General features: G+C 66.6%; 205 protein-coding genes, 7 tRNA genes and 5 pseudogenes (2 of these 217 cut by a window edge). 118 read left to right on the plus strand and 99 right to left on the minus strand.

The genetic code is table 11. The features are described from left to right. The 16 genes from IEX72_RS02275 to IEX72_RS02350 all read right to left on the minus strand — a co-directional run. A protein-coding gene (locus IEX72_RS02275) for a VOC family protein (RefSeq protein WP_188785772.1) crosses the window boundary here: on the minus strand, positions 1-782 show its 5' portion. It extends 31 nt beyond the left edge of the window; the window shows 782 of its 813 coding nt (coding positions 1-782); it begins with the start codon at positions 780-782; its stop codon lies beyond the left edge, outside the window. A 260-nt stretch (positions 783-1,042) separates the two neighbouring features. Beyond that, a complete protein-coding gene (locus IEX72_RS02280; RefSeq protein WP_188785773.1) occupies positions 1,043-2,002 on the minus strand; it encodes a zinc-dependent metalloprotease in 960 nt (319 codons plus the stop codon). A 72-nt stretch (positions 2,003-2,074) separates the two neighbouring features. Beyond that, positions 2,075-3,229 (minus strand): rhodanese-like domain-containing protein, encoded by a 1,155-nt coding sequence (locus tag IEX72_RS02285; RefSeq protein ID WP_188785774.1) that lies wholly within the window; start codon positions 3,227-3,229, stop codon positions 2,075-2,077. Between the two features lie 111 nt (positions 3,230-3,340). After that, positions 3,341-4,144, minus strand: coding sequence for a 30S ribosomal protein S2 (rpsB, locus tag IEX72_RS02290; protein ID WP_188785775.1), 804 nt, complete (start codon positions 4,142-4,144; stop codon positions 3,341-3,343). After that, the gene (gene eno, locus IEX72_RS02295) at positions 4,141-5,391 is read right to left on the minus strand and encodes a phosphopyruvate hydratase (RefSeq protein WP_188785776.1); all 1,251 of its coding nucleotides are present in this window, start codon (positions 5,389-5,391) and stop codon (positions 4,141-4,143) included. Before eno ends, rpsB begins: the two co-directional genes overlap by 4 nt. 1 nt (position 5,392) lies before the next feature. Continuing rightward, a complete protein-coding gene (locus tag IEX72_RS02300) occupies positions 5,393-5,575 on the minus strand; it encodes a DNA-directed RNA polymerase subunit K (protein WP_185191892.1) in 183 nt (60 codons plus the stop codon). Continuing rightward, the gene (locus IEX72_RS02305; RefSeq protein ID WP_188785777.1) at positions 5,572-5,766 is read right to left on the minus strand and encodes a DNA-directed RNA polymerase subunit N; all 195 of its coding nucleotides are present in this window, start codon (positions 5,764-5,766) and stop codon (positions 5,572-5,574) included. The genes IEX72_RS02300 and IEX72_RS02305 overlap by 4 nt, the downstream gene beginning before the upstream one ends. A 12-nt stretch (positions 5,767-5,778) precedes the next feature. Beyond that, entirely contained in the window at positions 5,779-6,177 is a 399-nt protein-coding gene (locus tag IEX72_RS02310; RefSeq protein ID WP_188785778.1) for a 30S ribosomal protein S9, read from the minus strand. Then, positions 6,171-6,608 (minus strand): 50S ribosomal protein L13, encoded by a 438-nt coding sequence (locus IEX72_RS02315; protein WP_188785779.1) that lies wholly within the window; start codon positions 6,606-6,608, stop codon positions 6,171-6,173. Before IEX72_RS02315 ends, IEX72_RS02310 begins: the two co-directional genes overlap by 7 nt. Then, entirely contained in the window at positions 6,605-6,955 is a 351-nt protein-coding gene (locus IEX72_RS02320) for a 50S ribosomal protein L18e (protein WP_188785780.1), read from the minus strand. The genes IEX72_RS02315 and IEX72_RS02320 overlap by 4 nt, the downstream gene beginning before the upstream one ends. A 72-nt stretch (positions 6,956-7,027) precedes the next feature. Next, positions 7,028-7,112: transfer RNA gene (locus IEX72_RS02325), tRNA-Leu, on the minus strand. A 158-nt stretch (positions 7,113-7,270) separates the two neighbouring features. Beyond that, the gene (locus tag IEX72_RS02330; protein WP_188785781.1) at positions 7,271-8,056 is read right to left on the minus strand and encodes a DNA-directed RNA polymerase subunit D; all 786 of its coding nucleotides are present in this window, start codon (positions 8,054-8,056) and stop codon (positions 7,271-7,273) included. A gap of 10 nt (positions 8,057-8,066) precedes the next feature. Beyond that, positions 8,067-8,462: a 30S ribosomal protein S11 gene (locus IEX72_RS02335; RefSeq protein WP_188785782.1), complete on the minus strand. Its 396-nt coding sequence runs from the start codon at positions 8,460-8,462 to the stop codon at positions 8,067-8,069. Continuing rightward, a complete protein-coding gene (locus IEX72_RS02340) occupies positions 8,462-8,989 on the minus strand; it encodes a 30S ribosomal protein S4 (RefSeq protein WP_188785783.1) in 528 nt (175 codons plus the stop codon). The genes IEX72_RS02335 and IEX72_RS02340 overlap by 1 nt, the downstream gene beginning before the upstream one ends. Before the next feature lie 3 nt (positions 8,990-8,992). Next, the gene (locus IEX72_RS02345) at positions 8,993-9,520 is read right to left on the minus strand and encodes a 30S ribosomal protein S13 (RefSeq protein ID WP_188785784.1); all 528 of its coding nucleotides are present in this window, start codon (positions 9,518-9,520) and stop codon (positions 8,993-8,995) included. Positions 9,521-9,540: 20 nt separating this feature from the next. After that, positions 9,541-9,626, minus strand: a tRNA-Ser gene (locus IEX72_RS02350). A 256-nt stretch (positions 9,627-9,882) separates the two neighbouring features. Here IEX72_RS02350 and IEX72_RS02355 point away from each other — a divergent pair. After that, on the plus strand, positions 9,883-10,263 hold the full coding sequence (locus IEX72_RS02355) for a thioredoxin family protein (protein WP_188785785.1): 381 nt from the start codon (positions 9,883-9,885) through the stop codon (positions 10,261-10,263). Between the two features lie 38 nt (positions 10,264-10,301). On the opposite strand, the gene hutU is transcribed toward IEX72_RS02355, so the two are convergent. The 3 genes from hutU to moaA all read right to left on the minus strand — a co-directional run bounded on the left by hutU (position 10,302) and on the right by moaA (position 14,754). Further along, entirely contained in the window at positions 10,302-12,041 is a 1,740-nt protein-coding gene (hutU, locus tag IEX72_RS02360) for a urocanate hydratase (protein ID WP_188785786.1), read from the minus strand. A 129-nt stretch (positions 12,042-12,170) separates the two neighbouring features. Beyond that, the gene (locus IEX72_RS02365; RefSeq protein WP_188785787.1) at positions 12,171-13,601 is read right to left on the minus strand and encodes a YjiH family protein; all 1,431 of its coding nucleotides are present in this window, start codon (positions 13,599-13,601) and stop codon (positions 12,171-12,173) included. Between the two features lie 148 nt (positions 13,602-13,749). Further along, complete coding sequence (moaA, locus tag IEX72_RS02370; protein ID WP_188785788.1) at positions 13,750-14,754, minus strand: GTP 3',8-cyclase MoaA; 1,005 nt, start codon at positions 14,752-14,754, stop codon at positions 13,750-13,752. A gap of 179 nt (positions 14,755-14,933) precedes the next feature. Here moaA and IEX72_RS02375 point away from each other — a divergent pair, with 179 nt between their 5' ends. From IEX72_RS02375 to IEX72_RS02390, 4 genes are all read left to right on the plus strand, one after another. Then, positions 14,934-16,010 (plus strand): Mrp/NBP35 family ATP-binding protein, encoded by a 1,077-nt coding sequence (locus tag IEX72_RS02375; protein ID WP_188785789.1) that lies wholly within the window; start codon positions 14,934-14,936, stop codon positions 16,008-16,010. 321 nt (positions 16,011-16,331) lie between these two features. Further along, entirely contained in the window at positions 16,332-16,967 is a 636-nt protein-coding gene (locus IEX72_RS02380) for a uracil-DNA glycosylase (RefSeq protein WP_188785790.1), read from the plus strand. An 82-nt stretch (positions 16,968-17,049) separates the two neighbouring features. After that, on the plus strand, positions 17,050-17,814 hold the full coding sequence (locus IEX72_RS02385; RefSeq protein WP_188785791.1) for a DUF2064 domain-containing protein: 765 nt from the start codon (positions 17,050-17,052) through the stop codon (positions 17,812-17,814). A 470-nt stretch (positions 17,815-18,284) separates the two neighbouring features. Further along, the gene (locus IEX72_RS02390) at positions 18,285-18,491 is read left to right on the plus strand and encodes a hypothetical protein (protein ID WP_229663709.1); all 207 of its coding nucleotides are present in this window, start codon (positions 18,285-18,287) and stop codon (positions 18,489-18,491) included. Between the two features lie 152 nt (positions 18,492-18,643). Here the strand turns inward: IEX72_RS02390 and IEX72_RS02395 are convergent, their stop codons facing one another. After that, entirely contained in the window at positions 18,644-18,976 is a 333-nt protein-coding gene (locus tag IEX72_RS02395) for a hypothetical protein (protein WP_229663710.1), read from the minus strand. Positions 18,977-19,010: 34 nt separating this feature from the next. Here IEX72_RS02395 and IEX72_RS15340 point away from each other — a divergent pair, with 34 nt between their 5' ends. Together IEX72_RS15340 and IEX72_RS02400 are read left to right on the plus strand one after the other, a co-directional pair. Then, positions 19,011-19,145, plus strand: coding sequence for a hypothetical protein (locus tag IEX72_RS15340; protein ID WP_268238871.1), 135 nt, complete (start codon positions 19,011-19,013; stop codon positions 19,143-19,145). 168 nt (positions 19,146-19,313) lie between these two features. Continuing rightward, complete coding sequence (locus tag IEX72_RS02400; RefSeq protein ID WP_188785793.1) at positions 19,314-20,510, plus strand: type I restriction enzyme HsdR N-terminal domain-containing protein; 1,197 nt, start codon at positions 19,314-19,316, stop codon at positions 20,508-20,510. A 464-nt stretch (positions 20,511-20,974) separates the two neighbouring features. Here IEX72_RS02400 and IEX72_RS02405 read toward each other — a convergent pair whose 3' ends face one another. After that, on the minus strand, positions 20,975-23,902 hold the full coding sequence (locus tag IEX72_RS02405; RefSeq protein WP_188785794.1) for a restriction endonuclease subunit M: 2,928 nt from the start codon (positions 23,900-23,902) through the stop codon (positions 20,975-20,977). 262 nt (positions 23,903-24,164) lie between these two features. On the opposite strand from IEX72_RS02405, the gene IEX72_RS02410 reads away from it, so the two are divergent. Both IEX72_RS02410 and IEX72_RS02415 read left to right on the plus strand, forming a co-directional pair. Beyond that, a complete protein-coding gene (locus IEX72_RS02410; RefSeq protein WP_188785795.1) occupies positions 24,165-26,039 on the plus strand; it encodes a helix-turn-helix domain-containing protein in 1,875 nt (624 codons plus the stop codon). Between the two features lie 160 nt (positions 26,040-26,199). Then, on the plus strand, positions 26,200-27,792 hold the full coding sequence (locus IEX72_RS02415) for a DNA adenine methylase (protein WP_188785796.1): 1,593 nt from the start codon (positions 26,200-26,202) through the stop codon (positions 27,790-27,792). Between the two features lie 428 nt (positions 27,793-28,220). Here the strand turns inward: IEX72_RS02415 and IEX72_RS02420 are convergent, their stop codons facing one another. Genes IEX72_RS02420 through IEX72_RS02430 form a run of 3 tightly spaced genes read right to left on the minus strand, consistent with a single transcriptional unit; the run spans position 28,221 to position 30,333 of the window. After that, positions 28,221-28,931, minus strand: coding sequence for a zinc ribbon domain-containing protein (locus tag IEX72_RS02420; RefSeq protein ID WP_188785797.1), 711 nt, complete (start codon positions 28,929-28,931; stop codon positions 28,221-28,223). A 39-nt stretch (positions 28,932-28,970) separates the two neighbouring features. Continuing rightward, positions 28,971-29,228 (minus strand): hypothetical protein, encoded by a 258-nt coding sequence (locus IEX72_RS02425; protein ID WP_188785798.1) that lies wholly within the window; start codon positions 29,226-29,228, stop codon positions 28,971-28,973. 4 nt (positions 29,229-29,232) lie between these two features. Next, the gene (locus IEX72_RS02430) at positions 29,233-30,333 is read right to left on the minus strand and encodes a tyrosine-type recombinase/integrase (protein WP_188785799.1); all 1,101 of its coding nucleotides are present in this window, start codon (positions 30,331-30,333) and stop codon (positions 29,233-29,235) included. Between the two features lie 135 nt (positions 30,334-30,468). On the opposite strand from IEX72_RS02430, the gene IEX72_RS02435 reads away from it, so the two are divergent. Then, positions 30,469-30,551, plus strand: a tRNA-Ser gene (locus IEX72_RS02435). 85 nt (positions 30,552-30,636) lie between these two features. Next, entirely contained in the window at positions 30,637-30,954 is a 318-nt protein-coding gene (locus tag IEX72_RS02440) for a DUF5785 family protein (RefSeq protein WP_188785800.1), read from the plus strand. A gap of 2 nt (positions 30,955-30,956) precedes the next feature. Here IEX72_RS02440 and IEX72_RS02445 read toward each other — a convergent pair whose 3' ends face one another. Both IEX72_RS02445 and IEX72_RS02450 read right to left on the minus strand, forming a co-directional pair. After that, positions 30,957-31,484 carry an NUDIX domain-containing protein gene (locus tag IEX72_RS02445; RefSeq protein ID WP_188785801.1) on the minus strand — a complete coding sequence of 176 codons (528 nt, stop codon included), beginning with the start codon at positions 31,482-31,484 and terminating at the stop codon, positions 30,957-30,959. Positions 31,485-31,492: 8 nt separating this feature from the next. Then, the gene (locus IEX72_RS02450) at positions 31,493-31,933 is read right to left on the minus strand and encodes a hypothetical protein (protein WP_188785802.1); all 441 of its coding nucleotides are present in this window, start codon (positions 31,931-31,933) and stop codon (positions 31,493-31,495) included. A 133-nt stretch (positions 31,934-32,066) separates the two neighbouring features. Here IEX72_RS02450 and IEX72_RS02455 point away from each other — a divergent pair, with 133 nt between their 5' ends. From IEX72_RS02455 to IEX72_RS02485, 7 genes are all read left to right on the plus strand, one after another. Beyond that, positions 32,067-32,705: an adenylate kinase gene (locus tag IEX72_RS02455; RefSeq protein ID WP_188785803.1), complete on the plus strand. Its 639-nt coding sequence runs from the start codon at positions 32,067-32,069 to the stop codon at positions 32,703-32,705. Positions 32,706-32,794: 89 nt separating this feature from the next. Further along, complete coding sequence (locus IEX72_RS02460; RefSeq protein ID WP_188785804.1) at positions 32,795-33,718, plus strand: DUF106 domain-containing protein; 924 nt, start codon at positions 32,795-32,797, stop codon at positions 33,716-33,718. 105 nt (positions 33,719-33,823) lie between these two features. Further along, positions 33,824-34,402, plus strand: coding sequence for a (d)CMP kinase (gene cmk / locus IEX72_RS02465; RefSeq protein WP_188785805.1), 579 nt, complete (start codon positions 33,824-33,826; stop codon positions 34,400-34,402). A gap of 22 nt (positions 34,403-34,424) precedes the next feature. Continuing rightward, positions 34,425-35,327 carry an RNA-guided pseudouridylation complex pseudouridine synthase subunit Cbf5 gene (locus tag IEX72_RS02470; RefSeq protein WP_188785806.1) on the plus strand — a complete coding sequence of 301 codons (903 nt, stop codon included), beginning with the start codon at positions 34,425-34,427 and terminating at the stop codon, positions 35,325-35,327. Between the two features lie 134 nt (positions 35,328-35,461). Next, positions 35,462-35,532, plus strand: a tRNA-Pro gene (locus IEX72_RS02475). Positions 35,533-35,689: 157 nt separating this feature from the next. Beyond that, a complete protein-coding gene (locus IEX72_RS02480; protein ID WP_188785807.1) occupies positions 35,690-36,706 on the plus strand; it encodes a mechanosensitive ion channel family protein in 1,017 nt (338 codons plus the stop codon). A 209-nt stretch (positions 36,707-36,915) separates the two neighbouring features. Next, entirely contained in the window at positions 36,916-37,752 is an 837-nt protein-coding gene (locus IEX72_RS02485; protein WP_188785808.1) for an RAD55 family ATPase, read from the plus strand. Positions 37,753-37,791: 39 nt separating this feature from the next. On the opposite strand, the gene IEX72_RS02490 is transcribed toward IEX72_RS02485, so the two are convergent. Together IEX72_RS02490 and IEX72_RS02495 are read right to left on the minus strand one after the other, a co-directional pair. Further along, positions 37,792-40,131, minus strand: coding sequence for a hybrid sensor histidine kinase/response regulator (locus IEX72_RS02490; protein WP_188785809.1), 2,340 nt, complete (start codon positions 40,129-40,131; stop codon positions 37,792-37,794). A gap of 170 nt (positions 40,132-40,301) precedes the next feature. Next, complete coding sequence (locus IEX72_RS02495; RefSeq protein ID WP_188785810.1) at positions 40,302-41,147, minus strand: universal stress protein; 846 nt, start codon at positions 41,145-41,147, stop codon at positions 40,302-40,304. 258 nt (positions 41,148-41,405) lie between these two features. On the opposite strand from IEX72_RS02495, the gene IEX72_RS02500 reads away from it, so the two are divergent. The 3 genes from IEX72_RS02500 (at position 41,406) to IEX72_RS02510 (ending at position 43,209) form a co-directional block, all read left to right on the plus strand. Next, a complete protein-coding gene (locus IEX72_RS02500; RefSeq protein ID WP_188785811.1) occupies positions 41,406-41,570 on the plus strand; it encodes a DUF7512 family protein in 165 nt (54 codons plus the stop codon). After that, on the plus strand, positions 41,560-42,618 hold the full coding sequence (locus IEX72_RS02505) for a sulfite exporter TauE/SafE family protein (protein WP_188785812.1): 1,059 nt from the start codon (positions 41,560-41,562) through the stop codon (positions 42,616-42,618). Before IEX72_RS02500 ends, IEX72_RS02505 begins: the two co-directional genes overlap by 11 nt. A 186-nt stretch (positions 42,619-42,804) precedes the next feature. Beyond that, the gene (locus IEX72_RS02510; protein ID WP_188785813.1) at positions 42,805-43,209 is read left to right on the plus strand and encodes a helix-turn-helix domain-containing protein; all 405 of its coding nucleotides are present in this window, start codon (positions 42,805-42,807) and stop codon (positions 43,207-43,209) included. 223 nt (positions 43,210-43,432) lie between these two features. Here the strand turns inward: IEX72_RS02510 and IEX72_RS02515 are convergent. After that, positions 43,433-43,507 (minus strand) — tRNA-Val (locus IEX72_RS02515). A gap of 246 nt (positions 43,508-43,753) precedes the next feature. Between IEX72_RS02515 and trpD the strand changes: the two genes are divergently transcribed. Genes trpD through trpG form a run of 4 tightly spaced genes read left to right on the plus strand, consistent with a single transcriptional unit; the run spans position 43,754 to position 47,832 of the window. Continuing rightward, the gene (gene trpD, locus IEX72_RS02520) at positions 43,754-44,776 is read left to right on the plus strand and encodes an anthranilate phosphoribosyltransferase (protein WP_188785976.1); all 1,023 of its coding nucleotides are present in this window, start codon (positions 43,754-43,756) and stop codon (positions 44,774-44,776) included. 4 nt (positions 44,777-44,780) lie between these two features. Further along, positions 44,781-45,470 (plus strand): phosphoribosylanthranilate isomerase, encoded by a 690-nt coding sequence (locus IEX72_RS02525; protein WP_188785814.1) that lies wholly within the window; start codon positions 44,781-44,783, stop codon positions 45,468-45,470. After that, positions 45,467-47,200, plus strand: a complete 1,734-nt coding sequence (gene trpE / locus IEX72_RS02530) for an anthranilate synthase component I (protein WP_229663711.1) — start codon at positions 45,467-45,469, stop codon at positions 47,198-47,200. The genes IEX72_RS02525 and trpE overlap by 4 nt, the downstream gene beginning before the upstream one ends. Further along, complete coding sequence (gene trpG, locus IEX72_RS02535; protein ID WP_188785815.1) at positions 47,197-47,832, plus strand: anthranilate synthase component II; 636 nt, start codon at positions 47,197-47,199, stop codon at positions 47,830-47,832. The genes trpE and trpG overlap by 4 nt, the downstream gene beginning before the upstream one ends. Positions 47,833-47,891: 59 nt before the next feature. On the opposite strand, the gene IEX72_RS02540 is transcribed toward trpG, so the two are convergent. Next, a complete protein-coding gene (locus tag IEX72_RS02540) occupies positions 47,892-48,113 on the minus strand; it encodes a hypothetical protein (protein ID WP_188785816.1) in 222 nt (73 codons plus the stop codon). Between the two features lie 630 nt (positions 48,114-48,743). Between IEX72_RS02540 and IEX72_RS15425 the strand changes: the two are divergent. From IEX72_RS15425 to IEX72_RS02550, 6 genes and pseudogenes are all read left to right on the plus strand, one after another. Next, positions 48,744-49,346, plus strand: a pseudogene (locus IEX72_RS15425) (ribonucleotide reductase N-terminal alpha domain-containing protein); the annotation flags it as partial. Between the two features lie 42 nt (positions 49,347-49,388). Continuing rightward, positions 49,389-50,714 (plus strand): annotated as a pseudogene (locus tag IEX72_RS15500) (LAGLIDADG family homing endonuclease); the annotation flags it as partial. A gap of 24 nt (positions 50,715-50,738) precedes the next feature. After that, a pseudogene (locus tag IEX72_RS15505) lies at positions 50,739-53,718 on the plus strand (LAGLIDADG family homing endonuclease); the annotation flags it as partial. Between the two features lie 164 nt (positions 53,719-53,882). After that, positions 53,883-54,419, plus strand: a pseudogene (locus IEX72_RS15620) (TSCPD domain-containing protein); the annotation flags it as partial. 89 nt (positions 54,420-54,508) lie between these two features. After that, positions 54,509-54,652: an HVO_2523 family zinc finger protein gene (locus IEX72_RS15430; protein WP_326838252.1), complete on the plus strand. Its 144-nt coding sequence runs from the start codon at positions 54,509-54,511 to the stop codon at positions 54,650-54,652. 161 nt (positions 54,653-54,813) lie between these two features. Then, a complete protein-coding gene (locus tag IEX72_RS02550; RefSeq protein ID WP_188785818.1) occupies positions 54,814-55,845 on the plus strand; it encodes a phytoene/squalene synthase family protein in 1,032 nt (343 codons plus the stop codon). A 14-nt stretch (positions 55,846-55,859) separates the two neighbouring features. Here the strand turns inward: IEX72_RS02550 and cruF are convergent, their stop codons facing one another. Genes cruF through IEX72_RS02565 form a run of 3 tightly spaced genes read right to left on the minus strand, consistent with a single transcriptional unit; the run spans position 55,860 to position 59,088 of the window. Next, complete coding sequence (cruF, locus tag IEX72_RS02555; RefSeq protein WP_188785819.1) at positions 55,860-56,753, minus strand: bisanhydrobacterioruberin hydratase; 894 nt, start codon at positions 56,751-56,753, stop codon at positions 55,860-55,862. Beyond that, positions 56,746-57,582, minus strand: coding sequence for a prenyltransferase (locus IEX72_RS02560; RefSeq protein ID WP_188785820.1), 837 nt, complete (start codon positions 57,580-57,582; stop codon positions 56,746-56,748). The genes cruF and IEX72_RS02560 overlap by 8 nt, the downstream gene beginning before the upstream one ends. A gap of 3 nt (positions 57,583-57,585) precedes the next feature. Next, on the minus strand, positions 57,586-59,088 hold the full coding sequence (locus IEX72_RS02565; RefSeq protein ID WP_188785821.1) for a phytoene desaturase family protein: 1,503 nt from the start codon (positions 59,086-59,088) through the stop codon (positions 57,586-57,588). Between the two features lie 103 nt (positions 59,089-59,191). On the opposite strand from IEX72_RS02565, the gene IEX72_RS02570 reads away from it, so the two are divergent. Further along, the gene (locus tag IEX72_RS02570) at positions 59,192-59,911 is read left to right on the plus strand and encodes an SDR family NAD(P)-dependent oxidoreductase (protein ID WP_188785822.1); all 720 of its coding nucleotides are present in this window, start codon (positions 59,192-59,194) and stop codon (positions 59,909-59,911) included. Positions 59,912-60,020: 109 nt separating this feature from the next. After that, positions 60,021-60,851 (plus strand): ZIP family metal transporter, encoded by an 831-nt coding sequence (locus IEX72_RS02575; protein ID WP_188785978.1) that lies wholly within the window; start codon positions 60,021-60,023, stop codon positions 60,849-60,851. A gap of 37 nt (positions 60,852-60,888) precedes the next feature. On the opposite strand, the gene IEX72_RS02580 is transcribed toward IEX72_RS02575, so the two are convergent. After that, positions 60,889-61,443: a DoxX family protein gene (locus tag IEX72_RS02580; RefSeq protein WP_188785823.1), complete on the minus strand. Its 555-nt coding sequence runs from the start codon at positions 61,441-61,443 to the stop codon at positions 60,889-60,891. A gap of 183 nt (positions 61,444-61,626) precedes the next feature. Between IEX72_RS02580 and IEX72_RS02585 the strand changes: the two genes are divergently transcribed. Further along, the gene (locus IEX72_RS02585; RefSeq protein WP_188785824.1) at positions 61,627-62,034 is read left to right on the plus strand and encodes a universal stress protein; all 408 of its coding nucleotides are present in this window, start codon (positions 61,627-61,629) and stop codon (positions 62,032-62,034) included. 54 nt (positions 62,035-62,088) lie between these two features. Here the strand turns inward: IEX72_RS02585 and IEX72_RS02590 are convergent, their stop codons facing one another. The 3 genes from IEX72_RS02590 to IEX72_RS02600 are packed head-to-tail and all read right to left on the minus strand — an operon-like array spanning position 62,089 to position 64,181. Beyond that, on the minus strand, positions 62,089-63,039 hold the full coding sequence (locus IEX72_RS02590) for an alpha/beta hydrolase (protein WP_229663712.1): 951 nt from the start codon (positions 63,037-63,039) through the stop codon (positions 62,089-62,091). Further along, positions 63,036-63,386: a hypothetical protein gene (locus IEX72_RS02595; RefSeq protein ID WP_188785825.1), complete on the minus strand. Its 351-nt coding sequence runs from the start codon at positions 63,384-63,386 to the stop codon at positions 63,036-63,038. Before IEX72_RS02595 ends, IEX72_RS02590 begins: the two co-directional genes overlap by 4 nt. A gap of 54 nt (positions 63,387-63,440) precedes the next feature. Then, entirely contained in the window at positions 63,441-64,181 is a 741-nt protein-coding gene (locus tag IEX72_RS02600; RefSeq protein ID WP_188785826.1) for an MBL fold metallo-hydrolase, read from the minus strand. Between the two features lie 115 nt (positions 64,182-64,296). Between IEX72_RS02600 and IEX72_RS02605 the strand changes: the two genes are divergently transcribed. Further along, on the plus strand, positions 64,297-67,125 hold the full coding sequence (locus IEX72_RS02605; protein WP_188785827.1) for an ATP-dependent helicase: 2,829 nt from the start codon (positions 64,297-64,299) through the stop codon (positions 67,123-67,125). A gap of 11 nt (positions 67,126-67,136) precedes the next feature. On the opposite strand, the gene IEX72_RS02610 is transcribed toward IEX72_RS02605, so the two are convergent. From IEX72_RS02610 to IEX72_RS02620, 3 genes are all read right to left on the minus strand, one after another. After that, positions 67,137-69,824 (minus strand): AAA domain-containing protein, encoded by a 2,688-nt coding sequence (locus IEX72_RS02610; protein WP_188785828.1) that lies wholly within the window; start codon positions 69,822-69,824, stop codon positions 67,137-67,139. 225 nt (positions 69,825-70,049) lie between these two features. Beyond that, positions 70,050-70,292: a hypothetical protein gene (locus IEX72_RS02615; protein ID WP_188785829.1), complete on the minus strand. Its 243-nt coding sequence runs from the start codon at positions 70,290-70,292 to the stop codon at positions 70,050-70,052. 67 nt (positions 70,293-70,359) lie between these two features. Beyond that, positions 70,360-70,917 carry a hypothetical protein gene (locus tag IEX72_RS02620; protein ID WP_188785830.1) on the minus strand — a complete coding sequence of 186 codons (558 nt, stop codon included), beginning with the start codon at positions 70,915-70,917 and terminating at the stop codon, positions 70,360-70,362. Between the two features lie 591 nt (positions 70,918-71,508). On the opposite strand from IEX72_RS02620, the gene IEX72_RS02625 reads away from it, so the two are divergent. Further along, the gene (locus IEX72_RS02625) at positions 71,509-71,679 is read left to right on the plus strand and encodes a hypothetical protein (protein WP_229663713.1); all 171 of its coding nucleotides are present in this window, start codon (positions 71,509-71,511) and stop codon (positions 71,677-71,679) included. 117 nt (positions 71,680-71,796) lie between these two features. Here the strand turns inward: IEX72_RS02625 and IEX72_RS02630 are convergent, their stop codons facing one another. Next, on the minus strand, positions 71,797-72,369 hold the full coding sequence (locus tag IEX72_RS02630) for a DsrE/DsrF/DrsH-like family protein (RefSeq protein ID WP_188785832.1): 573 nt from the start codon (positions 72,367-72,369) through the stop codon (positions 71,797-71,799). 2 nt (positions 72,370-72,371) lie between these two features. Continuing rightward, the gene (locus IEX72_RS02635) at positions 72,372-72,617 is read right to left on the minus strand and encodes a sulfurtransferase TusA family protein (RefSeq protein ID WP_188785833.1); all 246 of its coding nucleotides are present in this window, start codon (positions 72,615-72,617) and stop codon (positions 72,372-72,374) included. Between the two features lie 250 nt (positions 72,618-72,867). Here IEX72_RS02635 and IEX72_RS02640 point away from each other — a divergent pair, with 250 nt between their 5' ends. The 5 genes from IEX72_RS02640 (at position 72,868) to fer (ending at position 77,316) form a co-directional block, all read left to right on the plus strand. Then, positions 72,868-74,061, plus strand: a complete 1,194-nt coding sequence (locus IEX72_RS02640; RefSeq protein WP_188785834.1) for an MBL fold metallo-hydrolase — start codon at positions 72,868-72,870, stop codon at positions 74,059-74,061. Positions 74,062-74,069: 8 nt separating this feature from the next. Beyond that, on the plus strand, positions 74,070-74,627 hold the full coding sequence (locus tag IEX72_RS02645) for a YeeE/YedE family protein (RefSeq protein ID WP_188785835.1): 558 nt from the start codon (positions 74,070-74,072) through the stop codon (positions 74,625-74,627). After that, positions 74,624-75,085 (plus strand): YeeE/YedE family protein, encoded by a 462-nt coding sequence (locus tag IEX72_RS02650; RefSeq protein WP_188785836.1) that lies wholly within the window; start codon positions 74,624-74,626, stop codon positions 75,083-75,085. Before IEX72_RS02645 ends, IEX72_RS02650 begins: the two co-directional genes overlap by 4 nt. 8 nt (positions 75,086-75,093) lie before the next feature. Next, on the plus strand, positions 75,094-76,269 hold the full coding sequence (locus tag IEX72_RS02655) for an inorganic phosphate transporter (protein ID WP_188785837.1): 1,176 nt from the start codon (positions 75,094-75,096) through the stop codon (positions 76,267-76,269). Positions 76,270-76,587: 318 nt separating this feature from the next. After that, a complete protein-coding gene (gene fer, locus IEX72_RS02660) occupies positions 76,588-77,316 on the plus strand; it encodes a ferredoxin Fer (RefSeq protein ID WP_188785838.1) in 729 nt (242 codons plus the stop codon). Here fer and IEX72_RS02665 read toward each other — a convergent pair. Both IEX72_RS02665 and IEX72_RS02670 read right to left on the minus strand, forming a co-directional pair. Further along, positions 77,313-77,654 carry a DUF7116 family protein gene (locus IEX72_RS02665; protein ID WP_188785839.1) on the minus strand — a complete coding sequence of 114 codons (342 nt, stop codon included), beginning with the start codon at positions 77,652-77,654 and terminating at the stop codon, positions 77,313-77,315. The two genes, fer and IEX72_RS02665, sit on opposite strands and share 4 nt — an antisense overlap. A gap of 195 nt (positions 77,655-77,849) precedes the next feature. Next, positions 77,850-78,155, minus strand: coding sequence for a hypothetical protein (locus IEX72_RS02670; RefSeq protein WP_188785840.1), 306 nt, complete (start codon positions 78,153-78,155; stop codon positions 77,850-77,852). 272 nt (positions 78,156-78,427) lie between these two features. Here IEX72_RS02670 and malA point away from each other — a divergent pair, with 272 nt between their 5' ends. Further along, positions 78,428-80,416 (plus strand): alpha-amylase MalA, encoded by a 1,989-nt coding sequence (malA, locus tag IEX72_RS02675; RefSeq protein WP_188785841.1) that lies wholly within the window; start codon positions 78,428-78,430, stop codon positions 80,414-80,416. A gap of 769 nt (positions 80,417-81,185) precedes the next feature. Here the strand turns inward: malA and IEX72_RS15510 are convergent. Further along, positions 81,186-82,229, minus strand: a pseudogene (locus IEX72_RS15510) (RNA-guided endonuclease InsQ/TnpB family protein). Positions 82,230-82,264: 35 nt separating this feature from the next. Here IEX72_RS15510 and IEX72_RS02685 point away from each other — a divergent pair. From IEX72_RS02685 to IEX72_RS02705, 5 genes are all read left to right on the plus strand, one after another. After that, positions 82,265-83,638 carry a geranylgeranyl reductase family protein gene (locus IEX72_RS02685; RefSeq protein ID WP_188785842.1) on the plus strand — a complete coding sequence of 458 codons (1,374 nt, stop codon included), beginning with the start codon at positions 82,265-82,267 and terminating at the stop codon, positions 83,636-83,638. A 345-nt stretch (positions 83,639-83,983) separates the two neighbouring features. Beyond that, complete coding sequence (locus IEX72_RS02690; RefSeq protein ID WP_188785843.1) at positions 83,984-85,759, plus strand: L-lactate permease; 1,776 nt, start codon at positions 83,984-83,986, stop codon at positions 85,757-85,759. A 356-nt stretch (positions 85,760-86,115) separates the two neighbouring features. Further along, the gene (locus IEX72_RS02695; protein ID WP_188785844.1) at positions 86,116-86,625 is read left to right on the plus strand and encodes an LUD domain-containing protein; all 510 of its coding nucleotides are present in this window, start codon (positions 86,116-86,118) and stop codon (positions 86,623-86,625) included. Continuing rightward, entirely contained in the window at positions 86,622-88,835 is a 2,214-nt protein-coding gene (locus tag IEX72_RS02700; RefSeq protein WP_188785845.1) for an LUD domain-containing protein, read from the plus strand. Before IEX72_RS02695 ends, IEX72_RS02700 begins: the two co-directional genes overlap by 4 nt. Beyond that, positions 88,832-91,879, plus strand: a complete 3,048-nt coding sequence (locus IEX72_RS02705) for an FAD-binding and (Fe-S)-binding domain-containing protein (RefSeq protein WP_188785846.1) — start codon at positions 88,832-88,834, stop codon at positions 91,877-91,879. Before IEX72_RS02700 ends, IEX72_RS02705 begins: the two co-directional genes overlap by 4 nt. A 73-nt stretch (positions 91,880-91,952) precedes the next feature. On the opposite strand, the gene IEX72_RS02710 is transcribed toward IEX72_RS02705, so the two are convergent. After that, the gene (locus IEX72_RS02710) at positions 91,953-92,888 is read right to left on the minus strand and encodes an A/G-specific adenine glycosylase (protein WP_188785847.1); all 936 of its coding nucleotides are present in this window, start codon (positions 92,886-92,888) and stop codon (positions 91,953-91,955) included. Positions 92,889-92,996: 108 nt separating this feature from the next. Here IEX72_RS02710 and IEX72_RS02715 point away from each other — a divergent pair, with 108 nt between their 5' ends. The 5 genes from IEX72_RS02715 to gatE all read left to right on the plus strand — a co-directional run bounded on the left by IEX72_RS02715 (position 92,997) and on the right by gatE (position 97,427). Beyond that, positions 92,997-93,323: a hypothetical protein gene (locus tag IEX72_RS02715; RefSeq protein WP_188785848.1), complete on the plus strand. Its 327-nt coding sequence runs from the start codon at positions 92,997-92,999 to the stop codon at positions 93,321-93,323. Positions 93,324-93,409: 86 nt separating this feature from the next. Next, complete coding sequence (locus IEX72_RS02720; protein ID WP_188785849.1) at positions 93,410-93,664, plus strand: BolA family protein; 255 nt, start codon at positions 93,410-93,412, stop codon at positions 93,662-93,664. A gap of 93 nt (positions 93,665-93,757) precedes the next feature. Then, on the plus strand, positions 93,758-95,167 hold the full coding sequence (locus IEX72_RS02725; RefSeq protein WP_188785850.1) for a class II fumarate hydratase: 1,410 nt from the start codon (positions 93,758-93,760) through the stop codon (positions 95,165-95,167). A gap of 59 nt (positions 95,168-95,226) precedes the next feature. Beyond that, on the plus strand, positions 95,227-95,391 hold the full coding sequence (locus IEX72_RS02730) for an HVO_2901 family zinc finger protein (RefSeq protein ID WP_188785851.1): 165 nt from the start codon (positions 95,227-95,229) through the stop codon (positions 95,389-95,391). 167 nt (positions 95,392-95,558) lie between these two features. Continuing rightward, positions 95,559-97,427, plus strand: a complete 1,869-nt coding sequence (gene gatE / locus IEX72_RS02735; protein ID WP_188785852.1) for a Glu-tRNA(Gln) amidotransferase subunit GatE — start codon at positions 95,559-95,561, stop codon at positions 97,425-97,427. A gap of 86 nt (positions 97,428-97,513) precedes the next feature. Here the strand turns inward: gatE and IEX72_RS02740 are convergent, their stop codons facing one another. Next, positions 97,514-98,404: an RNA methyltransferase gene (locus IEX72_RS02740; protein ID WP_188785853.1), complete on the minus strand. Its 891-nt coding sequence runs from the start codon at positions 98,402-98,404 to the stop codon at positions 97,514-97,516. Beyond that, positions 98,404-98,979, minus strand: a complete 576-nt coding sequence (locus IEX72_RS02745; protein ID WP_188785854.1) for a hypothetical protein — start codon at positions 98,977-98,979, stop codon at positions 98,404-98,406. Before IEX72_RS02745 ends, IEX72_RS02740 begins: the two co-directional genes overlap by 1 nt. Before the next feature lie 119 nt (positions 98,980-99,098). Here IEX72_RS02745 and rqcH point away from each other — a divergent pair, with 119 nt between their 5' ends. The 4 genes from rqcH to IEX72_RS02765 all read left to right on the plus strand — a co-directional run bounded on the left by rqcH (position 99,099) and on the right by IEX72_RS02765 (position 104,904). Next, positions 99,099-101,207 (plus strand): ribosome rescue protein RqcH, encoded by a 2,109-nt coding sequence (gene rqcH / locus IEX72_RS02750; protein WP_188785855.1) that lies wholly within the window; start codon positions 99,099-99,101, stop codon positions 101,205-101,207. 326 nt (positions 101,208-101,533) lie between these two features. Then, positions 101,534-102,229 (plus strand): DUF4013 domain-containing protein, encoded by a 696-nt coding sequence (locus IEX72_RS02755; RefSeq protein ID WP_188785856.1) that lies wholly within the window; start codon positions 101,534-101,536, stop codon positions 102,227-102,229. Positions 102,230-102,377: 148 nt separating this feature from the next. Further along, a complete protein-coding gene (locus IEX72_RS02760) occupies positions 102,378-103,445 on the plus strand; it encodes an mRNA surveillance protein pelota (RefSeq protein WP_188785857.1) in 1,068 nt (355 codons plus the stop codon). Positions 103,446-103,554: 109 nt separating this feature from the next. After that, entirely contained in the window at positions 103,555-104,904 is a 1,350-nt protein-coding gene (locus IEX72_RS02765) for a hemolysin family protein (protein WP_188785858.1), read from the plus strand. A 265-nt stretch (positions 104,905-105,169) separates the two neighbouring features. Here the strand turns inward: IEX72_RS02765 and IEX72_RS02770 are convergent, their stop codons facing one another. From IEX72_RS02770 to IEX72_RS02780, 3 genes are all read right to left on the minus strand, one after another. After that, positions 105,170-106,390 carry an FAD-dependent oxidoreductase gene (locus IEX72_RS02770; RefSeq protein ID WP_188785859.1) on the minus strand — a complete coding sequence of 407 codons (1,221 nt, stop codon included), beginning with the start codon at positions 106,388-106,390 and terminating at the stop codon, positions 105,170-105,172. A 142-nt stretch (positions 106,391-106,532) separates the two neighbouring features. Continuing rightward, the gene (locus IEX72_RS02775) at positions 106,533-106,793 is read right to left on the minus strand and encodes an MTH865 family protein (protein WP_188785860.1); all 261 of its coding nucleotides are present in this window, start codon (positions 106,791-106,793) and stop codon (positions 106,533-106,535) included. A 97-nt stretch (positions 106,794-106,890) separates the two neighbouring features. Then, the gene (locus IEX72_RS02780; RefSeq protein ID WP_188785861.1) at positions 106,891-107,889 is read right to left on the minus strand and encodes an ornithine cyclodeaminase family protein; all 999 of its coding nucleotides are present in this window, start codon (positions 107,887-107,889) and stop codon (positions 106,891-106,893) included. Between the two features lie 105 nt (positions 107,890-107,994). On the opposite strand from IEX72_RS02780, the gene IEX72_RS02785 reads away from it, so the two are divergent. Then, positions 107,995-109,485: an MFS transporter gene (locus IEX72_RS02785; protein WP_394354588.1), complete on the plus strand. Its 1,491-nt coding sequence runs from the start codon at positions 107,995-107,997 to the stop codon at positions 109,483-109,485. 15 nt (positions 109,486-109,500) lie between these two features. On the opposite strand, the gene IEX72_RS02790 is transcribed toward IEX72_RS02785, so the two are convergent. Beyond that, entirely contained in the window at positions 109,501-109,923 is a 423-nt protein-coding gene (locus tag IEX72_RS02790; RefSeq protein ID WP_188785862.1) for a DUF3054 domain-containing protein, read from the minus strand. Between the two features lie 65 nt (positions 109,924-109,988). Continuing rightward, positions 109,989-110,585, minus strand: a complete 597-nt coding sequence (locus tag IEX72_RS02795) for a class I SAM-dependent methyltransferase (RefSeq protein ID WP_188785863.1) — start codon at positions 110,583-110,585, stop codon at positions 109,989-109,991. A 76-nt stretch (positions 110,586-110,661) separates the two neighbouring features. Here IEX72_RS02795 and IEX72_RS02800 point away from each other — a divergent pair, with 76 nt between their 5' ends. The 4 genes from IEX72_RS02800 to IEX72_RS02815 all read left to right on the plus strand — a co-directional run bounded on the left by IEX72_RS02800 (position 110,662) and on the right by IEX72_RS02815 (position 114,318). Beyond that, positions 110,662-111,309 (plus strand): GNAT family N-acetyltransferase, encoded by a 648-nt coding sequence (locus IEX72_RS02800; RefSeq protein ID WP_188785864.1) that lies wholly within the window; start codon positions 110,662-110,664, stop codon positions 111,307-111,309. 26 nt (positions 111,310-111,335) lie between these two features. Continuing rightward, positions 111,336-112,316 carry a flap endonuclease-1 gene (gene fen, locus IEX72_RS02805; RefSeq protein WP_188785865.1) on the plus strand — a complete coding sequence of 327 codons (981 nt, stop codon included), beginning with the start codon at positions 111,336-111,338 and terminating at the stop codon, positions 112,314-112,316. Between the two features lie 111 nt (positions 112,317-112,427). Beyond that, complete coding sequence (locus IEX72_RS02810; RefSeq protein WP_188785866.1) at positions 112,428-112,946, plus strand: hypothetical protein; 519 nt, start codon at positions 112,428-112,430, stop codon at positions 112,944-112,946. A 136-nt stretch (positions 112,947-113,082) separates the two neighbouring features. Further along, positions 113,083-114,318, plus strand: coding sequence for an AI-2E family transporter (locus IEX72_RS02815; RefSeq protein WP_188785867.1), 1,236 nt, complete (start codon positions 113,083-113,085; stop codon positions 114,316-114,318). A 464-nt stretch (positions 114,319-114,782) separates the two neighbouring features. Here IEX72_RS02815 and IEX72_RS02820 read toward each other — a convergent pair whose 3' ends face one another. Further along, positions 114,783-115,079 (minus strand): PadR family transcriptional regulator, encoded by a 297-nt coding sequence (locus tag IEX72_RS02820; RefSeq protein WP_188785868.1) that lies wholly within the window; start codon positions 115,077-115,079, stop codon positions 114,783-114,785. A gap of 446 nt (positions 115,080-115,525) precedes the next feature. Between IEX72_RS02820 and IEX72_RS02825 the strand changes: the two genes are divergently transcribed. The 7 genes from IEX72_RS02825 to IEX72_RS02855 all read left to right on the plus strand — a co-directional run bounded on the left by IEX72_RS02825 (position 115,526) and on the right by IEX72_RS02855 (position 120,871). Then, positions 115,526-116,242 carry a DUF7117 family protein gene (locus IEX72_RS02825; protein ID WP_188785869.1) on the plus strand — a complete coding sequence of 239 codons (717 nt, stop codon included), beginning with the start codon at positions 115,526-115,528 and terminating at the stop codon, positions 116,240-116,242. Positions 116,243-116,298: 56 nt separating this feature from the next. Beyond that, entirely contained in the window at positions 116,299-116,535 is a 237-nt protein-coding gene (locus IEX72_RS02830) for a DUF7385 family protein (protein WP_188785870.1), read from the plus strand. Positions 116,536-116,725: 190 nt separating this feature from the next. Continuing rightward, positions 116,726-117,601: a geranylgeranylglycerol-phosphate geranylgeranyltransferase gene (locus IEX72_RS02835; protein WP_188785871.1), complete on the plus strand. Its 876-nt coding sequence runs from the start codon at positions 116,726-116,728 to the stop codon at positions 117,599-117,601. 471 nt (positions 117,602-118,072) lie between these two features. Next, positions 118,073-118,684: an RAD55 family ATPase gene (locus IEX72_RS02840; RefSeq protein ID WP_188785872.1), complete on the plus strand. Its 612-nt coding sequence runs from the start codon at positions 118,073-118,075 to the stop codon at positions 118,682-118,684. Positions 118,685-118,833: 149 nt separating this feature from the next. Then, complete coding sequence (locus tag IEX72_RS02845) at positions 118,834-119,364, plus strand: multiprotein bridging factor aMBF1 (RefSeq protein ID WP_188785873.1); 531 nt, start codon at positions 118,834-118,836, stop codon at positions 119,362-119,364. A gap of 78 nt (positions 119,365-119,442) precedes the next feature. Next, positions 119,443-120,087 (plus strand): triose-phosphate isomerase, encoded by a 645-nt coding sequence (gene tpiA / locus IEX72_RS02850; protein WP_188785874.1) that lies wholly within the window; start codon positions 119,443-119,445, stop codon positions 120,085-120,087. A gap of 28 nt (positions 120,088-120,115) precedes the next feature. Further along, positions 120,116-120,871 carry a DICT sensory domain-containing protein gene (locus IEX72_RS02855; protein ID WP_188785875.1) on the plus strand — a complete coding sequence of 252 codons (756 nt, stop codon included), beginning with the start codon at positions 120,116-120,118 and terminating at the stop codon, positions 120,869-120,871. A 49-nt stretch (positions 120,872-120,920) separates the two neighbouring features. On the opposite strand, the gene IEX72_RS02860 is transcribed toward IEX72_RS02855, so the two are convergent. Then, the gene (locus IEX72_RS02860; protein ID WP_188785876.1) at positions 120,921-122,744 is read right to left on the minus strand and encodes an ATP-binding protein; all 1,824 of its coding nucleotides are present in this window, start codon (positions 122,742-122,744) and stop codon (positions 120,921-120,923) included. A 202-nt stretch (positions 122,745-122,946) separates the two neighbouring features. On the opposite strand from IEX72_RS02860, the gene IEX72_RS02865 reads away from it, so the two are divergent. Beyond that, a complete protein-coding gene (locus tag IEX72_RS02865) occupies positions 122,947-124,329 on the plus strand; it encodes an APC family permease (protein ID WP_188785877.1) in 1,383 nt (460 codons plus the stop codon). Between the two features lie 198 nt (positions 124,330-124,527). Here the strand turns inward: IEX72_RS02865 and IEX72_RS02870 are convergent, their stop codons facing one another. From IEX72_RS02870 to ileS, 4 genes are all read right to left on the minus strand, one after another. Then, positions 124,528-125,244: a universal stress protein gene (locus tag IEX72_RS02870; protein WP_188785878.1), complete on the minus strand. Its 717-nt coding sequence runs from the start codon at positions 125,242-125,244 to the stop codon at positions 124,528-124,530. 70 nt (positions 125,245-125,314) lie between these two features. Then, positions 125,315-126,646, minus strand: a complete 1,332-nt coding sequence (locus tag IEX72_RS02875; RefSeq protein ID WP_188785879.1) for a DNA polymerase Y family protein — start codon at positions 126,644-126,646, stop codon at positions 125,315-125,317. A gap of 168 nt (positions 126,647-126,814) precedes the next feature. Then, the gene (gene lrpA1 / locus IEX72_RS02880) at positions 126,815-127,243 is read right to left on the minus strand and encodes an HTH-type transcriptional regulator LrpA1 (RefSeq protein ID WP_188785880.1); all 429 of its coding nucleotides are present in this window, start codon (positions 127,241-127,243) and stop codon (positions 126,815-126,817) included. A gap of 492 nt (positions 127,244-127,735) precedes the next feature. Beyond that, positions 127,736-130,924: an isoleucine--tRNA ligase gene (ileS, locus tag IEX72_RS02885; RefSeq protein WP_188785881.1), complete on the minus strand. Its 3,189-nt coding sequence runs from the start codon at positions 130,922-130,924 to the stop codon at positions 127,736-127,738. Between the two features lie 312 nt (positions 130,925-131,236). On the opposite strand from ileS, the gene IEX72_RS02890 reads away from it, so the two are divergent. Next, complete coding sequence (locus IEX72_RS02890) at positions 131,237-131,695, plus strand: hypothetical protein (protein ID WP_188785882.1); 459 nt, start codon at positions 131,237-131,239, stop codon at positions 131,693-131,695. 28 nt (positions 131,696-131,723) lie between these two features. Here the strand turns inward: IEX72_RS02890 and IEX72_RS02895 are convergent, their stop codons facing one another. Both IEX72_RS02895 and IEX72_RS02900 read right to left on the minus strand, forming a co-directional pair. Then, positions 131,724-132,221: a bifunctional nuclease family protein gene (locus IEX72_RS02895; RefSeq protein WP_188785883.1), complete on the minus strand. Its 498-nt coding sequence runs from the start codon at positions 132,219-132,221 to the stop codon at positions 131,724-131,726. 67 nt (positions 132,222-132,288) lie between these two features. Next, a complete protein-coding gene (locus IEX72_RS02900) occupies positions 132,289-132,897 on the minus strand; it encodes an ArsR/SmtB family transcription factor (protein ID WP_188785884.1) in 609 nt (202 codons plus the stop codon). Positions 132,898-133,007: 110 nt separating this feature from the next. Here IEX72_RS02900 and IEX72_RS02905 point away from each other — a divergent pair, with 110 nt between their 5' ends. Continuing rightward, positions 133,008-133,598: a GNAT family N-acetyltransferase gene (locus tag IEX72_RS02905; protein WP_188785885.1), complete on the plus strand. Its 591-nt coding sequence runs from the start codon at positions 133,008-133,010 to the stop codon at positions 133,596-133,598. A 39-nt stretch (positions 133,599-133,637) separates the two neighbouring features. Here the strand turns inward: IEX72_RS02905 and IEX72_RS02910 are convergent, their stop codons facing one another. After that, positions 133,638-133,913, minus strand: coding sequence for a hypothetical protein (locus IEX72_RS02910; RefSeq protein ID WP_394354589.1), 276 nt, complete (start codon positions 133,911-133,913; stop codon positions 133,638-133,640). Between the two features lie 53 nt (positions 133,914-133,966). After that, on the minus strand, positions 133,967-134,293 hold the full coding sequence (locus IEX72_RS02915; protein WP_229663714.1) for a hypothetical protein: 327 nt from the start codon (positions 134,291-134,293) through the stop codon (positions 133,967-133,969). Positions 134,294-134,316: 23 nt separating this feature from the next. Between IEX72_RS02915 and cdd the strand changes: the two genes are divergently transcribed. The 3 genes from cdd (at position 134,317) to IEX72_RS02930 (ending at position 137,015) form a co-directional block, all read left to right on the plus strand. Further along, on the plus strand, positions 134,317-134,844 hold the full coding sequence (cdd, locus tag IEX72_RS02920) for a cytidine deaminase (protein ID WP_394354590.1): 528 nt from the start codon (positions 134,317-134,319) through the stop codon (positions 134,842-134,844). A 76-nt stretch (positions 134,845-134,920) separates the two neighbouring features. Further along, positions 134,921-135,751: a nucleoside phosphorylase gene (locus tag IEX72_RS02925; RefSeq protein ID WP_188785887.1), complete on the plus strand. Its 831-nt coding sequence runs from the start codon at positions 134,921-134,923 to the stop codon at positions 135,749-135,751. 73 nt (positions 135,752-135,824) lie between these two features. After that, positions 135,825-137,015 carry an NAD(P)/FAD-dependent oxidoreductase gene (locus IEX72_RS02930; RefSeq protein WP_188785888.1) on the plus strand — a complete coding sequence of 397 codons (1,191 nt, stop codon included), beginning with the start codon at positions 135,825-135,827 and terminating at the stop codon, positions 137,013-137,015. 145 nt (positions 137,016-137,160) lie between these two features. On the opposite strand, the gene IEX72_RS02935 is transcribed toward IEX72_RS02930, so the two are convergent. Continuing rightward, positions 137,161-137,694 carry an Rrf2 family transcriptional regulator gene (locus IEX72_RS02935; RefSeq protein ID WP_188785889.1) on the minus strand — a complete coding sequence of 178 codons (534 nt, stop codon included), beginning with the start codon at positions 137,692-137,694 and terminating at the stop codon, positions 137,161-137,163. A gap of 382 nt (positions 137,695-138,076) precedes the next feature. Here IEX72_RS02935 and rocF point away from each other — a divergent pair, with 382 nt between their 5' ends. After that, entirely contained in the window at positions 138,077-138,991 is a 915-nt protein-coding gene (gene rocF / locus IEX72_RS02940) for an arginase (protein ID WP_188785890.1), read from the plus strand. Between the two features lie 35 nt (positions 138,992-139,026). On the opposite strand, the gene gyrA is transcribed toward rocF, so the two are convergent. Together gyrA and gyrB are read right to left on the minus strand one after the other, a co-directional pair. After that, a complete protein-coding gene (gene gyrA / locus IEX72_RS02945) occupies positions 139,027-141,600 on the minus strand; it encodes a DNA gyrase subunit A (protein WP_188785891.1) in 2,574 nt (857 codons plus the stop codon). Beyond that, entirely contained in the window at positions 141,601-144,876 is a 3,276-nt protein-coding gene (gene gyrB, locus IEX72_RS02950; protein ID WP_188785892.1) for a DNA topoisomerase (ATP-hydrolyzing) subunit B, read from the minus strand. 165 nt (positions 144,877-145,041) lie between these two features. Between gyrB and IEX72_RS02955 the strand changes: the two genes are divergently transcribed. The 3 genes from IEX72_RS02955 to IEX72_RS02965 all read left to right on the plus strand — a co-directional run bounded on the left by IEX72_RS02955 (position 145,042) and on the right by IEX72_RS02965 (position 146,152). Continuing rightward, on the plus strand, positions 145,042-145,386 hold the full coding sequence (locus IEX72_RS02955; RefSeq protein ID WP_188785893.1) for a ferredoxin: 345 nt from the start codon (positions 145,042-145,044) through the stop codon (positions 145,384-145,386). 356 nt (positions 145,387-145,742) lie between these two features. Then, a complete protein-coding gene (locus IEX72_RS02960) occupies positions 145,743-146,003 on the plus strand; it encodes an L-asparaginase family protein (RefSeq protein WP_188785894.1) in 261 nt (86 codons plus the stop codon). A 64-nt stretch (positions 146,004-146,067) separates the two neighbouring features. Beyond that, positions 146,068-146,152: transfer RNA gene (locus IEX72_RS02965), tRNA-Leu, on the plus strand. Positions 146,153-146,448: 296 nt separating this feature from the next. Here the strand turns inward: IEX72_RS02965 and IEX72_RS02970 are convergent. The 5 genes from IEX72_RS02970 to IEX72_RS02990 are packed head-to-tail and all read right to left on the minus strand — an operon-like array spanning position 146,449 to position 153,878. Further along, positions 146,449-148,632 carry a DUF7846 domain-containing protein gene (locus tag IEX72_RS02970; RefSeq protein ID WP_188785895.1) on the minus strand — a complete coding sequence of 728 codons (2,184 nt, stop codon included), beginning with the start codon at positions 148,630-148,632 and terminating at the stop codon, positions 146,449-146,451. Positions 148,633-148,635: 3 nt separating this feature from the next. Then, positions 148,636-149,865 carry an ABC transporter ATP-binding protein gene (locus IEX72_RS02975; protein WP_188785896.1) on the minus strand — a complete coding sequence of 410 codons (1,230 nt, stop codon included), beginning with the start codon at positions 149,863-149,865 and terminating at the stop codon, positions 148,636-148,638. After that, complete coding sequence (locus IEX72_RS02980) at positions 149,855-151,456, minus strand: ABC transporter permease (protein WP_188785897.1); 1,602 nt, start codon at positions 151,454-151,456, stop codon at positions 149,855-149,857. The genes IEX72_RS02975 and IEX72_RS02980 overlap by 11 nt, the downstream gene beginning before the upstream one ends. A gap of 21 nt (positions 151,457-151,477) precedes the next feature. Next, on the minus strand, positions 151,478-152,659 hold the full coding sequence (locus tag IEX72_RS02985; protein ID WP_188785898.1) for an extracellular solute-binding protein: 1,182 nt from the start codon (positions 152,657-152,659) through the stop codon (positions 151,478-151,480). A 46-nt stretch (positions 152,660-152,705) separates the two neighbouring features. Then, a complete protein-coding gene (locus tag IEX72_RS02990) occupies positions 152,706-153,878 on the minus strand; it encodes an alpha-1 4-glucan-protein synthase (protein ID WP_188785899.1) in 1,173 nt (390 codons plus the stop codon). A gap of 138 nt (positions 153,879-154,016) precedes the next feature. Between IEX72_RS02990 and IEX72_RS02995 the strand changes: the two genes are divergently transcribed. The 4 genes from IEX72_RS02995 (at position 154,017) to IEX72_RS03010 (ending at position 158,272) form a co-directional block, all read left to right on the plus strand. Then, positions 154,017-154,967 (plus strand): ABC transporter substrate-binding protein, encoded by a 951-nt coding sequence (locus IEX72_RS02995; RefSeq protein ID WP_188785900.1) that lies wholly within the window; start codon positions 154,017-154,019, stop codon positions 154,965-154,967. A 76-nt stretch (positions 154,968-155,043) separates the two neighbouring features. Beyond that, a complete protein-coding gene (locus IEX72_RS03000; RefSeq protein WP_188785901.1) occupies positions 155,044-156,936 on the plus strand; it encodes a DEAD/DEAH box helicase in 1,893 nt (630 codons plus the stop codon). A 72-nt stretch (positions 156,937-157,008) separates the two neighbouring features. Beyond that, positions 157,009-157,082: transfer RNA gene (locus IEX72_RS03005), tRNA-Tyr, on the plus strand. A gap of 683 nt (positions 157,083-157,765) precedes the next feature. Continuing rightward, entirely contained in the window at positions 157,766-158,272 is a 507-nt protein-coding gene (locus tag IEX72_RS03010) for a hypothetical protein (RefSeq protein WP_188785902.1), read from the plus strand. Positions 158,273-158,300: 28 nt separating this feature from the next. Here IEX72_RS03010 and IEX72_RS03015 read toward each other — a convergent pair whose 3' ends face one another. From IEX72_RS03015 to IEX72_RS03045, 7 genes are all read right to left on the minus strand, one after another. Next, complete coding sequence (locus IEX72_RS03015; protein WP_188785903.1) at positions 158,301-159,701, minus strand: ABC transporter ATP-binding protein; 1,401 nt, start codon at positions 159,699-159,701, stop codon at positions 158,301-158,303. Further along, entirely contained in the window at positions 159,694-160,869 is a 1,176-nt protein-coding gene (locus IEX72_RS03020; protein ID WP_188785904.1) for an ABC transporter ATP-binding protein, read from the minus strand. Before IEX72_RS03020 ends, IEX72_RS03015 begins: the two co-directional genes overlap by 8 nt. Then, entirely contained in the window at positions 160,866-162,107 is a 1,242-nt protein-coding gene (locus IEX72_RS03025; RefSeq protein WP_188785905.1) for an ABC transporter permease, read from the minus strand. The genes IEX72_RS03020 and IEX72_RS03025 overlap by 4 nt, the downstream gene beginning before the upstream one ends. After that, positions 162,104-163,084, minus strand: a complete 981-nt coding sequence (locus IEX72_RS03030) for an ABC transporter permease (protein ID WP_188785906.1) — start codon at positions 163,082-163,084, stop codon at positions 162,104-162,106. Before IEX72_RS03030 ends, IEX72_RS03025 begins: the two co-directional genes overlap by 4 nt. 66 nt (positions 163,085-163,150) lie before the next feature. Further along, complete coding sequence (locus IEX72_RS03035; protein WP_188785907.1) at positions 163,151-165,043, minus strand: ABC transporter substrate-binding protein; 1,893 nt, start codon at positions 165,041-165,043, stop codon at positions 163,151-163,153. Positions 165,044-165,205: 162 nt separating this feature from the next. Further along, positions 165,206-165,685 carry an SRPBCC family protein gene (locus tag IEX72_RS03040; RefSeq protein WP_188785908.1) on the minus strand — a complete coding sequence of 160 codons (480 nt, stop codon included), beginning with the start codon at positions 165,683-165,685 and terminating at the stop codon, positions 165,206-165,208. A gap of 77 nt (positions 165,686-165,762) precedes the next feature. Next, entirely contained in the window at positions 165,763-170,310 is a 4,548-nt protein-coding gene (locus IEX72_RS03045) for a glycoside hydrolase family 15 protein (RefSeq protein WP_188785909.1), read from the minus strand. A 334-nt stretch (positions 170,311-170,644) separates the two neighbouring features. Between IEX72_RS03045 and IEX72_RS03050 the strand changes: the two genes are divergently transcribed. From IEX72_RS03050 to IEX72_RS03065, 4 genes are all read left to right on the plus strand, one after another. After that, a complete protein-coding gene (locus IEX72_RS03050) occupies positions 170,645-171,205 on the plus strand; it encodes a TATA-box-binding protein (protein WP_188785910.1) in 561 nt (186 codons plus the stop codon). Between the two features lie 161 nt (positions 171,206-171,366). Next, a complete protein-coding gene (locus IEX72_RS03055; protein WP_188785911.1) occupies positions 171,367-172,143 on the plus strand; it encodes a helix-turn-helix transcriptional regulator in 777 nt (258 codons plus the stop codon). A 329-nt stretch (positions 172,144-172,472) separates the two neighbouring features. Then, complete coding sequence (locus tag IEX72_RS03060) at positions 172,473-174,134, plus strand: TraB/GumN family protein (protein WP_188785912.1); 1,662 nt, start codon at positions 172,473-172,475, stop codon at positions 174,132-174,134. After that, on the plus strand, positions 174,131-174,766 hold the full coding sequence (locus tag IEX72_RS03065; RefSeq protein WP_188785913.1) for a zinc metalloprotease: 636 nt from the start codon (positions 174,131-174,133) through the stop codon (positions 174,764-174,766). The genes IEX72_RS03060 and IEX72_RS03065 overlap by 4 nt, the downstream gene beginning before the upstream one ends. 85 nt (positions 174,767-174,851) lie before the next feature. Here IEX72_RS03065 and IEX72_RS03070 read toward each other — a convergent pair whose 3' ends face one another. Next, the gene (locus IEX72_RS03070; RefSeq protein ID WP_188785914.1) at positions 174,852-175,121 is read right to left on the minus strand and encodes a hypothetical protein; all 270 of its coding nucleotides are present in this window, start codon (positions 175,119-175,121) and stop codon (positions 174,852-174,854) included. A gap of 316 nt (positions 175,122-175,437) precedes the next feature. Here IEX72_RS03070 and purM point away from each other — a divergent pair, with 316 nt between their 5' ends. Further along, positions 175,438-176,463, plus strand: coding sequence for a phosphoribosylformylglycinamidine cyclo-ligase (gene purM, locus IEX72_RS03075; protein ID WP_188785915.1), 1,026 nt, complete (start codon positions 175,438-175,440; stop codon positions 176,461-176,463). 461 nt (positions 176,464-176,924) lie between these two features. On the opposite strand, the gene IEX72_RS03080 is transcribed toward purM, so the two are convergent. Next, positions 176,925-179,039 (minus strand): methyl-accepting chemotaxis protein, encoded by a 2,115-nt coding sequence (locus IEX72_RS03080; RefSeq protein WP_188785916.1) that lies wholly within the window; start codon positions 179,037-179,039, stop codon positions 176,925-176,927. A 439-nt stretch (positions 179,040-179,478) separates the two neighbouring features. Between IEX72_RS03080 and IEX72_RS03085 the strand changes: the two genes are divergently transcribed. Together IEX72_RS03085 and IEX72_RS03090 are read left to right on the plus strand one after the other, a co-directional pair. After that, positions 179,479-181,509, plus strand: a complete 2,031-nt coding sequence (locus IEX72_RS03085) for a hydantoinase/oxoprolinase family protein (protein WP_188785917.1) — start codon at positions 179,479-179,481, stop codon at positions 181,507-181,509. Beyond that, positions 181,506-183,155 carry a hydantoinase B/oxoprolinase family protein gene (locus IEX72_RS03090; protein ID WP_188785918.1) on the plus strand — a complete coding sequence of 550 codons (1,650 nt, stop codon included), beginning with the start codon at positions 181,506-181,508 and terminating at the stop codon, positions 183,153-183,155. Before IEX72_RS03085 ends, IEX72_RS03090 begins: the two co-directional genes overlap by 4 nt. Before the next feature lie 48 nt (positions 183,156-183,203). Here the strand turns inward: IEX72_RS03090 and IEX72_RS03095 are convergent, their stop codons facing one another. Next, positions 183,204-183,650, minus strand: a complete 447-nt coding sequence (locus tag IEX72_RS03095; protein ID WP_229663715.1) for a DUF5820 family protein — start codon at positions 183,648-183,650, stop codon at positions 183,204-183,206. A gap of 504 nt (positions 183,651-184,154) precedes the next feature. Beyond that, a complete protein-coding gene (locus tag IEX72_RS03100; RefSeq protein ID WP_188785919.1) occupies positions 184,155-185,540 on the minus strand; it encodes an NAD(P)/FAD-dependent oxidoreductase in 1,386 nt (461 codons plus the stop codon). 205 nt (positions 185,541-185,745) lie between these two features. Between IEX72_RS03100 and IEX72_RS03105 the strand changes: the two genes are divergently transcribed. From IEX72_RS03105 to IEX72_RS03115, 3 genes are read left to right on the plus strand one after another with little or no spacing between them, the layout of a single operon-like run. After that, the gene (locus IEX72_RS03105; protein WP_188785920.1) at positions 185,746-186,687 is read left to right on the plus strand and encodes an extracellular solute-binding protein; all 942 of its coding nucleotides are present in this window, start codon (positions 185,746-185,748) and stop codon (positions 186,685-186,687) included. Between the two features lie 28 nt (positions 186,688-186,715). After that, a complete protein-coding gene (locus IEX72_RS03110) occupies positions 186,716-187,534 on the plus strand; it encodes an ABC transporter permease (protein ID WP_188785921.1) in 819 nt (272 codons plus the stop codon). After that, a complete protein-coding gene (locus tag IEX72_RS03115) occupies positions 187,531-188,811 on the plus strand; it encodes an ATP-binding cassette domain-containing protein (RefSeq protein WP_188785922.1) in 1,281 nt (426 codons plus the stop codon). Before IEX72_RS03110 ends, IEX72_RS03115 begins: the two co-directional genes overlap by 4 nt. On the opposite strand, the gene IEX72_RS03120 is transcribed toward IEX72_RS03115, so the two are convergent. Beyond that, entirely contained in the window at positions 188,812-189,609 is a 798-nt protein-coding gene (locus IEX72_RS03120) for an endonuclease III domain-containing protein (protein ID WP_188785923.1), read from the minus strand. Positions 189,610-189,692: 83 nt separating this feature from the next. Continuing rightward, positions 189,693-190,718 (minus strand): iron transporter, encoded by a 1,026-nt coding sequence (locus tag IEX72_RS03125; RefSeq protein WP_188785924.1) that lies wholly within the window; start codon positions 190,716-190,718, stop codon positions 189,693-189,695. Positions 190,719-191,051: 333 nt separating this feature from the next. On the opposite strand from IEX72_RS03125, the gene IEX72_RS03130 reads away from it, so the two are divergent. Then, the gene (locus tag IEX72_RS03130) at positions 191,052-191,624 is read left to right on the plus strand and encodes an outer membrane protein assembly factor BamB family protein (RefSeq protein WP_188785925.1); all 573 of its coding nucleotides are present in this window, start codon (positions 191,052-191,054) and stop codon (positions 191,622-191,624) included. After that, positions 191,621-191,902: a hypothetical protein gene (locus IEX72_RS03135; protein ID WP_188785926.1), complete on the plus strand. Its 282-nt coding sequence runs from the start codon at positions 191,621-191,623 to the stop codon at positions 191,900-191,902. The genes IEX72_RS03130 and IEX72_RS03135 overlap by 4 nt, the downstream gene beginning before the upstream one ends. 12 nt (positions 191,903-191,914) lie before the next feature. On the opposite strand, the gene IEX72_RS03140 is transcribed toward IEX72_RS03135, so the two are convergent. From IEX72_RS03140 to trmB, 3 genes are all read right to left on the minus strand, one after another. Beyond that, positions 191,915-192,970, minus strand: coding sequence for a hypothetical protein (locus IEX72_RS03140; RefSeq protein WP_188785927.1), 1,056 nt, complete (start codon positions 192,968-192,970; stop codon positions 191,915-191,917). A 6-nt stretch (positions 192,971-192,976) separates the two neighbouring features. Further along, positions 192,977-194,134 (minus strand): DNA primase small subunit PriS, encoded by a 1,158-nt coding sequence (gene priS / locus IEX72_RS03145; RefSeq protein ID WP_188785928.1) that lies wholly within the window; start codon positions 194,132-194,134, stop codon positions 192,977-192,979. A gap of 84 nt (positions 194,135-194,218) precedes the next feature. Then, the gene (trmB, locus tag IEX72_RS03150) at positions 194,219-195,280 is read right to left on the minus strand and encodes an HTH-type sugar sensing transcriptional regulator TrmB (RefSeq protein ID WP_188785929.1); all 1,062 of its coding nucleotides are present in this window, start codon (positions 195,278-195,280) and stop codon (positions 194,219-194,221) included. A 378-nt stretch (positions 195,281-195,658) separates the two neighbouring features. On the opposite strand from trmB, the gene IEX72_RS03155 reads away from it, so the two are divergent. Together IEX72_RS03155 and IEX72_RS03160 are read left to right on the plus strand one after the other, a co-directional pair. Then, positions 195,659-196,111 carry a hypothetical protein gene (locus IEX72_RS03155; protein WP_188785930.1) on the plus strand — a complete coding sequence of 151 codons (453 nt, stop codon included), beginning with the start codon at positions 195,659-195,661 and terminating at the stop codon, positions 196,109-196,111. Further along, on the plus strand, positions 196,111-196,596 hold the full coding sequence (locus IEX72_RS03160; protein WP_188785931.1) for a metal-dependent hydrolase: 486 nt from the start codon (positions 196,111-196,113) through the stop codon (positions 196,594-196,596). The genes IEX72_RS03155 and IEX72_RS03160 overlap by 1 nt, the downstream gene beginning before the upstream one ends. A 93-nt stretch (positions 196,597-196,689) precedes the next feature. On the opposite strand, the gene IEX72_RS03165 is transcribed toward IEX72_RS03160, so the two are convergent. From IEX72_RS03165 to IEX72_RS03175, 3 genes are all read right to left on the minus strand, one after another. Continuing rightward, on the minus strand, positions 196,690-198,042 hold the full coding sequence (locus IEX72_RS03165; RefSeq protein WP_188785932.1) for a hypothetical protein: 1,353 nt from the start codon (positions 198,040-198,042) through the stop codon (positions 196,690-196,692). A gap of 244 nt (positions 198,043-198,286) precedes the next feature. Next, positions 198,287-198,697: a hypothetical protein gene (locus IEX72_RS03170; protein ID WP_188785933.1), complete on the minus strand. Its 411-nt coding sequence runs from the start codon at positions 198,695-198,697 to the stop codon at positions 198,287-198,289. A 1-nt stretch (position 198,698) separates the two neighbouring features. Continuing rightward, the gene (locus IEX72_RS03175) at positions 198,699-199,403 is read right to left on the minus strand and encodes an RAD55 family ATPase (RefSeq protein ID WP_188785934.1); all 705 of its coding nucleotides are present in this window, start codon (positions 199,401-199,403) and stop codon (positions 198,699-198,701) included. 136 nt (positions 199,404-199,539) lie between these two features. On the opposite strand from IEX72_RS03175, the gene IEX72_RS03180 reads away from it, so the two are divergent. Then, a complete protein-coding gene (locus IEX72_RS03180) occupies positions 199,540-200,622 on the plus strand; it encodes an NAD(P)/FAD-dependent oxidoreductase (protein ID WP_188785935.1) in 1,083 nt (360 codons plus the stop codon). Positions 200,623-200,725: 103 nt separating this feature from the next. Beyond that, complete coding sequence (locus IEX72_RS03185) at positions 200,726-201,505, plus strand: CehA/McbA family metallohydrolase (RefSeq protein ID WP_188785936.1); 780 nt, start codon at positions 200,726-200,728, stop codon at positions 201,503-201,505. Between the two features lie 40 nt (positions 201,506-201,545). Here IEX72_RS03185 and ahbB read toward each other — a convergent pair whose 3' ends face one another. Beyond that, complete coding sequence (gene ahbB / locus IEX72_RS03190; protein WP_188785937.1) at positions 201,546-202,592, minus strand: siroheme decarboxylase subunit beta; 1,047 nt, start codon at positions 202,590-202,592, stop codon at positions 201,546-201,548. A 126-nt stretch (positions 202,593-202,718) separates the two neighbouring features. Between ahbB and IEX72_RS03195 the strand changes: the two genes are divergently transcribed. The 3 genes from IEX72_RS03195 (at position 202,719) to IEX72_RS03205 (ending at position 205,180) form a co-directional block, all read left to right on the plus strand. Beyond that, entirely contained in the window at positions 202,719-203,792 is a 1,074-nt protein-coding gene (locus tag IEX72_RS03195; RefSeq protein ID WP_188785938.1) for an anthranilate phosphoribosyltransferase, read from the plus strand. Between the two features lie 121 nt (positions 203,793-203,913). Next, positions 203,914-204,735, plus strand: coding sequence for an HAD-IIA family hydrolase (locus IEX72_RS03200; RefSeq protein ID WP_188785939.1), 822 nt, complete (start codon positions 203,914-203,916; stop codon positions 204,733-204,735). 271 nt (positions 204,736-205,006) lie between these two features. After that, positions 205,007-205,180, plus strand: coding sequence for a hypothetical protein (locus tag IEX72_RS03205; protein ID WP_188785940.1), 174 nt, complete (start codon positions 205,007-205,009; stop codon positions 205,178-205,180). Between the two features lie 37 nt (positions 205,181-205,217). Here IEX72_RS03205 and IEX72_RS03210 read toward each other — a convergent pair whose 3' ends face one another. Together IEX72_RS03210 and IEX72_RS03215 are read right to left on the minus strand one after the other, a co-directional pair. Continuing rightward, a complete protein-coding gene (locus IEX72_RS03210; RefSeq protein WP_188785941.1) occupies positions 205,218-205,616 on the minus strand; it encodes an OsmC family protein in 399 nt (132 codons plus the stop codon). A 167-nt stretch (positions 205,617-205,783) separates the two neighbouring features. After that, positions 205,784-206,500 carry a metal-dependent hydrolase gene (locus tag IEX72_RS03215; protein WP_188785984.1) on the minus strand — a complete coding sequence of 239 codons (717 nt, stop codon included), beginning with the start codon at positions 206,498-206,500 and terminating at the stop codon, positions 205,784-205,786. A 205-nt stretch (positions 206,501-206,705) separates the two neighbouring features. On the opposite strand from IEX72_RS03215, the gene IEX72_RS03220 reads away from it, so the two are divergent. The 7 genes from IEX72_RS03220 (at position 206,706) to IEX72_RS03250 (ending at position 213,593) form a co-directional block, all read left to right on the plus strand. Continuing rightward, positions 206,706-208,019, plus strand: a complete 1,314-nt coding sequence (locus IEX72_RS03220; protein WP_188785942.1) for a sulfatase-like hydrolase/transferase — start codon at positions 206,706-206,708, stop codon at positions 208,017-208,019. A gap of 91 nt (positions 208,020-208,110) precedes the next feature. Next, positions 208,111-208,842, plus strand: a complete 732-nt coding sequence (locus IEX72_RS03225) for a fumarylacetoacetate hydrolase family protein (protein ID WP_188785943.1) — start codon at positions 208,111-208,113, stop codon at positions 208,840-208,842. Positions 208,843-208,938: 96 nt separating this feature from the next. Continuing rightward, positions 208,939-210,792, plus strand: a complete 1,854-nt coding sequence (locus IEX72_RS03230) for a hypothetical protein (protein ID WP_188785944.1) — start codon at positions 208,939-208,941, stop codon at positions 210,790-210,792. Positions 210,793-211,002: 210 nt separating this feature from the next. Continuing rightward, a complete protein-coding gene (locus IEX72_RS15140) occupies positions 211,003-211,482 on the plus strand; it encodes a zinc ribbon domain-containing protein (protein ID WP_229663716.1) in 480 nt (159 codons plus the stop codon). A 261-nt stretch (positions 211,483-211,743) separates the two neighbouring features. Beyond that, on the plus strand, positions 211,744-211,950 hold the full coding sequence (locus tag IEX72_RS03240; RefSeq protein ID WP_188785945.1) for a dodecin: 207 nt from the start codon (positions 211,744-211,746) through the stop codon (positions 211,948-211,950). A 103-nt stretch (positions 211,951-212,053) separates the two neighbouring features. Beyond that, positions 212,054-212,476 (plus strand): universal stress protein, encoded by a 423-nt coding sequence (locus tag IEX72_RS03245; RefSeq protein ID WP_188785946.1) that lies wholly within the window; start codon positions 212,054-212,056, stop codon positions 212,474-212,476. A gap of 625 nt (positions 212,477-213,101) precedes the next feature. Continuing rightward, positions 213,102-213,593: a DUF7332 family protein gene (locus tag IEX72_RS03250; RefSeq protein WP_188785947.1), complete on the plus strand. Its 492-nt coding sequence runs from the start codon at positions 213,102-213,104 to the stop codon at positions 213,591-213,593. 80 nt (positions 213,594-213,673) lie between these two features. Here the strand turns inward: IEX72_RS03250 and IEX72_RS03255 are convergent, their stop codons facing one another. The 3 genes from IEX72_RS03255 to IEX72_RS03265 are packed head-to-tail and all read right to left on the minus strand — an operon-like array spanning position 213,674 to position 216,677. Continuing rightward, on the minus strand, positions 213,674-214,774 hold the full coding sequence (locus tag IEX72_RS03255; protein ID WP_188785985.1) for an ABC transporter permease: 1,101 nt from the start codon (positions 214,772-214,774) through the stop codon (positions 213,674-213,676). Positions 214,775-214,815: 41 nt separating this feature from the next. Continuing rightward, positions 214,816-215,478, minus strand: coding sequence for an ABC transporter ATP-binding protein (locus tag IEX72_RS03260; protein WP_188785948.1), 663 nt, complete (start codon positions 215,476-215,478; stop codon positions 214,816-214,818). Continuing rightward, positions 215,475-216,677 carry a COG1361 family protein gene (locus IEX72_RS03265; protein WP_188785949.1) on the minus strand — a complete coding sequence of 401 codons (1,203 nt, stop codon included), beginning with the start codon at positions 216,675-216,677 and terminating at the stop codon, positions 215,475-215,477. The genes IEX72_RS03260 and IEX72_RS03265 overlap by 4 nt, the downstream gene beginning before the upstream one ends. Positions 216,678-216,820: 143 nt before the next feature. On the opposite strand from IEX72_RS03265, the gene msrB reads away from it, so the two are divergent. Beyond that, positions 216,821-217,234, plus strand: a complete 414-nt coding sequence (gene msrB / locus IEX72_RS03270) for a peptide-methionine (R)-S-oxide reductase MsrB (protein ID WP_188785950.1) — start codon at positions 216,821-216,823, stop codon at positions 217,232-217,234. Positions 217,235-217,258: 24 nt separating this feature from the next. Here the strand turns inward: msrB and IEX72_RS03275 are convergent, their stop codons facing one another. After that, positions 217,259-217,693, minus strand: a complete 435-nt coding sequence (locus IEX72_RS03275; protein ID WP_188785986.1) for a universal stress protein — start codon at positions 217,691-217,693, stop codon at positions 217,259-217,261. Positions 217,694-217,788: 95 nt separating this feature from the next. On the opposite strand from IEX72_RS03275, the gene IEX72_RS03280 reads away from it, so the two are divergent. Next, positions 217,789-219,399: a spermidine synthase gene (locus IEX72_RS03280; RefSeq protein WP_188785951.1), complete on the plus strand. Its 1,611-nt coding sequence runs from the start codon at positions 217,789-217,791 to the stop codon at positions 219,397-219,399. A gap of 27 nt (positions 219,400-219,426) precedes the next feature. Here the strand turns inward: IEX72_RS03280 and IEX72_RS03285 are convergent, their stop codons facing one another. Next, a complete protein-coding gene (locus tag IEX72_RS03285; protein ID WP_188785987.1) occupies positions 219,427-220,143 on the minus strand; it encodes a hypothetical protein in 717 nt (238 codons plus the stop codon). A 236-nt stretch (positions 220,144-220,379) separates the two neighbouring features. Between IEX72_RS03285 and IEX72_RS03290 the strand changes: the two genes are divergently transcribed. From IEX72_RS03290 to IEX72_RS03300, 3 genes are all read left to right on the plus strand, one after another. Next, positions 220,380-220,661: a hypothetical protein gene (locus IEX72_RS03290; RefSeq protein WP_188785952.1), complete on the plus strand. Its 282-nt coding sequence runs from the start codon at positions 220,380-220,382 to the stop codon at positions 220,659-220,661. Between the two features lie 138 nt (positions 220,662-220,799). Next, positions 220,800-222,515 (plus strand): glutamate--tRNA ligase, encoded by a 1,716-nt coding sequence (locus tag IEX72_RS03295; RefSeq protein ID WP_188785953.1) that lies wholly within the window; start codon positions 220,800-220,802, stop codon positions 222,513-222,515. Positions 222,516-222,623: 108 nt separating this feature from the next. Continuing rightward, complete coding sequence (locus tag IEX72_RS03300; protein ID WP_188785954.1) at positions 222,624-222,800, plus strand: hypothetical protein; 177 nt, start codon at positions 222,624-222,626, stop codon at positions 222,798-222,800. 67 nt (positions 222,801-222,867) lie between these two features. On the opposite strand, the gene IEX72_RS03305 is transcribed toward IEX72_RS03300, so the two are convergent. Continuing rightward, positions 222,868-223,422, minus strand: coding sequence for a diadenylate cyclase (locus IEX72_RS03305; protein WP_188785955.1), 555 nt, complete (start codon positions 223,420-223,422; stop codon positions 222,868-222,870). A 108-nt stretch (positions 223,423-223,530) separates the two neighbouring features. Here IEX72_RS03305 and IEX72_RS03310 point away from each other — a divergent pair, with 108 nt between their 5' ends. The 5 genes in view from IEX72_RS03310 to IEX72_RS03330 are tightly spaced (at most 56 nt apart) and all read left to right on the plus strand, a layout consistent with a single transcriptional unit that may run on beyond the window. Continuing rightward, positions 223,531-225,522, plus strand: coding sequence for an ABC transporter permease (locus tag IEX72_RS03310; RefSeq protein WP_188785956.1), 1,992 nt, complete (start codon positions 223,531-223,533; stop codon positions 225,520-225,522). Then, positions 225,515-226,312, plus strand: a complete 798-nt coding sequence (locus IEX72_RS03315) for an ABC transporter ATP-binding protein (RefSeq protein ID WP_188785957.1) — start codon at positions 225,515-225,517, stop codon at positions 226,310-226,312. The genes IEX72_RS03310 and IEX72_RS03315 overlap by 8 nt, the downstream gene beginning before the upstream one ends. After that, positions 226,309-227,085: an ABC transporter ATP-binding protein gene (locus IEX72_RS03320; RefSeq protein WP_229663719.1), complete on the plus strand. Its 777-nt coding sequence runs from the start codon at positions 226,309-226,311 to the stop codon at positions 227,083-227,085. The genes IEX72_RS03315 and IEX72_RS03320 overlap by 4 nt, the downstream gene beginning before the upstream one ends. A 56-nt stretch (positions 227,086-227,141) precedes the next feature. Next, positions 227,142-228,503: an ABC transporter substrate-binding protein gene (locus tag IEX72_RS03325; RefSeq protein ID WP_188785958.1), complete on the plus strand. Its 1,362-nt coding sequence runs from the start codon at positions 227,142-227,144 to the stop codon at positions 228,501-228,503. A gap of 36 nt (positions 228,504-228,539) precedes the next feature. Then, positions 228,540-229,478 carry the 5' portion of an FGGY-family carbohydrate kinase gene (locus IEX72_RS03330; RefSeq protein ID WP_188785959.1) on the plus strand. The gene runs 585 nt beyond the window's last position, so only the first 939 of its 1,524 coding nucleotides appear in the window; its start codon is at positions 228,540-228,542; its stop codon lies beyond the right edge, outside the window.

Below are 229,478 nucleotides of genomic sequence, written 5' to 3' on the forward strand. Positions count from 1 at the left end.
TCACCGGCCCGGAGGAACGTCAGCACGTGGCCGTCGCCGTCGACGACCCGTCGCCCGCCGGACACCGACTCGACATCCCCGGGCCACGGCGCGCCGGCCTCAACCGCGGTCGCGGGGTCGTCGGTTATGAAGGCGAGATCAACGTGGAGTCCGCCGCGGGCGTCCGCGATCCCGAGTTGTGGTTCCCAGAGTTCGAGATCGACCGGTCCCGACAGCCGGACGCGCCGTCGCTTTGCCCCCCGGTCCACCACCTCGAACCCCAACCGACGGTAGCGGGCTTCCGCGGCCGGCAGGTCCGTGACCTCCAAAACGACCTCGAACAGCCCCGACAGCGCGGGGGCTGCGTCCGGGTCGGGGTCACCCGTACGGGCTCCGGGGTCGTCGGCGTCCGCCCGCCCGTGGTCGAACCCGCCGATCTCGACGCAGTGACCCGCGGGGTCGTAGACGTACAGGGAGTCAGTCGCGCCGAAGGAGACCTCGACGGGATCGAGGTCGGCGAGCCGCTGCCACCACCGCTTGTACGCGTGCGTTGTCGTCGCGAACGCGTAGTGGGTGTGGACGCCCCCACGCGGCGTATCTGTCGGCCGCCGGAGCACGAAGCGGGTCGGCCCGGCGCCGGCAGCCGACGACCCACCGCGCCCCGGGGCGCCGACTCTGTACGCCACGCGCGACCCTGACTCCGGCTCCGCGTCGGCGACGAACCCCAGCCGATCCTCGTAGAACGCCCGCGCCGCGTCGAGGTCTTTGACTTCCAACCCGAGCCGGTGGACGTCAGTGAGCATACCCGGCAGTGCGACCGCGTTCGTGAATACTCTGGCGACGCCGCTACCCCCACGGCCACGCCGCCGACCAGTTCGGGTATTGAGACCGCTATTTCGGAACGGTCCGCTCGGCCGACTGCCGGCCGGGAGCCCGCTCCCGGGCTCTCGGGTGTGGCGGCCGCGTGGGCGTCTCCGCCCGCTCGTCGCCGGCGCTCGGCTCCGAGGCGTGCGTTCGGATGCCGTCCCGCGCTCGTTCGTCCGAAGCGGCTCCGCCCCGTTTGTTACGGATCTACCCGCGCCACCCACTGCGTTGGGTCGTCGAACTCGGCGTCGGTCGGGAGGTTTGCGGGGTCGTCCCACACTGCGGCCGCGGCCGCAACGCTGCGCTGGTCTGCAACCGCGCGGAAGAACGCCGCGCCGCGCTCGTACTGCCGGCGTTTCATACCCAACCCGAGGAGCCGACGCGCGACCCTCATCACCGGACCGCCGCCGCGGCGCCGGGCGTCCAGCTTCCGCCGGAGATCGGCGTACTCCGCGTCGAACGCGCGGTCCATCAGCATCTCCGCGTACCCCTCGACGGCTGTCATCGTGGTGTTGAGGTCGCGGAACGCCTCCCGGTCGAACCCACCCTGCGACAGCGTCCCGAGCGCGCCCTCAAGTCGGGCCTCCAGCCGAGTCGACAGCCACGGCGCCGCGCCGAACTCCGCGGCGTGGGTGACCTCGTGGAACGCGATCCACCGCCGGAACCGGGGGTAGTCGACGTCGAGGTCGGCGGCGGCCTCGACGATGTTGGGGTGGACGAAGTAGAGTTCGTGGTCGTCACCGTCCGCGAGGAGCAGCGGGTCGTACTGTCCGAGCACGTTCGACGCCAGGAAGGAGAGAACAGCCGCCATCGACCCGGTGTTGAACACGCTCGTCGCCGTCGGGAACGCCACGTTCACCTCGGACTCGACGGGGGCCATTACCCGTCGGAACGTCGCCACGTTGGCGTCGATCCAGTGGTGGCGGTTCTGGACTTCTACCGTCGGGGGGATGTCGAAGTTGAGGCCGCCCACCGAGCGCAGTCGGTCGCGGGCGTCGGCGACGTCGGCGGCGTACCCCGCCCGCTCGGCGTCGGTCAACTCGAGGGCGCCAGCGCCGATCGCGGATTTGGCGGCTGTCGCCACCGCCTCCCAGTCCACCCCGCCGGACCCGTTGCCGGACGCGGTCGCGATCGCTCGAACACTCCGCTGGAGGTTCATACCAGCGGGATGGGGTGCGCGGGCAAAACCCTGTTGCGCCGGCGTCCATCCCGTACCGGACAGCGACTGTCGCTACACCGCGCAGTTGTTCGGTCCGAGTTCCAGACCGGTGGCCTCGCCCTCGTCGAGGGCGATATCCCCGCGGTTCGCGTCGATGATGCGGTGGTAGTTCGCCGGTTTTTCCGTTGACGTTGCGGTGACGCGTTCGAGGAACGCCTCGCGGTCGAGCGAGAACATCGGCAGGTCCTCACGGAGGTCATCCAGCCTCGCAGCCACGAGGTCGCCGGGCGCCGCGACGCTGAACCGCCCTTCGGAATCGACCGAGACGTGGCCGGGGAGAGTCACGATGTCGTCCGACAGCGACGCGTACCGGTCGTGGAGTGTGTCGTAGAGAAGGCCTGCACCGTGTGCCGCGTCGCCCTCGCCGAACTCCAACTCCGTCCGGCCGACCGAGTCCACGAACAGCGCGTCGGCGCTGAGGAGATACTGGTCGTCGACCAGGAGGTTTAGGAGTTCCGTGGTGTGGCCCGGTGCGGCGACGGTCTCGGCCTCGATCCCGCCGACAGCGAGGGTGTCGCCGTCGCTGATCGGCTCGTAGTCGACCGCGACGCCGCGCTCCTCGGCGTCCGCGCTCAGGTAGTACGGAACCGAAAGCCGGTCGGCCAGGTCGCGGCCGCCCGAGAGGTGATCAGCGTGCACGTGCGTGTCGACGACACCCGTGATCACGGTCCCGGCGTCGGCGGCGACGAGTTCGAACTCGTGGTGCTGGCGCGTGGCGTCGACGACGAGGGCCTCGCCCGCCGCGCGGTCGCCGACGACGTAGCCCAGACACCCCTTGGCGCGGCGCTGGAGCTGTGCGAGAAACAGGTCACCGTCGGTCGCGACCTCGACGACGTCGTAGAGTTTACTCCAGTCCTCCATGCCGCCTTTGATGACTCGGACGTCGTCGTGGCCCCGACTCGCCAGTTCGATCCCGAACGACGTCGAGGCCACCCCCTTCCCGCAGATGACGGCGACCGGGGTGTCGCCGACGAGGTCCTCGACGTCATCCCACCTCGACCCGTCGCTGAGGCCATCGGTCGGGTGGTACGGCACGTTCACCGCACCCGGGACGTGCCACGCGTCGTAGCTGTCGGGCGGCCGGGTGTCGACGACGAGGAGGTCGTCGTCGCGGTCGAGCGCGGCTGCAAGCTCTGCGACGGTGTGTTGCTGGAGCAGTTCGGACACACCGACTCGTACGGTGGGGTGGGGAATAACTCTTGGACTCCCCGGTAAGATCCCGTGGCCGTCGCTCCGGGAAGCAGAACCCACAAAAGACTCGCCGAATCCGAACGCCGCTCAGATCTCGTCCTCGAAGTCGTCGAGGGCGTAGACGGTGTCGCTCCCGCGGCGGTCGAGCGTCTCGTTCGCCAGAAGCCAGTAGACCACCGACAACGCGCGCCGCCCCTTGTTGTTGGTGGGGACGACCAGGTCGACGTTGCCGGTCTGGTTGTTGGAGTCGCACATCGCGATAACGGGGATGCCGACCGTGATTGCCTCTTTCACCGCTTGGGCGTCGCCGATCGGATCGGTGACGACCACTACGTCGGGCTCGATGTAGCCGTCGTAGTCGGGGTTGGTCAGCGTGCCGGGGATAAACCGCCCGGTGCGGGCGCGGGCGCCGACTGCGTCGGCGAACTTCGTCGCCGGGAAGCGGCCGTACTGCCGCGAACTCGTCACCAGGATGCGCTCAGGGTCGTAGTTCGCCAGGAAGTCGGCGGCGGTCCGGATCCGGGAGTCGGTCTGGCTGACGTCTAAGACGTACAGGCCGTCGTCGCGAACCCGGTGGATGAACCGTTCCATGTCCTGTGTTTTCTGCTGGGTCCCGATGTGGACGCCCGCCGCGAGGTAGTCCTCGACAGGGATGAGGAGGTCGGCCTCCTCGTCGGGCATCACGTCCTCGTCGAACGTCGGGCCCTGATCTTCGGCTGGTTCTTCTGCCTCGGCGACCTCGGCGGCCTCTGTGGCCCCCTCGGCGGCGTCGGCGACCGGTTCGGTCTGGTCGGAACTGGCCTCAGCCGTCGTGCCGGCGTCGTCCCCGGTTGCGTCCGGGTCCGAGTCGTCGTCGACGACCTCGACCGCGTCGTTGTCGTTGTCTGTCATACTGCGTCGTCCGCGATGCGGATGAGTTCGTTGAGTTTGGCGGTTCGCTCGCCGCCCACTGTGCCGGTTTTGATGAATCCGGCGTCGGTGGCGACGGCGAGGTGTGCGATGGTGGTGTCTTCGGTCTCGCCCGAGCGGTGGGAGATCACCGTCTCGTAGCGGTTCTCGGTCGCGAGTTCGATGGCGTCGAACGCGTCCGAGAGGGTTCCGATCTGGTTTGGCTTGATCAGGATGGCGTTGCCGGCCTCTGTGTCGATCCCGTCCTGCAGGCGCTCGACGTTCGTCACAAAGAGGTCGTCGCCGCAGATCAGGGTGCGGTCGGCTCGCGGGCCTCCCCCGCTCGCATTCGGGGCTGAAGCCCCGCCGCCGACACGGGCGGTCAGAGCCGAAAACCCCTCGTAATCGTTCTCATCGAGGGGGTCCTCGACGTACACTAGGTCGTACTCGTCGACCATGTCTGCCACGTAGTCGACCTGTTCGGCGGTCGAGCGAGTCTGGTCGCCGTAGACGTAGACGCCCTCGTCCGCGTCGTACAGCTCCGCAGCGGCCATGTCCAGCCCGAACCCGATCTCGAACCCGAGTTCGGATTCGACGTCGTCGACCGCCTCCCCGACGACCTCGAAGGCTTCGCCGTCCGAGATCGGCGGCGCCCACGCGCCCTCGTCGCCTTTCCCCGCAGGGACCCCGCGGTCGTCGAGGAGCTCGGAGATCCGCGCGTGGACCGCGGCGTTGGCGAAGACCGCTTCGGAGACGCTGGGCGCGCCAACCGGCGCGGCCAGGAACTCCTGGATGTGGGTAGCCTCCTTGGCGTGCTCGCCGCCGCCGACGACGTTTCCGAGCGGGACCGGAAACGAGTCACCGCGGAAGGTGCCACCCAGATGCTGGTACAGCGGCGCCCCCAGCGCGTCGGCGCCCGCCTTCGCGGCCGCCATCGAGATCGCGACCGCGCTGTTGGCCCCGATCTCGGAGAAGTTCCCGGTGCCGTCGGCGGCGTGGAGCGCGGCGTCGACCTCCCGTTGGTTGCCGGCGTAGACCTCGCCGACCAGACGTGGGAGCGCGTGCTCCCGAGCGGCGGCGATGGCCGCCCCCGGCGGGAGTTCGATGGCCTCGTGTTCGCCCGTGCTCGCTCCGCTGGGCGCCGCGGCGCGGCCGAACCCGCCCGAGTCGGTCAGCACGTCCGCCTCGACGGTGGCGTTGCCCCGGGAGTCGAGCACACGACGGAGCGCGACGCTCGTAACCTGCGTCATCTCAGTTGCCCTCGCGTTTGACCGTAAAGGGCAGGACACCGGCGTCGTACTCCTCGGCGGCGACCAGGATCGGTTCGGTCTGGTCGGTCTCGATGAGCACCGGCGCACCGTAGGACACCTGCAGCGCTCGCGCGCCCAGGATCCGGGCCTTCTCGTACCGGTTGTACTGTGTGCGTCCGCTCATTGGTAGGGGGCAACCACGTCGACGAGGTCTTTGTGCGAGACCATCATGCGACGGCAGCAGTGCCGCTCGACGCCCAACTCGTCGAGGACCTTTCCGGGGTCCTCGTCGCCCTCGCGGGCCCGCCGCTTGAACTCGTCCCAGTGTTCGCCGATCACGTTACCGCACGTGAAACACCGGACGGGAATCATCATTGGTGGATCACCTCAGCGGTAGGACTTCTGGTAACGGGCCCGCGCGCCGGGGCCGCCCCATTTTTTCGGTTCGGACTGCCGCACGTCGTTGACGAGCAGCGACCGGTCGAAGTCCATATACGCGTCGCGAAGCTCGGCGTCGTTGAGATACTGCACCAGCCCGCGGGCGATCGCGGTTCGCACGGCGTCGGCCTGGCCGGCGAACCCGCCGCCGGCGACGCTGACGTCGATGTCGACCTGCGAGCGGAGGTCCTCGCCGGCAATGCGGAACGGTTCCAGCATCTTGAGGCGGGCTGTCTCCGGCTCGAACAGCTCGACCGGCTGGGAGTCGATACGGACGCGACCCTCGCCGTCGCGCACGGTGGCGCGGGCGATGGCCGTCTTCTTCTTCCCCGATGTGTTGGTTACCATGTGACGTTCGCACCCAGGTTCTCGGATACCTCTCCGAGCGAGAGGAACTTGATGTTCGAGAGCCGATCCAGCGTGGTTCCCTCGAGGGCCTCGCCGTCCTCGTCAAAGGGGTTGCCGACGTAGACGCGGACGTTTTCGAAGGCCTCACGACCCCGACCGGTCTTGTACGGGACCATCCCGCGCACCGCGCGCTTGAAGATTCCGTCCGGCCGGGTCGGGTAGTGCGGCCCGCGGTCGGAGCCTTGCTCCGTGCGGGTCCGATATTTGTCCATCACGCTCCCCTCGCGGCCGGTGACGACCGCGTCCTCGGCGTTGATGATCGCGACCCGCTCGCCGTCGAGGGCGCGCTGTGCGACCTCGCTGGCGACGCGGCCAACAATACAGTTTCGCGCGTCGACGACAACGTCGGCGTCGAACTCGGCGAGGCTCATCGGATCACTCTCACGTTGCTGCCGCCGGGGTTCTCGGCGACGAGCTCCTCTAACGCCACCGTCTCCCCCACTTGTTCGATCTTGGTTCGAGCGGACGACGAGAAGTCGACCGCCGCGACTGTGACATCCTTCTGCAGCACACCGCTGCCCAGCACCTTGCCGGGCACGACGACGGTCTCCTCCTCGCGGGCGTACCGTTCGATACGCCCGAGGTTGACCTCCGCGTGGGTGCGCCGTGGCTTCTCGAGCCGGTCCGCGACGTCCTGCCAGACGTTTGCGCCTGACTCGCGCGACACCGACTTCAGCTCGGCGATGAGACTGTTGAGTCTCGGATTCGTCTTACTCATAATGTACATCCTGTAAACGTCCGGAGTGCGGGCGTGACGCCCGTCGCTCTCCCGTACAATCGAGCACAGAAGTGCAGGGAGCAGGATTTGAACCTGCGGACCCCTATGGGACAGCGCCCTGAACGCTGCGCCGTTGACCTGACTTGGCTATCCCTGCTCGCACTCCGTGCTATTGCGTGGCCCTTCAAACTCCTTTCGGTCTGGCAACGCCCGCGGATCGACGCCCCGAACGCGGGAGCGGCGGCACAGCTTGCTGCCGGTCGCGGCGGGGCGGAGCGCGGGCGTCGGGGTGGGAGTGAAGGGACAGTCATTGTGCTATATCGCGACTTTCGATTCGAGTTCGGCTGCGCGGTCGCCCAGCGTTTCGGCGGCGCGGAGCACCAGTTCCTCGACGCTGAACGAGCCGTCGGTCTCGACGTGGAAGACGAACGCGTCCGGCACGTCGTGGACCTCGACCTCCTTGCCCGGATACCGGTTCGTGAGGTCGTTGTCGAACGCGTCCGTGGCGACGAGGTCGCCGTCCGTTGCGTCGGCGTCGGCGTCGGCGTGTTCGGCCGCCGCCTCCTCGATCACGCCGCGGAGGATGTTCGGCTCCTGTTCTTCGAACTCCCCGGCGTCACCGGCGACCTCAACCCGCTGGAGGTGGCGGTAACCGACCGACACGCCGCCTTGGTGTTTGGCGTGGGACTTCCCTGAATCGAGCACTGCGTCGGCTTCGAACTCGAGGTGCTGGCCGTCTTTGAGCTCGATGATCGGGATGTTCTCGTCGGCGGGTTGAACCATCGCATCCGCGGACTCGAGGTCTCCGGAGTAGGCGGTCGCCGGCCCCTCGACATCCAACGCGAGGGTGACGACGTCACCCTCCTCGAAGTCGCCGATCGGGGTGGAAAGCGGGACCAACCCAAGCCGGAGCCCGATCATCTCGTCGAACATCACCGAGGAGTTCTCGACGAACCGGACGGTGTCGATGCTGAACGTCGGCACGTCCGCGACCATCGCCCGGCGGATACCGTTGGCGACGGCGGGCGATACGCCCCGAACCAGGAACCTTGCCGACCGTTCGCCGGGTTCGATGAACTCGACCTCGAAGTCGTTCGTCATGTGGAACTCCTCACAGTCGGCGGTTCTTCGGTGCGCGCGTCCCGTCGTGCGGGATCGGTGTGACGTCCTCGATGCGGCCGATCTCGAGTCCGGCGCGGGCCAGCGCACGGATCGTCGCTTGCGCGCCCGGACCGGGGCTTTTGATGTCGTTGCCGCCGGGGCCGCGAACGCGGACGTGCAATCCTTTGATGCCCGCGGCTTTGATCTCTTCTGCGACCGACTCCGCCATCTGCATCGCGGCGTACGGCGACGCCTCGTCGCGGTTCTGCTTCACCACGGCGCCGCCCGAGGACTTCACGATGGTCTCGGCGCCCGTCAGGTCGGTGACCGTGATGAGGGTGTTGTTGAACGATGCGTGCACGTGGGCGATGCCCCACTTGTCCCTGGAAGTCTCCGATTCGCTCATTACTCTTGTCCCTCCGCGCGCTCGGGGTGAAGATCGTCCGAAAGCGGGCTGGTCCCGTCGAACTCGATCGCGTCCGCCTCTGCGACCTCGACCATCTTCGATGGCCGCGTGACGCGGGCGCCGTCGACGGTGACGTGGCCGTGGACCACGAACTGGCGCGCCTGTTCGGGCGTGCTCGCCAGCCCGGTCCGGTAGACGACGGTCTGGAGCCGGCGCTCCAGGATGTCGGTCACGTCGAGCCCGAGGACGCGACTGATGTCGTTGCCCTCCGAGAGGATCCCGTAGCGGCGGAGCCGGGCGAGGAACTCCTCGCCAGCCGCCTCCGCGACCTCTAGGTCACCTTGGGCCTCGCCAATAAGCCGGCGGGCCTCCCGCCGGTAGTTCCGGAGCTCCGACTGTGCGCGCCACAGCTCCTCTTTGTTCTTCAGTCCGTAGCGGCCGAGCATGTCCCCCTCCTGGGCGATCCGCTCGCCCTGGTAGGGGTGGTTTGGCGTCTCGTACCGCTTTGTGTTGTTTCCGGTCGCCATCGGTTATTCGTCCTCGTCCTCGGCGGCGGCCTCCTCGGCCGCCTCCTCTTTGATCGCCTCGACGTTGACGCCGATTGTCCCTTCGGTCCGGCCGGTGGATTTCGTTCGCTGACCGCGGACCTTCTGGCCGCGCTTGTGACGCACGCCCTTGTAGGAGTCAATCATCTTCATGCGGTTGATGTCGTGGCGCCGCTTCTCCTCCAAGTCCGATCCCGTCTTGTGGCTGGTCTCGCCGGAGAAGAAGTCGTTCCGCCGGTTGGCCATCCACTCGGGGATGTGGTCTTCGAGGTTCTCGACGGCGTCGACGACCGCGTCGATCTCGTCGTCGTCGAGCAAGCCGAACGTCGCCTGCCGGTCAACGGCGGCGGCGTCGGTAACGATGCGCGCCGTGCGCTTGCCGATTCCTTTCATCTCTCTGAGACTCCGCTCGACGCTTTTTGTCCCGTCGAGATCGGTGGTTCCGATCCTGACGAAATACCGGAGGTCATCGTCCTCCTCGTCGGCGGCGTCCTGTGGTTCTTCTGCACTCATAGCTTTTGGATGTCCGGTGACGTTGCGGCGGGGATTCGAACCCCGGAGGCGTGAACGCCACAGAGTTAGCAACCCTGCGCCTTGGGCCAGGCTTGGCTACCGCAACGCGCGGTCTCGCACTGTCGCCCTTGCGGACTCGGGAGTCGATCTCCCTGCAACGTATTGCAGTCGGAACAAACCGTGTACGCTACTTAAGCGTCACGATAGTGTGAGCGGGCGTGCGGCGTGTTCGCAGGGCCTGTGCGTTCGTCTCACACGCAACTCCGGTGTGACCGTCGCCGACAGCGGGACCGAACTCCGGTGGTGCGCGCGGCCGAACCGACCGCCGGCAGTATATGGGTCGGGGTCCCCAACACTATCGTATGAGCACAGATTTCCCGACGGAGTCGCCGCAACGTCCTGTCGGCCTCGACTCCGAAGCCGACCTCGACCGCTTCCTCGACGCCCACGACCGGGTACTCGTGGATTTCTACACTGACGGATGTTCGCTGTGTGCTGCGGTTGAGCCGGTCGTCGGCAACGTTGCCCGCGCACACGAGGACCTCGCGGTCGCGACCATCAACCCGCGGACGGATCCGCCACTGATCGAACGGTTCGCCATCACCAGCGTCCCGACGCTCGTGCTCTTCGAGGACGGCGCGGTCGTGGGTCGGCTGGCCGACGGGTTCCAGGGCGGGGATGCGATCGACGCGTTCCTCACGGAGACGGAGGACAACGAAGCCGGGCAGCCGGTCCGGGCGTAGGGCCGCCGAGCCCACGGCACGGGACCGGCGCACGCCTGTCAGGACCGGTCCCGCATCGGGACCGCCACGTCGGACTGCTCGGCCTCGTCGATGGCGTCGTCGTAGCCGGCGTCGGCGTGACGAACCACCCCCATCCCGGGGTCGGTGGTGTACACCCGCTTTGCGGTCTCGGCGGCGCGGTCGGTGCCGTCGAGCACGACGTGGTTGTTCGTGTGCAGGGAGTTTCCGATCCCGACGCCGCCGCCGTCGTGGACGGAGACGATGTCGGCGCCGGCCGCACAGTTCAGAAGCGCGTTCAGGATCGGCCAGTCTGCGACCGCGTCGGTGCCGTCCTTCATGGCCTCGGTCTCGCGGTTCGGGCTGGCGACGCTGCCCGCGTCGAGATGGTCCCGCGTCACGACCACCGGCGCGTCGATCTCGCCCTCCGCAACGAGTCGGTTGATCCGGAGCGCAAACCGTGCACGCTCCGTCAGCCCGTCGTCGTCGGTCTCGTAGCCCAGCCAACATACCCGCGAGGGGAGCCCCTGGAACTGGATCTGCTCCTGTGCCAGGTCGATCCACCGCAGCAACGCGTCCTTCTCAGGGAACAGTTCCCGGATCGCCTCGTCGGTCCGGTGGATGTCATCGGGGTTGCCGGAGAGCGCCGCCCACCGGAACGGCCCCTTGCCGCGGCAGAACAGCGGCCGGACGTACGCGGGGACGAACCCGGGGAAGTCGAACGCGTCGTCGCGGTCACAGTGTTCCTTGACCTGGCCGCGGAGGTTGTTACCGTATTCGAACGCGGTCGCGCCCCGCTGCTGGTGTTCGAGGATCGCGTCGACGTGGCGCTCCATCGTGTCGATGCTCACTTCCCTGTACGTTTCGGGGGCCGACTCCCGGAGCGCGTCGGCCTCCGCGACTGTGTACCCGCTGGGGTAGTACCCCTCGAGTTCGTCGTGGGAACTCGTCTGGTCGGTGATGACGTCGGGGACGAAGTCGCGGTCGAGCATCGCTTCCAGCATGTCCGCGGTGTTCACCGGGACGCCGACGGAGTACCGTTCCCCGCGCTCGGCCGCGGCTTCGGCCCGCTCGATCGCCTCCCCCAGATCCGCGACCTTCTCCTGGCAGTAGCCCGTCTCGATCCGGCGGTCGATCCGCGCCTCGTCGACCTCGGCCGCGATGCAGACACCGTGGTTCATGGTGACCGCAAGGGGCTGGGCGCCGCCCATCCCGCCGAGTCCGCCGGTGACGACGATCCGCCCTTCGAGGTCGCCGTCGTACTCCTGGCGGGCGAGTTCCGCGAGCGTCTCGTAGGTCCCCTGGATGATGCCCTGGGTCCCGATGTACGCCCACGACCCCGCGGTCATCTGGCCGTACATGATCTTCCCCTCGGCTTCGAGTTCGTGGAAGTGCTCCCAGGTGTCCCAGTTGCCGACGAGGTTGGAGTTGGCGATCAGGACCCGCGGCGCCCGCTCGCGGGTGGTGAACCGGCCGACGGGCTTGCCGCTCTGGATCAAAAGCGTCTCGTCGTCGCCCAGATCGCGGAGCTCCGACATAATCGCGTCGTAGGCGTCCCACGACCGCGCGGCCCGCCCCGTCCCGCCGTAGACGACGAGGTCCTCGGGATCCTCGCCGACCTCGGGGTCGAGGTTGTTGTTCAGCATCCGGAGCGCGGCCTCCTGGCGCCACCCCTCGCACTCGATGTCGGTCCCGGTCGGCGCGCCCTGGTAGTCGTACCACTGGTCGCTGGGTTCGCCGATGTGGTCGGTCTCGTCGTCGAACTCCTGTGTGCCAGCCATACGGGTGGATATGCGACCGAGACGCATTACCCACTTACCCTCCACTCGGAGGACTGTTTAAATAATACACACGAATCGGTCGGCGGGCGGCGGGCCGGCCTCCGGACCGTCGGTGATCGACTGCCCGGACTACAGCAGTCCCATCCCGACCACGAGGTGGGTGATCCCCGCGATCAGCGGCACCAGGATGACCGTCCGCATCACGAACAGCGCGACCAGGTCGCGGAACCGGATCGGGACGTCGGAGAACATATCCATCGCCATCGGCCCGACAGCCGAGAAGAAGATGAGCTGCGACACCGCGAGCACCGCAATGAAGAACCGGGCCATCGGCTCCGCCTCCACGACCAGCAGCACGGGGACGTACATCTCGGTGATGCCGACGATGGTCGCGGGCGCCACGACCTCCGGGTTCGGGATGCCGAGCGCGCTGACGACCGGGACCAACGGTGCGCCCAGGATGTCGAAGGTGGGTGTGTTCGCCGACAGCAGCGTCGCCGCCAGCCCGACCGCCAGGATGGTGCCCAGGATCAGGCTGGTCAGTTTGAGGCCGTCGACGAACCCGCGCTTGGCCGCGCCGAGGAACGTCTCGCCCTCGGCGGCCTTCTCGACAGCCTCGCTGACCGCGAACCGGAAGTACTCGCCGGGTGACCCGCGGAACGGGATCTCCGGGTCGGGCTTGGCGATGTACTCGTCGGGCATCGTGCTGATCGGCGGGAGCCGGACCAGGATGGCCGCCGTGATCACGACACAGACGAAGTACGCGCCGAAGATGACCGGGAACAGGTCGAGCATCTCCACGGTGGCAGCGACGACGCCGACGAACCCGATGCTCACCGTGGAGAAACACGTTGCGATGGTGAACACCTCCCGTTTGTTGTAGCCGCCGATCTCGAAGACGTTCCGTGTGACGTAGAACCCCACGCTGTAGGAGCCGACCCACGACGCGAGGCTGTCGAGCGCCGCCCGCCCGGGGAGTTTGAACAGCGGTTTCATCACCGGCCGCGCGAGCGTGCCGACGAACTCCAGTCCGCCGAGTTCGACGAAGATGGTGATGAAGATCGCGCCGATCGGGATGATGACGCCGACGCTGTAGATCAAGGTACCCCACATAAATCCGCCGGTGCTGGGCGTGTGCAACAGCCCCGGCCCGAGTTTGAAGAACATAATCGGCGCCAACACCGCGCCGGCGATCCGGAGCGCCCAGAACAGGCCCGAACTCTCGAAGTACGACAGGTCGTAGCCGAACGAGACTATGTCCCGGTCGTCGAGTTCGGCGAGCGTCGTCAGGACGCCGCCCGCGACGATGATCGCGAGGGAGTAGACCCCAACCGCGTCGGGGAACGTCTCCGTGACCTGCGAGACCACGATGTCGAACGGCACCGTGACCTCCCCCTGCCAGGGGATCGGCAGGAGGAAGAAGAACGCTCCGATCGCGAACGCGGCCGCGAACTTCGCGACCGCCCCCGATTCGAACTCGTTGAGGTCGATGTCGGTGATACGTCTGGGCGATGGATCACTGTCGAGCGTGTAGACGCTGTCTTTCTGCTCCGTTGCCATACACCACGGTATGTGGACTATTCACATAGTAAGAACTGCCGCCGATCGGAGGGGGGTTTAAACTTAGTGGCCGCGTTCCAGGAGCGACCGGAACGTGACGCGGCGGAGCAGCGAGCGGAGGTGCGTGTGACCTGCGTCGCAGCCGCGTTCAGTCTGACGTTGCGACCGGCGCGTCGATGTACTTGTCGTTGACGACCCACTCGCCCTCCTCTTTGATCATATACTCGCCGTAGTACGGCACCCGGTTCGCGACGGTCTCCTCGAACGTCTCGCGGATCTCATCGCGGGTCATGTCGCCCATCGACCGCAGGTCGTCGTTGCGGTTGAGACACCCCTTCAGGTACCCCTCGTGGGTAACCCGGACCCGGTGGCAGTTCGCACAGAAGTTGGGGTTCTCGACGGGGTCGACGATCTCGACCATGCCGGCGTCGGACCCGTCGTCGGCCCCTGGGTCACCCCCGACGTAGTACCGGCGGCGGTTGTGCATCTCGCGGGTCTCGACGTGGTCGGCCTTTCCCTCGAGCCAGTCGTGGACCCGCCCGATGTCGATGTTCCACTCCGGCCGGCCGGTGAGTTCGGGCATGTACTCGATGAGTTGGAGTTGGAGTCCGGGGTTTTCGGCAACGTGGTCGACCATCCCCTCAACGTAGCCCGCAGTGTGTTCGAAGACGACCATGTTCAGTTTCACCGGGGCGAGTCCGGCGTCCAAGGCGGCTTGGACGCCATCGATGACCTTCTCGTAGGCGCCGGACTTGGTGATCTCCGCGAACGCGTCGGGGTCGATCGCGTCCTGGGAGACGTTCACCCGTTCGAGGCCGGCCTCCTTCAGATCCTCCGCACGCCCGGGCAGGAACGTCCCGTTCGTCGTCATCGACGCCTCCATTCCGTCGGGGACACGCCGGATGATCTCCTCCAGATCACCTCTGAGCATGGGCTCCCCGCCGGTGAACTTCACCTTCTCCACCCCGTACTCGGCGACGACCTCCAGAAAGCGGACCACCTCGTCGGCGGTCATCTCGTCGTCCTGCGGATCCATCGGGCCGCGGGTGTCGCCGAGTCCCTCGTTGTGGCAGTAGACGCAGTTGAAGTTACACCGGTCGGTCAACGAGACCCGAACGCCGGACACTTCTCGGCCGAAATCGTCTTCGAGCATTACGCGATGATTCTCCCCGACGGATATAAATTCGGTGTCGCTAGGCGGGAGTTCGTAACCGAACAAAGTTACACAATTCGGGAATGTCGGGGCAAAGATACCGGTACCGTTCAAGCACGTCGCGGGGGGTCGTGGTCCCGTTCAAAACCCTTATCGCCCGCTCGCGTCCACTCGGAGGTATGAACGAAGACGCCGTCCGCGAACGCCTCCGGTCGGTCGCCGACCCGGATCTCGGCGACGATCGCGAGGCCCAGAGCGGTTCCGAATCGGACATCGTCTCGCTTGGGCTGGTCAACGCGATCGACGTTGACGACGACGCCGGGGTGATCCGGATCTCGTTGGCGCTGGGCGCACCGTACTCGCCCGCCGAAACCGAGATCGGGTCGCAAGTGCGGGACGCACTGGCCGACACGGGCTCCGACGTCGAACTCTCGGCGCAGATCGCGCCGACGGTCGACCCCGAGGAGGACGTGTTGCCCGGCGTTGAGAACGTGATCGCCGTCGCCAGCGGGAAGGGCGGCGTGGGGAAGTCGACAGTTGCGGTCAACCTCGCCGCGGGGCTGTCGAAGCTCGGCGCCCGCGTCGGACTGTTCGATGCGGACGTCTACGGCCCCAACGTCCCGCGGATGGTCGCGGCCGACGAGGCGCCGAAGACGACCGGCGACCAGACCATCGTCCCGCCCGAAAAGTACGGTGTCAAGCTCATGTCGATGGCGTTTCTGGTCGGCGAGGACGACCCCGTGATCTGGCGCGGCCCGATGGTCCACCAGCTCCTCACGCAACTGGTGGAGGACGTCCAGTGGGGCGACCTCGACTACCTCGTGCTCGACCTCCCACCGGGCACCGGCGACACCCAACTGACGGTGCTGCAGACCCTGCCGCTCACGGGCGCGGTGATTGTCACGACCCCCCAGAAGGTCGCCATTGACGACGCCAGAAAGGGGCTGGAGATGTTCGGTAAACACGACACCACTGTCCTCGGGATCGTCGAGAACATGTCGTCGTTCCGGTGTCCGGACTGCGAGTCGACACACGACATCTTCGGGACCGGCGGCGGCGAGGCGTTCGCCGCGAACAACGACCTCCCGTTTTTGGGGTCGCTGCCGCTGGACCCGTCGGTCCGGACCGGCGGCGACGGCGGCCGACCGGTGGTGCTCGACGACGGCGACACCGGCGACGCGTTCCGCGTGATGGCCGAAAACACCGCGGACATGGTCGGTGCGGTGCGGCGGCGCGACGCCGCGACGCGTCGGTGACGCCGGCTGGCGTGCCAGTAGCCGTCGATCGCTGCCTGCGACCGATCCCCGGCCGGACGTTTATCCCGGATCACGGGACCACACCCCTCGTGATCTGAGGGTCGCCCCGCGTCGGGTTGCGGTTGCCCGGCACGTCGGCGCGGGGACGAAGTGTGCCGGCTGTTCGCTCTCCGGAACAGCCCACAGGGCCTCGTCCGCTCGGAACGCGGACAGCCACCCGGCGGTCTCCAGCCGGGCGGGTTCGGGTGGCCGTTCCCCCTAACCAGTAGTGCGGCCTCGCTGAACCCGACACCTTTTGCCCGCGGCCCCGAATTCTCCGGTATGGACGCCGGCCAGGACACCCTCGCGAACCCGTTCGGGATGGACGCGGAGTGCCGGAACTGCGAGGCGCTGTGTGACGTTCGCACGAACGTCGTCCACGGCTACGGTGACGTGGGCGCGGAGTTCTGTTTCGTGGCCGAACGACCCCACTCCGGCGCGGACCGGACGGGCGTGCCGTTCACCGGCGACGACGCGGGGCGCCGGCTCCAGCGGATCCTCGGCGAGTTGGGCTTCGCACGATCGGATCCCGACGCCGCGGAGCCCGACCTCCAAAACGCGTTCGTGACGTACCTCACCAGGTGTCGCCACTCCGACCGCCGGCCGACCGACGCGGAGGTCCGGACGTGCGAGCCGTATCTGAACGCGGAGCTCCGGATGATCAACCCCGAAATCATCGTCCCGATCGGCCAGCGCACGCTGGATGCGCTGGCGACCGACTACACCACCAACCGCCCCGGGGACATCGATGTCGAAGCGGCACACGCGACCACCGTCCGCGGACGCGGCTTCGAGTTGGTTCCGATGGTCGCCCTCGAAGCCCAGACCGACGCCCAGACGGACGCGTTCGTCGACCACCTGCTGGACAACGTGTTCTCGCGGGACTACCGCCAGACGAAGGGTCGCCGCGAACGGTAGGGTGCGGACGGTCGGGTGGTGCGATCCGCACCCGACACCCCGAAGCGCCGGCTTCAAGACCGCCGGTCGTCGATTGCGGATTATGACAGTCGTCGCCGTCCTCGCCGACCCACCGCGTCCCGGACTCCTACTGCCTCGGCTCGCTACCACCAGTCCACTGTCGGAGGCGGAGGCGGCGTCGCTGGCGGCGGCGATGCTCAAAGACACGTTGCGCGCGGTCGAAGCGTCGGGAGGAGATCTGCTCGTCAACTACCGTCCCGACGACCTGCTCCCGGACCGCCACGTCCGTCCTGACGAGTCCGCGGAGGCGGCGGTTCGCTCGCTTGCGGACGACGCGCTCGACGACCCCGAGGCCGCGCGGTTCGAGGTTCAGGTCGGCTCGACGCGCTCGGCGCGCGCCGGCAACACGGTGACGCACCTTCTCGAAACGGAGGGGGTGCAGTCCGCGGCTGTCGTCCGCGGCGACACCCCGCTGCTCAGGCGATCGACAATCGACTCGGCGGCGATGAACCTCCGGACCAACGAGGTCGTCCTCGGACCGTCGACTGACGGTCGGGTCTACTACGCCGGGTTCACCGCCCCGATCGACTTCGAGGGGGCGTTCGTCGAGCCCACGCTCGAGACGCTCGTCGACGGTGCCAACGACGCCGGTCACGACACGGAGTTCCTGGCTATGTTCCCGACGATCCGGACCGGGGCAGACCTCGCGACGTTGGTGTCGTCGGTCCGCGCTCGGTGGCAGGCCGGGCGGGTGGTTCCCGAACACACCGCGACGTTCGTTGTCGAGCACGGACTGACAGTCGCCAACGACGACGAGGACGGAACGCCGACGCTCGTTCGGGACTGACCGGGGTCGGAAGCGAGTGGCACCGCTTCCCGACGTTGGAGTCGGGCTGTTCCGCCGGTGTCACCCGATCGTACTCGTGGGGCGATGAAGACTCATCGAGAATACTGGTGGTTCCAGCCACCAGATGAATCCGACAACAGTACACGCACAAATGCTGTAAGTGCCTTTGTGCGTGGACAACTGGCGGCTGAGTCGGTGTTTGCCACGGTCGTTGGCCGAAATACAAAGAAAGCCGACCGCGCCGGTAGTCGGTAAACAATCAGGCAACTCGAAGCCGTTTAGCGGGTAGGAGTAACGGCTTCGTGGCAAAGCCACTGGTTGACTGTCCAGCAAACCTGAGACTCCCAATCGTCGGGATTGACCTGCCCGGCCAACACCGGGTGGGAGGCCCGCGCCGTTAGCCGCGGGAGGATGTCACATCTCGGAGGTCGCAACGGGCTGACGACACGTGGCGTCAAGTCTCCTCCCGAGTGTCGTGTTCTCTCTCGCAATCGGGGTGTTGCTGGGGACGGAAGCGCTCGGGGATCGTCACAGTCGAAACGTCCGGCGACGGCCTCGAGACGGTCGTCGGCCTGAGCGTGGCGATCATCGCCTTTGGCGGCGTGTTCGCCCTCCGGATCGAGCGGATCCGCGAGGCGTCGACGGCGTCGGGTGCGATGCAGACCAAAGGCTTGTAACCGCGGGGTGAAAACAGGCGCTTGCGGTGGGATGGCAGAGCGGCCTATTGCGCCGGTCTTGAGAGCAGGTGGCCTTTGGCCTCCGCATTACCCCGTCAGTTCACCCGGTAGACGGCTTCTACCAGATGCTCAGTTGACTGAGTGTTATAAAACTATAGGTCTGTTGTGTTAGGACTAATCGTTCCTATCTTGACCCTTCGGGGGGGCTTCTTGCTACGTGCAAATGATGGGTCGCCTTTCGTGACGCCCCTGTATATGCCGCTGAAGCGGGCCTGTGCTCCTACGGTCAGCCCGTATGCGTAGACTTCGTTTTCTCGTCCGAGAGAGCCGCATAGAGCGATTCCTTTCTCTGCCGGGTCGCTTTCCTTACGAAGCACGATCCTTACGAACAGAACGGTCGCTACGCCGTCTGCTGGTTTCGGGGATATGAGGGAACAGTTCTTGGAAAATTTTCCATAGACTGATACCATCGCTTCGTCCGGCACAGGAGGTATCAGTACGCCGTTCCAACAGTTGTGTATGGTTGACCGTCCCGACGAGGACGCGAGTGCCGCTGAGATAGCGCGGTGGATGGAGGAAGACTTCGGTGAAGCCCTCGCGGAGGGGATCGAGCAGGCCACCGAAGAGGACGAAAACGACGAACAGGGCAAGTAAGACGGCACGACGCGCTACGTCCTGTATGGAGTCGTCTGGATCCGCCTCCTCCCGACTCGAACCCCACACCAGAACCCGACAAAACCGATAGGCAGAACGCCTCAAACCGTTCTGAACTCCTCTTTATAGGTGGATTGAAGTAGAGGCCGACACTCACGGTCTGACATAATGGATGGTGAGGCGGTCAGGAACTACGTTGAGCAGTCTCAGACGCTGTTGGAGGCCTCACCGCAGATGGACGAGGAGAACACGAAGGTCAAACTTATTCAGCCGTTTGTGGACCTTCTCGGATGGAACTTCTACTCGACCGAAGTTCAACTTGAATACACCGTCCAGATGGGGACGCAGTCTTCGAAGGTCGATTACGCTCTGATGGTCGGTGATACACCAGTAGTGTTTATCGAGGCAAAGCCCGCACGGTCGGATCTCACCGAGAAAAACGTTCGACAACTTCAGAGCTATATGCGACAGGAGTTGTCCGTCGACTGGGGCGTCCTAACGAACGGAAAAGAGTTCGAGATTCTCAGCGTCACCGGGGACGACAAACAAGACGGGGAAACCTCGATTGCTACTTTCGACTTGGACGAAATGGCTCACAACCCCGATATTCCGGAGATACTGACGAAAGATGCTATTCAGTCGGGGAGAGCCGACGATATAGCACGGCAACTCACACAAACGAACCGGGCTATCCACCGACTGAGTGACCAAGAAGAATCGATTGCCGGACGAATTTCCGACGTGTTACAGGACGAACTGGGTGAGACACCACTTGATTTCGAAGAACAGAGCCTCGACTTCGTCCACGGCCTTCGACACGCCCTCCGTGAACGACGTGAGTTCATAGGAGAATCGACTGACGGCGAGGACGACACATCAGGTGACAACGTATCTGACGATGACCCCGATACGGAAGAAGTCGAGATTGAACCCGTCGAGAACAACGTCGCCGGGACGATACGTCGTACCGACATAGAAGGTGACGAGGAAGCACAAGTAGCCGTGTTCCCGACCCGTGAGTCCGGCCTTCCATTCCTGTTCGAGAACAACGCTTGGGGATTCGTTCGTATCGGACGAGATTTCGACTATGTGGCGATGTACGTCACGCAGAACGCTCGTGAAGTGCGTTACTTTGCTAAAGTCCGGGATACCGTTGTGCCAGAGGATGCTAACCTCATTCGTGAACCAACCGAGTACGTCGATAGAGCCGAACTTGCTGATAACAAGATGGTAGTCAGGTTCGAAGCCGACAGCCTCTATCAACTCGAAGATCCGATCCCATACGAGACTAAATACCCCCAAAGCCACCGATATACGACGCTTGGGGAGTTCAGAACAGCCGAAACAACCGATAGTATACTTTGAGGGTCGTCTCAGACGTTTGAGAAGATATGGAGGTCACACCGGAGTAGTATCCTCAACGGATTCAGCAACTCGGTCGAAAAACGCCGGAAACGGGCACAGTTGCAAGTGAGATGGAGAGGTTGTGACGCCCACAAATACTTCTACAGGTCGACGTGACACCACCGACCGGTGTATGAACTCACGCTGTATCGAGGCCAACAAGACGGTATAAATAGCATAAGAAAGGCTTGGTACTTTCACACCGTCTCTCGAGCACAGTAGTAGCGCGGGTTGCCGGCGGTAGTAAAGCGGGTCAACGAGGGTATCAGTAGAGCCAGCGAGCCACTCCCGTCATATTCTCCGGGGTGGGGGTTTTCGCTTGATTTCCGACTTCCAGATCTTCGAAGGGGGCGGTCAAGACAACCAGAGCAGATTTCGTGATTTCCCCCCGTGGGTGTCGATATGCCGATATTGAAATAGCGAATTCAGTAATCACTTAGCCGGGGGCTTTCCCGCGCCTCTCCAACCCCTTCAAGTTCGATTACTTCGCGCTCTTGTTCCCTTTCAATAAGAACTTCCGTATCGACACCACCCTCGCTCGCTCGCATCTCCAAGAGGTGTTCTGCCGCTTGTTTTAGATCGTCCACTCGACCCTCAGCGTCGATAACAGACAAGACTGCTCTATCTAGTTCGTCTCGTGCCTTTTCTACTTCTTCGCCGTTGTCGGGGTCATCGGATTTGTCTTCGACTTCCATCAGATTTTCAAACGCAGATACAATCCGCCTTTCCTCTTCGTCGCTAACAGCGCGGGGGTCAACTATCGACAGTTGCTCTGTTTCATACAAAGCGAGTTCGGAGCGGTTCATCCCCTGTCCGCTAGCCTGCCGTCCCTCTAACTCTCGTGCTAACCACACTAAACGTGAGTTCAGGATCCCACAGAGCAATCTCTCGCTAATATCTTCGTCCGCCTCAACGACGTGAAACTGGTAGTCAAAAAAGGCTCTTGCCTCATTCCATACAGACCTGTGTGCCGTCCACATAAATATCGGTAGTGCCAACTGCTGTCGATATTCATCGATTTCGCTGATGTTGAACCACACATCCCGTCGCTCGCATCTGTCGTGGTTGTGCCGTCCCTGCTCTTCTCCTTCCTCAATATATTCGAGTAAGGCTTCGTGACCATTCTTTGCCAACCATTCCTTCACGTGTTCTTCTTCTGTATCCCCGAACTCGTGTCCATCGTTGAGTGCCTCTCTCACTACTTCACGAGTATCGAGTACTGACCATTCACGAGCAGATTGTTCATCGAACCTAATCTTACTGATCTGCCCACTTGCTTTGATTGCTGGCGTTGTGTATTGGTCTAGTCCAAGTTCCTCCCATTCCTCTGTTCGATGATAGAAATACGGATTTCCGCCAACCTTCTTTCCGGTATGAGCATTTGCGACTTCTTGGATCTCACATATATTCTTCCCACGTAGTAACTCGAAGTAAACTGGTGGGGCTTTGTAGTACATACCCCACTTATTATTCTCACGTAGAGCGGGTTGAGAGGTTACCAACATTCTGTACTCATCGGTTGCGACTATTTTCTCCGACTCAATCTCAGACTCTATTTCATCCGCAATATCGTCAACGCTGATATTGTCCTGTACTTTGAGGAACTTCACGTAGTTTTCTTCCCGCTCTTTGATGTCGTCACATTTCTCTACTATAATCACATTCGAACCGACAAGTGCGTCATTAAATGCTTGCGACGCAAACTGAATTACAGCCTCGATCTTGTAGTTGTCGAGTAGGAACTTCTGGATGTCCTCTCCGTATCTACTACTGAGCCAGCGGTCACTAGCAATAAACCCAAGTTTCCCTCCCTCTTCGAGAAACTGTGCTGAGTGCGTAATGAAATAGCAGTAGATATCCGCAAAACCAGATAGATACTCAGCGTCGACAGCAGATAGGTGGGAACGGACTTTTTCTTTATCTCCGATACTTTGATACCGGATATAGGGGGGATTACCTACTACAGCGTCGAACCCACCTACAGCACCGTTTGCGTCTCCGCTCTCCCATTCTGAACCACTCGCGTCTGCAACTACTCGCCCAAACCGTCTCGTGTCGGGTGCAACATCAAAGAAGTCGCTTACCTCGACGTTGACGTTCTCTGTGTGTTCTGTAAGGTCTTGGAGTGCAAGATTGATTGCCGATAGGTGCGCCGGGAAGCGGTTGATGTCCACACCCATCAACTGGTCAAGTATCACGTCGTGGTTGCCTTCCTGTTCAGGGAACAACTCTTTCTTGCGGTTGTATGCAGAAATGAGAAAGCCGCCAGAACCGCACGCTGGGTCGAGAACAGTATCGTGGGCCTCATCGATTGTAAGTTGGGCTATCAAATCACAGATTGCAGGCGGTGTATAGTACTCGCCCATCTCCTTTCGACGCTCTGCTGGGATAACGCCCTCATAGATGCGGCCAACAACGTCCGAGTTGAACTGTGTCAGATCTTGTTCGTCCAACTCGATGATGAAGTCCCGGATCTGCTCAGACACGAGGTTTAGCGGGATTTCAGAGTAGATGTCGTCGTGCTCGAAAACCGCCTCGAAGTCGATCTCTTCTACGATGTGGTTGAAGTACTCCTCTAAGTCGGCCTGTACCCGGAACGGCGAGACAGCAAGCGGCTGTACCTCATCTGTATAGGTTGGAGAGGACTCCAAGATTTTGTAGAATAATATCTTATTAGTAAGGAGGTAAGCGGCCTGCTCCGCGAACTCTTCCAGAACGTCTTCTCGGTCACTTTCGTCTGCATCCTCGTATTCGATCCCCTGAGAGGCAGTCCACGCTTCGAAGTCAGCACGGAACTCATCGTCTTCTTCCAAGTTGTCTGCCAACGATTGGTATAGATCCGGCGTTATCCGTTCGTGTAGGGACTTGATTCGTTCGACAAAGGCATCGTCATTAGCATCCCACTTGGCCTCTCCCCCTCGTATGCGGGCGATTTCGTCCAGAAACGACCCAGCGAACTTCTCTAGACTGGTGATGTCGTAGGACTTCGTAGACCTCTGAAGGAGTGGCACACCCTCTTCGTATGCGTCGAATACGACGAGTCGGTCGCCGTTGAAGGTGGCGAAGTAGGGAGCACCGATGTCACCAGCATAGCGGAACGCCTGCCGGATGACCTTCGGAGAATAGGGGTCGATCTCCTTCCGCGAGCGGTTGCTACCATTCGGTGCCTTTGCTTCGATTACGACCGCTGGACTACCGTCCGCCTCAAACAGAACGAGGTCGGCAAAGCCATCAATATTCTCACCGTATTCAGGCTGGATCTTCCCGAAGGTGGTTCCATTACGACGTGGTTCGTCATCGACTTCGTTAGCGAGGTGTCGGTAGAACTCAAAGTGGATACCTGCCTCACTCATACATACACCAACGTTTTAGAGGGTATCGATTAAGTAGTTACGCACCGACCGTAGCCAGTCGTACAAGTTCTCGAAACGACTGTTATTGTGCTATAGAACTATGCTACTGCCGCTACGAGGGGAGAGCGTTGATTACAGTCCAGCCTCTGCTCAAGAGCAAGCACTCACGAACGATGTTCAAAGGTAGTGTCCGCCGGATCCCAGCCGGCGAACGACAGGTGGACTCGAAGACGACGACGAGCACCCGAAGGAGGTGTCGTCTATGCCTGACGTAGAGACCGAGCGTAAAATACCTTCTTCTGTCCGGTTGATGTGGCACGAGACCCACAACCGGCTCGAAAGGTTGCTCAGTCGTGAGAGTCCTGTCGTGCTGAAAGCCGCGCCGGGTACGGGTAAGACGACGGCCCAGTTCCAAGTTGCCTACAACCACGACCGACAGATAACGGTTCTCGCGGCTCGGCACGATATGTACGACGACGCCAAAGAGAAAGCACTCGACGCCGGGTTTGCCGAGGACGAAATCGCTACCTCATCTACTCCACACGAGGACTGTCCGACGTTCAGAGGCGACCACGGTGACGCAACGGCTGAGGAGTGGCGTTTGCTGTATCGTCTCGGGGTCAGCCCGTGGCTGTTGCACGAACGATTCAACGCTCCCTGTCAACCTGACTGTCCGTATATGGCGAACCGGATCGAGAATCCAGACCAGTACGACGTGATTATCTGCCACTACGTTAACGCACGGGACACGCAAAAAATCGAAGACCGTCTGGTGTTTATCGATGAGTTCCCCAGTTCTGCCTTCCTGACCTCATTCGGTACGCACAACGACGACGGGCTGAGTATCAGCGAGGCGCTGGACGGCTACTTCGACGCCACCGACTCCCTGCCGTGGGACAACTACGGTGACTTCATCTCCAACCTGAACGGTGAACGTAGAAGTCGTATCGCTTTCGATATGGAACAAGACGGACTGGACGTAGACGACAAAACCCTCGCTGAGTTAGACGAGTCCGACCGATACCACAAGATGGCCCCAGTCGTCGTGTTTGCCCTTCTACTGGCTGAAGATCTCGGAAACGGGTGGCACTACTGGGAAGCCAACCCGCCCCAGTCTCTTTACGTCAACAGTTTCCGTAAAGGGTGTAGTGGCCCCGAAGGTGTCGTTGTCGTCCGAAAGCAGGCTTCTTCACCCAAAGACGAAGAGGTACACATTCTCTCTCGTCCCGATCTATCCGCCGCTGACCAGATTATCGGGCTGGATGGAACGGCTCGGAAGCCGTTGTGGGACTCGATTTTCCAGCACGAGTTCGAAGTGGAGGAGTACCACACGGGCGAGAAGATGCTTGATTACGTCACCGAGGTTCAGGACATCAAACTCGTCGCAACTGGCGACGGAACAAAGCCATACAGTAGTGGGAACCACGTCGCAACGGAAGTTGACCCGACAGTTTCCCTGTGGACACGAGTAAACCACGGTAGGCCAGTTCTCATAATCCCAAAAAAGGCTGGTATGCGGTTGAAGCAAACAGAACCAGAGATGTTCGAGAACGACCTCAAGCCCGCTCTTTCCGGCGATTACGAGTTTATGACTTTTGGGATGTTAGTATCGAACAACGACGCCGCAGGAACAAACGCCCTACACGTCTGTGGTTCAACCCATCCGGGCGACGGAGTTATCAAAAGGTGGGCGGCGCTGATGGGCGAAGGAGTTGAACGGAAAAAAGGAACCAAAGGAACGGATCTCGTCTACGAGCCTCAACAGATAGGCGACGTTCTACACCGATATTTCGTTCACGACCAGATCACACAGGCCATCCTCAGAGGACGGAAAAAACACCCAGACGATGATGGGGCTGTAGTGGTCGTGAATACCGAGGCGGTTCCAGAGTGGTTCGAGCCAGACGAAAGACTCCGTGTAGCGCAGGATTCCCCGTTTAGATCGAAGGACAGGCGTCAGTTCGTTCGATACTTACTCGATAAAGGGACAGCAGAGACGACCGACTTTGAGAACGAGTTTGACGTTCATAGCACGACGGTTCAAAGAGCGATGAGCGACCTCGAAGAAATCGGGTGGGTAGAACTGACAGACCGACCCGGCCCTCACCCCACGCTGTACGAGTGGAAAGGTGAGTAGACCGTAGCGTGTGTGAGTGAGTCACAAGCCCTGCACTACGCATACTACTACTCTATATGTGCTCTGCAGTCCTTCACAACCGTTACCACACCGAGCCAGCACGCTTAAAGTCGAAGGAGTCGGGGGAACGGATTTCAAGCATCCGAGTGTACCGTGGGGTATGAGTGAGGACGGGACGGAAGAACTGGATCCAGACGACCTCGAAGACCACCCGAAGGTCGTGGACAGGTATCCGGCGGACGACGACCGAGAACTGGACCTCGACGGCGAGCCACGGGACACTCCGAAGGTCACGGATGATAGTGCATACACAGACGCAGACTGGACGATTATCGATGGCCACCGCCGGATCGACGCACTATCAGAAGCAGGAGCAGATACAGTTGAGGTCGAGGTCGTTGATACCGGCGACAGCAAGCGGGAAGAAATGGAGGCGATTCTCGAATACAACCAGACCCGTTGGAAGACGGAGGGGGAGCACGTTATTGATGCCGTCGACTGGATCCGAGTGTGGGAGGACTCCGTCGAGACAGATCTGGAAAATTTTCCGAGCGGCTACCGCAACCGACTGGAGAAAAAATTCGACCTCAGTGGGAAGACGATTGAGCACGGCCTCCGGGTATGGTGGGCGGCGAAAGAGGGAGAGTACAAGGGAGACAAACTAACCGATGAGGCACAGCAGGCGGCAGTAGAACTGTGGGAAGGGCTGTGCTCGAACGACGAATTGAACGACGGATTGAACGACGAGTCCTTCAACAGCGCATACACGACGCTCAAAGACGACCTCTCGAAAGCCGTTCCCGGCACAACGAAACGCGACTACGAGGAGTGGATGGCGGGGGAGTCGATTTTCCCTTATATCGGGTCGAAGAAAGACATAGTGGGCTGGTTTCTCTGGGAGGTTCCGGAGTATGGGCGTCTCGATAAGCCAGATCGACACACGCGACTCCCGGAGCACTCCCGCTTTGTGGAGGTTTTCGGTGGGACAGCGACCGGTATCTACAATAAGCCGCCAAGCGGGGAGGAAGTCTACAACGACCTGAACGAAGACTATAGCGACTTCTTCGGGACGTTGCGAGACCACGGAGAGGAAATTAGCCGATTTCTGGAGGGTGTTCGATACACACGCGAACAGTTCGAAGACTGGACTCGGAAGTGGTATGATGAGAGTTGGCGTCCGAAAGACGACGTGAAACGAGCGGCCGTCTTCTTTTTCAACCGCTTCGCACAAATGCTCGGAAAAGAGCATCGGTTGTCTGGGTTTGACCGACCGGGTGCAAACCGGCCTGAGTCAAAGGAGTTCTACGAGAAGGTCGAACGGTTAGGAGAGTTCCAGAAACGGTTCAAGCGGGATGACCCAGAGTACTTCCAGAAGCGGTTCGATTCCCCTATTGCTCCTCGCTTGGATAGTGAAGTTGAGGTTGAGAACTTGGATTACGAAAAGGTGCTCTCGAAGTATGACTCGGAAGATACGCTGTTTTACTTCGATCCCCCATACGTGAATAAAGAGGAGTACTATCACGACGAAATCGACCACGACAGGCTGGTGACGAAAGTGAGCCAGTTGGAGGGCGACTTCATTCTGTCCTATGGCGAGAACCTCCCCGATGGTCTCGAACAATACCGAATTGAAGAACTGGTACACCCGACAGGGAGCAACGACAGACTCGAACGGCTCATCCTGAGTTTCCCTGAAGAGAAGGAAGGGACGTTTGAAATCCCGACTACGGCGGGGCCTGCCGACGAGTGGTAGTCAGGACTGGTACTCGAACCGTTCTCCGGTGTCGCCGTACTGTTCGAAGCCGTGCTCCTCGGCAACGTCACGGACGAGGTGGAGGTCGTCGGGATCGAGCAGGTCGAACGTGACCCGCATACCCTGTTCCGTGCGGTCGGCGTTGATGTTCGCTACGTCGGCTTCTAAATCGGCGAGTCGTGCATAAGGTCGTTCGTACGTACTCCGAGGTCGTCGGTCATAGCATCCTCCGGAGCAGGCTCCTCAGTCAAAAGCGAATGGAGGCCATAGAACGCATACTCGAGATACAGAAATAGCGAGCCTGTCGACCCCGTCAGAGAGCGGCAAGACTGGGTTGAGAGCCAAAGGAGCGTAAGGGTAGGTCGGATGAGCCGAAGTAATCGGCTCCTTCACCGTTCTACAGAATTTCACGACGAAAACAACAACTGTTAATCAGTCATCTCGTCCTCGCACCGTTGTGCAAAGTCCTTAGCGTTCGACTCAGGAGAGAATACCCCCACACCAGCTCCATATCCAGTAAAACAGACGCCGTTCGCGGTTCTAACCCATATCCTGTAACTGTCACCCTGCACAGTCATAAAGCCACCACCGCCGATTGAGACGCTATCTATTCCGGTGTTCTCCGGGCGAGCATCCTCCATAGCAGATTCCGCCTCCGAAACGGAACTGTATACTGTAACATTATATCTCAACGTGGAGTCAGTCTCAGAATTAAAATAAGTGGCTGTATTCTCTTCTTCGACGCCACCCTGCCAACCCGCCTCAAACGAATCTATCGTTGGGACGAGACCATCAGCAGACTGGTCGATTAATTCAGCCTCTCCTCCGTCCCCGTTCTGTCCGGTGTTTTGTCCAGTATCCGGGCTAAGCATAACTCCTCCAGCCCCGATTAAAATCACCACTATAGCGACCGTTGCCCAACGATTTATCGAAACCCCCTGCGACCGCTTCAGTCGTGTTCTTACGATAGGTAGTGCGATTATCCCCGCTAAGAGAATGAGCACCCCAGAAACGACGTTAGTAATTAATGAACCAAGCCCCGACAGAATCAGTAAACCTCCCACCGGATAGGCGATCAGTTTTCCTAAGGTGATGTTTATTCCACCGTCCTCCTCCTCTTCAGCACTACTGTTAGACATATGTAAATAAACCAGCGCTTACTAAAATATAAGTTTGGGTCAGAACCCAAACCGCCTAGCGCGTTCGTCTACGAGGTCGACAAGTTCCCGAATAGCACCCCACTTCCTGTCGTCGCGGGCCTCGTAGTCGAGGTCGGGCTCCACGACCGTCGCAACCCACTCTCTGCCCGTGTAACGGACGTGAATAGCGACCACGTCGTCCTCGGGACTGGCTTCGTCGGATAGGTTAGCGGCTTCCTCAACGCTATCTACGGCCTGTGTGTTTCCGTCTACGGTGACTCGGAGGTTTTTGACCACGGGCTCACCCCATCCTATCGAGGGCATCTCGACGGTCTTCAACCGGTGCTTGGTCGTACTTGGCCGTCGTCTCGATACTGTGGTGTCGTAGTTGGCTCTGTGCGGCGGCGAGGCCTTCCTCGCGGGCCATATATGTCCCCGTGGAGTGTCGGATCGCATACCACGATATGTCTCTGTTAATCTCCGCGAGGTCACAGACAGCGTCGAGGACATACCGTAACGACGAACCGCTATACGGGTTCGAGTGACGCGTCAGCCACAGTCTGTCGGTGTCGTCGTACTTCTCGTATAGTTCGCGTTCTTCGAGCCACCGAGCCAGATATTCCGCCGTTTCCCGTCGAAGGCTGACCGTCCAATTGTCTTCGTTCTTCGAGGAGTCGTCCTCGGGAATCCGAAGTGTCGCGTTATCCACGTCAACCCAGTAAGTCCGAGCACGAGACACCTCGATAGGTCGCAGACCTGCGTCGAGGGCGGTGTGAACCAGACTGGGGTACTTGAAGCCGTTTGCCCGATCCCAGTCTTTTTTCGAGACCTCGGAAACGGGCTTTCCGTATCGTCGCGCCAACAGGTGTTTCCACTCCGTTCGTTCGTCGGGATCTAAAGCCGAGTAGGCAGGTACGGCTCCGTACTCTAACGCCCCTTCACGGAGTGCTGTTCGCTCCTCGTCCGAAAGGAAATTACGGGGTTGGGAGACTCCGGAGGATGAAGGGATAGTAATGTCCGGCTCCCACTTGTCGCCCGCGAAACGGAAGTATGTCATCAACGCCAGTTTGACGTTGTGGAGGTGCGACTGAGAGTACTCGTCGTCGGCCATAACTAACGACCGAAGGTAGTCTTCACCGGCGTCGTGGCTGATGTCGAGGGTGTATCCGTACTCCTCCCAGACGTATCTATGAAACTTGTCGATAATGCTGGAGTAGTTCTTTGCGGTGTCGTGCGCGTATCCTTCGAGCGCATCCGGATTCTTCCCCTGCCGTGCGAGCCACTTTAGAAACTCCCGGCGGTGGCTACCGTATGCGACCAGTTTCCGCTCTGTAAGGAAATCCCGTGACGGCTCGGGAATAAGAACGATACCTTCAACTTTGTCGGGTTTCTCCGTACTCATAGTCCCTGTATGACGGCGATTTCGACGGTTTCGGAACGGTTCAATCGAGGCACGATGGAACGTGTCAGATTCATACAGTTCACCTGTGAAGCCGTCAAAATCGCGTGACGTAACGGGGACAGTCTGAAACCTCGCGGTGGGATGGCAGAGCGGACTATTGCGCCTGCCTTGAGAGCAGGTGGCCTTTGGCCTCCTGGGTTCGAATCCCAGTCCCACCGCGTTTTCGGGGTAGACACCGGCGAGAGGACGTCGTAGTGCCGCTCGATGCGTAACGGCTTTGTCACGGCCGTCCAACACGGACATATGGATTGGCCACACAACCCCGACGGCGAACGCGGCTCCGAGGGCCGCCGCAAGTACGGCCACGCGGTGCTCGCGAAGAAGGTCGACGAAGCGGCGGATTTCCCGCTCGCCCGCGAGGAGTACGTCGAGCAGTACGGAGACCACCCGGTTCGCCTCGACGACGACCGGGTCGTCTCGGTTGCCGACATCTTCGAACACGTCGACACCGACGAGTTCGAGGATTTCGTGGCGTTCCACCGGGCCGTCGGCCGGGCGATGCGTGAGCACGGCCACTGGTCCTACGAGGGTGCCGACCAGTTCGCCGACGGCGAAGCGTAGCGTCAGGACCGGTCGCCGAACTCCCGGATCGCGCGCCGGAACGTCGCTTCGTACCCCGGTTCGATCCCGTCGCAGTCGACCAGTTGCTCGTCGGTGACAAACCGAGCGGCGTCGGCGTCCGACCCCGCGACCGGGTCACCCGTCGTCTCGCGGCGGTCAACGGCGTAGATCACGACGAGTACGGTCGGGGCGTCGTCGGGGTAGACGAACGCCGTATCGAACAGCGCCGGCGCCGCCACAGGGGCCGTCAGGCCCGTCTCTTCGGCCAACTCGCGGACGGCCGCGGCCTGCGGCGGCTCGTCCGCTTCGAGGAACCCCGCCGGGAGGCTCCACACCCCGGCCGGTGGGTTCGTCCGACGGATCAGAAGCACCGAGTCGCCGTCGACAACGAGGACGCCGGCCGCGGGCTTGGGGTTCCGGTAGACGGGCTCGTCGCACGCGTCACAGTAACTCCGGGTCCGGCCCTCGAGTCGCACCGTGGTGAGGCCGGACCCGCACGTCGGGCAGTAGCTCGCATCCCGGGTGACCATCGAGTGTCTCAGACCTCCGCGACCCACGCCCGGTAGTCGTTCGCCCGGTCGTAGACGTCGAGGAATACCCGATCCGCGAACGTCGCCAGCCGGTTCGGGTCCGAACGGGCGGTGACGCGGGCGTTGGTACCTTCCGCCTCCTCGGGTGACTCCAACTGCTGGATCCGGAACTCCGGGAACTCCCCGACCAACCCCTTCAGGTCGTCGAGTTCGGCGTCGGTCACGTCGAGGTTGAACGTGTTGTCGCCGAACTGGACCCACGGGCGGGCGGTGTCGTCGTCTCTATCCCCATCCTCGCCGGAGTCGGTGGCGGGTTCAAGCGCGTCTTGGCCGGAGTCGGTGTCGGCTTCGAGGGTGACGAACGGGCTTGCGCGCGTTCGGTGGGCGGCGATCGCGTCGGCGAACAGCTTCCGGCGGTCCCGGGGGTCGTCGGCGTCGAACCGTGTCATACGGAGTACTCCATCCGCGTCCGTGAAAAGGTTCGGCAGGGTACGGGACCGCGCGTCGACCTACCATCTCGAATCCGGCCACCCGCCGGACGGTTTTCTTCAACGTTATACGGACGGGGCGGGATCCGACGGTATGAGCAAACACATTCTGCTCTTGGGCCCACCGGGCGCCGGCAAAGGAACCCAATCGAAGCGGCTCGCCGAGGAGTTCGGCGTCGAACACGTGACGACCGGCGACGCGCTCCGCGCCAACAAGGGGATGGACATCAGCGACATGGACACCGAGTACGACACCCCTGGCGAGTACATGGACGCCGGGGCGCTCGTCCCCGACACGGTTGTCAACGCCATCGTCAAGGAGGCGCTCACGACCGCCGGCGGCTACGTGCTCGATGGCTACCCCCGGAACCTCGACCAAGCGGAGTTCCTCTCGGAGATCACCGATCTTGACGCCGTGGTCTACCTCGCGGTCGACGACGACGAGCTCATCACTCGGCTGACCGGGCGCCGGGTGTGTGAGGCGTGCGGCGAGAACTTTCACGTCGAGTTCGAGCCGCCAGAGGAACCGGGCGTCTGCGACGAGTGCGGCGGGGAGCTGGTCCAGCGGGAGGACGACACCGAGGAGACCGCACGCGAGCGGCTGAGTGTCTACGAGGAGAACACCGCTCCCGTGATTGAGCACTACCGCGAGGCGGGCGTGCTGACCGATGTCAACGGCGAGGCGTCGCCCGACGCCGTGTTCGACGCGATCGTGGACGCCGTCGAATCGTAGCCGACGGTCTCCTGCAGCCGTGCCGAGCGCCGCACGCTGGGCACAGAGAGTAAAAGGTTCATTACGGCTGGCCGGCTACGACGTAGTAGATGCCGCAAATCGAATCGAAAGTCCGCTCCCTGGTCGACGGCGACGAGGAGATGCGAGACGCGGTCGAAACGGTCCTCGACCGGGCCGACAACGGCGATATCAAGTGGCTCGACGTGAAGGGCGACCTCTCCTCGGGGCAGTGGGGTCGCCTCATCCAGAAGGGAATCCTCGTCGAGGGCGAGGAGGGGTTCCGGCTGGCCGACATCGAGGCGACACAGGCCGGGCTCGGACCCGCTGCGACCCCGGGTGCGAGCGACTCCGGGAGCGATGACGACGCCGCGAGTGACGACGAGGGGTCGTCGTGGTCGACCTACGACAAGGGCGCGGCGGTCGTGACGCTCGGGTTGTTCGTCGGCTACTCGTGGAAGCCGCTCCGGGACGTCATCGGGACGGTGATGGACGTCCCGCTCAGCCCGCTTCAGGAGGTGCTGCCGTTCTACGCGGTCGTCATGATCTTGGCGCTCGCGACCGGGCTGTACTCGACGCTGCTGCAGGCGAACCTCATGGACATGGACAAGATGTCCCAGTACCAAGAGCGGATGCAGGAGATCCAGGAGCGGCGGAAGGAGGCCAAGGAGTCCGGCGACGACGAGGCCCTAGACGAGATCCAAGAGGAGCAGATGGACGCGATGGGCGACCAACTCGGGATGTTCAAAGAGCAGTTCCGCCCGATGGTGTGGATCATGTTCTTCACCATCCCGGTGTTCCTGTGGATGTACTGGTCGATCGGCGTCGGGGCGAACGCGTCCGCACAGATCGCGCTGGATTCGCTGGTGCTCCCGCTCATCGGTCGCGTCGAGTGGACGGAGTCGGTTCTGGGGCCGATCCAGGCGTGGATCATCTGGTACTTCGTCTGTTCGATGGGGTTCACCCAGATCATCCGGAAGAGTCTGAACATCGACATCTCGCCCACGTCGTCCTGAGCCGGGCTTCGAGCCGGCGACGCTCGCAGCCCGCCCGTCCCAGTGTGGTGGCGGCTGACGCCCCGCAAAGACAACCTCTTTTACACGCCTACACCCAGGTGGAGTATGTTGGTGACCGTCTCCGGTCCCCCGGGGGCCGGAAAGAGTACGACCGTCGCGGCGCTGGCGAACGCGTTCGACCTGGAACACGTCAGTGGCGGGAACATCTTCCGCGAACTCGCCGACGAGCGGGGGCTCTCGGCCGTGGAGTTCAATCGGCTCGCCGAGGACGACGACCAGATCGACCGCGACCTCGACCGCCGGCTCCGGACGGTCGCGCTCGAACGCGACGACGTTCTCCTGGAGTCGCGGCTGGCGGGGTGGCTCGCGGGCGACGCGGCGGACTTCCGGCTGTGGCTCGATGCCCCGATCGAGGTGCGCGCGGCCCGGATCGCCGACCGCGAGGACAAGTCCGCGGAGACGGCGCTGGCGGAGACCCGCGAGCGCGAGGAGAGCGAGGCGCTCCGCTACCGGGAGTACTACGGGATCGACATCGCGGACCTGTCGATCTACGACATCGCGCTGAACACCGCCAGGTGGGCCGAGAGCGATGTTTCGGACATCCTGACCGCCGCGGTCGAGGCGTACGATCCGGTCGGGGACGAGGGGACGTACCCGGTCGACGGCGTCTCCTACGACTTCTGAGCATGAGGAGGGAGCCCCGAACGTGACGACCCGCCGAAGCGCCCCCGGAGAGCGGTCCATCGACGAGTTGCTGTCCTTCGGGGTGGTGAACCTCGACAAGCCCGCCGGCCCCTCCGCACACCAGGTGTCGGCGTGGGCCCGCGACGCCGCCGGCGTCGACCGGGCGGCACACGCCGGGACCCTCGACCCGAAAGTCACGGGGTGTCTCCCGACCCTTCTGGGTGACGCCACCCGGGTCGCACAGGTATTCCTCGAAGGCACGAAGGAGTACATTGCTGTCTTGGAACTCCACGCCCCCGCGCCCGCCGATCTCGACAGCGTGGTCTCGGAGTTCGAGGGCGAGATCTACCAGAAGCCGCCCCGGAAGAGCGCGGTCGCCCGGCGCCTCCGGAGCCGGACGATCCACGCGTTGGAGGTGCTTGAGGTCCGTGACAGGCAGGCACTCCTCCACATCCGGTGTGAGAGCGGGACCTACGTCCGGAAGCTGTGTCACGACCTCGGGCTCGCGGCGGGCACCGGAGCGCACATGGGTCACCTCCGGCGGACCGCAACCGACCCGTTCGACGACACCGACCTGGTCTCGACGGCGGACCTGACGGACGCGTTGGCGTTCGCGGCCGACGGCGACGAGGCACCGCTGCGGGACGTCGTCGCCCCGGCCGAACGCGCACTGACTCACCTCCCGCAACTCACCGTCGCAGCGTCGGCCGCCGACCAGATCGCTGACGGGGCACCGGTGTACGCTCCGGGAGTCGTCGACGCCGACCCGGCGGCGGAGTCCGCGGCGGCGGAAGGGCCCAATACTGAGGCGCCGCTTGTGGTCTGTGTCACGCCAGACGGAACCGCGGTCTGTCTCGGCCGGCTGGTCGGGGATCCGGCCGCGGAGTCGGGGACTGTGGCGTCGCTGGAGCGCGTTCTGGTTTGAGCGCGGGGTCGGGGACTGTGGCGTCGCTGGAGCGCGTTCTGGTTTGAGCGCGGGGTCGACCTCGCGAGTCGGTGCGATGGGACGGGAAAAACGAAGCACTTAACGGTGGAACGGGCGTCAGCACAGTTGCACGCGGGACCGTGGGGTAGTGGTATCCTCTGCCGATGGGGTCGGTAGGACCTGAGTTCGACTCTCAGCGGTCCCACTCTTTGCGATGCGAAACGGACGATTCCTACGACCGCCGGCGTGTCCGTTCAGTTCACGCCGCTGTCGACTCGCCGAGCAGGTCGGATGACATCCGGGCGTAGGCCGCGTGCAGTCCCGGACGACCTTTTTTATATACCGTTGCCGTGGTCGGTGGTATGTGGCTGACCGCACCGTCCGCGGTGGCAGCCGGCGCCGTCCGCGGCGGAAACGGGTTGGTCACCGTCGCGCTGGGGTGGCTGACGTTTTCGGGGTGGCGGTGGGTCGCGGCGGCGGTCGTGGTCGCCGTCGGGGTCGTGCTTTCGCGGTACGCGGTCCGGTTGGCGGGCCGTCCGATCGCCAGGCGGTTCCGGAGGCAGAGCGTAGCACAGATGATGCTCCGGCTGCTCCGGCTGGGTATCGTCGCGGTCACTCTGGCTGTCGCAGCGGGGATTTTGGGGTTCGATCCGGGGAGCATCGTGCTGTCGGTCACAGTCTTTTCGGCGGTCCTGGGGATCGTGCTCGCCCCCATCGTCGGCAGTACAATCAACGGGCTGTTCATTCTCGCGGACCAGCCCTACGAGATCGGCGACATGGTCGAACTCGAAGACGGCCGGCGCGGGTTCGTCGACGAGATCACCATCCGGTACACCAAAGTGATCACGCTCGACAACACCTCGCTCGTGATCCCCAACTCCGTCATGCGGGAGCAGTTGGTGACAAACTACTCCGCGGAGGACGAGCGGGTGCGGCTGAGGCTGAACGTTCTCGTCACGTATGGCTCAGACACGGAACGTGCGAAGACGCTGCTCCGGCAGGCCGCGAGGAACGACGAGGCGGTGATCGGCGGCGGCCCCGACATCCGGATCGGCAGCGCGCGGTACCCCGCCCGTCCCACAGTGTTGCGGTCGTCGTTCGCCGACGACGGGGTGCTGCTCAGGCTCCGGTACTGGGTCACGAAACCCTACAGGATCCCGACCATCGAGTCCCGGATCCGGGATCGGGTCTGGGACGCCTTCCGCACGGACGAGGCGGACATCAGGTTCGCCTACCCGCATCGACACCTGGTGTTCGACGACACCAGCGGCACGCTCAACACAACGGTTGGTGGCCGGGATCGGAGCGTCACGAGCGGCGGCGGGGCCGCAGAGGAGCACGACCCGGCAGGCGCCCGGCGTCCCGACGAGGAGCAGTAGCCGCACGGGACGTCGTTGCGGTGCTGGCTCCGGTGGTTCGAGGCGGAAGCCCCGCGGGTTCAGTCGTGGGAGGCTGTCAGGGCGGGAGCGAGACCGGGGTGATCGCGTCGGGGTCCCGCCGACCACCGACCCAACCGAGTGCGCCCCTGACAACCCAGTACCGATGTGACCCCCGAAACCGTTAACAGCGCGACGCGAGACCGTGGGATATGCCCCGGATCCCGTTCGGTGTCTCCCGCTTCGACAAGGTGATCAAGGGCGGCGCACCGCGGGGGACAGTGGTACTTCTCGTCGGCGACGCCGGCGCCGGCGCCCGGGAGTTCATGTACACCAGTGCGACGATGAACGCCGTCGCGCGCGCCGACACGGACCTGTTCGGGCTGCATTACGGGGACCTCCACGAGGACGCCGTTCTCCCGCCTGAGGTCCATTACCTCTCGTTTACCGACGACAGAACCACGATCCGCGAGGAGCTGTCGTACGTCCTCGACGAGGATCTCGTTGACGCTGCAACCGAGCATATCACGGTTCGGGACTTCTCCCCTGAATACTTCCAGTTGAGTCCGGTCCCACGGGAGTGGTATCGGGGTGAGACGACCACACTCCAGGACCTCAGCGGCAGCGGAAACCGGAGCGACGTGTTGACCGCCCTCGGGAGCTACCTCAACGAACACGCGTCCGACAACCTGGTGATCATCGATTCAATCACCGACCTCGTGGCGGCGGCCTCCGACGAGATGGAGTGGAACGACGTCGCGATGCTCGTCAGGGGACTCGGGAAGGCCGCCCACCGGTGGAACGGCCTGATCCTGACGTACGCGAGCCGAGAAATCCTTGAGGACACCCAACTCGGGCACCTGATGGACGCCGCGGACGGAACCCTCCAGTTCGAGTGGGAGTCCGGCGGCTCGAAACGCGCCCGCACGATGGTGGTCCAAGAGTTCAGCGGGGTGTTGTCGCAGATCGAACGCGAGAACATCGTGCGGTTCGAGACCGAGATCCACGAGGGCGGGTTCGACGTGAGCGACGTCCGGAAGATCAGGTGAGGCAGTGACCGGTCGGCGTCCGGGCGCCGTGCGGCGTGGCTACCCGTCGCCGGAGTCGGTCCCCAAGGAACCGACGACGTCGACGCCGGTGATCTCGAAGCGGGCGCCGCTGTCCCCCGTCGTGACGCCGACGTCCCAGCCGTGGACCTCCGCACACTGTTTGACGATCGCGAGCCCGAGCCCCGTCCCGTTCGGGTCGGTCGAGTAGCCGTACTCGAAGACCGACCCCCGGTTCTCGGGTGGAATTCCCGGCCCGTTGTCCTCAACGTAGAAGCCCCCGTTGAGCGCGCCGACCGCGATCTCGACCCCGTTACCGTCCGCGTCCGTTCGCCTGCCCGTTGATCCGTGTTCCACAGCACCCCCGCGACCATCGGAGCGCGGGTTCGCCGAGCCGTGTTCCACAGCGTTCCGCAGCAAGTTCTCAAGCAGGCGCTTGAGCCGCGTCCCGTCAGCTCGAACCGTCCGATCGGTCCGGATGTCGATCCGTGCGGACCCGGTGTCGACGTTCCCCCAACACGTACGGGCGATCGACTCCAGCCCAACCGGTGTCAGATCGATCTGCGTGTCGCACTCGCGAGTGAGAGTGAGTAGCTCGTCGATCAGCTCTGCCATCCGGTCGTGCGCCCGCGAGACCGCCGTGAGGTGCTCGCTGTCGGACTCCGCCCTCGCGAGTTCGAGCCGACCGTCGGCGACGTTGAGCGGGTTTCGGAGGTCGTGACTGACCACGCTCGCGAACTCCTCGAGCCGCGCGTTCTGCCGGGTTAACCGGCGTTCGCGCTCCCGAAGCCGGTCGGTCCGATCGACCTGTTCGAGCGCGGCCACGAGCGCGGTCGCGAGGACCTCGCCGAGCACCTCGTCCGACCGGTCGAACGCCCCGGTGGTCGGCGACCCCGCGATCAACACCCCGTAGTCGCCCAACGGGAGGCAGAGTTCGCCCCGAACCGGGGTGTCGTGGTTGTACCGATCCGGGTCCGTCCGCACGTCGTCGAGCGAGGCCGGTTCGCCGGTCTCGTAAACCCGCCACGCGATGCTGTCGCCCTCGCTGAACGTGGGGAGCGGGCCGATCAGCTCCCGGCCCGCCTCGGTTCCGGCGACCGGGACGAGCCCTGTCCCCGGCTCGAACAGGTGGATCGCGTTCAGGTCGAGCCCAAGCACGGAGTCGGCGGCCTCAACGCCGATCTCCGCAACCTCTTCGCGGGTCTCGGCCGCCATCAGCTCCCCGGCGGTCTCGTTCAGCGCCTCCAGGCGCCGCTCCCGCATCCGGCGGTCCGAGACGTCGTAGTAGACCCAAAGGTGCCCTGGGCCGTTGGGGAGTTCGATCGGCCGGTAGCTCCGCTCGAGGGCGTCGCCCGAACCGAGAACCAACTCCTCGTTCCACACCGGCTCCCGCTCGTCGGTCACTCGCTCGATCCGGTCGACGAACCGGTCCGCGTCGGCGAACCGGTCGGCCAACTCGGCCGCGAACGCCTCGCAGTCGGCGCCGACAACGTCATCAGGGTCCCACTCAAGCCCGAACAGGTCGAGCAGCCGGTCGTTGATCCGGATCACCCTCCGGTCGGCGTCCTCGGCGAGCACGCCAACCGGAAGCGTCTCGAAGAGGGTCGATTCGAGGACGTCCTGCTCTTTGAGTTTCTGCTGCCGTTCGTGCGCGTCGGTCACGTCCTCGAACTGCGCGAAGATGGTGATGACCTCGCCGTCGTCGTCGGTCACGACACGGTTGTACCAGGCCGTCCGGCGGCGCTCGCCGTCCTTGGTCACGATGTCGTTGACGTTGTGAAACCCGGCTTGGTTCTCTCGGAGTCCCCGCTCAACCGCCGCAACCTCCAGCTCCTCGTCCTCGGGCACGAACGGGGCCCACGACCCGCCGACCAGTTCCCCGGGTTCGTACCCCAGAACCTCGCACGCGGCGTCGTTGACCCGGACGATGGTGAACGTCTCATCGTACTCGATGGTCCCCAGTGGCGACTGGTCGATGAACCGCGAGAGCCGCTCTTGGCTCTCCGACAGCGCGCGCCGGGACCGGTAGGTTTCGACCGCGTTCCGGATCCGGTTTGCGAGCACTGCGTACTGGTCGGTTCCGGCCGACTTCTGGAGGTAGTCGGTCACCCCCGCGGAGACCGCACGGCTGGCGATGGTCTCCGAGCCCCCCCCGGTGAAGAGGATAAACGGCACGTCCGGATCGATCTCGCGGATCTGTTCGAGGAATTCCAGCCCCGTCGCACCGGGCATGTTATGATCGCTGACCACACAGTCGAACGCTGACTCGCGGAACTGTTCGAGCGCCTCGCCCGGATCCGTCGACGTGCTGATCGCGAACGTCGGTTCCGACTTCCGGAGGAACGACGCTGTGAGGTCGGTGAATTCGGGGTCGTCGTCCACGTGTAGGACTCGTATTTCCCCACCAGAGTCGCCTGACCGTCCTCTCTCAACGGTCCTCACCATACCGAACGCTACACCCATGGGGACAAATATGTTTGCTGAGGGACCCGGCCGCGTTTAGCTAACCACCACCGGTCGGCGACGGCTAGCAACCGACGACACGAACCCGATCAGACCGCCCGGGGCGGCGGGACGAGGAAGACGTTTCCAGCCGCTCTGGCGACGACTTCCTCGGAAACGCTGCCCAACAGCAGGCGTCGGATGCGGCTTCGCCCCTTCGACCCAACCACCACCGTCGACGGCGTCACGTCGGCTTCGACGTCGAGGATCTCGTCCGCGGGGTCGCCCTCCCGGACCTCGATCCGCGTCTCGATACCCCACCCTTCGAGTGTGCCGGCGTGCTCGGCCAGGCGCTCACGTGGGTCGGGGCCGGAGTCGGCGCCGGCGTCTTTCGACGACCGGACGTGAACAAGCGTCGCCTCCTCGGTCGCGGGGTGGAGGTACGAGAAGGCATCGAACGCCCGGTCGGCGTGTTCCGAGAAGTCCGTTGCAAAGAGGATCCGCTGGAACAGGTGTTCGCGGAGCACGTCCGGGTCGTCGGCCTCCCGCTCGACACGGCTGACCAACAGTGGCACGACCGTCGTTCGCGCGAGGTTGCGTGCAGTGGAACCGATGATGCGGTTTTCGAGCGGACTTTGCCCGCGTGAACTGACGACAGTGAGGTCCGCTCGGACCGTTTCGGCGATGCCGTTGATACGGCGATAGGGCGTGCCACGGACGACGTGGGTCTCGACTTCGAACCCGGCGGCCGCGATCACGTCACGGTACCGATCCAGCCCCTGCTGGCGGCGCCTGTCGAGGTTGATGCCGGGCATTCCGGAGTGAACGTTCGCCGGGACAACCGTCACGAGGTGGATCGTACCGATGCCGATGCGACCCAGACAGTCGAGACACGTCTCGTTCTCTATTGCGGCCTCACTGGCGGCCGACAGATCGGTTGCACACAGGGCCCTCATACCGGGCTCTTCATCCGGCTTCCACAACAGAGTTCTGTTCACTCCGTGCGAGTCCGGCCACCGAACCGACACCGACCGCCCAACCGGGCTAGCGGATCGATATCCGACGCGTAACTTATGAGTACTCCCACCGAACTTACCCGGATATAGTATTGTACTCCATTCCCAAAACCGTTAAATCACTCAACCGGGTAGGGTGGAGTGAGCAGAAATGTGCCAACACCGAATAACCGCGTTCCAAACTCTGAGTGAGAGCCGATGGCAGGGCTAGCGGTCCCCACGTGGGATCCGGAGACAGCCGCGCTCATCGGGGCGATCCTGTTGGAAGCGATCGTGCTGTACGTAGGCTACGGCGGACTCGAACGGCTCCTCGGGCCGTACCTCACGACACTCCTACTCGGGGGTGAGTCGGATGCTCAGTAGCGTTCTCGGGGGCGGCGGGGTCCTGGGAACGAGCCCCGAGATGCTGGCGCTGTTCGTCGGCTTCGGCCTCGTCGTCGGCGTTCTGTTCGGGTTCTTCGGTATGGGCGGGTCGTTTCTCGTCACCCCAGCGCTGCTCATGCTCGAATACCCGGCACCCGTCGCGGTCGGGAGCGGGATGGCGTTCGTCTTCGGGACGGCCGTCATCGCGACGCTGAAACACCACGACCTCGGGCAGGTCGACTACAAACTCGGTGTGATCATGATCACCGGGACGACCATCGGCATCGAGGCCGGGCGGACCATCGTCTACTACCTCGAGTCGCTGGGGCTCGCCGGCGGGATCATCAGTATCGCGTACGTCGTCCTGCTCGGCGGTGTCGGCGCGATGGTCACCCGCGACGCTCTCAAGAGCGACGGCGGCGGTGGCGTTGACCACGAGGCGGCTGACAAGGATCTCAGCGAGTACGAGGTCCCCGAGATCGCGAAGACGATCCAAGAGACGGTTCGGATCCCGCCGATGGTGACGCTCCGTGGTGACGTCCGCGTCTCCGCGTGGGTCATCACTGCGGTCGCGTTCGCGACCGGCCTCCTCTCGGGCTTTTTGGGCGTCGGTGGCGGCTTCATCCGGATGCCTGCGATGATCTACGCTATCGGTGTTCCGGTGCCGGTCGCGGTCGGCACCGACCTCTTCGAGATCGTGTTCTCGGGCGGCCTCGGCAGCTATCTCTACGGCCAAGGCGGTGGTGTCGACCTCGGCATCGTCGCGCCGCTGTTGTTCGGGAGCGCCCTGGGTGCGCGCATCGGTTCCGCGGCGACCGCCGTGGTTGACGCTGACGGGATCAAGGTCTACTTCGGCGGGATGCTCCTGATCGGCGCGATCGCAGTCGGGATCGGCGAGGTCGGCTCCTACCTCGGCAGCCCGCCGCTCGAACTGCTCGGGTTGGTGCTCGTCATCGGTGCGGCGGTCGTCGTCGCGCTCGCGATCGTCTACACCACCGTCTCGTCGCTACGCGAGACGCGCCGGCAGGGGACCGCGGCTGCGGACTGACCGGTCTGTGACCCGGCGGCAGGGCCGGGCTCCCACTCGTGCGCGATGGGGGGTCTTCGATTCCCGTTCGCCCGGGGTTCCCGGCTCCTCTTCCGGGACTGTTCCACGGTTGCCGTTTCGGCACGAAATTGTGCGAACCGTGCAAAAATCTTTTACTCTCTCGGCGTCTACGTCTCGACGATACCAATGCCAGATTCGATGTCCGAGCAACTCCGCCGGGACATGGAGTGCGAGGGGCTGCTAGCGTGTTTCCACGGGCTCAAAGAGCTCGACAAGGAGTGTTTCCGAGCGCTCGTCGGAGCCGAGAACCCCTTGACCGTCGACGAGATCGCCGACGCAGTCGACCGCGAGCGCTCGACCGCCTACCGTGCGGTCCAGCGGCTGCTGCAGACCGGCTTCATCGAGAAAAATCAGATCAACTACGACCAGGGCGGCTACTATCACGTCTACTCGCCGACGGACCCGTCGCAGATCGCGGACGACATGCAGCGGATGCTCAACGACTGGTACGCGAAGATGGGTCAACTCATCCAGGAGTTCGAGACCAAATACGACCGTTCCGACGCCTCGGCGCCGCCCGTTGAGGGGTAGCCCGCCGCGTTTTCGTCGCCCGTAACCGTCCGGTCGTCACCGCCGTAAGCCCTGGCTCCCTCTGGGAGCGTTGCGAACGGTCACGAACCCCGATTGTGGCGGACTGTGAACCACGGTCGTTCCGCCCGCAACCCTCGCTACACTTCCCGTTTCGAACCCTTCGTGACCGCTTCCGATTCCACGAACTCCTCGCTGTCGCTCGTCGTCGCGAGGAATCAGAAAGTGGGTTGGGGCGGATTTGAACCGCCGGCCTCCTCCATGTCAAGGAGGTGTCATAACCGGACTAGACTACCAACCCGCCAGTCCGAACGCATCGCCGCTTTCGTCTTCGCAGTTCTGCGTTCCGTGGGGACATAATTTAAGGTTTCGTTTCGGCCACCGCGGCGCGCTGTCCGCCGGTTTTGCTCGCGTCCATCGCCGCGTCGGCGTGTGGATCCACCGTGACGAGGCTGACGGCGGTGTTTCCGGTAGTGCTGCTCCGACAGGCTTATACTGATGAACGGATTTGTTCACTACAACACGAAACCGTACATCGGTGACCACGATGACACTCCAGGAATACATCGAACGCGCGGCCGACGGCGAGGATCTGACACAGGACGAGTCCCGGGACGCCGTCCGGCTCGTCTTCGAGGCGGCGACCGAGGCCCAGATCGGCGCCTTGCTGGCCGCCCTCCGGGCGAAAGGCGAGACCGAGACCGAGATCGCGGGGTTCGCCCAGGGGATGCGGGACGCCGCCCGCACCATCACCCCCGACCGGGCGCCGCTGGTCGACACCTGCGGGACCGGCGGCGACGACCACGACACCATCAACGTCTCGACGACGAGTGCGATCGTCGCTGCGGGCGCCGGCGCCGCGGTCGCAAAACACGGGAACTACTCGGTCTCGTCCTCCTCGGGGAGTGCGGACGTTCTCACGGTCGCCGGCGCGGACGTCGACGCCGAACCGCCCGCAGTACAGGACGCGATCGAGCGCGACGGGATCGGCTTCATGCTCGCACCCGTGTTCCACCCCGCTATGAAGGCGGTCATCGGCCCCCGGAAAGAGCTCGGGATGCGCACGATCTTCAACGTTCTCGGCCCGCTGACGAACCCTGCGGACGCGCAGGCGCAGGTGGTTGGTGTGTACGACCCCGGGTTGGTGCCGGTGCTCGCTCGGGCGCTCTCACACATGTCGGTCGACCGGGCCCTGGTCGTCCACGGCGCGGGGATGGACGAGATCGCGCTCCACGATGAGACCGTCGTCGCGGAGGTTGACGGCGGTACCATCGCCGAGTACACCATCGCGCCCGAGGAGATCGGGGTCGAGTCCGCGCCCGTTGAGGCGGTCGCGGGCGGTACGCCCGAGGAGAACGCCGCCGACCTCCGGGCGGTTGTGACCGGTGCGGTGACCGGCCCGAAGCGCGACATCGTCCTCGCGAACGCGGGCGCGGCAATCTACGTCGCCGGCCTCGCCGACTCCATCGCCGATGGCGTTGAGGCGGCCGCACAGGCAATCGACGGGGGCGACGCCGGGGAGACGCTCGCGGCGCTGTGTGGCGCCGTCGACGCCCCGGTGGAGGGCTGACCGGATGGTCCGGGTGAAGATCTGTGGCGTGACGAACGGCGATGACCTGCGGGTGGTCGCACGCGCCGGCGCGGACGCAGTCGGGATCATCACCGACGTGTCAGTCGACACGCCACGGGATGTCTCGCTCGAGAGAGCGGCGACGCTCGTCGACGCGGCGCCGCCGTTCCTCACGACGACGCTGGTGACGATGCCTGAGACCGTCGCGGAAGCGGTCGAGACGGCCGAGGCCGTGCGGCCGGACGTGCTCCAGGTTCACGGCGGGTTCGCCCCCGGAGAGTTTCGGTCGCTCCGCGAGTCGATCCCCGCGAAGGTTGTCGGCGTCGTCGACGCCGAGGCGCCGGAGCGCGTGCGTGCCGTTGCGCCGGCGGTCGACGCCGTCCTCGTGGATTCGGTCGACGGTGCCGGCGCGGGCGGAACCGGCGAAACCCACGACTGGGACGCGACCGCGGAGGTTGTGGCGACCGTAGAGACGCCGGTCATCCTTGCGGGCGGGCTGGCACCGGAGAACGTCGCCGAGGCCGTCCGGACGGTTCGGCCCTTCGCCGTCGACGTGGCGAGCGGCGTTGAGCGGACGGGCGGACGGAAGGATCGCGACGCAGTCAGGAGGTTCGTCGCGAACGCGGTCGCCGCCGCTGACGGCGTCGATGGGTCCGAGACGCTCGAAGGAGCTCCCGAGGAGGTGCCGTCGTGACCGACCTCTCGCAGTCCCGGCCGGCGTTCGTCGACGAAGTCGGGGACGCGGCGGCCGAGGGCCCGGTGGTGGCCCACGTGACCGCCGCGATGCCGGAGGTGACACCGCTGGCCGCGTACGCTGCCCTGGCGGGGCGGAGCGACTACGGGTTCCTGCTGGAGAGCGCCGAGAAGACGCCGTCGAGCGACCCCGCGGGCGCGTTCGCGCCTGACCACGCCACCGCCGACCGCCACGCCCGCTTCTCGTTCGTGGGGTACGACCCCGACGCGGTCGTCAGGGTCGGCCCCGCGGGCACCGAAGTCGAGCGGCTGGACGGACGGGCCGCGGCATACGTCGAGACGCCGGCGGCCGGCGGCGGTGTCGGGAGCGACAGCGCGGATGGCGCGGATGGCGCGACCAGCGCGACCAGCGCGGATGGCGCGGCCGACCCCGACGTGCTTGACCGGCTCCGCGCGGCGTTCCCCGACCTCCCGCGGGTTGGGTTCCCTGACGACGACCGCCAGCAGCTCCGCGGCGGACTCGTGGGCTTTCTGGCGTACGAGGCGGTCTACGACCTGTGGCTCTCGGACGTCGGCGTCGACCGCCCCGACACGGACACCCCGGACGCGGAGTTCGTGCTCACGACCAAGACCCTCTCGGTCGATCACGCCGACGGGTCGGTGTCGCTAGTGCTGACACCGGTCGTGGCCCCCGACGACGACCCCGGGGCCGTCTACGACGACCTCCGAGCGGAGGCCCGGCGGGTCGCCGACGTGCTTGACGCGGCCGACGCCCCGGACCCGGACGGGTTCGTTCGCTCAGGGGAGTCCGCCGGTACGACGGCAGACTACGAGGCGGCGGTGCGAGAGACCAAGCGCCACGTCCTCGACGGCGACATCTACCAGGGCGTTATTTCACGCGTGCGGGAGCTCCGCGGGGAAGTCGACCCTGTCGGGCTCTACGAGGCGTTACGTGCGGTCAACCCCTCGCCGTACATGTACCTCCTGCGGCACGACGGCCGACACGTCGTGGGCGCCAGCCCCGAGACGCTGGTGTCGGTCACCGGCGACCGGGTTGTCTCGAACCCCATCGCGGGTACCTCCGCCCGTGGGAGCAGCCCCGTGGAGGACCGACGGCTCGCGGGCGAGCTGTTGGCCGACGGCAAGGAACGCGCCGAGCACACCATGCTCGTCGACCTCGCGCGCAACGACGTGCGTCGGGTCTCCGAACCCGGGAGCGTGCGCGTTGAGGAGTTCATGAACGTCCTGAAATACAGCCACGTTCAGCACATCGAGTCGACCGTGACCGGGACGCTCGCTTCGGCGGACGATGGAGTGGGAACAGGCCGCGAGCGGAGCGCCGCCGACGCCTTCGACGCCACCCGCGCGACGTTTCCCGCGGGGACACTGACCGGCGCGCCGAAAGTGCGGGCGATGGAGATCGTCGACGACCTCGAACCGGTTCCCCGGGGTGTCTACGGCGGCGGTGTGGGCTACTACTCGTGGTCCGGCGACGCCGACGTCGCGATCGTGATCCGGACCGCGACGGTCGACCGGAGCGGCGACACGGACACCATCTCGGTCCAAGCGGGCGCGGGGATCGTCGCCGACAGCGACCCCACTGCCGAGTATGAGGAGACCGAACAGAAAATGCACGGGGTGTTGGCCGCGATCGACCGGATCGAGCGGCCGTCTGGTGACCCCGACACCGAACCGGATGACGATCCCGACACCGAGGAGGTGGTCCGGTGACGCTCCGCTTGCTCGTGGTCGACAACTTCGACTCGTTCACATACAACCTCGTGGAGTACGCCTCCGAACAGCGGGTAGACGGCGAGCGCGTTGACGTGCTCGTGCGGAAAAACACCGCCTCACTCGAGGACCTCCGCGCGCTGGACCCCGACGCCATTGTGATCAGCCCCGGCCCGGGCCACCCGAAGAACGACCGGGACGTGGGCGTAACCAACGACATGTTGACGTCGCTGTCGCAGTCGATTCCGACGCTGGGGGTCTGTCTGGGGCTCGAAGCCGCGGTCTACGCGTACGGCGGGTCCGTCGGCCACGCCCCGGAGCCCATCCACGGAAAGGCGTTCCCGGTGGATCACGACGGCCACGGGGTGTTCGCCGGCCTCGACCAGGGGTTCCAGGCCGGGCGGTACCACTCGCTGATCGCGACGGCGGTCCCCGAGGCGTTCGCAGTGACGGCGACGACCGATCACGCCGCCGACGAACTCGTGATGGGGATCCGCCACCGCGAGCACCCCATTGAGGCGGTGCAGTTCCACCCCGAGTCGGTGCTCACGGGGGTCGGCCACGACATCATCCGGAACTTCGTTGCCCGGTGTGTGCGGTCGCGGTCGGAGGGGACGCCGACCCGGGCGTAGGCGGCCGGTCATGTCCGGTCGGTTTCCGGCCGCACGGCGCCGACAACGGGGCTGCCCCGTCAGAGGACGTTGATGCCGAAGAAAGAAAACACGAGCAGCGCGCCGATCACGACCGCGGCGATCGTGACGAGCCGCCACGCGATCTTCAGCGCGATCCGGCCGACGAGGATCACGACCGCGATCGCGACGACGACGGCGAGCGCCTGTCCGAGCGGTTGGCCCAGCAGCCCGCCGAGCTGGAGCGGCAGGGCCGGGACTGCCGATACGAGTCCGGGAGTCATACCCGCTCGTCTCGCCGGCACCCGAATAAGTCTGTGGGAGGGCTCGCGGGTCGTGTTTAGTTACTCGACTTCTGACCAGAAAACCCCCGACGGGCGGGAATGGAAGGGGCTTCCGAGGTCGTCACTCTACCATCTTCATCTATTTCACTCCTAACCAAATAGTACCGGCTCGCGACCGCGGGCGAGGCCGACACGACCGACTCGGTTCTCAATACATAACGGAACAGGCACATCCCCCGAGCGCGGGAGCGGTTCAGTCGCGGGTCGCGTGCGAACCCAACCGGATCGCTCCCTCGTGTGCCGGGGCCACGCTCCCGGCTGAGACCCCACCGGTTCGTCTGGATTATCGCACCACACCGGCGGTGTGTGTTGACTCAAAATCCACTTTCACTCCGGTCTGGGTATCTTGATATCCCACTGGATCCAACGGGGTGCTGTCACGTCTGACGCGTGGCAGGGTCGGGAAGAGACCGCGGTCCCAAAAGTGATAGTTCACTGTACGGTACCGGGATCCCGAAGCGCTTAACCGACCTGCGTCACTCGGACTCACCGTTACACATGATCGTAGTCGAACCAACCACCCGAACCGACGCGGCCCGGCGCCGACCCGCCGGCCCGGAGGCACAGTAGATGAGTAACCGACCCGCAGGCGCCGACGAACTCGAGCTTCCGGTCAAGCGGACCGAAGGCGAGACGCTCGAGGACCGGCTGACCGCCAACGCCTATCACAACATCCTCCCTGCGCGGTACCTCCGGAAAGACCCCGACGGTAATCCGCGCGAGTCTCCGGAAGAACTGTTCCCGCGCATCGCGAAGAACGTCGCCCTGGCGGAGGCGGTCTTTGAGGCCGACACCCGAGGCGTCGAGATCACGGTCACGCCCGACCAACTGAAGCCGGACCACCCCCGGCGCGACGAACTCGCCGAGGAGGTCTTCGGCAAGGGGGCCACCGCCGCCGACGATGCGGAGACGGCACTGTCGGTCTACAACGTCAACAAGTTCGCGTACGACACCATCGTCCCCGAACTCCCCGACGAGGTCCGTGAACGAGTCGAGGCCAAACGCGAGGAGTTCGAGTCGCTCATGGACTCGCTGTCGTTCATGCCCAACTCGCCGACGCTCATGAACGCCGGCGACGAGCTCCAGCAGCTGTCGGCGTGTTTCGTCGACTCCCCCGACGACGACATCGACGACATCCACCAGACCGCAAAGGAGGCCGCACAGGTCTTCCAGTGTCTGACCGAGGATGCGACAGTCACTGTCGAGGGGAAGGGTATCGTCTCGATAGCCGACGTCGAGCCCGGTGATCGGATCGTGCAGCGCGACGACGACGGCCACCGCACCCGAACCGTCGACGAGGTTCACGCCTACGACGACGCGCCGACGAACCGCCTCGTCACTGAGGGTGGCGTCTCGGTCCGTGGGACGCCGAACCACCGGCTCCTCGTCGACGGCGAATGGCGCGAAATCGGCGATGTCGAACCCGGAGAGACGGTCTCGCTCAGGCTCGGCTGGCTCACGGACGAGGACGAAACACCTCCGTTGGAACCCGTCGCAGCCGGCGGCCAGTGGGAGAACGCCCGGACCGTCTCGAACGAGGCGATCGCGGAGCTCCACGCCGACGGACACAGCGACTACGAGATCGCCGCGGCGCTCGACTGCTCGCCTTCGACCGTCCAGCGCCGCCGCGCGAACGAACTCGACCTCCCGGCGAACGGGACCGGCGGCCGACCTGCCGGCGCGAGCTTCGACGAGGACGCCTTCGACACGCTGTACGACGAGGGGCACTCGGACGGCGAGATGGCGACAGCGCTCGACGTCAGCCCCGCGACGATCCAGCAACACCGGACCGCCCGGGGATTGGAAGCGAACGGGCAGCCGGTCAAGACGGTAACCCAGCCCGAGGAACTGACCGCCGATCTCGCGGAGTTGCTCGGGATCTGGATCGGCGACGGATCGGTCCACCAGGACGGGATCCGCTTCCACGTCAATCGTGACGACGTGCTCAACCACATCGACACGCTCTCGCGGGAGCTCTTCGACACCGGGATCGACTACACCTGGTCCGACGGCTGCTACGAGGCGGTAATCCACAGCCACGAGGTCAAACGCTTCTGGCTCCGGAACTTCGGCGACGCCAAGCCGTCCTCGGCGTCCGCGAGCGTTCCCGACCACATCCGGCAGACAGACCACGAACGGGTCTGCGCGTTCCTCCGTGGACTGTTTTCAACCGACGGGACGCTCACGAAGGGACGCTACCCCCGGCTCTACAACGCGTCGGAGGAACTCGTCGAGGGCACGCTGCAGTTGCTCCTCGGCGTCGGCATCCCCGCGACGAAGTGGGAGTGGGAGAACGACGACCGCGAGTATTTCAGCGTGGCGCCGACCGACTCGGTCGGTCTCGAGCGCTTCGCGTCGGCTGTCGGCTACGTCGACACGCGCTCGACGGAGCTTTCGGCGTCGCTCTCGGAGACGCCGCCAGGGCCGACCCAGTGCGGCACCGTCGTCAACGGGCACACCTGGGAACAGGAGGTCGTCGCCGTCGAGGACACCGAACCCGAAACCGTTTACGACGTCACCGTCGCTGGGAACCACGAGTACGTCGCCAACGGCGTCGTCTCCCACAACAGCGGCGGTGGGATGGGGTATGCGTTCTGGCGGCTCCGCCCCTACGGCGACGCGGTCGGCTCCACCGGCGGGATCGCGTCGGGCCCGATCACGTTCATGCGGACCTACGACCAGCTGTGCGAGACGATCGCGCAGGGCGGCGCGCGCCGCGGCGCCCAGATGGGCGTGATGCGCGTGTCCCACCCGGACGTCATCCAGTTCCTCCACGCGAAGAACAAGGACGTTTCGCTTGCCCACACCCTCCGGCTGAACGACCCCGACGACTTCACCCACAACTCCTTCGCCGATGCCTTAGACGAGGCCCGCGAACTGATCGACGACGAGGGGCGCGTCCCCAAACACCTCCGGAACGCGGTCGAGGGCCACCTCTCGAACTTCAATATCTCCGTGGGGATCACAGACGACTTCATGGACGCGGTGTTCGAAGGCGAGGAGTTCACCTTCACCAACCCCCGGACGGGCGAACCGCACGTCGCGACCGCGGAGACGAAGGAGCTCTACGACATGTTCGATCTCGGCGAGCACGTTGAGGTCGGCGAGGAGCTGTCGGTCCCGGCGGAGACGCTCTGGGACCAGATCGTCGACGGCGCCCACGAGAACGGCGAACCCGGCGTGATCTACCTCGAACGCGTCAACAAGCAGCACTCCTTCGACGTGGAGGAGCATCCGGAGCATCAGATCCTGGCGACGAATCCCTGTGTCACGGGTGACACGCGAATCAGCACTGAAAACGGGCTCGTTCCGGCAGAAGAACTCTACGAACAGGGTGCTGCTCGCGATGTCGTCGTCGACGGCCGGCTCGCCGAGGACCGAGTCAAGGAGGCGAGCAGCGTCTACAAGACCGGTGAGAAGGACGTCTACGAGCTGACGACAGCCGAAGGATACGAACTCCGGCTGACCGAGGACCACCGCGTCATGACCGACGACGGGTGGGTCGAGGCCGGGGAACTGGAAGCTGGCGATACTGTTCACGTCCAGAACCGGAAGGGCGAGTTCGGCCAACACGGATCCGCTGCCGAGGGACGAGTACTCGGTTGGCTCGTCGGCGACGGACACGTCAAGGCCGGCGAGGAGCGCGCGGTGCTCAACTTCTACGACGAGGACGCGACAGTCTCCGACGCGTTCGCCAACGACGTGAACGAGGTCGTCAGGGAACCGCTCGGCAACGCCGATTACGAGGTCGGCGTGAGCGAGACCGCCCGCGGCGACGACTACCGCGGTGCGGGAGCGGTCGAACAGCGAATTCGCTCGGCCCGGCTGTACGAGTACGCCGAGGCCACCGGCTTGGTCGACGAGAAACTACAGGTTCCCGAAGCCGTCGAGCGTGGCAGCGAGGAGATGGCTCGGGGATTCCTGCGGGCGCTCTTCAGCGCCGACGGCAGCGTTCAGGGCACGGTCGAAAAGGGTGCGTCCGTACGTCTCACCAGTACAAGTACCGACCTGCTCGCCGACGTACAACGCCTGCTCCTCAACTTCGGGATCTTCAGCACGATCTACGAGGACCGCCACGAGGCCGGCGATGCGGAGCTCCCGGACGGGAACGGCGGCACGGCGACTTACGAGACACAGGCGGACCACGACCTCGTAATCACGAAGGACAACCTCGTTCGGTTCGCCGAGGAGGTCGGTTTCCTACTCGACTCCAAGTCCGAGGCGCTCGAATCCCGGCTCGCAGACTACGATCGCGGCCCGTACGCCGAGCGCTTCGAGGCGACCGTTGAGTCCGTCGCGTACGACGGCCACGAGGCCGTCTACGACCTGACGGAGCCCGACACCAACTCGTTCGTCGCAAACGGTCTCGTGGTTCACAACTGCGGCGAGCAGCCGCTCGAGGAGTACGAGGCGTGCAACCTCGGCCACATCAACCTCTCGACGCTCGTCGATGTCGACGCCCCCGACTGGCGGGTCTGGTACGACGCCCACGGCGACGACTACGACTCCTTCGAGGAGGCGGTCGACGCGTTCCTGGCGGAGGCCATCGACTTCGAGGAGTTCGACTACCGGATCGACCGCGGGACCCAGTTCCTCGAGAACGTGGTCACGATGTCAGACTTCCCGGTGCCGAAAATCGAAGAGACCGTCCGGCGGATGCGGAAGATCGGCCTCGGCGTTATGGGGCTGGCGCAGCTGTACATCCAGCTCGGGATCCAGTACGGGACCGAGGCGGGCAACGAAGTCGCCCGCCAGCTCATGACCCACATCAACCACGAGTCGAAGTGGACCAGCCACCGTCTAGCCGAGGAGCGCGGCACCTTCGCCGACTTCGAGGAGTCGAAGTACGCCGACCCGACGGCGTACCGCGAGTGGTTCGAGCACCACACCGGGCTCGACGCCGACGAGTGGGCGGATGGATTCCCGATCCGGAACCACAACACCACCACGGTGGCGCCGACCGGAACGACTTCCATGATCGGCAACACGACGGGGGGAATCGAGCCGATCTACAACGTCGCCTTCTACAAGAACGTCTCCGGCGACGTTCAGGGCGACGAGATGCTTGTGGAGTTCGACGACTACTTCCTCCGCGTGCTGGAGGCCAACGACATCGACGTTGCGGCGGTGAAAAAGGAGGCCCAAGACCAGATGGCCGAAAACGAGTTCGACGGCGTCTCGTCGCTGTCGACCGTGCCTGCGTCCATCTCGGAGCTGTTCGTTGTCACCGGCGACCTCTCGGGCAAACAGCACGCCGCGGTGCAGTGTGCCACCCAGGAGGGCGTCGATTCAGCCATCTCGAAGACCTGTAACTTCCCCAACTCCGCGACCAAGGAAGACATGGACGAGGTCTACCGGTACATCTACGAGAACGGTGGGAAGGGCGTGACCGTCTACCGCGACGGCACCCGCTCGAAGCAGGTGCTCACTACGCGCGCACAAAACACCGACTTCGCCGACGAGAGCGAGGCCGCCGAGACTCTAGTCGAACAGATCGAGGAGGTCTTCGGCGGGATCGAGGGCTTCCTCGACAACGAGGCGGTTCAGGCGGCTCTCGACGAGGAGGTCGAACGCCTGCTGTCCGCGGCGGACGGCGAGACCGATCTCGGGAAGAAGCGCCCGCGGCCGGACGTCCTCTACGGCGTCACCCAGCGGATCGACACGGGCTACGGAAAGCTCTACGTCAACGTTAATGAGGACGGCGACGGCCGTCCCTTCGAGCTGTTCGCGAATATCGGCAACTCCGGCGGGTTCACCGCCTCCTTCACGGAGGCGCTGGCGAAGACCATCTCGACTGCGCTGCGGTCTGGCGTCGATCCGAGCGAAATCGCGAGCGAACTCCAAGGCATCCGGAGCCCGAAGGTCGCCTGGGACAAAGGCGAGCAGATAAACTCCATTCCCGACGCAATCGGGACCGCGATGCGCCGCTATCTCGACGGCGAGATCGAGAAGGGATATCCCCAACAGCAGAACCTCACGGAGGTCTCCGAGGCGACCGAGGAAGACTCGGTGCCACAGCTCGGCCGCGAGACCGACGGCGGCGCATCGGTCGACGTGAGCGACGCCGACGTGGGCGGTGTTGACGCGAGCGGCCCCGATGCCAGCACTCGGGCAGCCGGCTCCGACGCCGCCGCCGATCTGCTTGAGGCGGGCGAGAGCCCCGAGTGCCCCGAGTGCGGGAGTATGTCGCTGTACTATTCCGAGGGCTGCAAGACCTGCGAGTCCTGCGGCTGGTCGGAGTGCTGAAGCGGGTCGCGTCCCGGTAGCACGGGTGTCCCGTTCGGACCCTCTCCGAAACGGGAACCTTCTTGTCGGTTGCCGCGTCCCGTACTCCCGTGAGCGAACCGACCGAGTCGGAGACGGCCGTTTCACGGGGACGACCCTGCCCGATCTGTGACCGGCCGATGGCCCACCGTCACTGCAAATACGTCTGCCCCGACCACGGTGTCGTATACGACTGCAGTGACACGTTCTGGTGAGTCGGGGATCTAGTTAGAAACATGCCAAATCTTGCGGCCGCCGTGGTGCGGTCAGCCGCCGGTCGGCACGAAGGGTTATATGAGTTCAGTCCGAAGCGTAATTGACAGATGCGAGGTCGGACGCGACGGCAAGTAGCTGCCCTGACGTGTAACCGCTAACGATGGTCGAACAGGACCAGATCCGGCAGAGCAAGGCGATCCAACGCCGCACGGGGAAGACCTTCCACCTCGCGACGCGGGTCCTCCCCGAGCGCGTCCGGCACGCCACCTATGTGCTGTACGCGTTCTTCCGTGTGGCCGACGAGGTCGTTGACGCCGCCGACACCGCCCCCCCACCGGAGCAGCGGCAACGACTCGAAGACCTCCGCCGACAGGCGCTCGGGGAGGTGGAGACCGACGACCCCGTCTTGGACGCCTTTTCAGAACTCCGCGAGGCCCACGACATCCCCGACGCCGACGTCGACGTTTTCATCGACGCGATGCTGTCGGACGTCGACACCGACCGCTACGAGACCTACGAGGAGTTGGAGACGTACATGGACGGGTCCGCCGCCGCGGTCGGGCGGATGATGACCCAGATTATGGAGACGCCGCGCGCTGAGGAGGCGATCCCGCACGCGACCGCGCTGGGGGAGGCGTTCCAGCTCTCGAACTTCCTCCGCGATGTCCGTGAAGACGTCGTCGAACGCGACCGGATCTACCTCCCCCTGGAGACGCTCCGGACACACGGTGTGACCGAACAACAGGTGCTCGACTTCGAGTACGACGAGCGGTTCCGCGCGGCGATGGACGAGGAGCTCCGTCGGGCGGAGGCGCTCTACCGTGAGGGCGTTGTGGGGATCCAGCACCTCCCCGAGGACTGCCAGTTCGCGGTGCTGCTCGCGGCGGTGCTGTACGCCGACCACCACCGCGAGATCCGGAAACTCGACTGTGACGTGCTCTCGGTGACGCCGTCGCTGTCGACGTCGCGGAAACTGTACCTGCTGGCGAAGACCCGGCTCTACTGGGCGTTCGAGAGCGATCCCGTTGCGGTGTTCCGACGGGTGAGTGTCGTGCCGTACCCCGAGGACGGTGACACCACCAAGGATGCGGGCCACTCCGGGCCCTCGCGCGGCCGGACCTCGTGGCTCGGCGCCGGCCGGGTCGGCGGCCGCGTGTCGGGGTGGCTCCGGAGCTTCACGCGGAGCGAGTAGCGGCCGGTCGTGGCCTACCCTTTCGGGTCCGGGGTGTCGGACCCACGCCGCCACGGCGCCCCTGCTGTCGGTGCGTCGAACCGATCAGCCCTGACCAGTCCGGCCCCGAACACCACCGCAACCCCGACGGCGACCCAGTTACCGAACCACGCGTTGATCCCGCCCCACAGGATCACGAACGAGACCAGGTCGTCCAGCAGGAACTCACACTCGTCGAGTCGGTCGACCAGCGCGGTGTGGTCGTACCCCCAGTCCAGCGCGACCACCGCAACGGTGGCCGACAGCACCCACCCCGCGTAGTTCGACAGCGGCACGCTGTAGAACGCCCCTCCGTTCGGGTAGACCCAGAACCCGAGCGCGACCGCGCCGGGGTCGAGGACGACGTCCATTGTCACAACCGTCGCGATCACTGCGAGCAGCCGGATCGCCGCGGCGCGGGCGCGGTCGCCGAGCAGGAGGAGACACAGCAGATACCCGTTCATCACGAGCGGCACGAAGAAGATCGGCAGTCCCAGCGGGACGCCCGCGACGACCGGCCCGAGGTCAACGCCGTAGAAGAACTCCCCGTACGGGACCCCGGTGTGGACGCCGACGTACTCAACCGTGTACGAGTAGGCCACGAGGAGTCCGACACCGGTGGCGGCGCGGCGGTCGGTAGCACGGAGCACCCCGACCACGAGCGGCGAGCGCATCACCGCAGTCCCGATGAGGATCAACAGGCCGTTGAACGAAAGCGGCGCAGGGAGCACCCCTTCGGCGCTCGCAAGCAGGAGAACGATCCCGTTCAGCGGGAAGAACACCGAGATGGTGAACCGGTTCTCCCGGACGAGTCGTTCCAGTCGCGCCTCCCACTCCGCGCGGGTGCGGGGCAGTCGGGCCGTAAGCGCCGCTGCACCCGCCTCACGCATAGAGCAGCCTCCAGAGCCCTCCGAGTGTCAGAAGTGTCCCCACGGCGGTGTTGAACGCGGGATACCACCAGTACGCCCGCTCGACGTCGATGTCGGAACGGAACACCGCCAAGACGACCACCGGGTACGCGACGAGCAACAGGCCGAGGCGGAGGTCAACCAGGGTGAAAACGGCCGCGGCCGCGAGCCAACACACGAGACAGTATGCGAAGGTCCAACGCTCGCCCAGGACCGTCGCGGTCGTGCGGATCCCCGCCGCGCGGTCGGGTTCGATGTCGGGAATCGCAGAGAACGTGTGCATCCCCATCGTCCAGAGCCACGCCCCGGCGAGTGCCCCTATGGGCGGGTGGACGCCGGAGACTGCGGCGTACGCCGCGGCCCCGGGGAGAATATACAATCCGTTCGAGACCGAGTCCGCGAAGGGGGTCGTCTTGAACCGCAGCGGCGGCGCCGAATACTGGGCGGCCAGGAAAAAAAAGCCCGCGAGGTACGGCCACGAGACGCGGGGCGTGAGCGCGAACGTCGCGATCCCCAAGAGCCCGAACCCGACCACCACGGCGCTCACGGTCGGGTCCTCCTTCCACCGCGCCTCCCGACCCCCTTTCTTGGGGTTTTCGACGTCGACATCGGCGTCGAAGACGTCGTTGATGCCGTAGAGAAAGACGTTGGCCGGGAGCAGGAAGTACGCGAAAAGCGGGAGCGTGACCGGAGTGAACAGGCCGTCGGTCGAGGAGACGCCGAACGGGACCGCGACCGCGATGGGACCGGCGAGGTAGAGCCAGAAGCGCGGCCGCGACAGCGTCAGCAGATACCGGAGTCGCCCGAGCATCCCTTACGCGACGGCTTCGGCCATTGATTCGGCGGTCAGTTGGCCGCTGATCAGGCACATCGGTACGCCGATCCCCGGCGTGGTGAACGATCCGGTGAAGTAGAGGCCGTCGACCGCCGACGAGCGGTGCGACGGCCGAAACAGCGCGGTCTGGCGGAGGGTGTGGGCCAACCCCAGCGCAGTGCCCTGGGTGCTGTTGTACCGGTCGGCGAAGTCGTTCACGCAGAACTGCTCTTCGACCACGATCCGGTCGCGGAGGTCGACGCCGGTGTTCGCCGCGACGTCGTCTAAGATCATGTCCCGGTACTCCTGGCGGAGCTCCGGGGTGTCCTCCAACCCGGCGGCGATCGGCACCAACGCGAAGAGGTTGGAGTGGCCGTCGGGGGCGACGTCGTCGTCGGTCTGGGAGGGGACACACAGGTAGTACGCGGGATCATCGGGCCACGCGGGATCTTCGAAGATCTTCTCGAAGTGGGGGCCCCACTCGGTGGGGAGCACGAGGCTGTGGTGCGCCAAGGGGTCGACATCACCTTCCACACCCAGATACAGCAGGAACGCCGAGGGCGCGTACGTTCTGGAGTCCCAGTAGTCGGCGTCGTACTGTCGTTTCTTCTGGTCCAGAAGCTCCATTTCGGTGTGGCGATAGTCGGCGTCGCTGACGACATAGTCGGAGTAGAACTCCCGCCCGTCCTCGGTTCGGGTGACGAACGCGCCCTCGCGGCCCTTGATTTCTGCGGCCGGGGCGTCGGTGTGGAAGTCGACGCCGAGTTCCTCGCCGAGTTCCACCACGCCGTCGACGACGCCGCCCACGCCGTTTTCCGGGTAGTAGACACCCATATTGAAATCGACGTGGCTCATCAGGTTGTAGAGCGCGGGCGTGTTGTTCGGCGCGCCGCCGAGGAAAACCAGCGTGTACTGCATGATCTGCTGGAGTTTGGGGTGTTGGAAGTACTTCTCGACGTGATCCTGCATCGACCCGATCAACGAGAGCCCCCGCGCGTTCTTCGCCACGTTCCAGTCGAGGTAATCCGAGATCGAGGCGCGGTCCTCGTAGACGAAATGCTCCATCCCGACCTCGTAGTTCTCCTTCGACTTCGCCAGGTACTCGTCGAACCGCTCGCCCGCACCCGGTTCGTAGGACTCGAAGACCTCCCTGTTTGTCTCCAGATCCGGAACCATATCCACGCGGTCGCCGTCCTTGAAGAAGATCCGGTAGTGGGGGTCGAGCCGGGTGAGGTCGTAGTACTCCGAGGGCTCGTGGCCGAAGTGGCCGAAGAACCGCTCGAAGACGTCGGGCATCAGATACCACGACGGGCCCATGTCGAACCGGAACCCGTCGACTTCGAGGCGGCTCGCCCGGCCGCCGAGCTGTTCGTTCTTCTCGAGGAGGGTCACGTCGGCGCCCGCGTCGGCCAGGTAGCAGGCCGTCGACAGACCGCCGAAACCGCCGCCGATCACGACGACATCGGCCCCGTCAAGCGATTCGAGATCCGCGAGGGAGTTCATACTGGTCGGTTAGGACCTGACGGGTATAAAACGACTGACCGGGCCACAGCGTGGAGCTGGCATCGGCGAGAATCTTTACCACTCCCCGGCTCTAACGGAGGGTATGGAACTCACCGACGCAACGGTTCTCGTGACGGGAACGAGCCGCGGGATCGGGCGCGCACTGCTCGCCGCGTTCGCCGCCGAGGGGGCCACGGTCGTGGGGTGTGCCCGCGACGAGGCGGCGCTCGAGACGGCCGTCACCGAAGCCACCACCAACGTTGACACTGACGGCCACGTCGAGGGCGTTGTCGCCGATGTGCAGTCCGAACAGGCGGTGGCGGACCTGGTCGACACCGCGATCGGGGCGGGCGACAGCGACGCGATCGACGTGGTGGTTGCCAACGCGGGCGTCAACCACGGCGCCCCCGGAGAGATGCCGATCGGAAGCGAGCCATACGACCGCTTCGACGACACGCTCGCGACCAACCTCCGAGGCGTCTTCGCGGTCGCAAAGGAGGCACACGCTGCGATGCCCGAGTCGGGCCGACTCCTGGTGCCGTCGGGGTCGATCGCGAACGAGCCGACGGAGGGGATGGGCGCGTACGCCGTCTCGAAGGCTGCCGTCGAGGGGTTGGTGAGGCAGTTCTCGGTCGACGTGGCGCAGGCGGCCACCATCGTGGATCCCGGGATGGTCGCGAGCGACCTCAGCGGCCCCGGGGGCCGTGACCCCGAGGACATCGCGCCGATGTTCGTCTGGGCGGCGGCCGAGGCCGACGCCGAGGAGATCGACGGCGAACGCGTCGACCTCCGCACCTGGAAGCGCGCGACCCGATCCCGCTGAGTCGGCTGCCGGCCTCGTCGCTCCCGGGCCGCAACCCGATGGGTTTAATAAAACCAGTCGCGACGATCATAACGTGAGCGTTATTAATCGAGACGTGTATGTTCATACCATCACGGGGATCTCACGGATCGGCGTTCTCGCCACGCTCCTGCTCGCGGCGTTGTCGGTCTTTGCTGTCGTTACCGGGACGACCGGCGCGGAGAAGCTGGTGGGGATCTCGTGGATCGCCTTTCTCGCGATGGCCGCCGCGGTGCCGCTCGGCGCCCGGACCGGGGAGCGGAGCGCCGGGGGGTTGGTGTGGGGGTACGGGCTGGCTGCGGGTGCGATGGTGACGAGCGCGGCCGTCTTTTTAGTCCCGCAGGCCATTGGACAGCATCCCCGGTGGGGCGGGTTCGGGATCGCGTTCGGGCTGCTGGCCGGCTTCGCGTCACACACGATCGGCCACCGGCTGGCGCACATGGACCTCCCGATGGACCGCACCGTGGCCGAACTGACCGCCCACGCCGTCTCCGCCGGCGCGATCATCGGGATCATCTACGGGAACATGCCCGAGCTTGGCGTGTTGCTGGGGCTGGCGATCGTCTCTCACAAGGGCCCGGCGGGGTACGCCGCCGCGCGCCGGCTCGCCGACGCCGGTCGGAACCCGTCGGTCCTCCTGGTCCCCGCCACCGGCGTCGGGGTCGCCGGGATCGCGTCGTCGCTGATCTCGTTGCCCGCCGCGGGACCGGTCCGCGGGGTCGTGTTCGGGTTCGCCGCCGGCGTCTTCCTCCACGTCGCGATGGACTTTCTCCCCCGGTGTGAGATCGGGAGCGAGGTCCACGACCTGCTCTCGGTCTCCGGTGACGCCCACGCCCTGCTCGATCGGCTCCGGCTCCACGCGGTCGCGTCCACGTCGATCGGCGGGCTGGGCGTCCTGCTCGCGTGGCTCGTGATCGTGTGAGCGGTCGACGCGACGGGTACGAACAGCCACCGACCGCCTACCCCAGGAGGTACCGCATCCAGGGGTAGCGCTCGATCAGGGGCTGGCCGCCGGCCTCGTACTGCTCAACGGCCGCGTCGAGCCCCAGGATCCGGCCGGCACCGAACGCCGCCACCGACAGGAACACCAGCATGTACGCGAAGTCGCCGTTGATGTAGCCGTGGGCGACGTTCCAGTTGCCGAGGTAGAACAACAGCATGAGGAACGCGCCCCAGAACGCGGCGAGTCGGGCCAGCAGCCCCACGATGAGCCCGAGTCCGATCAGGACCTCGCCCCAGGGGACGGCGACGTTCACGAACGCCACGAACCACTCGGTTCCCCCCATTGCAACGAACAGGTCTGCGGCCGGGCTGCCGTTGGCTGGGGGGGCGTTCTGGAGATATCCCGCGGCGTTGAATCCCCCCGAGAGGAGCTTGTCGGCTCCGCTCCACAGGAACGCGATACCCATCATCAGCCTGAGCGCCAGGATGAACCAGACGCTCAGTGTGTGTAACTTTCCGTCGGCGGTGAACCCGCCGACCGTGCTCGTGAGACGGATTTCTTGTGACGACATAATGTGTCTGTACATCCACCACCCCGAGTAGTATACCCCTGTGTTGGTTCCCAGATCGCGAGATTCCGAGCGCCGAACGAGATCGGGACACACCAGGCGGTAGCCACACGCTCGTGTTCGTCACCACCGCGACCGGCCCGGTCGTACGGGTGGGTTTTTGTCCGCGCCGGCGGATGTCCGGATATGACCACGTACGTTGTCGCCACAGACCACGTGGATACGAGCGCCCGGCTCTGTGACTACCTGATCGACCGGGTTGACGCCGCCGACGAACTCCACGCCATCAACTCACTGCCAGGGGAGGACGAGACCGACAGCCGGGACGTTCGGGACGGCGAGGAGGCGCTGAACGTGATCTTCTCCCGGCTCGGCGGGTTCACCACGGTTGAGACCAGACAGCTCGTCCGCGGGAACGAACCCCACGAGGACGTGCTCGGAGAAGCCGAGTCGGTCGACGCCGACGAACTGGTGATCGGGATCCGCCAGCGGCGACCCGCAGCCAACATGGTGTTCGGAAGCACCGCCCAGCGGATCCTCCGTCGGTCGGACCGGCCGGTCGTGGCCGTGCCGCTGTCGGAGGAGGCGGTGTAGCGACTGGGAACGGGCGGAGGGCAGCCCGGACGGTCGGCACGACCGTCGGCCGAGTCACCGCGTCGTCGTGGCGTCGAGAAACGCGAGTCCATGGCGGACGCACCGGTCGAATCCCTCGCCGTCGTAGATGTCGAAGTGGTCCGCCGGAAGCCGGACCAACGTCGCGTCCGGCAGCGACTCTGCGGCCGCCTCGGCCGCTTCGACACCTGCCACGTCGTCGCGCGTGCCGCCGACGAGGAGCACCGGGCAGGTGGGCCGGCGCCGGTCGTCGGTCCCGGTGTGGCGCCACAGTCCGAGCAGGGACCGCGCCGGCGTTCGGTTGGCCCACTCGTCGCCACCGAGGTCGCGGTACGCCCGCGACGCACCCGGTGTCGACACCAGCGCGAGTCGCCCGCCGTCGACCCCGTCGGCCACAACCGGAACGGTATGAGACCGGCCGACCGCCGACGCGAGTCGGTCGCGGACGCCCGCGAGGAGACCGCCGGCGAGGAAGCCCAGCCCACGCTCCCGGAGGAACGCCCGCCCCGAGAGAACGGGCGTCGCCGCGACAACCCCGGCAATCCGTGGGTCGTCGGCCGCGACCGCGAGCGCGCCGTCGGCCGCGAGGCCGACACCCCACAGGACGGTACGGTCAGTCACGACGTCACCACGGCTGTAGAGCCCAGAGAGCGCCGCCTCCCAGTCGGCACGCTGCCGCGCCGGCGACACCAGGTTCCGGGGGGCGCCGTCGCTGTCGCCCGTGTGACGGAAATCGAACGCAAAGGCGGCGTACCCCGCTGCCGCCAGCCGTTCGGCGTAGGGCGACAGCGGTTGGCCACCCGCCCCGATCGGGCCACCACCCAGAACCGCCAGCGGCGGGTCCGACGGGTGGTCCGGCCGGTAGAGCCGACCGGCACACCGCTCGCCGCCGCTCCGGAAGGTCAGCCGGACACTCGAGAACTCGTACCGCGAGGGACGGTCGCGGGACACGCCGTCTCGTTCGGCCCGGGTGCCGGAATCCGTCACTGCTCGTCCTCCGAGAGGGTTCCGATCACGCGCTCGGAGAACTCCTCCCCGCTGATGTCGTAGTTTAGATACTGTCGGAACCACTCGGCGTCCGCGTACCAGGTCCCGAGGGTGTCCTCCTGGTGGCGAAGCACCGTGGCCTCCACCCGCGTGGGCTCCCACTCGTCGTGCTCGGCGGCGTCAATGAACGTCCGGAGTGCCCGTCCCATCTCCTGGTGGTTCACGGAGAAGCCGGGAAACGCCGTGAGGTAGACCAACTCGACCGTGTCGTCGCCCCACTCGATCGACTCCACGTCGACCGCGTTGGATCTGAGTTCGCCCTCGACCCCGGAGATGACGTCGTTCATACCGGAGCCTTCGACGCGGGGGAAGTAAACAGTTGCCGCGGCACGCGGGGTGGATCACACTTCCACTCGAAGCCCGTCGCTGGCGAACCGCACCTCGCCGTCGTACGCCCGCCCGACCGAGTCCAGCATCTCGTCGTGGCGACCCTCTGTGTGCGGGTAGAGGTGCGTGAGGTAGACGCGACCGAAGCTATGACCCGCGAGCGCCTCGCCCAGCTGTGCGGGTGTCGGGTGGGTGGCGACGTCGACGTCGTCGGGAAACGAGCAGTCGTGGGCGAGCACTGCGGCGCCGTCGGCGAACGACGCGAGCGACGCCGACGCCTCGCCGTCGCCGGAGTAGACCACGTCGCCGTCGGCGCCGGAAACGCGGTACGCCAGACACTCCACCGAGTGGTCCATCCCGGTGGCGGCGACGTCGAACCCTGCAACCGAGAACTCCGTCGGGCCGACCTCCCTGACACTCAGGTCAACGCGCCCGTCGAGGTAGTCGTGAACGCCGAGCAGGCCGTCGAGGAGGGATTTCGTCCCCGTGGGGCCGACAACTTCGAGATACTCCTCGCCCGCCAGCCACCGCGCCTTCAGAAGCGCCAGGAGGTCGGAGACGTGATCCAGGTGGCGGTGGGTCAAAAGCACCGACGACACCCCTTCATACCCCACGTCGGTGCCAGCAAGGCGGTGGAGGACGCCGCTGCCGCAGTCCACTAGCAGTGTTCGGCCGTCCGCTTCGAGCAGGAGCCCCGTCTGTGCCCGGTTGGGGACCGGCATCGCGCTGCCGGTTCCGAGGAACGTGAGACGCATCGTCTGAGCCACGGCGGCCCGCCGGATATGCGTTCGGGAGCGACTGGGGGTTCCGATCGGCACTGGCACCGGATCGGGCAGAACCCACTTACCCGTCGCACCCGACCTACGGGTGATGGCCGAAACCGGGCGCGACCTGCTCCGGCGTGCCGCCGACCGGGCCGAAAACGACGTTGCTCGGGTCGGGGACACCGCCGGCGGCGACCCCGACGGACCGGGAGCGTTCCCGTTCGACCCCGACACGGTTGACATCGCCGACAGCGACGTGCTCGATCGGCTCGACCCCGCGGTCCGGGAGTGGTGGGTCGACGAGTTCGGACGGTACGTCGGCCAGAACGGTGGGTTCTTCACCCCGCCGCAGCGGGAAGCGATCCCGCTGGTCGACGACGGCACCAACGCGTTGGTGTGTGCACCGACCGGGTCGGGGAAGACGCTCGCGTCCTTCTGTGCGATCCTGAACGACCTGTTCGGCCGGGCGCGGGAGTCCGATGACGGCCTCGACAATTCGGTGTACTGCCTCTACGTCTCGCCGCTAAAGTCGCTCGCAAACGACATCCACCGGAACCTGACAGTTCCGCTTTCGGGGATCCGCGACCGGCTTGACAACACCGACGACGACGTGGAAGTCCGCCACGCGATCCGCCACGGCGACACCGACAAAGCCGAGCGACAGCGGATGCTCGAGGAGACCCCGCACATCCTCAACACCACCCCGGAGACGCTCGCGATCCTACTGAACGCCCCGAAGTTCCGGGAGAAACTCCGGTCAGTGGAGTACGTGATCGTCGACGAGATCCACAGCCTCGCAGCGAACAAGCGCGGGACCCACCTGTCGGTCTCCGTGGAACGGCTGGAGACTCTCGCCGACACGTCGCCGACGCGAATCGGGTGCTCTGCAACGGTCGAACCCCTGGAGGCGATGGCGGAGTTCCTGGTCGGCCGCGACGACACCGGGTCGAGTCGGGCGTACGAGATCGTCGACACGCGGTTCGTCCGCGAGTTCGACCTCCAACTCGAATGTCCCACCGACGACCTGATCAACACCCCACGATCGGCGGTCCAATCGGGGTTCTACGACCGGCTTCACGAGCTGATCTCCACCCACGACAACACCCTTGTGTTCACCAACACCCGGTCGGGCGCCGAGCGGGTCCTGGAGAACCTCCGAAAGCGGTTCGACGCCTACGGCGACGGGAACTCGGGGTGTCACCACGGCAGCCTCTCAAAGGAGCGCCGGACCGCGGTCGAAGCGCGGTTGAAGGACGGGTCGCTCGACGTGGTCACCACCTCCACCAGCCTGGAACTCGGGATCGACATGCCGCACCTGGATCTGGTGGTCCAGGTCGGCTCCCCGAAGTCGGTCGCTTCGCTGCTCCAGCGCGTGGGGCGGGCGGGCCATCGCCTCGGCCAGGTGGTGGAGGGCCGGGTGATCGCCCTGGACCGCGACGAACTCGTTGAGTGTGCGGTGATGCTCGACAAGGCCGAATCCGGGTTCGTCGACCGGGTGTTCGTTCCGGAGAACGCCCAGGACGTCGCCGCCCAGCACGTCTACGGGATGGCGATCAACGCTGTGCGGCGCGAGAGCGAGATCCTTCGGACGCTCCGTCGGGCCTCCCCCTACCGGGACTACACCGACGCCGAGTGGGAGCGCTTACTGACGTACCTCACCGCCGACTACGACGGCTTGGAGGACAAAAACGTCTACGCGAAGGTGTGGCGTGACAAGAACGACCCACCCAACGGCGAGCACCACCACCCGGAGTTCGACGTGGGCGCGCCGCTGATGGGCAAGCGCGGGCGGATGGCCCGTGTTATTTATATGACCAACATCGGGACTATCCCCGACTCGTTCACCTGCGATGTCCGGACCAGGCAGACCGACGAGTGGGTCGGGCAACTCGACGAGGACTACCTCGACACCTTGGAGAAAGGCGACGTGTTCGTGCTCGGCGGCGACCGCTTCGCGTACCAGTACCGCCGCGGGTCGAAGGTGTACGTCGATCGGACCACCGCCCAGCCGACTGTCCCCTCCTGGTTCTCCGAGCGGTTGCCGCTGTCGTACGACCTCGGACGGGAGATCGCGGCGTTTCAGGGCAACCTCCTCGACCGGCTAGCCGAGGGCGGGCCGCCGGCGGTCCGGGAGTGGCTCCGGGGGTTCCCGGTGGACGAGAACTCGGTGCGCGCGATCACCCGGCTGTTCGACGAGCAGCGCCGGTACGCGGGGACGGAGAGCGTCGCCACAGACGACCGGTTCGTGGTCGAGGAGGTGCTCGACCGCGAGCAGTACCGCCGGCAGTTCTATGTCCACTCCACGTACGGCCGGCGGTTCAACGACGGGCTCTCCAGGTTGGTCGCCGCCCGGTGTGCCCGCCGCTCGAACGCCAACGTCCAGGTCGCGGTCGCCGACAACGGCTTTTCGCTGTCGATGCCGCTGAACAGGAAAGTCGACGTCGGGGCGGTGCTCCGCGACCTCGACCCCGAGACGGTTCGATCCGATCTCCGCGACGCGCTCCGGGGGACTGACCTCCTCCAGCGGTACTTCCGGATCAACGCCACCCGCGCGCTGATGATCCTGAAGCGGTACAAAGGCTACGAGAAGTCCGCGGCTGAACAGCAGGTGTCCGCGGAGATGTTGCTGTCGTTCGCGGAGGATCTCGACGAGTTCGCGGTGATCGAAGAGACCTACAGGGAAATCACCGAGGACAAACTCAATGTCGAAGCGATAGAAGACGCGCTCGCGGCGCTCGGCCGCGGCGACGTCGAGATCGTGACCACGGAACTCGACTCGCCAACGCCGCGGGCGTTCGGGCTGGCGACGCTACTCGCGAGCGATGTCGTCCTCGCCGAAGACGGAAGCGCGGTGCTCCAGGAGTTCCACGAGCGCGTACTGGAATCGATCGATGACGGCGGCGAGGCCGAGGACGTTACGATTGAGGGCTCCTGACCGCTACGGGGTCACTGTCGCGCCCACGCCAGCAGCCCGGCGTAGAACGGATCCGTCGCGAGCGCGTCGGCGTCGCCCACCAGCGCGAGCGCCTTCCGCGCCCGCGTGAGCGCGACGTTCACCCGCCGGTGGTCCTCGAAGAGCGGGCCGTCGAGCGACCCGGTCGCGACCAACGAGACCACGATCACCTCCTTGGCGGACCCCTGGAACCGATCGACGGTGTCGACCGCCACCTCGGTCCGGCGGTCGATTTCGGCGACCTGCGCGCGGAACGGCGCGATCACGCCGATGTCGTCGCGGTCGACGCCCGCACCGAGGTATGAATCCACAACGTCTGCCACGCGGTCGGCCTCAGCGGGGTTGGTGTTGCCGATGCGGTCGCCGTCGGGATCGACGAACGCGACCCGGTCGCGGAGCGACTCCGGAAGCGCCGACTCGTCAACGCCGAGATCCGAGAGCCGCTGCGCCGCGACCGATCCGTCGGCCGGCCGAAGGGCCCCGTCGTAGAACTCCCGGGAGGAGAACGCCTGGATCCGCTGTGCCATCCGGTACTGGCGGTCGAGCAGCACCGACGCCTCCGGGTAGGTCTCAATCAGTCGCTCGAACAGGGAGGTCTGGAGGTCGTTTTCGGCTCTGACGACGGGGGGAAGCTGCTCGTGATCGCCGACCAGCACGAACCGATCGGCGCGTGAGACCGCCGCCAGCGTCCCCGGTTCGGTCAACTGTGAGGCCTCGTCGATCAGCGCCACGTCGAAGGACTGCTCGCGCATCACCCGTGACCCGCAGGTGGCGGTGGTTGCGGCGACGACCGACGCGTCCCGGAGCGCTGCGGCCCGTTCGTTGGGGTCGCCGCCCTGCTCCAACCGGACATCGAGCATGTCCTCGCGGACCCCGTGTTCGGTGCCAACCCGGGCGAGCCCCGTGATACCTCGCTCGCGCACCGCATCCAGAGCGTTGTCGACTGCGCGGTTGGTGAACGCCGACAGCAACACGTCGTCGCCGCGACCAACCAGTTCCGCGACGATCCGGGCGATGGTGTGGGTCTTGCCGGTCCCCGGCGGGCCGTGGATCAGCGCGACGTCGTCGGCGTCGACCGCGAGTCGCACGGCCCGGTCCTGGGCGGCGTTGTTGGCGACGAAGGTCTCGCGGTCGCCGTCGGGGCCGAGCGATCGGTTCGAGAACTCCGGGTCCCGGCGGCCGAACAGCACGTCTTTCCGGTCGGGGTCGGCTTTCAGCACGAAGTCGTGGAGCGCGGTCAACATCCGGTCGACCCCGATCTCGGAGGGGTAGACGTCGAGGCGGGCGAGATCCAGCGGTTCGTCGGCGGTGATTCGCACCTCCGCGCCCAACGCCACGATTCGGCAGAGTTCGGCGTGGCCGGCGACCGGGTCACCGTCGCTCGCTAACGCCACATCGCCCTCCCGGAGCTTCGAGACCGACTCGTCGGGCTTTCGCGCTCGCATCTCCCACCGGCCGTCGCCGCGTTGGGTGCGGTCGAGCGGTTCTAAGCCGATCAGCGCGCGGTCGTCGTCGGCTCTCTCCCGTGGGGACTGCTCCCACAACTTCCGGTACTCAGCGTGGATCTGGCGGCGTTCGGCCTCGATCGCGTTGTAAAACCGCTCGAAATACTCGCGTTCTTCCTCGGGCACGGTCGCTCCGATCTGTCCCGCCTTCGACTCCTGGTCGAGCCGGCCCGACACCACCATACACGTGTCCTGCTCGAAGCAGTACTCACACCGGGCGTCGGCCTCGTACCCCGTCGGGACATCCGTTTCCCACTCCATCGCGGCGATTTCGTTTCTCGTCCGGACCACGAAGTCGAGCAGGCCGTCGCCGATCGAGAACTCCTTGGCGGGTGAGAGGTCGCCGGTCTCCTCGGTGCGCTCTACGGCGGTGTTTTTTGTGTACAACAGGGTGCCTGTGTCGGCGGGCACGCCGCGTTCGGCGAGCACCAGGGCGTACGCGGCCGCCTGGATCTTGTCTTGAAAACGTGGCTCCCGGTTGGTGTTCTTGCCAGTTTTGAGCTCTACCGGCATCCCCCGTCTGAGCGCGTCGGCCCGACCCTTGATCCCGAACGTCGGCGAGATCAGTGTGTACTCGGAGCGCCACGCGTCCTCCTCGGTGAGGGTACCCTGCGCGAGCCACCCCTCGATTGCGGCGGCGTTCCGGCGGACCTCATCGCGCACTTCGTCGGCTTCCCGGCCCAGCAACCCGAGTTCCAGCCCCGCCCCCTCGACCCGCTCGTCGATCGCATCCTCCAGATCCCGGTCCCGGAGGAGGTCGCCGAACACCTCGTGGACGATCGTTCCTTTCACCACGGGGTAGTTGAGTGGGATCCCCGAGAGCTTGTTGAGGTAGTACATCCGCGGGCACTGCACCCACGACCGGATGTCGGTCACGTCGATCAAGAAGCCGGGTTCGAGCACCACCCGGGAGTCGCCGGTCGTCGCGTAGCCCGTTTCGCCGCGGTACTCGGAGGTCTCGAGGTCGGTCGCCAGGAGTTCCATCCCGGGATCGGCGTGCTCAACCGTGTGGGTCCACTTCCCCCAGAGAGTGAGCCTGGCAGTGGCGTCTCCGACCGCGCCGCCGCCTTCGGCGTCGTCGACGCGGACTGTCACCTCCGCCAGCGACCGCGATCCGTACTCCGTGTCGACCTCGCGCTCGTCGCCGACGTCGACGAGACGGCCACGCAGTTGCACGTCACGTATCTACCCACCGCGCGATAAGACGCTATCGGTCGTCGGGGTCGTCACGGACGTCCGCCTCACCGCACCGGTTTCAACCCCACCGCGACGGCGCCAGCCTCACCGCACCGGTTTCAACCCCACCGCGACGGCGCCAGCCTCACCGCACCGGTTTCAACCCCACCGCGACGGCGCCAGCCTCACCGCACCGGTTTCAACCCCACCGCGACGGCGCCAGCCTCACCGGCGGCCGCGGGCCCGCTCGGAGGAGGGAAGGAACTCCGCCCACCACCGGAGGACGAACCACAGGAGCGTGGCGCCCAGCGCGGCTCCGCCGGCCAGTCCCGCAACGACGACCGCGAGCGAACCACCGGCCCAGACCGCGGTGAGCGCCCCCGAAACCGCGACCAGGCCGACGAACCCGAGTTTGAGCCGTCGGCTGGCGAGGTCGCGTTCCGCGTCCGTCAGACTGGGTCCGACCACGGGGGCCCCCCGAACCCGCGCCGGTTCGTCGCCGGCGTCCAGCCGCCGGCGGCGGTCACGTCCGGCGTCACTGGAACCCGCGGCCGACGCCGTCCTTCTCGACCAGTTGGTCGAGGTCCTTCGAGAGCAACTCGTCGGCGTCGGAGAACTCCTCTTCGAGGGCGTCGAGCCGGTCGGGCCGGCCGTCGAACTCGTACTCCATCGGGCCGAACGCCGGGCTGTCGAGGGCGTCCATAACGTCGGTAAAGAAGTCGTCGGGGTCGGTCGGCGCCTCGCTATGGACCTTCACCGCCTCTTCCAGCCGCGTGGCCATCATTTCGGCGTGATCCTCGTCCTCCGGAGGCGACTGGACGCCGAACCGGCCGGCGTCGTCGCGGTCGCGCCGGGGAAACAGCGACTCGAGGTCGTCGTCGATCCGACGCGCGATACGGCTGCCGACGCCCCGAAGCTCCGAGGGGTTCTTGGTGTACGTTTTCAACGCGTACACGCCCTCGTCGGGGTGGCCGAAAAAGAGGTCCTCACCCACCCCATCTCGGCGGTCGCCCGCGATGGCCCGCCACCCGTCGGGATCGGCGTCGGACTCGGTCACGTCCGCGAGGATGTCCTGCCAGTCTCTGACGCGCATACCCGTTGTATATCGCCCAGACAGAAAGAGTATGACGGTTGCGGGCGCGGTCGGGAGCGTCCCGCTGACCCCTCGCAGTGAGTTCCGCCGGATACCGTTGCACAGAATTTCCAACAATCCACAGTAGTACTGCCTCTCGAGCGCGTACGGTCTCGCGATGACGGCACAGACCGCGGACACGGACGGTGGTGGTTCGCCCGGCGGCAGCGACGCCGGATCGGATCCGGACACACCGACCGGGTTCGGTGCCCGGACCACTCCGAGATCCGGCCCGGTCGTCGGCGGACAGCCGGCGGGACGACTCCGCGGCGGCCGGCCACAAGTGGCTGGTGGGGCTGTGAGGCGGGGGGGTCTCTACGTCGACCGCCGGGTTACGGAGAATCGAGGAGAAAGCCCCGTGTTTTAGCGCGGGGAGGATGTCAATGACTCGCTCACCCCGACCCACACGTCGCCCTCGCGGAGGCCGTCGGGACCGTCGACGAGGTCGGGATCGACCGTATCGCCGACCGGATCCGGGACCTGGCCGGTCGAGTGGCCGGCGGCATCCCCGAGGAACGACTCCCGAGCCCGGTCGATCCCGAGTCCGGACCCGTGACAGTCAACGTCAACGATCCCGGAGCGATGGTCTGTCGACCGGCCCGGGAAGGGACCGTCGTCCGCGCGTTGCCGACGCCGGACGCCATCCACGTCTCAGTCCACGCGGCCAACTCCCGCACCGAGGTCGACCACCTGCTGGACGCGCTGGAACCGGCGTGGACCTGACCGAGTCCTGGTCGTCACACGCGTCCGCGACGACCGCTTCTGCTACTGAGTACTTCCGTCTCGTGCCGCCGGGCACTGTCGACGGGGACGGCGCCCGGCGGGACACGACGGGCGTGATCAGACCAGGAGCTGGATGTCCGCGTCGGCCATGTCCTGGAGCGCGGTCGCCGCGCCAACGCCCGTGGTGACACCGTCGTAGAAGTTGTTCTCGTCGTAGCCTATGAGGTCGATGGTCATCTGGCAGGCCTGAAACTCCACACCCATGTCGAGGCTCGTCTCGACGAGTTCCTCAATGGTGGCCGTGTCGTTGCCCTCGATTCTCCGCTCCATCATCTTCGTCGTCACACGGTCCATTCCGGGCAGCGCGGCGACGGCGTTCGGGACCGGCATGTTGGGGTTGCCCACGGAACTCAGCTTGAGGTTCTTCGAGCGTTCCTCGTGGAGGATGTCCAGTCCCCAGAACGTGTGAAAGACGGTGACATCGTACCCGAACGCGGCGGCGGTGCTGGCGAGGATGAGCGGCGGGTACGCCATATCGAGCGTTCCCTTGGTTGCGACGATGCTCATCTTCCGGGCGTCGCCTTCGGTGGTGGCCTCGGCGAGGGCGTCTTCGAGTTCACCGACGCGTGCGGCCAACTCTGCGCGCGAGGGCGCGCCATCGGCCGACGCGCCGGGTGTGTCCGTACTCATCGTTACTCCGTCTTCCGGACGTAGTGTCTGTACACGTCGTCGCCTTCCTCCTGGTCGACGAGCTCGACGCCCTTGGTGCCGGCCGCCCACCCGTCGATGTCGCTCACACTCCCCGGGTCGGTCGCCACCACTTCGAGAACCGCACCCTCGGCGAGGTCGTCGATGGCGGACTTCGTCTTCACAACCGGCATTGGACACGATGCACCTTTGACGTCGAGCGTCTCCGTGATGTCGAATTCAGCACTCATTGGGTATCTGCTCCGTTTGTCTGTATTGGAGCTACTCCACAATACTCACTCGCCGATTAAAACCTTGTCGATTCTTGTGAATGACGCAAACTACTACCCGTCGCGTATATCGCTTTTCAGGGCGTATAGACCGATAAAATCTGATTCTTCGACCTGTAGAGAGACAAGCAACCCCAATCAGTATTGTGGAATAATTGAACTACTATGGGAACCCTTTTGTACATCCACCCAGTAGAGACGAGTGCACAACATGAATGCCGACGACTTCCCGACTCCGGACGTCGACGTGGAATCCGTCGACCCCGAAACGCTGAAGAACCGTATCGACGCCGGCGAGGACGTCACCCTCCTCGACGTGCGGATGCAATCGGAGTACGAGGAGTGGCGCATCGACGGCGCAAGCGTCACGTCGATCAACGTGCCGTACTTCGAGTTCCTCGACGACGACATCGGCGAGGACGTGCTCGAACGGATCCCCGACGACCGCGAGGTGACTGTCCTGTGTGCGAAGGGCGGCTCCAGCGAGTATGTCGCGGGCACGCTCGCGGAGCGCGGCTACGACATCAACCACCTCGAAGACGGAATGAACGGGTGGGCGGGCATCTACGAGACCGTCGAAGTGACCGGCTACGACGGCGCTGGGACGCTGCTGCAGTACCAGCGCCCCTCTTCGGGCTGTCTCGGTTATCTCGTCTACAACGACGGCGAGGCCGCAGTCATCGACCCGCTCCGGGCGTTCACCGACCGCTACCTCGACGACGCCGCGGAACTGGGTGTCGACTTGCGGTACGCGCTCGACACGCACATCCACGCGGATCACATCTCGGGGATTCGCGACCTCGACGAGGCGGGCGTTGAGGGCGTCATCCCCGAGGCGGCCGCCGACCGTGGGATCACGTACGCGGACGACCTGACGGTCGCCGCGGACGGCGACTCCGTCCAGGTTGGCGACGCCACCATCGACGTGGTTCACACTCCCGGCCACACCACGGGAATGACTTCGTATCTCATCGATGACAGTCTGCTCGCGACCGGTGACGGGCTGTTCGTCGAGAGCGTCGCCCGCCCCGACCTCGAGGAGGGCGACGAGGGCGCGCCCGACGCCGCGCGGATGCTCTATGATACCCTGCAGGAGCGCGTCCTGACGCTACCGGACAACACGCTGATCGGCGGCGCGCATTTCAGCGACGCCGCCGAACCCGCCGCCGACGGAACCTACACCGCGCCCGTCGGCGACCTCGTCGCGGAGATGGGCGCGCTCGCGATGAACGAAAGCGAGTTCGTGGAGCTGATCCTCTCGGACATGCCCCCGCGGCCGGCCAACTACGAGGACATCATCGCGACCAACCTCGGGCAGAACGCCGTCGACGACGAGGAGGCGTTCACGCTGGAACTCGGGCCGAACAACTGCGCCGCCAGCCAGGGCTCCCTTGCGGGTGACTGACGACGCCGATGGTTGCTGACCCAGTACTGCTCCAGGCGGTCGCCGATCTGTTCCCCAACGGGATCAGTCGCTACGCCGTCGGTGGGCTGCTCGTCGGCCTCGGGACCGTCGTGATCTACGTTGGGACGGGCATTCCGGCCGGTGCGAGCACGTTCCTGGAGTCGACGCTGTCGTACGCCTCTGACCAGTCGCGGTTCCAGCAGTACGTCGCCTCCCGAGACTGGCGGCTTGTGTTCACCGTCGGCATCGTTCTGGGCGGCCTGGCGTTCGCGGCGACGTTCCAGTCTGGTCTCGTCACGAGTTCGCTCTACGAACCCGGAACCACCGGCCGACTCTACGAGGTTGCGGGCGTGACGCTCTGGACGACTGACGTCCAGCCCTGGCGGCTGTTCGGCGGCGGTATCTTGGTCGGGATCGGAACCCGCATCGGCAAGGGGTGTACCTCCGGCCACGGCGTCTGCGGCGTCGGGTCGGCGTCGAAGACGTCGCTGGTCGGGGTAGCGACGTTTCTGGCGGTCGCAATCGGCACCGCACAGGTCGTCGCCGCCCTGGGAGTGAGCCCGTGACCGACGACAGACACCCACTGTTCAAGCCGCTGGTCCTCGTCGGCGGGGTGATCTTCGGGTTCGGACTGGGGTTCAGCCACATGGCTCGCCCGGAGGTCGTGTTGCACTTCCTGACGTTCACCGATCTGGGGCTGCCGTTCGTGATGTTCGGCGCTGCGATCGTCTCGGGCGTCGCGTTCGCGCTCCTGCCCCGGATCCGGGACGCCGCGCCGCTCACGGGTACCCCCTACGAGCGGCGACTGAAACCGTTCGACCGCAACGTCCTCGTCGGCGGCGCCGTCTTCGGCGTCGGGTGGGGACTGTCCGGGATCTGCCCGGGCGCGGCGTACGCCAGCCTCGGCGTCGGCAACGTCGCCATTCTCTGGGCACTCGCCGGGATGTTCGTCGGAGCCTACGCCCAGGGCTACTGGCGGAGCCGGACCCCGGCGCGTGACACCACCGCGGCACGAGCGGACTAACTCCCCGTATGGACCCCGGTCTCATCGCCCTCTTCGTCGGCGCGGCGCTTGCAAGCCTGTTCATGGCGTGGGTCATCGGCGCCGGGTCGAGCGGTGCGACGCCGTTCGCCCCCGCTGTCGGCGCCAACGCGCTCCCGACGATGCGCGCCGCCTTCCTTGTGGGGCTCTTCGGGTTCGTCGGCGCCGTCACCCAGGGTGGAAACGTCTCCGAAACCGTCGGCAGCGGGCTCGTCGGCGGGATAAGCCTCCCGGTGGCCGGTGTGATCCTGGTGCTGGCGCTGGGTGCTGGGCTGATGGCGGTCGGCATCTGGACGGGGTACCCGATCGCAACCGCGTTCACCGTGACGGGTGCGGTCATCGGCGTCGGACTCGCACTCGGCGGGACGCCGGTGTGGTCGAAATACCAACAGATCGCCGCCGTGTGGGTGTTGACGCCGGTCGTCGGCGGGGGACTCGCGTTCGGGATCGCGAGCGTGCTTCCACGCTCCGACGCCCCCGAGCGGTGTTGTATCCCGCTGCTCGCTGGCGTCGTCGGCGCCGTCCTCGCGAACGTCGAGTTCGGCTTCCTCGGTCCGGGGCGCGCGCCGGGCACCCTCAGGGCCGTGGTACAGCGCGCACTCGGCGTCGACGGCGTCGCGTCCGCGGCCGCGATCACCGGGAGTGCAGCGATCGCCGTTGCGGCCGTCGTGTGGTGGGACGTCGACCGCGACCAACACGCCGGGTTGCGGCACGTGTTACTCGCACTCGGCTCGCTGGTGGCGTTTTCAGCGGGCGGGAGTCAGGTCGGACTCGCCGTCGGGCCGTTGCTGCCGCTGCTCGACGACGTGGGGGTCAAGTCGACGTTTGCCGTGCTCGCCGGTGGCGGCCTCGGAATGCTTGCGGGGTCGTGGACCGGCGCGCCTCGGATGATCAAGTCGCTGGCGCAGGACTACTCGTCGCTCGGGCCACGGCGCTCGATCTCGGCGCTCGTCCCGTCGTTCCTGATCGCACAACTGGCTGTGCTGCTTGGGGTCCCGGTCTCGTTCAACGAGATCGTCGTCAGCGCCATCATCGGGAGCGGCGCCGCGGTCGGCGGGCGAGCGGCCGTCGACGGTCGGAAACTCCTGGTGACTGTGGGCGCGTGGACGGGATCGTTCGGGCTGTCGTTCGCACTCGCGTACGCTGCCGCGGCCGTTCTGCTGTGATTCTGTCGGCTGTCCGTACTGCAGACACGCGGGAGCGATGACGGTCGTGGTTCGTGGTGTGCCGATCCGGAGCTCACTCCGGGGGGTGGCCCTCATCGCGTATCGGACCGCGAACGCAGTGCGGGAGGACTGCTGAACGTACGACCGTGACAGCGTCGCCGCGGTGTGCGACCGCCCCGACAGCACCTCCGCGTGACCGACGGCACGTCGCTCGCCCGGACCGGGTGACGACACACCCCACTGCCCAGGCCGGGTCGGCCCCGGCACCGGGAGGCCGCGGCCGTCGGATTTAACCGATTCATTCCCCTATCTTATGACGTGGGATCGCCGTACGACGTACTGGGACTCAACGCCGACGCCGACGAGGACGCTGTCGTTCAGTCGTACCGCGAACTGGTGAAAGAGGCCCACCCCGACCACGGGGGGTCGGTCGCTGAGTTCAAACGCGTCCGGCGGGCCTACGACCACATCACCGCCGGTCGGGACCCCGCGACGTTCGAGGCCGACCGCTCCGACCCCACCGCGGAGAACGACCGGACCGGGTCGACCGAAGACCCCACCGCGGCCGGCGACAACCGGGACGGCCCCGCCGCCGCCGCCGAGGAGGGGTCCGAGTCCGAACTCGGGCCGACAGTTGAGTACCTCGATTACGCGGTGGTGGAGTCCCGCGGCTGGGATCTGGCCGACGACGACCTCTTTCAGAAGGCCGAGGCGGCCGACCTCGGCGTCGACAGCCACGGGCTGTTGGTGGTCGAACCCCGCGAAACGCTGCTTGAGGCCGCAGAGCGGTACGGGTTCTCGTGGCCTTACGCGTGCCGGGGCGGCGCGTGTGCGAACTGCGCCGTTGCGGTCGTGGAAGGCGACCTCGAGATGCCGGTGAGCACGGTGTTAGGCGACGAGTTAACCGACAGGGGAGTTAGACTCTCCTGCATCGGCGAACCTGTCACCGACGACCTGAAAATCGTGTTCAACATCGAGCACCTCCCGGGACTCGCAGAGCTGCGGCTCCCCGCCGAACAGTTCGGGAACGCCCGCGCGGACGATTAAGCCGCGCTCGGGAGGTACACGTCGTACTCGCCGTCGTCGTTGACGCCGATCACTGCCCACTCGTAGGTGGGGTCGACGCTCCGCAGTCGGTTCCGTACATCCCCTGTCGCCGACTTCGGCGCGACGAAACACCGGAAGCGATAGCCCGTGGACGGTTCGCCGCCGTCGGCGAGCGCGCGGCGGCTGTGTAGGTCTTCACCGTTCGAGACGGCTGTGACGCGCACGGTGCGCCACTTCCGCTCGGCGACGAACTCCGGTCCGTCGCCCGAGACGCTGTAGCCCAGCCGACGGAAAATCGCCCGGGCGTCCTCCGAAGGAGGCATGCTGACAGGGGGCATGTATCTTCGACAACAACATCCGGTGTCATAAATCTTGTTACGGGTTCACACAGCTGGCAGGGGCGCGGACGACGAGCGCCGCTTCAACCCGGCCGAACGCGAAATCGTCACTCGAACCCACCCCAGCGGAGGCAACGGCACCCCGGCGGGGGGATAAACGGGCCCGGATGCACCTTTCGCCCCGCCCGACAGCTGTCAGTCCTCGGCAGCGTCTGCAGCGTCGGCAGCGTCGGCGGCGCCAACATCGTCGCCGTCATCCTCGTCTTCCGCTGCGCTCTGGAGAAGGAGGTCGGTTCCGGCCGCAGCGACCATACCCACGCCGACCGCGCGCAACTGCCTGACGTACGCCGGCTTGGCTTCGAGCTCGGAGGCGTTATGGAAGTTCTTACCGATCGCGTTCTTGATGAACCGGACACTCACCCGTGGGAGGAGTGCGGTCACCGCTCCCTGTACGAGTACCACCACGGCGCCGAATGTACGGCTCTTCTGGGTGTCAACCACGGGCCCACTCACGTTCCGAGCGAACATTAGTATTGTGGTTAATTCACTATTTTGTCCCGTGCTGATCTGCTCCGCGAACCCTCGGAACTCGTGCGGACGTCATATCGGATCCAGAGTCGGTTTTATGTAACTGCCGTGCGCGTAGGGAATCTGTCAGGCTCACCCGAACTGAGGTGTCGGCTCGTGCGGGGTCCCGGAGCGGTCACCGGGAGATTGCATAGGCGGTCTCGGCCGGGGCAAAAACAAAGGCCCGAGGTGTTGTGAGTGCCAGTATGCAACACCCAGGCCCCCCGCGATTTCTCGCGGTCGGCGAGTCGGTTCAACTTGCCCCGCGGGATCCCGACCCCGACGCGGCCTACGAGTGGTGGCTCCGTAACACCCCTGTCGGCAGCGCGCTCGAACTCCCGGACCGGACGGCTGTGATCGAGTTCGAGCCCGATGCTCCGGGCACGTACGAACTCCGACTCGAAACCCCCGACAGAACCCACAGCCTCACGGTTCGAGCGTTTGCCGACACCCGCTCGCCGAATCACGCCGAGCCGAGAAGCGGGGACAGCGGGGGTGGCGCCGGCCGGAGCGGGGAGAGTGGGCCGCAACGCAGCGGCGACGCACGCGCGTCGGGCTCCGGCCGGCGGGCTGAGGCGGCTCCGGGGAACCGTCCCCGGATTCGTCTACGTGGTGCCGTTGAGGGCGACGACCTCGTCGTCCGCGCCGACCCGAGCTACCCCACCGGCGACGGCGACGTGGCGTTCCTGCTCGACGACCGCGACGACCTCAACCGCGACGATGCCACCGTCCGGGGGCGGGAGTTCCGGCTCCCAGTCGCCGCGGCGGGCGATCGGGTCCGGATCCACGGCGTTGCGGTGGCCGACACCTACAGCGTTCCCGACACGATCGAATTCACGCGCGTTGCGCTCCCAGACGGGAGCCGCAGCGATACAGAGGGCGGGGCTAGCGTCGACGCTCCGGCCGCCGACGCGCCCCCCACCGACGCCTTTGCGGTCCGACGCCCTAACGACCCGCCGGCGTGGACGGATGACACCACCGTCTACGAGGTGTACGTTCGCGGGTTCGCCGGCGACGCGTCCGACGAGGAGTCCGTCTTCACGGCCATCGAAGAGCGGCTCGACTACCTCGATGACCTCGGCGTCGACTGCCTGTGGCTGACACCGGTGCTCGAGAACGACCACGCGCCGCACGGCTACAACATCACGGACTTCTTCAGCATCGCCGAGGACCTCGGGAGCCGCGAGGACTACGAGGCGTTCGTCGACGCCGCCCACGACCGCGGGATGGCGGTGCTTTTCGACCTCGTGATGAACCACTCCGCGCGCGATCACCCGTTTTTTCAGGACGCCTACGGGAACCCCGACTCGGCGTACTACGACTGGTACGACTGGCAGGACAGTGGCGAACCGGAGACGTACTTCGAGTGGGAGTATATCGCGAACTGGAACTTCGACAACCTCGCGGTCCGGCGACACCTACTCGACGCCGTTGACGAGTGGTTCGAGGTCGCCGACGGCTTCCGGTGCGACATGGCGTGGGCGGTCCCCGACACGTTCTGGCAGGAGCTCCGCGACCGGGTGAAAGCCCGCGACCACGAGTTCCTGCTGGTCGACGAGACGATCCCGTATGTCCCGGACTTCCACAACGGGATGTTCGACGTCCACTTCGATACGACGCTGTACTTCACGCTTCGGCAGATCGGCCGCGGGCACGTCCCCGCGGAGGCGATCCTGGACGCGGTTGACGGACGCGCGGAGGTCGGGTTCCCGCCGCACGCCGGCTTCCTGCTCTATCTCGAGAACCACGATGAGACGCGGTACGTCGTCGAATGCGGCGACGACGCCGCCTTTGCCGCAGCGGGGGCGCTCTTTACTCTTCCCGGTGTGCCGATGATCTACGGCGGTCAGGAGCTCGGCCAGCGCGGCCGCCGGGACGCGCTGGCGTGGGACGACGCCCGCGAGGAGTTCCACGACCACTACAACCGGCTGTCGGAACTCCACGACTCGGTCCCCGAACTCCGCGGCGACGCCGCGCTCACCAGGATCGACCACAAAACCGACACCGACAGCGCGGTCGCGTTCGCGAGGGAAGGCGACTCCGGGACCGTCGTCTGCGTGTTGCACTTCGGGGGCGGACCGGCGACGGTGACGGTCGACCGCGCGGTCGACCCCACCGACTTGGTCTCCGGGGAGTCGGCCGCAACCGCGGACGGCCTCGCGGTCGACGACGTTGCCGTGTTCCGGGCGGAGTAGCTCACTGCCCGAGGTTTATACAAAAGCGAGGAGAAAACCCACGAGTTTAGTCGTGAGATGAATCCGACGAATTCTTTCCAAACAATACGATAACCGACGAATTCTTTCCAAACAATACGATAACCGACGAATTCTTTCCAAACAATACGATAACCGACAAATTATTTCCAAACAGTACTACAACACAGGTTGTGCGTGGAGAACTGGCAGTTGACTCGGTGTTTGCCACGGTTCATAGCCAAAAGCAAAACGTAAGCCGGCCACGCCGACCGACACAAAACAAGATACCTCGAAGCCCCACGCGGAGTGCGAGTACCGGCTTCGTGGCGGAGCCAGCGCCGTCGGTCGCAAAGCGTAGATTCCCACCCTTCAGGGCTGACCTGCCCGGTCAACACCGGGTGGGAAGCCCACGATTTTACAGTGGTTGCTGATTTGGCGTCGTACGTCTGGACAGCCAGGCGGGATCGGGACTTAGATTGGCGTGCACCCGGTGCACGAGACGTAGGACTCGTGAGAGAAGCTCACGAATGTGTTACAACCGCTACTTCAGCAACTACTGTTTAGTCGTGGGAGTGCGTCACACGGCGCAGTGTTGATATTCGGCGCCATCGTCCTCGGGTTCCTGCTCCCGCTTCTGGTGGGGTGAACAACCTCTCCCTACTTCGCTCGGGGGCTACTGACCCGCTCGCTCGTTGAGGGTTCCGTCAGACGAGCTCTGACGGCGTGCAGGCGTATGGCCTGCACTAGCGCTTTCGCGTGGATTCCCGTTCTATGCCTCAACAGAGGCAGGAGGGTTGTACTCCCCACTCACGTTCAGCGTCCCGCGATTCAAGCGCACGTCCGCGGGTGCACGTCCACGGGTGCGCCTCCATCGTCTGCGTGTTGCCGACGTTAACGAGACGCTTCGCGTCTCGTCTGCACACCGGAAATCTTCGATTTCTGGGGACAACGGAGATACTGCAAGCCGGTGTTCTTCGAGGCATTGTAGTCGGTGTGGTTTTCGTACCCACACTTCTGGCACTCGAACGACTCCTGGTCGCGGTTCTCGTCGTGGGTAAACCCGCACGTCGAATATCGCTTCGATGTGTTGGGCGGGTCCACCTGAAGCACCTCCAGGCCGTATTCGTCTGTTTTCACTCGATGTACTGGAACAGACGTCTGAACGCCCAGCGGTGTTGCCACGTTGCCTCGGGAATGTTCTCCCTGATGCGGGTTAGGTCCTCGAACACGATGTGCGAACAGCCGTTCTCGATGGCCTCCTGGATGAGACCGTTCGCAATCGTGTGCAGGTGGATGCTGAAGCGTCCACCCGCCTTCCGACCAACACGCTGGATGTTCTCGTGGGCTGCTCGCGGTCCGCGCTGGCCGAGCGAACCACGCCGTTGCTCGTACTCTCGATTCCAGTGGTTGAACTCGTCCGCACTCCAGAACGTGCCCGTCGAGGCAACAGCGATACTGTTGACACCCAGATCGACACCGAGGACTGTTCTGTGCTCGGTATCGGATTCGGCGTCTTCCTCGACTTTCCGCATCGATGCGTGGAGATACCACTCCCCACCGCGGCACTGGAGGTTGCCTCACCTTTGATGGCCTCGACACCCCGCCGAATGGCTTTCTGGACGAGGTTCGCAGTGAGCCCGGTCTCGTCGCGAAGACGGTCGTAGAGTGCGCGTTCGGCTTTGGCTTTCGAGGTGACGTGGTAGCCATCGTCGCCGTACCAGCACCACTCGCTTACGGTGTTGGCGCAGTGTTTGAACTGCTCGACAGTCTCACGAAGGAGCGAATCGGCTCCATCGGGTGTGTCGGGTTTGATAAAGAGTTTTGCCCACGGGGCCGAGAGTCCGACCAATGAGTACCTCTCACGAATACGACGTCGTCGTTGTCGGCGCGGGGACCGCCGGGTGTTACGCCGCGGCCACCGCGGCGGGCGAGGGCCTCAACGTTGCCGTCGTCGAACGGAAGACCGCGGAGGAAGCCGGTCACATCGCGTGTGGCGACGCGCTGAAGGGTGCGGACGCGTTCCCCGAGGTAATCCCGAAGTCACGGATCGAGGGCGCGTTCACCAACACCGGCGTCGACCACGGCCGCTTCGAGATTCCGCAGGAGGATACCGTCCTTGACATCCCCGTCCCCGGAGAACTCGCGGTCATCGACCGACTCGAGTACGGCCGGCTCCTGATCGAGGGCGCCGAGGAGTCGGGCGCGGAGTTCCACTACGATACGGTCGTCCAGGACGTGACCCAAGCCGACGACGGGACCGTTACCGGAATCCGCGGCAAGCGGCGGGGCGACGTCGTCGAGTACTCGGCCGACATCGTCGTCGACGGCGCGGGCGCGCTGTCGATCCTGCAGGATAAGACCGATTTTTCGGGTACCCACTTCGACACCAACGTGTCGTACTCGCAGTTCTGTTCGGCGTATCGGGAGATCATGGAGGTGCCCGACCCCGTCGAGTGGGACGACGCCCTGGTGTTCAAACCGACCGAGCGGGCGGCGGGCTACCTGTGGTATTTCCCGCGGACCGAGACCACGATCAACGCCGGGCTTGGGTTCCAGATGAACGAGGAGCCGATGCGGCTGGTCGACGACCTCAAACGCGACCTCCAAACCCGCCCCGAGTTCGAGGGCGCGACCGTGACCGACAAACTCGGCGCGGCGCTGCCGACCCGCCGACCGTACGACTCGGCGGTCGCTCCGGGGTTCATCGCCGCGGGCGACGCCGCGGGCCACGTCAACCCCACCACCGGCGGCGGGATCGCGGGCGCTGCGTACGCCGGCACCTACGCGGGCGAGCAGGCGGTGTACGCCGTCTCCGAGGGTGACGTGAGCGAGTCGGCGCTGTGGCGGTACAACGATCGCGTCATGAACCACTTCGGCGCGCGGTACGCCGGACTTGACGTCTACAACGTGCTCTCGACCGCGGTCGATGTCGACGACCTGATGGGACTTCTGGCGTCGCTGCCGGGGGAGAAGCTGGCTGAGGCGCTGTACTCCGGTTCGACTTCCTTCGGACCGGCGTTGCTCGCGAAGACCGTCCGCGACTCGTTCGGGTACTGGAGTCGGATCCTGGAGTTCTACCGGACCAAAAACCTCGCAGACGAACTCATGGACCACTACAGCCGGTACCCCGGCCGCCCCGAGGCGGTCGGAGTCTGGCAGTCCGAGCGCGACCGGCTCATGGAGCAGATCTACGACGTCACCGGCGCCGACGCGAAGTACTGACACGGTCTGTCGAGGGGTCCGAGAGGTCGGCACGGCCGGGTGTCGAACCCGTCAGGCGAGTGGTCTGGCGGCGTCGGGTCCGTGCGCTCCCCGAAGGAGCGGTGTCGGGAAACCGGGGCGTGGTGCTCTCGAACGCGTGTATAAAACTCGAGGAGAATACCCGCTCCCTCAGGCGCGGGAGGATATCAACGAATGTTGTTCCTGAGCGGCCTCCCCGGTGGAGTGAGGACACAATATATAAGTAATTAACAATGGAAGACCTGGCTATGCCACCGGATAGCACACCAATATCTGTGATGTATGGCGGTCAGACGGGTACGTGCGTCGACCGAGGAGTTGGGCTGGATGGTTGACGCAGGACTCGTCGCGCTGTCGCTGGCGCCGCTCCTGGTGATCGCGCTACTGATGGTGGTGTTCATCCAGCCGGCGACAAGAACCATGCCGATCGCGTGGCTGGCCGCAGTGGGCGCCGCGTTCGTGGGGTGGGAGATGTCGCCGACGCTGATCGCAGCGGCGTCGATCAGAGGGGCCATGACCGCCACCCGGATCCTCATCATCGTCTTCGGCGCGATCCTGCTTTTGTACACGCTGAAACAGTCCGGGGCGTTCGAGGTGATCAACGCCGGGTTTTCGTCGTTGAGCGGCGACCGGCGGGTGCAGTCGATCCTGCTCGTATTTCTGATGGGATCGTTCATCGAGGGCGCGGCCGGGTTCGGGACGCCCGCTGCGATCGTCGGCCCGCTCTTGGTCGGGTTGGGGTGGCCGCCGATGGCCGCCGTCGTGGTCGCGCTGACCGGGAACATCCTGGCGATCACGTTCGGCGCCGTCGGGACGCCGCTGATCATCGGGTTGCGGGACGTCGTCTTCGCGCAGGGGACCGACGCCGCGGCCGAGATCACCGCGTCGGGGACCGGGTTCGAGACCGTCGGTGCGTACGTCGCCCAGGTCGGCGTCTGGGCGGGGGCCATCCACGCCATCGCCGGGATCGCGATCCCCTTCATCGGGATCGCGCTGATGACGCGGTTTTTCGGCGAAGAGCAATCGATCAAACCGGCGATCGAGATGATCCCGCTGTGTCTGTACGCGTGGGCGGCGTTCGTAATCCCGTACCTCGCGACGGCGTATTTCCTGGGCCCGACCTTCCCGGCGCTGCTGGGCGCTCTGATCGGGTTGTTCGTCGTGGCGGCCACGGTTCGGGCCGGCTACTTCGCCCCCGATTCCGACGACGAGTGGGACTTCGGGCCCCGCGACACCTGGCCCGACCACTGGGTGGGGAGTATCGAGCCCGGCGCGGGTGTCTCCGGCGAGAGCGGTGACAAGACCGTCGCGGCCGACGGTGGTACCACGTCGTTCGCGGATATGCACGCACAGGACATGTCGTTGGGGGTCGCGTGGCTCCCGTACATCCTCGTCGCGATCGCGTTGGTCGTGACCCGCATCGTTGACCCGGTGACCGAAGCACTCCTCGCGGTGCAGCTGTCGTGGACTAACATCCTCGGCACGCCGTTCAGTGAGAGTATCGAGCTGTTGTACCTGCCCGGAACACTGTTCATCGCGATCGCCGTCGTGACGTACGCGCTCCACGGTATGAACGGTCAAAAGATCAAAGACTCGTGGTCGGAGGCGATCCGGAATATCGCCCCCGCGGTCGTCGCGCTGTGGTTCGCCGTCGCGACGGTTATGGTCATGCAGCGCAGCAACGCGAGCATCGTGCTCGAATCCGCGAGCGCGAACGCCGGGATGCTCCAGGTGCTGTCGCAGTTGACTGTCGATGTCACCGGCGGGGCGTTCCCGTTTTTTTCGGGATTTATCGGGGCGTTCGGCGCGTTCATCGCCGGGTCGAACACCGTCAGCGACATTCTGTTCGGCCTGTTCCAGTATGAGGCCGCACAGTCGGTCGGCGCCCCGACGCAGATCGTTGTCGGCGCACAGGCCGTCGGCGGTGCCATCGGGAACCTCATCGCGATCCACAACGTCGTCGCCGCTCTCACTGTCGTCGGACTGATCGGCGAGGAGGGGCGTGTGATACGGATCGAACTGATCCCGGTTCTCTACTACGGGGTGGTTACCGGGCTGTTGACGTTGCTGTTCGCGTACGTCATCGCCCCCGCCGCGTTCTAGCCCGCCACCCACACTCTTCACCGTGGATCTCTTCGGTACGGACTGTGGAGAGTGCCGGCACACAACGAACTGTCCGGGGGGCTCGCTCGTCGCCCGTAGATCGGTGCCGTCATCGGTCGGCCTCCGCGCGGCACACAACGAACTGTCCGGGGGGCTCGCTCGTCGCTGCCGGGCCCGCCGGCGACGGAGCGAGGGCTGTGGCCGAGTGGCGCCGACCCCCGCTTTCGACGTCACGGCCGCGTGAACGACCGTCGGCCGGGAGTCGTGGCCGCGGGTCGGACTCCGGACGCGAGCACGGAGGAAACCATATGCCCGAGGCCCACACTAGCACACTTCAAGCGGGATGAACGCCCCAAATGTCCAACCAACACGCAAACTCACACAACCAGTTTGCCGCGCAGGTACGTAGTTACGGCGTCGAACTGACCGAGGCGTCGCCGGGAGCGGTCGCCGACGCGATCGCGTCCGCGATCGACCCACCGGCGGTCGGCACGCCGCTCCCGTGGGACGGCGTGGAACTGCCCGACGGCGTCGAGACGGACCCGACCCCCGCCGACATTGAGGATGCGGCCACCGGCGTGACCGCCGCGTCGCTGGCAGTCGCCGACTACGGAAGTATCGTACTCAGGATGGACGACGCGGGCAGCGAACCCGTGAGCCTGTTCGGGGACCTGCACGTCGCCGTGCTCCGTGAGGAGGATATCGTCCCCGACATGGAGGCGGCGTTCGAGTGGTTCGGCGAGCAACTCCGCGAGACACGGGACTCCGCGGTCGTCGCGACCGGCCCCTCGGCCACCGCCGATATGGGGTCGCTCGTCCAGGGTGCACACGGCCCGAAACGCGTCGAGGTGATCGTCGTCCGATGAGCTCGGAACGCGACTCGAAAGCGGCCCACATCCGCCACATCATGGAGACGGAAGGCGACGCCGTCGGGGCCAACACTCGGGGGTTCAACGACGGCCGATACGAGTCCGTCGGAGAACTCGAAGACTACGACGCGCTCAAAGATGAGGCGCGGTCGATCAAGGAAGACGCCATCGAGCGCCTGCCCCACCTCGTCGACGAACTCACCGAGACCGTTGAGGAGAACGGCGGCACCGTCTACCTCGCCGAGGACGCCGCCGACGCCAACGAGTACATCGCCGAGGTGTGTACTGACAACGAGGCCGACCGCTTGGTAAAGAGCAAATCGATGACGAGCGAGGAGATCGAAATCAACGAGCACCTCGAACGCGAGGGCGTCGAGGTCGTCGAGACCGACCTGGGCGAGTGGGTGCTCCAAGTCGCCGACGAGGCGCCCAGCCACATCGTCGCCCCCGCGATCCACAAGTCCCGGGAGGGGATCGCCGACCTGTTCAACGAGCAGTTCGATCCCGAGGAAGACCTGGAAACCGCCGAAGAGCTGACCGCGTTCGCCCGCGAGCAACTCGGCGAGTTGATCCGGGGCGCCGATGTGGGGATGACGGGCGCAAACTTCATCACCGCCGACTCGGGCACGATGGCACTCGTGACAAGCGAGGGAAACGCCCGCAAGACGGTGGCGGTCCCGGAGACCCAGATCGCCGTGGCGGGCGTCGAGAAGGTCGTGCCGAGCGTCGAGGACCTCCAGCCGTTCGTCGAACTCATCGGCCGGTCGGGGACGGGACAGGACATCACCAGCTACATCTCGCTTCTGACGCCGCCGGTGAACTCGCCCACCGTCGACTTCGACGATCCCGACACGCCGGTCGCGGACGGCGACGACGACCGGGAGTTCCACCTCGTGTTGATCGACAACGGGCGGATGGCGATGCGCGAGGACGAAGAGCTCCGGGAGACGCTCTACTGCATCCGGTGTTCGGCGTGTTCGAACACGTGTGCGAACTTCCAGTCCGTCGGCGGCCACGCCTTCGGCGGCGAGACCTACTCCGGAGGGATCGCGACCGGGTGGGAGGCCGGCGTGCACGGAATGGACGCCGCCGCGGAGTTCAACGACCTCTGTACCGGCTGCTCGCGGTGTGTCGAGGCCTGTCCGGTCGGGATCGACATCCCGTGGATCAACACGGTCGTCCGCGACCGGCTCAACACCGGGACCGACCCGGAACTCGAGTTCCTCGTCGACGGGCTGACCCCCGATACCGAGACGTCCGGGCCGGGGATTCAAAAGCGGCTGTTCGGCAACTTCGAGTTGCTCGCGAAGGTTGGCAGCACCGTCGCACCGGTGTCGAACTGGGTGGCGAACGCCGGGCCGGTCTCGCGGGTGCTCCAAAGAGCTGCCGGCGTCGCCCACGACCGCGACCTCCCCGCGTTCCAGCGGACGACGTTCCGGGAGTGGTTCGAGGGTCGCGACCGGGTGCCGCCGATCGATCCCGACCGGCGGGTCGTCCTCTATCCCGACCTGTACACGAACTACATTCTGGTCAACCGCGGGAAGGCCGCTGTCAGGGCCCTCGAAGCCCTGGGTGTGGAGGTACTCGTCCCACCGGTCCCCGGTTCGGGGCGCGCGCCGCTCTCACAGGGGATGATCGACACCGCCCGGAGCAAGGCCGAGCGCGTCGCGGAGGCGCTCGGCCCGTACGTGGCGGACGGCTACGACGTCGTTGTCATCGAGCCGAGCGACCTCGCGATGTTCCGCGGGGACTACGAACGGCTGTTGCCCGAGGAGTCGTTCGAGTCGCTCGCAGAACACAGCTACGAGATTCTCGAGTACGTCTACGGACTGCTCACAAACGGTGCGGACACGGACGGACTGACCCTCGCGGACGGGGACGGCGAGACCGTCGCGTACCACGCCCACTGCCAGCAGCGGACGATGGGACTCGACGAGTACAGCGTCGCGGTCCTGGATGCGTGTGGCTACGACGTGACGACGAGCGACGTGGAGTGTTGCGGGATGGCGGGGTCGTTCGGGTATAAAGAACAGTACTACGAACTCGCGATGGACGTCGGATCGACCCTCGAAGAACAACTGCGGGATGCGGACTGCGACCACGTGATCGCCAGTGGCACCTCCTGTACCGACCAGATCGGTGATCTGCTCGGCGAGGAGCCCTCGCACGTGATCGAACTCCTCGCACCCGACGGAGAGACCACATGAGCGACACAGCACGAACTGGAACGTCCGAACCGGCGGCCGACAGTCGAAGCAACTACGACCACAGATCAGACGACGTCGAGCGACCGGGGCTGATGGCCGACCTCGACGCGCTCGTCGAGGGGGAGGTACGCTTCGATACGTACACCCGTAACCTCTATGCAACCGACGCGAGCGCCTACCAGCAACTGCCGATCGGCGTGGTCGCGCCGGATTCGACCGCCGACGTGGCGGCGGTGATGGAGTACTGCGCGGACCACGGGATCCCGGTCCTGCCCCGCGGCGGCGGGACGAGCCTCGCGGGCCAGGCGGTCAACGAGGCGGTGGTCCTCGACTTCAAAAAGCGGATGGACGCCGTTCTCGACGTCGACCCCGAGGGGGCAACGGTGCGGGCCCAACCCGGGATCACGCTGGCGCGGCTCAACAACAACCTCAAACCCTACCGCCTGAAATACGCGCCGGATCCGGCATGGGGGGACAAAAGCGTCCTCGGCGGGTGTATCGGCAACAACACCACCGGGGCACACTCGTTGAAATACGAGAAGGCCGACGGCTACATCGAGGCGGTCGAGGTCGTCCTCGCCGACGGGACGGTGACCACCTTCGGGTGGATGGACGCCGAAGCGCTCCACGACCGCGCGGCGGCCGTCGGCCCCGACGACCCGCTTGAAGCGCAGATCTACGCGGAGGTGTCGCGGATCCTGCGGGAGAAGGGCAGCGAGATCGAAAAGCGGTATCCCGACCTCACCCGGAACGTCTCGGGGTACAACCTGGATAAGCTCCGCGAAGACATCGAGGAGCGCGGCGAGGTCAACGTCGGCCGGCTCGTGGCCGGCAGCGAGGGGACGCTGGCGATCGTCACCGAGGCGGAAGTCTCCTTGGAGCCGGTCCCGGAGGAGACTGCGGTCGTCCTGCTCACCTACGACGACGTACTCGATGCGATGCGCGACGTCGCACCGATCCTCGAACACGACCCCTCAGCGGTGGAGGTGATGGACGACGTGCTGTTGGACCTGGCGCGGGACACTGCGGAATTCTCCGATCTGGTGGGCACACTCCCAGAGGGCGCGAACTCGGCTCTGCTGGTCGAGTTCTACGCAGAGACCCTCGCGGAGGGCCAACGCAAGGTGGCGGAGCTACTCGCCGACCGGCTGCCGGGGTACGAGCCTGAGACCGGCCTCGACGCCTCGGCGGGGGCCACGACGACCGACGATGACCCCTACGCCGTCGACGCTCTGGAGGCGTACGACGACGACCGCCAATCGCGGTTCTGGAAGATGCGCAAGGCGGGGCTCCCGATTCTCCTGTCCCGCACCGGCGACGACAAGCACTGGCCCTTTGTCGAGGACGCAGCGGTCCCGAGCGAGAACCTGCCGGAGTATGTCGCAGACATCCAGGGGCTGTTCGACGAACACGACACGTTCGCTTCCTACTACGCCCACGCCGGACCGGGCGTGTTGCACATCCGGCCCCTCCTGAATCTGAAGAGCGAAGCGGGGATCGAAACGATGATGGAGATCTCGGAGTCGTTGACCGACCTCGTTATCGAGTACGGCGGGTCGATCTCCGGCGAGCACGGCGACGGCCGCGCGCGGACGCAGTGGAACCGCAAACTCTACGGCGACGAGCTCTGGGAGGCGTTCAGGCGGCTCAAATCCACGTTCGATCCGGACCACCTCCTGAACCCGGGCAACATCTGCGGGGAGTTCGCGCCCGACGAGAACCTCCGGTACGACCCGGATTACGCCTTCGACTCGGGGTTCGAGCCCACAATGAACTGGGACAACGAGAACGGCTTCCAGGGGATGGTCGAACTCTGTCACGGGTGTGGCGGCTGTGCGGGCCATCAAGACACCACCGGCGGTGTTATGTGCCCGACCTACCGGGCCACCGAGCAGGAGGAGATCACCACGACCCGGGGCCGAGCGAACATGCTCCGGCGGGCGATGGGCGGCCAACTCCCCGATGATCCGACCGATGAGGAGTTCATCACCGAAGTGCTCGACCTCTGTATCGGGTGTAAGGGGTGCAAGCGCGACTGTCCGAGCGGCGTGGATCTGGCCAAACTGAAGGCCGAGGTCAAACATGAGCATCACCAACGGGAGGGCATTCCGTTCCGCGATCGGCTGTTCGCGAACGTGGAGACGCTGTACTCGCTGGGCAGTACCTTCGCGCCGCTGTCGAACCTCGCGCTCGGCGTGCCGGGGACGGATCTCCTCCTGGAGAAGGTCCTCGGTATCGCTCGGGAGCGCGACCTCCCGACGTTCAAACGCGGGACGCTGAAGAAGTGGGAGCGATCGCGGACGCCCGCGGTTTCGGCGTCGGACGCCGACCACAAGGCCCTGGTGTTGGCCGATCCGTACACCAACTACACCCAACCCGAAATCGGCAGGGCGGCCGTCAGCGTGCTCGAAGCGGCGGGCGTCCACGCCGAGATCCCACAACACATCGGGGACAGCGGCCGACCCGCACACTCGAAGAGTATGCTCGATCAGGCCGCCCGAACCGTCCGCGGGAACGTCGAGGCGCTCGCCCCGCGCGTCCGCGAGGGCTGGGACATCGTCAGCGTCGAGCCCTCCGACGCGGTGATGTACCAGAACGACGCCCTGGATCTCCTCTCCGGCGAGGACGTCGAGCGCGTCGCCGGAAACAGCTACGGCGTGATGGAGTATATCGACGTGTTCGACCTCGACGACGAGATCGAGTTCGACGCGCCCGACGAGACGCTCGCGTACCACGGTCACTGCCACCAGACCGCGGTCAAGAAGGACCACCACGCCGTCGGGGTGCTCGCACGGGCGGGGTACGAGGTCGACGACCTCGACACGACATGCTGCGGGATGGCCGGGTCCTTCGGGTACGAGGCCGAACACTACTCTATGAGCAGCGCTATCGGGGCCCTCCTGTTCGAGGCCGCCGACGACTCCCCCGGCGAGGAGGTCGTCGCGCCCGGCACCTCGTGTCGGTCACAGTTGCTCGAATACGAGAACCAGCACGGCAAACCCCCCCACCCGATCCAGAAACTCGCCGACGTGCTTGTCGCGTAGCTTCACCCCAAGGGGGCCGGGCGCACCTCGATATCGAGGACGACTCGCGTCCGTTCAGGGGCGTCCGGGTGGCCTACTTCCGAAGCCGAACAACAGTCTCCTCATCGTTCCGGTCCACGGCATCGACGAGCCCGTCGTCGGCCAAGTCCGAGACGAGGTCGCGGAGCCACGCCCGTCCGTAGCTCCCGTCGGGCGCATAGTCGACGCGGACCCGCGGGCCGAGGTCGTCCAAAGCGAGTTCGTCGTACTCCGTCAGTGCGGAGATCACCCGTCCCCGCATCTGCCGTCTGCTCCCCTCGAAGTCGGGCTGTTCGGGGACGTCCGGCGCGGTGAAGTCGCCCGTCCGGTAGGCGTGACACCACTCGCGCCACGGGCACCCCGCCTCGTCACACCGGGGGGTCTTCCCGCAGGCGACGCCGCCGAGTTCCATGATCGCGTTGTTCCAGACGCGGGACTCCCCCTCCGGCATGAGCTCGCTCGCGGCGGCCTCAAACGCCGCGTCGTCGTCGTCGACGTCGAAGGCGCGGTACAGCACCCGCTTCACGTTGGTGTCGACTACGGCGTCGCCGTTGTCGAACGCGAACGACGCCACCGCGTTGGCGGTGTACGGACCCACACCTTTCAGCTCCGAGAGTCCCTCGGGGTCTCGGGGCCACTCCCCGGCGTCGACGCCGTCCACCTCCCCGTCGACGATCCGGCCCGCGGCGTTGTGGAGGTATTTCGCGCGGTTGTTGTACCCCAGCGAGAAGTCGGTCCAGAACGACACCACCGCGGCGCGGTCGGCGGCGGCGAGCGCCTCGACCGTGGGCCACCGGTCGAGGAAGCTCCGCCAGGCGTCGACCACGCGGTCGAGTTGGGTCTGCTGGCTCATAACCTCCGAGACCAGGATCTCGTAGGGGTCGGTGGTCTCTCGCCACGGGAACGCGCGGTGATCGGCCTCGTACCACGAGGTGAGGGCGTCGCGCACGGCCGCGGCCTCCTTGAACGCCGGGGCGTCGCCGTCGGTCATCGCCCGACGGTTGTCCCCCCCAGGGTTTGGGGGTTCTGGTCGGGGCGTCGCGGCCGGGGTCCCGCTGCGAGGCGAAACCGGTTTGACGCCGCCGGCCGATGAGGTAGTGTGAGTTTGGACGAACTGACCGAACAGGTCGAGTCGACGTACGCCGACATCGACGACGAGCAGTCGGTGTCTTTGGATCGGGAGACCCGCCACGAGTTGGCCATGCTGTCGGCGGCGTTCGGGACCGGCGAGACCGACGAACTCCTCCGGCGGGCGGTCCACCTGTTGTTTCAGACCACTGTCGACCGCGGGACGCTCGATTTCCACCTCCGGCAGGAACACGACGTCACCTACGACGAGTATCTCTCGGGAATGACCTACGACGAGATGACGGGCCAAGACCAGTACCCGCAACGCGACGACGAACGACGCTACCAGATGGACTGATACGGATTCGGGACCACCCGAATTTGAGATCCGACCCGCTGGATCCGAGTAGCGGATTTTATTTCCCCACGTCGCCGACACCCCGTATGGACACCGACGAGGTTGAACGCCGGATCGAGGCCGGAATCCACGACGCGGACGCGAGCGTCACGCTGCCGCGAGTGCCCGACGAGAACCACGAGGACGCCCACTTCGCCGCCGTTGTCGTCTCACCCGCCTTCGAGGGGAAGTCGCTCGTCGAACAGCACCAGATGGTGTACGACGCCCTCGGCGACGCGATGACCGACGACATCCACGCGCTGGAGATGAAGACCTACACCCCCGGCGAGCGGGAGGCGTAGGACCCGAGCGGGCGGACCGCGCCGTCGGTCCACACGGTCGAGTTGCGCATCGAACCGACGGGTTTTACGCGCCGCCGTGCCGTCGGATGTGGTATGTCCGACGACGAGTTCCGGACCGAGCGCGACAGCCTCGGCGAGGTCGAGGTACCGAGCGACGCCTACTGGGGTGCCCAGACCCAGCGGGCGGTCGAGAACTTCCACATCTCGGGGATCGCCTTCGGCCGCCGGTTCGTCCGAGCGCTGGGGGTTGTTAAGAAGGCCGCGGCGGCCGCCAACCGCGACCTCGGTCTCCTCGGCGACGAGACCGCGGCGGCTATTATCGACGCCGCCGACGAGGTGATTGCCGGCGACCACAACGATCAGTTCCCGGTCGACGTCTTCCAGACCGGCTCCGGTACCTCCTCGAACATGAACGCAAACGAGGTAATCGCCAACCGCGCGGCGGAGTTGCTGGGGGAGTCCGTCGGCGACCGCGCCGTCCACCCTAACGACCACGTCAACTACGGCCAGTCCTCGAACGACGTGATCCCCACCGCGATGCACGTCTCCGCGCTGGAAGCCCTCCGAAAGGACCTCGTTCCTGCTTTGGAGACGCTGGGCGAGGAGCTCGCGGCCAAGGAAGCGGAGTTCGACGGTGTGGTCAAGACCGGCCGCACCCACCTCCAGGACGCCACGCCGGTCCGGTTGGGACAGGAGTTCGCGGGCTACCGGACCCAAGTCGAGAAAGGGATCACCCGCGCCGACACCGCCGGCGAGCACCTATCGGAACTCGCCCTCGGCGGGACCGCGGTTGGCACCGGCCTCAACACGCATCCCGAGTTCCCCGAGCGCGCCGCGGCGTACATCTCCGATGAGACCGGTATCGAGTTCCGGCCCGCAGACAGCCACTTCGAGGCGCAGGCCGCACACGACGCGATGAGCGAGGCCCACGGCGCGCTCCGGACAGTCGCGGGGTCGCTCAACAAGGTCGCGAACGACCTCCGGCTCCTGGCGTCGGGACCGCGGAACGGCCTCGGCGAGGTCGAACAGCCCGAAAACCAGCCCGGGAGCTCGATCATGCCCGGGAAGATCAACCCGGTGGTCGCGGAGGCGGTGAACCAGGTCCACAAGCAGGTGGTTGGCAACGACGCCGCGGTCGCGGCGGGCGCCGCGGAAGGCCAGATCGATCTCAACCTCTACAAGCCCGTCATTGCCCACAACGTGCTCCAATCGACTACGTTGCTCTCGAACGCGGCCGAAACGTTCGGCGAGCGGTTCGTCGCGAAACTCGAGGCCAACGAGGACGTCTGTGAGACACAGGTCGAGCGCTCCATGGCGCTCGCCACCGCGCTGAACCCCACGATCGGGTACGACAAGGCCAGCAAAGTCGCGAAGACGGCGCTGAAAGAGGGGAGAACGGTCCGGGACGTCGTCGTCGAGACGGGGTACCTCAGCCCCGATGAGGCCGACGAGGTCCTGGATCCCGAGTCGATGACCCACCGGGGGATCCTCGGCGAGGAGTAGGCGAGACAGACCGACCGGAAACCGGTACGTTGATACTGGTTTCGGGGGTATTCTGAGGTATGCACGGAATTCAGCAGTCCCGCGAGCGCGGCCGCGACCTCCTCGAATGTCGACGCTGTGAGGCTCGGTTCCCGGAGGGGACGGCGACGACCGACGGGTGGCACTACGTCTGCCCCGAGTGCGGTGAGGGCCGAGGCATCGGCGACGGGCTGCGACGGAGTTAGGAGGTAGGTCTGGGACGGGCCGAAGTCACGCCCGTGGAGACTGCGACCGCTGTGGAAACCGACTGAGGACAGTCTTCGGCGGGTCCTGCAAGTCGCGTCGTTGAAACGGGAAGCCCCGGGACGTGACCCCGAAGGCTATTCACGCCGGGGGTACCGACTCACCAGTAATGACCGACTACGACTACGACGACCTCGGTCTCGTCGCGGGGCTGGAGATCCACCAACAGCTCGACACCGCTACGAAGCTGTTCTGCCGGTGTCCAACAACCGAGCGCGACCCCGATGACTCGACGCGGTCGTTCACGCGCTCTCTCCACCCCACCCGGAGCGAACTCGGCGAACTCGACGACGCCGCCGTTGAGGAGAGCCGGGTCGACCGGGAGTTCGAGTACCTCGCTTACGACACCACCTGCCTCGTCGAGGAGGACGAGGAGCCACCCCACCGACTCGACACCGACGCCCGCGAGGTCGCGCTCCAGATCGCCGACCTCCTGGATATGGAGCCGGTTGATCAGGCACACGTGATGCGGAAACTCGTGATCGACGGCTCCAACACCTCGGGGTTCCAACGGACCGCGCTTGTCGCTCAGGACGGTGCCATCGAGACCAGCGCGGGACCGGTCGGCGTCGAGGACCTGCTGTTGGAGGAGGAGTCGGCCCAGCGCGTCGAGGAGCGCGACGACGGCGTCACGTACTCGCTGGACCGACTCGGCGTTCCGCTGGTCGAGATCGGCACTCGCCCCGACATCGACTCCCCCGAACAGGCGCGGGAGGCCGCCGAAACAATCGGCATGCTCCTCAGATCCACCGGATCGGTCAAGCGCGGACTCGGGACCATCCGCCAGGACGTGAACGTCTCGATCGCGGAGGGCGCCCGCGTCGAGATCAAGGGCGTCCAGGCGCTTGACGACATCGACGACATCGTCCGCCGGGAGGTGGGCCGACAGGTCGGGCTCCTTTCGATCCGCGAGGCGTTGGCCGCCCGGGATGCCGGAGTCGGTGACACACAGGACGTATCCGAGGTGTTCGCGGACACCGACTCGGGCGTGATCGGCGGCGCGCTCGCCGATGGCGGTTCGGTGACCGCGGTGCCGCTCTACGGGTTCGACGGCCTGGTCGGCCGGGAGATCCAGCCCGACCGCCGGCTGGGGACCGAACTCTCCGATCACGCCAAACGCAACGGCGCGGGCGGGATCTTCCACACCGACGAACTCCCGGCGTACGGCGTAACCGACGCTGAGGTCGCGGCGCTGCGTGAGGCGGTCGACGCTGGCGAGGAGGACGCGGTCGCGATTGTCGCCGCCGAGACTGAAACTGCGGAACTCGCGATCGAGGCGGCCGCAGACCGCGCCGAGACCGCCATCGAGGGCGTGCCGGAGGAGACCCGCGGTGCGAACGACGACGGCACCACCAGATACCTCCGGCCGCTGCCCGGCGCGGCGCGGATGTATCCCGAAACGGACGTCCCGCCGGTCGAACTCGACCCCTCCGACGTCGAGACGCCCGAACTCCTGACCGAAAAGGTCGACCGCTACCACTCGGAGTTCGACCTCGAGGCTGGCCTCGCCGAGCAGGTCGCGTACGGCCGCCGGATGCGGCTGTTCGAGCGTGCGGTCGGCGCGGGCATCGACGCGACGTTCGCCGCTGGCCTCCTGGAATCGACGCTGACCGAACTCCGTCGGGACGGCGTCGCGGTCGGGGAACTGGCCGACAACCACCTGCTCGGCGTGATGCGGCTGGTCGACGACGACGAGTTGGCGAAGGAGGGGGTTGAGGAGGTGCTCTCCACGATCGCGTCCGACCCGGACCTCACGCCGGCGGCCGCGGTCGAGGAGGCCGGCCTCTCGGGTGTCTCCGAATCGGATGTCCGCGACGCCGTCAGCGATGTCGTCGACCGAAACGCCGACCAGGTCGAAAGCCAGGGGATGGGGGCGTTCTCCGCGCTGATGGGTGAGGCGATGGGCGCGCTCCGCGGGAAAGCCGACGGCGAGATCGTCAGCGACGTGTTGCGCGAGGAGATCCAAAAGCGGGCGTAGCAGGGCCGATTCACAACACTCAACGAGAATACCCGCGTCTCCAGGCGCGGGCGGATGTCAAGCTCGTGGCCGCCGGGTCCGGGCCGCTACGTCGGTGACCCGCCGTTTCGGCCGTCGGACTGGTTGGCTCCGCTGTCGGACTGGTTGGCTCCGCTGTCGGACTGGTTGGCTCCGCCGTCGCCCGATTCTCCCGTGTGGTCGCCGAACGAGCGGTCGCCCAACAGGTCGTTTGCCCGGCGAAAAATGCCGGTGAGCGTCGTTATCTCCCGCTCGGTCGGGTGCGCGCGGCCCAGCAGCCGACGCATCATCACCCGGGTCTTCTCGCGTTTGTGCTCGCGGCTCTCGACCGACCGGTGGAACGTCCCGAAGAAGTCGTAGAACCGGTCGATTGCGGCCTCGTCGGCGCGTTCACGCTCGACATCTGGAAGCTGTGTCTCCGCGACCGTCAGCGTCTGGAGTTCATAGAGCAGTATCGTCGCCGCCTGCCCCAGGTTCAGAACGGGGTACTCGGCGCTCGCGGGGATCGAACACACCTCATCAAGCCGTGCGAGTTCGTCGTTGTCGAGTCCGGTGCCCTCCCGACCGAACACCAGCGCCGTCCGCGTGTCGACCCGCTTTAGACTCTCCCGGACCTCGACCGGGGTCTTGAACGGGAACCGGACGTGACGGCGGCTGTCGTCGTTGGTGATCGCGGTGGTGCCGATCGTGTGGTGGGTGTCGACGACTTCGTCGAAAGTCACCTCCTCAGCCTCGGGGAGCACGTCCTCACGAGCGTGGCCGGCGAACCCGTACGCCTCGCCGTCCTCGTGGAGTTCCGGCGGGTTCACCAGTTTCAGCTCTGAGAGCCCGAAGTTCTTCATCGCGCGGGCGATGGTCCCGACGTTACCCGGGGTCTTCGGGTCGACGACGACAACGATCGGATCGTGCGTGCGTCCCGCTTCAGGGCTCGAATCGGCCCCCGCGTCGTCGCCGGACATCACCCCGTGGGGTACTCCCGGCCCAACTCGAGGTCGACCCCATCCCCGTCGTCTTCGTCGACGGTCGTGACCTCGCCCGTCCGGAGGTCGATCCGCTTGCGCTCGCCCTCGTAGTTCTCGTTGAGACGGCGGTTGAGTTCGGCGGGATCCGGGGGGTCCGGCAGCCCCGTGGGATCGGTGTCGACGTGGTCGACCCCGGCGTACTCTTCCGGCGCGCGCCCGCCCGCGGCAAACCACTCGTGGAACCGGTCGCGGAAGGTCTCGCTTCCAGTGAGGTCGGCGCCGTCGGCCTCCCGGAACCAGTAGAGGAACTCCGGCTCGTGCGCCGAGCACAGAAGCACCTCCTCCATCGGTTCGCCATAGACGGTCTCGGCTTGGTTGCACCGTTTCTTGTCGGCCTCACCGTGGATCAGGTAGCAGGCGTCACACGGCTTGCCCTGGAGATAGGTCAACCGGACGAGCCGCCGCCGGGTGTCGTCGTCGAGTTCGTCCAACGGACGGAACTCGCCGTCGTCGGTGAACACCGCCGACTCGTCGAACCGCCACCCGCGGAGCCCGATACTCACTTTCGGCATTACCGGGTCGTAGCCGGTCGTCGGATAAAAGCGACGTGACTCGACCGCCGGGGCCCGCGTGACCGGGTCGGCGGCCCTCGGAACGTGCGGCTTTTCATTCTCCCCCGAGAAAACCACGTATGGATCCGAAGCGGGAGCTCACGAGCGTCGACCTCGCGGCCCTCGTCACCGAACTAAACCGGTACGAGGGCGCGAAAGTCGACAAAGTCTACCTCTACGGCGACGATCTGCTCCGCTTCAAGATGCGGGATTTCGACCGCGGTCGGGTGGAACTCCTCGTCGAGGTCGGCGACACGAAACGCGCCCACGCCGCCGACCCCGACCGCGTCCCCGACGCCCCCGGACGACCTCCGAACTTCGCAAAGATGCTGCGAAACCGGCTGTCGGGCGCCGACTTCGCTGGCGTCGAACAGTTCGAGTTCGATCGCATCCTCACGTTCAGCTTCGAGCGCGGCGACGAGAACACACAGGTTGTCGCGGAACTGTTCGGGCAGGGCAACGCCGCGGTCCTCGACGAGACCGGCGAGGTCGTCCGCAGCCTCGAAACCGTCCGGCTCAAGTCCCGAACGGTCGCGCCGGGCGCGCAGTACGAGTTCCCCGCCTCCAGAGTCAACCCGCTGTCGGTGAGCTTTGAGGCGTTCGCCCGGCAGATGGACGACTCCGACACCGACGTGGTGCGGACGCTCGCAACGCAGTTGAACCTCGGCGGACTGTACGCGGAGGAGGTGTGCACCCGCGCGGGCGTCGAGAAGACCACACCGATCGAGGAGGCGGGCGACGAGGAGTACCGGGCGCTCCACGACGCGATCGACGACCTCCGGACGCGGCTCCGCGCCGGCGAGTTCGACCCACGGGTCTACGAGGACGACGGCGCAGTCGTCGACACGACGCCCTTCCCCCTGGAGGAACACGAACGAGAGGGGCTCGACAGCGAGGCCGCCGACACGTTCAACCGGGCGGTCGACGAGTACTTTCATCGGTTGGAGCGGGCCGCAGACGACGACTCCGTAGAGGAGGCGGCGAGTTCCCGACCGGATTTCGAGGCGGAGGTCGCGAAACAGAAGCGGATTATCGACCAGCAGGAAGGCGCGATCGAGGAGTTCGAAGAGCAGGCCGAGGCCGAACGCCGGCGGGCGGAACTCCTGTACGCTAACTACGACCTAGTCGACGAGGTTCTCTCGACCGTCCGTGACGCGCGTGCGAGCGACGTGGCGTGGGACGAGATCCGCGAGACGCTCGCGGCGGGCGCCGAACGGGGGATCCCCGCAGCGGCGGCCGTGATCGACGTCGACGGCGCCGAGGCGACCGTCACCATCGAACTCGACGACACCGAGGTCACAGTCGACGTCGACACCGGAGTCGAAAAGAACGCAGACCGGCTCTACACCGAGGCGAAGCGGATCGAGGGCAAAAAGGAGGGCGCGCTCGCGGCGATCAAGAACACCCGCGAGGAACTCGACGCGGTCAAGCAGCGCCGCGACGCGTGGGAGGCTGACGACGACCCCGAACCCGAGGACGAGACCGAGGACGCCGACCGCGACTGGCTGTCGATGGAGTCGATCCCGATCCGGAGTTCTGAGGAGTGGTACGAGCGGTTCCGGTGGTTCCACACCTCCGATGGGTTCCTGGTGATCGGCGGGCGGAACGCCGACCAGAACGAGGAGATCGTCACGAAGTACCTCGACAAACACGATCGGTTCTTCCACACCCAAGCCCACGGCGGCCCGGTGACGGTGGTGAAAGCCTCGGGTCCCTCCGAGCCGTCCGAACCCGTCGACTTCCCCGAGACGACCTCGGAGGAGGCCGCGCAGTTCGCGGTCTCGTATTCGTCGACCTGGAAGGAGGGCCGGTACGCCGGGGAGGCGTACGCCGTCGACCCGGACCAAGTGTCGAAGACGCCGGAGTCCGGAGAGTACATCGAAAAGGGATCGTTCGTCGTCCGCGGCGACCGGACCTACTTCCGGGATGTCGAAAGCGAGGTCGCTGTCGGGGTCCAGTGTGAGGGCGAAACGCGCGTGGTCGGCGGCCCACCGTCGGCCATCGAAGACCGGGTCGCGACCACAGTCCGGCTCCAGCCCGGACGGTACGCCCAGAACGACGCCGCGAAGATGGTCTACCGGGAGTTCAAACAGCGATTCGCGGATCAGTCGTTCCTCCGAAAGGTCGCGAGCCCCGACCGGATCCAGGAGTTCCTGCCGGCCGGCGGTAGCCAGATCGTCGAGGAGTGACCCAACAGCCCGACGGCCAGGTGCCCCCCGGCGTCACCTATCGCAGCGTTTGCGACTGACTGCTCATACTGTCGGTTATAACTACGTGAAGATTTTCGACACCCCGGGGTGTCGAAATACGTCACGCGACTATAGCCGACAGTATCAGTAGACCGCACGACTGCGTGCGATCAAGTGAGTACAGACCTGCAAACGGTGTGATGCGGCCAGTCGGGCGGATCGGGGCTCTGTGGGACGCCGCTGTCCGCTACTGTGTCAGAATCCCTTCAAAAACAGCGTCGTAGTCTTGCGTAGAACTACTTGTGCCCGCCGAGTGCGTGCCAACAATGCTCTCCGACGCACTCCGGTACCCACTGGAAGGCGACAGCTGGATCCGCACGATCCTCATTGGCGGCCTGCTGACCATCCTCTCGGTGTTGATCCTGCCGTGGTTCTTCCTCCAGGGGTACTATGTTCGCGTGTTACACGGCGTCACCAACGACGATCCGGCCCCACCGACGTTCACCGACTGGGTAGCCCTCCTGGTCGACGGAGTGAAACTGTTCGTGTTGAACATCCTGGTGGCGGTTGTGATCCTCGCCGTACAGATCGCCGTCGGGATCGCGATGGGTACGGGGCCGGGGCTCACGGGAAGCCCCCCTGCGACGAATCCCGGCGCTACGGGCGGTATGCCCGGCCAAATCGGAGCCGTCGGACTGCTCGTCTTCCTCGGTGCGGTCCTCGTGATCAGCTACGTCGTGCCCGCGATGCTCGCGAACTTCGGGCGTGAGCAGTCACTCACGGCGGCGTTCGACGCGTCGACGGTGCTGTCAGGGGCGCTGTCTCGCGAGTACCTGATCGCGTGGGTGCTCGCGGTTGCGGTCGGGCTGGTTCTCGGGTTCGTCGGGGGCCTCCTGAGCCTCTTGGTCGTCGGGATATTCGGGCTGTTCTACGTCCAGCTCGTGACCTACTACCTGTTCGGTCGGGGGTTCGCGGCGGGACTCGAAGCGAACGGTGGTGACGCCGACGCGGTGACGTACTGACCGACGTCCCACGAGCGGGACACCGGTGGCGAACGGCGCCGTCTGCTGGGTTTGTTAGTGGCGCTCGCAGCGAAGACGGCCGCGCCCCAGCGAGACCCGACGCAACGAAACGGTGGATGTTTTAGCCGCGGGTGGCGGATGCACGAGTATGCGAATTTCGGACCGCGGTCGCGGCGGGGAGGGCCGCGAGCGCATCACCCTTGTCCCCGAGAACGTCGACGACCTGTGGCACCTCTCACACGTCCTCGAGGACGGCGACCGCGTCTCCGGCGACACCACCCGCCGGATCCAGCGCGACGACGAGAACCTCCGGGACAAAGGCGGGCAGCGCGAGCACCTCTTCGTCACCATCGGCGTCGACGACGTGGAGTTCGCGCGGTTCGCCAACCGGCTGCGGGTCGGCGGCGAGATCATCGGGTGTTCCCGGGAGGACCAACTCGGTCGCTTCCACACCCTGAACGTTGAGGCACACGACGAGGTGACCGTCGAAAAGCGGTTCAAGCCGGATCAGATCGACCGGATCGAGGCGGCCGAAGAGGCCGCAGAGAACGCCGAGGTGGCGATCGCCACGGTGGAAGAAGGCGAGGCACACATCCACACCGTCGCCCAGTACGGTACCGAAGAGCGGTTCTCCGCTACCGCGCCGACCGGGAAAGGCGAGTACGCCCGGCCGCGCTCGGAACTGTTCGCCGAACTCGCCGAGGCGCTCGGCCGGATGGATGTCGACGCAGTCATTCTCGCGGGGCCCGGGTTCACGAAACAGGATGCCCGCGACTACGTTGAGGAGACCCAACCCGAGGTTGCGGAGAAACTCACCGTCGTCGACACCGCGGGCGTCGGTGACCGCGGGGTCCACGAAGTGCTGAAGCGTGGCGCGGTCGACGAGGTCCAAACGCAGACCCGGATCTCCACGGAGGCGGCGCTCATCGACGAACTGATGGAACGGATCGCGACCGGCGAGAAGGTCGCGTACGGGATCAGCGAGGTCGCCGACGCCGCGGAGTTCGGCGCGGTCAAGGAGCTCCTGATCGTCGATGACCGACTCCGTCGGGAACGGCAGGGCGACGGCGACTGGGACCTCGACGTCAACGACGTGGTGGAGTCGGTCGAACAGCAGGGCGGCGATGTGACGGTGTTCTCCGGGGAGTTCGACCCGGGGCGGCAACTCCGGAACCTCGGCGGGGTCGCGGCGCTGCTGCGGTACCGGATACAGTAGGCGGGTTGACGCCGGGCACAGATCGGACTCCCGGTTTTTAATATCCGGACCCGCAACCCCGGGGTATGATCACTCGACACTCGAACCTCCGCGTTACGGGGAGCCGACCGTGGTGAACGTCGCCTTCTCGCTCGCTCGGGTCTTCGGTGCGCTGTTTCTGGTCGCCCTGAACGGCTTCTTTGTCGCCTCAGAGTTCGCGTTCGTTCGGGTTCGGTCGACCTCGGTCGAACAGTTGGCCGAGGAGGGTCGCGCCGGGTCCGCCGCGCTCCAGGACGTGATGGGGAACCTCGACGACTACCTCGCGGCGACGCAACTCGGCATCACGATCGCGTCGCTGGGGCTGGGATGGATCGGCGAGCCTGCGGTGGCGGCGCTCATCGAACCGGTCTTAGAGCCGGTGCTTCCGGCGTCGGTCATCCACCTCGTGGCGTTCGCCATCGGGTTCAGTATCATCACGTTCCTCCACGTCGTTTTCGGTGAACTCGCACCGAAGACGATCGCGATCGCCGACGCCGAGCGCGTGTCGCTGTTCCTCGCGCCGCCGATGAAGGCGTCGTACTACCTGCTGTACCCCGGGATCGTCGTGTTCAACGGCGCCGCAAACGGGGTCACCCGGATGTTGGGTGTCCCGCCGGCGTCGGAGACCGACGAGACGATGCAGGAACGCGAGATCCGGCGTGTGCTCGCGCGCTCCGGGGAGGCCGGCCACGTTGGGACCGCCGAAGTCGACATGATCGAGCGCGTGTTCGACCTCGACGACACCGTGGTCCGCGAGGTGATGGTGCCCCGGCCCGACGTGGTGAGCGTTCCGGCGGATATGCCGCTGTCGGCACTCCGTGAGACGGTTCTCGACGCCGGACACACGCGATATCCGGTCGTTGCGGCCGACGACGCGGACAGCGTGGCCGGGTTCGTCGACGCGAAGGATGTGCTGCGCGCGATGGACGCCGGTGCGGACTCGACGACCGCCGGCGACCTCGCGCGCGACCTCGTTGTCGTCCCGGAGACGACCGCGATCGACAACCTCCTGCTGCAGTTCCGCGACGAAAACCGGCAGATGGCCGCTGTTATCGACGAGTGGGGCAGTTTCGAGGGGATCGCGACCGTTGAGGACGTCGTCGAAGCCGTCGTCGGTGACCTCCGCGATGGGTTCGACGCCGATGACAGGGAGCACTCGATACGGGAGCGCGAGGACGGCACCTACGACGCCGACGGGTCGGTTGCGCTGTCGGTGGTCAACGAGGCACTCGGAACCGACTTCGACGCTGATGGGTTCGAGACCGTCGGTGGCCTGGTGTTGGAGCGGCTGAGTCGGGCGCCCGAGGCGGGCGACACCGTCCGTGCGGGTGAGTTCGACATCGAGGTGCGGAGCGTCGACGGGGCGCGGATCTCGACGCTTCGGATCGAGCGTGTCGACGACGCTGCGGCGTCGGACACCTCGGACGCGACCGAGGAGTAGCCCCCGGGGGGCCGGTCAGCCCTGCCCACCGTACCGCTCCCAGCCGCGAGATCGGCTTCGGCCGTGCGCACCGGTTGGCCGGCGGCCGTGAGAAAAACCGGGTGCCTTCGGACCGAACGTGTGGCGTACGACCGTGTCTCGAACCGCGGCGCAGCGGCAACAACGCGCCAGCGGTTCTCGTTGTGGCGGAACCACGGGCGTCGCGGGCGGATACGTGGTGTATCACGCGTGGCACGCCTCCTCCGAGCGAGCCGACAACCCCGACTCAGACCGGGGTTGTGATGTCGACGTCGGTCGGACCCTGTCCGTCGAACGTACCGACCGCCTCGTCGAGTCGGGCCGGGTCGTCGGCCCCGAGCAGTGCGCGATCGGCAGTTTCACAGGGTGCAGAACACCCAATGCGTTCGCAGACGAGATCAGCAGTGGCTTCGGCCATCCGGCGGTACGTCGTGAGTTTCCCGCCGACGATGCTCACCATGTTCGCCACGCCGTCGGCGGCGTGATCAAGACGAACAAACCCTCGAGAGATCCCCCGACCGCCGCGGGTCGCCTCGTCCGGCGCGTAGAGCGGCCGGAGCCCCCACCACGACCGCACGACCGGTGCCTCCGCAACCGGCGGCAACAGTTTCGCACACTCCTCGACCGAGGCGTCGATTTCCCACGCTGGGGTGTCGTAGTCGTTGGGGTTGTCCACGGGGACACTCGTCGTTCCGAGAACGGCCTCCGAGGCGTGTGGGATGACGATGTCGCCGTCGGCCGGTTGCCGACACCGGTTCAGGACCGGTCCGAGGCCGTCGTACTCAACGGACACCATCACCCCTCGTGTTGGCGCCATCTCCACCGATACCCCCGCACGGTCGGCGACGCGACCGGCCCACGCACCGGCGGCGTTGACCACGAACTCCGGAGTCACAGTCGTCTCCGCAGTGCCGCCGAGCCGGACTTCGGTGACCGCTCCGTCCTGTACCGTAATCGACTCTACGGGGGCGTGTGGCCGAACCTCCGCCCCGTGAGCGCCGGCGTCGATCGCGTTCGCCGCGATCAGCCGCGAGGGGTACACCACCCCGTCCGGAACCCGCATCGCCTGCTCGACCTCCGCCGGTAGCTCCGGAACCACCTCACGAGCCTCCGACGGCGTGAGCGTCTCGACCGGGATTCCGACCGACTGACACGCCGTTCGCTTCTCCTCGAAGTACGAGGCGTCATCGCCGGCGAGTCTGACGAACAATCCGCCGGTATCAGCGACGCACGCCCCGGCGATCCGCCTGAGAATCCGCGCTTCTTCGAGACACTCGGCCGCGCCATCGGGGTCCGAATCCGCGTACCGGGCGCCGCTGTGTAACAGGCCGTGTGACCGACCGGAGGCGCCGCTACAGAGACCGTCGCGGTCGACAACCAGGGGCTCAACACCGCGGAGTGCGAGGTCACGGGCTACGCCCACGCCGGTCGCACCACCACCGATCACCAAGACGTCGGGATCGCACACACACCACACGCGGGAGTCGACAGTCTTGAGTCTGTCCGTCGCTACCTCGATACGTTCGCGGGGACGAGACCGGACTAGTGCCCCGGTATCGCCGGTGACGACCGCTCTCACGGCCGTTCCCGGTGTGACGGCGACCGGCTGATCAGTCGAAGAGCCCTTCCTCACGGAATCCGGTCATCAGATCGCCGACGAGGTCATCGGCGGTCTCGTACGGGTAGTTCTGGTAGTCGGCGTACTCCGATCCGAGTTCCATTACGCCAACGCTCACCGCACCGGCCTCGAACGTCGTCCCGGGGCCGTTCGGGAGTGCCGGAACCAGTTCCATCGGTTCCGCAACAGGATACTCGGCGCGGCCGAAAACGTCCAACAACTCGGCTCGAAGTTGCTCAGCAGTGTCTGTCATCGTGTGTACGTCAGGGCGAAGTGGACATAAAAGCGACTCTCTCCAGTTTCCCGCGGTGACCACACACCGGGTCGGCTGTGACGTCGGCTCCGTGCAGTCACTTCCCAGTGAGCGCCTCGCTTCCCGACGCGATGTCGATCGGCTGTCCCAGGCTTTCCTCCTGTGCCTTCTCGTAGAGCAGGTACGCGCCCGCGACGGTCTCGATTCCGGTGCCGCCGCTGTCGAACACCGTGATTTCCTCGTCCGACTCCCGTCCCTCGGCGTTGCCGGCGACAAGGTCACCCAGATCGGCGTGGACGTGCTCGTTGTCGATCGTCCCCTCCTCAAGGGCGTGGAGAAACGACCCGGCGTCCTGGAACGCCCGCGCTCTGAGATCCGGGACGTAGGTGGCCCGCTCGATTGTCGCGGTATCGAGTTCCCGCTTGTCGGGGTTGTACTGCCCCATTGCGGTGACGTGGGTCCCCGGTTCCAGCAGGCCGCCGTCGAAGACCGGGTCGGTCGCGTTCGTCGCGGTCACGACGATATCAGCCCCCTCGACCGCGGCCCCGGCGGAGGCGACGGCGGCGACGCTCGCGTCCAACCGCCGCCCCATCTCACCAGCGAAGTCCTCGCGGTGTGCTTTCGTCGGCGAGTAGATCCAGACGGTCTCGAGGTCCCGGACGGTCGCCAGGGCACGGAGCTGGCCGCGGGCCTGCGGGCCGCTCCCGACGATCGCCGCGGTCGAAGCGTCCGCACGGGCGAGTTCGTCGGCCCCGACGGCGCCGGTCGCGCCGGTCTTGAACGGGTTCATACTCGCGCCGTCGATCAGTGCGAGCGGCTCACCCGACTCGGCGTCGAAAAGCGGCGTGAGGAACCACGCGTCCGCGGCCCCGAAGCCGGCGGTGTACGTGTACCCGCCCATCGCACCCGTCTCCGGCAGGATCGACGCGTAGGTCGTGAGAAACCCCGGCGGGTCGTCGTTCCGCAACGTGGTCCGGGGCTCGGCGGGCGCACCCTCGCCGTACTGTCGGTAGCCGTCGCGGACCGCGTCGACGAACTCTCCGGGGGCCGCGAGCCCGTTGACGTCCCCACTCGTCAGGAACAGCGTCTCAGTCATACGCGGGCGTTCGACGGCCACCGACAAGAACATACGGGGGTCCGAAGCGATCACGGCCAGCCGCACACCGGAGCGTTGAACTAACCGCTCGACCCACGCCGAACCGTGAAGCGAAACGACCGGTCGATCGTCGCCCTCGTCGCGCTCGCCCACGCGATGGTCCACACCTATGAGCTCTCGATTCCCATTTTCGTCTCAATCTGGCTCGCCGAGTTCAACGTGCTTCCGCTCGGACTCACACAGATCGAGGTGACCGCGGCGACGCTCGGTGTGGTCGTAACTGCCGGCTACGGCCTCTTCGGGGTGGGCGCGCTCCCCGGCGGCGTGCTCGTCGACCGGGTCGGATCCGCTCGGCTCATCACGCTGTGTCTGTTCGGGATGGGCGGCTCCTTTGTGCTCCTGGGACTCGCGCCGAACCTGCTCGTGGTCGCGGTCGCGCTGCTGCTCTGGGGCGCGGCCGCGAGCGTCTACCACCCTGCAGGACTCACGCTGCTGTCGAAAGGCGTCGAAGAGCGCGGGACCGGCTTCGCGTACCACGGGATCGCGGGCAACGTCGGCACCGGACTCGGGCCGCTCGTGGCCGCGACGCTTCTCCTGTTCGTGGAGTGGACGGTTGTGGCGGTCGCGCTGGCGGTCCCCGCCCTGTTCGCCGGTGTGTACGCGATCCGGGCGGAGTTCGACGAGACCGCCGCGGTGGACGGCCACGAGGGGCCTGCAGCCGCTGCCGGCGACGGCGGCGACGACGGTCGGCCGAGTGCGACCGCCGGCGAACAGGGCGGGGACCGACCGGACGCCGGCGGGGACCGACCGGACGCCGGCGGGGACGCACGGGCGTCCGGCGGCGGCCGACCGGATGACGGCGGGGACGCACGGGCGTCCGGCGGCGGCGTCGGATCGCTCGCCGAGTTCGGCGTCGAATCGCGCCGGCTGTTCGCCGGCGCGTTCGCCCTGGTGTTCGTGGTTGTGATGACGTCGGGGCTCTACTACCGGGGGATCCTCACGTTCCTACCTAACGTGCTCGAACCGTTCCCCGAGTTCGCGGCGATTCCGCTGACGGCGCTTCTCCCGCCCGCCGTCACCGACGCCTTGGGCGTGGCACCGGACTCCGTCCGGTCGCTCAACCCCGAGCGGTACTTCTACTCGGGGCTCCTCATCGTCGGCGTCGTCGGGCAGTACGTCGGCGGGAAGCTGATCGATCGCGTCCCCGTCGAGTACGGACTCGCGGGCGGGTTCGGCCTCCTGGCCGTCCTCGCCGTGCTCTTTCTCCCGGCCGCCGCGGCGGGGTTGGTGCCGCTTTTGATCGTCGGCGCGGTGCTCGGAGCCGCGCTGTTTTTCGTCCAACCGTTCTACCAGGCGACGGTCGCGGAGTACTCTCCACCCGGGACTCGCGGGCTGTCGTACGGGTTCACCTACCTCGGCGTGTTCGGCGTGGGTGCGCTCGGTGGGACAATCGCCGGGGTGATCCTGACGTACGCGACGCCGACGGCGCTTTTCGCCACGCTCGCGGGGTTCGCTGCGGTGGGATCCGGCGTTGGGATCTACCTCCTCAGGCGCCGGCAACAGAACGGTCGGGCGGGTGACGCCGGGGCAGCGTAGGCCGGTTGGCCGACATCACCCCCGGAGTTTGAAGAAGAGCCACCGCACCGCCACGAGCGCGACGCCGCCGGCGACGAACACGACCACGCCGAAGACGAGCTCGAACCCACCGGAGAACACCGGCGACGCGCGAAGCGCGAACCCGATGGCCGCCGCCGGGATCCACGCCCGGACGCCAAGCGGGATGGCGGCTTTCGCCGACTCGGCCGCACCAGCCGAGTACGCGCCAATGAGTGGACTCACGATCGCCCACCCGACCAGAAACGGGAGCAGTGTCAGGAGCCACCCACCCGTTGCGGTCGTGAGGTAGTCGACGCCGTTGTGCCGGACCACACCGTAGGTGAGAACCGCCGACAGCGCCAGCAGGTCGATCACGGCCAGTGGCGCCGCCGCGGCGTCGATGCGTCGTGTGAGGAACGACTCCTCGGAGGATGCCATACCCGGACGTTCGGACGCACGGTTATGGCTCTCCCGGATTCGATCGCGGGCCTACGGGGAGGCCGCTACGACCGCGGGACCCGGCCGACGACGACGTACTCGAATCCCTCGCGGACGATCCGGGGGTCGAACCCGGTGGCGGCGAGCCGGTCACACAACGCTGCGGGGCCCCAGAACGTCGAATCGAACCCCACGAGGCCTTCGGCGGCCGCGAGCCCCCGGCCGCGGTGGGTCTCGGGGTCGAACTCCTGGATCACGACCACACCACCGGGCCGGAGCACTCGGGACGCCTCCGCGAGCCCCGACTCCGGATCGGGGAAGTGATGCAGCGCGTCGACAATCACCACGGCGTCGACGGTGTCGTCGCGAAGGGGGAGCGTCTCGGCGTCGGCGCGAACAGTTGAGTGGCCTGCCCCGCGGGCCCTCCGGAGCATCCCAGCGGAGCGATCCACGACCACCGGGTCGAAGCCGGCGTCGGCGAGGCCGTCCGAGGCGCGTCCCGTCCCGCCGGCGAGATCCACGACGCGATCGATCCGCCGGCGGGCGAACGCGAACCCCCCGCAGAGCGGTTCGATCCGTGCCGACGGCATTACTAGATCGTACACCTCGGCGAACCGGTCGAAGAAATCGATGTCGCCGGGGCCGAACCGGGGGGAAGACATACCCCGCGTAGGAGCCCCTGAATCAAGGGGTTGACGACCGCCGGAGTCTTGTCGGCCGCGGACCTACACTGACACGATGGAGTACGCCCTCTTGGGGTGGCCGCCGGACGGCCCCACGCTCCGCCTCGACCACCGCCGGTTCGCCTACGCTGGCAAGTTCGTGATGTCGACGACCGGGAAAGCCGTGGTCCGACGAACGGCGGCCAAGGGAGAGGGAAACGCAGAGGTGACGGCTGACACCCCACCGACCGCCCCCGACGGGGTGGCGTACGACACCGACGTGGTTGCAGCGGTCGCGTTCGACCCCGACCGGACCGACGGCCGGACGCTCCGGTTCCGGTATATTACCGTGCGGTCGGACCTGAAACGCGAGGGACTGGGGCCGCGGCTCGCTGCGTTCGTTGCGTCCCGGGCCGGCGAGCGGGGGTACGACCGGGTCGCCATCGCGGTCAACAATCCCTTTGCCTACGAGGCGATGTACAAGGCAGGGTTCGCGTGGACCGGCCGCGAGAGCGGGCTCGCGGAACTCGTGCTCGCTCGTCCCGCAGGGCCACTCGGGGACGCCGACCTGGATCCCGAGCGGTACCGCGCCGGACTGGACAGGTTCCGGGAACGCGACCTCGGCGACCCGGAGGCGTCCTTTCTGGCAGTCCGGACCGACGCCGACCCGCCGGCCCCGGTCGCGGGCCCCGACGGGGGCGACCCGACGGATCCGGACGCTTAATTCGGAGGGCGACCCAGATGGAGGTGATGGGAAACGCGGACCTCCGGCGCCTGGCGGCCATTGAAGACATCGGGTTCGATACGTTGGGCGGAAGCGTCGTCGCGGTCGACGCCCACAACTGGCTGTACCGGTATCTCACTACAACGGTGAAGTTCACCGACGCGCGGGCGTACACAACCGCCGATGACGAGGAGGTGGCGAACCTGATCGGCGTGGTCCAGGGGTTGCCGAAGTTCTTCGAGCACGACATCGTCCCCGTATTCGTCTTCGACGGCGGCGTCACGGAGTTGAAAGACGACGAGGTGGCCGAGCGCCGCGAGGCGCGGGAGCAGGCCGAGGAGAAACGCGCAGAGGCCGAAGACCGGGGTGACAGCGTCGCGGCCGCCCGACTCGAGGCACGAACCCAGCGGCTGACTGGCGTGATCCACGAGACCACGCGGGGGCTCCTCGAGCGTCTCGACGTCCCAATCGTGGAAGCGCCCGCGGAGGGCGAAGCCCAGGCGTCGTACATGGCTGCCCGCAACGACGTCGACTACGTTGGCAGCGAGGACTACGACACACTCCTCTTCGGCGCGCCGGAGACGCTCCGACAGCTCACATCCGCCGGCGATCCGGAGTTGATGGGGTTGGAATCCACCCTGGAACGCCACGGACTCACCCGCGAGCAGTTGGTCGACGTCGCGATCCTGTGTGGGACCGATTTCAACGAGGGGATCACGGGCGTGGGGCCGAAGACCGCGGTCGAGGCCATCACCGAACACGGCGACCTCTGGTCGGTACTCGACGACCGCGGGGTGTACATCGAGAGCGCCGACCGGGTCCGCGACCTCTTTTTGGACCCGCCGGTGACCGACGAGTACGACGTCAGGACCGACATCTCACCCGATATCGACGCCGCACGGGCGTACGTCACCGGGGAGTGGGGGGTTGCCGCCGACGAGGTCGAACGCGGGTTCGAGCGGATCGAGGCCGCAACCGTCCAGACGGGCCTCGACGACTGGGCCTGACACCGACGGGGAGACACCGACGGGGAGACACCGACGAGGTGACGCCGGTGACTCAAACGCGCGTTGGAGCTATCCGAACCCGTTTACCCTCGGCCGTGGTAGCGGGCATCGATGCGACGTCGAGCCCTCCTCGCGCTTGTCGCCTCCCTCGCCGGGGGGTGTCTGTCGGCGGGCCGGACACGAACCCCGACCGGGGCCTCGGAGGGGTTGCCGCCGACTGGTGACGGCGCCGCCCTGGGGTTCGACGCCGGCGACCCCTTCGCGCGACGGGCCGTCGGCAACGCCGCAGCCGCCGACAGCCACCGGATCGCGGTCTGGAACGACGACGCCGACCGGCGACCGATCCGTGTGCGTGTGCGGGAGGTCGGCGGTCCGGAACCCGCTGTGTCGGCCACGCCAACGTTTCCAGCCTATGGGACATTCAGCGTGACGGTGTTTCGGCCGGCGGACTACGTGCTTGAGGTCCGCGCCCCCGACGGGCCGGGCCGGGAACTCGGCGTCCGCCGGGGGTTCGTTGACTGCGACGATTCCGCCACCCACGTCGCGGTCCGGCCCGACGGGAGCGTCCGCGCGCGGGTCGTCTCGACGGGGCTGGGGTGTGACGCGGAGCAGGAGCCGGAGCCGGAGTAACAGCGCCACAGACGTCGCAGCCCCGACGACGCCACACGTCTCGGCCGACACCGACGCCATACCCGTCCGGGCGTCGCCGCAGTCCGTCCACCGCGTGCCGCAGTAGGTTTTTGTTCCGCCGTCGTGGATCACACCTATGCCTCGGCTGGGGATGGACCGATCGCGGCTCGCGTGGTGGATCCTGGGGTTCGTCCTCGCCGGTGCTCTCGTCTTCGTGCTCTACTCTTTCGTGGGCACCTTCGTTTTCGGGCTGTTTCTCTACTACGCAACCCGGCCGATCTACCGCCGGATCCGGGCCCGGATCCGTCCGCCGAGCCTCGCCGCCGCGGTCGCGCTGTTCTTGCTGGCGCTGCCCGCGCTGGTGCTGGTCGCCTACACCGGCGCCGTCGGCGTCAGCGAGCTGGTCAGGCTGACCAACGAGGGGCTGTTCGACCTCTCGCGATACCCGTTCACCGCCGACCAGCTCGCGGGGCTGACCGACTTCGAGGAACTCCTGCTGCTCGACCCAACCGCGGTGACGTTCGAACAGGTTCGCCGCGCGGTCTCGTCGCTGGGATCCGCGGGCGGCGCGGTGGCGTTCGTCGGGATCGGGCTGGTCCACCTGTTCGCTATGATCGCGCTGGCGTTCTACCTCCTCCGGGACGGCCGGGGCCTCTCACAGTGGTTCCGGGGCCGGATCGCCGACGACCGCGGTGTCATGGAGGCCTTCTTCGCGGGTGTAGACCGCGATTTTAACAACATCTTCTTTGGTAACATCCTCAACGCCGTTCTCACCGGGACGATCGGCGTCGTGGCGTACTCGCTTTTGAACCTGGTCGCGCCACCCCGGATCGCCGTTCCTGCGGCGGGGCTTGTCGGCCTGTTCGCCGGCGTCGCCAGCCTCATTCCGGTTGTCGGTATGAAGTTGGTCTACGTCCCGGTCACGGCGTATCTGGGGATCGTGTCGTACCTCGCGGACCCGAACACCCTCTGGTTCACCGCGACGTTCTTCGCAATGTCGTTTGTTGTCGTCGACACCATTCCGGATCTGGTCCTCCGGCCGTACGTCTCGGGGCGAAACCTCCACGTTGGGGCCGTTATGATCGCGTACACCCTGGGACCGCTCCTGTTCGGGTGGTACGGCATCTTCCTCGGACCGATCATCCTCGTCTTGGTCGTGAACTTTGCCCGACACGTCCTCCCGGTGTTGATCGCGCGGGAACCGCTGGTTCCGTACGCGGTTGACCCGGGCGTCATCGTCGGTGGAAACCCGGGAGCGCCCGGATCGGACACGCCCGAAGCGGCCGCGGAGGACACCGGAAGCGACGCGGGTCCCGACGACGGGTTCCAGTTCGGGTCGGGGTCGGAGCGGTCCGCAGACGGCACCGAGTAGGGCGCGGAGTCACCTGGCGGGAGGATGGCACGACTCGCCACTGTGGATCACTGACGTCGGCATTTCGATTGCGTGGGTGAGTCCTGCACACACAAGCCAGCGGTGTGCGAGACGCGGGTTCGCTCACGGACACAACTGCCGGATTTCGGACGGACAGCACGCGTTCGAGCGCCTCAACCGTGGATACTCACCCTGTGCGGGCTACAACGCGGCGAAGGGTATCGGTCTGAACGACCGCTGCTCGGCGCAACGGTTGCCGGGCAGAATCGCCCCGCAACGTGCGGGTGAATCGCAGGAGTGTGAAGGTGAACGGGGGTGACCGGGCTGCCGCTGGCGGCGGTCAGAACGGGAGTCCGCGCGGAAGCCTCGCGATCAGCGACGCGAGCGGCGACGCCGTGAGCGAGTCAGGAGAGGAGGTTCACAGAATGCACGCCGCATACCCCGGGGCCTGCCGCCGAGGCGACTCACGCGTCGATACCCTCGAAGGACACATCAACGTAGGTGCTCTCCCAATCTTTCCGGGCCGCGATCTCGCGCCGGCCGCGGCGGGTGAGGGTGTAGAAGTTGGTGCGCCGGTCCCGCTGTCCCTTGTCGATCAGCCCTTTGTCGACGAGGGTGTCGAGGTTGGGGTATAGCCGACCGTGGTGGATCTCCTTTTCGTAGTACTCTTCGAGTTCGTCTTTGACCGCGAGGCCGTGTGGCTCATCGAGGCCGGCGATCACGTACAGCAGGTCACGCTGAAATCCGGTGAGGTCGTACATCCGTTGTATCTAGTCCCGTTTCGGTGTTATCCAAAATAAACATATCGGACTGCTGTAGGTCTCTCGAGACTCGGTTGCGACGACAGCGGTCGGAATCGAACGGCGTATCGGTTCTGACGTGTCGGCTCGATTATACTGTCGGGTGGCAAGATATCGAGTCACAGGCGTGGCCACGGATATCCCAACACGGTCAGGTCGGGGTTTGGGTTCAATCGCTCCCGGGCCGTACCGGACCCGTGGCTCGCAAAACAGTCTGGTGCGTCCGGAAACGGGAGGCAGTCCGCGCAAAAAACGCGCGGACGACTGCCACCCTGAGTTGGTCCCCGCTGACGCTTCGGCCCTCCAGAACGAAGCGTCGTTTTCCGGTAGTTGATTACCTAATATAAATATGTCGAACTCGGGGAACGCACGACGCGTTTTTTTGGGTCCGGGCGGAATCGGCGGGTATGCGAATCCGTGGCTGCCGGCGGTGTCGGGACTGCGGGCGCGAGTGGTCGTACTTCGACACGGGGAGCGTGGCGTGCCCCGGTTGCGGGAGCCTCCGGAGCGTCGGAACGGGCGAGCGGCAGCGCCACACCGACGCGCCGGTTGACCTCGACCTCTCGGAGCACCGCGTTGCACTCGGTGATGACGCGGATGTGGGGAGCGTCGCCGACGAACTGAAAACGACCCTGCGCGACTACGTCCGCCAGCGCGGGTTCGTCCGCGGCGGCGACCTCCGGGCGGTCGACGACACGCTGCTGGCCGCTGCCGAACTCCTCCACGCGGTCGATGTCCTCGAGCGGATCCGCGGTGACCCCGACGAGGCGATTCAACTCTACGTCCTCGGCCTGCTGTCGGGGGCCGACGCCGGCGACCGCCCCGAGCCATCGGCGGTTCCGGACGCGATGGCGGACGCCCGGGGGCTCGCGTACGCCGAGGTGCTCGACCGGTTCTGCACGGACGTCGGCACGTGGCTCGATGAGTATCCCGACCCCGCTGCCGAGCGGGTCCGCAGGAGCCTCGACACCCACATCAGGCGGGTGAACGCGGTCTACGGCGACGTGCCGCCCGCGGAGTCGGAGGCGTTGGTCCGAGCGGCACGGGCGCTCGTGAGCTATCTCACGACCGACGACGAGGCGGCGCTTTCGACCGCCCGCGGGCGCCTCTCCGAGTTGGGGTGACACGAAGCGGCCGACTGACCCAACGGTTTTGCCCGCTCGGAGCCCACTCCAGCCGGATGCCCGACCGATTCGACCAACACGCGGTCCGTCACCGGATGAAACTCCTGCGCGAAAACGGCGACGTGACGCTCTATGAGAACCGCGACGGCGTCCGGTGTCCGGCGTGTGGCGACCCCTTCTCCCGGGTGCTTCTCACAGAGCGGCGCGCCCACTCGTTCGACCCCAGCGGGACCGGCCGCGTTTGCGTGACCCGCGAGGACGAGCGGCTGGTGGTTTGCGCGCACGACTCCTGACGCGGGGGCCGCGTCGCACCGCTCGCCCCGATCCCGCCGCGTCGTCCTCCGGGTACCACCACCGTCAGCGACGGACGGTGGGACAACGCACGTCGCGCGTGGAACCGAGAACTCGCTGACTTGACTGATACCACCACCCGACATCGATGTACGCGAACCCTTATTCACCCGCCGGCGACACGGGAAAGGTATGGACGCTGGCGAAGGCGGGGCGGCTGCGGTCTTCCGGGGACTCTTCGAGCTCACGCGCCCCGGGAACGTGGCTGCCGCCGGGGCATTGACATTCACCGGGTCGTTCGTCGCCAGCGGGTTCGGCGCAGCCGTCGCCCCTGTCGTCGCAGCCGTGGCCGCAACCGGCTTCGCGACCGCTGCGGGCAACGCGGTCAACGACTACTTCGACCGCGCCGTCGACCGTGTGAACCGCCCCGAGCGTCCGATCCCCCGCGGCGCGGTCACCGCACGAACCGCGCTGGTGTTCAGCGGACTGCTGTTCCTGGGGGCGGTCGTCGCTGCGGTGGCGCTCCCGCTCGCGGCCGTCGCGATCGCGGTGGCCAACCTGCTGGCGCTGCTCGCGTACACGAAACTGTTCAAGGGGCTGCCCGGTGTCGGAAACGTCGTTGTCGCGTACCTCACGGGGTCGACGTTCCTGTTCGGCGCGGCCGCAGTCGGACGCGTGGCGGATCCGGCGGCGGTCGTGTTGTTCGCGCTCGCGGCGCTCGCGACGCTCTCCCGGGAGGTCGTGAAAGATGTCGAAGACACCGAGGGCGACCGGGCTGAGGGGTTGCGGACGCTCCCGATCGTTGCGGGTGAGCGGACCGCACTGCGGGTCGGCGCTGCGGTGTTGGTGGCCGCCGTGGCGGCGAGCGCCATCCCCTACGCGATGGGAACGTTCGGCCCGGCGTACGTTGCGGTCGTCCTGCCGGCGGATCTGGTGATGCTCGACGCGATCCGGCTGTCGTTCACCGACCCGGGGGTCGCACAGCGCCGGCTCAAACGCGGAATGTTTCTGGCGGCGGTCGCGTTCATCGTCGGTCGGGCTGTCGGGGCAGTTGGGGGGGCCGTGTAACCGATTCCACCCCACTTCGCTCGGTCTGATAATCTCGCGCTTGAGGGAGGGGCTTTGATTCGGTCCTCGCCGTCAAGTGGCGCGACGGGGCGTTTCGTGCGCTCCGCCTCCCGAACGCACTTCGGGGTCGACGGACCCACCAGTTGGGGCCGGGCTACTGCGGCCCGTACTCCACAGCGCTTGTGGCCGCACAGCGTTACGCGGTAGCACGGACTGGGCTGTGAAAACGCCTGCGTCCAGCTTCGTAACGCGCTCCGCGCCTCCCTACGCCCTGGCTTCGCTCGGGCGTTGAGGAAGGGGGCTCCGCGCTACCGATTAGCTGACACCGGTCCCGCAGCCGTTGCTGACGGGATCAAAAAGAATATTATCGGTACCCGACATTGTGTAACCATCTAATGATTTCCGGCGAGTCGCCCCACCGAACGACCGACTTTTCTCCTCCAGCCGGCAGTCCGGCACCGAGGAACCCAGATGTATGACCTCGGTCCGGACCTCAACGAAGAGGTCCAACCGGGCACAAACGTACTGGTGAGCGGCCCGCCCCTCTCGGGGAAACGCTCGCTGTGTCTCGACGTCCTCGCATCGGGCACTGAGAAGGGTGAGGGGGCGATCGTCGTCACCACAAAAGACAGCGCCGACCGAGTGCTCGGTGATTTCAAAACCCGGACACCGTACGAGGACCGCCCGGTGGCCGTCGTCGATTGCGTCACTCGCCAGCAGGGTATGGCCGACGTCCGCGACGACGACCGGATCAAATACACCTCCTCGCCCGTTGATATGACCGGGATCGGAATCAAACTCTCTGAGTTCCTCCAGACGTTCTCCCGGGGCCAGGGGATCGAGCGCAACCGCGTCATGCTTCACTCGCTGTCGACGGTTCTCATGTACGCGGACCTCCAGACCGTGTTCCGGTTCCTCCACGTGTTCACCGGCCGGATCCAGAGCGTCAACGGACTCGGGGTGTTCGCCATCGACGAGAGCGCCCACGACGAGCAGACTATGAACACGCTGAAACAGCTGTTCGACGGGATTGTGACGACGCAGGAAGATGGTCCGCCGTCGGTCCGGCTCGCGGGCGACTAAAACCGTCGGCTCCCACCGCACAAGGGATGTCGACACCCCCGGGTGTCGACCCCCGCTACGCCGGGACACCCACCGGTACGACACGCCGGTCCGTGTGACCGACCGTCCCCTGGCGTGTGCTTTATACCGCGCCTCGACAAACGTAGAGTATGCCCCAGTGCGAGATGTGCGGCAGTGAGCAGTCGTCCCTGACGACAGTCAAGGTCGAAGGGGCCGAACTCCAGCTCTGTGACGATTGCAAGGAGTTCGGGACCGAGGTCCGCACTGAGTCGAGTTCCTCCGCCTCGACCAAATATTCGACGTCGAGTTCCGGCGGCAGCGGGTCCGGGTCGGGCGGCTCCGCCGGCTCCGGCGCGGGGGGCGGCGGGTCGAGCCGCCGGCGCCGCGACATGTTCGACGATATGGACGAGATCGTTGCCGAGTACGACCAGCGCATTCGGACGGCTCGGGAGTCCCGTGGCCTGAGCCAGGAAGACCTCGCGAAGGAACTCAACGAGAAAGCGAGTCTGATCCGGAAGCTCGAACGCGGCGACATGCTCCCTTCCGACGACGTCAGAACGAAACTGGAGACGGAACTCGAGATTTCGCTGATCGAGGGCGATGACGCCGACGACACCGAGTGGTCAGGCGACTCGTCGACGACGACAACCCTCGGCGACGTCGTCAAGCGAAAGGACTGATCCCGGAACGGGGTGGCCGCACCGCCGGACCGAACCGTATGAGCAACCTATTTTATCCCGTAGCGATCATACCGGATCGTGTTTATCCTTGTCAATCTCAAGGCGTATCCGTGCGACCCGATCGAGGTCGCGGCCGCGGCTCGGGACGTGGCGGCGGCGTCGGGTGTCCGGATCGCCGTATCGCCGCAGGCTGCCGACATCGCCCGCGTCGCCGACACCGGCGTCGAGACCTGGGCGCAGCACGTCGGTCCCAACGGGGTCGGAAGTCACACCGGCAGCACACTCGCCGAACCCGTTGCCGACGCCGGGGCGGCCGGAACCCTGATCAACCACTCCGAGCGCCGGCTCCGACTCGCGGACATCGACGGCGCGGTCCGTGCCGCCGAGCGCGCGGGGTTGGCGACCTGCGTCTGTGCCAACAACCCCGCACAGATCGGCGCGGCAGCGGCGCTGGGCCCCGACAGCGTCGCGGTCGAGCCCCCGGAGTTGATCGGCGGCGACGTGTCGGTTGCGACTGCGGATCCGGGGATTGTCGAGGACGCAGTCGCCGCCGCGGCCGACGTCGACGAGTCGGTCGAGGTGTACTGTGGCGCAGGGATCTCCTCGGGCGCGGACGTCGAAACCGCCGGGGAACTCGGCGCGTCGGGCATCCTGCTCGCATCCGGCGTCGCGAAAGCCGACGACCCGCGCGCGGCGCTGGAGGCACTGGTCGAGCCACTGTGACCGCCACCCTCTCCAACGGAGCCACCGGATGACGCTGCGACGGTTCCTTGACGACGTCGACAACCCGGATCGATCGCTGGTCGTGATCAACCGGCAGGCACCGGAGCCGGTCCAGCGCACGCTGGAGAAGATGTTCAATGGGCAGCCGGTGTCGGTCGAGGAGGTCGACATCCCGACCGAAAGCGACGACCAGGTGCTCGTGGTCGAAGACGGGGCCGTGATCGCGCGGTCGCCGCTCCGGGAACTCCAGGACGCCATCCTCACGGTCAACTCCGACCTCTTCATCACCGGCACTCGACAACTCGAGGAGGTCGACCTCCCCGACGCGCTGCGGGAACTGGATGAGCTTCCCTTCTTCCTCCGCGGCTACCCGGAGGCCCACTCCGAGAAGCTCCTCTTGATACTCGTCTCTCGGTACATCGAACGGGTCGCGTGGGAGCACCACTCCGGGACGCTCCGGACGTCGTTCCAGTCGCTCGACCGGATCGAAGACGAGATCGGCACCAATCAGGTGTACCGCCGGCTCGATGACTCCCCTGTCGACGTGCACGTCTACGGCACACCCGGGTGGGAGCCGCCGCCGGAGTCGACGGTCACGATCCACGCGGGCTACGAGCAGGACTTCGTGGAGTCGTGGTTCGTTGTCTACATGCCCCCGGACGGCGAGGACGGCCACGTGGCGCTTCTGGCCTTAGAGGACGGCCCCAACGAGTGGAGCGGATTCTGGACCTACCAGCCTGAGAAAGTCGAAGCGCTCGAGGACTACATCACCCGGCGGCTGTGAACACTCCCGGCCTCAACCGGCGTGAACACTCACCGCCAGACGGCCACCGTTACTCCGAGCCGGCTTCCGCGCCCGTCGGTTCCGAGTTCGCCCCCGGCGCCGGCTCCCGGCCGGGCGGTGCCGCGGCTTGCGTGTCCGCCTCGCGTCTGGCGCCGGCGGCTACAGTGTCGCCGTCGCCGGGGGCGAACTCGGCTTCGACGGCGGCGGCCACCGCCCGCAGTTCGCCGGCCTCAAGCCGGTCGGCGAACTCCTCGCGAACCAGCCCGGGGAGGGCGTAGGCGTACCGCCCGCGACCCACGTGCTCGACGAAGCCCGCGCGTCGGAGCAGTCGGTTCTGGCTGTACGCCAGGCGTGTGTCCCCGACCTCGCCTGCGGCGACGTGGGCGTCGACGGGGTCGCACGCGTCGACTTCTCGATAGAACGCCAGCATTCGCTGTGCCGCGTCGGGTAGCGACGCCACCACGCCGCGGAGCCGGTCGATTACGTCCGCCCGTCCGGTGAGGTTGTCGGTGGCTCGGTGGGCGCGCTCGGGGGCGACGTCCGCGCTCGTTTCGGCGTCGGCCGCCTCGGTGTCGTGGCCGGGATACGCCTCGGCGGCCGCGGCGGTGACGGCCGCCTCGGCGTCGGCATCGGTCTCGGTCGCCCCGGGTCCATCCGCGGTGCCGGTGTCGGAAGTCGCCGCCTCGCTGACCGCGTCTCCGGACGCGTCCGCGTCGCCGTACTCGTCCAGCGTCGACGTGCCGGTCTGAGAGTCGTCGGAGCCCCCGACGGCCGCTGTGTCGGCGTCGACTTCGTTGCCAACGCCCCGGTACGGCGCGTTGGCCGTCCGGAACATGGCTTGGGCGAACCGGTCGGCCATGCGGGAGAGGTCCCGCGCCTCCTCGAGTTCGCGTTCGAGCTCTCTGATCGCGGCGTCCTTCTCGTCGAGTTCCCGGCGCAGATCCGCGATCTCACTTTCCCGTCGAGCCTGCGAGTCGGAGATCGTCTCGAGTTCGGACACCAGATCGCCGTCGATCGATTTCAACTCCGGCCGCTCGAAATCCTCCAGCCCGGGGGTCGCGCCCGCGTCGAACGTCCGCTTTTTGTGGAACTGCACCCGGCGGAGCGACCCCGACCAGTCGGTGGCGAGAAACGCCTCGCCGTCACCGAGCCCCTCGACTGCGTCGGCGTACGACGACCCGAGGATCCGGCCGACAACCTTGGTGTCATTGTCCCACGTGAGTCGGTGCCACACCAGCCAGTCACACTGGGTGATGAAATCCTTTTTGACGTCAGCGGGGCGCTGGGAGATCCCCACGATCCCGAGGCCGTGTTTCCGGCCGCGCTTCCCGATCTTGATGAGCATCTGCCCCGCCTCGGTCATCCCGCCGCCCTCGGGGAGGTATTCGTGACACTCCTCGACCAACAGCAGGAAGGGCTTTTTGAGCTTTTTTTCCTTCGCAAAGAGGCTCTTTGCGACCTCGGTGAGGAGCTCTTGGGCCTCGTCGTCGTCGAGGTACCCCGACACATCCAGGATGATGGGGACGTTCTCCTCTAAAGCGAGCGCCGCGATCTTCTCGGCGTGTTCGGGGCTGACGACGATGTCACACTCCTCGTCGGCGCCGGCGTGCAACAGCTCGAACTGCTCTTTTAATCCGTAGTACTCGCCGTCGGTGTCGACGATGAGCACCGGGAAACTCTTGTCTAAGAGGCTCTCGATCATCACCGACGCGGTGTTCGACTTCCCCGACCCCGACTTCCCGGTGATGAACCCCCGTCCGGTGAGGATGTCGACAACGGGGAGGTCGACCGGTGCCCCGGGGTCGTCTGCCCCATCGCCGCCCGGGCCGTCGCTGACGTTCGCGACGGCGATCGTCTCGGTGTCCTCTGCCATACACGTGACAGGCACCCCCTTCGACATAAACCATCGGCACGCCCGACGCCGCACACAGTGTCGAGCGGTTGGCCTCACGCGGAGCCCGAACGGTACCGGACGAATCGCGGAGAAGAGCGGTCGTTGGACGCGAAGAATCCGGGGTACTGTATTGGTGTGTCCGAAGGCCCTATTCCTGCGGCGTTGATACGGTGATACAGGAATGGTTGGAGACGATTTGGATCGGAGTCTGGGGCTCTACCCGACAATGATGATCAGCATCGGCGCGATGATCGGCAGCGGAATCTTCGTGTTGCCGGCGTTGGGGTATAAGAAGGCCGGACCGGCAGTGATCGCCGCGTACGTGCTGGCGGCGCTTGTCGTCCTGCCGGCGGCGCTGTCGAAAGCCGAGATGGCGACGGCAATGCCGGAGTCCGGTGGTACCTACCTCTACATCGATCGCGCGCTGGGGCCGCTGTTCGGGACCATCGCTGGGATCGGCGCGTGGTTCTCGTTGGTGTTTAAGAGCTCTTTCGCCCTGGTCGGCCTCGGTGCGTACCTCCTGCTCTTCGCGCCGCTGGCGCAGGGGGCGGTTGTCCCCGTCGCGCTCGCGCTCGGCGCCTTGGTCGTGGTTCTCAACGTCTCGGGAACGAAACTCAGCGGCCAGATCCAGGCGATTATCGTAACGCTGGTGGTGATAAGCCTGGGTGTATACACCGTCAACTCCGGATTCGCGCTGGATACGGCCCGGTTTGCCCCGTTCTCGACGGACGGGCGCATCGGCGTGGTCACCGCCGCGGCGTTCGTCTTCGTTTCCTACGCGGGCGTGACCAAAGTCGCAAGCGTCGCCGAGGAGGTGAAGGATCCGGGCCGGAACCTCCCGCGGGCCATCCTGGGCTCGATGGCCATCATGACCGTCCTCTACGTCGCCGTCGTGAGCGCGGTCGTGGGGCTGAGCGACCCGGATACCCTGAAGACCGGCGGTCCCGGCGGCACCGCGTCGCTCACCCCGATGGCGGACGGCGCGGGTGCACTCCTCGGCGGGTTCGGTGTCCTATTCATCTCGGTCGTCGCAGTGGTCGCGCTGACGAGCATGGCCAACGCCGGGGTGCTGTCTTCGTCCCGGTTCCCGCTCGCGATGAGCCGCGACAACCTGTTGCCGCCGGGGCTCAGCCGGATCGACGCCCGGTTCCGGACCCCGCGGAACGCGGTGCTTCTCACCGGCGCAGTGCTGCTTCTACTCATCGCGTTTGTCCCGGTTATCGAACTTGCGAAACTGGCGAGCGCGTTCCAGATCCTGGTCTTCTCGGTGATCAACGCCGCGCTCGTGGCGTTTCGCGAGGCCGACATCCCCTCGTACACGCCCGAGTTCGAGGCGCCCGGTTACCCCTACGTCCAGGTTTTCGGCTTCCTCGCCGGGTTGGGGTTGCTCACCCAGATGGGGACGCTCCCGATCCTCGGGGCCGCCGGGATCATCGCCGGAAGCGGGCTCATCTACGCCGTCTACGGCCGCCACCGAACGGACCGCACCGGCGCGATCGACACGATCCTCCACGGTCGCCGCGGGGAAACCGACGACGGGCTGGCGCCGACCGACCCCGAGTGATGCTCCGCCCGGTCGCTCTCGGAGCCCGACATCCGGACCGGGGACGGGGAACCGGTCCAAGCCGGGATCCGAAGCCCGTACGCCTCGGTCGGCCCGGAGGACGTGTCGGTGTCCTCGCGCGCCACCGGGGTGGTGGTGGCGCTCGGTGACGGGACGAACGCCTTCGAGGTGGTGGTGGGGGCGGACGCCCGGCTACTCTCACGCCGCCTGGTAGTCCCGCCGAACCACGATCACCGGGTCGCCGGTCTGGTTTGCGATCCGGTCGGGGAGCGTCCCGAACAGCCGGTCTCTGATCCGCGACGCCGCGTCGTACATAACCACTGCATCGTAGTCGGCCGCGGCCTGCAGGATCTCTTCGTCGTGGTTTTGCCCCTCCACGATCCGCGTGTCGACCAGATCGGTGTCCAACCCGGCGTCGGCCAGCCCCTCGTGGGTCTCCGCGAGGATCGTCTCCCCCTCCTGGATCGACTCCTTGCCCTCCGCGACGTGGAACAGGGTGATCTCCCGTGTAGAGGACTCGCACAACACTTCGATGAACTCCGGCAGCCGGGAGAACTCCGCCGAGGCCGGGATCGGAACCAGGATCCGATCGATCCCCTCAGTCGGGGCTGGGTCGAGTTCTGCGGCACACTCCTCTTCCAATATGACACGGTTGATCGCGTCTGCCCGGGTTTTCCCGAACACGAGCCTGGTCCTGACCGACAGGCTCCGTTCCCGGAACGGCGCCGCCACTTCAGCAAGTGCGGCCTGTGCGTCCGCCTCGAACTGGTCGCGGGCCATCTCGGTCGGCGTCTGCTCCGGCACCTGGAAATGACCCATCGCGACGATGTCGAGCGGTGCCAAACTCTCGACCAGCACGTCGGAGATCGGCTCCGGATCCGGTAGCTCGAAGGGCACGAGGATGGTGTCGCCCATACTCTGACATGGTGCACCCGGCCCAAAACGGTTGCCGTCGGGACCCGACGTCGGCCGCCGTTGATCGACGCTACGTGTCGGTGTCGAACTGGTCGAGCGACGACTGGCCCGACGCCCCCGGACCCGACGCGTCGGCAGACCGGTCCGCGTCGGCGCCCCCGGACGCCGGGCGGTCGCCGTCGTGCTCGGCGTCGACGCCGTCGGGGCCCCCAGTGTCCCACCCGGCGAGCCGTGCCTGCTCACCCGACGCAAACGAGAGGTTCGATACCCGGACGCCGACTTTCCGTGCGGGTTCGCCCTCGAACTCGGACAGCAGCTCCAGGGCGACCTCCTCGACCAGGTCCGGTGCGTCAACCGGGCCCGACAGCGACCGCTCGCGGGTGTTGGTGTCGTACGGCGGAACCACGACCTTGATCCCGATCGTCCGGTACATCGCGCCGCGGTTGCCGGCGCGCGCGGCGACGTCCGACGCCAGCGCCGACACGGTTTCGCGCTTGCCGTCGTCGTCGGCGGGCTCGGCGAACGCCGACTCCCGGGAGAGGCTCTTCGGGCGCCCCGTGGGTGTCACCGCCCGGTCGTCGACGCCGCGGGCCCGATCGCGGAGTTCCGGCCCCCGAGAGCCGAACGCCTCGCGAAGCGCTGCGGGGTCGGCCGCCGCGAGGTCAGCGGCGGTATCGACCCCCATATCAGCCAGCCGGTCGGCGGTCACGGGGCCGATGCCGTGGACCACCTCAACGGACAGCGGCGCCAGGAACGACGCGACCGCGCCCGGTTCGACCACCACCAGCCCGTCGGGTTTGTCGTGATCGGCGGCCACCTTCGCCGCCGACATGTTCGGCGCGACCCCCACGCTCGCGGGCACCCCGACCTCCTCGGCGATCCGGCCCTTGACGTGCCGGGCGTACCCCTCCGCGAGCGTCCGGCTGCCGTCGTTGACATACCGCCACGCGGTCCGGTCGGTCACGTCGAGGTACGCCTCGTCGATGCTCACTTTCCGGACGACGTCGGCACACTCGGTGAGGATCTCCGCGATCTCCGCGGCGACCGACTGGTAGTACTCCAGGTCGACCGGGCGGTAGTGGCCGTGCGACTCGCCCTCGGGCGGGTTGGCGTCGACCGTCGCGTCCACAGCGGAGTCGTGGTCGGCCCGCGGCAGCGCCTCCAGCGCCTGCGAGATGGGCTGGGCGCTCTCGACACCGTGATCGCGGGCCTCGTAGCTCGCGGTGGCCACTGCGCCGAAGGTTTCTCCGGGCTCATACCCCATGCCGACGATCACGGGCTCGCCGCGGAGCGCCGGCTCCCGGAGCCGTTCGCAGGACGCGTAGAAGCAGTCCATATCCACGTGGAAGACGATCCGATCGGGATCGGGGTCGTCGATACCGGGGAGAGTTCTGCCGCTCATACACGTGGCGGAGACAGCGGGCGGTCGGTGTGCGGGTTCGGTGGGGTCATCGGACGGCCGGACCGCGACGCGGCGGACGAGCCACAATATGCAGGCGACCCACTATACGCTTCGGAAACCAGGGTGGAAGTGGAGTGGCAGGGTGGAGAGCGGCTGCCGCCGACCGAACTACTTCAGCCGTTCTTGGAGGAACGACGGGTGGGCGGCGGTGATCCCCTCGACCGACAGGAGAGTCTCGGAGATCACGTCGCCGAGCGCGTCGCCGTCGGCCGCGCGGACCTCGGCCATGAGCATGTGGTCGCCGGAGGAGGTGTACAGCGACTCGACCGCGGCGAGGGCTTTGAGCTCGCGTGTCGCCTCCACGTACCGCTCGGAGGCGACGTCGAGGCCGACCAACGCGATCGACGTTTCCGAGAGTTTCTTCGGGTCGACGTCGGCGGAGTACCCCACGATGAGCCCCTCTTCTTCCATCTTCCGGATATACTTCCGTACCGTCGGTTTCGACACGTCGGCCCGGTCTGCGATCTCGGCGTACGATGCCTGGGCGTCCTCCTCCAAGATACCGAGGATCCGCCCCTCCGTCGATGTGACTTCCATACCCTAACTTTCGTGTGGCGGAAAAAATACCTTCCGAACCTGAAAACTGCGATCCCGACTGCCCTGTCGGGGAGCACACCTCACACGCATATTCGTTTTGGCGTCTACAACCCCGTCTGGAGCGGCAAGAGTCACTCGCGACGCTCGCCGGCGACTCCACCCGACCCGGAGGGGCTTCCGGGGCCCGTGAACCGACCTACCCCACTTCGCTCACCCCATACTGGGTTCGCTCGTTGAGGGTATCGTCAGAAGCGAAGCTTCTGACTGCTACCCAGAAATCGTGATTTCTGGTGATGGGGCTTTGGTGTAAACTCCCAGCAGTCAATCGCCAGCAATCGGCTGGTGATTCTCGCCGGTCAACGTCACCAGAACGCGACGTGTTCTGGTCGGCTCACAAGAGCGGAGCTCTCGTGAACGTCTCACCAGCTATAGTCTGCCTGCCAATTACCGAGCGCGCGCTCGTGTGCTCCAAACCCGACGGTCCGACGCCGGTCACTCGATGACGGGATCGACGCCGATCGTCACCGCGACGCCTTCGACGTCCCACTCCTCGACGAGTTCCCACTCGCCGTCCGCTGGCTTCTCGCCCGTGAACTCGCGGCTTCGGGTCTCGCTCGCGACGTACTCGCGGTGGCGGTCCACGAGTCCGGCCACCCGGTCGTCAGCGACGTCAACGGCGGTGTCGATCTCGCTTTCGACATCGAGATCCAGGCGCTTCCGCATCTCTTGTATTCGCCGGACCACATCCCGGGCGTACCCCTCGGCCTCAATGTCCTCTGTGAGTTGGGTGTCGACGTAGACCGTGCCGCCGTCAAACTCCGACGCGGAGACGTGCGCGGGCGGTTCGGCCTCGTAGCGCACCATCTCGTCGGTCAACTCGTGGATCTCGCCGTCGACGTCGACGCCGCCGTCGCCGTCGCCGTCGAGTTCCGCGCGGGTCTTCCCCGTGACGGCGTCCATAACGCGTTGGGCGTCGGCGCCGAACTCGGGGCCGATCACGCTCATCTCCGGGACCGCGCGCTCGATCAGTTCGTCGAACTCGGAGACGACTTCGATGGATCGGGCGTTGACGCGGTCGGCGAGCAACTCCGCCAGCGACTCGACGCCGTCGGCGACGGTGCCGTCGTCGCTTGCGACCACGACCCGCTGAACCGGCCACCGGAGCTTCCGGCCGCCCTGCTGGCGGGCGTTCGCCGCGGCCTCTTCGACGTCTCTGAGGACACCCATCCGGCGTTCGAGGTCCGCGTCGCGGCGGCCGCTGTCAGGTTCGGGGTACGACAGCGCGTGAACGCTTGTCGCGTCCCCGTCGAGTATCTGGTACATCCGCTCGGTGAGATACGGAGTAAAGGGCGCCAGCAGCCTGATCGACTCGTCAAGGACGGTCGAAAGCGTGGCGTAGGCCGCGCGTTTGGCGTCGGAGTCGGCTTCCTCCCACATCCGCTCGCGGATCGCCTTGATGTAGAACCGCGAAACGTCCTCGGTGAGGAACGAAAGCACCGCGTTGAGACCATCGGAGATCCGGAACTCCTCGAGGGCGTCGTGTGCTTCGGCCTCGACCGACTGGAGTCGGGAGAGCACCCACTCGTCGACCACAGTGCGTTCGCCGTCGTCAAGAGAGGCGTCGGCGGGGTCGTAGCCGTCGAGGTCCATATACGGCAGCGGGAACCGGAAGACGTTCCAGAATATGTTGAGCGTCGACTCCATGTCCGCGAGCCCATCCCACTCGAAGGAGAGATCGACGCCCTGCTGGTCGTGACTGAGGAGGTACGCCCGCAGGGGGTCGCGGCCGGCGCGCTCGATCGCCTCCTCGGGAGTGACGATGTTGCCGAGGGACTTCGACATCTTCCGGCCGTCCTCGTCGTTGACGAACCCGTGCATCATGACCTGTTCGTACGGTGTCTGCCCCGTGGCGGCGGTCGACATCCCCAACTGTGACCAGAACCACCCGCGGGTCTGGTCGTGGGCTTCGACGATGAAGTCCGCGGGCCAGAGGTCGTCGTAGGCGTCGGTCTCGGAGGGGTAATCGAGCGTGCCCCACGACGCCACCGAGGAGTCAATCCACACGTCGAAGACGTCCGGGACCCGCTCGTAGGTCTTCCCGTCTTCGGTGATGGTCAGCGGGTCGACGGAGGGGCGGTGAAGGTCGATCCCGTCGGGGTTGACCGCCTGGTCGGCGCGCTCGGCGAGTTCCTCACGCGTTCCGATCACGATCCACTCGCCGTCGTCGGCCTGCCAGATCGGCAGCGGGATCCCCCAGTAGCGCTGCCGGGAGATGTTCCAGTCGGGAGCGTCGGCGACGAAGTCCCTGAACCGATTATCGCGGGCCCACTGCGGGTACCACTCCGAGTCGTCGATGTTGTCCAACAGGTCGTCTTTGATGTCGGTGACTGTAATGAACCACTGGTCGGTCGCCAGGAAGATGATGTCGGTGTCGCACCGCCAGCAGTGGCCGTAGCGGTGCTCGTGGGTCCCCGACGCGAGCAGCGCGTCTGCCGCCCGGAGATCAGCAATGATGTCGTCGTTGGCGTCGCGCACGAAGGTCCCCGCGTAGTCGCCGGCGGCGTCGGTGAACTCCCCGCGGCCGTCGACGGGCACGAAGACGTCGAGCCCGAGTTCCTGGCCGCGGGCGAAGTCCTCCTGGCCGTGGCCGGGCGCGGAGTGGACCAGTCCAGTCCGGTCGGCCTCGACGTAGTCGGCGGTGTAAACCTCGCCTGCGCCCTCGAAGTCGCCGTGTTCGGTCACCCGATCCGCGAGCGGGTGGTCGTACGCCCACCCGACGAGGTCTGCGCCCGCGTACTCGTCGACGACCTCGTAGTCCGCGTAGCGTCCCTGCTTCAGCACGTCCTCGACGCAGGGTTCGGCGATGTAGAGGAGTTCGCTCTCTCGCGGCTCCCCGCCGCTCGAACTGTCCGAGGCGCTCCCCGCCTCGCTGTCGCCATCCTTCTCCGCACGGACAGCCTGATACGTCATCTCGCCGTCGACCGCGACGAAGGTGTTCGCGGGGATGGTCCACGGCGTGGTGGTCCAGATCACCAGGCTGCCTTCGCGACCCGACAGCGGGAACTTCACGTAGATCGACGGCGACGTGATCTCGTCGTACTCCACCTCGTTTGCGGCGATGGCGGTCTGACACCGCGGGCAGTAATTAACCGAGCGTTTGCCCTGTTCGACCAGCCCTCGGTCGTCGACCCGCTGGAACGTCCACCACGCGGCCTCCATGTATTCGGGCGTGATGGTCTCGTAGGGGTTCTCGAAATCCATCCAGGCGCCGATTGACCGGAAGTCCGCGTCCATCGCCTCCCGGTTGCGCACCGCGAACTGCTTGCACTCGTCGATGAACGCCTCGATGCCGTACGCCTCGATGTCGCGTTTGGTCTCGAAGCCGAGTTCCTCCTCGACTTTCACCTCGATCGGGAGGCCGTGCATGTCGTAGCCGGGCCGGTCGGTCACCCGGTGGCCGGTCATGCGCTTGTACCGGATGATGGCGTCTTTCAGCGTCTTGTTCCACGCCGTCCCCAGGTGCATCTGCCCGGAGGTATAGGGCGGCCCGTCGACGAAAAAGAAGGCCGGGTCGTCGGCGTGGGCCGCCTTCGTCGCCTCGTAGGCGTCTGCGTTGTCCCAGTACGCCTCGACCGAGGGTTCGACCTCACTGGGCGCGTACTGGTCGTCGACTTCGTCCATACAGGTGACCTACCGACGAACGTATATGAAATCCGTGGAACCGCGACGATACTGTGTCGGATTCCTCCCACTGCTAAACAGTGGTTGCTGAAGTAGCGGTTGTAACACATTCGTGAGCTTCTCTCACGAGTCCTACGTCTCGTGCACCGGGTGCACGTCAATCTAAGTGCCGATCCCGCCTGGCTGTCCAGACGTACGACGCCAAATCAGCAACCACTGTAAAGCCGTGGGCTTCCTCCTTGCATCCATATGAACGACTGTGGAGTCGACACCGGGCGCAACCCTTTCAGGCTGCCCGCCGAACCGAGTGGTATGAGCCTGGATGTGCCAGTCCCCGAACCCCCCGAACTGGAGGAGATCGACCCCAACGAGTACGAGGACGCGGAGGTTGTGGGCGACACCGACTACAAGCGCCAGGAGATCGAAGGGCTCCTCCACGACGGCGCGTGGCGGGAGGCGTTTCTGGCGTGGGCGGAGCGTACCGACCTCGACAAGGCGGACTTCGACATCATCACCGACCTCGATATGATCCAGCAGTTCGACTTCTTCTGGGACTCCTTCGCCGAGCGTGTCGGCTACCACGCGCCGGGCATCCCCGAGGACTGGAAGGAGCGGAACTACCACCCCGACCTCGACTCGTGGGGGTCGGTTTCGGGGATCAACGCCGGGTTGACGGAGCTGGGACAGCTCGTCTGTGAACTCCTGAAAGACGACTACATCGAGTGGGAGACCGAGTACGAAGCCCCCGACGACCTCCCGGATTTCGGGTGAGTTGGGGAGTCAGCCCCGCAGGACCGGCCTACCGACCGCCGAACTCGTCGAAATCGTCGGAGTCACCCGTCGGCCCCGCCTCTCCGGGGCCGTTGTCGAGGTCGAACCGCTCCGGTGGCTGGCCCGCCTCATCAACCACGGCGTCGGAGACCTCGATCGGACACTCCACGCGAACGGCCAGGGCGATGGCGTCGCTGGGGCGAGCGTCGAAGACGAACGGGCGTGGTTCACCGTCCTCGTACCGCTCGGCGTCGACCTTCGCGTAGAAGGTGCCGTCGGCGATATCGTCAATACGGACCCGGTCGATCGCGCCGCCGAACTCGGTGAGCACGTCGACCAGGAGGTCGTGTGTCAGCGGGCGCTCGAAGGGCTCCCCGGAGATCGCGAGTTGGATTGCGCGGGCTTGGTCGCCGGTCACGACGATCGGGAGGGACTCAGAGCGCGCCGCGAGGACGACCGCGGGGACGTTTTCGCCGTCGGCGTCGACGCCCACAGCGATCCCTTCGACTTCCGCGGGGTGGTTCATACACTGACCTACTGCTCCCGGGTACGAATAGGTACGGGGGACCGGACCCGTCGACGACGAGCACGGTCTACCGCCGCTGCCGGACGGTCCACACCGCGAGCCACGCCAGGAGGACGGCTAAGCCACCGAGAAACACCAACAGCCCCGGCGGCGGGCCGGTCGAGGCCGCCGTCTGTGTCGCGACGTCCGCCGTCCCGACCGCGCCGCCACCGGCGTCGCCGCCCCCGCGGGCGACGAAGGGTGCCCCACCGAGGAGGTACTGCGTGAGCAGGCTCGCGATTCCGACAACCCCGAGACCGCCGAGTAGCCGGCCGAGTATGTCCGACACCCCCGCGGTCTCATCACCGTCGGCAGCGACAACCACGAGCGGGCGGTCGGCGGGAGCGTACACGTCCATCTCGCGACCCTTCTCGGAGTAGACTGTGTCAACCACCTCGATCACGCCCGCCGATTCCAGGCGTTCGAGGTGGTACTGGGCGTTCTGCAGCGAGGTGTCCACCGACTCCGCGAGCGCAGCGGGGTTCGTCGGTTCCTCGTGGAGGGCGGCGAGTATTCCGCGGGCGGTCGTCGAGGACAGGGCCGACAGCAGGTCCTCGGCGTCGTCGTCGTCGAGTCCGACCACCCGAGGGGAGGCGTCGACCTCGGGTTCGGAGCGGGAGGGTAGTAGCCGGGCCATCGCTCGCGTTTAGTGCGGGGATCAACACAAACCTGTTGTTTCCGGCGGGACAGAGCCGTCCCGCCGGTCGCTCCGCAATACACTTGCCACGGGGTCACCTACCGACGTGTATGTACGTCCGGGACGCCAAAAATCGGGACGAGGTCTGGTTACTCGAACAGGTTGCGGAGGCGGAACTCGAGGACCCCGCGTTTCGGTCCCGGGACTACGTGATCGCCCTTGACGAGGAGACCTCCCGCAAGGCTGGGTTCGGGCGGATCCGCGTCCACACCGGCGACACACGGGAGTTCTGCGAACTCGCGTTCGTCTATACCCTCCCGCCGTGGCGACAGCAGGGTGTCGGCGCCCACATCATCGAGCGACTGGTCGCGGAGGCGGGCGACAACGGCCACGGGACGGTGTACACGTTCACCCGACAGCCCGCGTACTTCACCCCGTTCGGCTTCGACCCGCAGGACGCCGCCGACCTGCCGGAACCGGTGACCGACCGGCTGGAGGCCGTCCGCGAGGAGCGCGGCGACGACGTCATCGCGCTGGGTGTTGCTCCTGACGAGTTCACCGTCCCCGAAGAGTTTCGCGAGCGATTCAAGACCGCGGCGCCGGCGGACGACCCCGAGAACGGCGAAACCGTCGAGGTGACAGCCGAGGATTTCGGAATCGACCCCTCGGAGGCGACCTACAAGTACGACACCGGGAGCTGAGTCGTCGACGCAGCCGCTCCCGCCGTATCGTGTCGTAAGTCAGGTCCGGTCGTCGAGGAAGTCTGTGCTGAACACGATGTATGCGAGGACGCTGCAGAACAGGATCGGCGGCAGGAGGGCAAACGCCCACAAGGGTTCGATCCCCCACTGGAGGATGAGCACGACGTTCCCGAGTCCGAGTGCGAGAAACGGCGCCACCGCGATCACCGCGCGCTTCCGGTTTCTCCCCCCCGAATCCGACTGCAGCGGCGCGTTCGGGTCGAACTCGTCGTCGGCGGACTCGGTGTGCTCGTCGGCCGACATAGGGGACGACATACCCGAACGTGCGTGCCCGAACGGCAAAAACACCGCGTTCGTCGTGGGGGCGGTCACTCCGCCCGGGAGCCGCCTTCGACCCGCGAGGCGAGTTCGACCAATCCGAACAGCCCGCCGAGGAGCCCGGTCGATACCACGACCCCGTAGAGCGCGAGCGCGCCGGGTGTCACGGGGACCGTGAACCCCGTCCCGAGCACCGCCGCGTCGCTGAGTTCGCCGTTACTCCCGACGAACCACCCGAGCCCCCCCGAGATCACGATCACGGTTACGCCGACTGCGAGCAGGATCCGCCGGCCGAGTCCGGGGGTACCGGTCGGTTTCGCCGTCTCCCCGTCGGTAGCTGTGCCGGTATCACCGTCGCTGTCGGTCTCCGAGTGCACACCTGAGGTAGGGGCGGGGACGGATTTGTCGTTGTTGGTCGCGTCGGCCGTCGCCAGCAGACCACCCGGCCGCGCGAGCAACGGCAAGCTACAAGCGGTCGCCGACCCAACTCACGGCGATGACAGACGAGTTGGTCGATCGTGCCCGCGGGGCGCTCGGGGCCGCGTACGTCCCGTACTCCGAGTACAGCGTCGGCGCGGCGCTCCGGACCGCCGACGGGTCGGTGTACACCGGATGCAACATCGAGAACGCCAACTACTCGAACAGTCTCCACGCCGAGGAGGTCGCCGTCGCTGCGGCGGTCGCGGAGGGCCACCAGTCGTTCGATCGGATCGCGGTCTCGTCGGGCGCCCGCGACGGAGTGACACCGTGTGGGATGTGCCGGCAGACGCTCGCGGAGTTCGCCGACGCCGACCTCCCGGTCGTCTGCGACGAAGGCGACGGCGGGACGACGACGTACACCCTCGGGGAGTTGCTCCCGGACACCATCTCGACAGACACGCTGTCGGCGGCCGCCGACGCGCGCGACGCTGGGGGCGGGGAGCCGTAGTCGGCGCCCCCTGTCGTCAGCGCCACCAGCGTGTACGCCCGACAGGCTATTGACCTACGGTGCCGACTACGGGGGTATGAGCGACAGCGAAGACCCGAGCGACGAGGTGCAGTACCACGTCGCGGTCGGCCCCGACGACGTCGCCGACGCCGTCCTGCTGCCCGGCAACCCCGAGCGCGTGGACAAGATCACCGCGCTGTGGGATGGGTACGATGAGCGGGCCGAACACCGCGAGTACCGGACCGCGACGGGCACCTACGAGGACACCCCGATCTCTGTCACCTCCACCGGGATCGGGAGCCCCTCCACGGCCATCGCGGTCGAGGAACTCGCCCGCGTGGGCGTTGAGACGTTCGTGCGGGTGGGGTCCTGCGGCGCGATCCAGCCCGAGATGGACGTCGGCGACCTGGTGATCACCGCCGGCGCGGTCCGGCAGGAAGGCACCTCCGCGGAGTACGTCCGCGAGGACTACCCCGCCGTGGCCGACCAGGCGGTCGTCAGTGCCCTCGTTGCGGCCGCCGAGCGCCTCGGTCACGACTACCACGTTGGGGTCACGATGAGCGCCGACTCCTTCTACACGGGGCAGGGGCGCGCCGGCTTCGAGGGGTTCCGCGCGGCGGGGTCGGAGTCGCTGATCGAAGAACTCCGGGACGCGAACGTGAAGAACATCGAGATGGAGGCCGCAGCACTACTCACGCTCGCGAGCGTCTACGGGCTGCGGGCGGGTGTGGTCTGCTCGGTGTACGCAAACCGCATCACCGGGGAGTTCCGGACCGAGGGCGAGTCGCGAGCGGCCGAGACCGCGAGCCTTGCGGTCCACCTGCTCGCGCGAATGGACGAGGCAACACGCGAGGCAGGGGCGGACCGCTGGCACCCGGGGCTGTCGCTCGGCTTGGACGACCAATAGCAACGACCGAGCGATCGCCGCCGGCCCGGACAGTTCCGCAGTGACTTTATCTGCCGGTTCCGTAGGGGGTGCTATGAGCACGCAAGTCGTCGTTGTCGGTGCGGGGTACGCTGGCGCCGGCGCGGTCAAACGGCTCGAAGACGAACTCAGCGCCGACGTCGACCTCACCTGGATATCCGAGAACGACTACCACCTCGTTCTCCACGAGGTCCACCGGTGTATCCGCGAACCGAGCGTTGAATCCAAGGTCGCGATCCCGGTCGACGAGGTCAAGTCGGCGTCAACGGAGTTCGTTGAGGGCCGGGTGACAGACGTTCACGTCAACGACCAGGTCGTCGAACTCGAAGACGGCGAGATCGCGTACGACTACCTCCTGCTCGGCGTCGGCTCCAGTACCGCGTTCTTCGGTATCGACGGGTTGCAGGAGCACGCCCACGAGCTGAAGGGCCTCGACGACGCGCGGGCCATCCACGCCGACGTCAAGACGGCCGCGGAAGCCGCCTCCCGCGACGACCCCGCTCAGGTGATCGTCGGCGGCGCGGGCCTGTCGGGCATCCAGACCGCCGGTGAGATCGCCGAGTACCGCGACGAGCACAACGCACCGATCGATATCAGCCTCGTTGAGGGACTCGACGAGGTCTTCCCGGGGAACGACCCCGAACTCCAGGGCGCGCTCCGCCGGCGGCTGGACGGGCTCGACATCGAGATCCTGACCGGAGAGTTCATCTCGCAGGCCGACGCCGAGGCGGTCTACCTCGGCGGGGGCGATGACGGCCCCGGCGAGGAACTCGCGTACGACGTCCTGATCTGGACCGGTGGCATCACCGGCCACGAGGAGGTCCACGGCGTCGACGTCGCACAGGACGAGCGCTCTCACCGGATCAACGCCGAAGCCGACTTCCAGACGTCCGACGAGCGGGTGTTCGCGCTTGGCGACGCCGCCCTCGTCGACCAAGGCGAGGACGCGGTCGCGCCGCCGACGGCCCAGGCCGCCTGGCAGGCCGCGGAGGTCGCCGGCGAAAACGTCGCTCGCGCGGTCGAGGGTCGCCCGCTGAAGACGTGGCGTCACGACGACAAGGGGACGGTCGTCTCTGTCGGCGATGACGCGGTCGCCCACGGCGTCAAACTCCCGGGAATCGGTGAACTCCCGATCAGCGTCTTCGGCGGCCCCGCCGCACGGATGCTGAAAAAAGCGATCGCCGCCCGGTGGATCAATGACGTCTCCTCCCCACGCAACGCGCTCAACGCGTGGGAGAGCATGTGAACCGCCTCGGGGTCGAGTGGTTCGAGACGTCGAAGCCGTCTCGTCATCGCGGAAATCGAAAACTTCCGTACGACCCCGAGGCACCCGCCTCGTCTCCTCTGTTGAACAGGTCGCCCCGAGACAACAAAAGCCGTCGCCGGCGGGTTCAGTGTGTCGGCGCTTCGACCGGTGCCCGCATGTCCTGAATCCTGAGGATCAGAATGTTTCCGGTGTCGTCCTTGCCGTCGACCGTCCCCTCGACCACGAGCTTCGAGAGCGGGGTGGGACCGACGGTCACGCTGTCGCCCTCGTGAAACTGTCGCACCGACCCCTGGATGTGGATCTCGGCGCGGCAAAGCTCCGGGTGATGCACCGACGAGAGGTCGACCTCGTCGACGTTTGCGTTTTCGACCTCCTCGCCGTCGTGATACAGCGGGACGTACGCCGGTTCGTCCATCTGGTCCACGTCGAGTGCCTCGTAGGCTTTCGCGGTGGGTTTGTACCCACCCTTCGGCCCGGGTACCCCTTCGACGAGTTGGAGGGCTTTCAGACTCTGCATCTGGTTGCGGATGGTCCCCGGGTTGCGGTCGACTTCCTCGGCGATGTCCTCGCCTTTGACCGCATCCTCGTTCTCCCGGTGGAGGTTGATGAGTGCAGTCAGGATCGTCTTCTGGCTGGACGTCAGTTCGATGGATGACATACCCAGCAGTTCAGTATATACGGTATTAAATCCGGTGGGTACCAACCATCGGTCCGAGCAGTGTCCCGGTTATCACCCGACCGAGGCCGGTTTTGGGTCCGTCTGTCCGACCGTGGCTCGGGGTGCGTTCGACGGTGCGTTGTAGCGGCAGTGCCCGTTGTCTGCACCGCCGGTTGCGTGAGTGGACGGGTGCAGTCGTGCGCTCCCGGGTGCTGCCGTACCGGTGGCCACTCCGCGTTGGGGGCGGTTCGGGAGCGTCGGGTCCGACACTGCTTTGTGGTCGGTCGGTTGTCCCGTTGGTATGGACACCAGACGATGCTCCGACGACGATCGTGCTGCCGACATCGCCCGGGCGCGTGTCTCCGACAGGGAGTGATCGCGGATGGACCATCGCAAGAACGTCCGCGTGATCGGGGCTCCGACGGACTACGGGGCCAACCGACGCGGCGTCGACATGGGCCCCTCCGCCATCCGGTACGCCGGGCTGGCGGCGCAACTCGAACGGGCCGGAGCCGCGATTGGTGACGCCGGCGACGTCCCAGCCCCGAGAGCCGAGGTGCGCGACCCTGACACGGAGACGTTCGCCCCGGGCCGGGCGAAGTTCCTCCGGGAGACCCGAGAGGTCGCGACCCGGCTGGCCGACCGCGTAGGCGACGCGCTCGCGGCCGGCGAACTCCCGATGGTCCTCGGCGGCGACCACTCCGTAGCGATCGGCTCCGTGGCCGGCTCCGCGCGGGACGCCGACATCGGGGTGGTGTGGTTCGACGCCCACGCCGACTGCAACACGCCGGAGACGTCACCCTCGGGGAACGTCCACGGGATGCCGCTGGCGGCGGCGCTCGGGGTCGGGGCGTTTGCGGGCGTCGAGTGGGCCAACGCCGCCGGTCTCGTGGCCGATACTGTCGCGATCGTCGGCCTCCGGGACGTCGATCCCCCGGAGCGTCGCGCAATCGACGAAAGTGGCGTGACCGCGTTCACGATGGCCGACATCGACGACCGCGGGATCACGAGCGTCGTCGACGACGCACTCGATGTGGCGACAGCGGGGACCGACGGCGTCCACGTCAGTCTCGACCTCGACTGGCTCGACCCCCGCGAGGCCCCCGGCGTGGGCACCCCCGTCCGCGGCGGCGTCACCTACCGAGAAGCTCACGCGGCGCTGGAGCGCGTTGCGCGCCGCGACTGCCTCCGCTCGCTCGACCTCGTCGAGGTGAACCCGATTCTCGACGAACGGAACGAGACGGCGTCGCTGGCGGCGGAACTGGCGTCAAGCGCACTCGGACGGCGGATTCTCTGATCGCTACTCCAGGCCGGAGTTCCTCAACGACGAACTCAGCCCGCGTTGGCGTTGGCCTCGCTGTCGCCGGGCGCCGTCGCGGCCTCGTTGTCGCCGGGCGCCGTCGCGGCCTCGCCGGCGTCGGCCGCGGAGTGAACGTCGACGGTGGCGACCGTGTCGCCGGGCGCGACATCCATCACGGTGACGCCCATCGTGTTCCGGCCGACGACCGAGAGGTCCCCGACCGGTGTCCGGAGGATCTGACCGCCCCCGCTCATCACGAACAGGTGGTCGTCGGGGGCGACCGTCTCCAACTCACAGACGTCGCCGTTCCGGTCGTTGGTTTTGATATCGATCAGCCCCTTGCCGTTCCGTGACTGCCGGCGGTACTGGTCGATGTCGGTCCGCTTGCCGTAGCCGCGCTCGGTGACGGTGAGCACCCATTCGTGGCGGCCCGCGTCGACGGCCGCGAGCGCCGCAACCTCGTCGTCACCCTCGAGTTTGATCCCGCGAACCCCGCGGGCCGACCGCCCCATCGCCCGCACGTCCGACTCCTCGAACCGGATCGCCATCCCCTCGCGGCTGGCGAGGATCAGGTCGCGGCTGCCGTCGGTGATCTCGACGTCGACGAGCGCATCGCCGTCACCCAGTTTGGTGGCGATGATCCCGGTCGAGCGGATGTTCTGGAAGTTCTCGACACTCGTGCGCTTGAGGTACCCCTCGCGTGTCGCCATTGTGAGGTATTTCTCCTCGTCGGCCTCCATATCCGCGCAGTTGACGACGGCGGTGATCTCCTCGCCGTCGGCCAAATCCAAGAGGTTGACCGCGGACTTCCCGCGGGCGGTCCGGGACATCTCGGGTACCTGGTAGGTCTTCAACTGGTAGACCTTGCCGTGCGTGGTGAAGTACAGCAGGTAGTCGTGGGTGGAGGCGACATACACCGAGGAGACGCGGTCGTCTTCCTTCAGTTCGGTGCCGATGATCCCTTTACCACCCCTGTGTTGGGCGCTGAAACGGTCCAGCGGCATGCGCTTGATGTAGTCGTCCTCGGTGACGACAACCACGACGTCCTCCTCGGCAATCAGGTCCTCGTGAGTGACGCTCCCGGTATCCTCGATGATGGAGGTCCGACGGTCGCCGTCGTACTCGGCTTTGATCGCCTCCAGTTCGGATCTGACGACGTCGTCGAGTTCGTTGGGGTCGTTGAGAATCGCCTCCAGCCGCTCGATCCGGGCTTGGACCTCCTCGTACTCTTGTTTTATTTCGTCGGCCTCCATCGTGGTGAGCGACCCCAACTGCATCGCGACGATGTGATCGGCCTGCGCGGCCGAGAAGTCGAACGCGGGCAACGGCTCGCCGTCGGCCTCGACGACGTGTTCGCCCCGGAGCGCGGCTTTCGCGTCGTCGCGGCTCTCGGAGTTCCTGATGACCTCGACCACGTCGTCGGCCGACTGCAACGCCCGGAGCCGGCCTTCGAGGATGTGTGCCCGATCCTGCTTCTCGTCGAGTTCGTACTGCGACCGCCGCCGGACGACCGTGCGCCGATGCTCGAGGTACTCCGCCAAGGTCTCCTTGAGGTCGAGCACCTGCGGCTGGCCGTCGACGAGGGCGAGGTTGATGACGCCGAACGTGGATTCGAGGTGGTGCTCCAGGAGTTGGTTCTGCACCACCTCGGCGTTGGCGCCGCGCTTGAGTTCCACGACGACTCGGATGCCGTCCCGGTCGGACTCGTCGCGGAGGTCGCGGATCCCCTCGATGGTGCCGTCGTTGACGTTGTCGGCGATCCGCTCGACCAAGCGCGCCTTGTTCGCTTGGAACGGGAGTTCCGTGATCACGATCCGGTCGCCGCCTTCGACCTCAAACTCCGCACGGACTCGGATCCGGCCGCGACCCGTCTTGTACGCCTTGTGGATCGCGTTCCGCCCCACGATGTTCGCACCCGTCGGGAAGTCCGGCCCCTTGACGTGCTCCATCAGGTCCTCGACCGTACAGTCGGGGTTGTCGATCAGGTGGATCGTCGCGTCGATCACCTCGCCTAAATTGTGCGGCGGGATGTTGGTCGACATCCCGACCGCGATGCCCGAGGAGCCGTTGACCAGCAGGTTCGGGAACGCTGCAGGGAGCACGCTCGGCTCCTCCAGCCGGTCGTCGTAGTTGGGCTGGAAGTCGACGGTGTCCATGTCGATGTCGGAGAGCAGTTCCTCCGCGATGGGTGACATCCGGGCTTCGGTGTACCGCATCGCCGCTGGCGGGTCGCCGTCGACGGAGCCGAAGTTCCCCTGGCCGTCGACTAGGGGTTCCCGCATCGAGAAGTCCTGTGCCATTCGCGCGAGCGTGTCGTAGATCGCGGAGTCGCCGTGGGGGTGGTAGTCGCCCATCGTCTCACCGACGATCGACGAGGACTTCCGGTGCGACGAGCGGGCGGTGACGCCCAACTCGTGCATCGCGTAGAGGATCCGGCGGTGGACCGGCTTCAACCCGTCGCGGGCGTCGGGCAGCGCCCGCCCCGCGATCACCGACATGGCGTAGTCGATGTAGGACTGTTCCATCTCCTGTTCGATCCGTGCGGTCTCGACATCGGCGGCGATCCCGGCGTCGGGATCGAACCGCTCTGGTGCGTCGGAGCTCATTCAGATATCAACCCATTCGGCGTCGGTGGCTCGCTCTTTGATGAACTGTTTCCGCGGTTCGACGGCGTCGCCCATCAGCACGGAGAACATCTTGTCGGCGGCGGCGGCGTCCTCGATGGTGACCCGCTTCAGGATCCGGTTTTCGGGGTTCATCGTGGTCTCCCACAGCTGATCGGGGTTCATCTCTCCGAGGCCCTTGAACCGCTGGACCCGCGTGGGGTTGCCGTCGCATTTCTCCTCGATGATGCGGTCGCGTTCGGCCTCGGTCATCGCGTCGTAGGTCTCGCCACGGTACCGGATGCGGTACAGCGGCGGCTTCGCGGCGTAGACGTAGCCCGCTTCGACCAAGGGACGCATGTGACGGTAGAGCAGCGTCAAAAGCAGCGTCCTGATGTGGGCGCCGTCGACGTCGGCGTCGGAGAGCAGGATCAACCGCTCGTACCGCACGTCGTCGATGTCGAACTCCTCGCCGACGCCCGCGCCGATCGCGGTGATGAGTGCCCGCACCTCGTCGTTTTCGAGTACCCGGTCGAGCCGGTGTTTCTCCACGTTCAGGATCTTTCCCTTCAGCGGGAGGATCGCCTGAAATCGGCGGTCTCGGCCTTGTTTCGCGCTGTTGTGGACGAAAACCCCTGATTCGAGCGCGAAATTGTGCGTTCCAGGAACTTCGAGGTCGTACACGTCTTCGGTCTCTTCGATCGGCTTGACGGACGCGACAGCGTGGTTGTGCGCTTCGACTGCCGACACGAGTTCGTCGTCCCCGTCGAAGAATTTCTCTACCGTCGTCGATTTTGTCAGGACGTTCGGATCGTCCTTCTCACGCCGACGTTCGTCGTAGTTCTCCAGGTCTCCCTCCGCTTCGAGAACCTCCTTCATAAACGGAATCGTGTTTTCGTAGTATGTCTGGTTGTACGCCTCCATCCGGCTCTCGCGGAACTCTTCAGTCCACTGCTCTTCGGTCTTGTCGCTCCGCCACTCGCGGAGTTCGTCGTCGTCCCACTGCTCTTTGGCCTTCTTTCGACGCTCTTCGATTGCCTCCGGATGCTCCTCGTAGTACTGCGTGACGCGTTCGGACTGTTCTTCCCGGTTCTCCTCGTCGCTCCAGTACTCACGCGCTTCCCGGGTCAGACGCTGTCGGACGCGCTCTCGATACTCCGGGTTGTTCTCGTAGAACTCCCGCCACGCGTCCCGCATAAACTGTTCGTACTCCTCGTCTTCCCACTGTTCTTTCGCCTGCTCGCGTAGCACGTCTACCGTCCCGTCTTTCTGCATCCGCTGACTCATCTTCTCGCGGAACGCGTCGGACCGCTTCGTCTCCCTGGCTCTTTGCTTGGCCTCTTCGGTGTGAAGCGTTCGCCCGGCGTGTTCCCGGTGCAGTTCGAGGTGTTCGTCCTTCGGGAGACGGCGCACGTTGTCCGGTCGGTTGTTTCGCTTGTCGAAGTCGACGTGATGTTTGTGGTCGCCGTCGCTCCGCTCGTACGCGCCGTGTTCGAGGTTGTACCGGTCCGCGAGGAGGTGGGTGAACTCCCAGAAGTCGGCCGCGAACGGCTGCTTCACCATCTCGTACCCATCGATGGTTATGTTCTCCTCCTCGGAGTCGGACAGTTTTCGATACAACGGCATCAGTGACTGCCCGTCGCTGAGGTTCCGGGCCTCACAGTAGCTCCCGTCGCGGAGCATAAACTCGTGATCCGGCGTACACCGGATCTCTTCGCCGTTATCGAGTGTTACCCGAACCAGCTCCGCGTCTTCCCTCGTCACGCGCGGGTTCGTGATCCGTTCGATCCCGATTCGGCCGTCGTCTTGTACCGTGTAACAGTAGTGTGTTTCCCCGTTCTCGTGCTCCTCGACGAGCTGCTCGAACCTGATTGACCGCCCATCAGCGAGTGCGACCTCCGTGTCGCCGGTGAAGCAGCCCCCGGCGCTGTCACCTTCCACCACGAACAGTTCGGCCTCAGAGGGATCGCGGCTCTGACAGTCCGCGAGCTTCCCCGGCAGCGACGTCGACTCCAACGCCGACTTCCGGCGGGTGAGCTCCTCGGCCTGCTTCGCGGCTTTTCGGGCTTTCGCGGCCTCGACGGCCTTGCTCACGATGGCCTCGGCGGTGTCGGGGTTCTCCTCGAGATACGTTCCCAGTTTCTCGTGGGTGATCGATTCGACGATGCCGCGGACGTCGCTGTTCCCGAGTTTGGTCTTGGTCTGGCCCTCGAACTGCGGGTCGGGGTGTTTGATGGAAATGACCGCGGTCAGCCCCTCCCTGACGTCCTCGCCTTTCAGCGAGTCGAAGTCGCCGAGGAGGTTCTCTTCTTGGGCGTAGTCGTTGATCACCCGGGTGAGCGCGGTTTTGAACCCGGTGAGGTGGGTGCCCCCCTCGCGGGTGTTGATGTTGTTGGCGAACGCGTGGATCGACCCCTGGAGCTCTTCTGTGGCCTGCAACGCCACCTCGACCTGGATGTCCTCGGCGCTGTCGGCGTAGTAGATGACGTCGTTGTGGAGGACGGTCTTGGTCTCGTTGAGGTACCGGACGAACTCCCGAATTCCGCCGTCGTACAGGAACGACCGCTCCCGGCGCTCGGTGTCGGTCGCGTCCGCGTCAGTGTCGCCGTCGGGTTCCGACGCGTCCCTGGTTCCTTCGTCGGCCTCCTCGACCAGTCGGATCTCGACCCCGGAGTTGAGGAACGCGAGTTCGCGGAGCCGCGTCTCGAGCGTACCGAACTCGAAGGTGTCGGTCTCGAAGATGTCGGTGTCGGGCCAGAAGCGAACTCTCGTACCGGTGTCCTCGTCGGCCGCGAGGTCGCGGACGCGCTCGAAGGCGTCCGCTTGGGGTTCGCCCTGCTCGAAGCGGTCCCGCCACACCGCGCCGTCGCGTCTGATCTCCACCTCAAGCCGGCCCGAGAGCGCGTTGACGACCGACACGCCCACCCCGTGGAGTCCGCCGGAGACCTGGTAGGATTTGTTGTCGAACTTCCCGCCGGCGTGGAGGACGGTCATAATGACCTCGACGGCGGGGCGGTCGTACTGTTCGTGGGTGTCGACCGGGATCCCGCGGCCGTTGTCGGAGACCGACACGGAGCCGTCGCCGTGGAGGGTGACGTCGATCCGGTCGCAGTAGCCGGCGAGAGCCTCGTCGATCGCGTTGTCGACGACCTCGTAGACGAGGTGATGTAACCCGCGGGAGTCCGTTGACCCGATGTACATCGCCGGACGCTTCCGGACGGCCTCCAGGCCTTCCAACACCTGGATCTGCCCGGCTCCGTACTCTGTGTCCTGAGACATTGAATATACTGATTGTAACACACACTCGGTCTTAAACCCTCTTACGCGCGGGCGCGAACGCGAACGCGAACACCACTCTGCAACCGACACTCCCGCCTCCTGCAACCGACACTCCCGCCTCCTGCAACCGACAGCACAAAGACGACGGCGCGGAAACGACCGGCTATGAGCGACGACAACGCACCGCCGAACCCCAGCGACGTCGGCGACAACGCGAACGCCCCGCCGGTTTCGGAGAAGCCATATAAAATCATCTTCGAGGGTAACAAATGCATCGGTGCGGGCCGGTGTGCTGAGGTCGCCGACAACTGGGAGATGGACATCACGTCCGGGTTGGCGCGACCGAAGTCGTACTTCATCGACGAGAACGAACTCGACGAGAACATCCGCGCCGCGGAGGTCTGTCCCGCAAAGAAGGACCGCGGTGTCATCCACGTGATCGACCGGCGGAGCGACGAGGAGATCGCACCCGACCCGCACGGCGACGGGACGCTCAGCGTCGATTGGTGATCGGCCGCAACCGCTCTCAAGATACAGGTTGCGAGCACCGGCGGCACAATCTCGAGCACCGACAGCGCGACGCCGACACGCACGGGCGAGGAGTTGGTGGAGTCGGCGGAGCTCCAGACCGACGCCGACGGGCCGGCGAACCTCCGAACCGCGGTCGCGGCTGCAACCCGCCCCGACATCCGCGCGGCCGGCGGGTCCTACCTGGCGTTCAACGGGAGCGTCACGCCGCCCGCGACGTCGTCAAATCCCACTCGCACAAACCGGAGACGTTCAATTCGCCCGGCAAGGGCCCCGTCGCGGTCCGCACCAGTGGGGGGTTCCGGTTCCATCGCGAACCGGGCAACCCGTCGGCGTACGTGCCAGGGCTCGAGAACGTCACGCGGGGGATCGCCGACGCCATCGACCGGACGCTGGAGCACGGGATTCCGGTCGTGGTCGCCTCGCGGTGCCGTGCTGGCGGCGTTAACGGCGTCTACGGGACGGCGGGCGGCGGGAAGCAGCGTTTCGAGAAGGGCGTGCTCCCCGCTGGCGACCTCCCGGCGTGGAAAGCGCGGCTGAAACTGCCGCTCGCGCTCGAAGCCGCAGACGGGTCCGCGGCCGTCTCCGAGTTCTTCTGACCGGGGGGTAGTCGTCCGACAAAGCGAAACCACTAACGGTGCGTCCGCGGAATGGACGACACGCGCGGGGGTGGCTGAGCCAGGCCAAAAGCGGCGGACTTAAGATCCGCTCCCGTAGGGGTTCGTGGGTTCGAATCCCATCCCCCGCACTTTCGTATCCGAGCGACAGCGAGGATCGTGATTCTACGGTGGGATTCCGAGCCCTGCCGGTCGCGCGCAGCGAGGGACGAGCGAGCACGTCCTGCTCCGGTTCGAATCCCATCCCCCGCACTTTCGTATCCGAGCGACAGCGACCACTTCGGTCGCTTATATCGTCCGGGGTGTGAGACGCCTTGACAACTGTGATCGAGTTGCCCGAACTGCGGCGATAGCGTCCAGAAACACCACCGGTCGTGGGTTCGTCAGGGGTTCGGGTACGCGCCCGCATACGGTTCGGACTGACCGATCACGCCGCGACCCGCGCCTCGGTTTCGACCGACACGCCGTCGACGTAGTCGCCGTCCGGGCCGACCCAGGTTCCGCCGTACCCGCATTCGGGAGTCAGCCGGCAGACCCGCGTCTCGGGCGGCCACACGACGTCAACGCCGCCGTCGGTATTCTCCACCGTTATCTCCTGTCGGTACGTGACGCTCGCGCCGCCGCCGCCGACGAACGTCACCGCCAGGTCGACCTCCGCGCCCCCGTCGGCCAGCGGGACTGACGCCCCCTCCGGGCCCGCCTCGAACCCGAGGTTCGTGGCCGCCGCGGAATCGGGGCCGACGGTCCACCCCACGGTGACCGTGCCGTTCTCCCGCGCCTCCGCGGGGACGGAGTAGCGAGCGAAGCCCTCGGGCGTCTCGACCCGGACGCTCACGCTCTCGGCCGACTGCGGGACGCCGACCGTCGTCCGTGCGCGGACCGTCTCGCCGTCGAGAACGCGGAGCCGGTGGAGGTCGGGAGTCACTGGTGTCATCGCCCCGGTCCACGCGCCCCGGTAGGTGAACCGGTAGGGCGTCCGGTTCGTCGCCGCCAGAACGTCGAGATCGCGCTCCGGCCCGCCGTCGGTGGCGTAGACCACATCGCCATCGAACCCGCCACCCGACCGGAGGTACTGGAACGGGTGGGCCTGCCAGTCGCCGTACGGGTCGGGGGTGAACACGACCGCGTCGTCGAACGACCGGTCCGCGAACGGCTCGTAGGTGGCTTCCAAGTTATCCGTCCGGAGTTCGTTCGCGTCGTATGGCCCCTCAATTGCGTCGCGCTCGGCGGCGCCGACCACCGGCGCGGCGATGACCAGCAGGAACAGTACTGCGAGTCGGGCGCGGCGGCGGGTGGTGTGTTCTCCGAGCGCTGTGGCCAGTCCTTGCACCACTCGGACCGCACCTGCGGCGGAGAACACCGCGACCGGCACCAACACGTCGAAATGGTAGAACGGCCCCAGCAGGTCGATGAGGCCGTTCCGGAGGCCGTTGTGCGTTCCCCAGAAGAGCGCCTCACCCAGGAACACCGCGGGGACGACAGCGAGGAGGACGGCCGCGACCTCCCCCTCGCGCATCCCCGTCGCCGGATCGAAGCGGCCGCGTAGTCCGCCACGCGTCCACGCGCGCTTCCCCGCCGCGGCGACGCCCCCGATCGCGAGAACGGTGCCGACCGGCCCCGCGGCGATCCAGTCGGTGAAGACGTACTCCAGCGCCGTCGCGCTCGCCGCCGCGGCGAGTTCGGGGTCGTACACCCGCTCGTAGTTGAGGATCTCCCGGGTCCCGAACCCGATGCCGTCGTTCGGCGCGAACGCGGCGTACGGGAACGTCAGCGCCTCGCCGGTCACAACGGCGTTGTACCCGAGCGCGACCGCGACGAACGCGGCTCCGGGGATCGCGATCGCGACCGACCGCGAGAGTACGGCCCGGAACGCTCGGGTCCGGGCGTGGCGGCGCCACGCGGCCGCGAGCGACGCGAGTGTGTGGCCGATGAAGGGGACCGCAAACAGGACGGCGGTGTAGGGGCGGCAGACAAACGCCAGCCCGGTCGCGACGCCGGCGGCCGCGCCCCACCGGGTGCGTCCCGTCCGGGCAGCACGGACGTACGCGACCGCGAAGGCGACGTTGAGAAGCGTCGCCGGCGCGTACGAGAGGAACGTCGCCGAGGTGAGGAGGAACATGGGCGCGCCGGCGAGGGCGACAACCGACACCACCCCGACCCGACGGTCGAACGCCGCCGATGCCAGCGCGTAGACACCGGCAGCGGTGCCGGCCGCGATGCCGCCGAGCGCGAAGTTCCAGTCGCCGAGCAGCCGGCCGACCGCGAACATCGCGGGCGCGACCGGGGAGTACTTGCTGTACATCCGGACGCCGCCCTCGGTTGGGTCCACCACGAAGAACCACGGCCGGACCGCCTCCCACGGGATCGGTCCCGGCCGCAGGAATAGTTTGCCGTCGAGCAGCATCGCGGCCTGGTAGAGGTAGACGCCCTCGTCGTCGTTGACCGAGTGGTACGCAAAGAGGTCGGTCGCCAGCGCGTAGACCACCACGCCGACCGCGGCGACCAGAACGACCGCAGCGAGGCGTTCGGGGTGGTTACGGACGCCGAGGCGGTCGGCGAGTCGGGTCGGGACGTCCCCGCCGGTCCACGCCCGGAGCCCTCGCCGCGACACGGGTCAGCTGCCGTACCGGGAGTCGTCCTCGGGACGCTGCTCCCGCGGGAACCACGCGAGTTCGTGGTCGGCCTCAAGCGCGAGGTCGACCGGCCCCGAGGTGGGGATGTTCTCGTCGTGGTTGTGCATGCACTGGATCGACTCGCCGGTGTCGAGTTCGACCTCGTACAGGAACGTCGGCCCCAGATACCGACGCCCGACCACCCGGCCACAGCCGTCGGCGGCGTCCGCGACCGGCCGCGCGCTCACGTCATCGGGGCGGACCAGCAGGTCGATCCGGGTGTGGTCGTACTCCCGGGCGAGGCCGTGGATCTGCTCGCGGGGGACGGTCCCGAGGTCGGTCTCGACGATGTCGCCGGAGACGTACCCGGGGACGAAGCTCGCGTACCCCAGAAACGCCGCCACGAACCGTGATTCCGGGTGTTGGAACACCGTTTCGGGCTCGCCGATCTGCTCGATCCGGCCGTCGGTCATGACCGCAACCCGGTCGGAGATTGACAGCGCCTCCTCCTGGTCGTGGGTGACCGAGACCGCGGTCACCCCGGTGCGTTTGATGATCTCTCTGACCTCCTCGCGCATCTCTACCCGGAGGTCGACGTCGAGGTTGGAGAACGGCTCATCGAGCAGCAGGATGTCGGGTTCCGGCGCCAGCGACCGCGCAAGCGCGACCCGCTGCTGTTGCCCGCCGGAGAGTTGGTCGGGGTAGCTGTCGCCTTGGCCCCCCAGATCCACCAGTTCCAACAGGTCGCCCACCCGCGCTTCGACCTCGTCGTCCGGGCGGTCTTTCAGCCCGAACGCGACGTTCTCCCGAGCGGTGAGGTGGGGAAACAGCGCGAACTCCTGGAACACCACGCCCACGCCGCGGTCCTCAGGCGCCACGAACGACGACCCCGACACCGACTCGCCGTTGATCCGGACGGCCCCGCCGTCGGGGCGCTCCAACCCGGCGATCAACCGAAGCGTGGTGGTCTTTCCGCACCCCGACGGGCCCAGAAGCGTCAGGATCTCACCCTCCCGGACGGAGAGCGAAAGCCCCTCGACGACGGGTTCGGTGGCGTAGGACTTCCGTAGCCCGTCGAGTTTCAGCACTGGCGCGCCGCCGGCAGGCGGCGAGTCACCGCTTGCAGTCGGGGCCGCCCCGTTCTCGACAGTCCCGGCCGCGTCGGTCTCGGTGCGCGGGTCGGTTCGCCGCTCGGTGTCGGTGTCGACCGTCGAGTGGCCCTTATTTGACATCGTACCCCTCCTGTCTGAGGATCACGAGCATGGAGAGCCCGGAGACCAAGAGCAAGACGAGCGCCGGGATCGCCGCCTGTCCGAAGTAGCCCGATTCATACGCTGTCCAGATGTGGGTGACCAAGGTTGTAAAGCCCGACGGTCGAAGAAGCAGGGTCGCGGGGAGCTCTTTCATCGTCGTCAGAAACACCAGTGCGGCCCCGCCGAACAGCCCGGGGGCGACGAGCGGCAGCGTCACGTACCGGAACGCGCCCGTTGAGGTCTGCCCGAGGGTCCGGGCGGCCTCCGGCAGCGACGGATCGACCGAGAGAAACGACGCTCGAAGCGACCCGACCGACTGCGGCAGGAATCGAATGACGTACGCGAACACCAGCAGGTACAGCGTCTGGTAGATCGGCGTGGCGTAGGCGCTCCCGAAGAACACCAACGCGAGCCCGAGTACGACCCCCGGGACGGCGTAGCCGATGTAGGAGAGCCGCTCGAAGGCGTCTGGGAGGCGGCCCTCGTGGCGTGCCGAGAGGTACGCAACCGGGATCCCGGTGACGACGGCCACGGCGGCCGCGGCGGTCGAGACGGTCACGGAGTTGAGCGCGTACGACCACTCGAACGCTAGCGACTGGTTCGCGGTCGGACCCGTTGCGACCAGCCACGACACCAGGATGGCGACCGGAACGACCAGCGCCAGTCCGGCGACCGCCGCTACCGGGATCACAGCGGGGTATCGCCACGTGCCGAGCGGGACGAGCGCGCGGGAGCGCCCCCCCGCAGTGGTCCGCTCCTCGCCGCGGACCCGGGACTCGAGCCAGAGGATGAACACCGTGACCGCCACGAGTTGCAGCGACAGCAACACCGCGGTGTCGCGGCCGAACGTGCCGAACTCCACGAAGATGACGCGAGTGAACACGTCGTAGCGCATAATCGAGGGGGTGCCGAAGTCAGCGAGGACGTACAGCGCCGACAGCAGCGCGCCCGCTGCAACCGCCGGGCGGATCTGCGGGATCGTCACCCGCCGGAAGGTCTCCCACCGATCGTGTTCGAGGGTTCGGGCGGCGTCGATCAGGGTGGTGTCCATCGACTTCAGCGACGCCCGCGCGGTGATGTAGACGTACGGGTAGGTGTAGAGGGTGAGGATCAGAACGGTGCCCTCGAGCCCGTAGATCTCGGGGAGCCGTTCAACGCCCAGCGGCGCGAGGAGCCGCTGAAACCCGCCCTGCGGGCCGAACGCCGACACGAACGCGAACGCGCCGACGTAGCTCGGGATCACGAGCGGCAACGACACCGCGATGGTCCAGAAGCGGCGGAACGGGAGGTCGGTCCGGACCGTGAGGTACGCCAGCGGGACGCCGATGGCGACGCACGCCGCCGTCGTCAGCGCGACCAGGAGGGCGCTGTTGACGAACACCTCGAGCGTCGTGGGACGGGTCAGGAGCGCGACCGCAGAATCGAACCCGACCCCGAGGCCCACCCGGAGCAGCCACAGCACCGGAAGCAGTACCGCGGCCGAGACCGCCGCCGCCGCGATCGACGCCCCCAGCGGAAGCTGGTTCCCCTGATCGGTCCCGTCGTCGGCGGATTGGTGCTCGGTAGCCATCGGTTCCTGATCCCCGCCGCCTCAGAGGGCGCCGGTCTCCCGCAGGAGGGAGATTGTCTCCTCTAAGTCCGCGAGTTGCGAGAGGTCTACGTTCTCGGGTGGATTCAACTCGTCGATCGGCGGCAGCCGACCGATCGGATCGACCGCCGGGACCAGGGGATACTCGAAGGTGCTGCGGGCGAAGTAGTCCTGTGCTTCCGCCGACAGGAGATGGCGGACGAAGTTCGATGCGAGTGTCGAGTCCGACGCGGTGTCGAGCACGCACGCGCCGGCGACATTGAAGATCGCGCCGGCGTCGTTCCGGGTGAACGCGGTGGCAAGCGGCGCGTTCGAGCGGCGGGCCACCACCCGCTGGACGTAGTAGTGGTTGGCGAGCCCGACCGAGACCTCGCCGTCGGCGACCGCCCGGGAGATCTGGAACTCGTCGCCGTACGCGCTCACACCCAACTCCTGCATACCGTTGAGCCACTCGCGGGTCGCGTCCTCACCTTCGAGGATCCGCATCGCGGTGATGAACGCCTGGAACGAGGAGTACGTCGGCGTCCACCCGATCTCACCCGCGAAGGCGTCGGTGTCGGGGAACGACATAATATCCGTGGGGATGTCCGACGCCGAGAAGGTGTCAGTGTTGTACGGGATCGACCGCGCCCGGCCCGAGGTGCCGAGCCACTCCCCGTCGGGATCCCGGAAGTTCGACGGGACGAACTCTAGGACCTCCTGGGGGAGCGTCTGCGTCCGACCGCGTTCGGCGAGCGTGCCGAGTGCGCCAGCGTTGACCGAGTAGAACACGTCCGCGGGACTGTTTGCCCCCTCGGTTTCGATCTGGCTCACCAGTTCCGCCGCGGTGTTGTACAGCGGGCGGACGGTGAAGTCGGAGTATCGATCCTCGATGAATCCCACGAGTTCGCCGACCAAGGCTTCCCCACGGCCGGAGTAGACCGTCAACTCGCCTTCGAGGTCGGGCATCTCCTCGATGGTGGTGCCGCCAACCTCGCGGTCGCCGAACGGGGAGCGCCCCGACCCGATCTGTTCGGGGCTGTCTGTGCCACCACCGTCGCTATCAGTGGCGCCCTCGGTTGCCGTGCCGGTTCCGTCACCGCCCTCGCCGGGCGTGTTACACCCTGCGACGCCGATTACGCCGGCCGCGGCGGCCGCCCGGAGGAACCGGCGGCGCGTCCGTCCCGTGTCGTCCGAATCGTGCATACTCTTTTTAGGTCTGCCTAAATCGTTTATACCTTCCGATCCCCGATCAGTCATCGGCCACGGTGGCGTCGGCGGCGGTTTCGGTGCGGGCCGGCGAGAGTTCCGAAAGACACGCGAGCCAATCGAGCCAGTAGTCCCCACAGTGGTTGAGGAACGCGCCGTTGTTCCACGCCGAGAAGTCGCCGTCGGCGAGGGCGTGGGCCATCGCGGTCGCGGCCTCCCGCCAGGTGTCGGCGGCGTCGCCGGCGTCGTCGACGACTTCCCAGACGTGCTCGTTGAGTTCGAGCCCGGGAACCTCGTTGGTGAGGTCGTCGAACGTCGGCCGGGGCGCCTTGTTGTGCTCACACAGCGGATAGCCGGTGAGGACGTCTTTCCCCAGCAGGTCCGCTGCGCGTTTGAGGAACACGCCCGACCAGATGTCGTCGAACCGGCCCACGTCCCACTCGTTTTCGTCCATCGGCAACTGGTAGAACGCGGGGATCACCTCGCGCTCGAACGCGAGATTCATGGAGCAGACGGTGAGGTACTGGCCCGGTTCGGCCACGAAGTCGCCGTCGAAGTCCGACTTTTCAGTCCGGGTCTGGGCCTGGCCCTGCAGGTCGCCGTCCATGAGGATCCGGACCGCGTCGAGGTCGGGCACGTTGGTCCACAACCCCTGGGAGGCGACGACGTCGGTGAGTTCTCCTCGACCGGTCTCGACCGTTTCGTCCATCGCGGAGTAGGGGTACCCACGGGGGTAGAGTCCGCTCTCGTCGGCGTTCTGGTAGAGCACGTTCACCCACCGCTGGTCGGAGCGGACAGACTCCACGTCCCCGGTGCTGTCGAGGTTCGCGAGGTGACGACCGAAGAAGTCCCACTCCTCGTGCGGGAGGGTGTCGTCGTCGATGAAGAAGCCGCGCTCGAATTGGGGGTTGGCCCACGTGTACAGCAGCCCGAAACTGGTCTGGGCGTGGGAGGCATCGGGGATCAGGTGAGAAAACGCCGGCACGCCCTGCTCGTCGAACCACGTCTCGCGTCGGGCGCCGTCGTAGACCGCGCCGTCGACGCCCTCCTCGTCGAGCATCCGTTCCATCGCGTCGACGTCGCAGAACTCTTCGGTGACCAGGAGGACGAACAGCCGATCGAGGTCGAACCCGTACTCCCGGGCGTTCTCGAAGTACGCTCGCAGACAGCCGTATTCGCGGATCGTGGGAACCACGACACAGACGTCCTGTTGCATCGACTCGAATTCTTTAGGCCACCCTAAAAGAACTGTCGCTCCCGGGTGGGACCGATGCCACTGGTCTTTTGTGACGGCCGAATCGTTTCGAGCCGTCCACCACCAGAACTTTTTATCTTCCAGTTGTACCACCGGCGAATGTCAGACATCGAGCTCGCGTTGGACTGGACCCCGAACACCAACCACACGGGGTTCTACGTCGCGGTAGCGAAGGGCTACTACGACGACCACGACATAGACGTGTCGATCCACTCGCCCGCGAAGGACGACTACGAACGAACGCCCGCAAAGCGGGTCGCAACCGGCGACGCGACGCTCGCGATCGGGCCCTCTGAGAGCGTGATCAGCTACCACACGCACCCGGAGTACCCGTCGCTGACCGCGGTCGCAGCCGTCTCACAGGTCGACCCGAGCGCGATTGTCGCGCTCGGAGATGGTGCTGTCGACCGGCCGGCCGACCTCGACGGAACGACGTACGCCTCCTACGACGCGCGCTTCGAGGACCACATCGTGCGACAGCTCGTGCGGAACGACGGCGGCAAGGGCGACATCGACATCGTCACGCCGCCGAAACTCGGGATCTGGAACACGCTGCTCGACGGCGACGCCGACGCGACGTGGGTGTTCATGCCGTGGGAGGGGCTCTTGGCCGAGCGCGACGGCGTCGACCTGGCGCCGTTCTACCTCGACGACTACGGAATCCCCTACGGCTACACCCCGGTGTTGCTCGCGCGGCCGGAGTCGATCGCGGTCGACGACGACCTCAAGACGTTCCTCGCGGCCACCGCCCGGGGGTACCGGTTCGCCGCCGACAACCCCGCGGCGGCCGCCGACATCCTCCGCGAGGAGGCCGTCGGGATGGACGTCGACGACCCGGAGTTCCTCCGGGAGAGCCAGCGCCGGCTCGCGGACGCGTACTGCACCTCCGACAGCGAGTGGGGAGTCATGGCCGAGGACCGGTGGACGGCGTTCGTCGAGTGGCTCGCCGACCAGGACATCCTCACCGACCTCGACGGCAACCCCATCCCCGCATCGGCGCTGCCCGCCGCCGAGCTCTACACGAACGACCTCTTAGAAGCCTCCGCGTAGGTCGGGGTGGGGAGAACGGACGCCGTCGGGCGCAGAGCCGCAAGCCGTTTCCCGGCCGCAGCCCTCCGTTCGGACGATGACCGACGAGGCCACGGAGCCGCGCGAACCCGCCGCCGACCCCGATCTCGACCAGTTCTACGACGCAGTGGAGGCCGAGGGGCGCCCGGTCGTGACCGCCTCGGAGGTCGCCCGCCGGCTCGGAACCACCCAGGCGTCGGCCGCGGACGCCCTCAACGACCTGGTCGACGAGGGAACGATCGACCGGGTGAGCGTTGAAACCGACCCGGTGGTGTATTTCCCCGCGGAGTGGCGGGAGCTGGCGGCCCGGGAGCGGGTCGTCGTCTTCCCCGACCGCCGCGAGATCGTCGTCGACCAGCCGCGACAGTACACCCGGGCACAGCTCTCACAGTTCGCCCATCTGGTTGATTCGACGGGCGACCGGGAGCGGTCAGTGGCCGACAGGGAGACCGCGACCCGCGGGTACAAATACGAGATTCGGCCCGAGGACGTCTGGCAGGCGCCCTTCGACGATGTCGAGGAACTGCTGTCGCTGATGCGGTCGGTGCTCCCCCGCCGCTCGGCGGAGTTAGAAGAGTGGGTTCGGTCGCAGTGGCAGCGCGCCAACCGCTTCCGGCTGTTTACCCACGACGACGGGTACGTGGTGCTGGAGGCCGGCTCCGAGAGCCTGATGGGCAATGTCGCCCGCCAGAAACTCGACGAGGAGCAACTCGTCGCGCCGATCTCCGAAACCGAGAGTTGGGTCCGCGAGGGGTCGGCGGCCGCGGTCAAGCGCACCCTCTACGAGGCGGGCTACCCCGTCGTCGACGACCGGGACCTCGACACCGGCGACCCGGTCGACGTGGAGTCGACCGTGGACCTCCGGGAGTACCAACAGGACTGGGTCGATCGCTTCCGCGATCAACAGTCGGGCGTGTTGGTTGGGCCCTCGGGGTCGGGGAAGACCGTGACCGCGACCGGGATCCTCGCCGCGATCGGCGGGGAGACCCTGATCTTGGTGCCCTCCCGGGAACTCGCGGGGCAGTGGCGGGCGGAGCTGGTGGCGCACACGACTCTGGCGCCCGAGCAGATCGGCGAGTACCACGGCGGCGAGAAGGAGATCCGGCCGGTCACGATCGCCACCTACCGGACCGCGGGGATGGACCGCCACCGCGCGCTGTTCGACTCTCGGGGGTGGGGGCTGGTCGTATATGACGAAGTTCACCACGTCCCTGCCGAGGTCTACCGCCGGAGCGCGGACCTCCAGACCACACACCGGCTGGGGCTGTCGGCGACGCCGGTCCGCGAGGACGACCGGGAGGCCGAGATCTTCACGCTCATCGGCCCGCCGATCGGGACCGACTGGTCGCGGCTGTTCGAGGCGGGGTACGTCCAGGAGCCGGAGGTCCGGATCCGGTATCTCCCGTGGGACGACGAGATGGCCCGAAACGAGTGGGCGCACGCCGAGGGTCGGGACCGCCACCGGGTCGCCGCCGAGAACCCCGCGAAGATCGACGAGACCCGACGGCTGCTCGACGCCCACCCCGACGCGAGCGCACTCGTGTTCGTCGACTGGCTGGACCAGGGCGAGGCGCTGGCGGACGCGCTCGACGTCCCGTTCGTCAGCGGCGAGATGCCGCACCACCGCCGGGACCGCGTGTTCGAGTCGTTCCGCGAGGACGACCTCAACACGCTCGTCGTCTCCCGTGTCGGCGACGAGGGGATCGACCTCCCGAACGCGACGGTCGCGATCGTCGCCTCCGGACTGGGTGGGTCGCGGCGGCAGGGCGCCCAGCGCGCCGGCCGGACGATGCGCCCCGCCGGCGGGTCCCGCGTCTACGTGTTGGCGACGCGGGGAACCTCCGAGGAGGAGTTCGCACAGCGGCAGATGCGGCACTTAGCCGAGAAAGGGATCCGCGTGATCGAATCGAACGTCGATGACGGGGCGCAGTCCGAAGGCGGCGAGGAGTGACAGCGGACCGTCGGCGTCCCGCGGTCGTAATGAGTAACCCTTAAGAACGTTACCGCGGGTAGAGTGAGTTGCCCGCCCTTAGCTCAGCCTGGTAGAGCAGTCGACTGTAGATCGACTTGTCCCCCGTTCAATTCGGGGAGGGCGGACTTGCTTCCGAGCCGACTCGGAGCCGACTGTAGAGGCTGACGACTGGACCGAGAAGCGGAGCGAACACATCGGAGAATCAACCAACAGTCGAACCGAGAATCACGCACTCATCCAAGGGCGAGAACTCGACCAAGCATCTTACAAGTTGGTAGATGTATTTATGTCATTCCTATATCAGTGTCACATTTGGGACATTGCCATATCTGGTGTCGACTGTAGTCCGGATGTTCCATCGGTTCTGGTGGGTAACTCGACTGACCGCAATTTGGACAGGCCATACATTACTGGGAATAAACAGAATCTACTTATATCTTCGCATAACGATAATATATTACGTATAAGGTGGTGGTTTCTCATTTTTTGTCCGATTGTCATAGGATTGTATGGAGGAATTAAACGGGTAATGCCGTATATGGGAAACACCCCGTGTATCTCGGTTGATGACCGACGAGATAAGAAGCGACCGCCGAGCGGTACCCCGAGCTGAAGCGGGCACTCGAGACCGAACGTCCCGACGACCTCCCCTGTACGCGTCGACGAGGCCGACGTGTTGGACGCCGATGCGGACTGGGTCGACAGGGAGGTCGCGTAGGGACAAAACACGGGTGGCATCGTGGGCGCGAGCCGTTCGGCTCCCGACGCGAGCGGTGCGTTTTTGTCCGGGTTCGGCCTACTACCGCCCGTGTTTGTCACGCTGCGTCGGTTCGGACCGGTCGCACTGATTCCTGCGGCGTGGATCACCGCGGGGGCCGCGACCGTGGGCTTCCTCCGGACGGACGGGATGCTGATCGCCCACCTCGTGATGGTCGGGTTCATAACTTTCTTCCTCGTCACCGGGTGGCGTCGAATGGCGGACGGCGCCCTGCGGGCGTGGCGAGCGGTCCTCGTTGTCGGGTTGGGGCTCACCCTCACCGGCGTCGCCGGATTCATCGGGCCGGTGTCGGGGCCGACGCTCCGCGGTGTGAGCCTCGTGGGGTGGATGGTGGTCCCGGCCGCGGGGTTGGCGCACACCGCTCGCGAACTCCCCGGCGCCGCAGTGGTCTACGCGGGCGGTGCGGCAATGGCTCTGCTGGGCGCGGCCGTCTTCGTGTGGACGCTCGCGTCGGCCGGGCAGCCGCTGGTGTGGCCGTCGGTCGGACTCGTGGCGGCCGGCCACACCGTCGGGATTGTCGACGCCGCTCGTCGGTGAGTCACCAGGGGAACCGGCGTCTCGCGGGTCACTCGGCGTCGAACACTCCCATTCCACCCGGGAGATCGGGGCGGTGCCGGAGACACGCGGCTCTGTGTCCGTCGCTGTGGGTTGTGAACTCTGGGGCGTGGTCGGCGCACGGTGTCGTGAACGCCTCGGCGAGAGTCTCAGCGGCGCGGGCGTCGTCGCCCGACAGCAACGCCGCGACCGCGTCCGCGACCGCCCGGTCAACGTCGGGGTCCCGGAACGTCGCCGGGAGGTCGTACGCCGCCCGCACCCTGGCTGCGTCGTCGGTGTCTGGTCCCCCCACTTCGGTGTCGTCAGCGGCCGCTCGCTCGGACCGACCGGCGGGCGGGCCGGGAGAGGCCTCGCCGACCCGCACCCGCTCTCGGACGGACGCCGAATCGATCTCGCCGGCGACGACCCGCTCGCGGAAGTCGAGCACCCGGCGCCACACCGACTGGTCGAGGTCGATCCCGTCGGGCTGGATAACGCGGTGACACCGGGTGTGGAACCGACACCCCGAGGGCGGGTCCGCGGGGCTGGGAACGCTGCCGGTCAGTCGGATGTGATCGCCGCTGGACCGTGGGTCCAGTGTCGGAACCGCAGACAAAAGCGCCTCGGTGTAGGGATGTTGGGGGGTCTCGAACACCGCCTCGGTGGGGCCGACCTCCACGATCTCCCCGAGGTACATGACCGCGGTCCGGTCGCAGACCTCCCGGACAACGGAGATGTCGTGGCTGATGAAGAGCACGGAGAGCCCGAACTCCGCCCGGAGGTCGTCGATCAGACGCAGGATGTCGGCCTGAACCGACACGTCGAGCGCCGACACGGGCTCGTCGGCCACGAGCAGATCCGGGTTGAGAACCAGCGCCCGCGCGAGCGCCAGCCGCTGTTTCTCCCCGCCGGAGAACTCGTGTGGGTACCGGTCGTACTCGTCCGCCGAGAGTCCGACACGTTCGAGCAGGTCCTCAACGATCGCCCGCCGCCGTTCGGCGTCGGTCATGCCGTGGACTAACGGCAGTTCCGCGATCGATGCCCCGACCGACAGCCGCGGATCGAAACTCGACGCGGGGTCCTGGAAGATCAGTTGGGCGTCCCGCCGGAACGCTTTCAGTTCGTTCCGATCGAACCGGGTGACGTCGTTCGGGTGCGTTCCGTCGTCGTTCCGGCCGGCGCCGCCACGGCCGCCACCGTTGAAGATGACGTCTCCGGCGGTCGGCTCGGTCAACCGGAGAACCGACGAGGCGGTGGTGGATTTGCCGCAGCCCGACTCCCCCACGAGCCCGAGCGCCTCGCCCGGGTGGATGTCGAAGCTGACGCCGTCGACGGCCCTGATGCGGTTTGTCTCCCGGGAGAAGAGTCCACCCCGGGTGGTCGTGTAGTGTTTCGTCAGATCCCGGACCGACAGCAGCGGAGCGTCACTCATCACCGATCACATCCTGTCGGGCCGACTCCACCGACGATCGCTCCGCCTCGGCGGCCGACTCGGTGGGGTCAGGGAGGGCCGACGGATCATCGCCCGGGTCGTAGTGGATACACGACACGCGGTGGCCGTCGCCGACGGCGACTTCGGGCGGCTGGTCGCCGGTCGAACACGCCGACTCGGCGTGGGCACACCGCGGCGCGAACCGACACCCGTCCGGGGGCGCTGTCGGGTCCGGCAGCGACCCCGCGATCCCGCCGCGCTCGGCCCCGCCGACGGCGTCGAGGTCGCTCTCTCTCCCCGGCAGACACGCGAGTAACGCGCGGGTGTACGGGTGGGCGGGCCGCTCGAAGACGTCAACCACGGGTCCGCGCTCCATAACCGTCCCCGCGTAGAGCACCACCACCCGGTCTGCGATCTGACTCACCGTCGCGAGGTCGTGAGTGACGAACAGGACGCCCAGGCCGTACTCGGCTTTCAGGTCGTCGAGGAGCTGGAGGATCCCCGCCTGGGTCGTCACGTCGAGCGCGGTGGTTGGCTCGTCGGCGACGAGCAGGTCGGGTTCGGTCACCAACGCCATCGCGATCATCACCCGCTGTTTCTCCCCGCCCGAAAACTGGTGGGGGTACTCGTCGATCCGCCCCGCCGGGTCGGGGACCCCGACCGTGTCAAGCAGATCGATCGCGCGGGCCCGCGCCGCCGCGTCGGAGACGTCCTCGTGGACCTGGATCGCCTCGATCAGCTGCCACCCCACCGTGTAGCAGTGGTTCAACGCGTCCTGCGGGTTCTGGAAGACGTACGCGATCGACGCGCCGCGGTGGCGCCGGAGCGCCTTCGGCGGGAGGGCGGTGAGCTCTGCGCCGCGGAACCGGACGCTACCTTCGATCCGGCCGGGCGGCTGGTCGATCAGTCCGGTCAGGGACTCGACCGCGACGGTCTTGCCCGAGCCCGACTCCCCGACCAGACAGACCGTCTCGCCCCGCTCGACGGTGAAGTCGATCCCGTCAACCGCGACGAGGTCACCCGCCTCAGTCTCGAAGGTGGTCCGGAGCCCCTCGACCGCGAGGAGCGGGTCGTCAGTCGTCGCTCCGCTGCCGTCGGCCGTCGCTCCGCTGCCGTCGGCCGTCGCTCCGCTGCCGTCGGCCGTCGCTCCGCTGCCGTTGTCGGTCATCGCTCGGCCTCCGTGGTCGCTTCGGGGTCGACCGCGTCGAGGAGGGCGTCGCCGAGGAAGTTGAACGCCAGGATCGTCAGGAACAGCACGATCCCCGGCGCGAGCACGATCCACGGGGCGAACGCGAGGTCGCTCCGCCCGGCGGCGATCAGCTGTCCCCACGACGCGATGCTGGAGTCGCCGAGTCCCAGGAACGCGAGTTGCGCCTCCGCCAACAGAAATCCCGGAATCAGGAGGGTTAGCTGGGTGATAATACTGCTTGCGGTGTTGGGGACGACGTGCCGGCGCACAACCCGGCGGGTGCTCGCGCCGCTCAGCCGCCCCGCTTTCACGAATTCCTCCTCTGAGACCGACAGCGCCTTGCTCCGGACGTACCGCGCGGTGCCGCCCCACCCGAACAGCGAGAAGACGACGATGAACATGCCGAGCCCCGCGCCGTAGACGTAGAGAACGAGGAGGAAAAACAGGAGCGTGGGGAACGACAGCACGATGTCGACCGCGCGCATCGCCACCTCGTCGACCCACCCGCCGGCGTACGCGCTCACGGTCCCGACGGTGATCCCGATACCGGCGACGATGGTGGTCGTGATGAACGCGATCTTCATACTGATCGTCATGCCGTAGACCACGCCCGTGAACACCCCGACGCCGCCGCGAGTCGTCCCGAGCGGGTACTCCCAGGTGCCCCCACACCGGCCGTCGGCGACCTCGCCGACACACTGGGGGACATTCGCCTCGGCCACCGTGAGTCCGACCGGCGGCTGGTGGCCCGCGAGGATGTTCTGCTCGGGGGCGTTCAGCACGAGCGGCCCGAGCAGGCCGCCACCGAACACAACGAACAGCCACGCCAGGCTCACCAAAGCGGGCCGGTTCCGCTTGAACCGGCGCCAGTAGTGGCTGGCGATCCGCGGGTGCTGAAACAACGGCACGACCAGATACCACACGAACAGCAGGAGCGTCGCCGCGAAGGCGTAATCCACCGCCGTGACCGCGAAATCCAGTCCGAACGCCTGCAACGGGAGGTCCGTTGCCGCAGCGAACGCGTCGAAGACTGTCTCGCGTTCGCCGGCGGCGACCCGGTCGTACCCCGCGAGCGCCACGATGGGGGCAACCGTGAGCGCGAACAGCTTCGTGGTGGTCGAGACCCGTCCCGTCCGGCCGCCGGCGTACGCCTCCCAGTCCACCCGGTCAAACCGGGGGGCGTCCGCCTCCGCGTTCGGGTCCGTGTCAGTACTCATAGCTCCCTGTCGTCGTAGCTGATTCGCGGGTCGAGCACGGTGAACGCCAGGTCCTCGAGGAGGTTGCCCACCACCGCGAGGAACGTAAACAGCAGCGTCGACCCGAGCACGAGGTTGGTGTCCTGTGCGACCAGGGCGTTGAACGTCAACCGACCGAGGCCGGGGATCCCGAAGACGACCTCGACCAGCAGCGACGACCCGAGGAAGATCGCGAGCAGTTGCCCCACAAGCGTCGTCGACAGCGGCACGAGCGTCGGCCGCATCACGTGGTAGGCGTACGCCCGCAGCGGCGAGACGCCCTTGGCCTTCGCGGTCTTCATGAACGTGGCGTTCCGAAACGCCGCAGACTCGTTGCGGGAGACGCGCATGATCGCACCGATCGAACCCGTGACCAGGACGAACACCGGAATCGCCAACTGGCGGGCGTTCGCGAGGCTGAACGCGGGCACCTCGGTCCGGAAAACGATCGGAATCCACTCCAGCCACACCCCGAAGATCAACAGGAGGATGATCCCGAAAAAGAAGTTCGGGATGGCGTACCCGAAGAACGCGAAGCCGGTCGCGGCGTGGTCGCGCCAGGTGTACATGTTGGCCGCGGAGTATACTCCGATCAGGGGGCCGAAAAGCACCGTCAGGATCGTCCAGGGAATCGAGTACTGTGCGGTGTACAAGACCGCGTCGGCGAGCGCTGTCGTCACCGGCTGGCTCCGGTACTCCGACCACCCCCACTCGAGGGTGTAGACGCCCGTGAGGAAGTCAAGATACCTGACGTGCAGAGGTTCGTCGAGCCCGCGGAGCTGGCGCTCACGCTCGACGGCCTCCTGTGGGTCACCGCCCTCCAGCGCCGCCTGTGTTGCGGCCTGCTGGACCGAGGGGTTGGGCGCGGCGGCCAGGAGGCCGAACGTCACGGTGACGATGATAACGGACACAACCGCGGCCCACCCCACCCGGAGCGCAACGTAGCCGGCTACCCCCATCGTCAATGGTGTCGGGTTGAGGCGGTCGATCCGGGGGTGACTCGAGCTGACGAACGCCCGACGGCCTCACGCATCGAAGTACCACGCCGGGAAGTCCCAGCCGTTGAAGAAGTCCTCGGTCGGTCCCACGAGGTCAGGGGTGTACCCGGACAGTTCGTCGCCGAACGCGAGCATCACGTAGGGCTGTTCCTCGGCGAGGTTTTGGAACAGTTCGGTGAACGGTTCCTGGAGCGCGGCCTCGGAGTCAGCGCTCCGCGCCCGCTCGAAGACGCCCGTGGCGTCGAACTCGGGGTAGTAGCCGACCGGGTTGTACCGCGCGTCCGCGCCGTCGAAGAAGGCCGCGTTCGTGAGCGGGTTCAGCGGGTAGGTGTTCAGCCCGTAGACGATCGACATGTCCCACGACTCGGCGCTGGTGACGCTCCGTGGACCCGGGTTGTTCGGCGTCGGTCGATCCCACGACACCGCCTCGCCGTCGACGGTGTCAGTGCCGCCCTGGGGGGCTGCGGTCCAGTAGTCCTGCTGGAACCGGACGGCGTCAATGGCCTCGATTGTCACCTCGATCCCGAGGGAATCACTGAGTTCCTCGCCGATGAACTCCGCGATGAGCTGTGAGGTCTCTCCGCCGGCCAGGTGGTACAGATCCAGCGTGATCGTCTCGCCCTCGGGGGTGACGAGCGCGTTCCCGTCGAAGCGGTAGCCGAACTCCGAGTCGGCGATCGCGTCCCCGACCAGCCCGCGGGCGACTTCCCCGCCGTACCGGTCGCCGGTCCCGAGCTGCGTGACCGCGTCGTCGCCGGGGTGCCACTCGGACCACGACGGCTGCCAGGTGTAGTGCGGCTGCGCCAGTCCCCGGAAGATCCCCGCGATCAGCTCCTCTTTACCGATCGCGGCGGCGAGTCCCTGCCGGAACGCGGTGTGTCTGAACAGGTTTCCGGGGCCGGCGTTCCACCCGTTGTCGCGCATGTTCACCGACAGGATCCGGTTGAACGGTTGGGGGATCCGGTAGGTGCTGACCCGGGGGTTCTGCTCGAACTCCGAGAAGCGCTCGGGGGGGATGCCCGCGGAGTCGGCCTCGCCGGTCTCTAAGGCCGCAAGCCGGGAGGCGCGCTCCTCGACGACATCGATCGACGCCCCCTCGAAATACGGCGCGTTCGAGAACAGTTCCGGCCCCTCGCCGATGTCACGGAGGTAGTACTCGTCGTTCCGCGAGTAGGTCGTCCCCGCGCCGCGCTCCCACTCCTCAAGGGTGTACCCACCGAGGTTGCCGGTGAACGACAGGTCCAGCAGCGCTTCCTCTTGCCGAAGACCTTCGACGTCCTCATCGGCAACGTATGGGTCGACGATGTCCGTCGGGACCGGGTACAAAAGCGGGTCGTACGACTCCGGCCACAGCAGCCGAGGCTCCGGGAGTTCGGCCTGGAACTGGAACTCGCCGGTCTCCTCGACGGTGATCCCGGTCCAGTCGGCCGACGCCGCGGTGGCCGCCCAGTCGGTCTGGTGGAGTTCCCGGATCTGGTAGACGAACGTCGAGGCGTCGACCTGGCCGTAGGGGTCGGTGAACGACAACCCCTCGCGGATGTCGAACACCCACACGCTCCCACCGTCGTCGGTCGAAAGGTCGTACAACAGCGGGAAGTACTCCCCGTCGGTGTTGAAGGTGTATCCGGGGTCGAGCGTGCGGCCGATCGCGGTCCCCGCACGCGACCCGGTGTTGTACAGCGGGTTCAGCGTGGAGAACGACGACGGGATGACCGTGTCGTAGGTCCCCGAGACCGACGGCGTTCCGTCGGGTTCAGACCCGGTGCCGTCGCCGTCGTCGGTCGCTTCGGTACCGCTGTCGTCGTCCGCGGAGCACCCGGCCAGGCCGGCTGTTGCGCCCATCCCCAGGCCTGTAAGCCACTGGCGCCGGGTGATCGACGGCCCCCCGGCCGCTCCGATTGTGTGCCTCCCTGGTCGCATCTACAACTCCGTTGGGAGCCGTCGAAGTAAACTATTGTGATAGCACACCCCACACGCTTGGGGCCGTCGACGGGGGTCAGGGCCCGTCACGGGTGCTCCCCCGAAGGCGGTCTCTCACAGCCACCAGCCCAGTGGCGGACCCGGACGGGGTCGTCGACGCCGCTACTCCAGCAGTTCCTTTGTCGTGCGGTGCCGTGCCCGAAACATCGGCTCGAAGCCCACAACCGCGACCGGCGACACTGTCCGGCCGACACTCCCGCCGGGGAGTTCGTACTCCACCTCGTCGTCGACGATGGTCTCGTCGCCGTCGGCGACGAACCGGTGGGTGTGGACCCACGTCTGGAACGGACCGCCGCGCATCTCGTCGCGGAACCTCGCGGTGTCGCCGTCGAACTCGCGGTCGAGGATGACCGACGTCCACGACTGCCGGGGGCCGACGCCGAGTGGCCGCATCGACATCTGGATCTCCGCGCCCGACTCCAGAACTTCGGGGTCGGGGTCGCCGTCGGGGCCGGTCACGGATTCGACCCGGAGGTTCATCCAGTCGGGTGTCAGCGCCTCCAACCCCGAGATCCGGGAGTGGAACTCCCACACCTCATCGAGCGGTGCGGCCACGCGGGTCAGCCGCGAGTAGGTTGCCATACACGTGGGAGGTGCCGGCGGGACAAAAGGCGTGTGGGCGGAGGGTGTTCGCGGTGCGGGTGGGTGCCCGACGGCCGCTACAACCAGATCCGTTCGACGCTCGTGCCGGCGGCCGCGAGGTCTTCGTGGGTCGCGGCCGCGACCGTGACCAGGCTCTCGTCGTGGTCGAACCCGAACGACGCCTCAAAGGACCCCTCAGACGGTGTGAGCATCGTCGACTTCGAAGGCGTCCTGACCGCAACGGTCGCGGCGTCTGTCGACCCCGACACCACCAGTTGGTCGCCCTCGAACCGGGTGTCGACGCGGAGCTCCGGCCCGTCGGGGCGGTCGGACTCGACGTACCGGTCGCGGAGCACCGACGGGAGCTCTACGGGACTGCCGGCGTCGACGCCGTGGGCCAGCCGGACGTACTGCGCCATCGACCACGCCAGCGGCGTGGCCGCGCCGGTTCCCCTCCCGAACTCCCAGTTGAACTCGGTGGCGTGCTCGCGATCCCACACCTGCTCGGGGAGCATGCGGCCGGAGTTCGCAAACCCCGCCATCGTCTCCAGCATCGCCTCCGGGGCGAGGTCGCCCGACTCCGTGCCGTAGACCAGTTCATACTCGGCGCGCTCGCCGGTGAAGATGGGCCACAGCCGACCCTTCCCTTTGGACTCGACCGACCACGGCGCGCCCTCCTCGACCACCGCGCGTTCGCCGTAGCCGTCGCCGTTGTACCGGTAAAACCCCGGTCCCGGGGGCGTGTCGACCCGGAGGGTGTCGTCGACCTCCCTGATGGAGTTCCGCACGACCTCGTCGCCGGCGGGCTTGATCCCGAGTCGCACCAACTCCAGGAAGCCGGCGTCGATGATCTCCCGCTCGTCGAGCGTGGGGCCGTCGTTCGCGAGCGTTCGAAGGTGGCCGGCGTCGGGGTCGCCGTCGCGGGTGATCCGGACGTAGTAGGGGGTGTTGTCGTGGCGCGCGGTGCCGGTCGTGGTGGCGGTCCACGCCTCAACGCGGTCGGTCCACTCGTCGGCCAACGCCTGCCAGACCACGGCGTCGGCGTCGTGGCCCTCATCGGCCGCGATGTCGGCCGCACACCCCAACCCAGCGATCTCCGCGGCGATCGATGACGGGGAGTAGCCCGCCTCCTCCTCCCACCGCTCTTGGGCGCTCTCGGGGCCGTTCCGCGCGACGTAGTCCGCCGAACGCTTGATGTTACGATACCCGTAGTCGACGGCGTTGAACTCGAACCCGCGGTCTCTGAGCATCCACGCGATCACCTGCGGGAACGAGATGTTGTCCATCTGCTCGCCGCCCCACCGGGTCCGGCCGTTCAGGTAGGTGTTCTGCGGGATAAACCCGTCGTCGTCCTGTTGGTACTCGTAGATATACTCGAGCGCCTGGACGCCGATGTCGACGTCGCCGGCCGCGTCGAACGCGGTGACGACCTGATAGAGGTCGCGGGACCACACGAAGTTGTAGCCGTACCCGCGGGACTCTTCGGCGGTGACGGCCTCTCCCCACGGCACCGACGGGGAGGCGATTCCCGCACCCAGAAACGTCTTGTCCTCCACCGCGCGGAGACACATGAGCGCGGTCTTGTACTGCGCCCGGAGGGTGTCGTCGTCGCGCACCGACGCCGGGATCGTCCGGTCACCGAGGAACCGCTCCCAGGAGTCGAGGTAGGCCGCCCGGGCGGTCTCGTACCCGCGGCTGAGTGCGCCCGCCGCCTCGCCGAGTGCGGCCGCGGTGTCGGCGTTCTCCGCGAACCCGACCGCCACGGTGTCGGCAACACCCGCCCCGGTTCCGATCCGGCCGACGAGCACCACGTTCTCGTCGTCGACGCTCCGCTCGGGCGACGGCGCGGTTCCCGCCGAAAACAGCTCCCCGAGGAACTCCGACCCCCCGACCCCGACTGTCGCCCACTCGAACCCCCCGGGCGGCGACATCGCAGCCGCAACGGAGTACTCCTCGCCGTCCTCGTCGATGAGGAGGGGATCGGTCGTGCCCTCCTGGTCGTACGCCTCCGCGTCGCGAGCCACGAGCTGGTAGCCGTTCGACCCCTCGAGCCTGATGCCGCGATCCGTGGTGCCGGTGTTCGTCAGCGCCATGTCCGCCACCGCGTACACCTCGTACTCGTTCCCGTCGGCGGCGTCGAAGTCGATATCTACGAGCAGCGTGTCGTGCTTGGGGTCGGTGGTGTACTCCGCGGTCAGCGTCCACTCGTGACCCCGGCCGTCGCCGGTCTCAGTGACGACGTGCCGGAACAGGAGAGCGTCCTCCTCGACGACCTCCGCCCGGCGGTCGATGGTGTCGGCGTCGTCGTCCCGCCGGGTCTCATTGTGGGTCCGGGCGGTGTAGCCGGCGTCCGACGCCGCGTCCACAACCAGGATGTCGAACGTTCGGAGGTTCATGAGGTCGACCCGCGGGAACCGAACCTCCGTCAGCGACCCCTCAGTCAGGGTGTACCATATACGCGAAGGGTCCGACGAGTCGTGGTCGGCCACCGTCCCGATCCCGTATTTTTCGCCGGTGGTCCAGTTGGGTCGGGCACCCGGCCCGGACGGCGCGGGCTTCGGGGCGGGCAGGGCGTCCGCCGCAGCGAGGGTCCCGGTAAGGCGGAGTCGCATCGCGTGAGACCACGCCAGCGGCGTCGCGCTGTCGTGTGTCCCGTCGTCGAAGACCTGCTCCGAGAGGTAGCCCGCGTTGGTGCTGAACGGGCCGTCTCGACCCACCCATCCGTAGAGCTCCGTGGCCCGCGAACGGAACGCCTCGGCGTCGTCGGGCCGGTCGTGCGCGTCGAGGACGCCCGACAGCTCCGCGGCGGCGTGGGCACCCCACGCGGTCGACACCGACCACAGCTTCTCGCCGGCCTGGTCGGCCGACCGCCAGGGGTCGTCCTCGAACCGGACCAACCCGGCCACGCCGTCCTCGCCCGCGACCGGCTCGCGGTACAGTCCGTCGAGCGTGGTCTCGACGTGGGTCTCGAGCCGCGAGAGCGCCGCCGGCGGGACGGCTTCGATCCGGTCGTACGCCGCGAACGCCTCCACGAGCGCGAACGTCCCGGAGTCCAACCGGGAATCGAGGCTCTCCTCACGGAGCCGGAGCGCGTACACCCCCCGGTCGTCGTCCCACAGCCGGTCGAGACCCTCGAAGACCGCACTCGCTTGTGCCTCAGCGCGGTCCGAGAGGTTGGCGTCGACCGGTGCGGCCGCGACAGTCGCGTACGCTTGGAGGAAGGTGCCCGCGGTGTGGGTGAACCGCCCGATCATGTTTTCCCAGAGGTTCTGGCAGGGTTCGGGGAGGCCGTCCGCGGCGAGTGAGTCGTCGAGGGCGTCAACGCCCGCCCGGATCGACCGGCGGACCCGGCCGGCGAGCGCGGGCGAGATGTCGGTCCCGTGCTCGGCCAAAAGCGTCGCGAGAAACGAGACCACGCTCGCAGTCTGATCGGCCTGGTACTCCACGCCGTCGGCGCCCTCGACCCGTGCGTTCGCCCACCCGGGGGCCAGCGTGCCGTCGACAGCCCACGCCCGGTGGGGCCACGATCCGTCGTCGAGTTGCGTGCTACAGAAGAACGTCGCGAGCGTCGAGAGTTCCGACATCGAGTCTAACCCGAGCAGGTCGTCGCTGCGGAGCAGGTGGCGAGCGCACTCCGCCTCGTCGCGGAACCACGTGTAACCGTAGCCACCGGAATGCGTGTAGAACGGGTCGAACTCGGGGGCAGCGATGTGGGCACCGGAGGGTGCGGTCAGGAGCGACAGAACGCGGAGATCTGCTCTGACCGTCTGTTGGCGCGGGGCGCTCTCCGGGACGGCGACCTCCGCGCGCTCCCGGGCCGCAGCCCGGATGTCGGCGGCGGCGGTGTGCGACAGCGCACAGTGACACAGGTCCGCAAGCGCCTCCTCGCGTTCGACTTCGCTGTGATCCGACAGCTGGGTGACGAGCGTCGCGCGGGCGCCGCGGCCCTGACGCTCTAAAGGCGCGGAAACAATAATGTCGCCGCTGAGGTGGGTGTCCTCATAGCGGTCGAGCGCGGCCTCCCGCGGGAGCTCGAACGCGTCCTCGGAGAGGAGTTCGTCGAAGCGTTCGGGGACCTGCGCGCGGACGTCGTCGAGGCCGGTAGAGGCGGTGACGTAGTCGTGTTCGTTCCGATGAAACACCTCGACTGCCTGGGTGTCGTATGGGCCCCCGTCGTCGTGGATGAGCCGACCAACCTGTGTCTCTCTTCCCTCCGGGGCGAACGTCACAAAGGCGGTCAGGTGGGCGTCGGTCGGGATCGCGCCCCTGAGTTCGACGTGGGTGACGTGGGCCCGGCCGAGCGTCAGGTCGTACTGGTGGATGGTGTACGACCCCGCGTTGTACTCGGTCTCGACCAGGCTGGTCTCGCGGTAGTAGTGTTGGCGGACCGGGTCGAGGTCGTCGAACCACCGGGTCTCCCCGTTGGCTTCGATGGCGAACCGGGAGCGGTCGATCCCGTAGAGCCCCGAGAGCGACGAGGAGTAGTCGCGAAGCGCACCGCCGCCGTCCACGTGGACCAGGCGATCCCCGTGGCCGGAGAACGCACCCTCGACGGTCGGGAGTTCCCCGGGGAACCGCCCGTCGCGGTCGCGCTTGTATTCGTTCAGTACGGTCCGAAGTCTCATACCCTGCCACGAGTGCGCCGAAGCATAAGTATTGACGGAACCGGCCGAGTACTGTGTGGTGCGGAGTGATCCCGATGGAAGCGGCGGGGAGACGGGGTGTGGTCGGTCAACGTTCTCATACTGTCGGCTATAGTCGCGTGACGTATTTCGACACCCCGGGGTGTCGAAAATCTTCACGTAGTTATAGCCGACAGTAGCAAGACCGCGGCTCCTTCCGGTCCTACCGGGATAGTTTGTCCGCCGACTTTCGCGTGATCACGCGTGCCCGCCGGCCGTCGCCCACTCTTTATAAGGGGGGCTTTTATAAGGAAGGCAAGAAATAATACAACAGAGTATGACCACGCCGGCAGATTCAATCGAGATTCAGAACGTCGTCGCATCGACTGGGATCGGGCAGGAACTCGACCTCGAGGCCCTCGCGGAGGACCTCCCAGGGGCGGATTTCAACCCCGACAACTTTCCGGGGCTGGTCTACCGGACACAGGAGCCGAAAGCCGCCGCACTCATCTTCCGGTCGGGGAAGATCGTGTGTACCGGCGCCAAGAGTATCAACGACGTCCACGAGGCGCTCGGGATCATCTTCGAGAAGCTTCGTGGACTGTCGATTCCGGTCGACGAGGATCCCGAGATCACCGTCCAGAACATCGTCTCCAGCGCCGACCTTGGCCACAGCCTCAACCTCAACGCTCTCGCGATTGGATTGGGGCTCGAAGACGTGGAGTACGAACCCGAACAGTTCCCGGGGCTGGTCTACCGGATGGACGACCCGGAGGTCGTCATCCTGCTCTTCGGCTCGGGGAAGATCGTCATCACTGGGGGGAAGCGGACCGATGACGCCGAAACCGCGGTTGAGGAGATCGTCAAGCGGATCGACGACCTCGGCCTGCTGGGGTGATAGTGGTTACTCCCGTCTCGTACCGTCAAGTGAGGTCAACGGGGGTAGCGCTCGGCGGTACACGGTGAGAGTGACCAGTATGAGCCGGGGGCTCCGACTCCCGGGTCGACGGTGCGCCGGCGTCCGACAGTATAAGACCGCCACGACCGAACGGGCCGTTGATGAGTGCGCGTGAGGACATCACGTTTCTGGTGGGCTCGGAGGTCCGGATCGACCTGCTTCGGACGCTCCGGTCCACACCCGGACGGCCGAGCGATCTCGCCGACCGGTGTTCGTGCGCCCGTGAGACGGCACAGCGGACTGTGTCGGAGTTCACCGACCGCGGGTGGGCCGAGAAGGTGCCCGACACCGACAGATACCGGCTCACCCGAGCCGGCGACATCGTCGCCGAAAGCTACGCGCAGTTCGAGGAGTGTTTGGACGTCGCGGACCGGTTCCGGCACCTCCTCGCGAACCTGGATGGATCCACAGAGGGATTGACGTGTGAGACGCTGGCGGGGGCGACTCACACGCGTGCAACTCCCGAGAACCCCCACAGTCCGATCAACCGCCTTCTGGAGCTTATGGACCGCGACCGGGTCGATACGCTTCGAGGGGTTACGCCGATCGTGAGCCGGGTGTACAACCAGGCCGTCACCGGGGCTATCGGGCAGGAGAGCGACGTCGACCTCGTCGTCGACAAAGACGTGTTAGAGACGTCCGCCGCGGAGTATCCGGAGGCGCTTGAGCGCGCCGAGCGGCTCTCTGGGTTCACACTGTACGTCTCCCCGCAGCCGGTGGCGTTCGGGGTGGTGCTCGTCGACGGCCACGCGTATCTCGGTGCGTACGACGATGGGGGAAACCTCGTCGCGAGCGCCGACGGCGACGGGGAGCCATTCGTCTCGTGGGCCCGTCAGACGTTCGGTCGGATCCGCGAGCGGTCGTCGGTCTGGGAGTGAATGCTGTGGCGGGGGAGCCGCCCCGGTACAAGACGTCGGCCGAAGAGAGACTGGAGTGGCGAACAGCCGGCACACCGCCGTCCACCGCGCCGACGTACCGGGCAACCGCAGCACGACGCGGGGCAGTGCTCACCGCACACGGGTGGTTGTCCCGTGTTCTCACGTGACGCACTTTCACGACTAAACTCGTGGGCTTCCCACCCGGTGTTGACCGGGCAGGTCAATCCTGAAGGGTGGAAATCTACGCTTTGCGACCGACGGTCGCGGCACTGGATCGGCTCCCGCGACGCTCCGACAGTAGTAAAAACCGCGCCGCGGTAGAGAGGCCAATGAGTGAGGAAGCGGCCGGCGAGGGTCGCGTCCGGGTTGTCGGCACCGCCCACGTCTCCGAGGAGAGCGTTCGGGAGGTCGAAGACACCATCGAGGCCGAGCGGCCGGACGTTGTGGCGGTCGAACTCGACGAGGGGCGATACCGCCAGCTCAAAGGCGGCGAGCCAGACGATATCACGCCTGGCGACCTGCTCCGCGGCAACACCGTCTTTCAGTTCATCGCCTACTGGATGCTGTCGTACGTCCAGACGCGGCTCGGCGAGAAGTTCGACGTGACTCCCGGTGCGGACATGCTCTCGGCGGTCGAGACAGCCGAGGAAGGAGACATCGACGTCGCCCTCGTCGACCGCGACATCAACGAGACGATGCGGCGGTTCTGGTCGGCCATGAGCTCGGTCGAGAAGCTCCGGATGATCGGCGGGCTAGCGTTCGGGCTCGGCGACAGCCGCGGGGTCGGGCTTGCAGCCGGGGTTGTGTTGGGACTGCTTCTGGGGCCGTTCGTGGCGATCTTCGGCGGGACCGTCGGGCTCGACGCCGTGATCCTGTCGCGGGTTACCGGGGGGGCCGTGCTCGCGGTCGGCGTCGCCGCCGCTGTGTGGCTGTTCGGTGGGTCGGTCCTCTCGGCGGCCGACCGCGCGAGTGTCGCGGTGGGCGGGGGGATCGCAGTCGGTGCGGTCGCCGGCGTCGGACTGGGGCTTGCGGCGCCCATCGTCGACTCCCTCGGACCGTTTACCGTCCGCGTTGTGGGGAGTATGGCGCTGGGGGTCCTCGGCGGCGTGGCCGTCGGGGGACTCCTGGGGCAGTTCGCCGCGGCCTTTGGGGGCACTGAACCGGACGACGTCGAAGAGTTCGATATGGCAGAACTGACCGACACCGACGTGGTGACTGCGATGATGGAGGAGTTCCGGCAGTTCTCCCCGGGCGGCGCCGCCGCCCTGATCGACGAGCGCGACGCGTTCATCGCCCACAAGTTGGTGGCGCTCCGGCAGACCGGGGCCGATGTGGTCGCTGTCGTCGGCGCGGGTCACCGCGAAGGGATCGAGCGATACCTCAACAACCCGACCGAGCTTCCGCCGATGGCGTCGCTAACCGGCACCAGCGGCCGGGGAATCCCGTGGGCTAAGATCGTCGGAACCGGCATCTCCGTCGTCGTGATCGGCTTCTTTGCCCTGTTGGCGCTGTCGTCGGCCGGCGACGGGGCTTTGCTCCGGCTGTTCGGCGCGTGGTTCCTGATCAACGGGGTGTTCGCGGCGGGGCTGGCGAAGGGCGCAGGCGCGAGGTGGCTGTCGTCGCTCGCCGGCGGCGCAGTCGCGTGGATGACCTCGATCAACCCGTTCTTGGCGCCGGGGTGGTTCGCGGGGTACGTCGAACTCCAGTACACGCCGGTGAACGTCTCCGATATCGGGACACTAAACCAGATCCTCGCCGACGAGGAGCGGCCAATCCCCGAACTGGTCTCGGACATGTTCGGGGTCCCACTGTTCCGCCTGATCGTGATCGTTGCCGCGACCAACATCGGGAGTATCATCGCCTCCGCGCTGTTCGTTGCGTACCTGCTCCCGCTGTTCGCGCTTGACCTCGGCGGCGCGACGGGAGTGACGCGGCTGCTCTTTGAGGGCGCACAGAACGGGTGGGAGATCGTGTGGGGGGCGGTCGTGTGAACGTTTCCGGACTCTCCTTCAGCGCCCGCGAACTCCGGGATCTGGGACTAGCGTGGGCCGCTCTCGGGATCGCGTTCGCCATCTTCTTCGCCGGCGGCGGCCAGCGAGCGGTCGACGCCATCTCGGGCGGCGGCGTGGTGGCCCCGGTGCTCCTCAGCCTGTTGACCGCCGGCACCGCTTTTCTGATCCACGAACTCGCCCACAAGGTTGTGGCGATCCGATACGGCCAGATCGCGGAGTTCCGCGCGGACTACGGTATGTTGTTTCTGGCAGTCGTCAGCTCGCTCGCGGGATTCATCTTCGCCGCACCCGGCGCCGTCTACCACCGCGGGCGGCTGACTCGGCGCGAACACGGCCTCATCGCGCTAGCCGGTCCGGCGGTAAACGTCGGGCTGGCCGTTCTCTTCATCCCAGTATTCGTCGCCGGAACAGCGGTCGACTCGGGCTTTCTCGCCTTGGTCGGGTCACGAGGGCTCGTGATCAACCTCTTTCTGGCGGCGTTCAACATGCTCCCGTTTGGTCCGCTCGACGGCAAGACGGTCCTCGGGTGGAGCAAGCCGGTGTTTGCCGGGTTCTTTATTCCCGCACTGGCCCTAACGGTCGGCGCGTTCCTGCTCGGGTTCGGATTCTGACAAACGGGTACGGCCAGGTCCCGGTTCGGTGGTGTCCGGGACATCCTTGTGGCGGTAGCGACCCGACGAGTGGAGAGGGCGTCGGCTACTCCTCGCCCACCGGGTGGTAGCCGTGGCCCAGGACGAACGCCCCGGCGTTGACGCCGACAAGCGCCACGAACAGGAGCGCTTCGCTACCCGTCAGGCCGCCGGCGAGGAGGGGGAGATACGCGGCCGGTAGGACGATCGCGGCCCAGAAGCTCGCGACCTGCACGTTCCGGAGGGCGGTCCGGACCGTGTCGCTCACGGCACGACCGGCGCGACGCAGGCTGTCGCGTTCGACCGGGAGATCGGAGGAGCGGGGGACGTGAGACATGTGTTTCGGCTCACTCTCCGGTAGGGCGGGGACCCACATATAACGCACAGAGGCTTCACTCGTTTCGCGACGGTTTACCGCCGCAGTCGACGTTTCACCGACGTTTCATAACCCTCTCAAATCGTCGTAAACCGTTCAAAAACACATCTGTGTCCGTATCTCCGAGTTGCACGCGAGAACAGCGTGCACCACCGCGGACCCGGAGTCGCGACACGCTGGCGGTACGACAGCGGCGGCCGCCGTCGCTGCCAGGCCCTCACGAGGGTCACCCGCGCGGACCGGACGTATTTTGCGTGCGCGTTCCGGGGGTTGTGGTATGACCGACGACCGCCCGGATGGGACCGAGAGTCACGACGGAGACAGCGCGGGAGCAGACGACGATGCCAACTCGCTGACGTACGCCGATGCGGGCGTCGACATCGGCGCGAGCGAGGCGGCGACCGCGGCGCTCGTGGGTGCCGTCGGCGGGAGCGAGGGCGACTACGCCGGCCTGTTGGACATCGGCGACCGGTACCTCGCGCTCGCGACCGACGGAGTCGGGACGAAGCTCCTTGTCGCCGAAGCACTGGGAGACTACTCGACGGTCGGGATCGACTGTATCGCCATGAACGCGAACGACCTCGTCGCCGCGGGCGTCCGGCCGGTGGCGTTCGTCGACTACCTCGCGGTCGATGAACCCGACGAAGCGTTCGCCGAACAGGTCGGCGAGGGGTTGCGAGCCGGCGCCGACGAGGCGGGTCTGGAGCTAGTCGGCGGCGAAACCGCGGTGATGCCCGAGGTGATCCGAGGGCTCGACCTGGCGGGGACCTGCGCCGGCCTCGTCGCGAAGAACGCGGTCTTGCCCGGAGTAGCCGAACCCGGTGACGCCCTGGTCGGGTTCCCCTCGTCGGGGATCCACTCCAATGGGCTGACGCTCGCTCGGACTGCCAGCACCCGCGAACACGAGTACACCACCCCCTGTCCGTTCGGCGACTACGACACCCTCGGTGAGGCGCTGCTCGAACCGACTCGAATTTACACGCACCTGCTTAGTCCGATGCGCGAGCACGACGTCAGGGCCGCCGCCCACATCACCGGCGGCGGGTGGACCAACCTCGAACGCTTGGGCGACAACCGGTACGTCGTCGACGACGCGTTCGACCCGCACCCGGTCTTCGAGTTCGTCCAGTCGGCAGGGGAGGTCGCCGACGCGGAGATGCACCGGACGTTCAACATGGGCACGGGGTTCGTCTGCGCGCTTGCCCCCGACGACGCCGCGGCGCTCGCGGCCGGCACTGACGGGCGCGTGATCGGTCGCGTCGCGTCCGGGTCCGGCGTCGCGATCCGCGGGCTCGAGCTCTGAGTCCGGCCCGCGAACCGGAGACTGGTATTTAGACTGTTGAACCGCCAAACAAGGATATTGGGGTTCTTGGTCGAGCACAGACGATGTCGTCGAAGCAATCGACGACGCAGAGAGCGAAGAGGTATTGGAGTACTTCACTGAAAAACAGGAACTCGACCGACTACACGACGGGGAGCGTGGTCTCGGACAGGTTCGCCGTGCTGCTCTCAAATCGCCCTCGGCACCAGACCGGATTAAGTTGCTGTGTTGAATAGACGCTGAGTCACGGTCACAGCGGTTCACACAGCGGTTCTATGTTGATGATGGCAAACATCAATGACATCACCGTATTCAACCGTCCCTGTCTAGTGTTCATCTCGTCACTTCCTTCGCAGCGCTGCTGCATCGTCGCCGTTGTACTCGAAACGCCACGTGTTGGCCTCGGTATCGGCTTTCCGGAGGGGGTAGCCCGGCGTCCGTCCTCAGGATCGAGTTTCGAACTCGGAAACGTTGTCGTCGAGGGTGGCCGCGATTGCAGAGAGCTGTTGGACGTTCGTGCTCACTTCCGAGACCGAGGCGGTCTGTTCTTGGGTTGCCGCCGAGACGTCGCTGGCTTCTGCGGCGGTCTGCTGGCTCACGCTCGACACGTCGTCCACCATCGCAACCACCTCCTCCGACGACGCTGCTTGGTCTTCGGTGGCCTCGCTGATCTCCTGTATACCCGCCTCGGCGTCGTCGACCGCCGTTGCGATCTCATCGAACATCTCGATCGTGTCTTCGATGGTCTCTGATCCCCGTTCGACGCGGTTCCGCATCGCTTCGATCCCCTCGACTGTGTCGCCCGCCGTCGACTGGACCATCGCGATCCGGTTTTCGATGTCCGTGGTCGCGTCACTGACCTGCTGTGCGAGGCCCTTGATCTCGTCTGCCACGACCGCGAACCCATCGCCGGCCGCTCCGGCCCGGGCCGCCTCGATGGACGCGTTCAACGCGAGTATGTTGGTCTGTTCGGCGATCCCGGTGATCAGATCGACGATGTCTCCGATCTCCTCCATCTTCTCGTCGAGTGTCTTGACCTGCCCCACCGCGTCGTCCGCCTGCGCTTCGATGGCACTGATCTCCTCGGTCGCTTCGGCCGCGTACTCCTGGCCCGTTTCGCTGCGTTCGACGGCTGTCTCGGCCGTCGAAGCCACCTGGTCTGCCGAGGAGGCGATCTCCTCGATGGTCGCAGACACGTCGTTCATCTCCCCCGCAACCTGACCGAGATTCTCACTTTGGGTGTCTGCGCCGTGGGAGATTTCCTCGACCGAGCCGGCGACCTGTTGGCTCGCCTGTTCGATCTCTTCGGTGCTCTCTGCGATCAGGTCACTCGAGGAAGCCACCTCATCGGCGACGTCCTGGATGGTTCCCACGCTGTTGCTGAGTTGGTCGATCCCCGCTTCGAGGTCTCGTAACACGCTGCCGTACACGCCGGGGTAGTCGGTCTCGAACCGACGGCCGAGCTGTCCGGTCTTCAGCCCGTCACTCGCCGTCGCGATCTGCGAGAAGGCGTCCGAGAGTGTGTCCGTCCCCGCTTCGAGGTCGTCGAGGACAGCGCCGTACTGCCCCGGCTTATCGGATTCGATGGTCTGCTCTAGGTCGCCCGTCCGGAGGCTGTTGCTCGCGTTCTGTATCTCCCCGAAACTGGTCGTGAGTTGGGTTGTCCCCGAGTCGAGGTGTCGCATGATCTCCCCGTACTGCCCCGGGAACTCGGTGTTGATGTCCTGGTGGAAGTCCCCCGTTTCGAGGTTGCGGCTCACAGTATCGAGGTCACTGAAGACCGCGCGGAGCTTTCGCTGCATCGCTTTGATCGCGGTTACCATCTGTCCGATTTCGTCGTCCTCAACGTGGTCATCGATCTCCGTGGTGAGGTCCCCGTTATTGGCCGCAACCGCGGCCTCGGTCAGTTGTGTGATGGGCTTTGTGATGCGTCTGGCTACGAACAGCCCGATCACAATGGCGAAGACGAACGCACCGATCGTGAGTCCGATGACTTCCATCTGTGCGCTCTGCGTGGTGGTGTCAGCCAGGGCGACCTGGGCAGTGAGGTCTTGCTGGGCCGATTCCGCGATGAGGTGGGCCTCCTCCTCCATCCCGACTCGTAGCTCCTCCATCCGGGCCGACTTCTGTGCAGCGAGGTCGTCGTTACCGGCGCTCTTTGCCTCGAAGAACTCCGCGCCGAGCTGACTGTACTCCCGATGCTGTGATTGGAGGGTCTCAAACCGCTCTGTCTGTTCTGCGGTCAACTCCCTCTCCCGGAGTCGCTCCGCGTGTTCGGTGTAGAGCGCGCTTGCGTCGTCGAACTGTTGCTGTGCGCCTGCCTCGCCCAGTTGGGCCGATTGGACCGCATTTCGTTGTCGTTCGATGGCGACAACCATCTCCGACGACGCGTCTATCTTGACTCCGTCTTCAGCGATCAGGTGTGCCTCCTCGTCCACGGAGCCAACTGCCGTGTACCCGACGGCCCCGGTCACACCGACTAACACAGCAACGAGAGCGAACGCGAGGATCAGTTTCGGCCTCAGGCCCAGTTGATCGATGGTGACTCTGTCAAGCATCAGTAGAGGATGAAATTAACAGCTAATTAATACGCTCACTCGGTATCAGTCGTGATTTCCACCGAATTACCGAGGAAGGGCTATGGTATATCCATATATGATCGAAATTTTCGTCGAAAAGTATAGTTAATCGAGAGTATTTACCACAATCAGAATTTGCGCTCGGCCCTCACCCGCCCGGCCCGACCGGACGCAGGTCCGCGCGAGCGACGGGGGGGGCGGTCGGAAACCGCGTCGCTCGGTCGCTCCGTTGAGACCGGCCAGCGCGGGCCCCCGAAGCCGAGCGGACGGCGCGGGCGGTCGGATCAATCATAGACGGCCGCGGTGGAACAGCAATCCTTTTTCACTGTTCCACCGTCATACGATACCGAATGCGACGATCTGACAACCGACACGCCCGACGGGACGCCCGCGGGCGCCCCCCGCGTCCGGCACCCGCATGACGCCCCGCGTCGCCGTCGATGTCGGTGGGACGTTCACCGACGTGGCGCTCGTGACTGAGTCGGAGACGCTCGTGACCGCGAAAGTCCCCTCGACCGCCGACCAAAGCGAGGGGGTGATCACCGGGATCGAGAAAGCCTGTGCGGCGGCCGAGATCGATCCCGCCGCGATCGCGGAGTTCTCCCACGCCACGACCGTTTCCACCAACGCGCTACTCGAGCGGAGCGGCGCGCGGACCGCCCTCGTCACCACTGAGGGGTTCCGTGACGTACTGGAGATCGGGCGTCAGAGCCGACCCGCGCTGTACGATCTCCACGGCCAGAAACCCGCGCCGCTGGTTCCGCGGTCGCGACGATACGAACTCCCGGAGCGTGCCACGCCCGACGGGATTGAGCGACCGGTCGACCCGGAAGCGGTTCGAGCGCTTGCGGCGACGATTCGCGACGCGGACGTCGAGAGCGTCGCGGTCGCGCTGCTGCACGCGTACGTCACCCCCGAAAATGAAACGCGAGTCGCGGCGGTGCTCCGTGAGGAACTCGACGTACCGGTGTCGACCTCCCACGCGGTGTTGCCGGAGTTCCGGGAGTTCGAGCGGACCGCAACCACTGTGATCGACGCGTACGTCACGCCCGCGATCGACCGGTATCTCGGCAATCTGACCGACCGCGCCGCGGCAGCGGGGATCCCCGAACCACAGATTATGCAGTCTAACGGCGGGGTCGCGACCGCCGACACCGTCCGCACCCACGCGGTCGGGACCGCGCTCTCCGGCCCCGCGGCGGGCGTCGTTGGCGCCGACAGGGCGGTGCGGACGATCCAGGCGTCCGACGACCGCCCCGGCTTTGTCACGTTCGACATGGGCGGAACCTCAAGTGACGTCAGCCTCGTCCGCGACGGCGACGCCGAGCGGACCACCGACACCACCATCGACGGGATCCCGATCAGCACTCCGATGGTCGACATCAACACCATCGGCTCCGGCGGAGGGTCGATCGCGTGGGTCGATTCCGGGGGCGCACTGCGGGTCGGGCCCCAGTCGGCCGGTGCCGATCCCGGGCCGGCGTGTTACGGGAACGGCGGCGACGAACCGACCGTCACGGACGCGAACGTCGTGCTCGGCTACGTCGGCGAGACCACGGCGCTCGGCGGCGAACTCTCGATCGACGTCGCGGCCGCGGAAGCCGTCTTAGCGGAGCTCGCCGCCGACGCAGGACTCGGAAGCGCCCGCGCCGCAGCGAGGGGCGTCTACCGGGTCGCGAACGCGAAAATGACCCGCGCGATCCGGGAAATCACCGTCGAACGCGGGTTCGACCCCCGGGAGTTCGGGCTGGTCGCGTTCGGCGGCGCCGGCCCGATGCACGCCGTGGGCGTCGCCGACGACCTCGACATCGGGACCGTGATCGTGCCCGTGGCGTCGGGGGTACTCTCCGCGTATGGCCTTCTCGCCGCCGACGAGCGGTACGACCGGGTCCGAACCCACCTGACTCGGCTCGACGACGCGACCCCGGAGCGGATCGCGGACGTCGTGACCGACCTCGTCGCCGGCGCGGTCGCGGAGTCAACGGTGGCCGACCCGGCGGTCGAGCACGAAGCAGATCTCCGGTACGTGGGGCAGAGCTTCGAGCTGACGGTTCCGATCGACCTCCCGTTCGATCCTGCGGCGGTCCGGTCGCGGTTCCACGCCGCACACGAGCGGGCCCACGGGTACCGGATGGACGCCGGGGTCGAACTCGTGAACCTCCGTGCGACCGCTCGCGCGGAGCGCTCGGTCGCGGAGACGCGCTACGACGCCGCCGGGGACAGCCTCTTCGACACCCGGACGGCGGAGTTCGGCGGTGAGACCCACGAGGCGGCGGTCCGCGACCGGCTGGCCGTCCCTGCGGGCACGACGATAGAAGGGCCAGCCATCCTCGAAGCGGCCGAGACCACGACGGTCGTCCCGCCAACGTGGACCGCGACGGTCCGAGACACCGGCGCGCTCGTCGTCCGTCCGAAAACTGACACACCTGACGAAACCGACACCCGATGACAGAACCGACACACACCGGGGAGTTCGACCCTGTGACGCTCGAGATCATCCGGAACCGACTCGAAGGTATCGCCGAGGAGATGGGACAGGTCCTGATCCGCGGGGCCTACTCTCCGAACATCAAGGAGCGCCAGGACTGCTCTACTGCCCTTTTCGACGCCGCGGGTCGAATGGTCGCGCAAGCCGAGCACATCCCGGTTCACCTCGGCGCGATGCCCGAGGCTGTCGCCGCCGTCCGGGACCGCGGCCCCGAACCCGGCGAGGCGTACATCCTGAACGACCCGTTCGCGGGCGGGACCCACCTCCCGGACGTGACTGTGGTCTCGACCATCGCCCCGGACGAGCGGGTCCTCGGCTACGCGGTCACCCGTGCACACCACGCCGACGTCGGCGGCGGCATCCCGGGGAGCATGCCCGCGGGGGCGACCGAGATCTACCAGGAAGGACTCCGGATCCCCGGCGTCCGGATTGTCGCGGACGGCGAGACCGACGAGGACCTTCTGGAGTTCGTGCTCGCGAACGTCCGCAACCCCCAGGAACGCCGCGCCGACCTCCGCGCGCAACTTGCGGCCAACGAGCGCGCCGGCCAACGGATCGCCGGGCTGCTCGACGAGTACGGCCGCGACGGGCTGGCGGGCGCGTTCGACGCGGTCATCGACTACGCCCGAGAGCGGATCGAGACCGAGATCGCAGCGATCCCCGACGGCACCTACGGGGCGACGGACGTGCTCGAAGGCGACGGTGTCACCGACGAGGACATCCCGATTGTCACGACGGTGACCGTCGACGGCACGGCGGTGACCGTCGACTTCGAGGGAACCGCCGACCAGGTCACGGGGAACACGAACGCGCCGCTGTCGGTCGCGGCGAGCGCGACCTACTTTGTCGTCCGCGCGGTGACCGACCCCGAGATCCAGCCCAACCATGGGTGCTACGACCCGATCGACGTCGACGCGCCGGAGGGGTCGCTGTTGAATCCGACGCCGCCGGCGGCGGTCGTTGGGGGCAACGTCGAGACCAGCCAGCGGGTGACCGACGTCGTGCTGGCGGCCTTCTCGGAGGCGCTTCCGGACACTGTGCCCGCCCAGGGACAGGGCACCATGAACAACACCGTCATCGGCAGCCAGCGCGACGACGGGGAGGCCGGGGGGTTCACCTACTACGAGACGGTCGGCGGCGGCGACGGCGCCGGTCCGGAGACCGACGGGATGGACGGCGTCCAGGTGGGGATGACGAACACGCTGAACACCCCGATCGAGGCGCTCGAAACCGAGTATCCCCTGTCGGTTGAGCGGTACGCGCTCCGCCCTGGGAGCGGCGGCGACGGTCGCCACCGCGGTGGACTCGGGATCGAGCGGTCAGTCACCGTCGAGACCGACGCGGTGGTGTCGCTTCTGACCGAGCGCCGCCGCTACGCCCCGCAGGGTACGGCTGGCGGCGACCCCGGGGCGACCGGCGAGAACCTGATCGACGGCGACCCGGTCCCCGCGAAGACGACCGTCGAGGTCGACGCGGGCACTACTGTCACAGTCCGGACGCCCGGCGGTGGCGGCTACGGCGACCCCGACGAGCGGCAGACAGACGACCGCGACCGCGACCGGCGGGACGGGAAAACCGGGAGTGACCCCGGACCCGACACCGAGTGAACGCCCGCCCGTGTCTGCGGGGCAGCGATCGCTCCGGCCGACACCCGTTTACTCCCGCCCGATCACCTCGTCCAACCGCTCGAAGTAGTCCTCCCGCGGCACCTGGTAGGCGGCCCGGTAGTCGACCGCTCCCGCCGCGAACCGGCTGGCGATGTCGTTGGCCCCCTCAACGGCGGCCGCGCGGGTGTCGTACGCCTCGGTGACGGCCTCAACCTCGGGCTCCAGCGTGAGGACCGCGCGCCATGTGTCGGTCCTGACCCGCGAGGCGCCGGGACGCGGTGCCCGAGACCGGTTCGAGACCAGGATGGTCGGGAGACACGGCGCCGGGAGGTCGTTGGCCTCGTTGAACACCTCGGGGCGGTATACCAGGATCCGGCGACCGCGGGGCTCGTCGTTCCAGACCGTCCACCCCGGCGGTGGGTCCGGGGCGCCGCTGCCGTCGTCAGGTGAGTCGTCCGCCGACAGGTCGCCGTTGGAGGTTCCGTCGCCGCTCATACGCTACCTCCGGCGTGATCACACAAATACTCCTGGACCGTCACCAGGGTACTGTTCAAATAAGCGATGCGTGATCAAGCAACCGACCCCGGGCGGGACTGAAAGGGACCGCGGTCTCGGCGAACCCCGGCGTTCACGGGGGCGGAGCCGCCGTGAGCTCGGGATAGCGGAGCTCTCCCGGTGATGCACGGACCGGAGGTCCCGCCCGACTCGCGGGACTCCCGCCCGGGGGTGGTTTTCCGGCCGGTCGGTGCCCAACTACTGCCCACCTCTCGCGCCTGAAGACGCGGGAATCCGACCACCGGATTCGGGTGGTCGTCGCCCGTCGGTTCCACCCCGCACCCAGGGGAACCCGGCCACACGTCGGGGGAACTCTCGGTTGTCTCCCTTGTGGGGCTGTGGTTCGGCCACTGAGGCCCAATCGAACCCCGTGTCCGCTCACTCCCCCACAGGGGTACCCGCTCGTGTCTGTGTCACGACCCCGAGAGCGGCCGCTACGGCCGCCTATACGACGTACGACGACTCCGGGATCTGGACGTACCGGCCGTTCCGCGCGGCAAACTTTGCGCGTTTGTAGCTCAAGACCAACCGGGCGGCGCCGACGCCGGCGCGGACGTTTTTGGCCTTGAGGATGCTGTACCCGCCCCCGTTGTCCAGGAGGCGCCGAGCCGTCGAGAACGCCCAGTCCCAGTCGTCGGGGCGGTAGTCGTGGACGACGTCCGCCATTGCGACGTTCCGGAGGATTTCGTCGCCGATCGCGTTCTTCCAGTGGTCGTTGTACGGCGTGAGGTCGCCGTCTGCGGCGAGTTCGCCCGCGATCGCACCCGTCCTGACGGCGGTGTGGTCGCCGCCCTCGTGGAACGCCGACGTCGACCCCATCGCGCCGCCGACGACTGCGATCCCCGCCGCGGTCGGGGAGTCGATCGGCCGGGTCGACGAGATGGCGTAGGTCTCGGTGCCGTCGGACTTCCCGCGATCCTCAACGAGCGGGAAGTCGGATGCAACGTCGTACTCGTCGCCGTACTCGCTCTCGAGGAGCCGGCGGATGTACTCGCTTCCCTGCGGGATCCGGGAATCGTCGGGTCCCAAGAGCGGGTAGGCGCTCCTGTCGTCCACGTCGTCGATGGCAAGTCCGATCGGCATCGTGAGCCCGATTCGGGCGACGGTGCCGTCGTTCGGGAAGATCCACGGGTAGGCGGTGTGGCCGGGCATGTGTCCCCACCAGAATTTGATCGCGCCCGCGACGTCCTCGTACACCGGTTCGGGGAGGCGGCGGTGCTCCTGGTAGGCGATGTGGTTGGTCTCGCGGGTCGAGAGCCGGTCAGTGACGTCGAACGGGAGGTACTCGTCCAGCACGCCGGACGTGACCTGTCGCTGTGGCCCGTCAGCCAGGATCAGAAACTCGCACCCGACGTTCTCGCCGCTCGAGAGTCGGAGTCGGTGGCGGGGCTCCCCGGCCGCGCCGAGGTCCGTCTCGACGCCACGGACCGACGCCCCGGTCCGGTAGGCCGCCCCGACCTCGACCGCGCGGTCGCGGAGGAAGTCGTCGAACCGCGCCCGGTGCATACAGAACCCGAAGTTGTCGTACGAGGAGTCGATCCCGGTCGAATGCATAGTGAGCGACTCGCCCGGCCCAACGAACTCCGCGCGGTCGAGTTCGCCGAGCACGACGTCGTCGGGCATCTCGTCGGGGTGGATGCCCATGATGTCAACCCAGTAGTCGAGAATTCCAGCGGCGTCGGTCGAGTCCGGTCCCAACCGCCCCGACCGATCCGACCGCGGCACCCCTTTCTCGAGGACTACCGCCGACGCCCCGGCCGACGCCGCAGCGTGGGCGGCCGACGACCCCGCGGGACCGCCGCCAACGATAGCCACGTCGAATCGCTCCATATGGCTACTCCGGCCCCGGTTCGGTATTATACTGTCGGACGGCTACGGCTCTCACACCCCGACGCGGACGAGGTGGGGTGACGGGTGCTCGGCCCACACCCCGGAGGGGTGGTACCGGCCCGGACCCGAGCCGGACGGAGAACCCATTAGTGGTTACATTAACTACGAAAAGTAAACACGATCGGCGACCCACTGTTAGGTCAAGATGGTTGCACCGAACGGGGGGACGCGCCGGACGCGGCGGGAGGTCCTCGCCGCTGGGGCGGCGACGGTGGCCGGCGGCGTCGCCGGATGTCTCGACAGCGGCGCGGGCGCGGTGAGCGTTCTGTCGGCCGGGAGCCTCGCACGGACCTTTGAGGAGCACGTCGGTCCGGCGTTCGAGTCGGAGACCGGGATCGAACTCCGCGGGGAGTACTACGGCACCAACGCTCTCATCCGGATGGTCGAAGACCGGACAAAACACCCGGATGTGGTCGTGAGCGCGGACGCGGCCCTGTTGCGGGATCGGCTCTACGGGTCGGTCACCGACTGGGATGTCGCGTTCGCCGCAAACAGCCTCGGGATCGGCTACGACACCCGGACCCGACTGGGGAGTCGGCTCGACGCCGGCGACCCGTGGTACGAACTGGCGCCGAACGCCGACTCCGACGACATCTCGATCGCGGACCCCGACCTTGACCCCCTCGGCTACCGGGCCGTCCAGGGGTTCGAGTTGGCCGGCCGCACCCACGACCTCCCCACCCTCAAGCGGAGGATGCTCGGTATCGTCTACCGGGAACCCGAGGAACCACAGCTGGTAACAGGCGTCACAACGGGGTCGCGGGCGGCTGCGATTGTCTACCGGAATATGGCCGTTGACCACGGAATCGGCTTCTCGGAGTTCCCGGCGGAATACAACTTCGCTGACCCCGACCTCGCGGACCACTACGCCACCGTGGAGTACACCACCGACGGGGGGTACACCGCGCCGGGCCGGCCCATCCTGTACAACGTCACAGTGTGCGACGACGCTGACGCTCCGGCGGCGGGTCGCCGGTTCGTGGAGTTCCTCGCCGACAACCCGGATCGGCTGACTGCGGCGGGGCTGTCCGTCGGTGAAGAGCTTCCCCGGGCCGCTGGCGACATACCGGAGGCGATCGACCCGTGACCACGGTGAACCCGGCGGTGGGTTACGGATGAGCCGCGAGACCAGCCGGAGCGATCCGGCGTCGCTCCGGCGGCCCGAGTTGCTCGTCCCCGCGCTCCTCGGCGGACTGGTGGTGGTGTACGTGCTCGTCCCGGTCGTGGCGTTCCTGTCGCGGACCGGGACCGCAGGTGTCGTCGCCGGACTGTCGGAGCCAGGAGCCCAGACCGCGATCCGGAACTCCCTCCTCACGGCGCCTGTCGCGACTGCGGTCGCAACGGTGTCGGGTGTGCCCTTGGCGTACGTCCTCGCCCGTCGGTCGTTCCCCGGAAAACGGCTGGTGGAGTCGCTGGTGGTGCTTCCCCTGGTGCTCCCGCCCGTTGTCGGCGGCGCGATGCTTCTGACCGCTGTCGGCCGGTTCACGCCGATCGGACGCGTCGCGGCGGCGGCGGGGCTCCCGCTCACGGGAAGCCTTCTCGGCGTGGTGCTCGCACAGACGTTCGTGGCCGCACCGTTCGTCGTCGTCACCGCCCGGGCGGGGTTCGGCGCGATCGACGAGCGCCTGGAGCACGCGTCGCGGTCGCTGGGGTACGGCCCGGTTGCGACGTTCCGGAACGTCTCGCTCCCGCTGGCCCGCGGGTCGATCATCGCCGGGGTCGTGTTGACGTTCGCGCGGGCGATTGGCGAGTTCGGTGCGACGATGATGGTGGCGTACAACCCCCGGACGATGCCCACCCGGATCTGGGTCAAGTTCATCTCGGGCGGGATCGACGAGATCGTTCCGGTCGCGGTGGCACTGCTCGTGGTTGCGCTCGTGGTTCTGACCGCGGTCCAACGCGTCGGGCGCGTTTCGACGGTGGTCGACCGGTGACCCTCGAACTCGACAGTGTTTCCCACCGGTACGGCGGCGACCTCGCGGTTGATGACGTCTCCTTCGGCGTCGACCCGGGAGAACTCGTCGGCGTGGTGGGGCCGAGCGGGTGCGGAAAGACCACGCTAGTCCGGGCGATTGCGGGGCATCTCCACCCGACAGCCGGTCGAGTGCTCCTCCGCGGCCGCGACGTCACCGGCGACCCCCCGGAGTCGCGCCGCATCGGCTTGGGGTTCCAGGAGTCGACGCTGTATCCACACATGACCGTCGCCGAGAACGTTGCCTACGGCGTGGCGGCGCGCGACGACGGTCCCGAACGGCGCGAGGGCGTTGTCTCCGAACACCTAGAGCTGGTGGGGCTGGCTGACGAGCGGGAGGCGTATCCGGGGAGCCTCAGCGGCGGACAGCGGCGTCGCGTGGAACTCGCCCGGGCGCTCGCACCGGAGCCGGACCTCCTGGTGCTCGATGAGCCACTCTCCGCACTTGACCGGGCGCTCCGCACCCGACTCCGGGAAGAGATCGACCGGCTACACCGGGAGACCGGCGTGACGACGCTTTTTGTCACCCACGATCAGACCGACGCGCTGGCGCTTTCGGACCGGCTGGTGGTGATGGCCCGCGGACGGGTCGCCGCGGTCGGGACGCCGCGGGAACTCTACGAGTCGCCGCCGACGCCGTTTGTCGCGTCGTTCCTCGGGCGCTCGACCGTGGTGCGGGGGAGGCTCGTCGGAACGTCGCCGCCACGCGTCGCCATCGGCGACACCGAACTCACCGTCGAAGGGGGAAACACCGACCGGTCGGTCGGGGAAACCGTAACTTGTCACGCCCGCCCGCGGCGCCTCAGTGTGCGATCGGATGACGGCACAGCATCCGACGGGGACGGCACAGCATCCGACGGGGACGGCACAGCATCCGACGGGGACGGCACGGCATCCGACGGGAACGGCACAGCATCCGACGGGAACGGCACGGCATCCGACGGGAACGGCACGGCATCCGACGGGGACGGCACAGCATCCGACGACGGCGCGTCCTCTCAGTCGCTCCGCGGCGAGGTGCTAGCAGTCGAGGATGCGGGCCGACGGTACAACGTACGCGTCGCGGTCGCTTCCGACGAGGAGTTGCTGATTGAGCGGACGGCGGCGCCGCCGTCAGTCGGGGAGTCGGTCGCGGTCGACTTCCCCGATGGGTCGGTGACGCTCTTTGGCACCGATTTCGAGGCGTCGGGGGACCCGGAGGGGGGAACGGCGGCGACTCCGCCGGTGCGTCGTGACTGATCAGTCCCCGGCGGCCTCCGCGGGGTCGACGACCGACTCCCCGACCTCGTCGACGCCGACGCGGTCGCACCGGCCGTAGAGCGGACACGCCTCCGGCCCGTCGAGACACGCGGGCTTCCGAGCGGTGCAGTACTCACGACCGAACTGGATCATCGCAGTATGGCCGAACCCACACTTCTCGGCGGGGACGTCGGCCTCCAACCGTGACCGGACTTCCTCGTGGCCGGCGTCGGCGGGGGCCAGCCCCATCCGGCGCGCGATCCGGTGGACGTGCGTATCGACGGGGAAGACGCCGTCGCGGCCGCCCGCAAAGAGGAGCACGCAGTCTGCGGTCTTCGGCCCGACCCCGTGGATGTCGAGGAGCGCGTCCCGAACCTCCCCGGGTTCGTCCTCCCGGACGAACTCGTCGAACGCGTCGGCGCCGCCGTACGCCTCGCGGATCCGGGCGGCGGCGTCGACGATCACCTCCGACTTCTGGTTGTACAGCCCCGCCGAGGAGATGGTCTCCGCGAGCCGTGCGCGTTCGGCGTCGGCGAGCGCGGCCGCGAGGCCGTCTCCCCCATACCGCTCCATCAGCGCGTCGTGGGCGGGCTGGGACGCCACGTCGCTGGTGTTCTGCGAGAGGATCGTCCGGACCAGCGACTCGAAGGCGTCCGTGCCGCCGTAGGTCTTCTGCCAGTACAACCCACCGAAGTCGTCGACGACCGCCTCCGCGCGGGTTCCGGTGGTTCCCGGCTCGAACGCGGCCGGTGCGGTGTCGGTGTCGCCGGCGATGTTCTCCCGTGGCTCGTCGGGCATACCCTGTGGGTACGCAGGAGTCGACAAAAGCCGTTGGGCCGGGTCCAGCGGTCGGAGTGGCGGGATCGCAGGGGTCCGGAAGCCTACGCCGGTTCGAGCTCGAAGGAGGGCATCTCCAGGAACGCGGTCTCGTAGCCGACGTGACGCGCGACGTGTGGGGGAACGTCAACCGTAACCTCGACCGTGCTCGACGCCGTGAGGCCCGCGAGCGACCGTCCGTAGTGGAACCCCAGATCGGGGTCGATCGCGGCGTCGAGTTCGACCGAATCGTCGGCGTCGACCGACGCCGACAGCCCCATCCCGGGGATCACGAGCCCGTTGTACGGCGTCCGCGCTGAGATGGCCAGGTACGGGTCCGATCCGAACCGGGCGGCGGTGACGACGCTCCCGACGAACGCAGCGTCCCCGCTTTTTCCCCGGCCGAGCGTCGCTCCGGGGAGTGGGTCGGGCGCAGAACCCGTGGGGAGCGCATCCATCGACATCGGCTCCACCGCGCCCGGCTGGAACCGCCGGTCGTCGAGCTGCCGGTACGGGATCTCCGAGAGCGCATCCGACGAGAACTCGAACGTGGTCGTCGCCTCGCCGCCCGCGCCGAACCGCCCCTCGAAGGCGCCGTACCGCGGGATCGACACCCCACCGACGCTCACGGTCACGTCGTAGGTCCCGTCGCCGTCGAGCGGGAAGTTCGCGCCGTAGTGAAAGCCCATCCGCTGGGACAGCATCGGATAGATCACCTCCTGGGTCACGAGGTCACCGCCCTTCGTGATATCGACCGAGAGACCCGTGTTCGGCACGACCATCCCGGTGTCGGCATCCCACGGAACCGCCATCAGGTGGACCGCGTCGTCGTCTCTGACGTCCGTCCGGTTCGTGACGTACGCGTCGCCGTCGCGCTCGACCGTCCAGAACCGGTGGGGGTACGAGTAGGTCACCCCAACCCGGAGGTCGCCGAGAGAGACCGTCTCGATCATCTCCATCCCCTCGACGTGGTCGGGGACGTAGACGCCCTCGGGCGTCGGTCGCGCGAACAGCCCGGACGCGCCGCCACATCCCGCGAGTGCGGCGATCGCGGCCGTTCCCGTGCCGGCCAGTACCTCCCGTCGCTTCATACCTGTGAGTAGGGCGCACGGACTCAAACTGGTTACGGTACGCCCACGCAGATCCGGTCGAACGGGGCTGACACCCTCACCGACCGGAGACTCCACCGTCTCACCACACTCGGCGGCGGCCACCTCGGCCGTGGCACCGACGTCCGGGAAGACCAACAGCGTGATTCCGACCGGACGAACCCACTGATCACCTCGGTCCGGAACCGCGATACTGGGGCGTATGGCCGTGGCTCGGAGGTGAGAATGGCTGTCCCCGCACCGGTGGGTCAGTTTTTTGATCCCACGCGGGCGATTACCCCACGTGTCGAGCGTTCGGTCCGGAGGTGGGTGTCGGTGGCGCTGACCCCTGTATGGAGTGTGGACCTCGACGCGTCACCATCGAGCCTCCACTGCCACGTGACCCCGGGAACACTCGCGGTCGGAATCGACCAGCAGGAGCCGACCGGTCCCGCGGTCGAACTCGTATCGACAGCCGACGGAGCGCGCCGCGGTAGAACAACTCTCGACGAGGCGTTGTCCGGGACGGAGTACTGCGCGTCGTCGGACGTCCTGCTCGCGGTCACCGATCAGGACCGCGTCTACGGGATCGAGCCGACGACCGTGGAACCGATATGGACGGCGGAAGCCACCGGTGTCGGCACGATCGGAGACGGGACGGCGTTCCTGTACGGCGGTCGAACCGTCTGGGCCGACGACACCGGCGACGGCGACCAGAAGTGGCAGACAGTGGTACCGGACGACGTGTCAGGTGACTTCAGATACGCCGATGGACGGCTGGTACTCCGTCTCGGAGATCGTGGCGACGAGTCCGTCGTCGCTCTCGATCCCGGGACCGGCAGACGGGAACCGTCGAACTCACGGCGATCGACGAAGAGTACACCATTGACGGCGGGGTGCTCTTCGTGACCGGACGGCTGTCGGTCGACGCGTATCCGCTCACGAGTGCCCCCGAGGCGCTCACCACACCCGGTGATCCGGAGAAGCCACCCACGGAGGTGACCGACGGGGCGGCCGATTCCGACGCCCGCGCGGGCCCCGGAGCCGACGGACCCCGGGGACCGTTATCCGGCGGCGACCGCGACGGGAACACCTCGGTGTCGTTCTGCCCCAGTTGCGGCTCGGACCTGACGGCGTACGACGAGCCGAACTTCTGTCCGGAGTGCGGCGACACCCTCCCCGGATGAGGCCGGCGCCGGTCACTCCAGGCGTTCGGCGGCACCCCGGTCGATGAGCGGCCCGGCGTTCGTCGCCGGCAGCCGCACCACGTCCTCGGATTCGAGGTCGTACTCCCGCTCGTCGACCCCGTAGATCCGTCCGACGTCCGCCGTGATCCTGAGCGTGACGCGGTCGTCGCGGGGGTCGGTCGCTCCGTCCGCGCCGACGGGTTCTTTTTCAGCACCGGGCGTGTTCACGTCGTCGCCTGCGTGTCGCGGTGACGGCCCGTCGCCGGCGACCGGTGGATCGGCCACGTTGCCGGCGGGGCGGGCAGCGTCGCCGCCGTCGGTCTCCGCGCCGTCGACGACCGGGACATCCTGCTCTGCGTCGGTCGCGGGATCGACGACGGCCTCCGGCGGGGAGGGGTCCTGCTCGGCGTCGGTCCGGGATCCGGATTCGGCCCCGTCGTCGGACGCCGACCCGTCGCCGTCACCACCCATTGCGGCCGCCAGCACGTCGTCCGGCGCCGGCGGGTCGTCGGCCGCCTCAGTTCCGGGTGGAGTTCCACCACTCCCCACGGCCGAGGCCGGTTCGGGATCCGTCCCCGTCGGGTCGACACCGTCGGACGGTGACTCCTCGGTCTCCGCTCCGGCGTCGGCGGCTGGCGGTGCCCCGTCCACGTCGATGTCGACATCGCTTCCGTCGCCGCCCTCGCCCGCGAGCGTGTCGAGGACGGTCCGCCGGTTCTGTTTGATCCGCTCGACCAGGTCGTCGAACAGCGCGCGTTCCTCGGCTGTGAGTCCGTTTTTGTCAGCGCCCATGTCCGCGGCCGCGAAGGAGGCGAGTTTGACCACCTTCCCGACGCGCCGCTCGTAGATCGCCTCAACGACGTCCTCCGCGGTCCCGATCTCGTCGGTGAGCCGCCGCACTTCGGGGTTGCCGTAGGGATCGTCGGCGCTCTCGGCGGTCCGCCGCCGCTCGGCTTTGCGTTCCGCGATGTAGGCGGCGACGTCCTCGTAGAACGAGTCCCGGAGGTGCTGGAGGCTGTCCTTTTGACGTTCGGTGCGTCGGACGCTCCGTAACTCGTCGATATCCATTCGGGGTCACTCCGTTCGTTTCTCGGCGCGGCCTCTGGTCATGAGAAAGACGCCGAGACACTCCTCGACAGACTGCTCTCCCTCCTGGATACTAAACGTGTCGCCGTCGAAGGTGACTGCTCCCGGTTCGGTGACAGTGATCCGGATATCGCGCCCACGGAACCGCTCCGGGATCGCGTCCGAAAGCGGCCGAAATCCCTGGATCTCGGCGCGCGAGAGCGGCGTCACCACCAGCCCCGAGCCGCCGTGGAGGCTCCCCGGAAGCCGGATGAGCCGCTTGGTGTCGGTGGTCACCGGCTCGTCGATCGGCGCGGTCTCGTCGTCGATGGTCTCCTCGGCGAGCGCGTCGACCAGGATCCGCGTCCCCGGCCCACCGGCTTCGACGTTGCCCGCGCGGATGGCGTCGAAGTTGTGCCTGAGTTGGCCGAGGATGGTTTCGGCGCGGCCCTCGCCGATCCCGTCGAGCTCCCGGAGCCGTTCGAGGGCTGCGTCCTCCTCTATCTCCCGCAGGGTCTCCGCGAGATCGACCAGCCGGGTGTGGACCCGCGCGCCCCACCCGCCGCGCCGGCGGAGCACCCGGCGAGTCGTGCCCTGGTGGGACTGGGTTCCGATCAGTCCGTCCCGGTCGACATCGATCGCGCGGACGTAGTCGACGATCTCCCGGCGCGCCTCGCTGTCGAGACTCCGCACCTCGGGGTCGCGGACGTGGACGTGGTAGCCCCGGCCGCCGGAGAAGACGACCGTGGTCTCCTCGAACCCGAAGTCGTCGTCGAGAACGTCGAGGAGGTTCAGGAGTTCCCCCTTGCACGCCGCCAACATCTCGACGTACGACGTCTCCTCGGGATCAACGCCCGGGAGGTGGTCGGCGTCGAGGTCGAACACCAGATCCGCCGACTGCCACCCCTTCTCGTCCATCGATCCCGCGCCGGGGTCCGCAAACCGCGCCGATGAAAAGTAGACGTGTCGGGGCGCAGTCCGGTGGAGGAAGTCGTCGAGGTCGCCGAGGTCCAGAAGCGACTGGTGGCGGACCATCGTGGTCGCCCCCGCGCTCCAGGGGATGTGGCCCCACTCGCGTCGGTCGGCAGCGGGCGGGAGAGAGACGCCGCTCCGGCGGTAGTAGTCGCCGAACCGCCCCTCGAGGTAGGTCCGCGTGCGAGCCTCCATCAGTCCGAGTCGATAGCGCGGGGCGGTGTAAAGCCGTTGTGTCTCGGCCGGGGCATCACCGGTCGCGACGACCCGTCGGCGTACTCACTCGAAGCGATTCCGATCCGGGATCCCGTCGCGTCCGAGGATGATCTCCTGTGCCTCGACATCCTCCAGCGACGCGACGAGGCCGCCGACCTCGAGCACACCGTTGTCGGTCTCCAGCCGGAGCGACGCCACCTCTTCGGTCTCCTCGAACGTCGTCGTCTCGATCTGCCCCTCAACAAGCACCGGATCGCCGGTCTCGACGTCGCGGCCGGTGATCGAGGCGTAAAACGGCCCTCTGATCTCCCGGACGTCCTTCACCGCACGCCGGATCGAGGCGTACCGCCGCGGGAACGGCCGGCGTTTCCCGTCGGTCGCGATGGTCTCAGCAGTCGACCACAGCACGGTTCCGAAAAATCCCGAGACGAGAAACCCCAGCGCCGACCGGTTGAAGATCACGCCGTAGCGCTCCCGGTCGTCCCGCAGCGCGTCCTGGGTCGCGTAGATCGAGTAGTTGCCGTCGGCGACCGCCAACACGGGCGTTGTGATTCCGCGACGGGCCCGCGCGATGGTGGCCACCTCCCCGTAGTCGAACTCCGCGGGGTCCGGCGCCCGGGCAGCGGGCGTCACGAGCAGGTCGATGCTCACGCCGTCGTCGATGGCGGCCGCCAGGTCCGCCCGGAACCGACGGAGCAGGTCGGGGGTGAGCGAGAGCACGAGTTCGTACTTCGCGTCGTCGATGATCTCCTCGACGTATCGGAGGATGGTCGACCGGGACTTCACCAACGACACGGCTTCGGTCTCCCGCGCGGGGGCGGTGTACCGCGCTCCGAGTTCGGAGACGAGGTCGTCGAGCGACTGTTTGACCCCCCCGAGTGCGTCCTCCGGGGCGACCGCGACGATCTTCATCGGCCGCGACTCCCGAAGTTCCACGAGCCCGCGGTCCGAGAGGCTGCGAACCGTGTCGTACACCCGCGGCTGTGGGATCTCCGTCCGGTCTGCGATCGCGGACGCAGTGAGCTCGCCGTGGTCCAGCACCGCGAGGTACGCTTCGATCTCGTACTCGCCGAGGTTGAACTGTTCGCCGACCTCTTCGAGGGTCGTCCGGAGGTCGTCTGTCATACGTGACGCTTCGCGCCCACCCATATACTATTTACTGTGCTCCGAGTAGCACGGGGTTTCGAAATCGCATATCCGATCGGTCGGCGGTCGGCTCCCGCGAGGAAAAATCCGATTCGCGTGCGGGCACACACGAGCGACTCGCGCCCGCTCGCGGGAGCGCTCCGACGGGTGGGCTCGTCGGTCACCTCAACCGAGACGGTGATTGTCTCTTCTCCGACCCAGGAGCCTGCGTCGCCGTCTCACCCGACACGTTGGCCGCCTCTTCTCCGATCGGGAGACGTATCGGGGTGTTCGCGACGGGATTGTAACGATGGTGTCCCGAACGCGGCGGGTTTCGCCCGGCGCTTGATATAAGTCGTGACCCCCCAACCCTGGATCGTGCGACGACTCGTGATTTTGCTGGGGCTCTGCCTCGCGGCGGCGGCACTCGTCGTGGGGTTCGGGGTGCAGTTCAACGGCACCGACGCCTACCCCGATGCGGAGGGAATCGACGCCGACTACGACGCCCACGTCGGAGAGACCGTCCACATCTGGGGGGAGGTCACCGCGGCCGAGAAGGGGTACGTCGTGGTCACCGCGGACACCCTCTCGTTACGGGTGAGCGACCCCGCCCCCGACGATGTCGCGGTCGGGGATCAGGTTCAGGTGTACGGACGGTTGGCTCCCGGCCAGCGGCTCGTAACGACCGCCTCCGACGTCCAGTCGCCCGAAGCCCTCCGGAACATGTACGCGGTCTCGATCGTCGGGATCGCGCTCGCCGCGGGGTCGTTCCTGCGACGGTGGCGTGTCGACACCGATCGGTGGGCGTTCGTGCCGCGGGAGGGCGAGTGATGCCGGATCTGCTCACACACGTCCTGATCGCGTACGTCTTCGGGGCTGCCGCAGTGTGGTGGGCCGACACCCCTGACCGCTACCTCCCGGTTGTACTCGTCGGCGCGGCCGCGCCGGACGCCATGAAGGCGACGGTGCTTCTGGGAGTCACCACGGGCACGGCGTTCGGGGTTCCCTACTCGTTTTGGGGACTCCACACGCTCGGCGGCGTCGCTGTCCTGAGCGGGATCGGGGCGGTCACACTCGCGGCGTCGGAGCGCCGCACCGGGTTCTGGCTTCTGGCCTGTGGCGGGGTCAGCCACCTCGTCTTGGACCTGTTCGTGCTCCGGGTCGACGGGGTCGCGCCGCCGTACCTCTTTCCGGTGTCGGGATGGCTGCCGCCCGCCGCGAACCTCTACACCAGCACGGACCTGTGGACGATCCCGGTGGCGCTGGCGCTCGCGCTGGCGGTGTTGGTGATGCGTCGCCGGGCCGCCGCCGGGTGAGACGCGCGGTGCTCATACTGTCGGCTATAGTCGCGTGACGTATTTCGACACCCCGGGGTGTCGAAAATCTTCACGTAGTTATAGCCGACAGTATCACGAGGTCCCGTTGGGTGAGTCGGTGTTCCGCCCCGTGACCTCCGCCGAGAACGTGGTGGCCTCGGGAACCGACACGACGGCGTCGGTCATCCAGCACCCCTCGTACTCGCCGCCGTCGATCTTGCGCAATCGGAACGTGTACTGGCCGGTCACGTTGCCGGTTTCGCGCGTGGTCACGTAGACCTGGGCGTCGTCGTCGCTTGACTGGACCGGGGTGTACTGGGCGCTATCGTGCGACAGCATCGGGCTGTACGTCGGATTCTCGATGACGCGAACGAACTGGTCGAACGTCCGGATGGTCTGTCGGTTTCGTGGCGACGCGAACCGCCGGACCGTCCGGATACCGTCGTCGGTCGTATTGTTGTTGTATTTCAGGGCGTTCATCTGGATCTGGACGACGTGGAGGAACGACCGCCCGCAGGTCGGGGCCGGCCGGACGTTCCTGTCTGTTTCGGTGTCGTCGACAAGCGGTCGTCCGTCGGATTCGGACCCCGGCTCCGGCGTGGGTGTCGCCGTCCCGGTCGCGACCGCACCGCTCTCGTCGATCAGATCCCGGGACCCGCGGCGGATCTCGGCGTCGGAGAGCCCCTCGGTGTCGACCGGACCGGGAGCCGCGAACGCGCCCGCGTCGCCGTCGGTGGACACCTCGGCGGCGTACACCACGCCGCCGGTCACCGCGAGGATCACACCCACGAGCACCGCACCCACCGCGATCCCGGCGCTGCTTCGCGTTACCGCAGCGCCGGACCGCTCGTCCCCGGGTCCGAGTCCGTCCCGGCCCTCGGGCGTCGGACCGCTCCGGCGTCCAGCCGCACCGTCGGCGGCCGACGCCCCGACCACCGACGCGGTCGAGTCGTCCGACGTACCCGCGTCCGGACCCGATCCGGCGGCGGTGCCGTCGCCGTCCGCGCTCCCGCCTGCCACAGCCGCCGGTGTCGGGTCCGGTGCGTACGACGCCGACCGCGCCGGCGTGTCCAGCCACTCCTCGGCGATCGACTCCGCAGCCGCCGGCGACACCGCATACAGGAGCTGGTGTCGGAGATCCGCCGCGGTGCGGACGGAGCCGTCCGACGTACCCGCCGTGCTGTCGGGCCCGACAACGACCACGTCGGGCGGTTGACCCGTCGGTTCCGGGCGGTCAGTGTCCGCGTCGGATCCGCCGGGAGCGATGAGGATCCGGTCCCGGTCGTCGCCGTCGTCAACGGTGACGATCGGCGGGTCGACCTCGACGCCGGCCGTTCCGTCGGCGGCTGCCTCGAGCCGGCCGACGAACGCCGCGAGCGCGTCGCGGTCCAGCCGGTCGACGGCAGCGTCGAACGTCTCAACGGGGATGGGCGCGCGGTCAGTCACGGGGCACTACAGCCTCGATATGGTGTGAGTGGTGTACCTACTTTCAGTTTGTGGCTGGCTCCGCCGGTCGCGCCGACTGTCGGCGACGACGGGGCGGTGAACCGCCTCGGGGTCAAGCCCCGTGGCATCCGCCTTGTTCTCTGTGAAGTCGATCCGCGTCGGTCCCGTACTACTGACGTTGGTCTCCTGCCGCCCAGCACCGTCGATGGAGGTGGCGCTCGGCGGTCCACAGCGGGAGTTCCCGTCAGGACTCCCGGTTGTGCCCCAGGAACGCCGGGAGCCGGAGCCGGTCGAGGTCGTCGGCGTCGAACGCGTCGAGCAACGCTGGGCGATCGATCGCGTCAGGGCGTCGGGAGTCGACCCGGTCGGCCGGCAGCTCCGGCGACGGCGCCTCAGGGGTCTCGACGAGTTCCTCCCAGGCCTCCTCGTCGGCGTCGTGGTGCGTTCGGACGTTTGCGGCCTCTCTAACGCCCTCCTCGTAAGCCAGGTCGAGGACGCTGCGTTCGTACGCGCTCGACGCCAGATCCCGGATCCGCGACCGCTCCGTTCGGTTCGTGTGCCCGAGTTTGGCGGCGATCCCGAGGGCGTACATCCGCCTGACCGCCTCCTCGCCCGAGAGCGACTCCCAGTCGGTGTCGAAGGTACGATTGTACATCTCAAAAGTCCACGCGTTTGGTCGGGTCGATCACCAGCCCCTCGTCGGTGAACCGGAGGGACCGGATGTCGGAGTCGATGTCGGTGCCGCGCATCTTCACGACCTGGATCCCCCGGGTCATGCCGGTGGCCTCCAGGTAGTTGTGGAAAAAAACGACGCCGTGGGCCAGAAAATGCTCGTCGGAGTAGGCGCTGGGGTCTGTCATCTCCGATATCAGAAGGGTAGTGGCATCACACCCTTTCAACGCGGTGAGAAACCGGGTCATCTCTGTGTCGCCCTCAGTGAAAAACAGCTCCAGAAGCATCGTTGAGTCGATCACCAGCCGTTCGATGCCGCGGGCGTTGACGAACGCGACGAGCTTCTCCGACAGCGCTCCCACGCTCGAAGGGCCGCCGCTCCCCGACGACTGGCTCAGCAGGCGTCCAGCCCGCTTGCTCGTCAGGTTCACGAACCGGAACTGCTCGGAGGTGGTGAGCGTCTCGAACCCGAACTCGTAGCTGGCCATGTCCTCGACGAGTTCCTCGCGGGACTCGTGCATCGTGACGTACAGGCAGTTCTCCCCGTTTCTGAGCCCCTCGGAGATGAACTGCGCGGTAAACGTGGTCTTGCCGCTCCCTGGGGGCCCCGACAGGACGTACAGCCGCTCCGGAAGGAATCCGCCTTGGACCAAGTGGTCGAAGCCGCTGACACCGCTCGGTATCCGCATACCCAGGTCCTCAGTATCCCCACAAATAACGGTTCCGGGGAGATTCTCACACAACGAAACGCCGGGCGAGCGCGGTCACGACAACCGGAACAGGGGTCGCCAGAAGTCTAAAGCGCGTCGCGTCCCCCAACCCGATATGGGAGACTCAGACGACTCCGTCCAGCCCCCGACGCCTGGGCCGGGTGATCCGATCAACGTCGGTGTCGTCGGTGCGGGCGCGGCGGGCACCGCCGCGGCGTACGCCCTCCGCGACGCCGACGCGACGGTCACGATACTCGAGAAGAGCGGCGGCGTCTGCGGGCGGGCGGCGACCCGCCGGAACGAGGGCTGCCGATACGACCACGGCGCCAACTACCTCAAAGACGCCGACGAGTGGACCACGTCGCTGATCCGGGGGCTTGACACCGACGGGCTGGTCGACATCGACAAGCCAGTGTGGACGTTCGACGCCGACGGCGAGGTCGCCGAGGGCCACGGCAACGACGGGAACAAGTGGACCTGGCGCGCGGGGATCACCCAACTGGCGAAGCGGCTGCTCGCGCGGACCGACGCCACAGTCCACAGCCGGACCCGGGTGGAATCGATCGAACGGACGGGAGCGGCCTGGCGCCTCACCGACACCGAGGGTGCCGACCACGGGCCGTTCGATTCGCTGCTCCTGACACCGCCGGCGCCGCAGACCGCCGACCTCCTCGAGGCGACGGCGTGGGACGACGACCGGGTGGAACCGCTCGTCGATGCCGTCGACGCTGTTCCGTACCGGACGATCCGGACACTGGTGCTTCATTACCCGTTCCGGGAGTCGTACCCGTGGTACGGCCTCGTGAACACCGACAGGGGACACGCCGTCGGGTGGCTCTCCCGCGAGGAGTGCAAGCCCGGCCACGTCCCCGACGGCGAGAGCCTGCTTGTCGTCCAGATGAGCCCGACGTGGTCGGACGCCCACTACGACGACCCGGTCGACGACGCCGCCGCCGCTGCGGCCGGCCACGCGGCGTCGCTGTTGGGCGACGATCGGTACAGGGACCCCGACTGGGTCGACGACCAGGGGTGGCGGTACGCGCTGCCCGACGAGGCTGCCGCAACCGAGCCGGTGCGGGCCGTCGAACCCGCCGGGCTCTACGCCGCCGGCGACTGGGTGGCCGGCGAGGGCCGGGTGACAGCGGCGCTCCGGAGCGGCCACGCGGCCGGCGAGCGAATCCGGGCGGACCGAGCGTAGCGGGTTGCGGTCGCCCCGGTCGCCCGACCGGAGCGTGACTCCCGCGACATCACAACACACCCCGGTAGACAAGCTTTAGCGCCGTGCCCGATAATCATACACTGTGTCGCTCACCGCCAGGATCGACCCGCACGTTCACTCGGAGGCCTCCTACGACGGATCAGACCCTTCGGAACTCATCCTAGAGCAGGCCGCAGACATCGGGCTCGACGCGGTCGTGATCACCGATCACGACGTGATCCACGAATCCGTCCGTGCGGCCGCGCTGGCGCCGAAGTACGGGCTCGTGGGGATCCCCGGCGTTGAGGTGTCGACCGCAGACGGCCACCTGCTGGCGATCGGCGTCGCTGAGATGCCGCCGCGCCGTGAACCGATGGCCGAAACCGCCGCGTGGGTTCAAGATCGTGGCGGGGTCGCCATCGTACCCCACCCGTTCCAGCGCAGCCGCCACGGCGTTCGGAAGCGCCGGCTCCGCGGCGTCGACCCCGACGCGATCGAGGTGTACAACTCCTGGGCGTTCACCGGGTGGAAAAACCGCCGAGCGCGGCGGTACGCGACGGCGTACGGCTACCCTGGCGTCGCGGGCAGCGACGCCCACAAGGTGGGGTACGTCGGCCGCGCGTACACCGAGATCGACATCGACAGTGTCACCCGCGCGGACCTGACGAGCGAGGGACTCCTCAACGCTGTCCGCGACGGCGCACCCCGGGTCGAGGGTCGGCGGACGCCGATCCCGATCTCCGCCCGACACTACGGGTGGGCGGGCGCCCGGAGGAGTCGGTATTACGCCAAACACGGCGCAACCAGAAGCGGCGCCCTCGCGAAGACCGGCATCGTCGGAGTCGCGCGGACGCTCTCTCAGATCTCGCCGCTCTCGTGGTAGGCGCGGCCGGCAGTCGGACACGCCGGTTGGGGAGTCGACCTCACTCCGTGCCGGCGCTCACCAGTTCGTCGTACCGCGCGCCGGTCTGTTTCAGCGTCTCCGTGGAGTAGAGCCGCTCGTGGGGGAACGGCAGGTGTTCGGCCGCGAGCTCGTCGATCTTTCCGTCGACCGCGTCGGCTTCCCGACCGTGGATCATGGTGAAGAGGTTGTACCCCCACTCCTGGTCGGGGCGGCGCGGGCGGTGGTAACACAGCGTGACGTACGGGAGTTCGCCGACCGCCTCCCCGCGGGCGTCGAGTTCGCCGTCGGGAACGTCCCAGACAACCATGCAGTTGGCGTCGAACCCGGTGACGACGTGATTGACAACACACCCGATCCGTTTGATACACCCGTCGGCACGCAGCCGATCGACCGCCGCCACAACCTCGTCGACGTCGGCATCGATCGCCGCGGCGATGTCACGGTACGGCGTCGCAGAGAGGGGAAAGCCGTCCTGGATCTCGACCAGCAACCCGGCGTCGAGGTCGGAAAGCCCCGCGACCGCGTCCTCGGAGATCCGCGTCGCCGACGCGTCGGTCGCGGCCACGCTCTCGCGAGCGAACGCGTCATCGTTAACGACCGGGAACTCGAGGTCGATGTAGTAATCGGTGAGCATCGGGAGGTTCAGCACGTCACACCCGGTTTTGGCCTCGATCTCCGCGAGGATCGCGTCGCGCTTCTCCCGGGACGCGGCGGTGACGACGAACCACATGTTCCACTCGTGGTCGCGCCGGTAGTTGTGGTTCACTTGGCGGTAGCCGTTGATGACCGCCGCAACCTCGTCGAACCGGGCCTCGGAGGCCGACACCGCAGCCAGCGTGGAACTCCCGATCACCGGGGGGTTGAGAACCGCGCCGAACCGCCGGAAGACTCCGCGTTTCCGGAGGCGCCGAACCCGTTCCAGCGCCTCTAACTCGTCGATCCCGAGTTCGTCGCCGATAACGCGGAACGGCTGTTCGACCACCGGGAATCCGCTCTGATACTCGTCGACTAACGCGGCGTCGGCTGCGTCGAGGTCGGCGCGCCAGTCGTCGTCCAACGCACTCATTGGATGCATATCGAACCGGACGAACCTACCTATTTCGGCTGTGGTGCGGTGGGAGGCGAGCCAGCGAATCCAGCGTCGCGGGAGCCGAGCGGTCCATTTTTGATGCTCGGGGCGTAACTGAAACGTATGGCACAAGCGCCGGAGCCCGTCGAATTCGGGGAGTGGCCGTTGAAACGACTGATGACCGAGGTCGTCGGTTCAGGGGTCAAATCCGCCGAGGACCTGACCCGAGAGCAGGCGACCGACGCGATGCAGCGGATCCTGGCGGGCGAACCCGACCACACCACTCTGGGGGCGTTCTGGATCGCGAACCGGTGGAAGCACAACGTCGCCGCGGAACTGGCCGGGTACACCGACGTGATCACCGACGACGTCGTCTACGCCGAACCCGACGCCGACCCGGTCGACTGCGGCGCAAACTACGACGGAAAGGGCGACACCGCGATCCTCGGCGCGGCCGCGGGGGTTGTCGCCGCCGGCGCGGGCACGCCCGTGGTCGCCCACTCCGGTGACCGGGTGCCGACACAGAAGCAGGACGCGTACAAACACGTCCTCGACGACCTCGGGATCCGAACCGAGATCGACCCCGAAGAAAGCGCTGCGATGGTCGACGAGACCGGGTTCGGCTTCTACTACCAGCCGGCGTTTGCGCCGCACGTCGACGGCCTCCACGGCCGTCGCGACCAGGTGGGCGTACGGACGTTCCTCAACACGGTCGAGACGATCCTCAACCCCGCGCGGGCGAACGTGCACCTCGGCTCCTTCTACCACCTCGCGTTCGCGAAGAAGATCACTGACACGTTCGACCTGATGGCGTCGCAAAGCCCCGACCGCGTCGTCATGTTCCAGGGAATGGAGGGGTACGACGACATCCGGCCCGGGTACACGAAGGTCGGCGAGTGGACCGACGGCGAGTTCACCGACTACGAGATCGAGACCCCCGAGTACGGCATGGACTTCGAGTACGAGGATCTCGAAGTCAATCCCGACGACGTTGCGGGCGACTCCGCGCAGTTGACCGAGGAGATCCTGGCGGGCGACCGCGAGGACCATTTCGCGGACGCGGTCGCGCTCAACGCCGCGTTCCGGATCTACGCCCGCCACGACGCCGAGACGCTCGATGACGGGCTCGAACGCGCGCGAGAGAGCATCGACTCCGGCGCCGCAGAGGCCGTTCTCGAGGACCTGCAGGCGTTTTGAGCGGGGACGTTCGCCGCCGCCCGGACGCTGCTGTCGGGGCGACACGGTGTGAGGCGTCTGCCCCGACACCGCAGTCGAGTGACCCGCCACGTTCAACACCGTACTCCCACTACCGTGAGTGATGAGTGTTCGCGGCGTGATCTTCGATGTGGACGGGACCCTCGTCCGGGGTGAGGAGCCACTCCCGGGTGCGGCCGCCGGCCTCGCGGCGGCCAACAACGCGGGACTCCGGCGACTGTTCGTCTCGAACAACCCCACCAAACCCCCCGAGGACTACGAGCAACGGCTCGGGCGGGCGGGGTTCGACGTCGACACCGAGGAGGTGATCACCGCGGGCAGTGTCTCCGCCCGCTACCTCTCGGAACACCACGCCGACGACCGAGTGGCCGTCGTCGGCGAGCGGGGGTTCGTCGATCTGCTCCGGGAGGTCGGGTTGTCGGTCGCTGCCGTCGACGCCGACAACGCGAACCGAGTCGCGGGCGCGGCGGACCCCCCCGATCCCGATGTGTTCGTGGCGTCGATCGACAGGGAGTTCCACTACCGGACGCTCAGCCGATGCCTTCGGCTGCTCGACGACCCCACGGTTACGTTCCTCGGGACGGATCCCGATGTCGTTATCCCGGCACCGGAGGGCAACCTCCCGGGTTCGGGCGCCGTGATCGACGCGATCGCGAACGTCGTCGGCCGCGACCCGGCGGCGATTCTGGGCAAACCCAGCCGGATCACGCGGGACGCCGCGCTCGACCGACTCGGGCTGGCTCCCGACGAGGTTCTCGTCGTCGGCGACCGGCTCGACACCGACATCGCGCTGGCCGACGGGTCGGGAATGCGGACCGCCCTGGTCCTGACTGGCGTGACCGACGACGCCGACCTCGACGCGTCGCCGATCAGGCCGGACCACGTCCTCGACTCGCTTGCCTCGCTGGAAACGCTTCTCTCGTAGCCACTCCGACGGGGTCTTGCACACTTGTGACGAACTCGGGCGCAGAGCTCCGACCGAGGTGCCTCAATGAGTCGGCACGTCCCGACGAATCCACCCGACGCCGGGAGCGCGACCGAAGAACCCGCGGCGGCCGACGACTGAGACGGCTTCCCGCCGGGCTTTCGTTTCCCGTCTACTGTCGGCGGCGCGTGCGTCGCCGTGCGGTCCGGTGTCCGAGACGTGTGGTAACGTCTGACAAAGAACTATATGTGATCGTTGCGTTCACCCCGGTATGGACCAGCAACCGAACAGTCCGTACGTCCACTCCGACAACGCGCCCGAACCGGCCGGCCCGTACGTCTCACACGATGCGGTGGAGGAACGGTCCGTCCCGGATCCCGAAGGACGGGACCTCGTCATCGCAGACGGCGAGGCGATGAGTTTCCGGGCGTACGCTCGGGAGTGACAGGCGAGATCACCGGGACCCCGCCCCCGTCTCGGAGCTAGAAGGCGTCGGCGTGGGCGGTGACATCGGCGCGGAGTTCCTCTCGGAGCGCCGAGTGGACGTGGCAGATGCCTTCCGCGCGGTCGACGATCTCCCCGAGCGTTTCGTCGTCGAGGTCGGATTCCACGTGAACGTCGAACCGGATGGCTTCGAGGTCGTCGTCGCCGTCGAGGTCAGCGTCGGCGTCGATCTGCACCTTCCCGAGGTTATCGTGACCGCGCTGCTGGCCGCCGACCCGGAACGCCGGAAGGAAACACGCGGCGTAGTCCGCCACGAGCACGGTGTTCGGGTCCGGTCCCGCCTCGCCCGTGGCGTCGATAGTGAGTTCGAACTCCCCGGCGTTGCTCGTGCTCTCGAAGCCCTCGTCGCTGACTGTCGACGTCTGAATGTCGCTCATTGCGTCCGCACAGACGCGCCGGCGTGTCCTAAATGTACCTGTACCACGCTGCCGGGCGACCCCGACGTGTATCCCGCCCGCCCTGACCGGCGAACCGGCCCGGTCGTGTGACCCGTATCGGATTGCCGGCGTCACCCGGATGGCCGGCGTCACCCGGATTGCCGGCGTCACTCGAGCGTGAACGACGCGTCGCCGTCAAGCGCGTGGACCTCGGCGTCGGAACCAGTCGCTCTCACCTCGCGAACGAACTCGTCGGTGTCGATCTCGATCGGGGGGAAGGAGTCGTAGTGCATCGGGAAGACGTGGTCGACATCCAGCCACTCGACCGCGATCGCGGCCTGGGTCGGTCCCATCGTGAAGTGGTCGCCCGCGGGGAGTGCGGCGGCGTCGGGCTCCAGATACGGTCCGATCACGTCTTTCATCTCCGACATCAGCCCGGTGTCGCCGGCGTGGTAGAACGTTGTCGCTTCGGGGTCTGGCTCCTGGGTCGGCTTCGTGTCGCTGATAATGAAGCCGGCGGGCGTGCCGAGGCTGGTCTCATACCCCGTGTTGAGTCCGTTGGTGTGGTCGGCGCGGTGCATCGTCACGAACGCGTCGCCACACTCGACGGTGCCGCCGATGTTCATACCGATGGTGTCCTCCACCCCGACCTCGCGCTCCAGGTAGCTGGTCATCTCCGGGACGCCCACGGCGGTCGCGCCAGTGAACGCGCCCGCGTCGGCGACGTGGTCGGCGTGACCGTGAGTCAGCAGGAGGTAGTCCGGCGTCTCGACGTCTGCGGCCGCGAGATCGGTGTTGGGGTTGTCGAAGAAGGGATCGATCAGGAGTGTTGTGCCGCCGACGTCGACGTGCCACGTGGAGTGGCCGTGCCAGGTGAGTTCCATCGTCATACTCCGGCGAGACGTTCGGCTGGACCGATCATAAAACGTCCCCTCCCCGCCACGCAGCAGACAGGCGCGCCGCCCGACAGGGTCGCCGATTCGCCCGCACTCGTACCCGCACGTACCCCTCAGTATCGCTCCGTAGCCGACAGTGTCTCACACCCTCGGACTTAGCGAGCGATAAGTCGGAGCCGTGCGCTGTGGGGGTATGCCCGCCGGTCGGCCGAACGTGCTGCTCGTCGTACTGGACTCCGTCCGCGCCCGAAACTGTTCGCTCTACGGGTACCGACGCGACACGACACCCTTCTTGCGGACGCTCGCCGCCGAAGCGACGCTGTACACCCAGGCCCGGGCCCCGTCGAACTGGAGCCTGCCGAGCCACGTCAGCATGGTCACCGGGATCGAGACCCACGCCCACAAGATCACGACCCACGACCGGCTCCGCCCCGGGCACACCGTGTTCGACACGCTCGACAACCGGGGGTACCGGACCGGCCTGTTCACCGAGAACGGCTTCCTCGCAAGCCACGAATCCGGGCTCAAGAACGCATTCGGGACGGTTCGGACCGTCCCCGACGACTACGATTCGGTGTACGACACGACCGAGCTCAACCCCGGGCCCGACGGGTTCTATTACGCCGATGCGTTCGAGGCGTGGCGGGTGGACGGCACAGAGCCGTGGGCGGCGTGTCTGAACCTCATGGACTCCCACCGACCGTTTGAGCCGCGGGCGCGGTTCGACCGGTGGAGCGACGTGCGGGCCCGCGCGCTCCAGTCCGACCTCCCCACCCGGTGGGAGTGGGCGTTCCACGGGGGCGACCGGCCATACGGGCGGCTCTCGGAGCTCGAACGCCTCTACGACGGGGGGATCCGCCAGGCTGACGCGGTTGTCGAGCGGGTTGTTGACCGGCTCCACACGTCGAAGGACCTCAACGACACGCTGCTCGTGATCTGCGGTGACCACGGCGACGGGTTCGGCGAGCCGGGGCTGCTCGACGGGGAGCCGCCCGCAGTCTCCCACATCGTCCCGATGCACGAGACGCTGCTCCGGGTGCCGCTCCTCGTCCGCCCACCGGGCGGGAACGACGGCCGGACGTGTCACGACCCCGCGGCGCTGACATCGTTCCCCGAGGTGACACTGGACGCCGTCGAGGGCGCCCCAGTCGCTGACGGGTTCGCACGCGACCGTGTCTACGCGACGAAACAGCCCGTCACCGCGACGTTGCGCGAGCGGTTCGAGGACGCCTGCGCCGACCCCGACCGGTTCACGGCGCCGAGCCGCGCCGTATACCGGCCGGACGACGCCGATCCGAACGCGGTCCGGAAGCGCTACTACTGGGGCGCCGAGGGGGTGGAGTGTCGGATCCGTGCGCCCGGAGACGCTTCGGTGGTCGACCGGATCACGCCAGACCGCGTCGACGCCGCTTTCGACGACCCGGACCCACGCGTTCGGATTCCGCTCGACGGCCGGCAGGTCACTGACGACACCCGAGAGCAGTTGGCCGCCCTCGGCTACTACTGACATCCGGTGGAGGGTGCTCCCGCTCCTGATCGCCGTCGATCGGTCGGAGCCGGATGGAAAGACCGAAACACTACGCCCACAACACCCCGGTATGTCCGGAGTCAGATTCAGGGATCCGGCGGGATCGGTCCGCGAAGGGACGTGGCACGGCGACGCGGTCGCCTTCGGTGGCGAGACCTACGACCTCGACGCGGTTGAGGTGTTGCCGCCGTGCGAGCCCGAGAAGATCGTCTGTGTGGGGCTCAACTACGCCGACCACGCCGCCGAGCGCGGGAAGGACGTCCCCGACCGGCCGCTGCTGTTCCTGAAACCGCCGAACACCCTCTCGGGCCACGGCGACACCGTCACACTGCCCGCGGGGAAAGACCGGATCGACCACGAGGCGGAGATCGCGGTCGTGATGGGTCGATCCGCGCGCAACGTTGACGCCGCCGACGCGATGGACTACGTCGCGGGGTTCACCCCGTTGAACGACCTCTCGAACCGCGACGACCAGCGCGAGGAGACCAACTGGGTCCGCGGGAAGGCGTTCGACAACGCCGCGCCCGTCGGGCCGGCGGTCGCCCCGCCCGCGGACGTGCCGAGCGACGCCGACATCGAACTCCGGGTCAACGGGGAGGTCCGGCAGTCGTCGAGCCGTGACCAGTTCATTTTCTCCGTCCCGGAACTGATCGAGGAGATCACAACGTACCTCACCCTGGAGCCGGGCGACGTGGTCTCGACGGGGACCCCGAGCGGAGTCGCCCCGCTCGCCGACGGGGATTCCGTTGAAGTCGATCTCGAGGGCGTCGGAACCCTCGAACACGACGTGCGAATTCCGTGACGACGGGCGCGGAGCGCGCCGGGCCCGGTGCTACGGGTCGATACTCGGTCCGCGGAACCCTTCGGTTTCTTACCACGAGGGGTCGATACTCCACGTATGGACCCGGAAGGCAGCGGGGAGCCACCGGACACGGACTTCGTGATCCAAAACCGAACGGGAACGGTACAGCACGCGACTGTTCAGTGCCAAACGAGCAGGGCGACGGTCTTCTCGAAGATGGTCGAACTCGCCTCCGGCGAGACACTCACGTTCGACGACCTCCCAGCCGAACTCATCCAGTTCCAAGTGAGCGTCGCCGACGGCCCGAAAGGGAGCAACATGTACGACATGACGAGCGTCTCTGGAACGGTCGTCGCCGGTATCTCCGGAGCGGACGTGGTGTTCGAGACGACGACCGAGCCGATCGGGAGCGCGTCCGAACTCGCGGACATTTTTGAGGATGGTGGCGCCGAGTCGGCGGAGGCGTCATCCCAGGCAACCGACACCCCGGAGGGTTCCGGAGACAACACACCCGGAGAGAGCGCACCCGAAGACAACACACCCGGAGAGAGCGCACCCGAAGACAACACACCCGGAGAGAGCGCACCCGAAGACAACACACCCGGAGAGAGCGCACCCAAAAATAACACACCCAGGGACACGGATCGGAACCCGTCCGGCGCGGACACGTCCGGAGGGAGTACGCCCGACACCGGGGAACCAACTCGGGGAGAGGGTGGCGGTCCGGCTCGGGGTGGATCCGGGACCGCCAGCTCCGACCAGTCGGGTCAACAGACGCACGACACCGGCGTCGTCCCGTCGGCCGGTTCGGACGCTTCACCCCGAACGGATCCTCAGGAATCCGAGACGGAGACCCACGGCGAGGCCGCCCCGGACACACCAGACGGCGTAGCGCATCGGGCGGCAGACACGGGATCATCAACCGGAGGAACACGGGAGACGTCCGACCGAACTCCAGACGGGGCGTCGGCTTCCGGCCCCGACACGGACGCCTCCGGTGAGGGTGGTGCGGGGCACACCGCCGGCGCACCCTCGAAGTCATCGGCGGGAGACAACCCGGAACGGACGCCTGGCTCCGGTGAGATTCACTGCCGGAGCTGTGGGAGCATCATCCGTGGGAACGCCGAGATCTGTCCGGAGTGCGGCGTCCAGAACGCCGCTCAGGCGGCCCAGCAGGCCGGTCAGACCGACGACGCGGGGAGGGCGAGCCCCGGCTCCGGAACGGGATCATCCGCGCACTCGGCGGGTGACGACCCGGGTCGTGAGCCGGGCCCAGACGAGAGTCACTGCCGAAACTGTGGTGAGATCGTCAGGAACCGTGCCGAGATCTGCCCGGAGTGTGGGGTCAGGAATGCGGCACACGCCGGCCACCCAACCCAATCGCAGCCGACACAGAGCGCAAGAGGTGGTACAGGTGCACGACCCGCACAACAGCGGGCAAGAGGTGGTACAGGTGCACAACCCGCGCAGGCGGAACGGATGGCAGACACGCCCAACGGGGTGGACCAGCGACCCGGTAGCGAGCCGTCCGGGTCGTGGGTCAACGGCGTCAGACTCGGCGCGTTGCTCTGGCTGCTGGTACTTCTCGTCCTCGTGCCGACCATACTCCGGTACCAGGGCGCCACCGGGGGGTCCGGCGTCGGCCTGAGCCCGATGCTGCAGTCGCTCGGGCTAGCCGCGCTCATTCCCCCACTCCAGTTGCTCGCGTGGGTCGTGCTCCCGGTCTCGCTGTATTTCGACCTCAAGTACGTCGATTACCACGTCGACGAGTGGCCCCTCAGCGGGCGGCTCTACCTCGTCAGTGCCACGATCCTGCCGGTTCTGACCCAGGTTCTCGGCGCCGCCGCGCTGTTCGTCAACAGCGGGGGAATCCTACTCGCCGGCGTGATTCCAGTGGTCCTGCTCGCCCTCAGCGTCCGCCACCTCCGCACCCGGAGTCGGCTCGTCTGAGGGCACTGCGTCTGTGCTCCTCCGCGCGCCACGCGTTTCGCCTATCTGGCAGGCACGATAGTGTTTCCTCCCCGCCCTACTCGCTCACGACGTTCGTTCCCTGAGGACGGGGCATCCACCTCGGTATTCTGGTGATCTGGGCCGACCGTCATGGAGAACCACGCGTCCGATACCACAGTTTTAACTCATACTCGTCTGATACGAGAGATGATGTCGTCCGAGCCAGGTCCGGACGAGGTGTACTGTATCGAATGTGGCGAGATCATCAGGGAGAAAGCCGAGATCTGCCCCGAGTGTGGGGTCCGACAGCCGACCGCGCCCGGGGGCCACCACTCCGGCGGAGGTGGCGTCCAGCGGGGCCAGCAGTCGGGTGCGCCCGCAGCCACCCAGGGTGGGCAGCCGGCCGGATCCAGGCCCGCCCAAGGTGGGCAGCCGGCCGGGTCCAGGCCCGCCCAGGGTGGGCAGCCGGCACGGGGAGGTCGGGGTCGACCGGCCGGTGATCCGAACGCCTCGGAAGCATTCAAACTGATGCTCGCGTATTATCAGGAGTATCCGATTCGGGGGCTCATCCACGCTCTCGTGGCACTCTTTACCGCAGGAGGGTGGGCGCTCTGGTTCGTCTTCTTCTGGTTCGGAACGTTCGTCGGATGGAAAGACGTCGAGGGGATGCGAGATATTCGTTACTCATAGGAGCGGACATCCCACCCCCAACGAGTACCGCACCCCGCGCCAGCGGACAGAGACCGCAGTGGGGTCGGGATACGCCACTGTCACACTGCTGTCGAAGCAACACCACACGGAGGGAACAGGGCTTCCGATGTCCCCTCCGGGGTGCTTCCTTCGATTCCATCCTTACAGCCAGCGGCCCCTCCCGAAGCTATAACAAAATGGGCGTGCAGGTCACACACACCTGGCGCCGTTCCGTGCGTCGGGCGTAATAGCACGACACCCATGGTATTCAAGAAAGTCACACTCATCGGCCGGAGCGAGGAGAGTTTCGACGACGCGACCGACGACGCGATCGACCGCGCCGAAGAGACCCTCGACAACGTGCACTGGATCGAGGTGGACGAACTCGGCGTTGAGGTGGCGTCGGTCGAGAGCCGGGAGTATCAGGCGGAGGTCACGGTGGCTTTCGAGCTTCACAGCGGCGAATAGCCGGGGCGAGCCCCGGCCACCCCCACTGCTGGGCGTCTCAGACATATACAACGTCTGATACGAGCAGAAACGTTCAGGAGCCGTGAGCGCCTATCCGCGCACAATGGTCCGTGTGGTGGTTCCCGTTCGGTATCCGCTCACAAAACACTCAAAAGCGACGCTTTCGGAGGCGATTCGGATTGCCGACGAGCGGGAGGCCGAGCTCACCATCCTCCACATTGACCTCTATCAGGAAACCAGCGGTGTCACACGCGCGAACCTCCGACGATCGGTAAGATCAGCGTTCGGGTCGCTGGACCGGGTTCGGTATGTGGTCCGGCGGGGGTTTCTGGTCGAAGAGACCATCCTGGAGGAAGTCGCGGCCGATAAGGCCGATATCGTGGTCCTCGGGTCGAAGCAGGCGAGCCGGTGGCGGGAGATGCTCCGCCGGGTCCTCAACGACCCCGACATCGAGTCGTACCTCCGAGAGAAACTCGACTGCACCGTGATCACCGTCCGCGCCGACGGCACACAGGTGCCGGCGTAGGCCACAGCCGCCGTGGTGTGGGTCCCCTCTCGTTACGGAGAATCGAGGAGAAAGACCCGTGCTTTAGCGCGGGGAGGATGTCAACGACTGCAATACTGCGTAGCGGAGCGTCGCCGGGGCTGCCGACGGCCTCGCCGTCGGACGCAAGCGACCGGGACCCACCGACGGCGACGTACGGACCAGTGCGGAGGTCGCCGACGGCGACTGTGACGGCGTGATCTTCCCCCGTGACCCACTGATGGCTCAGTCGCACGACCTCGACACGTCCGCGCTCCGCCGGCCGTGTGACACGTAGCGAGCGGAAGCCCATCCGTTCACAGTGGTTGCTGAAGTAGCGGTTGTAACACATTCGTGAGCTTCTCTCAAGGGTCCTACGTCTCGTGCACCGGGTGCACGCCAATCTAAGTCCCGATCCCGCCTGGCTGTCCAGACGTACGACGCCAAATCAGCAACCACTGTAAGGTCGTGGGAGGATGTCGAGTCCGCGACGTGCCGGTGGCGACGAGCCTCGCGAGCGCCGACGCGACCCGCAACGAACTCGTCCGCGCGCTCGGTTCCGAAGAGCGATCTCAGAACTGAGACTCGGGGCGAGAAACTTATTGAAGGGTCACACAGAACTGCCGGTATGCGCCGTGACATCAGCTCGGGGACCCGCCTCACACGCACTGCGGTTGTTCTGCTCACGTGTGCGATGGTTGTCGCTGCCGTTGCCCCTCTGGCGGCTCCGGTCCGGGCGCAGTCCGACGCCGGGACCGCCGACGCGGCCGCGGACGATCAGCGGTGTTTCCCCGACAGCGGCCGGGACCTGACCATCGGCGACGGCAACCCGCACCTCAATGTGACGGTTCACACCTCGCTTTTCACCAGCCCGTCGCCGCCGAGCGCGCTGGGGATCGCGGCGCGTGGGGTCGCCGTTGACGCCGACATCGTTGAGTTACGGACTGGCGTGCTACTTGAGCGCGCGCCGGAGCGTGTGTCCGCGGACGCGGTCTGGGACTCGTTCGTGATCCTGTTCGACTACCGGCTTTCGCTGCCGATGTTCGCCGACTCGATTGACGACTCAACGTACGAACCCGCGGGCGGGCCGGTGTCGGGCGTAGAGACACGAGGGTGTTGAGGCCGGTGAGGTCGTCGCGGCCCCTGAAGTCGTCGGCACCGGTGTCCGTCGATCGGGTCCCGCGACCTCGCTGACCCGGTTCAGCCTCTGAGCGCCTCCACCGGGAGGTCGTTGGCGGCTTTCCACGCGGGATAGAGCCCGCTCAAGACGCTCGCCGTCACGGCGAACCCGAAGCCGTACCCCAGGTATCGGAGGCTGGCCCACCCGAACACCAGGGTGTAGTCGTCCGCGAGCAAGTCGAAGATTATGAGTCCGGTGCCGAACGAGGCAGCGGCGCCGACCACACCGCCGATCACGCCGAGGAACGCCGCTTCCGCCAGGATCATCCGGAGCACCTCGCCCCGCCGGATCCCCACCGCGCGGAGGACCCCGATCTCCCCGCGGCGCTCGATCGTACTCATAAGCATCACGTTAAGAATGGCGACGCTCGCAACGACAAGAGAGATTGCACCGATCCCGAGCAGCGCGAGATTGAGCGTGTCGAAAAAGGAGTTCACGTTCTCTTGGATGCTCGCAAAGTTCGTGATCGACAGTTTCTCTTCGTCGCCCTCGTTGAACCGTGATTCGAGCGTTGACACGGTCTCCTGTGCTTCGTCACCGTTCGCGGCGACGATCGTCACCGAGTCGTAGCCCTCCTGTTCGTCGAGCGCCGCGATCGGGATGACGAGTTCGCTCCCGCTGCCGAACCCGTCGCCGGATTCGACGAGCCCCCGAACGCGGTAGAGCCGCCCGTCGTACGTCACCGGGTCGCCGAGTTCGACCCCCAACCGCTGCGCCGTCTCGTTTGTGAGCAGTGCGCCCGATTGGAGCCGCTCCGGGGAGTCTCCGGTAGAGACGGTGTACAGCGCGTCTGCGTTCGTGACTCCGGTCACGCTCACAAACGCCTCCTCGCCGTCCCGCGAGGACAGCGTCGTGCTGTTCGTCCGCTTTGGGACGACCGGCGCGTCGGCGACGACGCTCCGGATGGCGTCGACCTGTTCGTCGGTCACACCGTCCGTGTCGCTGTCCACTCCTGATCTGACCGTCACCTCGTTGGCGAGGCCGCCGAGGTTGGTGGTCGCCTGTTGTTGGATCGCAACGCCGGCGATCCCGAGCGACGCGATGGCGACAACGCCGATCACGATCCCGAGGGTCGCGAGTGCGGTCCGGACCCGGTTCCGGCCGAGGTTGCGCCACGCCATCACGACGCTCGGGAACCGCCACACCAGGTCGGCGAGGCGGCTCACTGGAGCACCCCGTCCACGAGCCGTACCTCCCGGTCAGCGTACTCAACAAGCTGTTCATCGTGGGTTACCGCCACGATCGCGACGTTCTCGTCCCGCTTGAGCCGGGTGAGCTCGTCAAGTATGGTCCGTCCGGTGTCCCGATCCAGGTTCCCGGTCGGTTCGTCGGCTAAGAGGATGTCGGGCTCGTTGATCAGCGCCCGCGCGATCGCGACGCGCTGTTTCTGCCCGCCGGACAGCTCATCCGGGGTGTGGTCGAGGCGGTCGCCGAGACCGACCCGACGGAGTAGGTCGGCCGCGCGGTCCGAGCGGTCCCGGGCGGTGTCCCACATCGACGGGAGTTCGACGTTCTCAGCGGCGGTAAGCATCGGCAGCAGGTGAAACGCCTGGAACACGAACCCGATTTCCGACCGGCGCTCCTCGGTGAGTTGGTCCTCCGAGAAGTCGGTCACGTCGCGGCCGTCCAGCCGGACCACGCCCTCGGAGGGCGTATCCAGCAGGCCGACCAGGTTGAGCATCGTGCTCTTGCCGGAGCCGGAGGGGCCGATCACCGTGACCATCTCGCCGCGCTCGGCGCCGAAGTCGACGCCCGCGAGCGCTTCGATCACCTCACCGCCGGTGTGGTACCGCTTGACCGCGTTCTCGAGTGCGATAACCGTCATCGGCTGCGCCATCGGTAGAGCGCGACGCCGCCCACGATGCTAGCCACGACAACGGCGCCGCCGACGAGTTGGAGCGGGAGCCCGCCGGAGCCGTCCGACCCCGGACCACCCGGGCCGTCGCCCGACGCGGCGCCGCCGGGCGCCGCACCGACGTTCGACGACACCGGCCCGCCGGCGGTCAGATCGACCCGCTGGGTGGTGGTCACGCGCTCGTTGTCCACGATGTACGTGATCTCGACCGGGATTGACGACACGTTCGCGTCAGCCTGTGCGGTGAGCTCGAAGGTTGCGAACTCGCTGGCTTCGACGGCCCCGACGAAGTACTCGCCGGACGGCGGTGCGGGCCGCACGTCGTCCGCGTCGCCGATCCGGACCAGCACCGAGCCGGCGTCGGTGCTGCCGAGGTTGGCGGCGTCACCCTGGATCGTCACCCCGGTGCCGGCTTGGGAGGCCTCGATAGCGGTGAGCCGGACCTCACCGGGGACCCGCGTTTCCTCGTCGATATCGACGGTGAGCGACGTGTTGTGGGTGTCGCCTGCAGCGGTGTACATCGCGGTGAACTCCACGGCGTCCGCGTCGACATCGCCGGTGTCGAACGCGGTGGTTCCGCTGGACTCTGGCGGCACCTCGTATACGAAGTTCCGGTCAAGGAGTTCGCCGTTGGCTGTGGCGGTGATCTCGACGTTCGAGAGGTTAGTGTTGCCGAAGTTCGTGAGCGAAACCTCAGTCGTGCCGGACGTGTTCCGTGATGTCGTCGCCGACAGGTCCGCCTTCACCGTCGGTTCGGACACGTCGATGTAGACCGGGTAGGTGTAGGAGTGGTACGCCCCGTCTTCGTCGCGGACACCGAGGTTGACGTCAAGCCGTTTTTTTCCGGCGGTCTCGAACGTCGTTGAGACCGGCACCGAGAGGGTGCCACCGGGGGCGATCGACCCGACGTCTTCCCCGCGGGCGAACTCTTCGGTGGTTCCCGGCGTTCGGACGTAGAGGTCGGTCACCTCAACAGTCGTGTCGCTGTTCTCCAGGTTCGATATCGTCGCCTCGATCGTGACCTGCTCGCCGGTGTTGGGGTCGTCGGGTGCCACCGTCACCGATGATAACTGCACGGCCGGGTTCGCGGCTGTCACCGCGACGGCGCCCGTGCCGCCGATCAGTACGAGGAGGGCTACGAACAGTCGTGGGAGGGGGGACCAACGCATCGGCGGCGGGTAGTGGCTTCTGGTAATAATCACTACCGGTTTCGAGTCAACGACGCGGATGAGCCGCCGGGAGCGGACAGCGACCGCCGGGAGCACGGGTCGGTCGGGAAGGGGTTCTTGTCGCTCCGGTTCCAACTGCGGGTATGGCGACTGAACCGCCGGAGTCCGACGAGATTCCCGACTCGGAAGCGGAGTGGCGCGACCGACTCACCGACGAGGAGTACGAGATTCTCCGGAACCGGGGGACCGAACCGAAATTCAGCGGCGACTACCTCGACGTGAAAGACGATGGCACCTTCCGGTGTGCAGGGTGTGGGACCGAACTGTTCGACAGCGACACCAAATTCGACTCCAACTCGGGGTGGCCGTCCTTCTTCGACGCCAACGGTGACGCCGTCGAGACCGAGACCGACACCCGACACGGAATGCGGCGCGTTGAGGTGCTGTGTAGCGCCTGCGGCGGTCACTTGGGGCACGTCTTCGACGACGGGCCCGACCCCACGGGGAAGCGCTACTGCATCAACTCCGTGGCGCTGGAGTTCGACCCCGAGGAGTGACAGGCCACGCGCCGCCGCTCGCGGTCACTCCTCTGTGACGAGGTTGACGGTCAGCACCGGCACCGGCGCGCGGGCGACAACTTCTTGCGAGACGCTCCCCACCATACTGTTTGCGTAATCGCCGCGGCGGGTCCCCATCGCGACGAGGTCGGCGTCGGCCGAACCGACACAGGAAACAATCTCATCGGCGGGGTCGCCCTGTCTGATCCCGGTCGTGACGTCGATCCCCGCCTCCCGAAGCCGGGTGGCCGCGCGGTCGGTCGCGGCTTCGCCTTCCCCGGTCAGTTCGGAGAGCACCTCGTCTTTCATCTCGTCGTCAAGCGTGAGGAACGCTCGGTCGTCGATGACGTACAGAACGTGAACCGCGGCGTCGCGCCGGTCGGCGATATCGGCCGCGGTCCGCACGACCGCGTCCATGGAGTCGGCGCCGTCCGTCGGCAGCAGGATGCGCTCAAACATCTCTGTGCTTCGTTCTGACTCCGGCATCCTATATCCTCCTTTTCTGTCGCGCCGCGAGCGGGGCGTTCAAGTCGCTCCCGACCGACCGTCCGACAATGGCTCTGCGGTTCGGCCCTGACAGGCTACCGACACGGCCGGAAATCGCGGTGTTCGTCTCCGGGGTAACGAGTATGGGACTCGAGATCCTCGCCGGCCGGATCCTCGCGCCGGAGTTCGGCAGCAGTATCTACACCTGGGGCGGGATCATCGGCGTCTCTCTGGCCGCGCTCAGCCTGGGCTATCACCGCGGCGGGAAGCGCGCCGCCGAGAACGCCTCCCACTCCCGGCTGATCGCCGTCTTCCTCGCGACCGGGCTCTGCGTCGCCGGGATCGTGCTGTTCGGCGACCTGATCGTCCAATCGACTGGAGTACTACCGCTCCCGAGCCGGTTCGTCTCCCTCCCCGCGATCACGATCCTGTTCGGCCCGCCGACCTACCTCCTGGGGTACGTGAGCCCCTACGCCGCGGAGCTCGCCGGCGGCGACGTGGGTGCGACCGCTGGCCACGTGTACGCGTTGGGGACGGTCGGTTCGATCGTGGGGGCGTTCGCCACGACCTACGTGCTCGTTCCTGCGCTGTCGATCCCCCAGATCGGGCTGGTGATCGGGCTCTCGGCGGTCGTCGCCGCCGTCGCGGTCGCCGCACCCGAGTTCGGGGACGGGACAGGGCTCCGTGTCGGCGGGGTCGCGGCCGCGTTGGTTCTCGCGGCGGTGGTCGGCGGGGTCGGCCCGAGCCTCGCCGGCGACACCGTCTACGGAACGCAGACGGCGTACCAAGAGCTCAGGGTCGTCGACCGCGGCGACACCCGGACGCTGTACCTCGACGGCCAACCACACAGCGCGATGGACCTCGACGACCCCAACCGGCACGTCTTCGACTACACCCGCTACTTCCACGCGTCGCTGCTTTTTATCGACGACACCGACGTCGATCGGGTGCTGTTCATCGGCGGCGGTGGGTTCACCGGGCCGCGGATCTTCCACGAGATGTACCCGAATGCCACCGTCGATGTCGTGGAGTTGGATCCGGCGGTGATCGACGCCGCCGATCGCTACTTCGGGATCCCCGACTCCCCACGGATGAACGTCCACCGAGGCGACGGCCGGCGGTTCCTCGAGGAGACGAACCGCACCTACGACGTGATCGTGCTCGACGCCTACCGGAAGGACAGCGTGCCGTTTCAGTTGACGACGGTGGCGTTCATGCAGCGGGCGTCAGACCGCCTCGACGACGACGGCGTGTTGCTCGCGAACCTCATCTCGGCGCCCTCAGGTCCGGCTTCGAAGTTCTACCGGGCGGAGTACAAGACGATGCGACAGGTCTTCCCGCGGGTCTACAGCTTCCCGACCGCCGGAGGGCCGGTGGTCCAAAACGTCGAAGTCGTCGCGACCAAACGGGATGGACTGGTGACTGAATCCGAGCTCCGAGCCCGGAACGAGCGACGCGACATCGGCATCGATCTCTCGGCGGAGCTCGACTCCTACCGTCGGGACGAGCCGACCGACGACGTGCCGGTCCTGCGCGACGACCGCGCGCCGGTCGACAGCCTGCTCGACGGGATGACCGGCCAGCGGTACGTCCAGGTGCGCGCGAACGAGTCGACAGACGCCGCGGAACCGGCCAGCCTCAACGGGAGCGCGGAACGGGTCACCGTCGTGGCGGCGTAGCCCCCGGATGGCGGGTTCGACCCGGGCTCAGAACCCACCGTAGCGGATGTAAACCATAATCGCGACGATGCTGAGTTGGAGGACGCCCTGCACGCCGCTCAGTTTCGCGTTCCGCATCCCAATCGACCCGATGAGGTCGGTGTCAGGCTGTTCGGACGTCATCTCCAGGTACATCCGGGCCTCGCCGGGCAGCAGGACGCCGAACCCGATGATCGTGAGCACGGTCACCACCGCCATCGCCGCCAGGATCGCGGGCCCGGGCATTGCGAACGTCCCGAGGTTTGCGACGAGCGAGGCGGCACCGCCCCCGACGATGAGTGCGAACAACGCGAGCCACCGCCAGTCGGTGAACGCGTCGAACTGGTAGCCCACCGCGAGCAGCGCGGGCCCCATCGCCAGTATGGAAAAGACGCCACCCCACGCGGCCAGCCCCGGAAGCAGCCCCAGGTTTGCCGCCAGCACCATCCCGCCGAAGATAGTAACAAAGGCGAGCGTGGGCATCAAAAAGGTCATCTTCGGGGTGAACCGCTGGAAGACTGCGGCGCGCTCCTCGACTGCGAGCCCCCCCAAGACCGGGCCGACCACCATCGCCATGAACAGGTCGATGCCGGTCCACAGCACCCCTGCCATCACGTGGACGTAAGTCAGTTGTTGGGTGGTGCCGAACAGCACCGCACCCACGAACAGCGCGACCGGAACCAGGACCGCGCCGGCACCGAAGACCGGATTCGCGCGGTTCGCCATCCCCCTGATCGTGCCAGTGACCGAGACACTCATACGCCGTATGCCGATCGTTTGATCAATAAATATCCGTCGGACCGCCCATATATTACGTCGGGTCCGCTTCCGGGGGTCGTGTTTCGTTACGCGATTGCTGGCCAGAACCCCGCCCTCGGGCGAGAGTCCCGCGAGTCGGGCGGGACCGGAGCTCTCGCCGGAAGCCGGCGCGGAGCGCCGGCGATGGAACAAGCGGGACACCGATGGACACGAAGCGTCCATCGGGACCGGACAGGGCCGCGGTCTCAACGATGTTGATTTTGGCTATGAACCGTGGCAAACACCGACTCAACTGCCAGTTCTCCACGCACATCCTATGTTATCGTATTGTTTGGAAAGAATTTGTCGATTACCGTATTGTTTGGAAAGAATTTGTCGATTACCGTATTGTTTGGAAAGAATTTGTCGGTTATCGTATTGTTTGGAAAGAATTTGTCGGTTATCGTATTGTTTGGAAAGAATTTGTCGATTCATCTCACGATTGAAGTTGTGGGTTTTCTCCTTTTTTATAACGCTTCCGTAATCGGGGTCACACACGTCGTACCGGCGCGAACAGACACCGGCCGTCGGCCGCCCCGGCGGATCCGGACGGCTTTTGCACCGGGAGCACCCACCGGAGACCGATGGACGAGGACCTCCGCGAGCGCGTCGAGCGGGCGGCCGAGAAACACGCCTTACTCAACGCGGTCAAGTACGACAGCGACGCCGACGTCGGCGCGATTATGGGCCCGCTGATGGGCGAGAACCCCGATTTCCGCCCCCACGGTGACGAGATCCCGGGCGTCGTCGGCGGGGTGGTGGCGCGCGTCAACGACCTCCCGCCCGCCGAGAAACGGGAGCGCCTCGAAGAACTCGCCCCCGACGAGCTGGCGGAGATCGAAGCCGAAGGTGAGAAAACGGACCACGACCTTCCCGACCTCCCGAACGTCGACGCGTACGACAGCGTGCGGATGCGCGCCGCCCCCAACCCCAACGGCCCGTGGCACATCGGCCACGCCCGGATGCCCGCCGTGATCGGGACGTACAAGCAGCGGTACGACGGCTCCTTCGTCGTCCGGTTCGACGACACCGACCCCGAGACGAAGCGCCCGGACCTCGCTGCCTACGACGCGATCCTCGACGACATCGAGTATCTGGGGTTCGAGCCCGACGAGGTGCTCCTCGCGTCGGACCGCCTCGAAACCTACTACGATCACGCCCGCGACCTGATCGACGCCGGCGGCGCGTACACCTGCTCGTGTGGGGCCGAGGACTTCTCCGACATGAAAAACGCCGCCGAGGCGTGTCCCCACCGCGACAAAGACCGCGAGACCGTCCGCGAGGAGTTCACGGCGATGGTTGACGGCGCGTACGACGCCGGGGAGATGGTGCTCCGGGTCCGGACCGACATCAACCACAAAAACCCCGCACTCCGCGACTGGGTGGCGTTCCGGATGATCGACACGCCGCACCCGAGGCCCGAGGCCGACGCGTACCGGTGCTGGCCGATGCTCGACTTCCAGTCGGGGGTCGACGACCACCTCACGGGCGTCACGCACATCATTCGCGGGATCGACCTCCAGGATTCGGCGAAGCGCCAGCGGTTCGTCTACGACTACTTCGGGTGGGAGTACCCCGAAGTCGTCCACTGGGGACACGTCCAGGTCGACGCCTACGACGTCCGGCTCTCCACGTCGGCGCTGAAAGCGAAGATCGACGCGGGCGGGCTTGACGGGTGGGACGATCCCCGAGCCCCGACGCTCGCCAGCCTCCGCCGGCGGGGCGTCCGCGGCGAGGCCGTCGTGGAAGCGCTTGCGGCGCTCGGCACCTCCACCTCGAACGTCGACCTCGCGATGAGTTCGGTCTACGCGGCGAACCGCGACCTCGTCGACGACGACGCCGACCGGTACTTTCTGGTGCGCGACGGCGAGCGGTTCGAGGTCGACGGCGGTCCGGACGCCGGCCACCCGCCGCTGCACCCCGACCACGAGGACCGCGGGGAGCGGACGATCCCCGTCGACGGGGGCGTCGTGCTTGAACCCGAGGACGTTCCTGACCAGGGCGACCGCGTCTGGCTCAAAGGGTGCGCCTGCGTCCGGCGCGACGGCGACCGACTCGCCGTGACCGACGACGACATCGAGGTGGTCCGGTCCGGCGACGCCGACGTGATCCACTGGGCGCCCGCCGAGGGGACCGTCCCCGTCCGGATGCGAACCCCCGACGGCGACGTGCACGGCGTGGCTGAACCCGACTTCGCCGCCACCGCCATCGGCGACGTGGTCCAGTTCGAGCGGATCGGGTTCGTCCGCGTGGACGACCACGCCGACGACGGGAGCGTCGTCTACTGGGCGCACCCGTAGCTGGCGCCCGGAACAGCGGGTGCTCATCTGCGCGTTTGAAACCCGCACAAACCGGGGTCAGCGCGTCCGGTTTGCCCCTGTCTCGGGTGGTCCAATCGCGGCGAACAGATGCGCCTCGCAGGCGAACGACACCGACGGGTGGTCGGACAGGCAGGCCCGCTCGGTACCCTCCCCCACCGGGTCCCGGAGTTCGTCTCGGAGCTCCACCGCCCGGTCGATGGGTTCGTTGACGGCACTATTGACACCCTCGGCTCCGCCGTGAGCGACGCGGCTGGGGTCGATTAGGCCGAGAGCGGCGACGACCCCGCGAACGAGTATCCAACCTCCCGGGGGCCGCTGAGCGACCGCCGGCCTAACTGGGCCGCCACCGGCCGCCAATCTCGTCACGGGGGTAGTCGCGGTACGTGCCGTCGAGGAACGTGGTGACACGTCCGTCCTCCTCGCTGAGTGTGACCGCCCAGATGACGTCTTCACGCAGCGAGGTCTCCAGCGCGCTCAGGTGTTTGGTCCCCATCCAGTCGGCGGGGCTGAGGTCATCGAGACCTGATACGTCGTTTCGTGGCGGGTTCCGGACACGGACCATCTGCTCTTGGATCGTCCCGTCGGCGGTGACGATGATCGCGCCGTCCCGCGTGGCCGCCACGTCCCGGGCGACGTCGGTGAACGTGTCCTGCGATTCGGTGACGATCTTACACCGGTTCACCGGCCACTTGTTCGCGCCAAGCGGGTCGGTGTAGCCGTCGAAGCTCATCTCGGCGACGATCAGAAAGTAGAGGCTTGGGCCGGCGACGTGCTGTTCGCCCCACCGGTCGAACCCCAGGCTCAGTGACTCGGCGGTGTACCTGATCTGATCCATGAGCGCTTGGCTCGTGGCGTACCGTTTCGTGACTCGGTCAAGGGCGTCCATCCTACCTGTCGAATGTGGCTATAGGTACATGAAGCTTGTTCGCCTCCCGCGCCGCGACCCGACACCTTTATCGAAGCACACTGGTTCGCACCGAACAACGTCGCTACGATGGTATCGGGTGTGCAGCTGCTCGACGTGCTCCTCAACGGCCTGACAATCGGGATGGTCTACGTGCTCGTCGCCGCCGGGCTCTCGCTCGTGTTCGGCGTTATGGGCGTGTTGAACCTCGCCCACGGGGAGCTGCTGGCGCTGGGGTCGTACTTCGCGTTCTCGCTTGTGACCGGGTTCGACACGGGCGGGTTCTGGGTCGCGCTGATCGCTGTCCCGCTCGTAGTCGGGGCCATTGGCGCGGTCACCGAATGCGGGCTTGTCAACAGGGTGTACGGCCGCGGCCAGTTGGCGCAGATCCTGCTCACCTTCGGGCTCTTGCTCGTGATCTACGACGTGAAGCGGTTCGTGTGGGGGACCGATCCCAAGTTCTACTCGCCCCCTGCGGTCGTCGACCAGGCGGTGACGCTCGTCGGGTACTCTTACTCGGGGTACAGCTACTTCATCATCGCCGCCGGTGGACTGATCGCGCTTGCGGTGTGGGCGGTGCTCACTCACACTCGGGTCGGACTTGTCATCCGGGCCGGGTCGGAGGATCGCGAGATGGTTCGGAACCTCGGTGTCGACATCGACCGCTACTACACACTGGTGTTCGGTGCGGGCGCGGCGCTGGCGGCGTTCGGTGGCGTCGTGCTCGGCGGCTACCAGAACGTCAGCCTCGGGATGGGCAACGCGGTCATCATCCCGGCGTTCGTGATCGTGGTCCTGGGCGGACTCGGGAGCTTCCGCGGCGCGGTCGTGGGTGGCCTCCTCGTTGGCATCGTCCAGAGCGCGGTCAGTACGTTCGCCCCCACGATCCAGGGGGTTGTGATCTTCCTCCTGATGATCGGCGTCCTCTTGCTGCGACCGGAAGGGCTGTTCGGCGGGACCGGCGAGGGGCTCGACGCCGGTCGGGCGGAGCCAAGCGAGTTCGTAAGCGGTCTCGGCGGCGGCGTGCTCACGGGTCACGGCCGGTCCCGGTTGGGGCTCGCGGTCGTCGCCGTGTTAGCGCTGGTGCCCGTATTCAGCGGAATCCTCTACTCCGGCTTCGTCGTGTCGCTACTCGTTACGGTGCTCATCTGGGCGCTGTTCGCGATGAGCCTCGACATCGTGCTCGGCTACACCGGGCTGATCTCGTTGGGGCACGCGCTGTTCTACGGGGTGGGCGCCTACGCGACGCTTTTGAGCCTCCTGTACGTCTCCCCATCGGCGTTTGTGGCGCTCGGGGTCGCACTCGTCGTGACCGCGACCGTGGCGTGGGTCGTCGGCCACCTCGCGATCCGCGTCTCCGGGGTGTACTTCGTGATGATCACGTTGGCGTTCGCGGAGATCGTGCGCCAGGTGGCCGTCAGACTGGACGTCACTGGGGGGAGCAGCGGCCTCTTCGGCGCGCCGGAACCCCTCTACGGGATCGGCGGGGTGGGGATCCGGTTCAGCGAGGTGCTCGTCGGCGTCGAGCCGTTCGTCTTCACCGGTGACGCGCTGTTCTACTACTTTCTCCTAGGTGTCGTCGTCGCGTCGTACCTCGGCGTGAGGCGGATGATGGCGGCGCCGTTCGGGACCGTTCTCCAGGCGATCAGGGAGAGCGAACTCCGGGCCCGGTTCGTCGGCTACGAGGTCCGGTCGGTCAAGCGGCAGGCGTTCGTCGTCAGCAGCACCCTCGCCGGGCTCTCCGGCGCGCTGTTCGCGCTGTACAACGGTTTCGTCGCCCCCGACCTCCTGAACTGGATCAACAGCGGCAACGCGATCATCATGGTCGTGCTCGGCGGATCGGGAACGCTCTACGGCCCGATGCTCGGGGCGGCCGCGTTCACGCTGATCGAACGACAGCTCTCCGCCGTGATCCCGTGGTGGCGGCTGCTGCTCGGCACGGTGTTCGTGGTCGTGGTGCTCGTCCTCCCGAAAGGGCTGGTCTCGCTGCCAGCACGGGTCCGGGACCTCCGCGCCGGCGCCGACGGGCCGCCCGCACCGACTGACGAGCCGAGGGATGCGGAGGTCGGACCGGATGACTGACGCGACTGACGCGACTGGCGCCGAAGCCGAAGAGACGGTCCTCCGGACGACGGGGCTCACGAAGCGGTTCGGGGCGTTCACGGCGGTCGACCGGGTGGATCTGGCGGTCGACCGCGGCGAGTTCCGGAGCGTCATCGGCCCGAACGGGGCGGGGAAGACGACGCTTTTCAACCTGATCAGCGGCGCGATGACTCCGACGGAGGGCACGATCACGCTCTCGGGCGCGGACGTCACCGACCGCTCGCCAGCCGAGCGCGTCGGGGCGAACCTCGCGCGGTCGTTCCAGCTGACCACGGTGTTCAACGGGCTCAGTGTCCGGGAGAACCTCCGACTGGCGGCGCAGGCACGCGATTTCGGGGGGATGTCCGCGGCTCGGCGGTTGTTCGCCGATCCCGACGGGTTCGAGGGGATCAACGGCCGAACCGATACCGTCCTCGACGACCTCGGGCTCCGGCCGGTCGCCGACGCGCAGGCCAGCGACCTCTCGTACGGCGACCGGCGGCGGCTGGAGGTCGGGCTCGTGCTCGCGACCGACCCCGAGGTGGTACTGCTCGACGAACCGACCGCGGGGATGAGCGGTGACGAGACCGACGCCACGATCGCCCTCTTCGAGGACGTGCTGGCGGAGCAGACGGTCGTGCTCGTTGAGCACAACGTCGATCTCGTGATGCGCGTCTCCGATCGGATTACGACGCTGAACGCGGGGCAGGTCGTTGCGACTGGGACGCCGGAGGAGATCGCGGCCGACGACCGCGTGCGAGACGCCTACCTCGGAGGGTACACCGCGTGACGGCCGACCATCCCGCCCCGCAGTCGTCCATTGACCGGCTGACCGATCCCCTGCTCCGCCTCGACGGCGTGACGGCCGGGTACGGCGCCACCACGGTCCTCCGGGACGTGAACGTCGACGTCGGCGACGGCGAGGTCGTCGGGATCGTCGGCCGGAACGGCGTGGGCAAGACCACGACACTCAGGACGGTGATGGGCGCGCTCACACCGCGGTCGGGCGCGGTGACCTACGACGGCGAGGACGTCGGCGACCTGGACCCCGAGGAGACCGTCAGTCGTGGAATTGCACTCGTGCCCGAGGAACGCCGGATCTTCGGCGGGCTCAGCGTCAGAGAGAACCTCGAACTCGCCGAACTCGGCGGGACCGACGGGAATCGCGGACGCGGGTGGACGATCCCGGAGGTGTTCGACACCTTCGAGAACCTCGCGGACAACGAGCGCGCCGCCGGCAGCACGCTTTCGGGCGGGGAACAGCAGATGCTCGCGGTCGGTCGAGCGCTCGTGAGCGACGCCCGGACCCTCCTCCTCGACGAACCCACCGAGGGGCTGGCACCCTACATCGTCGAACGGGTCGTCGAGACGATCGAGACGCTCCGAAATCGCGGGATGACCGTCCTCCTGGTCGAGCAGAACGTTCGGGTAGCGCTGGACGTGTGCGACTACGTGTATGTGATGGACAACGGCCGGATCGTCCACCGGAGTTCCGCGGACGCGCTCCGCGGCGACGACGTCCTCGACCGGTATCTGGGTGTCTCTCTTGCCGGGACCGAGTAACTCCGAGCGCCACCGAAGTCCACACTATTTTATACCGAACCCCGATAGCGAATCGTATGGACGGAACCGATGGGACGACGGGGGCCGAGGAGTCCGGCACACAGAGTGTCCGGCGGCGGGGGGCACTGCGGTATCTGGGCGGCGGCGCGCTCGCGGCGGCGCTGGGGACCGCCGGGTGTGTCCAGCAGGCCGACGGCGGGGGCAGCACGCCGACCGATATGACGACCGGCGGGGGCGACACCGAAACCGGGAGCGACTCCGGCGACGACACGGCGACCGGGACCGGCATCGAGGGTTCGGGCGCCGAGTCGGTCACGATGGGCGTCCTGGTGCCGGAGAGCGGGCCGTCGGCGCCGCTGGGCGGAGCCCAGCGCCAGGGCGCGGAACTCGGCGTCCAGTACGTCAACGGGAGCGACGAGTTCGACTTCACCATCGACCCGGTGTTCGAGGACACCCAGACCGACCCCTCGACCGGGCTCCAGCGGGCCCAAAGCGTCGTCGAAGACGACGGCGCCGACTACGTCGTCGGGGCGCTGGAAAGTTCCGTCGCGCTCGCGGTCGCCGACTACGTGAGCGACCGCGACGTGGTGTACACCTCCGGGGCGGCCACCATCGAACTGACCGGCGAGAGCTGCAACGAAAACACGTTCCGGACCGAGACCAACGCCGCACAGCAGATGGCGGGCCTCGTTGACTTCGTGGCGTCGGACCTCGGGTCGAACCTCTGGATCCATACCACAGACGACACCTACGGCAACTCCGCGGTCGCCCAGATCGAACGCCGGATCGACGCCCAGGGGGTCGACATCGAGGTGGTCGGGCAGACGATGCCCGACAAGGGCACCAGCAACTACGGGCCGCAGATATCGAACATCTCAAACTCCGAGGCGGACGTGCTCGCGCTCCCGGACACCGGCGCGGACCTGATCAACTTCATGAAGCAGGCGAGCAGCGCGGGGCTGACCGAGGAGGTCGATATCATCGGGACCGCGATCTTCGCGCAGGTGAGTCGCCAGGCGCTGGGGTCGGACGCGGTCGGAGCGTACTCGTCGACGCTGTACAACCACGCGCTGGAGACCGGCGACAACCGGGCGTTCGTCGACGCGTATCGGGACGAGTACGACGGCGTGCCGGGGAGTTTCGCCCGCGTCGGCTACGACATGGTCCGGATGACCGCTCGCGGGATCCAGGAAGCCGGGACCAACGATCCTGCGGAGGTCCGGAACGCGCTGGAGGGGCTTGAGGTGACCACCGCGCTGGGAACGACCTCGTTCCGTGCGTGCGACCACCAGGCGGTCAACCCCGTCTGGACGGGCCAGGTCGTCGAGGGCGAGGAGATCCCGGGCATCGAACTGCTGAACCAGGTCTCCGGCGACGACGCCATCCGGCCCTGCGAGGAGACCGGCTGTCGCCTCTGACCGACACGCCGAGCCGCAGCCACGACACCACTACTGATGACAACGACCGACGTTCTCCTGGCCGTCGACGCCGGCACGTCGACCATCAAGGCGGTCGCGTTCGGGATCGACGGCACCGAACTGGCGGTGGCGACGCGCAAGACCGAGACGCTTCGGCCGGAACCCGGTCACGTCGAACAGGATCCGGTGGCGGTGTGGGAACGGACAGCGGCGGCGCTCCGCGACGTGACCGGGTCGCTTCCCGACGGCGCCGACCCGGTCGGAGTGAGCGTCACCGGGCAGGGCGACGGGCTCTGGGCGATCACCGGCGACGGCGACCCCGCGGGGAACGCGATGCTGTGGTCCGACAGCCGCGCTGCGGGGATCCTCGACGAGTGGGCGGAGACCGGGGCGTTGGACGCGATTGTCGAGCAGTGCGGGTCGGCGCCGTACCCCGGAATGAGCCTCCCGATCCTGGCGTGGGTGGCCCGCGAGCAGCCCGCGCGGTTCGACCGGATCGACACGATCCTCTCGGCGAAAGACTGGTTGAAGCACGAGCTGACCGGCGAGCGGACGATCGACCACACCGAGGCGACCGTCCCCTACCTGGACACGGCCACCGAGCGCTACGACCCCGCGGTCTTCGAGGCGGTCGACCTCCCGGAGGCGGCGTCGAAACTCCCGCAGTTGGCCGCCCCGACGGCGGTGGTCGGGACCGTGACCGACGCGGCGGCCGACGCGACTGGAGTTGCATCGGGCGTCCCGGTCGTCTCCGGCGTCTTCGACGTCCCCGCGTCGGCGATCGGTAGTGGGGCCGTGACCGCCGGCGGGACCGCGATCACGCTCGGAACCTCGCTGACGCACCAGGTGCTCGTCGACGGTCCGAAGCCGGAGACCTCGGGGATCCAGATGAGTCTGGGGACAGAGGGGCGCTGGACGTACGCCATCGGGTCGAACGCGGGGACGCCGAGCCTGGAGTGGGTCGCGGAGACGATC

It is taken from the genome of Halobellus salinus (assembly GCF_014646875.1).
In the GTDB taxonomy this organism is placed as follows: Archaea; Halobacteriota; Halobacteria; order Halobacteriales; family Haloferacaceae; genus Haloquadratum; species Haloquadratum salinum.

Excerpts from the sequence above, each read along its gene's own strand:
- IEX72_RS02725 (WP_188785850.1), top strand. The coding sequence starts at position 93,758 with ATGTCCGACGACGAGTTCCGGACCGAGCGCGACAGCCTCGGCGAGGTC.
- rpsB (WP_188785775.1), bottom strand. The coding sequence starts at position 4,144 with ATGACAGACAACGACAACGACGCGGTCGAGGTCGTCGACGACGACTCG.
- IEX72_RS02485 (WP_188785808.1), top strand. The coding sequence starts at position 36,916 with ATGCCCCGGATCCCGTTCGGTGTCTCCCGCTTCGACAAGGTGATCAAG.
- IEX72_RS02730 (WP_188785851.1), top strand. The coding sequence starts at position 95,227 with ATGCACGGAATTCAGCAGTCCCGCGAGCGCGGCCGCGACCTCCTCGAA.
- IEX72_RS02455 (WP_188785803.1), top strand. The coding sequence starts at position 32,067 with ATGAGCAAACACATTCTGCTCTTGGGCCCACCGGGCGCCGGCAAAGGA.
- IEX72_RS03035 (WP_188785907.1), bottom strand. The coding sequence starts at position 165,043 with ATGCGACCAGGGAGGCACACAATCGGAGCGGCCGGGGGGCCGTCGATC.
- IEX72_RS03275 (WP_188785986.1), bottom strand. The coding sequence starts at position 217,693 with ATGTTTGAGCGCATCCTGCTGCCGACGGACGGCGCCGACTCCATGGAC.
- IEX72_RS02570 (WP_188785822.1), top strand. The coding sequence starts at position 59,192 with ATGGAACTCACCGACGCAACGGTTCTCGTGACGGGAACGAGCCGCGGG.
- IEX72_RS02420 (WP_188785797.1), bottom strand. The coding sequence starts at position 28,931 with ATGTCTAACAGTAGTGCTGAAGAGGAGGAGGACGGTGGAATAAACATC.
- IEX72_RS02500 (WP_188785811.1), top strand. The coding sequence starts at position 41,406 with ATGGCAGGGCTAGCGGTCCCCACGTGGGATCCGGAGACAGCCGCGCTC.
- IEX72_RS02705 (WP_188785846.1), top strand. The coding sequence starts at position 88,832 with ATGAGCGACACAGCACGAACTGGAACGTCCGAACCGGCGGCCGACAGT.
- IEX72_RS03220 (WP_188785942.1), top strand. The coding sequence starts at position 206,706 with ATGCCCGCCGGTCGGCCGAACGTGCTGCTCGTCGTACTGGACTCCGTC.
- IEX72_RS02480 (WP_188785807.1), top strand. The coding sequence starts at position 35,690 with ATGTGGCTGACCGCACCGTCCGCGGTGGCAGCCGGCGCCGTCCGCGGC.
- IEX72_RS02795 (WP_188785863.1), bottom strand. The coding sequence starts at position 110,585 with ATGTCTTCCCCCCGGTTCGGCCCCGGCGACATCGATTTCTTCGACCGG.
- IEX72_RS03195 (WP_188785938.1), top strand. The coding sequence starts at position 202,719 with ATGGCACAAGCGCCGGAGCCCGTCGAATTCGGGGAGTGGCCGTTGAAA.
- IEX72_RS03180 (WP_188785935.1), top strand. The coding sequence starts at position 199,540 with ATGGGAGACTCAGACGACTCCGTCCAGCCCCCGACGCCTGGGCCGGGT.
- IEX72_RS02375 (WP_188785789.1), top strand. The coding sequence starts at position 14,934 with ATGAACGAAGACGCCGTCCGCGAACGCCTCCGGTCGGTCGCCGACCCG.
- IEX72_RS02410 (WP_188785795.1), top strand. The coding sequence starts at position 24,165 with ATGCCTGACGTAGAGACCGAGCGTAAAATACCTTCTTCTGTCCGGTTG.
- trmB (WP_188785929.1), bottom strand. The coding sequence starts at position 195,280 with ATGACAGACGACCTCCGGACGACCCTCGAAGAGGTCGGCGAACAGTTC.
- IEX72_RS02890 (WP_188785882.1), top strand. The coding sequence starts at position 131,237 with ATGAGCCTGGATGTGCCAGTCCCCGAACCCCCCGAACTGGAGGAGATC.
- IEX72_RS03255 (WP_188785985.1), bottom strand. The coding sequence starts at position 214,774 with ATGGCGTGGCGCAACCTCGGCCGGAACCGGGTCCGGACCGCACTCGCG.
- IEX72_RS03260 (WP_188785948.1), bottom strand. The coding sequence starts at position 215,478 with ATGACGGTTATCGCACTCGAGAACGCGGTCAAGCGGTACCACACCGGC.
- IEX72_RS03175 (WP_188785934.1), bottom strand. The coding sequence starts at position 199,403 with ATGCGGATACCGAGCGGTGTCAGCGGCTTCGACCACTTGGTCCAAGGC.
- IEX72_RS02820 (WP_188785868.1), bottom strand. The coding sequence starts at position 115,079 with ATGTACGACCTCACCGGATTTCAGCGTGACCTGCTGTACGTGATCGCC.
- ileS (WP_188785881.1), bottom strand. The coding sequence starts at position 130,924 with ATGGACGAAGTCGACGACCAGTACGCGCCCAGTGAGGTCGAACCCTCG.
- IEX72_RS02900 (WP_188785884.1), bottom strand. The coding sequence starts at position 132,897 with ATGGCCCGGCTACTACCCTCCCGCTCCGAACCCGAGGTCGACGCCTCC.
- IEX72_RS02450 (WP_188785802.1), bottom strand. The coding sequence starts at position 31,933 with ATGACACGGTTCGACGCCGACGACCCCCGGGACCGCCGGAAGCTGTTC.
- IEX72_RS02835 (WP_188785871.1), top strand. The coding sequence starts at position 116,726 with ATGGACGCTGGCGAAGGCGGGGCGGCTGCGGTCTTCCGGGGACTCTTC.
- IEX72_RS03280 (WP_188785951.1), top strand. The coding sequence starts at position 217,789 with ATGGCTCTGCGGTTCGGCCCTGACAGGCTACCGACACGGCCGGAAATC.
- IEX72_RS02815 (WP_188785867.1), top strand. The coding sequence starts at position 113,083 with ATGCCTCGGCTGGGGATGGACCGATCGCGGCTCGCGTGGTGGATCCTG.
- IEX72_RS02630 (WP_188785832.1), bottom strand. The coding sequence starts at position 72,369 with ATGAGTACGGACACACCCGGCGCGTCGGCCGATGGCGCGCCCTCGCGC.
- IEX72_RS03240 (WP_188785945.1), top strand. The coding sequence starts at position 211,744 with ATGGTATTCAAGAAAGTCACACTCATCGGCCGGAGCGAGGAGAGTTTC.
- IEX72_RS03125 (WP_188785924.1), bottom strand. The coding sequence starts at position 190,718 with ATGAAGCGACGGGAGGTACTGGCCGGCACGGGAACGGCCGCGATCGCC.
- IEX72_RS02340 (WP_188785783.1), bottom strand. The coding sequence starts at position 8,989 with ATGGCGACCGGAAACAACACAAAGCGGTACGAGACGCCAAACCACCCC.
- IEX72_RS03265 (WP_188785949.1), bottom strand. The coding sequence starts at position 216,677 with ATGCGTTGGTCCCCCCTCCCACGACTGTTCGTAGCCCTCCTCGTACTG.
- IEX72_RS02925 (WP_188785887.1), top strand. The coding sequence starts at position 134,921 with ATGAGCGACAGCGAAGACCCGAGCGACGAGGTGCAGTACCACGTCGCG.
- IEX72_RS02985 (WP_188785898.1), bottom strand. The coding sequence starts at position 152,659 with ATGCACGATTCGGACGACACGGGACGGACGCGCCGCCGGTTCCTCCGG.
- priS (WP_188785928.1), bottom strand. The coding sequence starts at position 194,134 with ATGGAGGCTCGCACGCGGACCTACCTCGAGGGGCGGTTCGGCGACTAC.
- IEX72_RS03245 (WP_188785946.1), top strand. The coding sequence starts at position 212,054 with ATGGTCCGTGTGGTGGTTCCCGTTCGGTATCCGCTCACAAAACACTCA.
- IEX72_RS02505 (WP_188785812.1), top strand. The coding sequence starts at position 41,560 with ATGCTCAGTAGCGTTCTCGGGGGCGGCGGGGTCCTGGGAACGAGCCCC.
- IEX72_RS02305 (WP_188785777.1), bottom strand. The coding sequence starts at position 5,766 with ATGATGATTCCCGTCCGGTGTTTCACGTGCGGTAACGTGATCGGCGAA.
- IEX72_RS02760 (WP_188785857.1), top strand. The coding sequence starts at position 102,378 with ATGCGAATTTCGGACCGCGGTCGCGGCGGGGAGGGCCGCGAGCGCATC.
- IEX72_RS02400 (WP_188785793.1), top strand. The coding sequence starts at position 19,314 with ATGGATGGTGAGGCGGTCAGGAACTACGTTGAGCAGTCTCAGACGCTG.
- IEX72_RS02495 (WP_188785810.1), bottom strand. The coding sequence starts at position 41,147 with ATGAGGGCCCTGTGTGCAACCGATCTGTCGGCCGCCAGTGAGGCCGCA.
- IEX72_RS02640 (WP_188785834.1), top strand. The coding sequence starts at position 72,868 with ATGAATGCCGACGACTTCCCGACTCCGGACGTCGACGTGGAATCCGTC.
- IEX72_RS02540 (WP_188785816.1), bottom strand. The coding sequence starts at position 48,113 with ATGACTCCCGGACTCGTATCGGCAGTCCCGGCCCTGCCGCTCCAGCTC.
- IEX72_RS03000 (WP_188785901.1), top strand. The coding sequence starts at position 155,044 with ATGACCGACGAGGCCACGGAGCCGCGCGAACCCGCCGCCGACCCCGAT.
- IEX72_RS02840 (WP_188785872.1), top strand. The coding sequence starts at position 118,073 with ATGTATGACCTCGGTCCGGACCTCAACGAAGAGGTCCAACCGGGCACA.
- IEX72_RS03250 (WP_188785947.1), top strand. The coding sequence starts at position 213,102 with ATGCGCCGTGACATCAGCTCGGGGACCCGCCTCACACGCACTGCGGTT.
- IEX72_RS02830 (WP_188785870.1), top strand. The coding sequence starts at position 116,299 with ATGCCCGACCGATTCGACCAACACGCGGTCCGTCACCGGATGAAACTC.
- moaA (WP_188785788.1), bottom strand. The coding sequence starts at position 14,754 with ATGCTCGAAGACGATTTCGGCCGAGAAGTGTCCGGCGTTCGGGTCTCG.
- IEX72_RS03095 (WP_229663715.1), bottom strand. The coding sequence starts at position 183,650 with ATGAGCGGCGACGGAACCTCCAACGGCGACCTGTCGGCGGACGACTCA.
- IEX72_RS02550 (WP_188785818.1), top strand. The coding sequence starts at position 54,814 with ATGGTCGAACAGGACCAGATCCGGCAGAGCAAGGCGATCCAACGCCGC.
- eno (WP_188785776.1), bottom strand. The coding sequence starts at position 5,391 with ATGACGCAGGTTACGAGCGTCGCGCTCCGTCGTGTGCTCGACTCCCGG.
- IEX72_RS02365 (WP_188785787.1), bottom strand. The coding sequence starts at position 13,601 with ATGGCAACGGAGCAGAAAGACAGCGTCTACACGCTCGACAGTGATCCA.
- IEX72_RS02860 (WP_188785876.1), bottom strand. The coding sequence starts at position 122,744 with ATGGCAGAGGACACCGAGACGATCGCCGTCGCGAACGTCAGCGACGGC.
- IEX72_RS02995 (WP_188785900.1), top strand. The coding sequence starts at position 154,017 with ATGTCAGACATCGAGCTCGCGTTGGACTGGACCCCGAACACCAACCAC.
- IEX72_RS02320 (WP_188785780.1), bottom strand. The coding sequence starts at position 6,955 with ATGAGTAAGACGAATCCGAGACTCAACAGTCTCATCGCCGAGCTGAAG.
- IEX72_RS03295 (WP_188785953.1), top strand. The coding sequence starts at position 220,800 with ATGGACGAGGACCTCCGCGAGCGCGTCGAGCGGGCGGCCGAGAAACAC.
- gyrB (WP_188785892.1), bottom strand. The coding sequence starts at position 144,876 with ATGTCTCAGGACACAGAGTACGGAGCCGGGCAGATCCAGGTGTTGGAA.
- IEX72_RS02955 (WP_188785893.1), top strand. The coding sequence starts at position 145,042 with ATGAGCGACGACAACGCACCGCCGAACCCCAGCGACGTCGGCGACAAC.
- IEX72_RS02440 (WP_188785800.1), top strand. The coding sequence starts at position 30,637 with ATGGATTGGCCACACAACCCCGACGGCGAACGCGGCTCCGAGGGCCGC.
- IEX72_RS02645 (WP_188785835.1), top strand. The coding sequence starts at position 74,070 with ATGGTTGCTGACCCAGTACTGCTCCAGGCGGTCGCCGATCTGTTCCCC.
- IEX72_RS02895 (WP_188785883.1), bottom strand. The coding sequence starts at position 132,221 with ATGAACCACCCCGCGGAAGTCGAAGGGATCGCTGTGGGCGTCGACGCC.
- ahbB (WP_188785937.1), bottom strand. The coding sequence starts at position 202,592 with ATGAGTGCGTTGGACGACGACTGGCGCGCCGACCTCGACGCAGCCGAC.
- IEX72_RS02740 (WP_188785853.1), bottom strand. The coding sequence starts at position 98,404 with ATGTCCGGCGACGACGCGGGGGCCGATTCGAGCCCTGAAGCGGGACGC.
- IEX72_RS02935 (WP_188785889.1), bottom strand. The coding sequence starts at position 137,694 with ATGTCATCCATCGAACTGACGTCCAGCCAGAAGACGATCCTGACTGCA.
- trpD (WP_188785976.1), top strand. The coding sequence starts at position 43,754 with ATGACACTCCAGGAATACATCGAACGCGCGGCCGACGGCGAGGATCTG.
- IEX72_RS02855 (WP_188785875.1), top strand. The coding sequence starts at position 120,116 with ATGACGCTGCGACGGTTCCTTGACGACGTCGACAACCCGGATCGATCG.
- IEX72_RS02745 (WP_188785854.1), bottom strand. The coding sequence starts at position 98,979 with ATGCCGAAAGTGAGTATCGGGCTCCGCGGGTGGCGGTTCGACGAGTCG.
- IEX72_RS03290 (WP_188785952.1), top strand. The coding sequence starts at position 220,380 with ATGGACACGAAGCGTCCATCGGGACCGGACAGGGCCGCGGTCTCAACG.
- cmk (WP_188785805.1), top strand. The coding sequence starts at position 33,824 with ATGTTGGTGACCGTCTCCGGTCCCCCGGGGGCCGGAAAGAGTACGACC.
- IEX72_RS02280 (WP_188785773.1), bottom strand. The coding sequence starts at position 2,002 with ATGAACCTCCAGCGGAGTGTTCGAGCGATCGCGACCGCGTCCGGCAAC.
- IEX72_RS02380 (WP_188785790.1), top strand. The coding sequence starts at position 16,332 with ATGGACGCCGGCCAGGACACCCTCGCGAACCCGTTCGGGATGGACGCG.
- IEX72_RS02620 (WP_188785830.1), bottom strand. The coding sequence starts at position 70,917 with ATGCGCGTCAGAGACTGGCAGGACATCCTCGCGGACGTGACCGAGTCC.
- lrpA1 (WP_188785880.1), bottom strand. The coding sequence starts at position 127,243 with ATGGAAGTCACATCGACGGAGGGGCGGATCCTCGGTATCTTGGAGGAG.
- fen (WP_188785865.1), top strand. The coding sequence starts at position 111,336 with ATGGGAAACGCGGACCTCCGGCGCCTGGCGGCCATTGAAGACATCGGG.
- IEX72_RS03160 (WP_188785931.1), top strand. The coding sequence starts at position 196,111 with ATGCCGGATCTGCTCACACACGTCCTGATCGCGTACGTCTTCGGGGCT.
- IEX72_RS02690 (WP_188785843.1), top strand. The coding sequence starts at position 83,984 with ATGGTTGACGCAGGACTCGTCGCGCTGTCGCTGGCGCCGCTCCTGGTG.
- IEX72_RS03310 (WP_188785956.1), top strand. The coding sequence starts at position 223,531 with ATGGTATCGGGTGTGCAGCTGCTCGACGTGCTCCTCAACGGCCTGACA.
- IEX72_RS02445 (WP_188785801.1), bottom strand. The coding sequence starts at position 31,484 with ATGGTCACCCGGGATGCGAGCTACTGCCCGACGTGCGGGTCCGGCCTC.
- IEX72_RS03085 (WP_188785917.1), top strand. The coding sequence starts at position 179,479 with ATGACGCCCCGCGTCGCCGTCGATGTCGGTGGGACGTTCACCGACGTG.
- IEX72_RS02345 (WP_188785784.1), bottom strand. The coding sequence starts at position 9,520 with ATGAGTGCAGAAGAACCACAGGACGCCGCCGACGAGGAGGACGATGAC.
- IEX72_RS02775 (WP_188785860.1), bottom strand. The coding sequence starts at position 106,793 with ATGACAGACACTGCTGAGCAACTTCGAGCCGAGTTGTTGGACGTTTTC.
- IEX72_RS03140 (WP_188785927.1), bottom strand. The coding sequence starts at position 192,970 with ATGGATATCGACGAGTTACGGAGCGTCCGACGCACCGAACGTCAAAAG.
- IEX72_RS02655 (WP_188785837.1), top strand. The coding sequence starts at position 75,094 with ATGGACCCCGGTCTCATCGCCCTCTTCGTCGGCGCGGCGCTTGCAAGC.
- IEX72_RS03200 (WP_188785939.1), top strand. The coding sequence starts at position 203,914 with ATGAGTGTTCGCGGCGTGATCTTCGATGTGGACGGGACCCTCGTCCGG.
- IEX72_RS03080 (WP_188785916.1), bottom strand. The coding sequence starts at position 179,039 with ATGCTTGACAGAGTCACCATCGATCAACTGGGCCTGAGGCCGAAACTG.
- IEX72_RS03315 (WP_188785957.1), top strand. The coding sequence starts at position 225,515 with ATGACTGACGCGACTGACGCGACTGGCGCCGAAGCCGAAGAGACGGTC.
- IEX72_RS02405 (WP_188785794.1), bottom strand. The coding sequence starts at position 23,902 with ATGAGTGAGGCAGGTATCCACTTTGAGTTCTACCGACACCTCGCTAAC.
- IEX72_RS02415 (WP_188785796.1), top strand. The coding sequence starts at position 26,200 with ATGAGTGAGGACGGGACGGAAGAACTGGATCCAGACGACCTCGAAGAC.
- msrB (WP_188785950.1), top strand. The coding sequence starts at position 216,821 with ATGGCGACTGAACCGCCGGAGTCCGACGAGATTCCCGACTCGGAAGCG.
- IEX72_RS02585 (WP_188785824.1), top strand. The coding sequence starts at position 61,627 with ATGACCACGTACGTTGTCGCCACAGACCACGTGGATACGAGCGCCCGG.
- IEX72_RS03040 (WP_188785908.1), bottom strand. The coding sequence starts at position 165,685 with ATGGCAACCTACTCGCGGCTGACCCGCGTGGCCGCACCGCTCGATGAG.
- IEX72_RS02845 (WP_188785873.1), top strand. The coding sequence starts at position 118,834 with ATGCCCCAGTGCGAGATGTGCGGCAGTGAGCAGTCGTCCCTGACGACA.
- IEX72_RS02800 (WP_188785864.1), top strand. The coding sequence starts at position 110,662 with ATGGAGTACGCCCTCTTGGGGTGGCCGCCGGACGGCCCCACGCTCCGC.
- IEX72_RS03225 (WP_188785943.1), top strand. The coding sequence starts at position 208,111 with ATGTCCGGAGTCAGATTCAGGGATCCGGCGGGATCGGTCCGCGAAGGG.
- IEX72_RS02875 (WP_188785879.1), bottom strand. The coding sequence starts at position 126,646 with ATGAGCGGCAGAACTCTCCCCGGTATCGACGACCCCGATCCCGATCGG.
- IEX72_RS03060 (WP_188785912.1), top strand. The coding sequence starts at position 172,473 with ATGAGTGAGGAAGCGGCCGGCGAGGGTCGCGTCCGGGTTGTCGGCACC.
- IEX72_RS02870 (WP_188785878.1), bottom strand. The coding sequence starts at position 125,244 with ATGGGCGACACCATCCTCGTGCCCTTCGAGCTACCGGATCCGGAGCCG.
- IEX72_RS02315 (WP_188785779.1), bottom strand. The coding sequence starts at position 6,608 with ATGAGCCTCGCCGAGTTCGACGCCGACGTTGTCGTCGACGCGCGAAAC.
- IEX72_RS02335 (WP_188785782.1), bottom strand. The coding sequence starts at position 8,462 with ATGAGCGAATCGGAGACTTCCAGGGACAAGTGGGGCATCGCCCACGTG.
- IEX72_RS02975 (WP_188785896.1), bottom strand. The coding sequence starts at position 149,865 with ATGTCAAATAAGGGCCACTCGACGGTCGACACCGACACCGAGCGGCGA.
- IEX72_RS03090 (WP_188785918.1), top strand. The coding sequence starts at position 181,506 with ATGACAGAACCGACACACACCGGGGAGTTCGACCCTGTGACGCTCGAG.
- IEX72_RS02460 (WP_188785804.1), top strand. The coding sequence starts at position 32,795 with ATGCCGCAAATCGAATCGAAAGTCCGCTCCCTGGTCGACGGCGACGAG.
- IEX72_RS03020 (WP_188785904.1), bottom strand. The coding sequence starts at position 160,869 with ATGACCGACAACGGCAGCGGAGCGACGGCCGACGGCAGCGGAGCGACG.
- IEX72_RS15340 (WP_268238871.1), top strand. The coding sequence starts at position 19,011 with ATGGTTGACCGTCCCGACGAGGACGCGAGTGCCGCTGAGATAGCGCGG.
- IEX72_RS03300 (WP_188785954.1), top strand. The coding sequence starts at position 222,624 with ATGCGCCTCGCAGGCGAACGACACCGACGGGTGGTCGGACAGGCAGGC.
- IEX72_RS02755 (WP_188785856.1), top strand. The coding sequence starts at position 101,534 with ATGCTCTCCGACGCACTCCGGTACCCACTGGAAGGCGACAGCTGGATC.
- IEX72_RS03305 (WP_188785955.1), bottom strand. The coding sequence starts at position 223,422 with ATGGACGCCCTTGACCGAGTCACGAAACGGTACGCCACGAGCCAAGCG.
- IEX72_RS02710 (WP_188785847.1), bottom strand. The coding sequence starts at position 92,888 with ATGACCGACGGCGACGCCCCGGCGTTCAAGGAGGCCGCGGCCGTGCGC.
- rqcH (WP_188785855.1), top strand. The coding sequence starts at position 99,099 with ATGGATCCGAAGCGGGAGCTCACGAGCGTCGACCTCGCGGCCCTCGTC.
- IEX72_RS02525 (WP_188785814.1), top strand. The coding sequence starts at position 44,781 with ATGGTCCGGGTGAAGATCTGTGGCGTGACGAACGGCGATGACCTGCGG.
- IEX72_RS03325 (WP_188785958.1), top strand. The coding sequence starts at position 227,142 with ATGGACGGAACCGATGGGACGACGGGGGCCGAGGAGTCCGGCACACAG.
- gatE (WP_188785852.1), top strand. The coding sequence starts at position 95,559 with ATGACCGACTACGACTACGACGACCTCGGTCTCGTCGCGGGGCTGGAG.
- IEX72_RS02580 (WP_188785823.1), bottom strand. The coding sequence starts at position 61,443 with ATGTCGTCACAAGAAATCCGTCTCACGAGCACGGTCGGCGGGTTCACC.
- IEX72_RS03050 (WP_188785910.1), top strand. The coding sequence starts at position 170,645 with ATGACCACGCCGGCAGATTCAATCGAGATTCAGAACGTCGTCGCATCG.
- IEX72_RS02810 (WP_188785866.1), top strand. The coding sequence starts at position 112,428 with ATGCGACGTCGAGCCCTCCTCGCGCTTGTCGCCTCCCTCGCCGGGGGG.
- IEX72_RS03285 (WP_188785987.1), bottom strand. The coding sequence starts at position 220,143 with ATGGCGAACCGCGCGAATCCGGTCTTCGGTGCCGGCGCGGTCCTGGTT.
- IEX72_RS02865 (WP_188785877.1), top strand. The coding sequence starts at position 122,947 with ATGGTTGGAGACGATTTGGATCGGAGTCTGGGGCTCTACCCGACAATG.
- IEX72_RS02355 (WP_188785785.1), top strand. The coding sequence starts at position 9,883 with ATGAGCACAGATTTCCCGACGGAGTCGCCGCAACGTCCTGTCGGCCTC.
- IEX72_RS15140 (WP_229663716.1), top strand. The coding sequence starts at position 211,003 with ATGTCGTCCGAGCCAGGTCCGGACGAGGTGTACTGTATCGAATGTGGC.
- IEX72_RS02780 (WP_188785861.1), bottom strand. The coding sequence starts at position 107,889 with ATGACTGAGACGCTGTTCCTGACGAGTGGGGACGTCAACGGGCTCGCG.
- IEX72_RS03205 (WP_188785940.1), top strand. The coding sequence starts at position 205,007 with ATGGACCAGCAACCGAACAGTCCGTACGTCCACTCCGACAACGCGCCC.
- IEX72_RS02980 (WP_188785897.1), bottom strand. The coding sequence starts at position 151,456 with ATGGCTACCGAGCACCAATCCGCCGACGACGGGACCGATCAGGGGAAC.
- IEX72_RS02700 (WP_188785845.1), top strand. The coding sequence starts at position 86,622 with ATGAGCTCGGAACGCGACTCGAAAGCGGCCCACATCCGCCACATCATG.
- IEX72_RS03120 (WP_188785923.1), bottom strand. The coding sequence starts at position 189,609 with ATGCCCGACGAGCCACGGGAGAACATCGCCGGCGACACCGACACCGCA.
- IEX72_RS02910 (WP_394354589.1), bottom strand. The coding sequence starts at position 133,913 with ATGTCGTCCCCTATGTCGGCCGACGAGCACACCGAGTCCGCCGACGAC.
- IEX72_RS02605 (WP_188785827.1), top strand. The coding sequence starts at position 64,297 with ATGGCCGAAACCGGGCGCGACCTGCTCCGGCGTGCCGCCGACCGGGCC.
- cruF (WP_188785819.1), bottom strand. The coding sequence starts at position 56,753 with ATGCGTGAGGCGGGTGCAGCGGCGCTTACGGCCCGACTGCCCCGCACC.
- IEX72_RS03070 (WP_188785914.1), bottom strand. The coding sequence starts at position 175,121 with ATGTCTCACGTCCCCCGCTCCTCCGATCTCCCGGTCGAACGCGACAGC.
- IEX72_RS03015 (WP_188785903.1), bottom strand. The coding sequence starts at position 159,701 with ATGAGTGACGCTCCGCTGCTGTCGGTCCGGGATCTGACGAAACACTAC.
- IEX72_RS03230 (WP_188785944.1), top strand. The coding sequence starts at position 208,939 with ATGGACCCGGAAGGCAGCGGGGAGCCACCGGACACGGACTTCGTGATC.
- malA (WP_188785841.1), top strand. The coding sequence starts at position 78,428 with ATGCAACACCCAGGCCCCCCGCGATTTCTCGCGGTCGGCGAGTCGGTT.
- IEX72_RS02595 (WP_188785825.1), bottom strand. The coding sequence starts at position 63,386 with ATGAACGACGTCATCTCCGGGGTCGAGGGCGAACTCAGATCCAACGCG.
- IEX72_RS02310 (WP_188785778.1), bottom strand. The coding sequence starts at position 6,177 with ATGGTAACCAACACATCGGGGAAGAAGAAGACGGCCATCGCCCGCGCC.
- IEX72_RS03210 (WP_188785941.1), bottom strand. The coding sequence starts at position 205,616 with ATGAGCGACATTCAGACGTCGACAGTCAGCGACGAGGGCTTCGAGAGC.
- IEX72_RS02330 (WP_188785781.1), bottom strand. The coding sequence starts at position 8,056 with ATGACGAACGACTTCGAGGTCGAGTTCATCGAACCCGGCGAACGGTCG.
- IEX72_RS03110 (WP_188785921.1), top strand. The coding sequence starts at position 186,716 with ATGAGCCGCGAGACCAGCCGGAGCGATCCGGCGTCGCTCCGGCGGCCC.
- IEX72_RS03055 (WP_188785911.1), top strand. The coding sequence starts at position 171,367 with ATGAGTGCGCGTGAGGACATCACGTTTCTGGTGGGCTCGGAGGTCCGG.
- IEX72_RS03100 (WP_188785919.1), bottom strand. The coding sequence starts at position 185,540 with ATGGAGCGATTCGACGTGGCTATCGTTGGCGGCGGTCCCGCGGGGTCG.
- IEX72_RS02930 (WP_188785888.1), top strand. The coding sequence starts at position 135,825 with ATGAGCACGCAAGTCGTCGTTGTCGGTGCGGGGTACGCTGGCGCCGGC.
- IEX72_RS03170 (WP_188785933.1), bottom strand. The coding sequence starts at position 198,697 with ATGTACAATCGTACCTTCGACACCGACTGGGAGTCGCTCTCGGGCGAG.
- IEX72_RS02665 (WP_188785839.1), bottom strand. The coding sequence starts at position 77,654 with ATGCCCCCTGTCAGCATGCCTCCTTCGGAGGACGCCCGGGCGATTTTC.
- IEX72_RS02565 (WP_188785821.1), bottom strand. The coding sequence starts at position 59,088 with ATGAACTCCCTCGCGGATCTCGAATCGCTTGACGGGGCCGATGTCGTC.
- IEX72_RS02685 (WP_188785842.1), top strand. The coding sequence starts at position 82,265 with ATGAGTACCTCTCACGAATACGACGTCGTCGTTGTCGGCGCGGGGACC.
- IEX72_RS02720 (WP_188785849.1), top strand. The coding sequence starts at position 93,410 with ATGGACACCGACGAGGTTGAACGCCGGATCGAGGCCGGAATCCACGAC.
- gyrA (WP_188785891.1), bottom strand. The coding sequence starts at position 141,600 with ATGAGCTCCGACGCACCAGAGCGGTTCGATCCCGACGCCGGGATCGCC.
- IEX72_RS03215 (WP_188785984.1), bottom strand. The coding sequence starts at position 206,500 with ATGGAACTCACCTGGCACGGCCACTCCACGTGGCACGTCGACGTCGGC.
- IEX72_RS02560 (WP_188785820.1), bottom strand. The coding sequence starts at position 57,582 with ATGCTCGGGCGACTCCGGTATCTGCTGACGCTGTCGCGGCCGCGCTTC.
- IEX72_RS02905 (WP_188785885.1), top strand. The coding sequence starts at position 133,008 with ATGTACGTCCGGGACGCCAAAAATCGGGACGAGGTCTGGTTACTCGAA.
- IEX72_RS02790 (WP_188785862.1), bottom strand. The coding sequence starts at position 109,923 with ATGGCATCCTCCGAGGAGTCGTTCCTCACACGACGCATCGACGCCGCG.
- IEX72_RS03105 (WP_188785920.1), top strand. The coding sequence starts at position 185,746 with ATGGTTGCACCGAACGGGGGGACGCGCCGGACGCGGCGGGAGGTCCTC.
- IEX72_RS02635 (WP_188785833.1), bottom strand. The coding sequence starts at position 72,617 with ATGAGTGCTGAATTCGACATCACGGAGACGCTCGACGTCAAAGGTGCA.
- IEX72_RS02300 (WP_185191892.1), bottom strand. The coding sequence starts at position 5,575 with ATGAGCGGACGCACACAGTACAACCGGTACGAGAAGGCCCGGATCCTG.
- rocF (WP_188785890.1), top strand. The coding sequence starts at position 138,077 with ATGGACCATCGCAAGAACGTCCGCGTGATCGGGGCTCCGACGGACTAC.
- purM (WP_188785915.1), top strand. The coding sequence starts at position 175,438 with ATGACCGACGACCGCCCGGATGGGACCGAGAGTCACGACGGAGACAGC.
- IEX72_RS02430 (WP_188785799.1), bottom strand. The coding sequence starts at position 30,333 with ATGAGTACGGAGAAACCCGACAAAGTTGAAGGTATCGTTCTTATTCCC.
- hutU (WP_188785786.1), bottom strand. The coding sequence starts at position 12,041 with ATGGCTGGCACACAGGAGTTCGACGACGAGACCGACCACATCGGCGAA.
- IEX72_RS02600 (WP_188785826.1), bottom strand. The coding sequence starts at position 64,181 with ATGCGTCTCACGTTCCTCGGAACCGGCAGCGCGATGCCGGTCCCCAAC.
- IEX72_RS02990 (WP_188785899.1), bottom strand. The coding sequence starts at position 153,878 with ATGCAACAGGACGTCTGTGTCGTGGTTCCCACGATCCGCGAATACGGC.
- IEX72_RS02510 (WP_188785813.1), top strand. The coding sequence starts at position 42,805 with ATGCCAGATTCGATGTCCGAGCAACTCCGCCGGGACATGGAGTGCGAG.
- IEX72_RS02385 (WP_188785791.1), top strand. The coding sequence starts at position 17,050 with ATGACAGTCGTCGCCGTCCTCGCCGACCCACCGCGTCCCGGACTCCTA.
- IEX72_RS03030 (WP_188785906.1), bottom strand. The coding sequence starts at position 163,084 with ATGGGGGTAGCCGGCTACGTTGCGCTCCGGGTGGGGTGGGCCGCGGTT.
- IEX72_RS03045 (WP_188785909.1), bottom strand. The coding sequence starts at position 170,310 with ATGAGACTTCGGACCGTACTGAACGAATACAAGCGCGACCGCGACGGG.
- IEX72_RS03025 (WP_188785905.1), bottom strand. The coding sequence starts at position 162,107 with ATGAGTACTGACACGGACCCGAACGCGGAGGCGGACGCCCCCCGGTTT.
- IEX72_RS02695 (WP_188785844.1), top strand. The coding sequence starts at position 86,116 with ATGTCCAACCAACACGCAAACTCACACAACCAGTTTGCCGCGCAGGTA.
- IEX72_RS02825 (WP_188785869.1), top strand. The coding sequence starts at position 115,526 with ATGCGAATCCGTGGCTGCCGGCGGTGTCGGGACTGCGGGCGCGAGTGG.